211 protein-coding genes, 1 tRNA gene and 4 pseudogenes (2 of these 216 running past the window's edge) are annotated in these 230,686 nt (G+C 57.3%); 136 read left to right on the top strand and 80 right to left on the bottom strand.

Going from position 1 to position 230,686, the window contains the following annotated elements:
* The 9 genes from TU76_RS06910 to TU76_RS06935 form a co-directional block, all read right to left on the bottom strand.
* A protein-coding gene (locus tag TU76_RS06910; protein ID WP_048351339.1) for a 2-hydroxyacid dehydrogenase crosses the window boundary here: on the bottom strand, positions 1-248 show its beginning. 742 nt of this gene lie to the left of the window's left edge; only the first 248 of its 990 coding nucleotides appear in the window; it begins with the start codon at positions 246-248; the stop codon falls past the left edge of the window.
* A gap of 98 nt (positions 249-346) precedes the next feature.
* Positions 347-1,279 carry a LysR family transcriptional regulator gene (locus TU76_RS06915; protein WP_019824905.1) on the bottom strand — a complete coding sequence of 311 codons (933 nt, stop codon included), beginning with the start codon at positions 1,277-1,279 and terminating at the stop codon, positions 347-349.
* A 473-nt stretch (positions 1,280-1,752) separates the two neighbouring features.
* Positions 1,753-4,338: a T6SS phospholipase effector Tle1-like catalytic domain-containing protein gene (locus TU76_RS06920; RefSeq protein WP_048351340.1), complete on the bottom strand. Its 2,586-nt coding sequence runs from the start codon at positions 4,336-4,338 to the stop codon at positions 1,753-1,755.
* Complete coding sequence (locus TU76_RS24615; RefSeq protein WP_082136515.1) at positions 4,323-4,814, bottom strand: Tli1a family immunity protein; 492 nt, start codon at positions 4,812-4,814, stop codon at positions 4,323-4,325. Before TU76_RS24615 ends, TU76_RS06920 begins: the two co-directional genes overlap by 16 nt.
* 39 nt (positions 4,815-4,853) lie before the next feature.
* Positions 4,854-5,009 (bottom strand): hypothetical protein, encoded by a 156-nt coding sequence (locus tag TU76_RS25195; RefSeq protein WP_156877924.1) that lies wholly within the window; start codon positions 5,007-5,009, stop codon positions 4,854-4,856.
* Entirely contained in the window at positions 4,994-5,488 is a 495-nt protein-coding gene (locus TU76_RS24620; RefSeq protein WP_082136516.1) for a Tli1a family immunity protein, read from the bottom strand. Before TU76_RS24620 ends, TU76_RS25195 begins: the two co-directional genes overlap by 16 nt.
* 35 nt (positions 5,489-5,523) lie before the next feature.
* Positions 5,524-6,321 carry a toxin Tle1 chaperone Tla1 gene (locus tag TU76_RS06925; protein ID WP_048654678.1) on the bottom strand — a complete coding sequence of 266 codons (798 nt, stop codon included), beginning with the start codon at positions 6,319-6,321 and terminating at the stop codon, positions 5,524-5,526.
* Positions 6,322-6,358: 37 nt separating this feature from the next.
* Positions 6,359-8,431, bottom strand: a complete 2,073-nt coding sequence (locus TU76_RS06930) for a type VI secretion system Vgr family protein (RefSeq protein WP_048351341.1) — start codon at positions 8,429-8,431, stop codon at positions 6,359-6,361.
* Positions 8,432-8,518: 87 nt separating this feature from the next.
* Positions 8,519-9,037: an Hcp family type VI secretion system effector gene (locus TU76_RS06935; RefSeq protein WP_019824892.1), complete on the bottom strand. Its 519-nt coding sequence runs from the start codon at positions 9,035-9,037 to the stop codon at positions 8,519-8,521.
* Between the two features lie 462 nt (positions 9,038-9,499).
* On the opposite strand from TU76_RS06935, the gene TU76_RS25075 reads away from it, so the two are divergent.
* From TU76_RS25075 to TU76_RS06955, 5 genes are all read left to right on the top strand, one after another.
* Positions 9,500-9,658 carry an IS3 family transposase gene (locus tag TU76_RS25075; protein ID WP_019824890.1) on the top strand — a complete coding sequence of 53 codons (159 nt, stop codon included), beginning with the start codon at positions 9,500-9,502 and terminating at the stop codon, positions 9,656-9,658.
* Positions 9,659-9,914: 256 nt separating this feature from the next.
* Positions 9,915-11,426 (top strand): efflux transporter outer membrane subunit, encoded by a 1,512-nt coding sequence (locus TU76_RS06940; protein WP_048351342.1) that lies wholly within the window; start codon positions 9,915-9,917, stop codon positions 11,424-11,426.
* Positions 11,427-11,457: 31 nt separating this feature from the next.
* A complete protein-coding gene (locus TU76_RS06945; RefSeq protein ID WP_019824886.1) occupies positions 11,458-13,644 on the top strand; it encodes an FUSC family protein in 2,187 nt (728 codons plus the stop codon).
* The gene (locus TU76_RS06950) at positions 13,634-13,834 is read left to right on the top strand and encodes a DUF1656 domain-containing protein (protein ID WP_016781859.1); all 201 of its coding nucleotides are present in this window, start codon (positions 13,634-13,636) and stop codon (positions 13,832-13,834) included. Before TU76_RS06945 ends, TU76_RS06950 begins: the two co-directional genes overlap by 11 nt.
* A 10-nt stretch (positions 13,835-13,844) precedes the next feature.
* Complete coding sequence (locus TU76_RS06955; RefSeq protein WP_019824883.1) at positions 13,845-14,708, top strand: efflux RND transporter periplasmic adaptor subunit; 864 nt, start codon at positions 13,845-13,847, stop codon at positions 14,706-14,708.
* 107 nt (positions 14,709-14,815) lie between these two features.
* Here TU76_RS06955 and TU76_RS06960 read toward each other — a convergent pair whose 3' ends face one another.
* Complete coding sequence (locus TU76_RS06960) at positions 14,816-15,211, bottom strand: hypothetical protein (RefSeq protein ID WP_046809944.1); 396 nt, start codon at positions 15,209-15,211, stop codon at positions 14,816-14,818.
* A 13-nt stretch (positions 15,212-15,224) separates the two neighbouring features.
* Positions 15,225-16,448, bottom strand: a complete 1,224-nt coding sequence (locus tag TU76_RS06965; RefSeq protein ID WP_048351343.1) for an MFS transporter — start codon at positions 16,446-16,448, stop codon at positions 15,225-15,227.
* A 109-nt stretch (positions 16,449-16,557) separates the two neighbouring features.
* On the opposite strand from TU76_RS06965, the gene TU76_RS06970 reads away from it, so the two are divergent.
* Positions 16,558-17,442 (top strand): LysR family transcriptional regulator, encoded by an 885-nt coding sequence (locus tag TU76_RS06970; protein WP_046809694.1) that lies wholly within the window; start codon positions 16,558-16,560, stop codon positions 17,440-17,442.
* Between the two features lie 117 nt (positions 17,443-17,559).
* Here the strand turns inward: TU76_RS06970 and TU76_RS06975 are convergent, their stop codons facing one another.
* The 3 genes from TU76_RS06975 to yaaA all read right to left on the bottom strand — a co-directional run bounded on the left by TU76_RS06975 (position 17,560) and on the right by yaaA (position 19,742).
* Positions 17,560-18,384, bottom strand: coding sequence for an SDR family oxidoreductase (locus TU76_RS06975; protein WP_019824875.1), 825 nt, complete (start codon positions 18,382-18,384; stop codon positions 17,560-17,562).
* Between the two features lie 10 nt (positions 18,385-18,394).
* Entirely contained in the window at positions 18,395-18,859 is a 465-nt protein-coding gene (locus tag TU76_RS06980; RefSeq protein ID WP_048351344.1) for a hypothetical protein, read from the bottom strand.
* Positions 18,860-18,962: 103 nt separating this feature from the next.
* Positions 18,963-19,742, bottom strand: coding sequence for a peroxide stress protein YaaA (gene yaaA / locus TU76_RS06985; RefSeq protein WP_046809697.1), 780 nt, complete (start codon positions 19,740-19,742; stop codon positions 18,963-18,965).
* 212 nt (positions 19,743-19,954) lie between these two features.
* Between yaaA and TU76_RS06990 the strand changes: the two genes are divergently transcribed.
* The 6 genes from TU76_RS06990 (at position 19,955) to TU76_RS07020 (ending at position 30,357) form a co-directional block, all read left to right on the top strand.
* Positions 19,955-21,073, top strand: coding sequence for a polysaccharide deacetylase family protein (locus TU76_RS06990; protein WP_048351345.1), 1,119 nt, complete (start codon positions 19,955-19,957; stop codon positions 21,071-21,073).
* A gap of 261 nt (positions 21,074-21,334) precedes the next feature.
* Positions 21,335-22,729, top strand: a complete 1,395-nt coding sequence (locus TU76_RS06995) for a PhoH family protein (RefSeq protein ID WP_019824867.1) — start codon at positions 21,335-21,337, stop codon at positions 22,727-22,729.
* A 539-nt stretch (positions 22,730-23,268) separates the two neighbouring features.
* Entirely contained in the window at positions 23,269-25,338 is a 2,070-nt protein-coding gene (gene tssI / locus TU76_RS07000; RefSeq protein WP_048351346.1) for a type VI secretion system tip protein TssI/VgrG, read from the top strand.
* Positions 25,335-26,153, top strand: a complete 819-nt coding sequence (locus tag TU76_RS07005; protein WP_048351347.1) for a DUF4123 domain-containing protein — start codon at positions 25,335-25,337, stop codon at positions 26,151-26,153. The genes tssI and TU76_RS07005 overlap by 4 nt, the downstream gene beginning before the upstream one ends.
* An 11-nt stretch (positions 26,154-26,164) precedes the next feature.
* A complete protein-coding gene (locus tag TU76_RS07010; protein ID WP_082136507.1) occupies positions 26,165-29,437 on the top strand; it encodes a toxin VasX in 3,273 nt (1,090 codons plus the stop codon).
* Complete coding sequence (locus TU76_RS07020; RefSeq protein WP_048351348.1) at positions 29,434-30,357, top strand: hypothetical protein; 924 nt, start codon at positions 29,434-29,436, stop codon at positions 30,355-30,357. The genes TU76_RS07010 and TU76_RS07020 overlap by 4 nt, the downstream gene beginning before the upstream one ends.
* Positions 30,358-30,474: 117 nt before the next feature.
* On the opposite strand, the gene TU76_RS07025 is transcribed toward TU76_RS07020, so the two are convergent.
* Together TU76_RS07025 and TU76_RS07030 are read right to left on the bottom strand one after the other, a co-directional pair.
* Entirely contained in the window at positions 30,475-33,531 is a 3,057-nt protein-coding gene (locus TU76_RS07025; RefSeq protein WP_048351349.1) for a MexW/MexI family multidrug efflux RND transporter permease subunit, read from the bottom strand.
* On the bottom strand, positions 33,528-34,661 hold the full coding sequence (locus TU76_RS07030) for an efflux RND transporter periplasmic adaptor subunit (RefSeq protein WP_048654679.1): 1,134 nt from the start codon (positions 34,659-34,661) through the stop codon (positions 33,528-33,530). Before TU76_RS07030 ends, TU76_RS07025 begins: the two co-directional genes overlap by 4 nt.
* Before the next feature lie 40 nt (positions 34,662-34,701).
* Between TU76_RS07030 and TU76_RS07035 the strand changes: the two genes are divergently transcribed.
* Positions 34,702-35,613 (top strand): LysR family transcriptional regulator, encoded by a 912-nt coding sequence (locus tag TU76_RS07035; protein WP_048351350.1) that lies wholly within the window; start codon positions 34,702-34,704, stop codon positions 35,611-35,613.
* Here the strand turns inward: TU76_RS07035 and TU76_RS07040 are convergent.
* Positions 35,602-36,048, bottom strand: a complete 447-nt coding sequence (locus TU76_RS07040; RefSeq protein WP_019821997.1) for a DMT family transporter — start codon at positions 36,046-36,048, stop codon at positions 35,602-35,604. The genes TU76_RS07035 and TU76_RS07040 overlap by 12 nt on opposite strands.
* Positions 36,049-36,193: 145 nt before the next feature.
* On the opposite strand from TU76_RS07040, the gene moaC reads away from it, so the two are divergent.
* From moaC to moaE, 3 genes are read left to right on the top strand one after another with little or no spacing between them, the layout of a single operon-like run.
* Positions 36,194-36,667 carry a cyclic pyranopterin monophosphate synthase MoaC gene (gene moaC / locus TU76_RS07045; RefSeq protein WP_046810066.1) on the top strand — a complete coding sequence of 158 codons (474 nt, stop codon included), beginning with the start codon at positions 36,194-36,196 and terminating at the stop codon, positions 36,665-36,667.
* Entirely contained in the window at positions 36,664-36,909 is a 246-nt protein-coding gene (gene moaD / locus TU76_RS07050) for a molybdopterin converting factor subunit 1 (protein ID WP_048351351.1), read from the top strand. Before moaC ends, moaD begins: the two co-directional genes overlap by 4 nt.
* A 2-nt stretch (positions 36,910-36,911) precedes the next feature.
* Entirely contained in the window at positions 36,912-37,361 is a 450-nt protein-coding gene (moaE, locus tag TU76_RS07055; RefSeq protein WP_046810065.1) for a molybdopterin synthase catalytic subunit MoaE, read from the top strand.
* Between the two features lie 169 nt (positions 37,362-37,530).
* On the opposite strand, the gene rhlB is transcribed toward moaE, so the two are convergent.
* Positions 37,531-39,033: an ATP-dependent RNA helicase RhlB gene (gene rhlB, locus TU76_RS07060; RefSeq protein ID WP_046810064.1), complete on the bottom strand. Its 1,503-nt coding sequence runs from the start codon at positions 39,031-39,033 to the stop codon at positions 37,531-37,533.
* A gap of 84 nt (positions 39,034-39,117) precedes the next feature.
* Positions 39,118-39,774 (bottom strand): alpha/beta hydrolase, encoded by a 657-nt coding sequence (locus TU76_RS07065; RefSeq protein ID WP_046810063.1) that lies wholly within the window; start codon positions 39,772-39,774, stop codon positions 39,118-39,120.
* A gap of 420 nt (positions 39,775-40,194) precedes the next feature.
* Here TU76_RS07065 and TU76_RS07070 point away from each other — a divergent pair, with 420 nt between their 5' ends.
* From TU76_RS07070 to TU76_RS07085, 4 genes are all read left to right on the top strand, one after another.
* A complete protein-coding gene (locus TU76_RS07070; protein ID WP_037031601.1) occupies positions 40,195-41,226 on the top strand; it encodes an amino acid ABC transporter substrate-binding protein in 1,032 nt (343 codons plus the stop codon).
* A 65-nt stretch (positions 41,227-41,291) separates the two neighbouring features.
* Positions 41,292-42,473, top strand: a complete 1,182-nt coding sequence (locus TU76_RS07075; RefSeq protein WP_019822006.1) for an amino acid ABC transporter permease — start codon at positions 41,292-41,294, stop codon at positions 42,471-42,473.
* Between the two features lie 10 nt (positions 42,474-42,483).
* Positions 42,484-43,581, top strand: a complete 1,098-nt coding sequence (locus TU76_RS07080) for an amino acid ABC transporter permease (RefSeq protein ID WP_046810060.1) — start codon at positions 42,484-42,486, stop codon at positions 43,579-43,581.
* 13 nt (positions 43,582-43,594) lie between these two features.
* Positions 43,595-44,359 carry an amino acid ABC transporter ATP-binding protein gene (locus tag TU76_RS07085; RefSeq protein ID WP_019822008.1) on the top strand — a complete coding sequence of 255 codons (765 nt, stop codon included), beginning with the start codon at positions 43,595-43,597 and terminating at the stop codon, positions 44,357-44,359.
* Between the two features lie 40 nt (positions 44,360-44,399).
* Here TU76_RS07085 and TU76_RS07090 read toward each other — a convergent pair whose 3' ends face one another.
* Positions 44,400-44,870: a type II toxin-antitoxin system MqsA family antitoxin gene (locus tag TU76_RS07090; RefSeq protein ID WP_048351352.1), complete on the bottom strand. Its 471-nt coding sequence runs from the start codon at positions 44,868-44,870 to the stop codon at positions 44,400-44,402.
* Positions 44,867-45,178, bottom strand: coding sequence for a type II toxin-antitoxin system MqsR family toxin (locus tag TU76_RS07095; protein ID WP_048351353.1), 312 nt, complete (start codon positions 45,176-45,178; stop codon positions 44,867-44,869). The genes TU76_RS07090 and TU76_RS07095 overlap by 4 nt, the downstream gene beginning before the upstream one ends.
* A gap of 165 nt (positions 45,179-45,343) precedes the next feature.
* Here TU76_RS07095 and TU76_RS07100 point away from each other — a divergent pair, with 165 nt between their 5' ends.
* The 4 genes from TU76_RS07100 to TU76_RS07115 all read left to right on the top strand — a co-directional run bounded on the left by TU76_RS07100 (position 45,344) and on the right by TU76_RS07115 (position 48,148).
* Positions 45,344-46,003 carry a FadR/GntR family transcriptional regulator gene (locus tag TU76_RS07100; RefSeq protein WP_048351354.1) on the top strand — a complete coding sequence of 220 codons (660 nt, stop codon included), beginning with the start codon at positions 45,344-45,346 and terminating at the stop codon, positions 46,001-46,003.
* Positions 45,993-47,312: an MFS transporter gene (locus TU76_RS07105; protein WP_019822015.1), complete on the top strand. Its 1,320-nt coding sequence runs from the start codon at positions 45,993-45,995 to the stop codon at positions 47,310-47,312. The genes TU76_RS07100 and TU76_RS07105 overlap by 11 nt, the downstream gene beginning before the upstream one ends.
* 66 nt (positions 47,313-47,378) lie before the next feature.
* Positions 47,379-47,849: a nuclear transport factor 2 family protein gene (locus tag TU76_RS07110; protein ID WP_046810059.1), complete on the top strand. Its 471-nt coding sequence runs from the start codon at positions 47,379-47,381 to the stop codon at positions 47,847-47,849.
* Positions 47,850-47,851: 2 nt separating this feature from the next.
* Positions 47,852-48,148 (top strand): GIY-YIG nuclease family protein, encoded by a 297-nt coding sequence (locus TU76_RS07115; protein WP_048351355.1) that lies wholly within the window; start codon positions 47,852-47,854, stop codon positions 48,146-48,148.
* Here TU76_RS07115 and TU76_RS07120 read toward each other — a convergent pair.
* Together TU76_RS07120 and yejK are read right to left on the bottom strand one after the other, a co-directional pair.
* A complete protein-coding gene (locus tag TU76_RS07120; protein ID WP_019822021.1) occupies positions 48,114-48,464 on the bottom strand; it encodes a glutaredoxin family protein in 351 nt (116 codons plus the stop codon). The two genes, TU76_RS07115 and TU76_RS07120, sit on opposite strands and share 35 nt — an antisense overlap.
* Positions 48,464-49,468, bottom strand: coding sequence for a nucleoid-associated protein YejK (gene yejK / locus TU76_RS07125; RefSeq protein WP_019822022.1), 1,005 nt, complete (start codon positions 49,466-49,468; stop codon positions 48,464-48,466). Before yejK ends, TU76_RS07120 begins: the two co-directional genes overlap by 1 nt.
* Positions 49,469-49,854: 386 nt before the next feature.
* Between yejK and TU76_RS07130 the strand changes: the two genes are divergently transcribed.
* Positions 49,855-50,136 (top strand): HU family DNA-binding protein, encoded by a 282-nt coding sequence (locus TU76_RS07130; RefSeq protein ID WP_003440137.1) that lies wholly within the window; start codon positions 49,855-49,857, stop codon positions 50,134-50,136.
* A gap of 123 nt (positions 50,137-50,259) precedes the next feature.
* On the opposite strand, the gene rlmF is transcribed toward TU76_RS07130, so the two are convergent.
* The 5 genes from rlmF to TU76_RS07155 all read right to left on the bottom strand — a co-directional run bounded on the left by rlmF (position 50,260) and on the right by TU76_RS07155 (position 56,865).
* Complete coding sequence (gene rlmF / locus TU76_RS07135) at positions 50,260-51,276, bottom strand: 23S rRNA (adenine(1618)-N(6))-methyltransferase RlmF (protein WP_019822028.1); 1,017 nt, start codon at positions 51,274-51,276, stop codon at positions 50,260-50,262.
* Positions 51,277-51,374: 98 nt separating this feature from the next.
* Positions 51,375-54,221, bottom strand: a complete 2,847-nt coding sequence (locus TU76_RS07140; RefSeq protein WP_019822030.1) for a valine--tRNA ligase — start codon at positions 54,219-54,221, stop codon at positions 51,375-51,377.
* A gap of 244 nt (positions 54,222-54,465) precedes the next feature.
* A complete protein-coding gene (locus tag TU76_RS07145) occupies positions 54,466-54,855 on the bottom strand; it encodes a hypothetical protein (RefSeq protein WP_019822031.1) in 390 nt (129 codons plus the stop codon).
* Positions 54,856-54,862: 7 nt separating this feature from the next.
* Complete coding sequence (locus TU76_RS07150; RefSeq protein ID WP_019822033.1) at positions 54,863-55,291, bottom strand: DNA polymerase III subunit chi; 429 nt, start codon at positions 55,289-55,291, stop codon at positions 54,863-54,865.
* 83 nt (positions 55,292-55,374) lie between these two features.
* On the bottom strand, positions 55,375-56,865 hold the full coding sequence (locus tag TU76_RS07155) for a leucyl aminopeptidase (RefSeq protein WP_019822034.1): 1,491 nt from the start codon (positions 56,863-56,865) through the stop codon (positions 55,375-55,377).
* Between the two features lie 309 nt (positions 56,866-57,174).
* Between TU76_RS07155 and lptF (TU76_RS07160) the strand changes: the two genes are divergently transcribed.
* The 8 genes from lptF (TU76_RS07160) (at position 57,175) to pdxJ (ending at position 65,597) form a co-directional block, all read left to right on the top strand.
* A complete protein-coding gene (gene lptF / locus TU76_RS07160) occupies positions 57,175-58,293 on the top strand; it encodes an LPS export ABC transporter permease LptF (RefSeq protein ID WP_048351356.1) in 1,119 nt (372 codons plus the stop codon).
* Positions 58,286-59,347 carry an LPS export ABC transporter permease LptG gene (gene lptG, locus TU76_RS07165; protein WP_019822039.1) on the top strand — a complete coding sequence of 354 codons (1,062 nt, stop codon included), beginning with the start codon at positions 58,286-58,288 and terminating at the stop codon, positions 59,345-59,347. The genes lptF (TU76_RS07160) and lptG overlap by 8 nt, the downstream gene beginning before the upstream one ends.
* Positions 59,348-59,508: 161 nt before the next feature.
* Positions 59,509-61,308 carry a translation elongation factor 4 gene (gene lepA, locus TU76_RS07170; protein WP_019822041.1) on the top strand — a complete coding sequence of 600 codons (1,800 nt, stop codon included), beginning with the start codon at positions 59,509-59,511 and terminating at the stop codon, positions 61,306-61,308.
* A 5-nt stretch (positions 61,309-61,313) separates the two neighbouring features.
* Positions 61,314-62,168 carry a signal peptidase I gene (lepB, locus tag TU76_RS07175; protein WP_019822043.1) on the top strand — a complete coding sequence of 285 codons (855 nt, stop codon included), beginning with the start codon at positions 61,314-61,316 and terminating at the stop codon, positions 62,166-62,168.
* Between the two features lie 218 nt (positions 62,169-62,386).
* The gene (rnc, locus tag TU76_RS07180; RefSeq protein ID WP_019822045.1) at positions 62,387-63,076 is read left to right on the top strand and encodes a ribonuclease III; all 690 of its coding nucleotides are present in this window, start codon (positions 62,387-62,389) and stop codon (positions 63,074-63,076) included.
* Entirely contained in the window at positions 63,069-63,971 is a 903-nt protein-coding gene (era, locus tag TU76_RS07185; RefSeq protein ID WP_019822047.1) for a GTPase Era, read from the top strand. Before rnc ends, era begins: the two co-directional genes overlap by 8 nt.
* A 142-nt stretch (positions 63,972-64,113) precedes the next feature.
* Complete coding sequence (gene recO, locus TU76_RS07190) at positions 64,114-64,803, top strand: DNA repair protein RecO (RefSeq protein ID WP_046810056.1); 690 nt, start codon at positions 64,114-64,116, stop codon at positions 64,801-64,803.
* A 50-nt stretch (positions 64,804-64,853) separates the two neighbouring features.
* Positions 64,854-65,597 (top strand): pyridoxine 5'-phosphate synthase, encoded by a 744-nt coding sequence (gene pdxJ, locus TU76_RS07195; protein WP_019822049.1) that lies wholly within the window; start codon positions 64,854-64,856, stop codon positions 65,595-65,597.
* Positions 65,598-65,690: 93 nt separating this feature from the next.
* Here the strand turns inward: pdxJ and mltF are convergent, their stop codons facing one another.
* A complete protein-coding gene (gene mltF / locus TU76_RS07200) occupies positions 65,691-67,148 on the bottom strand; it encodes a membrane-bound lytic murein transglycosylase MltF (RefSeq protein WP_048351357.1) in 1,458 nt (485 codons plus the stop codon).
* Positions 67,149-67,433: 285 nt separating this feature from the next.
* On the opposite strand from mltF, the gene purL reads away from it, so the two are divergent.
* Together purL and TU76_RS07210 are read left to right on the top strand one after the other, a co-directional pair.
* Positions 67,434-71,330 carry a phosphoribosylformylglycinamidine synthase gene (gene purL, locus TU76_RS07205; protein WP_046809615.1) on the top strand — a complete coding sequence of 1,299 codons (3,897 nt, stop codon included), beginning with the start codon at positions 67,434-67,436 and terminating at the stop codon, positions 71,328-71,330.
* 19 nt (positions 71,331-71,349) lie between these two features.
* Entirely contained in the window at positions 71,350-71,661 is a 312-nt protein-coding gene (locus TU76_RS07210) for a YqfO family protein (protein ID WP_046809614.1), read from the top strand.
* Positions 71,662-71,732: 71 nt separating this feature from the next.
* Here the strand turns inward: TU76_RS07210 and TU76_RS07215 are convergent, their stop codons facing one another.
* Together TU76_RS07215 and TU76_RS07220 are read right to left on the bottom strand one after the other, a co-directional pair.
* Entirely contained in the window at positions 71,733-72,299 is a 567-nt protein-coding gene (locus tag TU76_RS07215; RefSeq protein ID WP_019822056.1) for a L,D-transpeptidase family protein, read from the bottom strand.
* Positions 72,300-72,334: 35 nt separating this feature from the next.
* Positions 72,335-72,892, bottom strand: coding sequence for an NUDIX hydrolase (locus tag TU76_RS07220; RefSeq protein WP_046809613.1), 558 nt, complete (start codon positions 72,890-72,892; stop codon positions 72,335-72,337).
* 146 nt (positions 72,893-73,038) lie between these two features.
* Here TU76_RS07220 and TU76_RS07225 point away from each other — a divergent pair, with 146 nt between their 5' ends.
* The 5 genes from TU76_RS07225 to purT all read left to right on the top strand — a co-directional run bounded on the left by TU76_RS07225 (position 73,039) and on the right by purT (position 76,242).
* Positions 73,039-73,641 (top strand): CoA pyrophosphatase, encoded by a 603-nt coding sequence (locus TU76_RS07225; RefSeq protein WP_019822060.1) that lies wholly within the window; start codon positions 73,039-73,041, stop codon positions 73,639-73,641.
* A gap of 41 nt (positions 73,642-73,682) precedes the next feature.
* Positions 73,683-74,210, top strand: a complete 528-nt coding sequence (locus tag TU76_RS07230; protein WP_048351358.1) for a gamma carbonic anhydrase family protein — start codon at positions 73,683-73,685, stop codon at positions 74,208-74,210.
* Positions 74,203-74,400: a DUF1289 domain-containing protein gene (locus tag TU76_RS07235; RefSeq protein ID WP_048351359.1), complete on the top strand. Its 198-nt coding sequence runs from the start codon at positions 74,203-74,205 to the stop codon at positions 74,398-74,400. Before TU76_RS07230 ends, TU76_RS07235 begins: the two co-directional genes overlap by 8 nt.
* 115 nt (positions 74,401-74,515) lie before the next feature.
* On the top strand, positions 74,516-74,977 hold the full coding sequence (locus tag TU76_RS07240; protein WP_019822065.1) for a 7-cyano-7-deazaguanine/7-aminomethyl-7-deazaguanine transporter: 462 nt from the start codon (positions 74,516-74,518) through the stop codon (positions 74,975-74,977).
* An 83-nt stretch (positions 74,978-75,060) separates the two neighbouring features.
* Complete coding sequence (gene purT, locus TU76_RS07245) at positions 75,061-76,242, top strand: formate-dependent phosphoribosylglycinamide formyltransferase (RefSeq protein ID WP_019822067.1); 1,182 nt, start codon at positions 75,061-75,063, stop codon at positions 76,240-76,242.
* 109 nt (positions 76,243-76,351) lie between these two features.
* On the opposite strand, the gene TU76_RS07250 is transcribed toward purT, so the two are convergent.
* The 3 genes and pseudogenes from TU76_RS07250 to TU76_RS07260 all read right to left on the bottom strand — a co-directional run bounded on the left by TU76_RS07250 (position 76,352) and on the right by TU76_RS07260 (position 79,630).
* Positions 76,352-77,668, bottom strand: coding sequence for an MFS transporter (locus tag TU76_RS07250; RefSeq protein WP_019822069.1), 1,317 nt, complete (start codon positions 77,666-77,668; stop codon positions 76,352-76,354).
* A 258-nt stretch (positions 77,669-77,926) separates the two neighbouring features.
* A pseudogene (locus TU76_RS07255) lies at positions 77,927-78,631 on the bottom strand (transporter associated domain-containing protein); the annotation flags it as partial.
* 186 nt (positions 78,632-78,817) lie between these two features.
* Entirely contained in the window at positions 78,818-79,630 is an 813-nt protein-coding gene (locus TU76_RS07260) for a cytochrome C assembly family protein (protein ID WP_019822073.1), read from the bottom strand.
* Positions 79,631-79,838: 208 nt separating this feature from the next.
* On the opposite strand from TU76_RS07260, the gene ffh reads away from it, so the two are divergent.
* The 6 genes from ffh (at position 79,839) to TU76_RS07290 (ending at position 83,921) form a co-directional block, all read left to right on the top strand.
* Positions 79,839-81,215 carry a signal recognition particle protein gene (ffh, locus tag TU76_RS07265; protein ID WP_019822075.1) on the top strand — a complete coding sequence of 459 codons (1,377 nt, stop codon included), beginning with the start codon at positions 79,839-79,841 and terminating at the stop codon, positions 81,213-81,215.
* A 249-nt stretch (positions 81,216-81,464) separates the two neighbouring features.
* A complete protein-coding gene (gene rpsP / locus TU76_RS07270; RefSeq protein ID WP_019411651.1) occupies positions 81,465-81,716 on the top strand; it encodes a 30S ribosomal protein S16 in 252 nt (83 codons plus the stop codon).
* Positions 81,717-81,721: 5 nt separating this feature from the next.
* On the top strand, positions 81,722-82,261 hold the full coding sequence (rimM, locus tag TU76_RS07275; RefSeq protein WP_046809610.1) for a ribosome maturation factor RimM: 540 nt from the start codon (positions 81,722-81,724) through the stop codon (positions 82,259-82,261).
* A 2-nt stretch (positions 82,262-82,263) separates the two neighbouring features.
* Positions 82,264-83,016: a tRNA (guanosine(37)-N1)-methyltransferase TrmD gene (gene trmD / locus TU76_RS07280; protein WP_003440270.1), complete on the top strand. Its 753-nt coding sequence runs from the start codon at positions 82,264-82,266 to the stop codon at positions 83,014-83,016.
* Positions 83,017-83,061: 45 nt separating this feature from the next.
* Positions 83,062-83,412: a 50S ribosomal protein L19 gene (gene rplS, locus TU76_RS07285; protein WP_003440273.1), complete on the top strand. Its 351-nt coding sequence runs from the start codon at positions 83,062-83,064 to the stop codon at positions 83,410-83,412.
* Positions 83,413-83,507: 95 nt separating this feature from the next.
* A complete protein-coding gene (locus tag TU76_RS07290) occupies positions 83,508-83,921 on the top strand; it encodes an acyl-CoA thioesterase (RefSeq protein WP_019822086.1) in 414 nt (137 codons plus the stop codon).
* A gap of 137 nt (positions 83,922-84,058) precedes the next feature.
* On the opposite strand, the gene TU76_RS07295 is transcribed toward TU76_RS07290, so the two are convergent.
* On the bottom strand, positions 84,059-85,858 hold the full coding sequence (locus TU76_RS07295) for a cation:proton antiporter (protein WP_048351360.1): 1,800 nt from the start codon (positions 85,856-85,858) through the stop codon (positions 84,059-84,061).
* A gap of 120 nt (positions 85,859-85,978) precedes the next feature.
* On the opposite strand from TU76_RS07295, the gene xerD reads away from it, so the two are divergent.
* From xerD to TU76_RS07325, 6 genes are all read left to right on the top strand, one after another.
* On the top strand, positions 85,979-86,875 hold the full coding sequence (gene xerD, locus TU76_RS07300; RefSeq protein WP_048351361.1) for a site-specific tyrosine recombinase XerD: 897 nt from the start codon (positions 85,979-85,981) through the stop codon (positions 86,873-86,875).
* A gap of 122 nt (positions 86,876-86,997) precedes the next feature.
* Entirely contained in the window at positions 86,998-87,729 is a 732-nt protein-coding gene (locus TU76_RS07305) for a DsbC family protein (protein WP_019822090.1), read from the top strand.
* Between the two features lie 136 nt (positions 87,730-87,865).
* The gene (locus TU76_RS07310) at positions 87,866-89,170 is read left to right on the top strand and encodes a homoserine dehydrogenase (RefSeq protein ID WP_046809607.1); all 1,305 of its coding nucleotides are present in this window, start codon (positions 87,866-87,868) and stop codon (positions 89,168-89,170) included.
* 60 nt (positions 89,171-89,230) lie between these two features.
* A complete protein-coding gene (gene thrC, locus TU76_RS07315; RefSeq protein WP_048351362.1) occupies positions 89,231-90,640 on the top strand; it encodes a threonine synthase in 1,410 nt (469 codons plus the stop codon).
* A gap of 119 nt (positions 90,641-90,759) precedes the next feature.
* Complete coding sequence (locus TU76_RS07320; RefSeq protein ID WP_048351363.1) at positions 90,760-92,853, top strand: transporter substrate-binding domain-containing protein; 2,094 nt, start codon at positions 90,760-90,762, stop codon at positions 92,851-92,853.
* A gap of 137 nt (positions 92,854-92,990) precedes the next feature.
* The gene (locus TU76_RS07325; protein ID WP_019822096.1) at positions 92,991-93,407 is read left to right on the top strand and encodes a response regulator; all 417 of its coding nucleotides are present in this window, start codon (positions 92,991-92,993) and stop codon (positions 93,405-93,407) included.
* Positions 93,408-93,572: 165 nt separating this feature from the next.
* On the opposite strand, the gene TU76_RS07330 is transcribed toward TU76_RS07325, so the two are convergent.
* Positions 93,573-94,385 (bottom strand): TIGR02285 family protein, encoded by an 813-nt coding sequence (locus tag TU76_RS07330; protein ID WP_019822098.1) that lies wholly within the window; start codon positions 94,383-94,385, stop codon positions 93,573-93,575.
* A gap of 41 nt (positions 94,386-94,426) precedes the next feature.
* On the bottom strand, positions 94,427-95,626 hold the full coding sequence (locus TU76_RS07335) for a CaiB/BaiF CoA transferase family protein (RefSeq protein WP_019822099.1): 1,200 nt from the start codon (positions 95,624-95,626) through the stop codon (positions 94,427-94,429).
* A 135-nt stretch (positions 95,627-95,761) separates the two neighbouring features.
* Between TU76_RS07335 and TU76_RS07340 the strand changes: the two genes are divergently transcribed.
* The 12 genes from TU76_RS07340 to TU76_RS07395 all read left to right on the top strand — a co-directional run bounded on the left by TU76_RS07340 (position 95,762) and on the right by TU76_RS07395 (position 110,810).
* A complete protein-coding gene (locus TU76_RS07340) occupies positions 95,762-96,304 on the top strand; it encodes a YaeQ family protein (RefSeq protein WP_019822101.1) in 543 nt (180 codons plus the stop codon).
* A gap of 42 nt (positions 96,305-96,346) precedes the next feature.
* A complete protein-coding gene (gene recJ / locus TU76_RS07345; protein ID WP_048351364.1) occupies positions 96,347-98,056 on the top strand; it encodes a single-stranded-DNA-specific exonuclease RecJ in 1,710 nt (569 codons plus the stop codon).
* Positions 98,057-98,289: 233 nt separating this feature from the next.
* Positions 98,290-99,396 carry an NADH:flavin oxidoreductase/NADH oxidase gene (locus TU76_RS07350; RefSeq protein ID WP_019822104.1) on the top strand — a complete coding sequence of 369 codons (1,107 nt, stop codon included), beginning with the start codon at positions 98,290-98,292 and terminating at the stop codon, positions 99,394-99,396.
* Between the two features lie 81 nt (positions 99,397-99,477).
* Positions 99,478-100,197, top strand: coding sequence for a tellurite resistance TerB family protein (locus TU76_RS07355; RefSeq protein ID WP_048351365.1), 720 nt, complete (start codon positions 99,478-99,480; stop codon positions 100,195-100,197).
* A gap of 197 nt (positions 100,198-100,394) precedes the next feature.
* Positions 100,395-102,065 carry an acid phosphatase gene (locus TU76_RS07360; protein ID WP_046809603.1) on the top strand — a complete coding sequence of 557 codons (1,671 nt, stop codon included), beginning with the start codon at positions 100,395-100,397 and terminating at the stop codon, positions 102,063-102,065.
* A gap of 277 nt (positions 102,066-102,342) precedes the next feature.
* A complete protein-coding gene (locus TU76_RS07365) occupies positions 102,343-103,965 on the top strand; it encodes a methyl-accepting chemotaxis protein (protein ID WP_019822109.1) in 1,623 nt (540 codons plus the stop codon).
* Positions 103,965-104,480 (top strand): chemotaxis protein CheW, encoded by a 516-nt coding sequence (locus TU76_RS07370; RefSeq protein ID WP_046809601.1) that lies wholly within the window; start codon positions 103,965-103,967, stop codon positions 104,478-104,480. The genes TU76_RS07365 and TU76_RS07370 overlap by 1 nt, the downstream gene beginning before the upstream one ends.
* The gene (locus TU76_RS07375; RefSeq protein WP_048351366.1) at positions 104,477-105,751 is read left to right on the top strand and encodes a CheR family methyltransferase; all 1,275 of its coding nucleotides are present in this window, start codon (positions 104,477-104,479) and stop codon (positions 105,749-105,751) included. The genes TU76_RS07370 and TU76_RS07375 overlap by 4 nt, the downstream gene beginning before the upstream one ends.
* Entirely contained in the window at positions 105,748-106,434 is a 687-nt protein-coding gene (locus TU76_RS07380) for a chemotaxis protein CheW (protein ID WP_019822112.1), read from the top strand. Before TU76_RS07375 ends, TU76_RS07380 begins: the two co-directional genes overlap by 4 nt.
* The gene (locus TU76_RS07385; RefSeq protein WP_019822114.1) at positions 106,431-108,749 is read left to right on the top strand and encodes a hybrid sensor histidine kinase/response regulator; all 2,319 of its coding nucleotides are present in this window, start codon (positions 106,431-106,433) and stop codon (positions 108,747-108,749) included. Before TU76_RS07380 ends, TU76_RS07385 begins: the two co-directional genes overlap by 4 nt.
* Positions 108,746-109,756: a chemotaxis response regulator protein-glutamate methylesterase gene (cheB, locus tag TU76_RS07390; protein WP_019822116.1), complete on the top strand. Its 1,011-nt coding sequence runs from the start codon at positions 108,746-108,748 to the stop codon at positions 109,754-109,756. The genes TU76_RS07385 and cheB overlap by 4 nt, the downstream gene beginning before the upstream one ends.
* A 52-nt stretch (positions 109,757-109,808) precedes the next feature.
* Positions 109,809-110,810 (top strand): response regulator, encoded by a 1,002-nt coding sequence (locus TU76_RS07395; RefSeq protein WP_019822117.1) that lies wholly within the window; start codon positions 109,809-109,811, stop codon positions 110,808-110,810.
* A 462-nt stretch (positions 110,811-111,272) separates the two neighbouring features.
* Here the strand turns inward: TU76_RS07395 and TU76_RS25200 are convergent, their stop codons facing one another.
* Positions 111,273-111,416 (bottom strand): hypothetical protein, encoded by a 144-nt coding sequence (locus TU76_RS25200; RefSeq protein WP_019822119.1) that lies wholly within the window; start codon positions 111,414-111,416, stop codon positions 111,273-111,275.
* A 352-nt stretch (positions 111,417-111,768) separates the two neighbouring features.
* Here TU76_RS25200 and prfB point away from each other — a divergent pair.
* The 7 genes from prfB (at position 111,769) to TU76_RS07435 (ending at position 118,616) form a co-directional block, all read left to right on the top strand.
* Positions 111,769-112,864, top strand: a protein-coding gene (gene prfB, locus TU76_RS07405; RefSeq protein WP_108912622.1) for a peptide chain release factor 2 whose coding sequence is annotated in 2 segments (ribosomal slippage) — positions 111,769-111,840 and positions 111,842-112,864 — 1,095 coding nt in all. Because the reading frame shifts where the segments join, the coding sequence is not laid out codon by codon here.
* A gap of 113 nt (positions 112,865-112,977) precedes the next feature.
* On the top strand, positions 112,978-114,480 hold the full coding sequence (gene lysS, locus TU76_RS07410; RefSeq protein ID WP_019822123.1) for a lysine--tRNA ligase: 1,503 nt from the start codon (positions 112,978-112,980) through the stop codon (positions 114,478-114,480).
* Positions 114,481-114,693: 213 nt separating this feature from the next.
* On the top strand, positions 114,694-115,398 hold the full coding sequence (locus TU76_RS07415) for a TetR/AcrR family transcriptional regulator (RefSeq protein WP_048351368.1): 705 nt from the start codon (positions 114,694-114,696) through the stop codon (positions 115,396-115,398).
* Between the two features lie 12 nt (positions 115,399-115,410).
* Positions 115,411-115,959, top strand: coding sequence for a hypothetical protein (locus TU76_RS07420; RefSeq protein ID WP_046809330.1), 549 nt, complete (start codon positions 115,411-115,413; stop codon positions 115,957-115,959).
* A gap of 25 nt (positions 115,960-115,984) precedes the next feature.
* Positions 115,985-117,262: a flavohemoglobin expression-modulating QEGLA motif protein gene (locus tag TU76_RS07425; protein ID WP_019822127.1), complete on the top strand. Its 1,278-nt coding sequence runs from the start codon at positions 115,985-115,987 to the stop codon at positions 117,260-117,262.
* Between the two features lie 119 nt (positions 117,263-117,381).
* The gene (locus tag TU76_RS07430) at positions 117,382-118,293 is read left to right on the top strand and encodes an alpha/beta hydrolase (RefSeq protein ID WP_019822128.1); all 912 of its coding nucleotides are present in this window, start codon (positions 117,382-117,384) and stop codon (positions 118,291-118,293) included.
* Positions 118,290-118,616: a PA3694 family proteiin gene (locus TU76_RS07435; RefSeq protein ID WP_019822129.1), complete on the top strand. Its 327-nt coding sequence runs from the start codon at positions 118,290-118,292 to the stop codon at positions 118,614-118,616. The genes TU76_RS07430 and TU76_RS07435 overlap by 4 nt, the downstream gene beginning before the upstream one ends.
* 163 nt (positions 118,617-118,779) lie before the next feature.
* On the opposite strand, the gene lptF (TU76_RS07440) is transcribed toward TU76_RS07435, so the two are convergent.
* Together lptF (TU76_RS07440) and TU76_RS07445 are read right to left on the bottom strand one after the other, a co-directional pair.
* Positions 118,780-119,559, bottom strand: coding sequence for a lipotoxin F family OmpA-related lipoprotein LptF (lptF, locus tag TU76_RS07440; protein WP_048351369.1), 780 nt, complete (start codon positions 119,557-119,559; stop codon positions 118,780-118,782).
* A 66-nt stretch (positions 119,560-119,625) separates the two neighbouring features.
* Positions 119,626-120,039 carry a DUF4398 domain-containing protein gene (locus TU76_RS07445; RefSeq protein WP_019822131.1) on the bottom strand — a complete coding sequence of 138 codons (414 nt, stop codon included), beginning with the start codon at positions 120,037-120,039 and terminating at the stop codon, positions 119,626-119,628.
* Between the two features lie 269 nt (positions 120,040-120,308).
* On the opposite strand from TU76_RS07445, the gene ppc reads away from it, so the two are divergent.
* From ppc to TU76_RS07470, 5 genes are all read left to right on the top strand, one after another.
* The gene (gene ppc / locus TU76_RS07450) at positions 120,309-122,939 is read left to right on the top strand and encodes a phosphoenolpyruvate carboxylase (protein WP_046809328.1); all 2,631 of its coding nucleotides are present in this window, start codon (positions 120,309-120,311) and stop codon (positions 122,937-122,939) included.
* A 286-nt stretch (positions 122,940-123,225) separates the two neighbouring features.
* Positions 123,226-123,873 (top strand): adenylate kinase, encoded by a 648-nt coding sequence (gene adk, locus TU76_RS07455; RefSeq protein ID WP_019822134.1) that lies wholly within the window; start codon positions 123,226-123,228, stop codon positions 123,871-123,873.
* A 95-nt stretch (positions 123,874-123,968) separates the two neighbouring features.
* Entirely contained in the window at positions 123,969-124,652 is a 684-nt protein-coding gene (gene tsaB / locus TU76_RS07460; RefSeq protein WP_019822136.1) for a tRNA (adenosine(37)-N6)-threonylcarbamoyltransferase complex dimerization subunit type 1 TsaB, read from the top strand.
* A 195-nt stretch (positions 124,653-124,847) separates the two neighbouring features.
* Positions 124,848-125,144 (top strand): hypothetical protein, encoded by a 297-nt coding sequence (locus TU76_RS07465; protein ID WP_048351370.1) that lies wholly within the window; start codon positions 124,848-124,850, stop codon positions 125,142-125,144.
* A 3-nt stretch (positions 125,145-125,147) separates the two neighbouring features.
* Positions 125,148-126,017 (top strand): DUF72 domain-containing protein, encoded by an 870-nt coding sequence (locus tag TU76_RS07470; RefSeq protein WP_048351371.1) that lies wholly within the window; start codon positions 125,148-125,150, stop codon positions 126,015-126,017.
* On the opposite strand, the gene TU76_RS07475 is transcribed toward TU76_RS07470, so the two are convergent.
* Positions 126,014-126,634 carry a hypothetical protein gene (locus TU76_RS07475; protein ID WP_048351372.1) on the bottom strand — a complete coding sequence of 207 codons (621 nt, stop codon included), beginning with the start codon at positions 126,632-126,634 and terminating at the stop codon, positions 126,014-126,016. The genes TU76_RS07470 and TU76_RS07475 overlap by 4 nt on opposite strands.
* Before the next feature lie 93 nt (positions 126,635-126,727).
* On the opposite strand from TU76_RS07475, the gene TU76_RS07480 reads away from it, so the two are divergent.
* Positions 126,728-127,510 (top strand): class I SAM-dependent methyltransferase, encoded by a 783-nt coding sequence (locus tag TU76_RS07480; RefSeq protein ID WP_019822144.1) that lies wholly within the window; start codon positions 126,728-126,730, stop codon positions 127,508-127,510.
* Positions 127,511-127,615: 105 nt separating this feature from the next.
* On the opposite strand, the gene TU76_RS07485 is transcribed toward TU76_RS07480, so the two are convergent.
* On the bottom strand, positions 127,616-128,254 hold the full coding sequence (locus TU76_RS07485; protein ID WP_019822146.1) for a TetR/AcrR family transcriptional regulator: 639 nt from the start codon (positions 128,252-128,254) through the stop codon (positions 127,616-127,618).
* 89 nt (positions 128,255-128,343) lie between these two features.
* On the opposite strand from TU76_RS07485, the gene TU76_RS07490 reads away from it, so the two are divergent.
* Complete coding sequence (locus tag TU76_RS07490; protein ID WP_019822148.1) at positions 128,344-129,444, top strand: efflux RND transporter periplasmic adaptor subunit; 1,101 nt, start codon at positions 128,344-128,346, stop codon at positions 129,442-129,444.
* Positions 129,445-129,449: 5 nt separating this feature from the next.
* Entirely contained in the window at positions 129,450-132,524 is a 3,075-nt protein-coding gene (locus TU76_RS07495; protein ID WP_048351373.1) for an efflux RND transporter permease subunit, read from the top strand.
* 169 nt (positions 132,525-132,693) lie between these two features.
* Here TU76_RS07495 and TU76_RS07500 read toward each other — a convergent pair whose 3' ends face one another.
* Genes TU76_RS07500 through plsB form a run of 3 tightly spaced genes read right to left on the bottom strand, consistent with a single transcriptional unit; the run spans position 132,694 to position 136,331 of the window.
* Positions 132,694-133,383 (bottom strand): DUF4197 domain-containing protein, encoded by a 690-nt coding sequence (locus tag TU76_RS07500; RefSeq protein ID WP_048351374.1) that lies wholly within the window; start codon positions 133,381-133,383, stop codon positions 132,694-132,696.
* 24 nt (positions 133,384-133,407) lie between these two features.
* Positions 133,408-133,809 (bottom strand): YbaY family lipoprotein, encoded by a 402-nt coding sequence (locus TU76_RS07505; RefSeq protein ID WP_019822153.1) that lies wholly within the window; start codon positions 133,807-133,809, stop codon positions 133,408-133,410.
* 11 nt (positions 133,810-133,820) lie between these two features.
* Positions 133,821-136,331 (bottom strand): glycerol-3-phosphate 1-O-acyltransferase PlsB, encoded by a 2,511-nt coding sequence (gene plsB / locus TU76_RS07510; protein ID WP_048351375.1) that lies wholly within the window; start codon positions 136,329-136,331, stop codon positions 133,821-133,823.
* Between the two features lie 240 nt (positions 136,332-136,571).
* On the opposite strand from plsB, the gene TU76_RS07515 reads away from it, so the two are divergent.
* Positions 136,572-136,781 carry a cold-shock protein gene (locus TU76_RS07515; protein ID WP_019822157.1) on the top strand — a complete coding sequence of 70 codons (210 nt, stop codon included), beginning with the start codon at positions 136,572-136,574 and terminating at the stop codon, positions 136,779-136,781.
* Between the two features lie 158 nt (positions 136,782-136,939).
* On the opposite strand, the gene TU76_RS07520 is transcribed toward TU76_RS07515, so the two are convergent.
* The 4 genes from TU76_RS07520 to TU76_RS07535 form a co-directional block, all read right to left on the bottom strand.
* The gene (locus TU76_RS07520; RefSeq protein WP_019822159.1) at positions 136,940-137,317 is read right to left on the bottom strand and encodes a hypothetical protein; all 378 of its coding nucleotides are present in this window, start codon (positions 137,315-137,317) and stop codon (positions 136,940-136,942) included.
* A gap of 80 nt (positions 137,318-137,397) precedes the next feature.
* Complete coding sequence (locus tag TU76_RS07525; RefSeq protein WP_019822161.1) at positions 137,398-138,207, bottom strand: putative RNA methyltransferase; 810 nt, start codon at positions 138,205-138,207, stop codon at positions 137,398-137,400.
* A complete protein-coding gene (dapE, locus tag TU76_RS07530) occupies positions 138,207-139,358 on the bottom strand; it encodes a succinyl-diaminopimelate desuccinylase (protein ID WP_046809204.1) in 1,152 nt (383 codons plus the stop codon). The genes TU76_RS07525 and dapE overlap by 1 nt, the downstream gene beginning before the upstream one ends.
* Before the next feature lie 104 nt (positions 139,359-139,462).
* A complete protein-coding gene (locus TU76_RS07535) occupies positions 139,463-142,054 on the bottom strand; it encodes a glycosyltransferase (protein ID WP_046809203.1) in 2,592 nt (863 codons plus the stop codon).
* Positions 142,055-142,330: 276 nt separating this feature from the next.
* On the opposite strand from TU76_RS07535, the gene tcdA reads away from it, so the two are divergent.
* A complete protein-coding gene (gene tcdA / locus TU76_RS07540; RefSeq protein WP_048351376.1) occupies positions 142,331-143,140 on the top strand; it encodes a tRNA cyclic N6-threonylcarbamoyladenosine(37) synthase TcdA in 810 nt (269 codons plus the stop codon).
* A gap of 144 nt (positions 143,141-143,284) precedes the next feature.
* Here tcdA and TU76_RS07545 read toward each other — a convergent pair whose 3' ends face one another.
* From TU76_RS07545 to TU76_RS07560, 4 genes are read right to left on the bottom strand one after another with little or no spacing between them, the layout of a single operon-like run.
* Complete coding sequence (locus tag TU76_RS07545; RefSeq protein ID WP_048351377.1) at positions 143,285-143,689, bottom strand: SufE family protein; 405 nt, start codon at positions 143,687-143,689, stop codon at positions 143,285-143,287.
* A complete protein-coding gene (locus TU76_RS07550) occupies positions 143,686-144,891 on the bottom strand; it encodes a cysteine desulfurase (RefSeq protein ID WP_019822172.1) in 1,206 nt (401 codons plus the stop codon). The genes TU76_RS07545 and TU76_RS07550 overlap by 4 nt, the downstream gene beginning before the upstream one ends.
* Positions 144,892-144,949: 58 nt before the next feature.
* Positions 144,950-145,984, bottom strand: a complete 1,035-nt coding sequence (gene dapD / locus TU76_RS07555) for a 2,3,4,5-tetrahydropyridine-2,6-dicarboxylate N-succinyltransferase (RefSeq protein WP_048351378.1) — start codon at positions 145,982-145,984, stop codon at positions 144,950-144,952.
* Between the two features lie 36 nt (positions 145,985-146,020).
* Positions 146,021-146,329 (bottom strand): arsenate reductase, encoded by a 309-nt coding sequence (locus TU76_RS07560; RefSeq protein WP_228795906.1) that lies wholly within the window; start codon positions 146,327-146,329, stop codon positions 146,021-146,023.
* A gap of 282 nt (positions 146,330-146,611) precedes the next feature.
* Between TU76_RS07560 and TU76_RS07565 the strand changes: the two genes are divergently transcribed.
* The gene (locus tag TU76_RS07565) at positions 146,612-148,258 is read left to right on the top strand and encodes a Na+/H+ antiporter (protein ID WP_019822178.1); all 1,647 of its coding nucleotides are present in this window, start codon (positions 146,612-146,614) and stop codon (positions 148,256-148,258) included.
* 155 nt (positions 148,259-148,413) lie between these two features.
* Here TU76_RS07565 and dapC read toward each other — a convergent pair whose 3' ends face one another.
* Genes dapC through map form a run of 3 tightly spaced genes read right to left on the bottom strand, consistent with a single transcriptional unit; the run spans position 148,414 to position 153,252 of the window.
* Positions 148,414-149,613 carry a succinyldiaminopimelate transaminase gene (gene dapC, locus TU76_RS07570; RefSeq protein WP_048351379.1) on the bottom strand — a complete coding sequence of 400 codons (1,200 nt, stop codon included), beginning with the start codon at positions 149,611-149,613 and terminating at the stop codon, positions 148,414-148,416.
* A gap of 26 nt (positions 149,614-149,639) precedes the next feature.
* Positions 149,640-152,342: a [protein-PII] uridylyltransferase gene (locus TU76_RS07575; RefSeq protein WP_048351380.1), complete on the bottom strand. Its 2,703-nt coding sequence runs from the start codon at positions 152,340-152,342 to the stop codon at positions 149,640-149,642.
* A gap of 55 nt (positions 152,343-152,397) precedes the next feature.
* Positions 152,398-153,252 carry a type I methionyl aminopeptidase gene (gene map / locus TU76_RS07580; protein ID WP_082136509.1) on the bottom strand — a complete coding sequence of 285 codons (855 nt, stop codon included), beginning with the start codon at positions 153,250-153,252 and terminating at the stop codon, positions 152,398-152,400.
* A 513-nt stretch (positions 153,253-153,765) separates the two neighbouring features.
* Here map and rpsB point away from each other — a divergent pair.
* From rpsB to ispD, 23 genes and pseudogenes are all read left to right on the top strand, one after another.
* Positions 153,766-154,509, top strand: a complete 744-nt coding sequence (rpsB, locus tag TU76_RS07585) for a 30S ribosomal protein S2 (RefSeq protein ID WP_016781981.1) — start codon at positions 153,766-153,768, stop codon at positions 154,507-154,509.
* 205 nt (positions 154,510-154,714) lie between these two features.
* Complete coding sequence (gene tsf, locus TU76_RS07590; protein WP_019822186.1) at positions 154,715-155,584, top strand: translation elongation factor Ts; 870 nt, start codon at positions 154,715-154,717, stop codon at positions 155,582-155,584.
* A gap of 208 nt (positions 155,585-155,792) precedes the next feature.
* Positions 155,793-156,536 (top strand): UMP kinase, encoded by a 744-nt coding sequence (pyrH, locus tag TU76_RS07595; protein WP_003440426.1) that lies wholly within the window; start codon positions 155,793-155,795, stop codon positions 156,534-156,536.
* Positions 156,533-157,090 (top strand): ribosome recycling factor, encoded by a 558-nt coding sequence (frr, locus tag TU76_RS07600; RefSeq protein ID WP_019822187.1) that lies wholly within the window; start codon positions 156,533-156,535, stop codon positions 157,088-157,090. Before pyrH ends, frr begins: the two co-directional genes overlap by 4 nt.
* A 15-nt stretch (positions 157,091-157,105) precedes the next feature.
* Entirely contained in the window at positions 157,106-157,861 is a 756-nt protein-coding gene (gene uppS, locus TU76_RS07605; RefSeq protein WP_019822189.1) for a polyprenyl diphosphate synthase, read from the top strand.
* Entirely contained in the window at positions 157,861-158,667 is an 807-nt protein-coding gene (locus TU76_RS07610) for a phosphatidate cytidylyltransferase (protein ID WP_019822191.1), read from the top strand. Before uppS ends, TU76_RS07610 begins: the two co-directional genes overlap by 1 nt.
* Entirely contained in the window at positions 158,664-159,851 is a 1,188-nt protein-coding gene (gene ispC / locus TU76_RS07615; protein ID WP_019822193.1) for a 1-deoxy-D-xylulose-5-phosphate reductoisomerase, read from the top strand. The genes TU76_RS07610 and ispC overlap by 4 nt, the downstream gene beginning before the upstream one ends.
* A gap of 43 nt (positions 159,852-159,894) precedes the next feature.
* Positions 159,895-161,247 (top strand): sigma E protease regulator RseP, encoded by a 1,353-nt coding sequence (gene rseP, locus TU76_RS07620; protein WP_046809196.1) that lies wholly within the window; start codon positions 159,895-159,897, stop codon positions 161,245-161,247.
* A 75-nt stretch (positions 161,248-161,322) separates the two neighbouring features.
* Positions 161,323-163,668, top strand: coding sequence for an outer membrane protein assembly factor BamA (gene bamA / locus TU76_RS07625; RefSeq protein ID WP_019822197.1), 2,346 nt, complete (start codon positions 161,323-161,325; stop codon positions 163,666-163,668).
* 44 nt (positions 163,669-163,712) lie between these two features.
* On the top strand, positions 163,713-164,216 hold the full coding sequence (locus TU76_RS07630; RefSeq protein ID WP_019822199.1) for an OmpH/Skp family outer membrane protein: 504 nt from the start codon (positions 163,713-163,715) through the stop codon (positions 164,214-164,216).
* A gap of 2 nt (positions 164,217-164,218) precedes the next feature.
* Positions 164,219-165,273, top strand: a pseudogene (gene lpxD / locus TU76_RS07635) (UDP-3-O-(3-hydroxymyristoyl)glucosamine N-acyltransferase).
* Between the two features lie 109 nt (positions 165,274-165,382).
* Positions 165,383-165,823, top strand: a complete 441-nt coding sequence (gene fabZ / locus TU76_RS07640) for a 3-hydroxyacyl-ACP dehydratase FabZ (RefSeq protein ID WP_016781990.1) — start codon at positions 165,383-165,385, stop codon at positions 165,821-165,823.
* Complete coding sequence (gene lpxA, locus TU76_RS07645; protein ID WP_019822203.1) at positions 165,820-166,596, top strand: acyl-ACP--UDP-N-acetylglucosamine O-acyltransferase; 777 nt, start codon at positions 165,820-165,822, stop codon at positions 166,594-166,596. The genes fabZ and lpxA overlap by 4 nt, the downstream gene beginning before the upstream one ends.
* 2 nt (positions 166,597-166,598) lie before the next feature.
* Positions 166,599-167,729 carry a lipid-A-disaccharide synthase gene (gene lpxB, locus TU76_RS07650; protein WP_046810492.1) on the top strand — a complete coding sequence of 377 codons (1,131 nt, stop codon included), beginning with the start codon at positions 166,599-166,601 and terminating at the stop codon, positions 167,727-167,729.
* Between the two features lie 11 nt (positions 167,730-167,740).
* The gene (gene rnhB, locus TU76_RS07655; RefSeq protein WP_048351381.1) at positions 167,741-168,358 is read left to right on the top strand and encodes a ribonuclease HII; all 618 of its coding nucleotides are present in this window, start codon (positions 167,741-167,743) and stop codon (positions 168,356-168,358) included.
* Positions 168,359-168,436: 78 nt separating this feature from the next.
* Complete coding sequence (gene dnaE, locus TU76_RS07660; protein ID WP_048351382.1) at positions 168,437-171,958, top strand: DNA polymerase III subunit alpha; 3,522 nt, start codon at positions 168,437-168,439, stop codon at positions 171,956-171,958.
* Positions 171,959-172,142: 184 nt separating this feature from the next.
* Positions 172,143-173,090: an acetyl-CoA carboxylase carboxyltransferase subunit alpha gene (locus TU76_RS07665; protein WP_046810490.1), complete on the top strand. Its 948-nt coding sequence runs from the start codon at positions 172,143-172,145 to the stop codon at positions 173,088-173,090.
* 108 nt (positions 173,091-173,198) lie between these two features.
* The gene (tilS, locus tag TU76_RS07670; protein ID WP_048351383.1) at positions 173,199-174,515 is read left to right on the top strand and encodes a tRNA lysidine(34) synthetase TilS; all 1,317 of its coding nucleotides are present in this window, start codon (positions 173,199-173,201) and stop codon (positions 174,513-174,515) included.
* A 272-nt stretch (positions 174,516-174,787) separates the two neighbouring features.
* Positions 174,788-176,419, top strand: a complete 1,632-nt coding sequence (locus TU76_RS07675) for a CTP synthase (RefSeq protein ID WP_019822213.1) — start codon at positions 174,788-174,790, stop codon at positions 176,417-176,419.
* 5 nt (positions 176,420-176,424) lie between these two features.
* Positions 176,425-177,270, top strand: coding sequence for a 3-deoxy-8-phosphooctulonate synthase (kdsA, locus tag TU76_RS07680; RefSeq protein WP_019822215.1), 846 nt, complete (start codon positions 176,425-176,427; stop codon positions 177,268-177,270).
* A gap of 153 nt (positions 177,271-177,423) precedes the next feature.
* Positions 177,424-178,713, top strand: coding sequence for a phosphopyruvate hydratase (gene eno / locus TU76_RS07685; protein ID WP_019822217.1), 1,290 nt, complete (start codon positions 177,424-177,426; stop codon positions 178,711-178,713).
* A 168-nt stretch (positions 178,714-178,881) separates the two neighbouring features.
* Positions 178,882-179,160, top strand: coding sequence for a cell division protein FtsB (gene ftsB / locus TU76_RS07690; RefSeq protein WP_019822218.1), 279 nt, complete (start codon positions 178,882-178,884; stop codon positions 179,158-179,160).
* A complete protein-coding gene (ispD, locus tag TU76_RS07695; protein ID WP_019822220.1) occupies positions 179,157-179,861 on the top strand; it encodes a 2-C-methyl-D-erythritol 4-phosphate cytidylyltransferase in 705 nt (234 codons plus the stop codon). The genes ftsB and ispD overlap by 4 nt, the downstream gene beginning before the upstream one ends.
* Positions 179,862-179,984: 123 nt before the next feature.
* On the opposite strand, the gene TU76_RS07700 is transcribed toward ispD, so the two are convergent.
* Positions 179,985-180,881: a LysR substrate-binding domain-containing protein gene (locus TU76_RS07700; protein WP_046810488.1), complete on the bottom strand. Its 897-nt coding sequence runs from the start codon at positions 180,879-180,881 to the stop codon at positions 179,985-179,987.
* Positions 180,882-180,989: 108 nt separating this feature from the next.
* Between TU76_RS07700 and TU76_RS07705 the strand changes: the two genes are divergently transcribed.
* The 8 genes from TU76_RS07705 to rpoS all read left to right on the top strand — a co-directional run bounded on the left by TU76_RS07705 (position 180,990) and on the right by rpoS (position 188,245).
* Complete coding sequence (locus TU76_RS07705) at positions 180,990-182,102, top strand: S-(hydroxymethyl)glutathione dehydrogenase/class III alcohol dehydrogenase (RefSeq protein ID WP_019822222.1); 1,113 nt, start codon at positions 180,990-180,992, stop codon at positions 182,100-182,102.
* A 155-nt stretch (positions 182,103-182,257) separates the two neighbouring features.
* The gene (fghA, locus tag TU76_RS07710; protein ID WP_048351384.1) at positions 182,258-183,100 is read left to right on the top strand and encodes an S-formylglutathione hydrolase; all 843 of its coding nucleotides are present in this window, start codon (positions 182,258-182,260) and stop codon (positions 183,098-183,100) included.
* 62 nt (positions 183,101-183,162) lie between these two features.
* Complete coding sequence (gene ispF / locus TU76_RS07715; protein WP_019822224.1) at positions 183,163-183,636, top strand: 2-C-methyl-D-erythritol 2,4-cyclodiphosphate synthase; 474 nt, start codon at positions 183,163-183,165, stop codon at positions 183,634-183,636.
* Positions 183,633-184,691 (top strand): tRNA pseudouridine(13) synthase TruD, encoded by a 1,059-nt coding sequence (gene truD / locus TU76_RS07720; protein ID WP_019822226.1) that lies wholly within the window; start codon positions 183,633-183,635, stop codon positions 184,689-184,691. Before ispF ends, truD begins: the two co-directional genes overlap by 4 nt.
* Positions 184,679-185,428 (top strand): 5'/3'-nucleotidase SurE, encoded by a 750-nt coding sequence (gene surE, locus TU76_RS07725; protein ID WP_019822227.1) that lies wholly within the window; start codon positions 184,679-184,681, stop codon positions 185,426-185,428. The genes truD and surE overlap by 13 nt, the downstream gene beginning before the upstream one ends.
* 41 nt (positions 185,429-185,469) lie before the next feature.
* The gene (locus TU76_RS07730) at positions 185,470-186,105 is read left to right on the top strand and encodes a protein-L-isoaspartate(D-aspartate) O-methyltransferase (RefSeq protein ID WP_173667434.1); all 636 of its coding nucleotides are present in this window, start codon (positions 185,470-185,472) and stop codon (positions 186,103-186,105) included.
* A 210-nt stretch (positions 186,106-186,315) separates the two neighbouring features.
* Entirely contained in the window at positions 186,316-187,134 is an 819-nt protein-coding gene (locus TU76_RS07735) for a peptidoglycan DD-metalloendopeptidase family protein (RefSeq protein ID WP_019822230.1), read from the top strand.
* Between the two features lie 106 nt (positions 187,135-187,240).
* A complete protein-coding gene (gene rpoS / locus TU76_RS07740) occupies positions 187,241-188,245 on the top strand; it encodes an RNA polymerase sigma factor RpoS (protein WP_046810484.1) in 1,005 nt (334 codons plus the stop codon).
* A gap of 614 nt (positions 188,246-188,859) precedes the next feature.
* Here rpoS and TU76_RS07745 read toward each other — a convergent pair.
* Genes TU76_RS07745 through TU76_RS07755 form a run of 3 tightly spaced genes read right to left on the bottom strand, consistent with a single transcriptional unit; the run spans position 188,860 to position 191,410 of the window.
* A complete protein-coding gene (locus TU76_RS07745) occupies positions 188,860-189,909 on the bottom strand; it encodes an alkene reductase (protein ID WP_019822234.1) in 1,050 nt (349 codons plus the stop codon).
* Between the two features lie 20 nt (positions 189,910-189,929).
* Positions 189,930-191,096, bottom strand: coding sequence for an MFS transporter (locus tag TU76_RS07750; protein WP_019822237.1), 1,167 nt, complete (start codon positions 191,094-191,096; stop codon positions 189,930-189,932).
* An 11-nt stretch (positions 191,097-191,107) separates the two neighbouring features.
* Positions 191,108-191,410 (bottom strand): ArsR/SmtB family transcription factor, encoded by a 303-nt coding sequence (locus TU76_RS07755; RefSeq protein ID WP_019822239.1) that lies wholly within the window; start codon positions 191,408-191,410, stop codon positions 191,108-191,110.
* A gap of 156 nt (positions 191,411-191,566) precedes the next feature.
* Between TU76_RS07755 and TU76_RS07760 the strand changes: the two genes are divergently transcribed.
* Positions 191,567-192,154: an acyl carrier protein phosphodiesterase gene (locus TU76_RS07760; RefSeq protein WP_048351385.1), complete on the top strand. Its 588-nt coding sequence runs from the start codon at positions 191,567-191,569 to the stop codon at positions 192,152-192,154.
* A 427-nt stretch (positions 192,155-192,581) separates the two neighbouring features.
* Positions 192,582-192,851: a hypothetical protein gene (locus TU76_RS07765; RefSeq protein WP_019822242.1), complete on the top strand. Its 270-nt coding sequence runs from the start codon at positions 192,582-192,584 to the stop codon at positions 192,849-192,851.
* Positions 192,852-194,153: 1,302 nt separating this feature from the next.
* Here the strand turns inward: TU76_RS07765 and punC are convergent.
* Positions 194,154-195,335: a purine nucleoside transporter PunC gene (punC, locus tag TU76_RS07770; RefSeq protein WP_048351386.1), complete on the bottom strand. Its 1,182-nt coding sequence runs from the start codon at positions 195,333-195,335 to the stop codon at positions 194,154-194,156.
* 119 nt (positions 195,336-195,454) lie between these two features.
* Here punC and punR point away from each other — a divergent pair, with 119 nt between their 5' ends.
* A complete protein-coding gene (gene punR / locus TU76_RS07775; protein ID WP_019825742.1) occupies positions 195,455-196,414 on the top strand; it encodes a DNA-binding transcriptional activator PunR in 960 nt (319 codons plus the stop codon).
* Here the strand turns inward: punR and TU76_RS07780 are convergent.
* Both TU76_RS07780 and TU76_RS07785 read right to left on the bottom strand, forming a co-directional pair.
* Entirely contained in the window at positions 196,350-196,961 is a 612-nt protein-coding gene (locus tag TU76_RS07780) for a LysE family translocator (protein ID WP_019825740.1), read from the bottom strand. The genes punR and TU76_RS07780 overlap by 65 nt on opposite strands.
* A gap of 237 nt (positions 196,962-197,198) precedes the next feature.
* Complete coding sequence (locus TU76_RS07785; RefSeq protein ID WP_048351387.1) at positions 197,199-197,726, bottom strand: DUF4174 domain-containing protein; 528 nt, start codon at positions 197,724-197,726, stop codon at positions 197,199-197,201.
* 228 nt (positions 197,727-197,954) lie between these two features.
* Between TU76_RS07785 and TU76_RS07790 the strand changes: the two genes are divergently transcribed.
* The 3 genes from TU76_RS07790 (at position 197,955) to TU76_RS07800 (ending at position 199,863) form a co-directional block, all read left to right on the top strand.
* Positions 197,955-198,494: a DUF3455 domain-containing protein gene (locus tag TU76_RS07790; protein ID WP_019825736.1), complete on the top strand. Its 540-nt coding sequence runs from the start codon at positions 197,955-197,957 to the stop codon at positions 198,492-198,494.
* Positions 198,495-198,586: 92 nt separating this feature from the next.
* Positions 198,587-199,150, top strand: a complete 564-nt coding sequence (locus TU76_RS07795; protein WP_231984100.1) for a sigma-70 family RNA polymerase sigma factor — start codon at positions 198,587-198,589, stop codon at positions 199,148-199,150.
* Entirely contained in the window at positions 199,147-199,863 is a 717-nt protein-coding gene (locus tag TU76_RS07800; RefSeq protein WP_048351388.1) for an anti-sigma factor, read from the top strand. Before TU76_RS07795 ends, TU76_RS07800 begins: the two co-directional genes overlap by 4 nt.
* On the opposite strand, the gene TU76_RS07805 is transcribed toward TU76_RS07800, so the two are convergent.
* Positions 199,850-200,434, bottom strand: a complete 585-nt coding sequence (locus tag TU76_RS07805; RefSeq protein WP_019825732.1) for a DedA family protein — start codon at positions 200,432-200,434, stop codon at positions 199,850-199,852. The two genes, TU76_RS07800 and TU76_RS07805, sit on opposite strands and share 14 nt — an antisense overlap.
* 71 nt (positions 200,435-200,505) lie before the next feature.
* Positions 200,506-201,558 carry a DMT family transporter gene (locus TU76_RS07810; RefSeq protein WP_048351389.1) on the bottom strand — a complete coding sequence of 351 codons (1,053 nt, stop codon included), beginning with the start codon at positions 201,556-201,558 and terminating at the stop codon, positions 200,506-200,508.
* A 304-nt stretch (positions 201,559-201,862) separates the two neighbouring features.
* On the opposite strand from TU76_RS07810, the gene TU76_RS07815 reads away from it, so the two are divergent.
* Positions 201,863-201,949, top strand: a tRNA-Leu gene (locus TU76_RS07815).
* Positions 201,950-202,254: 305 nt separating this feature from the next.
* Here TU76_RS07815 and TU76_RS07820 read toward each other — a convergent pair.
* On the bottom strand, positions 202,255-202,842 hold the full coding sequence (locus tag TU76_RS07820; RefSeq protein WP_048351390.1) for a DJ-1/PfpI family protein: 588 nt from the start codon (positions 202,840-202,842) through the stop codon (positions 202,255-202,257).
* Positions 202,843-203,489: 647 nt separating this feature from the next.
* Here TU76_RS07820 and TU76_RS07825 point away from each other — a divergent pair.
* Entirely contained in the window at positions 203,490-203,789 is a 300-nt protein-coding gene (locus TU76_RS07825) for a hypothetical protein (RefSeq protein ID WP_019825725.1), read from the top strand.
* 277 nt (positions 203,790-204,066) lie between these two features.
* Here the strand turns inward: TU76_RS07825 and TU76_RS07830 are convergent, their stop codons facing one another.
* A complete protein-coding gene (locus tag TU76_RS07830) occupies positions 204,067-204,960 on the bottom strand; it encodes a LysR family transcriptional regulator (protein WP_019825723.1) in 894 nt (297 codons plus the stop codon).
* 128 nt (positions 204,961-205,088) lie between these two features.
* Here TU76_RS07830 and TU76_RS07835 point away from each other — a divergent pair, with 128 nt between their 5' ends.
* From TU76_RS07835 to TU76_RS07845, 3 genes are read left to right on the top strand one after another with little or no spacing between them, the layout of a single operon-like run.
* Entirely contained in the window at positions 205,089-206,276 is a 1,188-nt protein-coding gene (locus TU76_RS07835) for an MFS transporter (protein ID WP_019825721.1), read from the top strand.
* A gap of 27 nt (positions 206,277-206,303) precedes the next feature.
* Positions 206,304-206,819, top strand: a complete 516-nt coding sequence (locus TU76_RS07840) for a cyclophilin-like fold protein (protein ID WP_082113448.1) — start codon at positions 206,304-206,306, stop codon at positions 206,817-206,819.
* A gap of 25 nt (positions 206,820-206,844) precedes the next feature.
* A complete protein-coding gene (locus TU76_RS07845; protein WP_048351391.1) occupies positions 206,845-207,873 on the top strand; it encodes an alpha/beta hydrolase in 1,029 nt (342 codons plus the stop codon).
* A 170-nt stretch (positions 207,874-208,043) separates the two neighbouring features.
* Here TU76_RS07845 and TU76_RS07850 read toward each other — a convergent pair whose 3' ends face one another.
* From TU76_RS07850 to TU76_RS07860, 3 genes are all read right to left on the bottom strand, one after another.
* Complete coding sequence (locus TU76_RS07850; protein ID WP_048351392.1) at positions 208,044-208,355, bottom strand: DUF1330 domain-containing protein; 312 nt, start codon at positions 208,353-208,355, stop codon at positions 208,044-208,046.
* Positions 208,356-208,436: 81 nt separating this feature from the next.
* Positions 208,437-209,438, bottom strand: a complete 1,002-nt coding sequence (locus TU76_RS07855) for an enoyl-CoA hydratase/isomerase family protein (protein ID WP_231984101.1) — start codon at positions 209,436-209,438, stop codon at positions 208,437-208,439.
* An 18-nt stretch (positions 209,439-209,456) separates the two neighbouring features.
* Entirely contained in the window at positions 209,457-210,293 is an 837-nt protein-coding gene (locus TU76_RS07860; protein WP_048351394.1) for an SDR family NAD(P)-dependent oxidoreductase, read from the bottom strand.
* A gap of 225 nt (positions 210,294-210,518) precedes the next feature.
* On the opposite strand from TU76_RS07860, the gene TU76_RS07865 reads away from it, so the two are divergent.
* The 3 genes from TU76_RS07865 (at position 210,519) to TU76_RS07875 (ending at position 213,054) form a co-directional block, all read left to right on the top strand.
* Complete coding sequence (locus TU76_RS07865; protein ID WP_048351395.1) at positions 210,519-211,418, top strand: LysR family transcriptional regulator; 900 nt, start codon at positions 210,519-210,521, stop codon at positions 211,416-211,418.
* 385 nt (positions 211,419-211,803) lie between these two features.
* On the top strand, positions 211,804-212,427 hold the full coding sequence (locus TU76_RS07870; RefSeq protein ID WP_330085964.1) for a class I SAM-dependent methyltransferase: 624 nt from the start codon (positions 211,804-211,806) through the stop codon (positions 212,425-212,427).
* Positions 212,428-212,547: 120 nt separating this feature from the next.
* Positions 212,548-213,054: a hypothetical protein gene (locus TU76_RS07875; RefSeq protein ID WP_151121069.1), complete on the top strand. Its 507-nt coding sequence runs from the start codon at positions 212,548-212,550 to the stop codon at positions 213,052-213,054.
* A 273-nt stretch (positions 213,055-213,327) separates the two neighbouring features.
* On the opposite strand, the gene TU76_RS07880 is transcribed toward TU76_RS07875, so the two are convergent.
* The 3 genes from TU76_RS07880 to TU76_RS07890 all read right to left on the bottom strand — a co-directional run bounded on the left by TU76_RS07880 (position 213,328) and on the right by TU76_RS07890 (position 215,813).
* Positions 213,328-213,852 carry a DUF2199 domain-containing protein gene (locus TU76_RS07880; protein ID WP_048351398.1) on the bottom strand — a complete coding sequence of 175 codons (525 nt, stop codon included), beginning with the start codon at positions 213,850-213,852 and terminating at the stop codon, positions 213,328-213,330.
* Between the two features lie 305 nt (positions 213,853-214,157).
* Positions 214,158-214,853, bottom strand: coding sequence for a DUF1963 domain-containing protein (locus TU76_RS07885; protein WP_019822621.1), 696 nt, complete (start codon positions 214,851-214,853; stop codon positions 214,158-214,160).
* Positions 214,854-215,045: 192 nt separating this feature from the next.
* The gene (locus tag TU76_RS07890) at positions 215,046-215,813 is read right to left on the bottom strand and encodes an NAD(P)-binding domain-containing protein (protein ID WP_048351399.1); all 768 of its coding nucleotides are present in this window, start codon (positions 215,811-215,813) and stop codon (positions 215,046-215,048) included.
* 524 nt (positions 215,814-216,337) lie between these two features.
* Here TU76_RS07890 and TU76_RS07895 point away from each other — a divergent pair.
* The 8 genes and pseudogenes from TU76_RS07895 to TU76_RS07930 all read left to right on the top strand — a co-directional run bounded on the left by TU76_RS07895 (position 216,338) and on the right by TU76_RS07930 (position 223,343).
* Positions 216,338-217,327, top strand: coding sequence for an aldo/keto reductase (locus tag TU76_RS07895; RefSeq protein WP_048351400.1), 990 nt, complete (start codon positions 216,338-216,340; stop codon positions 217,325-217,327).
* On the top strand, positions 217,324-217,914 hold the full coding sequence (locus TU76_RS07900) for a flavodoxin (RefSeq protein ID WP_046810132.1): 591 nt from the start codon (positions 217,324-217,326) through the stop codon (positions 217,912-217,914). The genes TU76_RS07895 and TU76_RS07900 overlap by 4 nt, the downstream gene beginning before the upstream one ends.
* Positions 217,915-217,938: 24 nt before the next feature.
* Positions 217,939-218,931, top strand: a complete 993-nt coding sequence (locus tag TU76_RS07905; RefSeq protein WP_048351401.1) for an aldo/keto reductase — start codon at positions 217,939-217,941, stop codon at positions 218,929-218,931.
* Between the two features lie 47 nt (positions 218,932-218,978).
* Positions 218,979-219,196 (top strand): annotated as a pseudogene (locus TU76_RS24650) (hypothetical protein).
* Positions 219,197-219,425: 229 nt separating this feature from the next.
* Positions 219,426-220,199, top strand: coding sequence for a carboxymuconolactone decarboxylase family protein (locus TU76_RS07915; protein WP_048351403.1), 774 nt, complete (start codon positions 219,426-219,428; stop codon positions 220,197-220,199).
* A gap of 121 nt (positions 220,200-220,320) precedes the next feature.
* Positions 220,321-221,265, top strand: a complete 945-nt coding sequence (locus TU76_RS07920) for an alpha/beta hydrolase (RefSeq protein ID WP_173667426.1) — start codon at positions 220,321-220,323, stop codon at positions 221,263-221,265.
* Positions 221,266-221,314: 49 nt separating this feature from the next.
* Positions 221,315-222,367 carry an alpha/beta hydrolase gene (locus tag TU76_RS07925; RefSeq protein ID WP_048351404.1) on the top strand — a complete coding sequence of 351 codons (1,053 nt, stop codon included), beginning with the start codon at positions 221,315-221,317 and terminating at the stop codon, positions 222,365-222,367.
* A gap of 82 nt (positions 222,368-222,449) precedes the next feature.
* Positions 222,450-223,343 (top strand): annotated as a pseudogene (locus tag TU76_RS07930) (LysR family transcriptional regulator).
* A gap of 369 nt (positions 223,344-223,712) precedes the next feature.
* On the opposite strand, the gene TU76_RS07935 reads toward TU76_RS07930, so the two are convergent.
* Positions 223,713-224,069, bottom strand: a complete 357-nt coding sequence (locus tag TU76_RS07935; protein ID WP_019825695.1) for an MmcQ/YjbR family DNA-binding protein — start codon at positions 224,067-224,069, stop codon at positions 223,713-223,715.
* A gap of 459 nt (positions 224,070-224,528) precedes the next feature.
* On the opposite strand from TU76_RS07935, the gene TU76_RS07940 reads away from it, so the two are divergent.
* Positions 224,529-225,005 carry a hemerythrin domain-containing protein gene (locus TU76_RS07940; RefSeq protein ID WP_048351405.1) on the top strand — a complete coding sequence of 159 codons (477 nt, stop codon included), beginning with the start codon at positions 224,529-224,531 and terminating at the stop codon, positions 225,003-225,005.
* Between the two features lie 118 nt (positions 225,006-225,123).
* On the opposite strand, the gene TU76_RS07945 is transcribed toward TU76_RS07940, so the two are convergent.
* The 6 genes from TU76_RS07945 to TU76_RS07970 form a co-directional block, all read right to left on the bottom strand.
* Positions 225,124-226,542: an aldehyde dehydrogenase family protein gene (locus tag TU76_RS07945; protein WP_048351406.1), complete on the bottom strand. Its 1,419-nt coding sequence runs from the start codon at positions 226,540-226,542 to the stop codon at positions 225,124-225,126.
* A 13-nt stretch (positions 226,543-226,555) separates the two neighbouring features.
* Positions 226,556-227,596, bottom strand: coding sequence for a homoserine dehydrogenase (locus TU76_RS07950; protein ID WP_046810725.1), 1,041 nt, complete (start codon positions 227,594-227,596; stop codon positions 226,556-226,558).
* Positions 227,597-227,862: 266 nt separating this feature from the next.
* Positions 227,863-228,300, bottom strand: coding sequence for an Lrp/AsnC family transcriptional regulator (locus tag TU76_RS07955; protein WP_019825687.1), 438 nt, complete (start codon positions 228,298-228,300; stop codon positions 227,863-227,865).
* Positions 228,297-229,685, bottom strand: coding sequence for a threonine synthase (gene thrC, locus TU76_RS07960; protein WP_048351407.1), 1,389 nt, complete (start codon positions 229,683-229,685; stop codon positions 228,297-228,299). The genes TU76_RS07955 and thrC (TU76_RS07960) overlap by 4 nt, the downstream gene beginning before the upstream one ends.
* 12 nt (positions 229,686-229,697) lie before the next feature.
* The gene (locus tag TU76_RS07965) at positions 229,698-230,594 is read right to left on the bottom strand and encodes a LysR substrate-binding domain-containing protein (RefSeq protein WP_019825684.1); all 897 of its coding nucleotides are present in this window, start codon (positions 230,592-230,594) and stop codon (positions 229,698-229,700) included.
* A 50-nt stretch (positions 230,595-230,644) separates the two neighbouring features.
* Positions 230,645-230,686, bottom strand: the end of a protein-coding gene (locus TU76_RS07970) for an amino acid permease (RefSeq protein WP_048351408.1). The gene runs 1,395 nt beyond the window's last position; only the last 42 of its 1,437 coding nucleotides appear in the window; the start codon falls outside the window, past its right edge; it ends in the stop codon at positions 230,645-230,647.

Below are 230,686 nucleotides of genomic sequence, written 5' to 3' on the forward strand. Positions count from 1 at the left end.
TCGTAACCCACCGACACGCTGGACACGACTTCCAGCTGTTTGGCGTTTTCCAGTTGCTTGCGACCCAGCTTGCGGCCGACGCCGATCAAGCCGTGGGCGTGGGGCAGGGCCTCATCGAACTGTGCGTTGATATCGCCCAGCTTGGGGTTGGGGGCAATGACGTTGAAGTCCTGCTGCAAGCGCTCGATCATCTCGGGCGTGACACGGCTGAAGGCGAGTACGGTTTTTTTTGTGCTGGAAAGGCTCATCGGAACAAGGCTCATCGGCTGTCGGGAATGTAAGCACGCTAACATTCTCGACAGCACGGCGCCAATACCTGCAGCGGCTACAGAAGACCAGCGCTGTTCTAGCTATAAGTGGCCAGCTCAGTCTGGTGCGCGGTCAAAATCTCCGGCAGCGAACCGCGCAAGTACTCGACCCAGGTTTTGATCTTGGCATCCAGGTATTGGCGCGACGGGTAGATGGCGTACAGGTTCAGCTCCTGGGAACGGTACTTGGGCAACAGGCGCACCAGTGTGCCGTTGCGCAGGCCCTCGATGGCGGCATAAACCGGCAATACCCCCACACCCATGCCGCTGGTGATCGCGGTTTTCATCGCATCGGCTGAGTTGACCAGAAACGGCGAGGAGTTGATCAGGACCATCTCCTGACCTTCCGGGCCTTCGAACACCCATTTATCCAGGGCAATCACCGGGCTGACCAGGCGCAGGCAGGAATGGTTGAGCAGGTCGCTGGGTTTGGTGGCTGTGCCGTTGGCCTTCACGTAACCGGGCGATGCGCAGACGATGCTGTAGGTGATGCCCAGACGCTGGGACACAAAGCCCGAATCGGGCAGCTCGCTGGCCAGCACGATGGAGACGTCGTAACCCTCGTTGAGCAAGTCAGGCACACGATTGGCCAAGGTCAGGTCGAAGGTCACATCCGGGTGAGTCTTGCGATAGCGGGCAATAGCGTCGATCACGAAGTGCTGACCGATACCGGTCATGGTGTGCACTTTCAATTGGCCCGCAGGGCGCGAGTGGGCGTCGCTCGCCTCGGCTTCAGCTTCTTCGACATAGGCCAGGATTTGCTCGCAGCGCAACAAGTAACGCTTGCCGGCTTCGGTCAGGGCGATGCGGCGGGTGGTGCGGTTAAGCAGACGTGTTTGCAGGTGGGCCTCAAGGTTGGAGACCGCGCGCGAAACGTTGGCAGTGGTTGTGTCCAGCATGACGGCAGCAGCCGTGAAACTTCCGGCTTCGGCCACGCAACTGAAGGCGCGCATGTTTTGCAAAGTGTCCATGAAGTGCTCTCAAGGGGTCGATATAGGGGACAGCAACCGATTACACATCAACAAATTGTGACATGAAGTTTCGGATATTACTGGCCGGTTTTCATTCGACTAAAGAAACTCTGAAGTAGGCATCGATTTTTGATGCCCTCGCAGCATGAGGTTAAAAAAGCTCGCACAATCATATGATAAGACTTTTCCCGCTTTTAACTCATCGAGTTTCCTTCGAGCAGTACCTGTCCAAGGCATTTTTCCGCATTACAGGCGCACCTCGCCCATTTTCGCCTCTGGGGTAATGAGGCTCTATCCGATTGATCAACCCCTTCCAGGGCACGACCTGATCCATCACGATCAGGAAACGCTCTTTACGGGTTTGCCTGCGTACTCGGCTTCGGCGAATTCAGTGCGTGGAGTAAAAGCTGCTTCACTTGAATGTCAGTGCGAACCATGACGTTTCCACCCTGCAATCGAACTCAGCGTCAGCTCTAGGTTGCGAGACCTTCCACCGTGCCCTTCGCCTGATCCAACCAGCTTTTTTGGGGGGGTGTCTGGGCCAACGTTCCATCAAGTAGGGTGGCCGACGAAGTGGGCACTGCTGCTTTAAGTGCTTGCGAGGCTTTGAGCATCGCAATCAAGTCATCAGTGGTGGCGGTTTTCTCAGTCAGTGCCGGCGGAACCGGCAACGCTTGGGCCGCTTTTGACAGAGCGCCCGTGTCGGCGGTAAAGGTGCGAATCGACTCCAACCCATCAAGCATCGGCAGTGCCAGACCTGTCACGCGGTCAAACGCACTGATGCTTGGGAAACCCACCTTGCCGCGAAATACCGGGGTGCCCAGCGACGGAAGAATGAGCCCCACCAAGAAGCGTGGGTCTCGGCGTTTAATGGTCAAACCAACACTGGTCACCGCCAACGCCACGCCAACCACTCGCTCAGCGGTGACCAAGAGCGATAGCTCGTTATTGGATTCATTGTCGAAAAAGATGCCGCGATAACGAAAGTAGTCGCTGAAAACTTCCCGCTCATTGAATGCCGCGTTCATAAACCATGCCCGAGAGTCATGCACATGCTCATCAAACAACCGGATAATCGGAAAGACTTTATCGTTTAACGACTTGCCGTCTGCGCCAAACAGTGCGGCGTAATTCATCTCTCCAGCCTTGCGCAGGTCGGCATAGTGCTGGGCTTCGTCCTGCGAATTGGTCATGTACACAAGCCCACCCACCAAGGTGTTGGCAAGGGTGCCAAGACTAAATATTTCTCCTGCGCTCAAGCTCCACTCGGGCACATAATCACGCCGAAAATCGGCCATGGCGTTGAGCAACTGTCGACAATCAAGGTTCGGCTCATACATCTTGCTGGTGTTGAAGGCGTTCGCGGACGTGGTGCCGGTACGACGTTCATACTCCAACTTGGTAGCTTGATTAGTTTTTTGAGTTGCCAACTGACTTTCAGACCAGACAGGCGCCGAGCTGCCGGCACGGTTGGCCGCATCTTCCTCAAGTTGCATATTGTGTAAAGCTTCAAAGGCGTCGACTTCCTCGGAGGTCATGTCTGCCTGCGGACCGTTTTTCATCACTTTGACATAAGCGTCAGTGTGGTTGGCCCGCCCCTTGGCATAACGACTGATTCGCCAACCGGTAATCAACCCTGCTTCACGGGCCATCACCTCTTCCAATGGGCCGTTATCCATGGCGTCGAGCCAGGTGTTGAAACGATTGATCAGGACGGTGCCTACGTCGTATTCATGTTCTGTTTGTACGTCCATGACTAACCATGGCCAACGCTCTTTCAACTCATTGCTAAACGCCTTTGAAGGGGCCTGCAACGGCGCCCCAATCTTGTAGGCCTCACTGTACATATGGTGCAGAGCGATTTGCGACAACACCAAGTGGCCACCCTCTGCGGCCCTGCCTTGGTCGCCGGGCGGGTAGCCGCCGCCGACGTCGGAGTGCATGCCGGGGTAGATGTATTCCGCTGTGCCTTGGCGATAGGTGGAAGGGCAGTGTGGATCGTCAGCGTCGGCTTTGCGCCGAATCGAGTCTACGGGGAAGCAACTGCGCTGTTCGTGAGCCGCAACCAGATGCACGCAGTGCTCAAGAAACGTCTCCGAATCCGACAACCGCATGCTGCCATCGGCCCAGCCCATGTGCCCGGCAGCAAACGGCGCCAAGTACGGAATGCCCACGGAGGCCACGGTGTCGAACAACCCCATAAACACAATTTTGATCGGTAGCCCGGCCAACAAGTAGCAGGTATCACCCTCCACATCGACCTTGGTCAAGACTTCAAGCCAGGTGGCAAATGCTCGCGCCTCGGCAGCCCCCCGTGAAAAACCATAAACAAACAGACGCACTGCCATGATTTTAGGGATCGACTTGGCCTTATGAGCGGCATCAATTTGGCTTTCAAGTTCCGCCAACGGTTGAGCCAAAACCTCTCGGCGGCGCGTATAGCTGCTTTTGAATATCGAAGCCCCGAGCGCGTCTTCGGTAAGGCTGGTGCCCATTTTTTGCACGAGGGCGTAGGCATCCACTGGATCAAGGTAAGTCTCGCCAGATGCCCTTTTCAGCGCATCGATCAAACGGGTCAACCCCCAGTTGATCCGGTTCTCGCCGCCCGTCGACATCGTCAGCCCTTGACTATCGGGTTTGAACTCGCCTATTTCTTTGAATTCGGTGCCCACCCCCTGCATGTAGTAACGGTAAAAACCCTCTCTCTCTTCTGATTCGGAACCAGAACCTCCCAGGCTCGCATGAAACAGGCGAGCCACATTGGTCGTGGTTGAAGGCAATGCCAGGCTGTCTGAAGGCTCATGGTTGTTCGTGCCGTCAAAGCACAGCGTGACTGTCACGATCTTCATGCATGGCGCGCCTGCGTAAACCCTTCCAGCTGCACGGTCTGCGTCCATCGCCTGTTGTTCATACGGGTGGAAGGCCACCTGTTGCGTCCGATAATTACGCAATACATCCCCTGGCATTTGCGGCAGCATCCCGTCCATTTTGAAATCAGGTGTCGGGCTGAGGAATGCCGCAGCAGGCTTTTGGACTGGTGGGGTCATGGCTTCGGACATGTGGCTGGTTCCTCCATTTTTTGAGGGAAACGATAGGGATATTTGGGTGTGCGGGGCAGCATAAGAACTGCCGTAACAGCTACTTGGTTACAGGGCAAAAAATGCACATTGACGACACCTAGCCGCTCATATGGCGCGACAGCCACAACCGCGCGATGACGGGTGTATTTGGCTGCATGCAACTTGTAAGCAGCCCGATAACCATCTGTCCCAAGCGGAGGCCAATTTGCTGAGGCATGCGGATTGGGGTCTTTCTCCCATTCAACCACCACGGTCAAGCCGGGGTGCCACTTCACTGGAAGCGGTGCGCAGCACATTTGGCCGCCCCCGTATCCATAAGGGGACAGATTCGGCCCGCCATTACCATTTACCGAGAACCGATTAATCGCCGCCGAGGTATGGCTATAGCCCTCGATAGGCGTGCCTAATCTCTCAGGCTGGGACTGCGCACAGCCCTGCAGCGAGAGGCCGCTCATTAACATCACAAGGAGTAAACGGATCATAAGACGGCCTCGTTACGAGTCAGGGTTAGTGGAAGGTGAAGGCAATGCCAGGCTGTCTGAAACATCCCCTGGCGTTTGCGGCAGCAGCCCGCCCATTTTGAAATCAGGTGTCGGGCTGAGGAATGCCGCAGCAGGCTTTTGGACTGGTAGGGTCATGGCTTCGGACATGTGGCTGGTTCCTCCATTTTTTGAGGGAAGTTAAATGGGTAGCCCGGTTGACCAGGAAGTACGGCTACAGCTGAAACCGCAACTTGATTGCACGGTAGAAAATGAACGTCTATTGCGCCCAACTCTTCATATGGCGCGACAGCCACAACCGCGCGATGACGGGTGTAGTGAGTTTCGTGCTCTCTGGCCGCCTTGCGCCAAGCATCAGAAAATGGAGGATCTGGCCAATTAGCGGAATCATGCGGATTGGGGTCTTTCTCCCATTCAACCACCACGGTCAAGCCTGGGTGCCACTTCACTGGAAGCGGTGCGCAGCACATTTGGCCGCCCCCGTATCCATAAGGGGACAGATTCGGCCCGCCATTACCATTTACCGAGAACCGATTAATCGCCGCCGAGGTATGGCTATAGCCCTCGATAGGCGTGCCTAATCTCTCAGGCTGGGACTGCGCACAGCCCTGCAGCGAGAGGCCGCTCATTAGCATCACAAGGAGTAAACGGATCATAAAACGGCCTAGCTACGAGTCAGGGTTAGTGGCCGGTGTTCGCTCAGCGCGCTGGCGATAAAATCTTCGTGATGCCGTTTTTCCAGTTTCTGCCGGCTGATATCCAGGTGGACTGTGATCAGGCAGCGAATCATGGCTTCGCGTGAGGTGAACCCATGTTCGTTTGGCGTTTTTTCGTAGACCTTGAACCACCGAATTGCAGCGCTTACGGCTTGCAAGTGCAAAACGTGCTCATCGCTCATACTCATGCCACTCAGCGTATTCTGGTTGTTTGGACGGCTGTCGAACCCGGAAAGAGTTGCGGCTTTGCTGTCATGGTCGATCCAGTGCCACTGAATGACCGGGGCGTGGAAAAGCTCTTGCTGGTGGGGGGAAAGCTGGTCGCAAAAATACCTGAACAGGCGCGTGTCGTAATAACGCAGCACACCACAGCAGGCTCCATTGCTCCAGGTAGCCTGGGTAGCACCGCGCAAGTGCGCCGCCAATTCCGCGAAGGGCCAGCGACTGATCAGTATCAGCGCACAAAAGTTGTGATGGACCGCGTTAAGCAGCTTCGCAATCCCCGCACACTGCTCTTGGCTGGCCAACACAATACGCAACAGTACGGGGCCCTGATGCGCCAATTCTTGCTCAGGCGTTTGCTCAAATAGCCAGGCGCACGAAGATGCAGGTGTCAATTCAAGCAGCGTCGGTAGCAGTGGGATTGGCAGCGCCGCGCAATCGATCAGTACATCCAGGTGATCAAGTTGTGCGCTACGGGCCTCTTTCATCAGGCGGTGCAGCCAATCCTTCGCGGTCGGTAACATGAGCCTTCCTTGTTCTATGGTGTTCGCTAAATAAGTGTTAACGCGGCACTAACGCTTCGGCCTTGACCTGTGCGGCTAACAAACAATCCTTGCACACCGGTTTTGGCTGCAGTGGCGGCTCGGTTTCCAGAGAGGTTTGATTCGACTGATTTTGTTTCTGTTCCAGTAAGGACGGCACGGCCAACAGGCCGAGTAAGTTAGGCAGCAACGGCGCCGCCGCTGTCCCACTGATAGGTGCGCCACCGATTTGAATCTCGGTGCTGCTGAAGATGCCGCCGGGGCCGATGACAATGTGCTGGCCGCCGGCCTTCAAGGTAATGCTCGCACCCGCGTCGAGGATTAGATTGGCCCCGGCCTTGAGATGGACTTCCTGGCCAGCCTCGGCGACTAAGGTCTGTCCGACGCGGGTGTGACTGCTGCTGGCTACCTGCAAGTAATCGTTGGCCTTGAGTTCTACCTTGCGATCCGCCGTCACGGTGCGCTGATCCTCGGCTTCGAACACCACGATGTTGTTGCCTTTGATGGTTTCATGCCGCTCGTTACCGACCTCAAGACGACTGTCGTTTTCAACTTTCTGTTCCATGTCGCGCTGAGCGCGCAGATAGATCAGCTCTTGACCCGTACGGTCTTCGAGGTGCAGCTCGTTGAATCCGGTACTGCCCGGTGAGCTGCGGCTGCGCAATACGCTGCGGGTCTTGTGTGCAGGCAACTCGTAAGGCACCGGGTTGAGGCTATTGGCCAGGCAGCCACTGACCAATGGCTGATCAGGGTCGCCTTCGAGGAAGGTGACTAACACTTCCATCCCTACCCGTGGAATCGTGACGCCGCCGTGGCTGCTGCCGGCCCAACTGGAGGCCACACGCAGCCAGTAGCTGGACTTGTCATCGGCTTTGCCTTCGCGATCCCAGTGGAACTTGACCTTGATTCGGCCATAGGCATCGCAGTAAATCTCCTCCCCGGCAGGACCTGTCACCAAGGCCGTTTGGCTGCCCAGTACTCGAGGCTTGGGGTACGCTTGTTGCGGGCGATAAAACACGTCCCACGGGGTGACTACGAAGCGGTTGCGATAGCCCTGCTCAAAGCGCTCATCAGACAACCTGTCACTTGCTATGTTCTCCTCCAAAACCTGAGGCTGGTAGCCCTGGTGATGGACTTCAGTGAGCAGCCAGAGCGCGTTCCACTCTTTGCGCGGGTGCTCGATGAGCAACATGAAGTGCCCGCTGACCAGTGTTGGCTGATCGCTTTTGCCCTCGGCCTGCCGGTAGTCGGCGCGGTGGCGTTCAAGGGCGCGTTGTGTCAAGGGCTTGCCGCGCTGGCGTTGTACGAACCGTCCAGGGTAGTCATAGTCCTCAAGGTCAGGCTGAAGGCTCCGTGCTTCAGGACTGTGGGTGGCTTCAACCAGAACCCCGGCCTTCTCGAAGTCGTAATCTCGACGTGTAGTGCGGCTGGTGCGGGCCTCAAAACGCAGATTAAAGTGCTTGATGGCAGGTTCATCCGCCACCATTCCGCTGCCCTGTACATACGCTGTGGCTTTGTCCAGTTTGGTGAAAACCGTCTGGTCATCGCCGAATACCAGCAAATGAGCGTGTTCGGAATGCTGGAAGTGGTAATGAATGCCTTCTTCATGGCTCAAGCGCTGAATGAAGTGTAAGTCTGACTCGTCGTACTGAACACAGTACTCACGCGGCGGGTAGATTGAGTTCAGTTGGAACTGGTAGGCATTGCCATGGATCCCGTGTTCCTCGAGAACTTTTGCAATGATCTGCGGAACTGTGCGCTGCTGAAAAATACGCTGATTGGTGCGATGCCTAAGGTACGAGAGCTGAGGTACCAGCGTTAGGCTATAACGAGTCAGACGTTTGCCTGAATCGCCTTGAGCAATACGGTAAATCTGCCCGTGAATGCCGTTGCCACTCTTGTTAAAAGCCAGAAAGGCCTGCTGGTGAAGTAGACTTTCCAGGTCAAGATCAGGGCGTTCGCTAATCAACTCTACATTGATCGCAAAGGGTGTGCTGATCGCCTCCCGCCCCTGAAACTCAAGTACGCGAAAACCGTGCTCCCGCCCCTCGATGGCCAGGCTGAACTGTGTGTCATTGGCTGGGCTGAACATCCGTTGTTCCTCAAGGTGGACACCTTAGATGTAAGAAACGGCACCAACCGATAAAGAGATTGATGCCGTGAAACAGCTAGATCAGTTTCAGCCTGCGACAGGGGTGCGCCAGTCATCAGAACCGGAGGTGCCGGATACTTCGTGGGTCCAGGTAATTTTACGGTAGGTGAACTCAACGTCTTCCAGATGGGTGAAGTGTGAGTTCGACGGGTCCTGGCAGTTATGCATGTAATCCTTGATGTCGACGATGATCGCGTCTTCGAGTTTGGTGGTGAAGTAGTGCTCTTGAGTACCCGCTGCCGAGGTGCGATACCACTGGATGGTAATCTCAGTCAGGCGCTCGCCGGAGGTCAATGCAGCCAGCAGCAGCGGCGAGGACTTGTCGAACACCTTGGTGATTTTGACAGGCTTGTGAACGCGTTGGCCGGTCGGTTGACCCGATTGCGGATCACGGGGAATGATCACTTCGTGGCTAAAGCCCTGAACCATGACCTGGTCTTCATGACCTTCCTGGTAGGTGTTGCCGACCGAGTCAGCGGTGAAAGCACCGGCGGTGATCAGGCCCTGCTTGGTACCCGTGATGGACATATATGCTGGCGTAGCCATGAATGCTCTCCTTGCTGAGAATATAGGGACCCACAGGCATGTTTGCGCTGCAGGTTCCAAAACAATCATCAAGGTTTATGCCAACTAAATTAAGTCCTTGGATTATCAATGACTTGCATTCAAAGTCTTAGGCTTTACTAATTAGTGATATAAGAATTATCAATAAAAGTGCGCAAGAAGTTGCGCACTGCTGCGCAACTTCTTGCGCACTTGTCTGTTAGTGTTTAAGTGCGTGCCCTGTAGAGATTTATTCACAGGGTTATCCACACTTCAATGTGCAACTTATGGCGCATGATGTCAGTTCAACATTGCGCACTTTAGTCTCCATAAATATCTGTCGTGCAGGAAGTATCTTCGTGATTTTTAGGCGGGTCCTGCATGTTTGTCTATTGCGATGAGTGTGGTGGACTAATTTTCCCGGCCACCCCGGTAAGTGGAAATGCACGTATTGAGGCGTTCTCCATGACCGACAAGCGCAAAGTATTCGACGATAGTTTCAAGCTGGAAGTCGTAAAGATGATCAAGGATCGGGGCCTGAGTGTTACGCAGGTTTATCGTGATCTTAATCTTGGTGATATGGCTGTTCGACGCTGGGGCCGCCCGGGATCGGAAAGCTGCTGACCTCAGAGCAACACCGTAAGTAATGTACCGCTTGGTTCGGCAGCTGCTACCGACCCCTTACGAGCGGGGATGGCGTTGAAATCACCTATTGAGGTGTCCGGAATTAACTCACCGCGACAGTACTTCAGGCCTTCCCCAACGGATTATCCCAAGAACGGTAATAAAGATTCACATTTATGCCCGCTTATCGTAGTGCCTGCCAAGCCATAGACTTCTCTATCTCAAGTATCCCCCTCCTTTTCAGGAATTTGCAGCAGTGCAGCGTCGCATCAGCAGAGAGCTTAAAGCCCTCAGTGTTCTGGCTTTATCGTTAGCATTAAATGGCTGCATCGGTTTTGGTGGTATTGCGCCCAAGGGCACGATGTTGCCAGCCAATGCTCTGGCCACCGACGAGGCGATTCAAAGCGCCGCGAAAGACGCAGACTGGCCCAAAGCCCAATGGTGGCACGCTTACGGCGACCCGCAACTGGATCACTGGATCAGTCTGGCTGTTCAGGGTAGCCCAACCATGGCAATGGCCGCGGCCCGAGTGCGTCAGGCCAGGGCGATGGCGGGGGTTGCCGAGTCGGCTGAATCATTGCAAATCAAAGGTGAGTCGACCCTTAAGCGGCACAACTGGCCATCGGACCAATTCTATGGCCCGGGCGCGCTGGACAACTCCACGACCTGGGACAACAACGCAGCACTGGGCTTCAGCTTTGCGCTGGACCTGTGGGGCCGCGAAAGCAATGCCACCGAACAGGCACTGGACATGGCGCACATGAGTGCAGCCGAGGCGCGCCAAGCCCAGCTCGAACTGCAGAACAATGTGATTCGCGCCTATATCCAGTTGTCCCTGCACTACGCCCAGCTCGACATCATCGAATCGACCTTGCATCAGCAAGAACAGATCCTCGATCTGGCGCAAAAGCGCCTGGACGGCGGCATCGGCACACACTTTGAGGTCAGCCAGGCACAAGCGCCGCTGCCCGAGATCCATCGCCAGATCGACGCCCGGGAAGAAGAAATCGCCCTGACCCGCAACCAATTGGCGGCGCTGGCCGGTAAAGGCCCGGGCGAGGGCGCACGGCTGACGCGGCCGACCCTGGCATTGGGGACCGCACTCAAACTGCCATCGGCCTTGCCCGCGCAACTGTTGGGGCAGCGTCCCGACGTGGTCGCCAGTCGTTGGGAAGTGGCGGCGCAGGCCCGAGGCATCGATGTCGCCCATGCCGGTTTCTACCCCAATGTCGATCTCGTTGGCAGCATTGGCTTTATGGCCACCGGTGGTAGCGCGCTGGGCTTTTTGACCGGCAAGAAGCTCAATTACAACGTCGGCCCGGCAATCTCGCTGCCGATTTTTGATGGCGGTCGCCTGCGCTCCGAACTGGGCGTGGCGTCCGGTGGTTATGACATGGCCGTGGCCAAGTACAACCAGACGCTGGTGACGGCGCTCAAGAACATTTCCGATCAGTTGATCAAGCGCGAGTCGATGGAAAAGCAGCAGGTGTTCGCCGCCGAATCGGTTCAAGCGGCTCAGAAAACCTACGACATCGCCATGGTCGCGTTCCAGCGTGGGCTGACCGACTACCTCAACGTACTGAATGCACAAACTCTGCTGTTCAAGCAGCAGCAGATTGAGCAGCAAGTCCAGGCTGCCCGCCTGAGTGCCCATGCCGAGCTGGTAACAGCGCTGGGTGGCGGTCTTGGGGCTGGTTCTGATGTGCCCAAGGATGATCGCTATGCCCCTGACAAACCCCCGGCCGTCATGGCGCTGTTCAATCACTAAACCCCTGATGGCTAATTTTGAGAGCCTGTAGATGAACCACTTGCCCGCCCCGGTACGCTGGCTGTATTCCCTGGAATGGCGCCGTGGCTTTTTTGACTGGGCACGCAGCGATGGCGTGACCTGGGTGCATATTTTCAAAGTGCTGGTCGCGGCCTTTTTGACCCTGTGGCTGGCCATGCGTCTTGAGCTGCCGCAACCGCGTACGGCGATGATCACCGTGTTTATCGTGATGCAGCCGCAAAGTGGCCAAGTGTTCGCCAAAAGCTTTTACCGGTTTTTGGGCACGCTGACCGGCTCGGCGGTGATGGTCGCGCTGATCGCCCTGTTTGCACAAAACACGGTGCTGTATCTCGGCGCCATGGCCATCTGGGTGGGTATCTGCTCGGCCGGTGCTGCCCGTTGCCGCAACTTTCGCGCCTATGGCTTTGTGCTAGCCGGCTACACCGCAGCGATGGTTGGCCTGCCTGCCCTGGCGCACCCGGACGGCGCCTTTATGGCTGCGGTGTGGCGAGTGCTGGAAATCTCGCTGGGCATCCTGTGCGCCACAGTGGTCAGCGCCGCCATTTTGCCTAAAACAGCAGGCGCGGCCATGCATGACGCGCTGTATAAACGCTTTGGTGTGTTTGCCGGTTTTGTTGCCGAGGGCTTGCGCGGCCAGTCTTCTCAGGAAGCCTATGAAGCCAGCAACGTGCGCTTTATCGGTGAGAGCGTAGGGCTGGAAGGCATGCGTAGCGTGACGGTGTTTGAAGACCCGCACATGCGTCGTCGCAGTGGTCGCTTGAGCCGTCTGAACAGTGAATTCATGGCCATCACCACGCGCTTCAATGCCTTGCACCAGTTGCTCGCACGATTACGCAGCCGTGGTGTGGTGGACGTGGTGTCGGCCATTGAACCCGAGTTGGAAATGCTCGCTCAGTTGCTCGACACCTACGCCGGTCGCTCGATGACAGATAAAGACGCGGCTTTGCTGGCCGAGCAACTGGATGCGTTCAAGGCGAGCCTGCCGGGGCATGTCCGTGCACTGCGGGTGAAGTTCCTGGAAAGTGAACCCAGCTCATCGGACTTTCTGGACTTCAACACGGCGTATGAGCTGTTGTTCCGCTTTGTCGACGACTTGCACAACTACGCCTTGACCCACGCCTCGCTGGCCGATCATACCCACGAGCGTGAGCGTTGGGACCAGCCCTTTATCTCGCAAACCAACTGGTGGTCTGCTGCTGCTTCGGGGATTCGGGCCGCATTTATTCTAGTGGTGCTTGGCACCTACTGGGTAATGACCGCCTGGCCTAGCGGCGCCACCATGACCTTGGTCGCGGCTGCCACTGTGGGCTTGTCAGCGGCCACGCCGAACCCCAAACGCATGGCGTTTCAGATGGCCTGCGGGACCTTTATCGGGGCGCTGGTGGGCTTCGTTGAAATGTTTTTTGTACTGCCGTACATCGATGGTTTCCCGCTGTTGTGCCTGGTGCTGACGCCGGTGATTGTATTCGGCTCGTTCCTGACTTCGCGGGCCAATTACGCCGGTGTCGGCCTGGGGCTGCTGATTTTTTTCAGCATCGGCTCGGTTCCCGACAACCTGACGATCTATAACCCGTACCAGTTCATCAACGACTACATCGCCATGGTGCTGGGCATGCTGGTCTGTGCTGCTGCGGGGGCAATTATTTTACCGCCTAACAGTCGCTGGTTGTGGAGCCGTCTGGAGCAGGATCTGCGCGAGCAAGTGGTGTACGCCATCAGCGGCAAGTTGCGTGGTTTGAGCTCCAGTCTGGAAAGCCGTACCCGTGATCTTATGCATCAGGCATATGGCCTGGCAGCCGGTAACCCGCAGGTACAGCGTGAACTGCTGCGCTGGATGTTTGTGGTGCTGGAAGTCGGCCACGCGATTATCGAGCTGCGCAAAGAGCAGGCGATTTTGCCGGTTCACCCGGCTTACGCCGAAGCTCAGCCGTGGCGTCAGGCCATTCGGGTGATGGGGCGGGCACTGGTCCGGCTGTTTATCGCCCCCAGCGAAAGCAATCTGGAACGTGCGCTGATTGCCGTCGATCACGCCATCGGCCGGGTGCAGTCCACCGACGAACCTTTTGCCCGCAACTTCGACACCTCGGCGCTGGTCCGGGTGCAAAGCTACCTGCACTTTATCCGTACTTCACTGCTCGACCCGCAATCGCCGCTGGCCGTCTACGCCCAGCCGCAAGGACTAGAACATGCCTCGTGAAATCGCCTTCCACGGCGTCTACATGCCCACCATGACCCTGATGTTTTTTATCGCGGCAGGGTTGGCATGGGGCTTTGACCGACTGTTTTCCGGCTATGACCTGTACCGCTTCTTCTGGCACCCGGCGCTGCTGCGCCTGAGCCTGTTTGCTTGTCTTTTTGGCGCCATGGCGCTCACTGTTTACCGTTGAGACCGATCCGATGAAAAAGTTCTTCAGCCTGCTCGCCACCTTGCTGGTTTTGGCCCTTGCGATATGGATCGGCCGAACCCTGTGGGTTCATTACATGAACACCCCGTGGACCCGTGATGGACGGGTGCGGGCCGACATCATCAACGTCGCGGCCGACGTTAACGGCTATGTGGTCGGCGTACCGGTCAAAGACAACCAGTTGGTGAAAAAGGGCGACGTGCTGCTGGAAATCGACCCTGAGCACTATCAGATCGTGGTCAAGCAGGCACAGTCGCTGGTGGCATCGCGCAAGGCGACCTGGGAAATGCGCAAGGTTAACGCCCATCGCCGTGCCGACATGGACAACCTGGTGATCTCCCGCGAGAACCGTGACGACGCCAGCAACATCGCCGACTCGGCCCTGGCCGATTACCAGCACGCTCTGGCTCAACTGGACGCTGCTCAGCTCGACCTCAAACGCACCAAAGTGCTGGCCACGGTCGACGGTTACGTGACCAACCTCAACGTGCATCGCGGTGACTATGCGCGGGTGGGTGATCCGAAAATGGCAGTGATCGACAAAGATTCGTTCTGGGTTTATGGCTTTTTCGAAGAAACCAAACTGCCGCATATCCGCGTGGGCGACAAAGCCGATCTGCAAATGATGAGCGGCGAAGTATTGAAAGGTCACGTGGAAAGCATCTCGCGCGGCATTTACGACCGCGACAACCCTGAGAGCCGTGAACTGGTGGCTGACGTAAACCCTACGTTCAACTGGGTTCGTCTGGCGCAGCGGGTGCCGGTGCGCATCCACATTGATGAAATCCCGGATGGCTTCCTGCTGGCAGCGGGTACGACGTGTACGGTGATCGTGGCGCAGGAAAAAGCAGAGTAACCAAGGTCGGCTCAACTTTGGTGGGAGCTGGCCTGCCAGCGATTCAGGCGGGAGGTGTTTCAGACACGCCGCATGATGCCTTCGCGAGCAGGCTCGCTCCCACGGTTTTAATCCGCGATGAACGTCTCATGCAAATGCCGCCACAGTACCTTGCCGCTGGCGTCTTTCTCGAATACCACGGTGGCGCGGCGGTCGGTGCGGTTGCCGTTATGCTCTTCCTGCAGCTCGCGGTAACTGACCACTGCACCGCCCGCGTGCAGGGCAATACCCTTGAACTCGCTGAGGGTGATGTTCAGGCCCGGGCGCGCACCGCGCAGTTGTTCAAACAGTGCTTCAACGCCATCGATATCCAGCACTGTGCCGCTGGGTGCAATCATCGAAAACTGCGGCGAAAAACGTCCCAGTAGAACTGGCAACACGCCGGGCTCCAGCCCGGAAAACCAGCCTTCGATTTCGACGTGGGTTTCGGTTACCAGGTCGAAGTAGCTCGCATAATCAGTCATCAGAATCTCCAGGTTAAGGTGCAAGCAAGGCCAGCACGCGGGGTGTATCAAGGCGCAAAACGGGGACAAGCGGCACCAGCGTCAATGCACAACCGATGGCAAAGCATAGGGCAAAGGCGTGGGGCGTCGAGGTGATCGCGGTCAATGCACCAAACAGAGCCATCATCAGTGCCGGGCCGAGCAAAAAACTCAACTGGCGGTTGATGTTAAACAGCGCGCTGGCATGACCCATGTGCTCGGGTGAGATGTCGATAAACGCCGTGTTCTGCGCGGTACTGCTGCTTAGACTGCCGCCAAAACCCATCAGTGCGTACAGCGCCATTGGTAGCCAGGTGCTGGAGTCATCGATCTGGATCAGCAGGGCAATGCCCACGGCTTGTGCGCTCATGCCCAACAGCAACAAGGGCTTGGGGCCAAGGCGGTTGAACTGATAACGGCTCAATGTGATGCCCAGCACAGAAGCCAGCGCCCAAGGCAGCATCAGCGCCCCGGTTTGCGTGGCGCTAAAACCTAGCTGGTGCAGATACAAAATACTCACCAGTTGCGTGCCGATAAAAATTCCGGGAATAAACAGGTAAGTCAGCATCGCCACTCGCAGCAGCGGGCCTTTGAGCAAGCGGCCCATGTTGATGGCTCCAGTCCGTACGCGGCGATAATCCAGAGGTGACGGGTTGTCTGGGCGTGGCTCTGTTTTCAACCAACACCCGGCTAACAGTAGCGTGATCAAGGCCAGCGGCAGGTTGGCGTAAAACACCCAGCGCCAGGACAGCGCTTCGACCATCCAGCCTCCCAAGGCGGGTGACAGCGCGGGTACCAGCAGGGCGACCAGTAAAATCACCGAGGTCAGGCGTGCACGGTCGCGGATCGGAAAGTGTCGATAGGCCATGGCCTGACCGACCGGTATCAACAGCCCGCCCCCCAATCCTTGAAGCAGGCGCCAGCCTATCAGTGCCTCGATCGAAGTTGCCCGGGCCACGCACCACGACGCAACACTGAACAGCACCAGTGAAAGTACGATCAGGCGTTTTTCGCCAACTATCTGTGTCAACCATACGCTGGGCATAATGATCAGGATTAGACCGAGCATGTAGGCATTGCCGATCCAGGCCAGTTGACCGACCGACGCCTGTAACTCCTGACTGATGTCGGGATAGGCAATTGAGGCGGCGAACATGTTGACCAGATCCAGCGCAAAGCCCAGCAGGTACACCCATGCGATTTTGTTGCGGTAAGCCATGGTCGGCTCCTTGAGAGGAGATCGCACAGTAAGCAGCTTTTGCGTGTGGAGGAACCGTGCGCCTGCTGCTAGATTGTCAAAATTATTTTGACAATGGGCAGGATTTCCCATGGTTAGCCTCGATCGATTCGACACTTTCAAAGCGGTGGTCGAAGCCGGATCCCTTACAGCAGCTGCCGATTTGCTGGGGCAAACCCGTGCCGTGGTCAGTTTTAATATCAAGCGGCTTGAGGCCGAACTGGGTGTGACCTTGCTTACACGCAACACCCGGAGGCTGGCCCTGACCGAGGCCGGTGAGCGCTTTTATCTGCGCTGCCTGAGCATGCTGGAGGCGGCCCGACTGGCGATTGACGAAGCCCGCAGCGAACACACCGAACTCAAGGGCACCCTGCGCATCACCACCACGGTGGAATATGCGCTGGCCAAGGTGGTGCCAGCACTCGAGCTGTTCCGCACCTTGCATCCCGATCTCAATGTGCATCTGTCGACCTCCTCGACCCACGCGGACCTGATCTCGGAACGTTTTGATGTGGCCTTGCGACTGGGCCGCGTGCTTGATTCCAGCCATCGTGCCGTGCAATTGAGCACTTTCGAGATTCTGCCCGTGGCGTCTCCGGCCTTTATCGCCAGCGTGGCGCCCATCAACAGCGTGCAAGGCCTCGAGCAAACACCGTGGCTGGAGCATGGGCGGGTAGGGGAGTTGAATATTACCGAGACCAGCAGTGGCCTGGTCAGGCCTTACCAGCCCAACCCTTCGCGGGCGCGGATCAAGGCGGAGAATTCATCGGTGCTGCAGGCTTTTGCCCTAACGGGGCAGGGGGTGGCGATCTTGCCTGACTGGCTGATCGAAGAGGACTTGCAGGCCGGCCGACTGGTGCGGTTGTTGCCCGAATGGCAACTGACCCGCCAGGGGGTTTATGCGCTGTACCCTGACACCCGCCATTTGCCGCTAAAAGTGCGGGTGTTCATCGATTTCATGAAGGGCCATGCTTGAACGTGGTTTCGCAGGCACTGTGGGAGCGGGCTTGCTCGCGATACAAACACTGCGGTCCTTCAGGAAAAACGAGGAGATGCCATCGCGAGCAAGCCCGCTCCCACAAGTACCAGAGCATCACAAGGATGCGTTCAGCCCGAACCGTCTCATCAGGATCTTTTGCAGCAAGCGGCGGGGTACCAGCGCGGCCAGCAAGGGCAAGGCCCGGCTGCCATTGCCGTGACGCAACAGTATTGGCGGAACAGGTTTTTGTACGGCCTTGAGCACCGCTTCAGCGAAGTCTGTTGCCGGGGTGGGGTTGTCTTGCGAGGCTTTGGCCCTGGCGCGAATACCCTCACGCACGGGCCACCAGGCGGACTGCTGGTCGATTAGCTGTTCGGCCTGGGCACTGGCATTTTTGGCAAAGTGGGTGTCGATAGCGCCCGGCTGCACTTCCAGCACCCGAATGGCAAAAGGTGCCAGCTCCATGCGCAGGGCATCGCTCAAGGCATGAACGGCGGCTTTTGAGGCGCAATAGGCCCCGGCAAACGGGGTCACCAGTACACCGGAGACACTGCCGATATTGACCACCAGGCCCTTGCTGCGGCGCAGCGCTGTAAACAGGGCACGAGTGACACCGACCACGGAAAAAACATTGGTTTCAAACTGCTGTTGCAGGCCCTCGACGCCGCCATCCAGCAACGGACCCATGGCGCCGAAACCCGCATTGTTGATCAGTACGTCCAGCCCGCCACCGTCTTGTGTCAGGCGTTCGGCCAGCTGTGCCAGCGCCAGCGGGTCATTTACGTCCAGCTGGACCGCGTTAAACCCCGCTGCGGCCAATCGGGCCACATCGTCAGGCTTGCGGGCGCTGGTCCACACCTCATGACCCGCCGCCTTGAAGGCGTCGGCCAAGGCGCGACCAATACCGCTGGAGCAACCGGTGATCAAAACACGGAGCATTGAAAAATCCTTAGTTGGAAAAGCTGCCTTGCAGACGCTCTGCACGGAACTCGAGGGTTTGCGCACGATAACCGGCACGCAGGGGGGGCATCGGCAGGCAGTCCTGCCAGCTTGCTCCGGGTTGCAGCTCGCCAGGCCCTCGGTAGCGCGGGGCGGTGTAGAGGTTGTCGGCAAGGTTGACGGTATCGCCGGGTGCATAGGCCGCGATGCGCCAGCCGAGTTCGACCAATGGCACGGTGTTGCGGTTTTGCAGCGTGAGTTGCAGTGGCCGGTCTGCCGGGCACTGCACAGGGTCATAGACGATACGCAGCTCCAGGCGTGCCAGTTGTTGAGATTCGCGATGATCCAGCCACGCCACCGATATGGCCACTAGCGCCAACCCGATCAGTGCTGCCATCGACACCGGGAAGGCTTTGGACGGATAACGCAGCAGCAGGATCAGCCACGTGATGATCAGTAGAACGCCGATAAGCATGACGCTCCCCTCACAGAAAATGAACGTACATCCTACTGAAGCTTAGATGCCAATGGCGAGGGCGCATGTTCACTGCAACTGGGGTGCATCAGCATGAGGGGGCTTATTCGGGAGCGTGGTCACGCAAAAACACCAGCAGGTCGGGCTTTGACTGCTCTGCGCTGAAACGATAACCCTGCTCATCGAACTGCTTGAGGTGATCGGGGTTGTTGATGCGTTCCTTGATCACGAACCGGCTCATCATCCCGCGGGCTTTTTTGGCGTAAAAGCTGATGATCTTGTGCTGACCGTTTTTCTGGTCCTTGAACTCGGTGTTGATGATGCGTGCGTTCAAGGCTGACTTTTTGACTGCCGAGAAGTACTCATTGGACGCCAGGTTGAGCAACACGTCATCGCCTTGCTCGGCCAGCGCTTCGTTGAGCCACTCGCTGATACGGGTGCCCCAGAACGCATAGAGATCCTTGCCGCGGGCATTGGCCAGTTTGGTCCCCATCTCCAGGCGATACGGCATCATCAGGTCCAGCGGACGCAACAGGCCGTACAGCCCCGAGAGCATGCGCAGATGGGTTTGCGCGTAGTCGAAGTCCGCCTCGTTGAAGTCCACGGCGTTGAGTCCGGTGTACACATCACCCTTGAACGCCAGCAGTGCCTGCTTGGCATTTTCGGGGGTGAACGCGGGTGTCCAGCTGCCGAAACGCGCTGCATTGAGGCCTGAAAGCTTGTCGGACAAGTGCATCAGCTCGCCAATCTGTTGCGGGCTCAGTTCGCGTAATTGCTCGATCAGCTCCTGGGAATGGTCCAGGTAGTGCGGCTGGGTGAAACGCGCAGTGGCCGGCGGCGTCTCGTAGTCGAGGGTTTTAGCGGGTGAAATCACCATCAGCATGAGGTCGTCTCCTTTTAGCGTCGCAGGGATTCTAGGGGGTTGGGCGGTTTGACTCCACCTATGACGGTGATAGGCACTGCGCAAAGTTAGTGGGCGCGAGCGTGAATGCAATGTAAATAACCCAGTCCTTCAACAGAACTGTGTTGATGCGATCGCGAGCAAGCCCGTTCCCACAGGTATAGTGCGAGCAGTTTTTACTGGGAGATTGACCCGTGCGCATCGCTCTTTTTTTCTCGGCCTGGCTGGTGTGTCTGGGGGCAGTTGCAGCCCCCAATGAGCCAGCGACCCTGGATCGCAGCACCTGGCCCGAGCAATTGATCAGTCCAGCTTTATTCGATGTGGCCTCACGGGCTGAAATTCTCACCTTCGCCCACGCCCTGCTGGCCAGCGAAGCGCTGGATGAAAACGCCCTCAAGCAGCGCCTGGGCCTGAAAATCATCAACCTCGATGCCATTGATAGCGTGCGCAAACGGATGTGGCAGCGACTGTTGACCAACTATAACTTTGCCCAGCAAAGCTGCGATCAGGACGCTTCATTTTGCTATTACGTCGACGGCATGGACAGTCTTCGTGAGCAGGCAGGCAAGTTTGCAATCGCGGATGACTCTTTTTACGTAACCTGGGCTGAGCCAAGCCGTGAATTCCACCAGCGTTATCTGGATGAACAACTGCGCAAGGCCGCGCTGTTTCCGCAAATCAGCAGCGAAATAGAGCTGTTCGGCGAGCAGGAAAGCAACGGAGACGGGATGCATGACCGGTTGTTTATGCTGACCTTCGACAGCGGTCCCACCCAATTGCCCGGCACTACCGATTGGTTGACCGATTACTTGCGCAAGCAGTCCTTGAGTGCGAGGTTTTTTGTGCTGGGCAACAGTGTGCAGGTGCGTCTGGACAAAGGCGGTGAGCAGGCGTTGCAAGCGCTGTACAAGGGGCAGTGCGTAGGTGTGCAGGGATGGGAATATCGCTCTCACAGCCACTGGCAGGATTGGCAGGACTCGATTTTGCGCAGCACTGCCTTGCTCAAGCAGGTTGTGCCGCTCAATTACGTGCCTCTGTTTCGCCCGCCCTATGGACAGCGTCGGGCAGACAGCGGGGCGTTTTTCGAGGCGCAGGGTTTGCAGGTGACGCTGTGGGATATTGATGCCCAGGACATGGCAGCCAGCCTTAGCGCTGAACAGTCAGCACAGCGGGTGTTGAGTCTGATGTTGCTCTGGCGTCACGGTGTGATTGCCTTTCACGACACTCAGGACAAGGTGCGCACCGCATTACCCTGGTTGCTCAAGGCGACGGCGCAAAGTGGCTTGGGGTGGGAAGATTGCGAAGTGCTGTAGAAACATACGGTTAATACATGACTTTAGTACCGCTTTCGACATCCGCCAAGGCTATTCGTCATTCAAAAAAATAAAGTGCTGAATCGGTAAAAAAGCTTTTTTTTGTCACACATTTAGGAGTATTACGAAGACAGACGGCCGAAACCTGCAACACAGGTGGCGTCTTCCAAGACCCATCGGGCAGGTTATTTACGGCAGTCACTTCGAGGCGCAGCACTGTTGCGGTATTGCGTCGACTGGCTCCCACAAAGGTGACCGAGTATGGATGATCACGGACGCACTCCTTCTTCCAACCAGCCAATCCTTTATGTACTCGATACCAATGTTCTGATTCACGATCCAAACGCACTGCTGAACTTCGAGGAGCACCACGTCGCCATCCCCATGACGGTGCTCGAAGAACTGGACAAGCTCAAAACCGGCAAATTACTGGTGGCAGCCGAGTGTCGTCAGGCCATCCGTTTGATCGATCAGTTACTGGGGGTTGCCTGCCCTGAAGACGTCGAAAAGGGCGTGCCGATCCAGCGTGGCAAGGGAGCGCCCAAAGGCTTCCTGTCGATCATGATGAGCAAGCGCCGAGAGCCTAACGCGCTGTTGCCCGAAAACCTCAACGACAACATCATCATCAACCAACTGATTGACCTGCACGCTCGTGAGCCGCAGTTGCGTGTGGTGCTGGTCACCAAAGACATCAACATGCGCCTCAAGGCTCGGGCCTGCGGGATCGAGTCCGAGGATTACAGCACTGACCAACTGGTTGACGACGTTTCGATGTTGTCGCGCGGTTATCACACCATGACCGGCTCGTTCTGGGACCGGGTCAACAAGGTCGAAACCCGTCAGGGACATGGCCGTACCTGGCATCAGGTTCAGATGAACGAAAATCTGCCGGCAGTGCACATCAATGAATTCATCATCGATGAGCAGGGCTTTGTCGGCTGGATCAAAGAGGTACGCAAGGATCAATTACTGATTCTGGACATGCATCAGGAACCGTTGCTGCATCAAGAAGCCTGGGGTTTGAAGCCGCGGGATATTTATCAGGGGCTGGCGCTGTTTGCATTGCTCGACCCGGATATTCATCTGGTCAACCTGTCGGGTGCGGCGGGCTCGGGTAAAACCATCCTGGCACTGGCGGCGGCGATTGAGCAAACCATGGTCAGCAAGCGTTACCGGCGGATTATCTGTACCCGCAGCGTGCAGGGCCTGGATCAGGAAATCGGGTTCTTGCCGGGTACCGAAGCCGAGAAAATGGAGCCTTGGCTGGGAGCCATCACCGACAACCTCGAAGCCCTGCACATGGATGATGAAAACACTCACGGCAGCGTCGACTACATCCTGAGCAAGGTGCCTTTGCAGTTCAAATCCCTGAACTACATTCGCGGTCGCAGCTTCCAGCAAAGCCTGATCTTGATCGATGAGTGCCAAAACCTCACACCGCACCAAATGAAAACCATCATTACCCGTGCGGGCGCCGGTTCCAAAGTGGTGTGCCTGGGCAACCTGGCGCAGATCGATACACCGTACCTGTCAGCCACCAGTTCGGGGCTGACCTACCTGACGGAGCGTTTCAAAGACTTCCCCAACGGCGTGCACATCGCGCTGCAAGGGGTGCCACGTTCGATTCTGGCCGAATACGCCGAGTCTCACCTCTGACATTGCCTGTTTAACCCTGACCCGGGCGGCCTTGAGCCGCCCGGTTGCGTTTAGACACAGTAAGTACCAAAGATGCAGATTTAACGGCCGCTGGGCCGTCGACAACAGCTTTTACTCCTTGTCAGTGACTACAAAAATACCCCCTCAGCACTCGATCCGCACAGTGCCCTTAGGCCCGCTGCGGCACGACAAAATCTACCCTTTGGTAATGTCTTAAGTGTGCAATTTGTTGCGCACTTAAATGGGGATAACCATGTGGATACATTGCTGCAGGCCAAGCAGTTAGAACTCTGTAGACGGGTGCGCAAGAAGTTGCGCAGCAGTGTGCAACTTCTTGCGCAACTTCTGGGTTTTTCACTGATTTAACTGAAAAGGATTTAATCTCGGATGATGTAACTATCTGATAGCTATATTGATTTATATAGTTGGTACTAATCTTGTATGGTAATTGGGCGCGTCACACTAGTTTTTCTCCGATAGAACTCATTATTTCAAAGGTTTTGAGGCCCGCATTCAAAATCCCACTCAAGGGTAAGCGTATGTTCGTATCGGCCAACATGGCACATTTCTCGATACAAATTCCCGCCGTTCGCAACGACTTCAAAGTGCTCTCTTTTAACGGTGTTGAAGCCATCAGCCAGCTCTACGCAATTGGGGTTGAACTGGTCAGTGAAAACCCCGATATCGCTCTTGAAACATTGCTAAGTCAGTCTGCGTATCTGCAATTTGGCCACAATGGCGAAGGCATTCACGGGCGCATCGAAGATATTTGCGTGGGCGAAGTCGGTAAGCGCCTGACCCGCTACCATTTGACCCTGGTGCCGGCACTCCACTATTTGCAGTTCAGCTACGACCAGCGAATTTTCCAACACCACAGCGTGCCGCAGATCATCGCCAAAGTCCTGCAAGGCCATGGTATTCAGGCTGACGCATTTACTTTTAATGTCCGCACCAGCCCTGTGCGCGAGTACTGCACTCAATACGGCGAAAACAATTATTTATTCCTGCAACGCTTGTGTGCCGAAGACGGTATTGCCTGGCATCACCAACATACGAAAGACGGCCACCTGCTGGTATTCACTGACAGCCAAGCTTACTTTCCTGCGTTGGGCGAAACGCCCTACCGGCAAGGCACCGGAACCGTGGCCGATTACCCGGTGGTTGAACAGTTTTCCCAACGCTTCAGCACACGTACCAGCACCGTTACCCGCCGCGATTACGACCTGACACGGCCGAGTCTGCTGATTGAAAACACCTTCACTGCCGAGTTCACGCCAGCGCTGGAGGATTACCACTATCCGGTTCTGATCGGCACCGAACATCGCGGCCGACAGTTGGCCCAGCAAGCCCTCGAACGCCACCGAACCGACTACCAATTGGCCGAAGGCAAAAGCGATCAGCCCGCGTTGCGCAGTGGTCACTTGTTCACCCTGAGCGAACACCCGCGCAAAGCCTGCAACGACCTGTGGCTGTTGCTCAGCGTGTACCACGAAGGCAAGCAGCCTCAGGCGCTGGAAGAGTCGATCATCAGCGATTTAAAGCCCGCTGACGGCTTCACTCAGGGCTACCATAACCATTTCAGTGCGATACCGTGGGACGTGTTCTTCCGCCCACCCCTGCCACCCGCCCGCGCGCCACTGGTCGCGCAAACCGCCCGCGTGACCGGCCCCCAAGGTCAAGAGATTTATTGCGACGAGCTAGGACGGGTAAAGATTGAACTGCCCTGGGACCGAGCTGAACTCAACAGCGAAAAAAGCAGCTGCTGGGTCAGAGTTTCATCCAGCTGGGCCGGGGAAAACTTCGGCGCCGTGACGATCCCGCGCATCGGCATGGAAGTGGTCATCAGCTACGAAGAAGGCGACCCGGACAAACCGCTAATTACCGGTTGCGTGCCGAATCAGGCTAAACCGGTGCCTTATCTGCTACCGGCGAACAAAACCAAAACCGTGCTGCGTAGCCACAGCTCGCCCGCGAGTGGCGGCTACAACGAGCTGTCGATTGAAGACCGGGCCGGGCAGGAACTGATCTACCTGCGTGCGCAGCGCGACATGGAGCATGTGATCCTCAACGACATCGACACTAAAGTCGGTAATGACCGCCGCGAACAGGTCACCCGAGACAGCCACAGCCTGATCAGCAACGACCGTTTTGAACAAGTCGACAACAACAGCTCCAGCCTGATCAAGGGTGACGAACTGCACACCACCCAAGGTCTGCGTAACACGGTGATCGGTGGTAACGAGCTGATCAGCATCACCGGTAACAGCAGCACTACGGCAGACGGTACCTGGGTGATTCAGGCCGGTAGCCAAGCGCACCTCACCGCTCCCAATGTAGTGGTTAATGCAAGCATGAACCTCACGTTGGCAGCGGGTGGCCAACACATCGTCATCAGTGCCGCCGGCATCTTCAGCAGCGTACCCCTCGTCGTGGGCGGCGCACCGGCTGTGGGAGTAGGGGCCACGCCAGCGGCTTCGATGCTTCCAGTAGTGACGGCGGCGTTAGTTGCACCCTCATTGCCCGCGCAAACCACAGCAGCAAGACAAGCCGCTCAACAGGCCACCTCTATTTGTGCGGTGTGCCAGAAGATGGAGGCATTGAGCGTATGAGTCAGGCGTACCTGTTACTTGATAGCACCCAAATAGACAACCTGGCGCATCGGTTGTTTGAGGTCGCGCCCAGCGTGCACTTTCATTCCCTGTATCAACGCACCGCCTACAGCGCACTGGATGAAGTCAGCCCAGTGCTGGTTCCGGTGACCCTCAACAGCCCTCTGGCTCAGACCTTTACCGAGCAGTGGAGCGCCACGGCGGGGATCTGGCTGGAGTCGCTGGCTGATGAAAAAACCGTTGTCGAACATGTGCGCAGCCTCATCCATGCCCGCGTCGAGGGCGAGGTCACGGTGTTATTTCGTTTCTACGACCCTCGGATTACCGCCTTGTGGCTAGCAGAATTGCCTGCCCATGAGCGCGCCCCCTTGATGGGACCAATACAGTTAATACGGTTGCCGCATTCAGTGATTCATCAGCCCCAACCTGATCAGCCCGCTGCGCGGTATGCAGACACGCCCTGGCTGGTTCTGCGCGCCGAACAACTGGCTCACTTGAACAGTGCCAAGCAACAGAGCTTTGCCCAGCGCTTAATCGACCATTGTGAAACGTACTTTCCCGACTATCTGCAAGGTCAGGACATGACCGCAGAACAATGGGTCGCTCACTGCCAGAACACTGCCGAGCGATACGGTTACAGCGCCGCCGATGAGATTTTTTTGTGGGCGCGCTTTCAGGCTGTGCTCGGGACGGACTTTCCTCAAGGCCCGGCCCATGGCGCTTATCGTCTGATACTGGCTGAGCCCGGTGTAACCCCCGAACAACGTTTGGACAACCTGAACACCGAGCTGACATACCAGTTGCTCACCAACTAGGAACCCTGTGCATGAGCGCTCAAAAACTGGCCATGATTGATAACGCCGCTCAGGCCGAACGCGCCGCCAGGGCGCAGCCTCACGTCGACGTCAAAAGCCCCCTGACGCCATGCCCGGCTCACCAGCCTGAAGTGTTCGTGGTGCCCGTGCGGTACGCCTTGGCGCAAGAACAAGCCACTCATCCCTGTTGCTCCCCCGGCGTGACCACCCAAAGCCACCCCATGGCCGCGCGACGTCTGCGGGTCGGCTTTTTGTACCTGTGGCAGGAAAAAGGCCCGCTCCAGCGTTATGCCGTGTCGCCCACTGGCAGGCTCCAGCCACAAGCGCTGGAGGCCGAGGCTACCCACGTACCCGACGGCACGTTGACGGGGCTGGCGTTGCACAAGTACCACGACGCCTGGATGCTTTACACCGAATTCCCACTCGACCCGCAACACTGCGCCTTGCTCAGCGACAACCCCGCCAAACGCAGTGCGCACATGCGCCATGTGGCCTTGCGCACCGTGGCCAACGAGCTGCAAGCCGACCATTGCCCGCCCCTTGAACACGCCACCGAGGTGATGGCTGAACTCATCCCCGACACCTACGCCCAATCGATGAAGGCCGATCAAAAAGCCGGGGGCGATGACACCCGGGCGTTGGGTGAAACGGTGATGAATGCCCCCTCCAAGGCCAACATCAAGGCTTACACCGATGCCATGTACCGCGCCCGCGAACGCGAAAAAATCATCGCCCAACACCCCGACGCCCCTGACCAGGCACCCGGCGAGTGGAGTGCCGAGCCGTGGGACGGCCAGGGCACCCAGACCTGGCTGGAGGCCGCCACGGCTGAGGCCAGGGCGTTGTACCCGGTATTCGTGTGCCTGGACGATGATCTGGGGGTGCTGCGCGACATCAACCACGATCAGGAACGGGTTGAATCGAGCCACGAACAGTGGGTGGGCGACAACAACCTGCGCTTGAACATCGGCGGCTTTATTCGCAGCCTGATCACCGAAGATGGCGCTGAGGTGGCAGGCACCCTGAGCTACCGGTACAAGGATCGGGACATCAGCCTTACGCCCGAACAGGGCAAAATCATGCTCGACGCCCAGCAGCGGCTGGAAGAAGCACTCAAGATCGAAACCCAAAACCGCCAGTACGGTGGCCAGCCGAGCAGAGCCGAAGCCGCTGCCCGCGATGCTCATATCCAGAGCATTGTCGGCCCGGTGCGCAGCTTTATTCCGAGCGACCTGTACACCGAAGTGGAAGCGTTGGTGCGTGAATACCGCGCCGAAAAACAGTCCAACCTCGACAACGACCACTTCAGCGCCAAGGTTAGCGAGTACATTGACTTGCCGGCCATGAACACCTGGCTCGACACCACCGCCCCGGTCCATTACCAACATGTCGAACAGCGCCACAACGCCTTGTTTGCCGACCGAGGCCAATACCTCACACGCTCCCACAGCGGCACCTGGTTCGTCGATTACTACGACGTTGAAAGCCGCCAGTGGCTCACCGAACTGGCCACCGGCTGCCTGAGCGCCCAATGCACCCGGGCCAAGGGTGCAGAGCAATATGCCGACTACGTGCGCGCGCCCGACGAAGGCGCGCTCAAACACCTGTTCCACGCTTGGACGCCCTCGATCGATGCGGGCATTGTCGGCACCGGTCGCTTGGGGGAAATACTGGCTGCCCTGGGCTCAGAAAACCGCGAGGCAACCCGTCAGCTGTTTGCGCCCCTGAGCGCCGTGATTGCCAACGACATCGCAGCCATGGCCCGCCACGCCCAGGAGCCCTGGAGCGTACTGGTCAACCGGTTGGCAGCGTCGCTGCTGATCCTCAAGGGCGACAAAACCTTCAGCAGCGCCTGGGTGGGTATCTTCGTCGCTGCACGCCTGGGCAGCGATGCGCGCTTGCAGGCCGTGACCCACGCGGGCAGGCAGATATGGACCCTGCTGGGGGAAAAAGCCGAGGGCCTCAACCACTGGGTCAAGACCACGGGGCAAGCCATCGGCGCCGGGCGCATGGAACGCGTGACCAACTCCCCGCTGATCAGCAACAGCGGCGGCGTGGTGCCATTGGCGGCGTTGCTGCTGAACACGCTCAATGCGAACAACTACCTGAGCCAAGCCGCAGCGCTGGAAGGGATGGATGATCAGCGGGTTAACGACACGGTGTCGGCTTCGTTGTATGCCTCGGCGGCGTTGGTGGCGGTGGTTGATAGTCAGGTTAGGAAGGGGTTGGGTAGGGATCGGTTCCATTTCTATGGTTCAGCAGGGCCAACGCTTACTTTGTTTGGGGGGGTGATTGGTGGGTTGTCATTTGTTGCGGCTGTAAATGAGTTCAGATCTTTGCAAATACAGTTAGAGAACGCACAGACACACATCGATCCCTGGCTAGAGATGCGCCAAACGGTGGTAGGAGGGCAAGTAGTCGCTTATGGGGCACAGGCTCTTATAGGGGTGTTTCAAACAAGTAAAGCACTGGCAGGTTTAATCGAAGTAGAAGTCGCCATCATGCGTTACACGCTGTACATGGGGCCGTTGAACTGGATTATTGCCGCACTGGGCGTGTTGTACCTGATCGCCTGGTTCTTTCAGCAAACCCCGGTGCAAAACTTCCTCAACTCCTGCTGCTGGTCCAAAGCACGAGCCAGGAAATTAGACCCGATCCCCGCCAAAGCCCAGCAAAACGAGCTCCATGCGCTATACGGCATCCTGTATACACCCCGCGTCAGCATGCAAAGCAGCTCCGAGACAGGCGGTTCCAATGGACCATCTGGGCTGTCGTTCGTCAGCTCCATCAACGCCCTGACCATCGACCTACCGGGAGCAGAACCGGGTACCGCCTACCTTGAACTGAGCATGATGGGCGACCCCGTGGACTCCCAAGCCTACCGTTACCTGATCAAAAACAGCCCTCACAATAACTACAAACCCCCTCGTCCCTGGCGTGACATGACACCTCATTGGCTGTCCACCAGCGCGTGCCAATGGATACCGTTCCAGGAAGGCCAAGGCTTGCGCCTGAGTGGCCCGTTTAAAACTCTGTCGAACGTATTAAGCACGTCGCCAGCCACTGTTTCGCTTCGTTTGCGCTATCGCACACCCTTGATTGCCATGCTGGGCGCTCACAACTTTGTCGGTGGCGAACGGGGTGTTGCTTTTACCCTCACCAACAACGACGGGGTGATAGCCCTGCGTAACGACCCGACCCCCGAACTGGATCGAGTGCCAACCTACGCCCTCGGCAAGGGCCATCCCGGCGCCATTTACCTGCAACCCAAGGACAAGCCATGAGCACGCCACCAGCCGGAGCCACCAAAAAACGGATTTTTTCGCGTGATGATTATTTGGCGCCATTGCCTGTTCCAACAGGCAGAAAACCTTCAGATGTGCTCAACACCATTTGGCGCAAGAGCGAGGTGTTTATTGATATAGGCAACTACAGCATTGGTTCGGCAGTGATGACCATTTGGCCGATGGTCATGTTATTTACGCTAATGAACTACATCAACCCCGATCCTTTAATTTGGGGCGGTGGGCTAATCATAGTAGGCATCCCAATTTTATTCGTAATCCTAGGCCTCTTCCGCGAAGTCCCCCTCCCCGTACGTTTCAATCGTCAACGCCGAGAAGTCTGCGTACCGATGGAAGACGGCGACTATTGGATTGTGCCTTGGGAAAGTGTCACCGCTGCCGCCACTCAGCACTCATCGACAAGCCAGGCGGGCAAAAATACGATGGGTTTATTGATCGTGGGTTTCGAAAACCCGGACCCCTTGGCCAAGGAAGATAACAAACACTTTTATTTCGCCTTCAATTGCGGCGGCGGCACCACGGCGATGGCGCTGTGGGAATGCATGCGCAGTTACATGGAAGTCGGGCCTGATGCGGCACCAGAAGCAGCCGCACTTAACTCAGGAGGAAGCTGGCGCTATTACATCGACTACCTTAACGGCAGAGCCAATAAATATGGCTGGCTTATAACGTTTTTATGGGATGGTCTGGTCGGAATATTGGTGTTCAATGCCCCTTTGGCTACCTATCTCCAAAGAAAGAAACTGTACCCACCACCGCAGTTGACCCATCCCGACATCATCGAATGGTCAAAACCCCTCCCGCCGGAACAATGGGCCAAACGCTCCCCGGAACTTGAACAGGCCATCGCCAAACGCGAAGCCGAACTCGCCGCGCTGGCGGTGCAAGAAACAGCATGAACCAGCAAACACTGCACTTCATGGATTTACGACTGCTACATCGCAACCGGACGCAGCCTCGCAAAACCCGTCAACTGCTACAAGCTGGGACATGCGTTATTTACCTGCTACCCAAGGTCAAGGCATGGGCTCGTCATTGACTGGAGCAGCCAAATGCCTTTTCGAGATCAGCGTGTAAATCGACGGCAACACAAACAACGTAAACAGCGTCCCGACCACCATTCCCACCACGATTACGATGCCCAGCCCGAAGCGGCTGCTGGCGCCCGCGCCGCTGGCAAACAATAGCGGCACCAAGCCCACGACCATCGCGGCGGTAGTCATTAGGATCGGCCGCAGGCGAATACGCGCAGAGCGGATAATCGCGTGAGTGGGGGAGCACCCCGTGGTCATTTGCAGTTCGTTGGCAAATTCAACCATCAAAATACCGTGTTTGCTGATCAGGCCAATCAGCGTTACCAGCCCTATCTGCGTGTAGATGTTGAGCGTGGCCCAGCCCAGCGCCAATGGAATCAAGGCGCCGCAGATGGACAGCGGTACGGTGATCAGGATGATCAGCGGGTCTCGCAGGCTTTCGTACTGCGCCGCCAGCACCATGTAAATCACGATCAGGGCGAACAGGAACGTCAGCATCAGCGCGTTGCCTTCGTGAATAAACTGGCGCGAATCGGACTGCCAGTCGTGGCTGAAGCTGGCGGGCAGTTGATCGCTTTGGGCGGCCAAAAAGACGACCGCTTCTCCCAGGCTTACTCCCGGCGCGGCAATGCCCTGCAAGGTCGCTGAATTTTGCTGGTTGAACTGCCTGAGGCGGTTGGGCTGGATATTGCTGTGCAGGCTGACCACGGTGGATAGCGGCACTTGCACCCCACTATCGGTCGTGAGGTAGAAGCCGTTCAAGGCCTCTGGAGTCAGACGCTGGCTGGCCTGGGATTGTGCGATCACATCATAGGAGCGGCCTTGCATCGCGAACCGGTTGGTGTAGTTCTCACCAACGAGTATGGCCAGGGTGCTGGCGATGTCTTGCAGGCGGATGCCCAGACTGTTGGCCTTGCTGCGGTCGATCCGGACTTCGGTCACCGGGTTGTTGAAGTCGAGGTCGCTGTCGACCACAGCAAATAAACCGCTGGCCCGTGCCTGTTTTTTTATCTGCTCCATGGCCAGATACAGGGAGCGGTAATCCTCGGTGCTGCGGATTACCAGCTGTATCGGCAAGCCTCCCGTGGAGGCGGGCAGAGGTGGCATCTGGAATACGAATATGGAGTTGCCTTCAACCCCGTCTACCTGTTGTTGCAGTTCGCTCTGGATCTGTGCGGCGCTACGCTCGCGCTGCTTCCATTCCTTGAGATTGATCCCGGCGTAGCTGGCGGCCACACCATCGGTGCCGTTGATGATCCATGTCCCGGTCGCTTCCGGGATGGCGCCGAGCACCTGGCTCAATTGCGCGGCGTAGCGCTCTACAAAATCGAGGTTGGCGTGTTGTGGGGACTTGATTGCCAACAGCAAGTTGCCCTGGTCTTCGTTGGGCGCCAGTTCTTTTGCTGCCTGGCCGTAGAGCAGCGGCAGGCTGATCAGGATCAGGAATGCAAACACCAGTACCACGCTGCGTCCACGCAATGACTTCAACAAGCCACGTTGATAGCGTCGTGACAAACGGTGGAAGAAGCTCTCGGCCATCAACCCCATACGCCCTTCGTTTTGTCCCGCTGGCAGCAGTTTGGCGCACATCACCGGGGTCAGAGTCAGGGCGATAACCCCCGAGACCAATACCGCCCCGGCCAGGGTCAAGGCGAACTCCTTGAACAGTGCGCCGGTCAGACCATTCATCAAGCCTATGGGCATGTAAACCGCCGCCAGGGTGATGGTCATGGCAATCACCGGCGCAGCGATTTCCCGGGCGCCAATGAGTGCCGCCTGCAGTGGGGCGAGGCCCTCCTTGATATGGCGGTGGATGTTTTCGGTGACCACAATCGCGTCGTCCACCACCAGTCCGATGGCAAGCACCATCGCCAGCAGGGTGAGCAGGTTAATGCTAAATCCGAACAGCGCCATCAATGCCAGGGCACCGAGTATCGACAACGGGATGCTGAGGATCGGGATCAGTACGGTGCGCCATGAACCCAGGCACAAAAAAATGATTGCCACGACGATCAGTATCGCTTCAAGCAGGGTCTGGATTACCTCCAGAATCGAGGCCTCGATAAAGTGCGCGGTCTCGAAGGCCAACGCCACTTCAACCCCCGGCGGCAGGGTCTTTTGGATGTCGGGCAGCAGGCGCTTGATACCGTCAACGATCAACAGCGGATTGCCCTTGGGTGTGGCATACAGCCCTAGATGCACGGCAGGTTTACCGTCCATCAGGGCGCTGGTTTCGTAGGCGGCAGCACCCAGTTCGATGTCAGCGATATCACTCAGGCGCAGTAAGTGATCGCCGCGATTGCTGATTACCAGGTCACGAAATTCGTTGAGGGAATTGAGGTCACTGTTGACCTGAATCGCGGAGACTACGTACTGGCCCTTGATTTGCCCCGGTGCGGCCTGGAAGTTGTTGGCGCGGATCGCCTGCTCAACCTGTGCGGCGCTGATACCGTGGCCGGCCATGCGCTGCGGGTCGAGCCACAGGCGCATCGCCAGGCGCTGGCCACCAAAGGTTTCGACCTTGGCCACGCCTTCGATCGTGGCGAACAAGGGCTGCACCACCCGGTTCAGGTAGTCGCTCAAGGCCGGTGCTGACAGGCTCTCGCTGGTAAAACCGACATAGGCCACGGCAGTGGACTCGCCGGCCGAACGTTCGATCACCGGGTCGTAGGCCTGCTCCGGCAGGCGATATTTGACTTGATTGACCTTGGCGATCACCTCGCTAAGGGCTTTTGCCGAGTCCTGGTTGAGCGCCATGCGCAAGGTCACCAGGCTGTGGCCCTGCACCGAAGACGAACTGATGTAGTCGACACCCTCCACCGAAGCCAGGGACTGGTTGATGGGTTGGGTGATAAAGCCCTGCATCAATTCGGCCGGGGCCCCGGGGTAATCGGTGCTGACGGTAATCACCGAGCTTTCCAGCAGCGGGTACTGACGCACGGGTAATCCCATATAGGCTTTGAGCCCGGCCAGCAGGATCATCAAGCTGACCACAAGGGCCAGCACCGGGCGGCGCACAAAAATATCGGTAAATTTCACTCCAGGACTCCTGCGTCAACGGTCACTACGCTATGGGTCATGGGCTCGATACGTGCGCCATCGCTGAGTTTGATCTGGCCTGAAATCACCACGTTATCCTCCCGTGCCAGGCCCTGGGTGATCACCACCCAGCCATCGCGCCGCTCGCCGGTTTTGACCGAGATCCGACGGACAGTGGGGGGTTCGGTAGGTTGCACGACATAGAGATCTTCGCCATAGGCGCTATAGGTCACTGCCGTTTCCGGCACGCTCAAGGTGTTTTCGGGCAGGGGCTGGGGTAAACGTACCCGGGCGAACATACGGGGCAGGGCGGCAATAGGTGGGTTTTGCAGGCGGGCCTGAATATTCACGGTGCGTGTGCGTTCAATGAACGGGTCGATGCTACTGACCACTGCCGTCAATGGTTGATGGGGCAGGGCGTCGAGTTCGATCTGTAGCGTGTTGCCGATAGCGAAGTGGGAAAGGGATTGCTCGGGGACACTGAAATTGACGTACAAGCCCTTGGTGCCGATGAGATTGATCAGGGTGTCGCCCGGGTTTACGTACTGGCCCAAATGGACTTTGCGAATCCCCAGGGTACCCGCGAACGGTGCGCGGATGGTGCGTTGTTCGATCTGTGCGATCAGCCCCTGAACTGCTCCGCGGGCGGTGGTAAATTCGGCTTGGGCATTGTCCAGTGCCTCGCGTGAAATGGCATTGGAACCAATCAGTTTTTTCATCCGGTCAAGGCGTACCCGGGTGTTGTCCAGCTGACCCTGCAAGCGCACCAGTTGGCCGCGCTCTGGTGCATCATTAAGCCGCAGCAGTACCTGTCCGCGCTCAACCCGTTGCCCGGACTCAATCGGCAGTTCGACGATACGGCCGCCAATCTCGGCGGGCACGCCGACTTCCTCCACCGCTTCCAGCTCACCAATGGCGTCGAGAAAGCGCACAAAGGGCTGATTGCTGACGCTAGCCACGGCCACTTTGACCGGCGCGGCGACAAGGGGGGCGGGCGCCGGTTGTTGCCGGTGCCAAAGTCCCCAGGCGATCAGAGCCAGTAAAAGGGCTAAAAGCGCGTACTTGGTTCGGCGTGAGGTAAGCTTGCCGCTGTTACGCGCTGAGTCAGTGAGTCGTTTTGGGTCAAGCATGCAGCGCTCCCTTGGAGTTGGAAATGACAGGAGAGTCGGGGTGTTACTGCGCAATATCGATTTGAATCTGTTGGTGGTGCTCGATGCGCTGCTCACGGAAAAACACGTGACCCGGACCGGTGTTCGTTTGCACTTGAGTCAGCCGGCCATCAGCCATTCACTGAGCAAACTCAGGGTGTTGCTGGATGACCCGCTGTTGATTCGTCAGGGCAACGAAGTGGTGCTGAGCGCCCTGGCGCAAAATCTTCAGGCACCGCTGAAAGTGATTCTTGGGCAGATCGAAACGCTGCTCGGCCAGTCCATCGATTTTGTGCCGGCCGACTCACAGCGCACTTTTCGCCTCGCGATGTCTGATTACGGCGCTGCTATCGTGCTGCCAAAAATGCTGGTGCAACTGCGGGCCCAAGCGCCGGACACCTCGCTTGTGGTGATCCAGGACAGCCGTCTGGGCATGCTGGAACAGATCGAACAGGGCAAAATCGACCTGGCCCTGGGGGTGTTTGCGACGTTGCCGGCGGATGTTTCCAGCGATGTATTGTTTGAAGAAACCTTTACCTGCCTGCTCAATCGTCGTTCGCTTGCGGACACTGGCGTGCTTGACCTGGACAGTTATCTGGCCCGCCCGCACCTGTTGGTGTCGATGGATGGCAACACCCAGGGCGAAGTCGATAACGTATTGCGTGCCCAGGGGCTGCAGCGACGGGTTGCGGTCAACGTTCCCCATTGGGGCACGGCGCCAGGGATGATTGCCGACACCGACCTGATCCTCACTGTGGCCACCCGAACGCTGGACAACCTGTCATATGGGGACACCCTGATAGCGCTGGCGCCGCCCATGACAGTGGCGCCGTTTAACTATGTGCAGGTCTGGCATCAACGTTTCAACGAAGACCCGGCCCATCGCTGGCTGCGAGATCTGGTCAGGCAGGTGAGCGCGCCATCAGCCCCGTGATGCAATGATAAAACCGGCCAGCACCACGCTTACGCCGAGCAGTTTTTGCAGGCTGGGGGTGTTTTTAGGCAAACCCAACAGCCCGAAATAATCGATCAGCAATGAAATAATCAACTGGCCCACGACCACCGCCATGATGAAATTCAGCGCACCCAGTCGCGGTACGATGATCAGAGCCACCGTGATGTAAAACACCCCGGCCAGCCCACCCAGCCAAATCCACCAGGGGCCCGTGATCAAGGTCGCGAGGTTGGGGCGGGGCACTTTGACGATCAGCATCACCAGCGCAATCGCCACACCACTCACCAGCAATGAGATAACCGTTGCCCAAAACGGATGACCCAGCGCCAGACCCAATCGTGCGTTGCTGCCGGCCTGGAGGGGCACCGCAGCGCCGGCCAGAAGGCTCAGGGCAATGGCTATGAAAAGTGGCATAAGGATGTCTCCCGAGTTTCAACCGTTGTACGGCGAATGATCGTGGGCGGCCAATTCGATGTTCTGATGCGTGGTATTCGTGGGGTCGATGGCCTTCCACTGAAACTCGGGTTTACAATCGAGGCTCCTGTCTGGAGTACCCCCTGTGCTGACACACTTAGATTCCCAAGGCCGCGCCAACATGGTCGATGTCACCGATAAAGCGGTGACCTCCCGTGAAGCTGTGGCACAAGCAGTGGTGCGCATGCGCCCTGAAACCCTGGAAATGATCGTCAGTGGCGGTCACCCCAAAGGTGATGTGTTCGCCGTGGCGCGTATCGCCGGGATTCAGGCGGCGAAAAAAACCTCGGATTTGATCCCGCTGTGCCATCCCCTGATGCTCACGAGCGTCAAGGTTGAACTCAGCGCTCAGGGCAGTGATGCGGTGTTGATCGTGGCGCGTTGCAAATTGTCCGGGCAGACCGGCGTGGAGATGGAGGCCCTGACTGCCGCCAGCGTCGCGGCACTGACGATCTATGACATGTGCAAGGCCGTGGATCGCGGCATGACTATCGAAAGCGTGCGTGTGCTGGAAAAGCTCGGTGGTAAAAGCGGGCACTTTCAGGCTGACCTGTCATGAAGCTCAACGTGGTTTTTTTTGCCCGCTACCGCGAAGCCCTCGGGCTGGACAGCGAGTCGGTGGACGGTGAGTTTGCGTCCATCGACCAGTTGCGTGCGCACTTGGCGCAACGTGGAGGGGCCTGGCAGATATTGGCCGAATCCAACCTGATGTGTGCGCGCAACGAGGAGTTGTGCAAGCTGGATGAAGGGTTGGCAGATGGCGATGAAGTGGCGTTCTTTCCGCCTGTGACCGGAGGCTGAACATGGCGATTCGGGTGCAAGTGGCGGCCTTTGACCCGGGCGCCGAAGTCAACGCGTTGCATGCGGCCAACATGGGCGTGGGGGCGGTGGTGAGTTTTGTTGGTTATGTGCGCGACTTCAATGACGGGCGTGAAGTGGCGGGGATGTTTCTGGAGCACTATCCGGGGATGACCGAAAAAGCGCTGGCCAAGATCATGGTTGAGGCTGAGCAGCGTTGGCCGTTACTCTCGCTTGAGGTGCTGCACCGTATTGGGGCGCTGGAGCCAGGTGAACCAATAGTGTTTGTAGGTGTGGCGAGTGCCCATCGCCAGGCGGCATTTGATGCCTGTGCATTTGTGATGGACTACCTGAAGACACGTGCCCCGTTCTGGAAAAAAGAACAGACCGCCGAAGGCCCGCGCTGGGTTGAAGGCCGGGCCAGCGATGAAGCGGCGGCGGATCGCTGGAAGTAGGGGAGGATACTGTGTGGGAGCGGGCTTGCTCGCGAAGCAAGCGGCGCGGTTTATCGTTTAAACCGCGTTGATCCTTTCGCGAGCAAGCCCGCTCCCACAGGTTTGATGGTGTTCACATCATCAGGCTACGCCAGGGCCCACTGTGGGCGTGGGCTTGCTTGCGATGGCATCAAGCAGTTGCATCCGGATCGTGGGGCTTGCGTACGGCCCGTACAACGGGGCGCAGCAGTTCGGTCGGGGGTGTTTCGCAGCTGATTTTGCGTCCCAGCAAGGCTTCGATCGACGGCAGTTGATACGAGTCGTCTTCACCGGCAAAGCTGATTGAAACGCCGCTGGCGCCAGCGCGGCCGGTACGGCCAATGCGGTGTACGTAGTCGTCGGGCATTTCGGGCAGGGTGAAGTTGATCACGTGACTGATGCCGTCGATGTGAATCCCTCGGCCTGCCACGTCGGTGGCCACCAGCACGCGAATCTTGCCTTCGCGAAAACCTTCTAGGGTCTTGATGCGTTTGTGCTGCGGCACATCACCCGACAGTTGGGCTGCGTTAATGCCATCACGCACCAGACGCTCTTCAATGCGGCGCACTTCGTCCTTGCGGTTGGCGAAGACGATGACCCGCTCCCAACCGTTGTCGTTCACCAGGTTGAACAGCAATTTGTACTTGTCGGCACCGGCAACGGCATACACGTGCTGCTCAACCATGTCGCTGGCGACGTTGATCGCCTCGATTTCGACGATGGCAGGGTCGGTGGTCCATTGCTTGGCCAGGTTCATCACGTCCTCGGTAAAGGTCGCAGAGAACAGTAGCGTCTGACGCTCGGCTTTCGGTGGCGTCTGGCGAATGATCTGGCGTACTTGTGGGATGAAGCCCATGTCCAGCATGCGGTCGGCTTCGTCGAGCACCATCACTTCGACCATGTCCAAATGCACTTCGCCGCGCTGGTTGAAGTCAAGCAGTCGGCCCGGAGTCGCTACCAGGATGTCGCAATGACGCGCTTCAAGCTGCTTTAGCTGCTTGTCGAAGTCCATGCCGCCAACGAATGTCATGACGTTGAGGTCGGTGTACTTGGTCAGGTCGGCCGCGTCTTTGGCGATTTGCACTACCAGCTCACGGGTCGGCGCGATGATCAGTGCGCGCGGCTCGCCCATGTAACGCTCTTTGGGCGGCGGGGTCTGGGTCAACTGGCTGATGATGGAGATCAGGAATGCAGCGGTTTTACCGGTACCGGTCTGGGCGCGGCCAATGGCGTCGCGACCGCTCAGGGTATAGCCCAATACTTCAGCCTGGATCGGCGTGCAGTAGGGGAAACCGAGGTCTTGAATGGCGTGCATCAGCTCAGGGGTGAGCTTGAAATCGTGAAACCGGACCTTGCCTTCTTGTGGCTCGACTGCAAAGTCTTCGAGTTTCCAGGGAATGACCGGTGGCTTGAGTGCCACGTCGCGCCGTGGCTTTGCCGCTTTTGGTTTTTCGACGCGTGGTTGTTCAGCAGCGGGTTGTGCGTCAGGGATGGTCACCGGCGCAGGGGCTGGAGCAGATGCAGGAGCAGAGCGGCCAGGCTGTTGCGCGTCGGTTCGCGGGCTGGGGTTGCTCGCAGGTGCGATGGATGCTGGCGCGAGCGGCTCAGCCTCGCTTTTACCGAATATTTTTTTGAGTGCTTTGAGCACGGTCATCTCATCAGTTGGTTAAGGAGTGTACGCCGGGCAGTGTAATGCAAGTCGGGTGCTCGGCGTAGTGAACGACAGGATGTTTCGGTTTTAGCCCAGGCGTTTCGCCAGCCAGGCACCGATGTCGCGAATTTCTTCGGGTAACACTTCATGGCCCATTGGGTATTCCTGCCATGTAACCGCTACGCCTGCAGCTTTCAATCGCTCATAAGCTGTACGGCCCATGGCGTTTTGAACCACTTCGTCGTACTGGCCATGCAAGCAGAGGGCCGGGATGCGTTGTTGGCTGGCTGACAATGGCAGCACTTCGCTGAAGGTGGGGGCATAGGTGGAGAGGGCAAGTACGCCACCCAATGGACCCTGCCATTTCAGGTAGGCGGTGTGAAATACCACGGCGCCACCTTGGGAAAACCCGGCCAGAAAAATCCGGTTGGAGTCGATACCGCTCTGGCGCTGGGCTTCGATCAATTGAATGACCATGTCAGCTGACTCTTCCAGCTCTTCTTCGCTGATGGAACGGGCAGGGCTCATGGCCTTGATGTCGTACCAGCTCGGCATGGCATAACCGCCATTAATGGTCACCGCGCGGGTCGGTGCCTGTGGCAAAACGAAGCGAGTGGTCAGGAGCGACTGTTGCAGGATTTCGGCCACCGGCATGAAGTCATAGCGGTCGGCACCCAAGCCGTGGAGCCAGATAACACAGGCGTCTGCGGTCTTTTGGGGTTGGATGACAAGAGGTTGGGTCATGAGTGCTCCATCGTTGTGCATGTGCGCAAACCGGGTGCGCTACAAATGTGCTTGATCGGTTAAAAATTAAAGAAAATGTCGCCTGCTTGAACGTTTTTTCCTGCATTACCTACTGAACTTACTTAAGCAGCAGGAGTGGTACGCGCTTTGCTTTGTGGACAGGGACGTGAATGCGCTCCCCTTCGGCGGTAACACTAACAGGCTACCGCCGATGGGGGGACAGCAAAAATCCCGAGGTTGAAGTTAGACAAGGAATTCAACAGCTCAAGTGAGCGCTTCAGTTTGACGGTTCGTGCGATGCACCCATCGCTCAAGACTTATGCCGCTTGACCCAATAAAAAGCCAACACGGGTCAACAGTGCCTCACAAGGGGGCGGCGGGTCTTGTTCAAACACAACAAAAGCATCACTGGAGGTTTGAATGAAGCAGTTGAAATCCACCCTGGCTTTGGCCACCGCAGCCATCGTGCTACTCAGTGCCAGTGGTTTTGTCCACGCAGGCGCAACCCTGGACAGCGTTAAAAAGAAAGGGTTTGTGCAATGTGGCGTCAGTGACGGATTGCCGGGTTTCTCGGTGCCGGATGCCACTGGCAAGATTCAGGGTATTGATGCAGACATTTGCCGCGCAGTGGCCGCCGCTGTATTTGGCGATGCAAACAAGGTCAAGTTCAGCCAGTTGAATGCCAAGGAGCGTTTCACTGCCCTGCAGTCGGGCGAAGTGGACGTGCTGTCGCGTAACACGACCTGGACCAGCTCTCGTGACGCGGGCATGGGCATGGTGTTTGCGGGCGTGACTTATTACGATGGCATTGGCTTTTTGGTCAACAACAAACTGGGGGTTAAAAGTGCCAAGGAACTGGACGGTGCAACCATCTGTATCCAGGCCGGTACCACCACAGAGTTGAACGTGTCGGACTACTTCCGTGGTAACAACCTCAAGTACACCCCAATCACTTTTGACACCTCCGATGAAAGCGCCAAGTCGCTGGAAAGCGGCCGTTGCGACGTGTTGACCTCCGACAAGTCGCAGTTGTACGCACAGCGCAGCAAGCTGGCCAACCCGGGCGAATACGTCGTATTGCCTGAAACCATTTCCAAGGAGCCGTTGGGCCCTGTCGTACGCAAGGGGGACGAAGACTGGTTCAGCATTGTGAAGTGGACCCTGTTCGCCATGCTCAATGCTGAAGAGGCGGGCATCACCTCCAAAAACGTTCTGGCTGAAGCCAAGGCGACCAAAAACCCTGATGTGGCCCGTTTGCTGGGTGCTGACGGCGAATACGGCAAAGACCTGAAACTGCCAAAAGACTGGGTGGTACAGATTGTCAGCCAGGTCGGTAACTACGGCGAAGTCTTCGAGAAAAACCTCGGCAAAAATACTCCTTTGGCCATCGACCGCGGGCTGAACGCTCTGTGGAATAACGGCGGCATTCAATACGCACCACCAGTGCGCTGATAGCCCTTTCACCCGGCAGGCCAACTGCCGGGTGATGTTGTCTGATCCATTTTTAGGGGCACTTCATGCAAATTAAAGTCGGCGCACCCAAGCCAAGGTTCAGCCTTGGCGATCCACGTGTGCGTGCGTGGTTATTTCAGCTCATCACCGTGGCGCTGGTGGTTTTCATGGGCTGGTATCTGTTCAACAACACCCAGACCAACCTGCAGCATCGTGGCATTACTTCGGGTTTTGACTTTCTTGAACGCAGTGCCGGTTTTGGTATTGCGCAGCATTTGATCGATTACACCGAATCCGATAGTTACGCCCGGGTGTTTCTGATCGGTTTGCTTAACACGTTGCTGGTGTCCGTCATCGGTATCGTCCTGGCGACGGTTCTGGGCTTTATCATCGGTGTTGCTCGCTTGTCGTCGAACTGGATGATCAGCAAGCTGGCGACGGTGTATGTCGAGATCTTCCGCAATATCCCGCCTCTGCTGCAAATTCTCTTCTGGTACTTCGCGGTCTTCCTGACCATGCCGGGGCCACGCAACAGCCACAACTTTGCCGACACCTTTTATATGAGCAGCCGCGGTCTGAACATGCCCGCAGCTGTTGGCACCGAAGCCTTCTGGCCATTTGTGGGCAGTGTGGTACTGGCTCTTGTGGCCGTCGTGCTGATGGTTCGCCGAGCCAACAAGCGTTTCGAAGAGACCGGCGTGCCGTTCCACAAGTTTTGGGTCGGGCTGGCTCTGATGCTGGTGATTCCTGGCTTGAGCATCGTGTTGTTTGGCACTCCGGTGCATTGGGAAATGCCAGAGCTCAAGGGGTTCAACTTTGTCGGAGGCTGGGTGCTGATTCCGGAACTGCTGGCGCTGACCATTGCGTTGACGGTTTACACCGCGGCATTTATTGCCGAAATCGTGCGTTCGGGGATCAAGTCAGTCAGCCATGGCCAGACCGAGGCGGCTCGCTCGCTGGGCCTGCGTCCGGGGCCGACGCTGCGCAAGGTGATTATCCCGCAAGCGCTGCGGGTGATTATTCCGCCACTGACCAGCCAATACCTGAACCTGGTGAAAAACTCTTCACTGGCGGCAGGTATCGGCTATCCGGAAATGGTTTCACTGTTTGCAGGCACTGTACTTAACCAGACCGGGCAAGCGATTGAAGTCATTGCCATCACCATGAGCGTGTACCTGGCCATCAGCATCAGCATTTCTCTGCTGATGAATTGGTACAACACGCGTATTGCGCTGATCGAGCGATGAGGACGGGACTATGACAACTCATGTTTTTAAACCCGACATGCCACCGCCGGGCAATCGCATCGGCATCGTTGCGTGGGCGCGGGCCAATCTGTTTTCAAGCTGGCTCAACACACTGCTCACCCTGTTTGCCTTTTACCTGATCTGGCTGATCGTGCCGCCGTTGCTGAGCTGGACGATCTTTGACGCCAACTGGGTGGGTAGCACTCAGGCGGACTGCACCAAGGAAGGTGCCTGTTGGGTGTTTATCCAGCAGCGTTTTGGTCAATTCATGTATGGCTATTACCCGACTGGACTGCGCTGGCGGGTAGACCTGACCGTGTGGCTGGCCGTGGTTGGCGCAGCACCGTTGTTTATCTCACGCTTCAAGCACAAGGCAATCTGGGGGCTGGGCTTTTTGGTGGTCTACCCGATTCTGGCCTTCACCTTGTTGCATGGCGGTTACTGGGGCCTGACCAACGTGGCCACCAGCCAATGGGGCGGCCTGATGCTGACGCTGGTCATCGCCACGGTGGGTATTGCCGGTGCCTTGCCATTGGGGATTTTGCTGGCGCTGGGACGACGCTCGGACATGCCGGCCATTCGTGTGGTGTGCGTGACTTTCATCGAGTTCTGGCGCGGCGTACCACTGATTACCGTGCTGTTCATGTCCTCGGTGATGCTGCCGCTGTTTCTGCCTGAGGGCATGAACTTCGACAAGCTGCTGCGGGCCTTGATCGGGGTGATTCTGTTCCAGTCGGCGTATGTGGCTGAAGTGGTGCGCGGCGGTCTGCAAGCCATTCCCAAGGGGCAGTACGAAGCCGCTGCGGCCATGGGCCTGGGATACTGGCGCAGCATGGGCCTGGTGATTTTGCCTCAAGCCTTGAAGCTGGTTATTCCCGGCATCGTGAACACCTTTATTGCCCTGTTCAAGGACACCAGCCTTGTAATCATCATCGGGCTGTTCGACCTGCTCAATAGCGTCAAGCAAGCCGCTGCCGACCCGAAATGGTTGGGCATGGCGACCGAGGGCTATGTATTTGCAGCGTTGGTGTTCTGGATTTTCTGTTTTGGTATGTCCCGCTACTCCATGCATCTGGAGCACAAGCTGGATACTGGCCACAAGCGTTAGGTAGGAGTGCGACATGAGTGAAGCAATCAAAAAGACTGCAAGCGCTGAAGGCATTATTCAGATGCAGGGTGTTAACAAGTGGTACGGCCAGTTTCACGTGCTCAAGGACATCAACCTCAACGTGCAACCGGGCGAGCGAATAGTGCTGTGCGGGCCCTCGGGCTCGGGCAAGTCGACGACCATTCGCTGCCTCAATCGCCTTGAAGAGCACCAGCAAGGGCGCATCGTGGTTGACGGTGTGGAACTGACCAACGACATCAAGCAGATCGAATCGGTACGTCGTGAAGTGGGCATGGTGTTTCAGCACTTCAACCTGTTTCCGCATCTGACCATTTTGCAGAACTGCACGCTGGCGCCGATGTGGGTGCGCAAGATGCCCCGACGCCAAGCCGAAGAAATCGCCATGCATTATCTGGAGCGGGTTCGTATACCGGAGCAGGCGCACAAGTTTCCGGGGCAGTTGTCGGGCGGTCAGCAACAGCGTGTGGCGATTGCCCGGGCGCTGTGCATGAAACCCAAAATCATGCTGTTCGATGAGCCGACTTCAGCGCTCGATCCGGAGATGGTGAAAGAGGTGTTGGACACCATGATCGGCTTGGCCGAAGACGGCATGACCATGCTCTGCGTGACCCACGAAATGGGCTTTGCCCGCACCGTGGCCAACCGGGTGATTTTCATGGACAAGGGCGAAATCGTTGAAGAGGCCGCGCCGAATGACTTCTTTGACAACCCGCAAAATGACCGGACCAAATTGTTCCTGAATCAGATTTTGCATTGATTCAACCGTTGTAGACGCAGCCTTAGGCTGCGGCTACAGGCTATTCGTGTCGCTGCTGTTGTTTTTGCACCAGCAGCGCATTGATATCGGTGCACTCGTTGATGGCCTGTAATTCCCGAACCAGTTCGGGATGGCGATCCAGCAATCGCATCAGCACAAACAAGGGTTTCGGTGGTTCGACCTCGGCACGCTCATAGCGGCTGAACGCATTGTGGCCACCCCCCGACAACAGCTGCACAGCACTTTTTTGCGTGAAGTGAAGTTTGCGCCGGATGCGCTTCATCTCATCAGCCATCACCTGCTTGGCGTCTTCTATCAGTTCGTCTCCAGCCCGGGCATAACGCTCAGCACTGGGCGCATCGAACTCAATCTCTGCGCACTCTGCGCATTCATAGCCATTCAGGCTATGCACCATGCGGTTCATTTGCTTGAAATTCACATTGAAGCTACGTCCTTTGAAGGGGTGCATCGAGTTTGGTGCTGCGCAGGAGTAACAGTCATGTTTGCTCATAGGTCTTTTTCCTTGAAAGCGATGACTGGCGGCCCTCCACTCGGGCGATAAGTCACCTTGATATAAATGGCCAAGCCGTAGCCCTGTGCGTGATAAACGTCTTGCCAGACCCTGTGATCTGCGTGGGTCGACATCGACTTGTACAGCGCCCTGCGTTCTAAAGAAGCAATGACCCGCTGCATTTGGGCGAGGGTCAGGCCCATGGTTCGCCCGCCATCCAGGGCGCTTTTGGTAAACGCTACTGCGCCAAGCCGTAGTACATCGGCTTGTATGCACTGGAGGGTGTAGTGAGGTGTTTTCTTTTCCATAAGAGGCAGCCTCGATGCGCTTGAAATTACCCTTAAAGGGTTTTTTATTCAATGATTAATTATCATTTTTTTGGGGCTCTTAATCTGTAGTTGATTGCCGATGTGAAGACGTCTGGCTAACATGTCGGAAAATTCATCCTATGATTGGATGAAAGGGTGAATTCAATGACAGACGCTTCTCCACTCATAAAACGTTCGCTGGTTGATCAGGCGCTTGAGCAACTGCGTACGCGAATAAACAACGGCACCTGGGCAGTGGGGCAGCGTTTGCCGACTGAGCCGGAGCTTGCGGCGCAACTCAACATCAGCCGTAACACCGTGCGTGAAGCCATGCGCGTGCTGGCGTTCACCGGGCTGATCGAAATCCGTCAGGGCGATGGCAGTTACCTGCGAGGGCGTGTCGACCCGATGGACACGCTGCGTGCGTTGTCGTCCTGCTCAATCGAGCAGGGCCGGGAAATGCGGCAAATTATTGAGGTTGAGGCCGTTGGCCTGGCGGCCTTGCGCCGTACGGATGAGGATCTGAGGCTGTTGCACGTTGCGCTGAACGCAAGTGGCGAGCATTACCACGGCGAACTCGATACCTACATTTGCTGCGACTTACTGTTTCACCAGCGGCTGATAGATGCCGCGCACAATCCGGCCTTGAGCGAGCTGTACCGCTACACCTCAAGCGTTGTGACCAATCATTTGCGCAAGACGATGGACGTTCATCCAAGGCGCCAATTGGTGTTCGACCTGCACGTCGAGTTACTTGAAGCCGTAGAACAACAAAACCCGCAACGGGCCATGGCGCTGTGCCGGACGTTGATCAATGAACCTTGAGCCGGAGCAAGCCATGACTCACCCTTCGTCAGTTGCCAATGCCAGCGTCGAACCCTCTCGCCATCTGGACGAGCTGGAGGAGTTGCTGATTGATGCTGAAATTGACGACGAACAGGTGCAGCAAACGCCCCCGGTCGTGCTGCGGCCCTGGTTGCTGTTGTTGGGGCTGGTACTGGTGGCGCTGAACCTGCGTCCGGCATTGTCGAGCATGGCGCCGTTGCTGGGCGAGGTGTCGGACAGCCTGGGGCTGTCGGCGGCGCAGGCCGGTTTGTTGACTACGTTGCCGGTGCTTTGTCTGGGGTTATTTGCGCCTTTGGCGCCGATTCTGGCTCGGCGCTTTGGTACCGAGCGGGTGGTGCTGGGGATTCTTGTGACACTGGGCGGCGGCATCGTTCTGCGCAGTTGTCTGGGGGAGGTCGGGCTGTTTGCCGGGAGCATTCTGGCGGGCGCCAGTATTGGCGTCATCGGTGTGCTGTTGCCGGGCATCATCAAACGCGATTTCGCGGGACATGCCGGGACCATGACCGGTGTCTACACCATGGCCTTGTGCCTGGGCGCGGCACTGGCGGCGGGCGCAACGGTGCCACTGAGCGAGTCTTTGGGCCAGAGCTGGGCTATGGGACTCGGGTTTTGGGCGTTGCCGGCACTGATCGCGGCCATTTTCTGGTTGCCCCAGGTTGGCAAGCGTCAAGGCTCACACAATGTTGCTTATCGTGTGAGTGGTCTGCTGCGTGATCCACTTGCCTGGCAAGTAACGCTCTACATGGGGCTGCAGTCCTCGTTGTCCTACATCGTGTTTGGCTGGTTGCCTTCAATCCTGATCGGTCGCGGTTTGACCCCGACCCAGGCTGGTCTGGTGATGTCGGGCTCGGTCATCGTGCAATTGCTGACAGCACTGACGGCTCCCTGGTTGGCTACGCGGGGTAAAGATCAACGACTGGCGATCGTGCTGGTAATGATCATGACCCTGGCCGGATTGTTTGGTTGCCTGTATGCCCCCATCGAGGGTTTGTGGGGCTGGGCGATTGTGTTGGGACTGGGGCAGGGCGGCACGTTCAGCCTGGCTTTGACTCTGATCGTGCTGCGCTCGCGGGACGCTCATGTCGCGGCCAACCTGTCTGGCATGGCCCAGGGCATCGGTTACACCGTGGCATCCATGGGGCCGCTGGCGGTCGGGGTCGTGCATGAGGTGACGGGGGGCTGGAATGCCGTGGGCTGGATTTTTGCGGTGCTTGGCCTGGGGGCTATCGTTGCCGGGCTCGGCGCTGGCCGTTCCCTGTATGTGAATGTGCAGAGCGAGAAAATCTGAGGCCCATAGTGTTTCTGTTCATGGCAGATTATCGTGCTCGACTTACTGACCCGCACGGACCCTGCCATGAGCCAAGACCATCACGCATTGATCACTCGTTTCTACCAGGCCTTCCAGCAGCTGGATGCACAAGCGATGGCGGCCTGCTACACCGACGACGTGTTGTTCAGCGACCCGGTTTTTGGCGAGCTGCGTGGCCAGGATGCCGCAGACATGTGGCGCATGCTGACCTCCCGTGCCAAGGATTTCAGCCTGACCTTCGATCAGGTTCAGGCCCAAGGACAGCACGGCAGCGCACACTGGGTGGCAACCTACGTGTTTAGCCAGACCGGGGCTACGGTGGTCAATGATATTCAGGCGCAGTTTGTGTTTCGTGACGGCAAGATTTGCGAGCACCACGATCACTTCGACGTATGGCGCTGGGCGCGCCAGGCACTGGGCACCAAGGGCTTGTTGCTGGGGTGGACGCCACTGGTGCAGAACGCCATCCGGGCTCAGGCGCAAAAAGGGCTCAGAGCTTTTCAGGGCAGTCGTTGACGATGAGCGAGAAACCCTGGTTTGTTTATCTGGTGCGGGCCGCCAATGGTTCTCTGTATTGCGGTATCAGCGATGACCCGGTGCGCCGCTTTGCCAAGCATCAAAGCGGCAAGGGCGCGCGCTTTTTTGCTTCAAGCCCGGCCTTAGCCCTGGTGTATGTCGAGTCCTGGCCTGATAGGGGCGAAGCCTTGCGCCAGGAGCGACTGATCAAAAAGCTCAGGAAGAGCGCCAAGGAATGCCTGGTGCAAAGCCAGGCGCAAGGGGTTATTTCAATGCCGCCAGTATCGCATCCGGCTTGAAGTCCCTGATCAGCGTGCCGTTCACGTCCAGTATCGGAATACCGCGCCCGCCCAGCGCTTCGTAAGCCTGACGGGCGACGGCGTCTTTCTCGATATCGAACTCCTTGAACGGGATGCCTTTCTCATCCAGAAACCGGCGCGTCGCCTTGCAGTAGCCACACCATTCGGTGGAATACAGCACCACCCGGGCGCTGGCCCGGGTTTGCTCGGAGACGGCCCCTGAGGGGTTGAGCATGCGTTCGATCTTGCCCCAGTTCTGGAAAATAACCACCACCACCAGAACAAACAGAACTTTCTTCAAAATACCGTTAAGCATTACTTGCTGCGCTTGAGCTGATCTAGCAGTTGGGTCGGCAAGCCCTTGATGACCAGCGTGCCGGCTTCTTCGTCGAACTCTACCTTGGAGCCCAGCAGGTGGGCTTCAAAGCTGATAGACAGGCCCTCAGCGCGCCCCGTGAAGCGGCGGAACTGGTTCAGGGTGCGTTTGTCTGCCGGGATTTCAGGCGACAGGCCGTAATCCTTGTTGCGGATATGGTCGTAGAAGGCTTTCGGACGCTCTTCGTCGATCAGCTCGGACAACTCTGCCAGACCCATGGGTTCGCCGATTTTGGCCTGGCTGCTGGCGTAATCGACCAGCGTCTTGGTTTTTTCGCGGGCGGACTCTTCGGGCAAATCTTCGCTTTCAACGAAGTCGCTGAAGGCCTTGAGCAGGGTGCGGGTTTCGCCCGGCCCGTCGACGCCTTCCTGGCAGCCGATAAAGTCGCGGAAGTATTCCGAGACTTTCTTGCCGTTTTTACCTTTGATAAACGAAATGTACTGCTTGGACTGCTTGTTGTTTTGCCACTCCGAAATGTTGATCCGTGCAGCCAGGTGCAACTGGCCAAGGTCCAGGTGACGCGAAGGGGTCACGTCCAGATCCGAGGTCACTGCCACGCCGTCGCTGTGATGCAGCAGGGCGATCGCCAGGTAGTCGGTCATGCCTTGCTGGTAATGAGCAAACAGGACGTGGCCGCCGACGGAGAGGTTGGACTCCTCCATCAGCTTTTGCAGGTGCTCGACTGCAACGCGGCTGAACGCGGTGAAGTCTTTACCGCCATCGAGGTATTCCTTGAGCCAGCCGCTGAACGGATGAGCACCGGATTCTGCATGGAAAAGGCCCCATGCCTTGCCTTGTTTGGCGTTGTAGCTTTCGTTGAGGTCCGCAAGCATGTTCTCAATGGCTTGAGACTCGGCCAGTTCAGAGTCGCGAGCATGAAGAACAGCGGGCGTACCGTCGGGTTTTTTGTCAATTAAATGAACGATGCAATGACGGATCGGCATGGGCTTCTCGGCGAGTAATGAGAGGACAGGGGGCGCACCCCGCAAAGGCGCCAAGTGTACCGCACCTGAGCCTCAGGTCGGTGTTTGGGGGGCTTGAGACCACCCGGTACGGTTTTTTTACGGTTTTAAGGCGATAAAGCTGACCAAATGGCTAGGTAGAGGCGGATATTTAACTGTCTCTGTGCTAGTTTTGCCCGGTCTTGCGCTCGGAAACGGCGTAAAGCGTGCATTCAGCATGTGTCAGGTCGAACCAAACCCCGTTTTTGCTATCTACATCCGCGATTCGTCGTGAAAGCTGGCGGGTGTGCCAGACCCTTGAGATCTGGCTCGATGGCTGACATTGCACTCTGCAAACCAAATGAATTTGATAGGGAAGGAACATCTCAATGGCTATTACTAAAGACCAACTGATCGCCGATATCGCTGAAGCCATCGACGCGCCGAAAACTACCGCGCGTAACGCTCTGGACCAACTGGCTCAGATCGTTGCTGATCAATTGGAAAATGGCGGCGAAATCACTCTGCCAGGTATTGGCAAACTGAAAGTGACCGAGCGTCCTGCCCGTACTGGCCGTAACCCTTCGACTGGCGCTGCCATCGAAATCGCTGCCAAAAAAGTTATCAAGCTCGTTGTGGCCAAAGGCCTGACTGACGCTGTTAACAAGTAAGACTGTTGTAAAAAAACCGCGCTTCGGATCACTCCGAAGTGCGGTTTTTTTATGGGCGCTGTTCCCGTAGCAGCCGCCTCGCGCAGCTCGGCAGCTGCTACGAGGTTTGGCGTATTTACACGCTTACTTCCAGTTCTTCTCGCGCCACAGCTGTTGCTGCTCTTTGTCATGGAATGTCCAGGCGACAAAGCGGCTTTGCTTGTTGCCCTGCGACATGTCCACCACCTGGCTTTCGCGGGCACCCGCTTTTTTCAGCGCAGTCTGGATGGCTGGCAAGTTCGAAGCCTTGGACACCAAAACGCTGAACCACAGTATTTGGCGACCCACCTGAATGCTTTCGCGAATCAGCTGAGTGACAAAGCGCTGTTCGCCACCTTCGCACCACAATTCGGCCGCTTGGCCACCGAAGTTCAGAACCGGTAGCTTGCGCTTGGGATCTGCCTTGCCCAATGCGCGCCATTTACGCTCACTGCCGCGCGTGGCTTCGTCCAGCGAGGCGTGGAACGGAGGGTTGCACATGGTCAGGTCAAAGCGCTCGCTGCTTTCCAGCAGGTCCAGCAGGATCTTCTGCGGGTTGGGTTGCAGGCGCAGGCTGATGGCTTTGTTCAGGCCGTTGGACTGCACAATCGCCTTGGCCGCTTTTACTGCTGTCGGGTCGACTTCGGTGCCCAGGAACTGCCAGCGGTATTCGCTATGGCCGATCAGCGGGTAGACGCAGTTGGCGCCCATGCCGATGTCCAGTACACGAACGTTTTGGCCTCGCGGGATTTCACCGTCGTTGATGCTGGCCAGAAGGTCGGCCAGGAAGTGCACGTAGTCGGCGCGCCCCGGTACCGGCGGGCACAGGTAGTCAGCCGGGATATCCCAGTGGGCAATCCCGTAGAACGCCTTGAGTAGGGCGCGGTTGAAGACGCGCACGGCGCTCGGGTTGGCGAAATCGATGCTTTCTTTGCCGTACGGGTTGATGATCACAAACTCCGCCAGCTCAGGGCAGACCGAAATCAGCTGCGGGAAGTCATAGCGGCCCTGGTGACGGTTACGCGGGTGCAGGCTCGGCTTGACGCGCGGCTCGACCGGCTTGGCTTCACCTGCAGGCTTGGGCTTGTGGCGTGTGGCTTTGGAAGTACGTGGGGTAGTCATGTTCAATTCATTCCACAAAAGCAATCGCGGGCAAGGCCGCTCCTGCAGAGTTAAACCCTGCGGGAGCGGCCTTGCCCGCGATCAGGTGCGCAGCGTGATTACAGGCTGGAAATCCGCGCGTGCTGGTCTGCCAATTTGCTCAAGGCCTGTTCGGCTTCGGCCAATTTGGCACGTTCTTTTTCGATGACTTCGGCCGGGGCCTTGTCAACGAACGCGGCATTCGACAATTTGCCGCCCACTCGCGCAACTTCGCCGTGCAAGCGCTGGATTTCCTTGTCCAGGCGCGCCAACTCTGCATCTTTGTCGATCAGGCCGGCCATGGGCACCAGCACTTCCATCTCACCAACCAGAGCGGTAGCAGACAGAGGGGCTTCGGCACCGTCTTGCAGCACGGTGATCGATTCGAGTTTAGCCAGCTTTTTGAGCAAGGCATCGTTCTCGGTCAGACGGCGCTGGTCTTCGCTGCTGACGTTTTTCAGGTACAACTGCAATGGTTTGCCCGGGCCGATGTTCATTTCGCCACGGATATTACGCGTGCCGAGCATCAAGCCCTTGAGCCATTCAATATCGTCTTCGGCCGCCTGGTCGATGCGTGCTTCGTTGGCCACTGGCCACGGTTGCAGCATGATGGTCTTGCCTTCAACACCGGCCAACGGCGCGATGCGCTGCCAGATTTCTTCGGTGATGAACGGCATGAACGGGTGCGCCAGACGCAAAGCAACTTCCAGTACACGGACCAGCGTACGACGGGTGCCGCGCTGACGTTCTACCGGAGCATTTTCGTCCCACAGTACAGGCTTGGACAGCTCCAGGTACCAGTCGCAGTACTGGTTCCAGATGAACTCATACAGCGCTTGTGCGGCCAGGTCGAAACGGAACTGGTCGAGGTGACGGGTCACTTCGGCTTCAGTGCGTTGCAACTGCGAGATGATCCAGCGGTCGGCCAGTGACAGTTCGTAGGCTTCGCCGTTCTGGCCGCAGTCTTCGCCCTTGTCCAGCACGTAACGTGCGGCGTTCCAGATCTTGTTGCAGAAGTTGCGATAGCCTTCAACGCGGCCCATGTCGAACTTGATGTCACGACCGGTAGACGCCAGCGAGCAGAAGGTGAAGCGCAGGGCGTCGGTGCCGTAGCTGGCGATGCCGTCTGCGAATTCGTCGCGGGTCTGCTTCTCGATTTTCTTCAGCAGTTTTGGCTGCATCAGACCCGTGGTGCGTTTGGCCACCAGGTCTTCGAGTTCGATGCCGTCGATGATGTCCAGCGGGTCCAGGACGTTGCCTTTGGACTTGGACATCTTCTGGCCCTGACCGTCTCGTACCAAACCGTGTACATACACAGTCTTGAACGGAACCTGCGGCGTGCCGTCTTCGTTTTTCACCAAGTGCATGGTGAGCATGATCATCCGGGCAACCCAGAAGAAAATGATGTCGAAGCCGGTAACCAGCACGTCAGTGGAGTGGAAGGTTTTCAGCGCGTCGGTTTTTTCCGGCCAGCCCAGGGTGGAGAACGTCCACAGACCCGAACTGAACCAGGTGTCGAGCACGTCGTTGTCCTGTTGCAGTGCAACGTCCGGACCCAGGTTGTTTTTAGCGCGGACTTCAGCTTCGTCGCGCCCTACATAGACCTTGCCCGATTCGTCGTACCAGGCCGGGATGCGATGGCCCCACCACAGCTGACGGCTGATGCACCAGTCCTGGATGTCGCGCATCCACGAGAAGTACATGTTTTCGTACTGTTTAGGTACGAACGCGATGCGGCCGTCTTCAACGGCGGCAATGGCAGGTTCTGCCAGCGGCTTGGTCGATACGTACCACTGGTCAGTCAACCACGGCTCGATGATGGTGCCGGAGCGGTCACCCTTCGGTACTTTCAGTGCGTGATCGTCGACGCTGACCAGCAGGCCGGCTTCGTCGAAATCAGCAACGATTTGTTTGCGCGCTTCAAAGCGATCCAGGCCAGCGTATTTGGCTGGCAGGGTACCGTCGATGGTTTCGTTGAGCTTGCCGTCGAGGTTGAACACCTGAGCAGCAGCCAGCACTTTGGCGTTTTTGTCGAAGATGTTCAGCAGCGGCAGGTTGTGGCGCTTGCCGACTTCGTAGTCATTGAAATCGTGGGCCGGGGTGATTTTCACGCAGCCGGTGCCGAATTCAGGATCGCAGTAGTCGTCAGCTATGATCGGGATGCGGCGGCCAACCAGTGGCAGCTCTACGAATTTGCCGATCAGGGCCTTGTAGCGTTCGTCTTCCGGGTTTACCGCAACGGCAGCATCGCCGAGCATGGTTTCCGGACGGGTGGTGGCAACCACCAGGTAATCCAGACCTTCAGCCGTCTTGGCGCCGTCAGCCAGCGGGTAGCGAAGGTTCCACAGGAAGCCTTTCTCGTCGTGGTTTTCAACCTCAAGGTCGGAGATGGCGGTGTGCAGCTTGGTGTCCCAGTTGACCAAACGCTTGCCGCGATAGATCAGGCCGTCTTCGTGCAGGCGTACAAAGGCTTCTTTCACGGCTTCGGACAGGCCGTCATCCATGGTGAAACGTTCGCGGCTCCAGTCTACGGACGAGCCAAGGCGACGGATCTGACGGCTGATATTACCGCCGGACTGATCTTTCCATTCCCAGATTTTATCGAGGAATTTTTCGCGACCCAGGTCGTGGCGGTTCAGACCTTGTGCTTCGATCTGACGCTCAACCAGCATCTGGGTGGCGATACCCGCGTGGTCGGTGCCCGGCTGCCACAGGGTGTTGCGACCCTGCATGCGGCGGAAACGGATCAGGGCGTCCATGATCGCGTTGTTGAAACCGTGACCCATGTGAAGGCTGCCGGTGACGTTCGGCGGCGGGATCATGATGGTGTACGGGTCGCCCGCGCCTTGCGGGGCAAAATAATTCTCTTCTTCCCAGGTTTTGTACCAGGAAGTTTCAATGGCGTGCGGCTGGTAGGTCTTATCCATGCGCGGCGGGACCCTATTGGCATTAATTCAGGAAAGCCGGCAAGTATAGCGGGGTGGGAGACGTAGGGCGAGTTGTGGTGTGGCCGGTGCGTATTTCGTAGCAGCTGCCGAGGCACGAGGCTGCGTCCGGCGGCGCAGCCGTCGTCATATCAGAAGGGGCGGTCTTTCAGGTAGACCGCAATCTCAGGCTTTACGATCGCTGCGCAATCGGACGCAACCTTCGGCGGCTGCTACGCAGAGCGCTTTAGCTCTGATGCTGGGCGAGCAAGCGCTCCATGTGCGCATCGAGGCGGCGTTTGATCTCGGTTTCGATGTGCGGGGCGAAGTCGTTGATCACGTCTTGCATGATGGCCTGGGCTGCCGTGCGCAGTTCCTTGTCCAGGTGCACCAGCAGTGCATCCGGCGCTTTTTCAACGACGGGCGCCGGGGTAATACCGACCAGCGGTATTTGCGTCGGTACGGGCTCGACTTCCTCGCTAATCACGTCAGACAGCAGCGGAATCTGTGCATCGTCCTGGTCGACCATCTCCGTCAAGAGGGGCGGTTGCAGGCCCTCATCGCCGAGCAACTTGCGAATGGACTCAAGATCATCGAGCAGGTGTGCAGCTTTTTGCGGCGAATTAGAGGTGTCCATCGTGTGCTCAGAGTCGTTGTAACTTGTGGTCTTGCAGAGGATAGCCCTGTTCACGGTAGAAGCGGAAACTCTCCCGTGCGGCCAGTCGGACGGCGGGGTCTTCGACCACTACTTCGGCCACGCGGGCGAAGCGTTTGAAGAATTCGGGGACTTTGAGGTCCAGGTTGATCAACAAGTCCTGATGGCTTGGGGGCGCGTCTGCGCAGCCCATGACGACTACGCCGTCGGGTTCGTCTTCGGTGTTGCTGTGGGGCACGAAGCTTTCGCCCTTGAAGCGCCACAGGCGTTCATCCAGATCTTGGCGTTGAGCGTTGTCAGTGCAGTGCACATACACCCTGTGGCCAAGGCGCCAGGCCTTTTCGGTGAGTTTGCAGGCAAAATCCAGCCGCGCTGAAGGTTCGGCGCTGGGCAGGATATAAAAGTCAACCTTGGTCAACTCTGTGTGTGGTTCTGGGGTCATTGCGATTCCTGAATCGGGACTGCGCCGCCGTCAAGCGGCGCAGCCTTCGATTGTCAGCTTCAAGCGTTGGCGCGATCGAGCAGGTACTGGGTCAGCAGGGGTACAGGACGGCCACTGGCGCCCTTGTCCTTGCCGCCGCTGACCCATGCCGTGCCGGCGATGTCCAGGTGAGCCCAGTTATAGGCTTTGGCGAAGCGCGAAAGGAAGCAGCCTGCGGTAATGGCGCCGCCTTTGGGGCCGCCAATGTTGGCCATGTCAGCGAACGGGCTGTCCAGTTGCTCCTGGTATTCGTCGAACAATGGCAGCTGCCATGCGCGGTCGTCGGCCAGTTTGCCCGCTTCCAGCAGTTGGTCGATCAGTTCGTCGTTGTTGCCCATCAGGCCGGAAGTGTGAGCGCCCAGTGCAACCATGCAGGCGCCGGTCAGGGTGGCGATGTCGATTACGGCCTGGGGTTTGAAGCGCTCGGCGTAGGTCAGTGCGTCGCACAGCACCAGACGGCCTTCGGCGTCGGTGTTGAGGATTTCGACAGTTTGGCCGCTCATGGTGGTCACGATATCGCCGGGGCGTGCAGCGCCGCCGCTTGGCATGTTTTCGGCACACGCCAGGATACATACCAGGTTGATCGGCAGTTTTAGCTCCAGTACGGCGCGCAGGGTGCCGAATACGCTGGCAGCACCGCCCATGTCGTATTTCATTTCATCCATGCCGGCGCCCGGCTTGAGGCTGATGCCGCCGGTGTCGAACGTAATGCCTTTGCCGACCAGTACGAACGGTTTTTCGGATTTCTTGCCGCCGGCATAGTTCATTACGATCAGGCGAGGAGGCTGGTCACTGCCCTGGCCTACGGCGTAGAACGCGCCCATGCCCAGGTCCTTGATTTTCTTTTCGTCAAGAATCTCGACTTTCAGGCCTTTGAATTCCTTGCCCAGATCCTTGGCCTGTTCGGCCAGGAAAACCGGGTGGCAGATATTAGGTGGCAGGTTGCCCAGGTCGCGGGTGAACGACATGCCCGAAGCAATCGCCTGGGCGTGGGTCACGGCGCGCTGAACTTCAGCCTGTGCAGCCTTGATGGTCAGCAGGGTGATTTTTTTCAGGGCACGAGGTTCGGCTTTCTGGCTTTTGAAGCGGTCGAAGGTGTAGCCACCGTCGATCAGGGTTTCTGCCAGCAGGCGGTTCTTGCTGTAGCTGTCGCGACCCTTGACCACCAGTTCGTCGAGTGCGAACACCGCATCGCTGCCACCCAGGCCTTTTAATACGCCAAGTGCGCCGCTGATGACTTTACGGAACGGGCGGTCGCCCAGCTCTTCATCCTTACCGGTGCCCAGCAGCAACACGCGTTCGGCCTTGAGGTTGGGCAGGCTTTGCAGCAGCAGGCTTTGACCGGTTTTGCCAGCCAGATCCCCACGTTTGAGGACTGCGCTGATAGCGCCGCCGGTGAGTTCGTCAATGACTTTGGCGGTAGGGCCCAGCTTGCGGCCTTCGCCGATGGCGACCACCAGAGTGGCGGTTTTCAACGTTTCTGGACTAACGCTTTTTACAACCAGTTCCATGTCGGGGTCCCTGAATCAAATGGTCAACATGCACACAAACGATGTTGTTTGCTTGCTTGATAGATGAAGCGCTTCACCTGTGATTAAGGCTGGCGTCAAAGCGGGCAGTTTGAACCCCGCCGCAGGAGCCTGACAACCCCGGGATTCGGCCAACTGAGTACTTTCAAGACTGCGCAGTGACAGGGGCGGTCATTCACAGGATAATGCGCCATCTTTTTAGACGGCCCGTCTCATCTATGATGGGGTATGGGCCGACTCGTTATGCTGCTTGTTTGGCCGCCTTAGCCTGACGACCCTGGAGTGTCTGGTTTGATCGTCTTCCGTTATCTATCCCGCGAAGTCCTGCTTACATTGAGCGCTGTCAGCGCTGTGCTGCTGGTCATCATCATGAGCGGTCGTTTCATCAAATATCTCGCTCAGGCCGCCTCAGGTGCCCTGGATCCGGGGTCATTGTTCCTGATCATGGGGTTCCGACTGCCAGGCTTCATGCAGTTGATCCTGCCGCTGGGGCTGTTTCTGGGCATTCTTCTGTCTTATGGCCGCTTGTATCTTGAAAGCGAAATGACCGTGCTGTCGGCCACCGGCATGAGTCGTCAGCGCTTGCTGGCCATAACCATGGCGCCCGCTACGCTGGTCGCACTGATCGTGGCCTGGCTCAGCCTGAGCCTGGCTCCCCAGGGCGCCAATGAATTTCAGCTGTTGCTCAACAAGCAGGACGCCCTGACCGAGTTCGATACCCTGGAAGCCGGTCGCTTTCAGTCGTTGAGTGATGGTCCGCGGGTGACTTACACCGAAGAACTGAGCAATGACCGCAGCCTTTTGTCCAACGTCTTCATTACTCAGAAAAAGCTCGGCGAGGATGCCAAGGACCGTAGTATTTCTGTACTGCTGGCGCAAAAGGGTCGTCAGGAGATTCGCCCCGATGGCAGCCGCTGGTTGATTCTGGACAACGGCTATCGCTACGACGGCAACCCGGGGCAGGCCGATTACCGTGCGATCAAGTACGACACTTACGGTGTATTGCTGCCAAAACCGGAAGTCAGCAATGACGTGACCGATCGAGACGCGATCCCTACTCCTGACCTGATAGGCAATCCGGCCCCGCGTGCGGTCGCCGAGTTGCAATGGCGTATTGCCTTCCCGCTGCTGGTATTTATCGTGACTCTGATCGCGGTGCCGTTGTCGCGGGTCAACCCGCGCCAGGGGCGCTTCCTCAAGCTGTTGCCGGCCATTCTTCTTTATATGGGCTACCTGAGCATGCTGACTTGGGGTCGAGGCCTGCTTGAAGGTGGCAAGATCCCGCTGGCGCTGGGCTTGTGGTGGGTGCATGGCCTGTTCTTGGTCATTGGCCTGGGACTGATGTATTGGGAGCCGCTGCGCTTGAAGCTGGCAAGTCGCCGTAGTGCCGAGGAGATGGCCCGTGGTTAAGCTCGACCGCTACATTGGTAGCAGTGTGTTATTGGCGATTTTGGCCGTGCTGGGCATCATCCTGGGTCTGGCGCTGCTGTTTGCGTTGATCGATGAGATGCGCAGTATCAGCAGCAGCTACACCATTCTGGATGTGTTCAGTTTTGTCATGCTGACCGCACCGCGTCGCTTATATGAAATGTTGCCGATGGCAGCGTTGATTGGCTGCCTGATTGGTTTGGGCGGCCTTGCCAGCAACAGCGAACTCACCATCATGCGTGCTGCGGGCGTGTCCCTTGGGCGCATTGTCTGGGCCGTCATGAAGCCGATGCTGGTGCTGATGCTGGCGGGCGTGCTGATCGGCGAGTATGTGGTCCCGGCCACCGAGAACATCGCTCAGGCCAATCGTGCACTGGCGCAAGGTGGCGGTGATTCGCAAAGCTCCAAGCATGGTCTGTGGCATCGCCAGGGTGACGAATTCATCCATATCAACGCTGTTCAGCCCAATGGGCTGCTTTACGGCGTGACCCGGTATCGTTTTGACAAAGACCACCAGATGCAGTCTGCGAGCTTTGCCATCAAGGCCCAGTACGATCAGGGTCAATGGCAGTTGAGTGACGTGAGCACTACTCTTTTTCACGGCAACAGCACTGAGGTCGTTAAAACGCCTGAAGAGCGTTGGGATGTGTCATTGAGCCCGCAACTGCTCAATACCGTGGTCATGGCTCCTGAGTCGCTGTCGATTGCAGGTTTGTGGAGCTACATCCATTACCTCAAGGATCAGGGCCTGAATAATGGTCGTTACTGGCTGGCTTTTTGGGTCAAAGTGTTGCAGCCGCTGGTAACGGCTGCGCTGGTGTTAATGGCCATATCCTTCATCTTCGGTCCGTTGCGCTCTGTTACCCTGGGTCAACGGGTGTTTACCGGGGTGCTGGTAGGTTTCGTGTTCAAGATCGCCCAAGACCTGCTGGGGCCTTTGAGCCTGGTGTTCGGTTTCTCGCCGCTGTTTGCGGTGCTGGTACCGGCCTCCATCTGTGCTCTGGCCGGTTTCTGGTTGTTGCGCCGGGCGGGTTGATGAGCGGGCATTGAGTTAATCAAGAGCCTCTATCTCGCGATAGGGGCTTTTTTGTAGGTGTCCATTGGCCTGTGAACGTGACGCTTGGCGAGAGGATCAGGTACAATTCCCGGCTATTTTTCGGCGGGCAGTCTGCCTGCGACTTTTTTGAGTGTTGACCCGTGAGTGATTTGAGTCATATCCGCAATTTCTCCATCATCGCCCACATTGACCATGGCAAGTCGACGCTGGCCGATCGCTTCATCCAGATGTGCGGTGGCCTGAGTGCCCGCGAAATGGAAGCCCAAGTACTGGATTCCATGGACCTCGAGCGTGAGCGCGGGATCACTATCAAGGCCCACAGCGTTACCTTGTATTACACGGCCAAAGACGGCATTACCTATCAATTGAACTTCATTGATACCCCGGGGCACGTCGACTTCACCTACGAAGTTAGCCGCTCCCTGGCAGCCTGTGAAGGTGCTTTGCTTGTGGTCGATGCGGGGCAGGGCGTAGAAGCCCAGTCCGTAGCCAACTGCTACACCGCCATCGAGCAGGGCCTTGAAGTCATGCCGGTGTTGAACAAGATCGACTTGCCGCAGGCCGATCCTGATCGCGTGAAGGAAGAAATCGAAAAAATCATTGGTATTGATGCCACTGATGCCGTGACCTGCAGCGCCAAAACCGGCCTGGGTGTCGACGAAGTGCTTGAGCGTCTGGTGCACACCATTCCTGCGCCAACCGGTAATTACGAAGATCCGCTGCAAGCGTTGATTATCGATTCCTGGTTCGACAACTATCTGGGCGTTGTGTCCCTGGTTCGCGTGCGCCACGGCCGCGTGAAAAAGGGCGACAAGATTCTGGTCAAGTCCACCGGCAAGATGCACCTGGTAGACAGCGTGGGTGTGTTCAACCCCAAGCACACCGCTACCACCGACCTGAAGGCGGGTGAAGTAGGTTTCATCATTGCCGGCATCAAGGACATTCACGGTGCGCCAGTGGGCGATACCCTGACTTTGAGCACGACGCCTGACGTTGACGTGCTGCCAGGTTTCAAGCGTATTCAGCCTCAGGTTTATGCGGGCTTGTTCCCGGTCAGCTCTGACGACTTCGAAGACTTCCGCGAAGCCCTGCAAAAGCTCACGCTGAACGACTCGTCGCTGCAATACACCCCTGAAAGCTCCGACGCACTGGGCTTCGGCTTCCGTTGTGGCTTTCTGGGCATGCTGCACATGGAGATCATTCAGGAGCGCCTTGAGCGCGAGTACGACCTGGACCTGATCACCACGGCTCCAACCGTAATTTTTGAGCTGCTGCTCAAGACGGGTGAAACGATTTACGTCGATAATCCGTCCAAGCTGCCTGACGTGTCTTCGATTGAAGACATCCGCGAGCCTATCGTGCGCGCCAATATCCTTGTGCCCCAAGAGCACCTGGGTAACGTCATTACCCTGTGCATTGAAAAGCGCGGCGTTCAGCACGACATGTTGTTCCTGGGTACTCAGGTGCAAGTGACCTACGATTTGCCGATGAACGAAGTGGTTCTGGACTTCTTCGACCGTCTCAAGTCCACCAGTCGCGGCTATGCTTCGCTTGATTACCATTTCAACCGTTATCAGTCAGCTAATCTGGTCAAGCTTGATGTACTGATCAACGGCGAAAAAGTTGATGCCCTGGCACTGATTGTTCACCGCGATAACGCTCACTACAAAGGGCGTGCGTTGACCGAGAAGATGAAAGAGCTGATTCCGCGTCAGATGTTCGATGTAGCAATTCAGGCTGCTATTGGCGGCCAAATCATTGCGCGCTCGTCTGTTAAAGCGCTCCGAAAAAACGTACTGGCCAAATGCTACGGTGGTGACGTTAGCCGTAAGCGCAAGCTGTTGGAAAAGCAGAAAGCCGGTAAAAAACGCATGAAGCAAGTGGGTAACGTGGAAATTCCACAAGAAGCCTTCCTTGCAGTGCTCAGGTTGGATAGCTAGGTCCTATGTCACTAAATTTCCCGCTGTTGCTGGTCATTGCTGTTGCCGTGTGCGGTTTGCTGGCGCTGCTCGATTTGGTCTTCCTGGCTCCTCGCCGGCGCAAGGCCATTGCCAACTATCAAGCCAGCGTTACGCCGGTTGATATGCAGGTCGTCGAAAAGCTCAACAAGGAACCGTTGCTGGTTGAATACGGCAAGTCGTTCTTCCCGGTGTTGTTCATCGTGCTGGTGCTGCGTTCGTTTCTGGTTGAGCCGTTCCAGATCCCGTCCGGCTCGATGAAGCCGACCCTGGATGTGGGCGACTTCATTTTGGTGAATAAATTTTCGTACGGGATCCGCTTGCCGGTACTCGACACGAAAATCATCGAAGTGGGTGATCCGAAGCGGGGCGATGTGATGGTGTTTCGCTATCCAAGCGATCCGACAGTCAACTACATCAAGCGTGTAGTTGGCCTGCCGGGCGACAAGATTCGCTACACCAGCGACAAGCATCTCTATGTCAACGACAAGCCGGTTGCCGAGCAATTGGTGGGCGTCGAGGCTGGAACCCTGGGCAGTGCCGAGTTGTACAAAGAGAAGCTGGGCGAAGTCGAGCACATGATCCGCAAGGAAATGAGCCGCTATCGTGCGCCGCCTGACAAGGAGTGGACGGTTCCGGCCGGGCATTACTTCATGATGGGCGACAATCGCGACAATTCGAACGACAGCCGTTACTGGGATGATCCGAACATTCCCAAGGACGAGCTGGGCATGGTTCCCGACAAGAACATTGTCGGCAAGGCCTTCGCTGTTTGGATGAGCTGGCCGGAACCCAAGGCGAGCAACCTGCCGAACTTCTCGCGGGTTGGTCTGATCAAGTAGTCAAAAACGGCGCTGTTAATAACAGCGCCGAATGCTTTTCAGGCGTACGAATAAGTCGTATGCCTGAGTATTCAGGATGTGGATTTGAACAAAGCGTTAAGTGTGACGGCGGCGAACAGCCTGTTCCCTGTCCATTTGCTATGCGATAAACGAACATCACTGATCCCTAATATCGGTCCGGTGGTGACATTCGGCCACGAACTCAGCGTGGGTAAATCGTGAGTTTTTCTTTAGAACGTTTAGAGCGTCAGCTCGGCTACACCTTCAAAGACCAGGAACTGATGGTTCTGGCCCTGACACACCGCAGTTTCGCGGGGCGCAATAACGAGCGCCTTGAGTTCCTGGGTGATGCCATTCTCAATTTTGTTGCCGGTGAAGCCTTATTCGATCGCTTCCCGTTGGCCCGTGAAGGCCAGTTGTCGCGCCTGCGCGCACGCTTGGTAAAAGGTGAAACCCTGGCCGTACTGGCCCGTGGTTTTGAGCTGGGCGAGTACCTGCGCCTGGGTTCGGGGGAGCTCAAAAGCGGTGGTTTTCGCCGCGAATCGATCCTGGCTGATGCCCTTGAAGCGCTGATTGGCGCCATCTACCTGGATGCGGGCATGGATGCCGCCCGCGACCGCGTATTGGCATGGCTTGCCAGCGAATTCGAGACGTTGACCCTCGTTGACACCAATAAAGATCCAAAAACCCGCCTGCAAGAGTTCTTGCAGTCGCGTGCCTGCGATCTGCCACGCTACGAAGTGGTAGATATCCAAGGCGAACCGCATTGCCGCACGTTCTTCGTTGAGTGCGAAATTGCCCTATTGAATGAAAAAAGCCGAGGTCAGGGTGTGAGTCGCCGTATTGCCGAACAGGTAGCGGCCGCCGCAGCACTGATAGCCCTTGGCGTGGAGAATGGCCATGACTGATACAACTGCAACTCGCTGTGGCTACGTTGCCATTGTTGGTCGACCAAACGTGGGTAAATCCACACTGCTGAACCACATTCTGGGTCAAAAGCTGGCGATCACCTCGCGCAAGCCGCAGACCACCCGCCACAACATGCTGGGCATCAAGACCGAAGGCAACGTGCAAGCGGTCTACGTTGATACCCCGGGCATGCACAAGGGCGGCGAAAAGGCCCTTAACCGCTACATGAACAAAACCGCTTCGGCGGCGTTGAAAGACGTCGACGTTGTGATTTTCGTTGTCGACCGCACCAAGTGGACCGACGAAGATCAAATGGTCCTGGAGCGTGTGCAGTATGTGACCGGCCCACTGATCGTCGCGCTGAACAAGACCGACCGTATCGAAGACAAGGCCGAGTTGATGCCGCACCTGAGCTGGCTTCAGGAGCAACTGCCGAACGCCCAGATCATTCCGATCTCCGCTCAGCACGGTCACAACCTCGAGGCTCTGGAGCGCGTGATCGCTGATCACTTGCCGGAAAACGATCACTTCTTCCCCGAAGATCAGATCACTGATCGCAGCAGCCGCTTCCTGGCTGCCGAACTGGTGCGCGAAAAAATCATGCGCCAGATGGGCGCCGAGCTGCCGTACCAGATCACCGTCGAAATCGAAGAGTTCAAGCAGCAGGGCAAAACCCTGCATATCCATGCCTTGATTCTGGTTGAACGTGACGGTCAGAAGAAGATCATCATTGGCGACAAGGGTGAGCGTATCAAGCGCATCGGCACCGAAGCGCGCAAGGACATGGAGCTGTTGTTCGACTCCAAGGTCATGCTTAACCTGTGGGTTAAAGTGAAAGGCGGCTGGTCCGACGACGAGCGTGCCCTGCGTTCCCTGGGCTACGGCGACCTGTAAATACAGCACTATCCCTGTGGGAGCGAGCGTGCTCGCGAAGGTCATTATCAATAACGCATGATTACTGGATAATCGTTGCGCTTTTGAGGTCCTCGCGAGCAGGCTCGCTCCCACTGTGATTTTAGGCGCATACGAACACTCCATGTCCAGCAAAGCCCCCACAGCCCAACTCGCTTACGTTCTGCACAGTCGCCCCTATCGCGAAACCAGTGCTCTGGTGGATTTCATCACGCCACAGGGGCGTCTGCGGGCGGTGTTGCGCAGTGCGCGGGGCAAGGCGGGCACGTTGGCCAGGCCCTTTGTCCCGCTGGAAATCGAGTTTCGAGGGCGGGGCGAGTTGAAAAATGTCGGGCGCATGGAGAGCGCCGGTATTTCAACCTGGCTCAATGGCGAAGCCTTGTTCAGCGGTCTCTATCTCAACGAATTGCTGGTTCGGTTGCTGCCCGCCGAAGACCCTCACCCGGCGGTCTTCGATCACTATGCGGCAACGCTTTTAGCGTTGGCAGAAGGGCGCCCTCTGGAGCCTCTACTGCGGGCGTTCGAGTGGCGCTTGCTGGACGATTTGGGCTATGGCTTTTCGCTGACTCATGACATTCACGGCGAGCCGGTGGCCGTCGATGGCATGTACCGCTTGCAGGTAGATGCTGGGCTTGAGCGGATTTATCTGGTGCAGCCCGGACTGTTTCATGGCGCAGAACTGCACGGGATGGCCGAGGCTGACTGGACCGTTCCTGGCGCCTTGTCTGCTGCCAAGCGCCTGATGCGTCAGGCACTGGCCGTGCATTTGGCTGGCAAGCCCCTGGCCAGTCGCGAGTTGTTTCGCAAGCCCTGAATAGACCGGTATGCTGTGCGCCGAATCGTCAACTCTTCAGGAGAGCCCCAGTGACCCAAAGCAATCGCATTCTTCTCGGCGTGAACATCGACCACGTAGCCACGCTGCGTCAGGCTCGCGGCACGCGTTACCCTGACCCGGTCAAGGCTGCGCTGGACGCCGAAGAGGCGGGCGCCGACGGTATCACCGTGCATCTGCGTGAAGACCGTCGGCACATTCAAGAGCGTGATGTATTGCTGCTCAAGGATGTGCTGCAAACGCGCATGAACTTCGAAATGGGCGTGACTGAAGAAATGATGGTGTTTGCCGAGCGCATTCGCCCGGCTCACATCTGCCTGGTGCCTGAAACCCGTCAGGAATTGACCACTGAAGGTGGTCTGGATGTTGCCGGGCAAGAGGCGCGGATCAAGGCCGCTGTCGAGCGTCTGGCTAAAATCGGTTGTGAAGTGTCGTTGTTCATCGATGCCGACGAACGTCAGATTGAAGCCTCAAGGCGCGTAGGTGCACCTGCTATCGAACTGCACACCGGCCGCTATGCTGACGCGCAAACCCCTACCGAAGTAGCTGAGGAGTTGCAGCGTGTGGCAGAGGGTGTGGCGTTTGGTCTGGCTCAGGGGCTGATCGTCAATGCCGGCCATGGCCTGCACTACCACAACGTGGAAGCGGTAGCGGCAATCAAGGGGATCAACGAGTTGAACATTGGCCATGCGCTGGTGGCGCATGCGTTGTTCGTGGGCTTCAAATCGGCTGTGGCCGAGATGAAAGCACTGATTGTGGCAGCGGCGAAGGTTTAAAAACGGCTACAGAGATCATTCGTGGGAGCGAGCCTGCTCGCGAAGATCATTCGCGAGCAGGCTCGCTCCCACAGAAGGTCTACAGGCTGCGCTCTACAGCTGTGGCTCTTCCTTGGGCTTGGTCTTGTCGATGCCGGGGATGTGCAGCTTGCTGTCAGCCGCCTGATCGCCTTCAAGTTGCGGTTGTGTGGCCCATGTCAGGATGTCGTAGTAACGACGGATGTTGGCCACAAAGTGCACCGGCTCACCGCCTCGGGCGTAGCCATAGCGGGTCTTGCTGTACCACTGCTTCTGCGCAAGGCGAGGCAGCATTTTCTTGACGTCCAGCCACTTGTTAGGGTTCAGGCCTTCTTTCTTGGCCAGTTTGCGTGCGTCTTCCAGATGTCCGCCGCCAACGTTGTAAGCGGCCAGCGCAAACCAGGTGCGATCAGGCTCCTCGATATCACTGTCCAGTTCGCTCTTGATCAGCGCGAGGTATTTTGCTCCGCCCATGATGCTCTGCTTGGCATCCAGGCGGTTTGAAACACCCATCGCCTGAGCGGTGTTCTGGGTCAGCATCATCAGGCCGCGAACGCCTGTCTTGGACGTTACCGTGGGCTGCCACAGTGATTCCTGGTAGCCCATGGCTGCGAGCAGCCGCCAGTCGATCTGTTCTTTTTTGGCCGCGTCCTTGAAGAACTTTTCATACTTGGGCAGGCGCTGCTGCAGGTGCTGGGCGAAGGTGTAGGCACCGACGTAGCCAAGCACATCCACGTGACCGTAATAACGGTCTTTGAGGCGTTGCAGGGTGCCGTTTTTCTCGACCTTGTCCAGGTACGCGTTGATCTCGTTGAGCAGGCTGTTGTCTTCACCGGCGGCGACCGCCCAGCGCTGGCTGCGTGCGTCGCCCAGATCAAATGCCACGCGGGCGTTGGGGAAGTACACCTGATTCATGGCCACTTCGTTGGAGTCGACGAGTGTGAGGTCGATCTGCCCTTCATCGACCATGCGCAGCAAATCAACGACTTCAACTGCGTCGGATTCGTCATATTCAATCCCGGGGTATTGCTTCTTGAGTTCGGCAAGCTGCTCGGCGTGGGAGCTGCCTTTAAGCACGGTGATGCGTTTGCCAACCAGATCTGCGGGAGAGGTCGGACGCGATTGCCCGTTGCGATAGATGATCTGCGGAGTGACTTCGAGGTACGGGTGAGAGAACTTGGCTTGTTGCAGGCGCTTCTCGCTGCTGACCAGACCGGCAGCAGCCAAAACAGGGCCGTCAGGTTGGCTTAACTGATTGAACATTTCGTCCAGGTTGTCAGCTGTTTCGATTTTAAGCTCTACCCCCAGATCGTCGGCAAAGCGCTTCACCAGCTCATATTCAAAGCCGGTTTCGCCATTGCGATCCTCGAAATAGGTCGCCGGGCTGTTACGGGTAATCACCCGCAGTACCCCGTCCTCCTTTACGCGCTCCAGGGTGCTGGGTTTTTCAACGCAGGCACCGAGCATCAGGAAGAGTCCGGTTGCGAAGAGCCATCTGGCGCAACGCTGGCGGAATACAGTTAGAGAAAACATCCGCGCAGTATACGCAAAGCTGTGCAGGTGCCATATCTCGACAATTTTTGATCATTCTGATATTGGCCGCAAAAAACCCTGAAACCCTTGTGGAATGGGGGTTTAGTCGCTGTCCAAAGATCAGAAAAGACCTTCTCTCACGCGGCTGATAGCTATAAAGAATAAGGGTTTGGTCGATTAGCGACGTTTGGTGTGCGTCAGGTGTACCGTTTCGGGTGCCGAGGCGAACTGTTTAGGCTAGAATGCCGGGCCTCAAAGCATACCCCTCCCGAGGCTGTCCCGAAGATGTTGATCCTGCGCGGCGCTCCTGCCCTTTCTGCCTTTCGCCACAGCAAACTCCTTGCACAACTGAGCCTTAAGGTTCCGGCTGTCACTGGTTTGTATGCTGAATTCGCCCACTTTGCCGAAACCACCGGTGAGCTGACCAGCGATGAACAGCAGGTACTGGCTCGTCTCCTGAAGTACGGTCCAAGTGTGCCGGTCCAAGAGCCGAGCGGCCGACTGTTCCTGGTGTTGCCGCGGTTTGGCACCATTTCCCCTTGGTCCAGCAAGGCCAGCGACATTGCCCGCAACTGTGGCCTGGCTAAAGTTCAGCGCCTGGAACGAGGCATTGCGTTCTATGTGGCTGGCCAGTTCAGCGACGCTGATGCCGAACTGATTGGTGCTGCACTGCATGACCGCATGACGCAAATCGTGCTGGGCAACCTCGAACAGGCCAGCGGTCTGTTCAGCCACGCCGAGCCCAAGCCGCTGACGGCGATTGACGTGCTGGGTGGCGGTCGCGCCGCACTGGAAAAAGCCAACGTCGAGTTGGGTCTGGCACTGGCTGAAGACGAAATCGACTATCTGGTCAATGCCTTCAACGGTTTGGGTCGCAATCCGCACGACATCGAACTGATGATGTTTGCCCAGGCCAACTCCGAGCATTGCCGCCACAAGATCTTCAACGCCAGTTGGGATATTGACGGCCAGAGCCAGGACAAAAGCCTGTTTGGCATGATCAAGAACACCTACGTGATGCACAGCGAAGGCGTTCTGTCTGCTTATAAGGACAACGCTTCGGTCATCGTAGGCAGTGTTGCCGGGCGTTTCTTCCCGGACCCTGAAACCCGCCAGTACGGCGCGGTGCAGGAGCCTGTACACATCCTGATGAAGGTCGAAACGCACAACCACCCAACCGCAATCGCCCCGTTCCCGGGTGCTGCGACCGGTTCCGGTGGCGAGATTCGTGACGAAGGCGCAACCGGTCGCGGTGCCAAGCCCAAGGCTGGCCTGACCGGCTTTACCGTATCCAACCTGCAGATCCCAGGCTTTGTACAGCCGTGGGAAGTGCCGTACGGCAAGCCTGAGCGCATCGTGACCGCGCTGGACATCATGATCGAAGGCCCTCTGGGCGGTGCTGCGTTCAACAACGAATTCGGCCGTCCGGCCCTGACCGGTTACTTCCGTACCTTCGAGCAGTCCATCACGACTCCCCGCGGCGAAGAAGTCCGTGGTTACCACAAGCCCATCATGCTGGCTGGCGGCATGGGCAACATCCGCGCCGAACACGTACAGAAAGCCGAAATCACGGTTGGCTCCAAGCTGATCGTGCTCGGTGGCCCGGCGATGTTGATCGGCCTGGGCGGCGGCGCGGCTTCCTCGATGGCCACCGGCGCAAGCTCGGCTGACCTGGACTTCGCTTCGGTTCAGCGCGAAAACCCGGAAATGGAACGTCGTTGCCAGGAAGTGATCGACCGTTGCTGGCAGCTGGGTGACAAAAACCCGATCAGCTTCATCCACGACGTGGGTGCGGGCGGTCTGTCCAACGCTTTCCCCGAGTTGGTGAACGACGGTGAGCGTGGCGGTCGTTTTGAACTGCGCAATATTCCAAACGACGAGCCGGGCATGGCCCCGCACGAAATCTGGAGTAACGAATCCCAGGAACGTTACGTGCTGGCCGTGGGCGTCGAAGATTTCGACCGCTTCCAGGCGATTTGCGAACGCGAGCGTTGCCCGTTTGCCGTCGTCGGCGAAGCCACTGCCGAGCCGCAACTGACCGTCACCGACAGCCACTTCGGCAACAACCCGGTGGACATGCCGCTGGAAGTGTTGCTGGGCAAGGCGCCGCGCATGCACCGTTCAGCAGTACGTGAAGCAGAGCTGGGCGATGATTTCGACCCGGCAGCGCTGAACATCGGCGAATGTGTTGAACGCGTTCTGCATCACCCGGCTGTTGCGAGCAAGAGCTTCCTGATCACCATCGGCGACCGTACCATCACCGGCCTGGTTGCTCGCGACCAGATGGTGGGTCCGTGGCAGGTGCCTGTGGCTGACGTTGCCGTCACCGCCACCAGCTTCGACGTCTACACCGGTGAAGCCATGGCCATGGGCGAGCGTACTCCGCTGGCACTGCTGGATGCCCCGGCATCGGGCCGCATGGCCATCGGTGAAACCCTGACCAACATCGCGGCTTCGCGTATTGGCAAGATCAGTGACATCAAGTTGTCTGCCAACTGGATGTCCGCTGCTGGTCACCCGGGTGAAGATGCCCGTCTATACGACACCGTGAAAGCGGTCGGCATGGAACTGTGCCCTGAGTTGGGTATCACCATTCCAGTGGGCAAAGACTCGATGTCGATGCAAACCCGCTGGAACGAAGACGGTACAGACAAGACGGTTACCTCGCCGCTGTCGCTGGTGGTGACCGGTTTTGCTCCGGTGCTGGATGTTCGCCAGACCCTTACCCCCGTACTGCGTATGGACAAGGGCCTGACCGATCTGGTCCTGATCGATCTGGGTCGCGGCCAAAACCGTATGGGTGCCTCGATCCTGGCTCAAACCTACGGCAAGCTGGGCAAGCAGGCTCCTGACGTTGATGACGCTGAAGACCTCAAGGCCTTCTTTGCCGTGATCCAGGGCTTGAATGCCGATGGCCATCTGCTGGCTTACCACGACCGTTCCGACGGTGGTTTGCTGACCAGCGTGATGGAAATGGCGTTTGCCGGTCACTGTGGTGTCAACCTGGTACTCGACGGCCTGGCTGAAACTGCCGCTGACATTCCTGCGATCCTGTTCAACGAAGAGTTGGGTGCGGTAATCCAGGTTCGTCAGGATTCCATGCCAGACATCCTTGCCCAGTTCAGCGCTGCCGGTTTGGGCGACTGCGTGTCGGTTATTGGCCAGCCGCGCAACTGTGACGATGTAAGCATCGAGTTCAATGGCGAGACCGTGTTTGAAGGTCAGCGCCGTCTGCTGCAACGTCAGTGGGCTGAAACCAGCTACCAGATCCAGCGTATGCGTGACAACGCCGAGTGCGCCGAGCAAGAGTTCGCCGTGTTGCTGGAAGAAGACAATCCGGGCCTGAGCGTCAAGCTGAGCTTTGATGTCAACGAGAACATCAGCGCGCCGTACATCAAGACAGGCATTCGCCCTCAAGTGGCCGTACTGCGTGAGCAGGGTGTCAACGGTCAGGTTGAGATGGCGGCGGCGTTTGATCGCGCTGGCTTCAACGCAATCGACGTACACATGAGCGACATTCTGGCCGGCCGTGTCGACCTGAACGAGTTCAAGGGCCTGGTTGCCTGCGGTGGTTTCTCCTACGGCGACGTACTGGGTGCCGGTGAAGGCTGGGCCAAGTCGGCTCTGTTCAATGCCCGTGCCCGTGATGCGTTCCAGAGCTTCTTTGAGCGTACCGACAGCTTCTCCCTAGGCGTGTGCAACGGTTGCCAGATGATGTCCAACCTGAGCGAATTGATTCCGGGCAGCGAGCTTTGGCCGCATTTTGTTCGCAACCGCTCCGAGCAGTTCGAGGCCCGTGTGGCGATGGTTCAGGTGCAGGAGTCGAACTCGATCTTCCTGCAAGGCATGGCCGGTTCGCGCATGCCAATCGCTATCGCTCACGGCGAAGGTCATGCCGAGTTCGCCAGCGAAGAAGCCATGTTGCAAGCGGATCTGTCCGGTTCAGTGGCACTGCGCTTCGTCGACAACCACGGCAAGGTCACTGAAAACTACCCGGCTAACCCGAACGGCTCGCCGCGCGGGATTACGGGTCTGACCAGCGCTGACGGTCGTGTAACGATCATGATGCCGCACCCGGAGCGTGTGTTCCGCGCTGTGCAGAACTCGTGGCGACCAGAAGAGTGGAACGAAGATGCGCCGTGGTTGCGCATGTTCCGTAACGCTCGTGCTTGGGTCAATTAAAGGCTGGGTCGGTTAAAGCATGTACAAGCTCAGCTTCTTCGTTCCCCCAAGCCACGTGGACGTGGTCAAAAATGCCGTATTCGCCGCCGGTGGCGGACGAATCGGCAATTATGACCACTGCGCCTGGCAGACCTTGGGCCAAGGCCAGTTTCGCGCGCTGGACGGCAGTCAGCCGTTTATCGGGCAGACCGGTCAGGTCGAGTATGTCGGGGAGTGGAAAGTTGAACTGGTCGTCGCCGATGATCTGATTCATGCTGTGGTGGCTGCGCTCAAGCACAGCCACCCGTATGAAACGCCCGCCTATGAAGTGTGGCAATTGGCAGATTTCTAACCTCTCGCCACATAAAAAAACCCGCTGAACCGGTAACGGTCAGCGGGTTTTTTGTTATGCGTGGCGTGCGCTCAAGGGCGGATTTCAACCATCGTGCCGTCTTTGACCAGGTTCCAGACTTCGCGCATTTCGTAGTTCTTCATTGCGATGCAGCCATCGGTCCAGTCCAGGGTGTGGAACAGCTCTTCGGGGTTCTCTTCGCTGTCCGGGGTGCCGTGGATCATGATCATCGACCCCGGGTTTACACCTTCACGCCGGGCTGTGGCCGCGTCACTGATATTGGGGTAGTTGATGTGCATGGCGAGGTTGAACTTGTCGCTTTTTTTGCGCCAGTCGACCCAGTACAGCCCTTCAGGGGTGCGTTTGTCGCCCTCGCGCATTTTTGGTCCCTTGGGTTGTTTGCCCAATGAAATGCGGTAAGTCTTGATCGGTTTGCCATCGCTGATCAGTTGCAGCCTGCGGGCAGACTTGAGCACAAGGATCTTGTCGATGCTTTGCCCGGCGCGCAGAGGTTGTGCCGATGGGGTTGACTGGAGTACCTGATTTTTATCGACGGGTTTGCCGTTTACGGTTATGACAACAGAAGCTTGGCAGGTAACGGCAAACGAAAGGCAAAGAGCAGCGAGCAACCAACGCATTAGAGGGATATTCCTGAGGTGCAAGGCAAACAGCATTATTGTTGGGGTTTGATCAGGCTGGCCAAAGGCTCTACAGCCTCGCTGCGCACGGGGTAAGTGTTGCCCGGGCGGTCAGCGAAAAAGCATTCTAGGGTACGGCTGACCGTGCGGAAAGCCAGCTCTGACCAAGGGATGTCAGCTTCGTCAAAGAGTCGGACTTCAAGGCTCTCTTCCCCCGCTGAAAAATCGGGGCTTTGCAGCTCGGCGCGATAAAAAATGTGCACCTGATTAATGTGCGGTACGTCGATCAGGGTGTAGATATTCAGGTTTTGAACGGCGGCGCAGGCTTCTTCAAGGGTTTCGCGTCGGGCCGCGTGTTCGACCGTCTCGCCGTTTTCCATAAAGCCTGCGGGCAGCGTCCAGTAGCCTTTACGCGGCTCGATGGCGCGACGGCACAGCAGCACTTGCGTGCCCCAGGTCGGCAGGCAGCCGGCAACGATATTCGGGTTTTGATAGTGAATGGTCTGGCAGTGGTCGCACACATACCGCAAGCGTGAATCACCTTGGGGGATGTGTTGGCTGACGGAGTGGCCGCACTGGCTGCAAAATTTCATGCTGTGGTCTCTGGCTCTGGCGCCTATCTTGGGGGCTGATACGGCTTCGCGGCAAGTGCGATATGGCGGGCTGCGACACTGTGGGGCTTGGGTGCTCCGTACGATTTGGTGCATGATGCCCGATAAGTGACGGATCGAGATGACCTATGCTGGACGAGCTGCTTGGCCGTGTAAGCCGCTACACCCCCCGCACGCTGGAAACGGAACGGAATTTCCCGGAGGCTGCCGTGCTGTTGCCTGTGACGCGCAGTGCTGAGCCCGAACTGATTCTGACCCTGCGTGCCAGCGGACTGTCGACCCACGGCGGTGAAGTGGCTTTCCCCGGGGGACGTCGCGATCCAGAAGACCCGGACCTTGTGTTTACCGCCCTGCGTGAGGCCGAAGAAGAGATCGGCCTGCCACCCGGGCTGGTTGAAGTTATCGGGCCGCTCAGCCCCTTGATTTCGTTGCACGGCATCCGTGTAACGCCCTACGTGGGCGTGGTCCCGGACTATGTTGAATATTTGGCCAACGACGCCGAAATTGCGGCAGTCTTCAGCGTGCCGCTGGAGTTCTTTCGCCAGGACCCGCGTGAGCATACCCATCGCATTGATTATCAGGGGCGCAGTTGGTATGTGCCGAGCTACCGTTTCGGGGTTTATAAAATCTGGGGGCTCACGGCAATCATGATCGTTGAATTGATGAACCTGCTGTACGACGACTTCAATATCAACCTGCATACCCCGCCTGAACGTTCCATCCCCATATAGAGCTGTCAGCAGACAGCCACGCCTGCCTTGAGGACATCAGCATGAAATACAGCCTGGGCGACTCGCTCGTCGAAACCCATCCAGAGAGCTGGACGGCTCCCAATGCCACCCTGATCGGCAAGGTGCGGCTGGAGGAGGGTGCCAGTGTGTGGTTTAACGCGGTGTTGCGCGGTGATAACGAGCTGATCCTGATTGGCAAACACAGCAACGTGCAAGACGGCGCGGTGATGCATACCGACATGGGGTATCCGCTGACGCTGGGCACGGGCGTGACCATTGGCCATAACGCCATGCTCCATGGCTGCACGGTGGGCGACTACAGCCTGATCGGGATCAATGCGGTCATCCTCAATGGGGCCAGAATCGGCAAGCACTGCATCATTGGCGCCAACTCGCTGATTGGCGAAGGCAAGGAAATCCCGGACGGTTCGCTGGTCATGGGGTCGCCGGGCAAGGTGGTGCGTGACTTGACCGACGAACAGAAAAAACTGCTGGAGGCCAGTGCCGCGCACTACGTGAAGAACGGCCAGCGTTATGCCCGTGATTTGAAGGTGCAGAGTAATGACTGAAGCGGAGCGCCCGGTCGCCTCTCCCTGTGTGAACATTTGCGCATTGGATGACGACGATGTGTGCAGTGGTTGCCAGCGTACCGTGGCTGAAATCACCCGTTGGAGCCGCATGACCAACCCTGAGCGTCGTGAGGTGCTAGCGCTGTGCCATGATCGGGCCAAGTCCAGTGGCCTGTTGTGGATGTCTTAAAAGCGACCTCACCCTAACCCTCTCCCTCCGCGAGAGGGCTGGGGTGAGGGGCTCTTGGCCGAACGCACGGCCTCAAGTACCCTGTGCGCCTTATTCAGAGGTGTCGCCCGCTCCCATGCTGTTTCTTATCGCTTATATCGCCAGCGTCGTGCTGATCAACTTCGCGTTCTCAACGGCGCCGCACCTGGACATTATCTGGTCGGCCTGGGGCGGGTTGGTGTTTGTATTGCGCGATATGGTGCAAACCCGTTTTGGCCACGGTGCGTTGTTGGCCATGCTCGCGGCACTGGTGTTGTCATACATTACTTCTGATCCCTCGATTGCCCTGGCCAGCGCCACCGCGTTCGCCGTCTCCGAATGCATCGACTGGCTGGTGTTCAGCATCACCAAGCGGCCCTTGCATGACCGTTTGTGGATCAGCTCTGCGCTGAGTATCCCGATTGATACCTTTATCTTTTTCGGCATGATCGATGCGTTTACTCCGGGCGTGATCCTGATCGCCATGGCGTCGAAATTCGCCGGTGTCACCTGTGTATGGCTGGCAATGGCCTGGCGATTGCGCAAAGCCGCTGTGTAGTCATGTAAAATGCCGGCCTTTCTCCCCCTGCAGGCGCAGGTTTTGTGCGCGCCTTCGATGATTTGTTTCCTTGAGGACCTGAAATGACCCGTATCGGAACCCCACTGTCGCCGACCGCGACCCGCGTATTGCTGTGTGGCTGCGGCGAGCTGGGCAAAGAAGTTGTCATCGAATTGCAGCGTCTGGGGGTCGAAGTGATTGCCGTCGATCGCTATGCCAATGCACCCGCCATGCAGGTTGCCCATCGCAGCCACGTCATCAACATGCTTGATGGCGCTGCCTTGCGTGCAGTGATCGAAGCAGAAAAGCCGCACTTCATCGTTCCTGAAATCGAAGCCATTGCCACCGCGACCCTGGTTGAGCTGGAAGCCGAAGGCTTTACTGTCATTCCGACCGCCCGCGCCACTTCGCTGACCATGAACCGCGAAGGCATTCGGCGTCTGGCGGCAGAAGAACTGGACCTGCCAACCTCGCCGTACCACTTTGCCGATACCTTCGAAGATTACAGCGCCGCCGTACTGGATCTGGGCTTCCCGTGTGTGGTCAAGCCGGTGATGAGCTCGTCGGGCAAGGGCCAGAGCCTGCTGCGCAGCGCTGATGATGTGAAGGCAGCCTGGGACTACGCACAAGAAGGCGGTCGTGCGGGCAAGGGGCGGGTCATTGTCGAAGGCTTTATCGACTTCGACTACGAAATCACCCTGCTGACCGTACGCCACATCGGTGGCACCACGTTCTGCGCGCCGGTTGGTCACCGTCAGGAGAAGGGCGACTACCAGGAGTCCTGGCAGCCGCAGGCCATGAGCCCGATTGCTCTGGCCGAGTCCGAGCGTGTTGCCAAAGCCGTGACCGAGGCGTTGGGCGGCCGCGGTCTGTTTGGCGTTGAGCTGTTCATTAAAGGCGATCAGGTGTGGTTCAGCGAAGTCTCGCCGCGCCCCCATGACACTGGTCTGGTAACGCTGATCTCTCAGGATTTGTCGCAGTTCGCGCTGCACGCGCGGGCGATTCTCGGTTTGCCGATTCCGCTCATCCGTCAGTTCGGGCCTTCGGCCTCTGCGGTGATTTTGGTGGAAGGGCAGTCCACCCAGACCGCGTTCTCCAACCTGGGTGCGGCCTTGAGCGAGCCGGATACGGCCTTGCGCCTGTTCGGCAAGCCAGAGGTCAATGGTCAGCGCCGCATGGGCGTGGCCCTGGCGCGGGATGAGTCGATTGAAGCTGCACGCGCCAAGGCGACCCGTTCAGCCAAGGCCGTAGTGGTCGAGCTGTAATAACACCTTGTAGGAGCGGGCTTGCTCGCGATTGCAGCGCCTCGGTACATCCGATGCTCCGAGTTGTCTGAGTCGCGAGCAAGCCCGCTCCCACAGGTTGAGTGTTTCTTCAGGCCACCTTGTTCAGGTCAGCCTCTTTCGTTTCTTTCAAGCACAGCACAGCGATCAGGCTGAGCACTGCTGCACCCGAAACATACCCGCCCACCCAGCTCAAACCGCCCATGCTCACCAGTTTCTGGGCGAAGAAGGGTGCGGCCGATGCGCCCACAATCCCGCCCAGGTTGTACGCAGCCGATGCGCCGGTATAGCGCACGCGGGTCGGGAACAGTTCGGGCAGCAGGGCGCCCATCGGGGCAAAGGTCACGCCCATCAAAAACAGTTCGATGCACAGGAACAGCGCCACGCCCCAGGTTGAACCGTGAGTGAGCAGGGGCTCCATCAGGAATCCGGACAAGATCGCCAGCACTCCACCGACAATCAGCACCGGCTTGCGCCCATATCTATCACTGGCCCAGGCTGAAAGCGGCGTTGCCGCGGCCATGAACAACACGGCAAAACACAGCAGGCCGAGGAAGGTTTCGCGGGTGTAGCCCAGCGTGGACACGCCATAACTCAGCGAAAACACGGTCGAGATATAGAACAGTGCATAGCACACGACCATCGAGGCGGCGCCCAGCAGCATCGGTGCCCAGTATTGGCTGAAGAGTTCAACGATGGGCATTTTCACCCGCTCGTGTTGCGCGACAGCTTTGGCAAACACCGGGGTTTCTTCCAGTTTGAGGCGCACATACAGGCCGACCATTACCAGCGCTGCGCTAAGCAGGAACGGAATACGCCAGCCCCATGAGCGGAACTGCTCATCGCTCAGGCTCATGGCCAGAATCAGGAACAGGCCGTTGGCTGCCAGAAAGCCGATTGAGGGGCCCAGTTGCGGGAACATGCCGTACCACGCGCGCTTGCCTTTGGGGGCGTTCTCAGTGGCCAGCAGTGCGGCGCCACCCCATTCGCCACCGAGTCCGAGCCCTTGGCCGAAGCGCAGGACGCAAAGCAGGATCGGCGCCCAGGCCCCGATCGTTGCATAGCCAGGCAGCACGCCGATCAGCGTGGTGCATACGCCCATCAGGAGGAGGGAGGCGACCAGCGTGGATTTGCGTCCAACCCGGTCACCAAAGTGGCCAAACAGGAATGAGCCCAGCGGGCGGGCCAGAAAGGCGATGCCGAACGTCAGGAACGCGGACAGCATTTGCGCCGTGCCAGAGGTCTGCGGGAAAAACACCGGGCCGATGACCAGCGCTGCCGCAGTGGCATACACATAAAAGTCGTAGAACTCGATGGCGGTGCCAATGAAGCTGGCGGTGGCAACCCGGGTTGCCGAGTTGGCCGGCTTGTCGGGCGAGGCTTCGCTGTAAGTGGTGCTGGAGGTCATACGTATATCCCTGACAGTTATGAGCTCATTGGCCGATATCAGCCTTTGCGGCGTGATGGGGCGAGCAATTTTTATGGTCGTTTGCCCTGAGGGATAACAGGGTGCAAGCGCAGTTCAGGATGGGAACGTACGCAGGTACTGCGTAAAGCAACGCGCCGACAGCGCTGAGTGCGGGTAGCACGCGTGTCGGCGAGGCTTGGGTAAGCGAGGAAGATTATAGGGAGGCCTGTTCAAATGTAACAAGACCTTGCACGGTGATTAAGCCGCGGGCTTGACGCTGTTGTGCCAGATCAGGACGCGGCTGACGCGGTTGTCTTCGGTCTGGAGTATCTCCAGGCGATAGCCGCCGATTTTCAGGCATACCGTGGTTTCCGGGATGGTTTCCAGCGCTTCGGTGACAAGACCGTTGAGGGTTTTGGGGCCGTCGCAGGGCAGGTGCCAGCCCAGGGCTTTGTTCAGCTCGCGGATGGAGGCTGCACCATCAACCACATAGCGTCCGTCAGGCAGGGGATCGATATGCGGGTTGTCGACGTTTTGCTCATCCTCGAACTCACCTACGATTTCCTCGAGGATGTCTTCAAGTGTGACGATGCCGAGCACTTCACCGTATTCATCGACCACCACGCCCAGCCTGCGCTGTTGCTTGTGAAAGTTCAGCAGCTGCAGTTGCAGTGGGGTGCTTTCGGGGATGAAGTAAGGCTCGTGGCAAACGGCCAGCAATGCCTCTTTGGTCAGGCTGGCATCAGGCAGCATATGTTGAATATGACGGGTGTTGAGGATGGCTTCGACCTGATTGATGTCGTTATGAAACACCGGCAGGCGCGTGCGTGTGGTCTGGCGCAGTTGCTCAATCAGGTCTTCGATCGGATCGTCGAGGTTGAGGCCTTCGACTTCACTGCGCGGGATCAGGATGTCGTTGACCGTGATGTTGTCCAGCGCATGGATGCCGGAAAGCAGGTGCGGGCGGCTGTTGGCCTGCTCGTCCTGTTGCTGGGGCGTTTCTTCTCGCGGTTGCAGGGCTTCTGCACGCTTGGCCGCTGCGCCGGTCTTGCCTAGAAAGTAGCCGACAAGTATCCCGGCTCCTGCAATCAACAGTGCCGAGGCCGTCAGAATCGACCCGGGGGGCAAGCTATCCATAATTATCGCCCGTCAGATATGCAGAATGTATTCACGAACCAGCTTGCTGCCAAAGTAGGCAAGCATCAGCAGGCAGAAACCGGCAAACGTCCATCGGATGGCTTTATGGCCGCGCCAGCCGAGGTGGTAACGGCCCAGCAGCAGCACGCTGAATACAATCCAGGCCAGGCAAGCCAGCAAGGTTTTGTGCACCAGATGCTGGGCGAACAGGTTGCCCAAAAACAACCAGCCGGAAATCAGAGACATCGAAAGCAGTGACCAGCCTGCCCACAAGAAGCCGAACAGGAGGCTTTCCATGGTTTGCAGCGGCGGGAAGTTCTTGATCAGGCCCTTGGGGTGCTTGTGCTTGAGCTGATAGTTTTGCAGCGACAGCAGCAATGCCTGGAACACCGCAATGGTGAACATCCCATAGGCAAGGATCGACAGCAGAATATGCGCGAGTATGCCGGGCTCTTCATTAATGACCTGGACCGTACCTGGCGGCGCGAACTCGGACAGCAGCACCGTCAGCATGCCCAGCGGATATAAAAGCAGCAGCAGGTTTTCAACCGGTATCCGGGCGCAGGCAACCAAGGTCACCGTGATCACGGCCGCGGCAATCAGGCTGGCAGCACTGAAAAAGTCCAGCTCAAGGCCCGCCGGGGTCATCAGGTGGGTGTACAGGCTGGCGGCGTGGGCGAGGACGGCAAGAATGCCGAGCGTCACCAACAGGCGTTTGTTTGCCATTGCGCCTTGGCGCAGGCAAGAGCCTTGATAGAAGGTCGCAGCGGCATATAAGCAGGCGGCGGCGAGGCTGGGTAGCATGCTGGGTGACAAGGGGAGCATAAATCCTGTTAGGCAAGCCCGAAAGGACTGAGTTTGGCATACAACCGCCTGTACACGAAAGACCACATAAGCCGACGGCAAGGTGTCGGACACGGCCAGTCTTCGCTATAATCCGCGACCTGCCCACGCCGCAGGCTCGCCGAGCATCAGTTTTACACGGGCTGGGCCGCAATAACCCCGGTCTACTTTGGGCCTGAAAGGATCGCGCATGTTTGAAAATTTAACCGATCGTCTCTCGCAGACGCTGCGCCATGTCACCGGCAAGGCCAAGCTGACCGAGGACAATATTAAAGACACCCTGCGTGAAGTACGCATGGCGTTGCTGGAAGCCGACGTGGCTTTGCCGGTCGTCAAAGACTTCGTCAACGCGGTCAAAGAGCGCGCTGTGGGCACTGAAGTGTCCCGCAGCCTGACGCCTGGCCAGGCGTTTGTGAAGATTGTGCAGGCTGAGCTTGAAAGCCTGATGGGCGCTGCCAACGAGGATCTGGTCCTCAATGTCACGCCGCCAGCCGTTGTATTGATGGCCGGTTTGCAGGGTGCGGGTAAAACCACCACCGCCGGCAAGCTGGCGCGCTTCCTTAAAGAGCGCAAAAAGAAAACCGTGATGGTGGTTTCGGCTGACGTGTACCGTCCGGCCGCGATCAAGCAGTTGGAAACCCTGGCTGCTGAAGTGGGCGTTACGTTCTTTCCCTCCGATTTGACCCAGAAGCCGGTAGACATCGCTCGCGCAGCCATTGCTGAAGCCAAGCTGAAGTTTATCGACGTGGTGATTCTCGATACCGCGGGTCGCCTGCACATCGACGCCGAGATGATGGCCGAGATTCAGGAGCTGCACGCAGCGGTCAAACCAGCAGAAACCCTGTTCGTCGTCGACGCGATGACTGGGCAAGACGCCGCCAACACGGCCAAGGCCTTTGGCGACGCATTGCCACTGACCGGTGTAATCCTGACCAAGGTCGACGGTGATGCCCGTGGCGGTGCGGCGTTGTCCGTGCGCGCGATCACCGGCAAGCCGATCAAGTTTATCGGTATGGGCGAGAAGAGCGATGCTCTTGAGCCTTTCCACCCGGATCGTATTGCTTCACGCATCCTGGGCATGGGCGACGTGCTCAGCCTGATCGAGCAGGCCGAACAGACCCTCGACAAAGACAAAGCCGACAAACTGGCTAAAAAGCTTAAAAAAGGTAAAGGCTTCGACCTCGAAGACTTCCGCGACCAACTGCAACAGATGAAGAACATGGGCGGCCTTGGCGGTCTCATGGACAAGCTGCCAAACATGGGTGGCGTCAATCTGGCGCAAATGGGCAATGCCCAGGGCGCAGCAGAAAAGCAATTCAAGCAGATGGAAGCCATCATCAACTCCATGACCCCGGCCGAGCGCCGCGACCCTGAGCTGATCAGCGGTTCGCGCAAACGCCGTATCGCCATGGGTTCCGGCACTCAGGTGCAGGACATCGGTCGCTTGATCAAGCAGCACAAGCAGATGCAAAAGATGATGAAGAAGTTCTCCACCAAAGGTGGGATGGCCAAAATGATGCGCGGCATGGGCTCAATGATGCCCGGCGGCGGCATGCCAAAAATGTAATTTACCCGCCTGAACGCTTGCGTTCGGGCAACTCGCAGCAATGCGAGACACCCGGCAAACCCGCACTGTGCGGGAGCTGACCTGTCACCATTCGTGGTGATCTCGTTGCAAGTCTGTACGGCATGCCGATAGGCGCCAGAAAAAGACATTTGCAAAAGTCCGGATATTCCTTAGAATATGCGGCCTTTCGGGCACCTATGCCCGCTGTGCCTTTAGATTTGCAGCACCGACTACAGGAACGATGTTCACATGCTAACAATCCGTCTTGCCCTTGGCGGCTCCAAAAAGCGCCCGTTTTACCACTTGACCGTTACCGACAGCCGTAACCCACGCGACGGTTCCCACAAGGAACAAATTGGTTTCTTCAACCCGGTTGCCCGTGGTCAAGAAGTCCGTTTCTCCGTTAAAGAAGACCGCCTCGCCTACTGGCTGAGCGTTGGTGCTCAACTGTCTGAGCGTGTTGCTCAGCTGGTTAAAGAAAACGCTAAGGCTGCGGCCTGAGCAATATGAGCGTGACGCCTGAAACTGCTGATGATTTGATCGTTATCGGCAAAATCTACTCGATTCACGGCGTGCGCGGCGAAGTGAAGGTTTATTCCTTTACGGATCCAATTGATAACCTGTTGGACTACAAAAAGCTGACGCTTCGGCGCGGTAATGATGTGCGACAGGCAGAGCTGGTCAGTGGTCGTTCTCATAACGGCAAGTTTCTGGTTGTAAAGCTCAAGGGTCTTGATGACCGTGATGAAGCTGGTCTTCTTCGCGAATTCGAAATCTGCGTGCCGCGTAACCTGTTTCCTGAACTGACCGACGGCGAGTACTACTGGTACCAGCTGCAGGGACTGAAAGTGACCAACCTTGAAGGGCAATTGCTCGGCAAGATTGTTGACCTGATGGAAACTGGCTCGAACGATGTCATGGAAGTCAAACCTTGCCCAGGTAGCCTGGATGATCGTGATCGCTTGTTGCCCTATACAGAGCAATGCGTGTTGAGCGTCGACCTGCAAGCTGGCGAGATGAAGGTGGATTGGGATGCGGACTTCTAAGCGTGGCTAAATTGCGCGTAGAAGTGATCAGTTTGTTTCCCGAAATGTTTTCCGCCATCAGCGACTACGGCATCACTAGTCGTGCGGTGAAACAAGGGCTCTTGCAGCTGACTTGTTGGAATCCGCGAGACTACACAACGGACCGACATCACACTGTGGACGATCGCCCATTTGGCGGTGGTCCGGGCATGGTGATGAAGATCAAGCCTCTGGAAGATGCACTGGTTCAGGCCAGAGAAGCAGCCGGAGAGGCGGCGAAGGTTATTTACCTGTCGCCCCAAGGCCGTCAACTGAATCAGTCGGCGGTACGCGAACTGGCGAATGAGGAAGCATTAATCCTCATTGCAGGTCGTTATGAAGGCATTGACGAGCGTTTTATAGACGCTTATGTCGATGAAGAGTGGTCGATTGGCGACTATGTACTCTCTGGTGGCGAGCTACCGGCGATGGTTCTGATTGATGCGGTTACACGACTGCTGCCTGGAGCTTTAGGGCATGCGGACTCCGCGGAGGAAGATTCCTTCACGGATGGTTTGCTGGATTGCCCGCACTACACCCGACCGGAGGTGTATGCGGATCAGCGTGTTCCCGACGTATTGCTTAGTGGCAATCATGCACACATCCGGCGTTGGCGTTTACAGCAGTCCCTTGGGCGGACCTTTGAACGACGCGCCGATCTTCTGGAAAGCCGCTCGCTTTCTGGAGAAGAGAAGAAGCTGCTCGAGGAATATATCCGCGAGCGGGACGATAGTTAACAACGTATCGATGGTAGATCAGTTGATCTACCTTAGGAGCACAGCATGACTAACAAAATCATCCTTGCACTCGAAGCAGAGCAGATGACCAAAGAGATCCCTCCTTTTGCCCCGGGCGACACCATTGTCGTTCAGGTGAAAGTGAAGGAAGGCGATCGTTCGCGTCTGCAAGCTTTCGAAGGTGTAGTGATTGCCAAGCGTAACCGTGGCGTGAACAGTGCTTTCACTGTTCGTAAAATCTCCAACGGTGTTGGCGTAGAGCGTACTTTCCAGACCTACAGCCCGCAAATCGACAGCATGGCAGTGAAACGTCGCGGTGACGTTCGTAAAGCCAAGCTGTACTACCTGCGTGACCTGTCCGGTAAAGCAGCTCGCATCAAGGAAAAACTGGCTTAAGTCCAGCTTCCCGATGCAGAAAAAAGCAGCCTTCGGGCTGCTTTTTTGTTGCCTGAGATTTGTCATACCTTTGTCCAGTTGTAGGTAGTAAAAGCATGACTTTGCGTGAGCAAGAGATTCAACGTCGTACTGAATTGTCCGTTACCCGTATTACCAAGGCGGTTTTCCCATCGACCACCAATCACCACAACACCCTGTTCGGCGGCACTGCGCTGGCCTGGATGGACGAAGTATCGTTTATCGCCGCCACCCGTTTTTGTCGCCTGCCGTTGGTGACCGTGTCTACAGACCGCATTGACTTCAACCACCCCATTGCAGCGGGCTGCATCGTTGAGCTGGTGGGGCGCGTGGTCAAAGTTGGCAACACCAGCCTCAAGGTTGAAGTCGAGGTGTATGTCGAAAGCATGAGTTGCGACGGTCGCGAATTGGCCATCCAGGGCTTGTTCAGTTTTGTTGCCATCGATGATGACAAGCGTCCAGTGCCGGTATTGCCAGGGTTTGCCTCGTAAAACAGCATTGCGCAGTTTTGAGAACAGCACATTAGTTGTGGTCGCTGGCTTGCCTGCGATGCAAGCGCCGCGGCCTGGCTGGCACACCGCAGGGATGCCATCGCGAGCAAGCCCCCTCCCACAAGGGAGGTGAGGCTTCAGCTCTGCTGCCTGATCAGTGCCAGCAGTGTCCACCCGGTTCCCGGTTTCAATTCGCTATCGGGTGTCACCACATGAACCCAGCCATTGCCATCTCGGGCGAATAGCAGGGTGATGCGCTTACCGTGCAGGTTCTGGTAGTCCTCCCAGGTAAAGTTGTCGGTTAGGTTCGTGCTGTACAGCTCGGCCCCCTGGCTAAGTTCGCTGGCCAGTTGGCCATAGGTCAGCGCGGGGCTGCCTAGCGGTTGCCCGCGATACTCATGACTGGCGCGGTGTTTATCGCTACGGCGGCTTTCCTGGCCATTGGTCAAGGCAAACACGCGTTGAGGGCCGAACTCGTGGTGAAAGCGAACGGCGGCCAAGGTGTTCAGCTCGCCAGACGGCGATAGCGCGAGTAAATACCCCAAGCCCACCAGGTCAAGATGGGATTCGGCGTGCTCTGATGCTGGATTGCCAAAGTAGGTAGGCAAGTTTTCCATGCGCGCTGAACGAATGTTTTCCCAATTTGAGTCAGTCAGCAAAACCCGGCTGCCCAGTTGCTGAAGTGCCTTGCCGATGATCCGTGCGGGGCCATTGGCGCCGACGATCAAAAAGCCGCTGGGCGCGGGCTCGGCTACTTTCAGCAGGCGGGCCAGAGGGCGCGCCGTGGCACTTTGCAGTACCACGGTGCCAATGATCACCGCAAATGTGAGCGGCACCAGCAGCAGGGCACCCTCGTGGCCAGCTTCATCCAGCCGGATGGCAAAAATCGCAGAAACGGCCGCAGCGACAATCCCGCGTGGAGCGATCCAGGCCAGCAGTGCGCGTTCACGCCAGTTCAGTTTTGAGCCAAACGTAGAGAGGACGACGTTCAGTGGGCGAGCAATGAACTGAATGATCAGCAGCAACACCAGCACCACAGGCCCGAGACCGATCATGGCGTTCAAGTCCAGGCGCGCAGCGAGCAGAATGAACAGCCCCGAGATCAGGAAAATGCTCAGGTTCTCCTTGAAGTGCAGGATGTTGCGCACATCCACGCCTTTCATATTGGCCATCCACATGCCCATCAGCGTGACCGCCAGCAAGCCGGATTCATGCATGACCTCATTGGCGGCAATAAAAACGCCCAGTACAGAAGCCAGTGTGGCGAGGCTTTGCAAATACTCCGGCAGCCATTGGCGACGCACGATGTGCCCCATGATCCAGCCGCCCACGATACCGAACAGGCTGCCGCACATAATCACTCCGCCAAAGGTCAGCAAGCTGTGGCTCAGACCCTCGCCCGTGGCACTGGCGATGATAAAGCTGTAGACCACGACCGCGAGGAGGGCACCAATCGGATCGATGACGATGCCTTCCCAGCGCAGGATATTGGCAATTGATGCCTTGGGCCGTACAACACGAAGCATCGGCACAATCACTGTTGGCCCGGTGACCAGCGTCAGGGTGCCGAACAGCAAGGCCAGCAGCCAGTCAAAGCCCAGCAGCCAATGGGTCGCCAGGGTGATAACCGCCCAGGTCGAGAGCGCTCCGATGGTGACTAGCCGATGCACAACAGTGCCGATTTCGCGCCACTCGGACAGGTGCAGGGTCAGGCTGCCCTCAAACAGAATCAACGCCACAGCCAGGGAAACCAGCGGCATCAGCAAGGGGCCGAACAGTTCTTGAGGGTTAAGCCAGCCCAGCACGGGACCCACTAAAATTCCGGTCAACAGCAAAAACAGAATGGCCGGCAATTTCAGCCTCCAGGCCAGCCATTGGGAGCCCAGGGCTGCGATGCCGATACCGCCGAAAGACAGCAGAATCTGTTGTTCGGTCATAAGGTGATCCTGTAAGAACTTATGGTTTATGGCGTGCGCCGGCTATGAAAGACTAGCGGTCACTTTTGCCGTTCACTTTTTATTTGTACGCAGACCCCAGCCCATGCGTTTCGAGAGCCAATGCCTGCTATAGACGACCCACTTATCGACCGTTTTCTGGATACCCTGTGGCTGGAAAAAGGCCTGTCGGACAACACGCGCGGTGCTTATCGCAGTGATTTGGCCTTGTTCAATGGCTGGTTGCTCGATCGCGATATTGCGTTGATCAATGCCGGGCGCGAACTGATCCTCGATCATTTGGCCTGGCGTCTGGAGCAGGGCTACAAGCCCCGCTCAACGGCGCGCTTTCTGTCGGGCTCACGGGGTTTTTATCGTTACTTGCTGCGAGAAAAGCTGATTGCTGTCGACCCGACGTTGCAGGTCGACATGCCGCAGTTGGGCAGGCCGTTGCCCAAGTCTTTGTCGGAAGCCGACGTAGAGGCGCTGCTCGCGGCCCCGGATCTGAGTGATGCCATCGGTCAGCGTGACCGGGCCATGCTCGAAGTGCTGTACGCCTGTGGCCTGCGGGTGACAGAGTTGATCAGCCTGACCCTGGAGCAGGTCAATCTGCGTCAGGGGGTGTTGCGGGTGATGGGCAAGGGCAGCAAGGAGCGGTTGGTGCCGATGGGGGAGGAGGCCATTGTGTGGGTTGAGCGCTACATGCGCGATGCCAGGCATGAGCTGCTCAGCGGGCGGCCCAGTGATGTGATGTTTCCCAGCCAGCGGGGTGAGCAAATGACGCGCCAGACCTTCTGGCACCGCATCAAGCATCAAGCCAAAGTCGCGGGCATCGACAAATCACTATCGCCTCACACCTTGCGACACGCCTTCGCCACCCATTTGCTCAATCACGGCGCCGACTTGCGTGTGGTGCAAATGCTGCTGGGGCACAGCGACCTGTCCACGACCCAGATTTACACCCATGTGGCCCGTGCCCGCCTGCAAGACCTGCATGCCCGCCATCACCCGCGTGGCTAGTCGTAGTCGGTCATGCAAGCCATCTGTGGTAGGCTTTGCCGGTTCAGAAAGCGCGCCGCCTCAACTCGAAGTTTCATGACGGGTGTGCGGGTTGGCCGCTTTGTCCGTCTTCAGGAGTTCCCATGCGCGTGACCCAAATTTTTGCCGCCGCAGCCTTTGCGTTGGTCAGTACGTTTTCGTTCGCCGACACCGGCGCCGAGCAAGCTATTCGCAAGAGCCTCGAAACGCTGCAGCTGGATGTTCCGGTCGAGAGCATCAGCGCAAGCCCGATGGCCGGTCTGTATGAAGTCAAACTCAAGGGCAGCCGCGTGCTGTATGCCAGTGCTGATGGACAGTTCATCGTTCAAGGCTATATGTTTCAGCTCAAGGACGGTAAACCGGTCAATCTGACCGAGCAGGCAGAGCGTGTTGGCGTCGCCAAATTGATCAATGGTATTCCGGTTGCTGAAACCGTCGTTTACCCTGCAATCGGCGAAACCAAGTCGCACATCACTGTCTTTACCGATACTACCTGCCCGTATTGCCACAAATTGCATGCCGAAGTCCCTGAGCTGAACAAAATGGGGATTGAAGTGCGCTACGTTGCATTCCCGCGTCAGGGCCTTGGCTCTGCAGGTGACCAGCAACTGCAAGCGGTCTGGTGTTCCAAGGACAAAAAAAGCGCGATGGACAAAATGACTGATGGCAAAACGGTCGAGGCGCCAAAATGCGCCAACCCGGTAGCCAAGCAGTTCGCGATGGGCCAATCCATCGGTGTAAATGGCACGCCAGCCATTGTTTTGGCTGACGGTCAGGTAATTCCGGGTTATCAGCCTGCTGCACAGGTTGGCAAGCTGGCACTCAGTGTTAAATAATCCTGCGTCGTCACGGTAAGCCTTTGACGATCATGGCGGGGCAGTCCTACTGCCCGGCTATTAATAGAGAACCGTGGCAATCCACGGTTGTTTTCCACGGCCGACCTTGAGTCGGCCGTTTTATGGGGAGTTCAGCGTGAATCCGGTCAAAGTAGGTATCTGTGGGCTCGGGACCGTCGGTGGCGGCACCTTCAACGTACTAAAGCGTAACGCCGAGGAGATCGCGCGCCGTGCCGGGCGTGGTATCCAGGTTGCGCAAATTGCAATGCGTACGCCAAACCCTCAGTGCGACATTACCGGTACCCCCATTACCAACGATGTATTCGCTGTTGCGACCAACCCTGAAATCGACATCGTTATCGAGCTGATCGGCGGTTACACCATCGCCCGTGAGCTGGTTCTCAAAGCCATTGAAAACGGCAAGCATGTGGTCACTGCGAACAAGGCGCTGATTGCCGTTCACGGTAACGAAATCTTCGCCAAGGCCCAGGAAAAGGGCGTGATCGTTGCGTTCGAAGCAGCCGTTGCAGGCGGCATCCCGGTGATCAAGGCCATTCGTGAAGGCCTGTCGGCCAACCGCATCAACTGGGTTGCCGGCATCATCAACGGTACCGGTAACTTCATCCTCACCGAGATGCGCGAAAAAGGCCGTACATTCGAAGACGTACTGGCTGAAGCGCAAGCGCTGGGTTATGCCGAAGCTGACCCGACGTTCGACGTTGAAGGTATCGATGCAGCACACAAACTGACGATTCTGGCGTCGATTGCCTTTGGTATCCCGCTGCAATTCGACAAGGCCTACACCGAAGGCATCACCAAGCTGACAACCGCTGACGTCAATTACGCTGAAGCCCTGGGTTACCGCATCAAGCACCTGGGCGTTGCACGCAGCACGGCCAACGGTATCGAGTTGCGGGTTCACCCGACGCTGATTCCGGCGGATCGCCTGCTTGCCAACGTCAATGGCGTAATGAACGCAGTCATGGTCAACGGTGACGCTGCTGGTTCGACTCTGTTCTACGGAGCGGGCGCAGGCATGGAACCAACGGCTTCGTCCGTGATTGCCGACCTGGTGGACGTGGTGCGTGCCATGACCAGCGACCCTGAAAACCGTGTGCCGCACCTGGCCTTCCAGCCAGACCTGTTGTCCGATCACCCGATCCTGCCGATCGACGCATGCGAAAGCGCCTACTACTTGCGTATCCAGGCCAAGGATCACCCGGGTGTATTGGCTCAAGTGGCCAGTATCCTGTCCGAGCGTGGCATCAACATCGAATCGATCATGCAGAAAGAAGTCGAAGAGCACGATGGTCTGGTGCCAATGATTCTGCTGACCCATCGGGTCATCGAACAGCACATGAACGATGCGATTACCGCGCTTGAAACGTTACAGGGCGTAGTGGGCCCAGTGGTTCGTATCCGCGTTGAACATCTAATTTAATTGATCGCGCCAAGCGGCAGATTCCACACCGCTTGGCGCTCAAGCCGAAGGTTTGAAGACATGCGCTATATCAGCACCCGTGGCCAGGCACCGGCCCTGAATTTTGAAGACGTGTTGTTGGCCGGGCTGGCCAGCGATGGCGGTTTGTATGTGCCGGAAAACCTGCCGCGCTTTACCCAGGAAGAAATCGCTTCCTGGGCAGGTTTGCCATACCACGAGTTGGCATTTCGGGTCATGCGCCCGTTTGTTACCGGCAGTATTCCGGACGCAGACTTCAAAAAGATTCTCGAAGAAACCTACGGCGCGTTTTCCCACGCGGCTGTAGCGCCACTGCGTCAGCTCAATGGCAACGAATGGGTGCTTGAGCTTTTCCACGGCCCGACCCTGGCGTTCAAGGATTTCGCCTTGCAACTGCTCGGCCGCCTGCTCGACTACGTGCTGGCAAAGCGTGGCGAGCGCGTGGTGATTGTCGGAGCGACCTCCGGTGATACCGGCTCGGCTGCGATTGAAGGCTGCAAGCATTGCGAGAATGTCGACATTTTCATCCTGCACCCCAATAACCGGGTGTCGGAAGTTCAACGTCGTCAAATGACGACGCTGTTCGGTGACAACATTCACAACATCGCCATCGAAGGCAACTTCGATGACTGCCAGGAAATGGTCAAAGCCAGCTTTGCCGACCAGGACTTCCTCAAGGGCACACGCCTGGTAGCCGTGAACTCGATCAACTGGGCGCGGATCATGGCCCAGATCGTTTACTACTTCCATGCAGCCCTGCAACTGGGCGGACCGCACCGATCCGTGTCGTTCTCGGTGCCTACCGGCAACTTTGGCGACATCTTTGCAGGTTATCTGGCGCGCAACATGGGCTTGCCGATCAACCAGTTGATCGTTGCCACCAACCGCAACGACATCCTGCATCGCTTCATGAGCGGCAATCAGTACGCCAAGGACACCCTGCACGCGACCCTGTCGCCGTCGATGGACATCATGGTGTCATCGAACTTCGAACGTTTGCTGTTCGATCTTCACGGTCGCAATGGCGCGGCAGTTGCCGGCCTGATGGACATCTTCAAGCAAACGGGCAACTTCAGCGTTGAAGATGATCGCTGGACTGAAGCGCGTCGCCTGTTCGACTCGCTGGCGGTTGATGATGAGCAAACGTGCGAAACCATCGCCCAGGTGTTTGCCGAGAGCGGTGAAGTGCTCGATCCGCACACAGCCATTGGGGTGCGTGCCGCTCGCGAATGCCGTCGCAGCCTGGATATTCCTATGGTTATCCTGGGCACGGCACACCCGGTCAAGTTCCCGGAAGCAGTTGAAAAAGCAGGCATAGGAAAAGCGCAGGAGCTGCCGTCGCACCTTTCCGACCTGTTTGAGCGAGAAGAGCGCTACACCGTGTTGGCAAATGATCTCAAGGCAGTTCAAGCCTTTGTCAGCCAGCATGGCAATCGAGGCAAGCCTCTCTAAAGGCATTTGTCTTACGCGTTTTGAAGCCCGTCATCTGACGGGCTTTTTTGTTTGTGCATGGCAAACTTGGCCGCTTTTCGCCCCCGCATGTTGACGGGTTTGCGGCCAAGGATGCTGTCATGTCACCACTTCACCAGGCATTTGAATCAGGGGCGCGCCTATTGCTGGCGATGGTTCTCCTGACCTGTATGCAACCGGCTATTGCCAGCCATGGTTTGCCCTTCAGGCTTGCAACAAGCTTTATCGAGTTCAAGCCGCTGCAACTGGATGCCTCTGAACGGCAATGGCTGGCCAGTCACCCAACGTTGCGTGTGGGTATCGCCCTCGGCGATTACGAACCTGTCGATATCACCAATGATCGCGATTACTACCAGGGCCTCAGCGCCGATTACCTGGGGCTCGTGCGTGACAGGCTGGGAGTGTCTATCGAGCTTCTGGGCTACAAAAAACGCGACCAGGCAGTTGCCGAACTGCTGGCCGGGAAAATCGACATCCTGACCAGTGCCAGCGGTTTTGAACGGGGGATTGAAGGCATCGCTTTTTCCCGCAGCTACATGGTTGATCAAGGCGTAATAGTCGGGCGTGCCAGTGACTTCGAGCCGATTACGCGCTGGGCGGGCAAAAAGATCGGCTTTGTCGATGGTTATGTCGATGTACAGACCGCCCATGGGTTTTACCCCGACAGCGAGATCATCCTCACCCCCCATTTGCAAAGTGCTATGGAGGCGCTGGCTGAAGGGGATATCGATGCATTCATCGGTAATGAACTCATGGTGCAGGCATTCAAAAATGTCCGGCCGTATTCAGGGGTGCGCATTATGGGTGACAGCGTTTTGCCAACTGACGGGTTTGCTTTTGCCACTCGCCGCTCCGAGCCCCAGCTAGCTGCGTTGATTGAAAAGGCATTCGACAGCATTGATGACGCAACGAGGCAGATGGTCCTTGCTCGCTGGACGACCGGGCTTGAAGGGAGCAGCGGGCAGCAGCCCATCGACCTGTTGCCCGACGAGCAGGAGTGGATCAAGCGTCACCCGGTCGTGACCCTCGCCACCCAACAGTTCCCGTTGTACGCGTTCAGGGCTGGAGACGGTCGCTGGGTGGGGCTGAGTGTTGACATTCTGGCGCGTATATCTCGAATGACCGGGCTGCAGTTTGTGCACAAGGAAGCGTTTTCAACGGTGAACATTCTGGACATGCTCAAAAGTGGCGAGGCGCAAATGAACTCCAGCCTCTCCCGAAACCGTGAGCGTACGGCTTTTCTGGATTTCACTTATTCCTACGGAGGGGCACCCTGGGTATTTGTTGTGCGCGTCAATGATTCCCGGCTGGGTTCGCTGGACCAGTTGGCGGGTAAGGTACTGGTGCTTCCCGCCAGGCACGCCCTCGAAGACTTGATTCGACGTGAGTACCCCGCGATCACCTTGCTGCTGGTGGATACTTACGCCCAGGCACGTCACGCAGTTGCCACGGGTGATGCGGATGCAACGATCCAGAGCGAGACACAAGCTCACCTCTATCCGCCGGGGCGTCTAAAGGTCGGGCGCAGTGTGGATGGGCGATGGACCGCTGCCAGTTTTTCGGTATCGACCCGATACCCTCAGCTGCTTGGCATCATGAACAAGGCGCTGGAGGCCATACCGGTGGCCGAGTTTCGAACCTTGAGAACCCGATGGTTGGGAGGCGTTGGTCAACCCCTCGTTATCGAGAGGGGCTTGTATCATTCAGCCTGGTTGTACTGGGCAATTGGCGCATTGTTCGCCGCAGGTCTCATGCTGTTTACATGGAACCGTTTGCTGCGCAGGCAGCTCGGGATCGGGCGCCAGTTTGAGCAATCCCTGCGTGAGGAGGTGGAGCGCAATCGGCGTTTTTTGGATGGCATCCCCAGCCCGATCTTCGTGGTGGGCCTGGAGGGTGAGTTGCTCACCTGCAATAAAAGCTATGAAGAGCGCTTGTCGGTGCAGCTGGAGCAGATACGCGGATTGAAGGTCACGGACGTCAATTTATTCCCCGAGGAAGTGGCCGAGCAGTTTCAGCAAGAGCTTATGTGCATGATTCACAGCCGCAAGCCATGCTACAAAAAACGGTGGGTGGAGTTCAAAGCGGGAGGCATGGAAATCTATCAATGGACCGTCCCGTTTTACTCAGTCTCCGGACGGCTGGAAGGGCTGGTAGGTGGGTGGTTTGATACCTCCGAGAGCCGGAAGTGGAACTAGCAAGCCCGATTGAACAGTAAATTCGGGCACTGGACAGATCTCGTAGTGGATTCAGAAATATCCTATGTTTTCTGGTCGTTGGGCCTACTAAAGTTCATTCCCTCGGAAACAGTAGGTCTATGCCCTGAAGGCCCAAGATGCGATCTCTGAAAGTATTGATTCTTGAAGACAACCCATTTCAGTTAATGGTGTTGCACCAGATGTTGAACGCGTTCCGGATTTTCGATGTGCTGACGGCTCAAAGCGTGGACTCGGCGCGCGAGTCCCTGCTCAAGAGCGGGGCTATCGATGTCGCGATTTGTGATCTCTACATGGACGGCCCGTCAGGGTTTGAACTGATCAACGAACTGGCTCGCCAGCGTAGCGCGAGGGCGGTGATCATTTTGAGCTCGGCTGCGCCTCCGGTGATTGAAATGGCAGCTCTGATGGCCCGCAAGCAAGGCCTCAAGGTGTTGGGTTGTCTGCCTAAACCCGTGAGCCTGGGCGGCTTGGGTCAATTACTGGAGTCATATGAGCGCACGTGCTCAAACGGTGACGGTGCTAATGGGAATTAATTGCTGGTGTCGGGGAACTTCAGGCAGGTCTGGTGTGTCAGATTTTTCATCAACAGGAGCAAGTCTATTGCTCCGATGCTTGTAGCCTGTTGAGCGGGTCGTCATGACCTTGTTAAAACCCGAGTAGCCTCCCCACTGCTCGGGTTTTTTTTGCTCTTTTTTTGGTCAGCGCGAATCCAGGCTCGACACGGGTGGAGGGCCCAATGTGTTGAGTAGTTTATTGACGCTGCGGATAACCTCGCGACCTTCCGGTGTGGCCGAGCACCCGATGTAAATGGACTGAAACTCGGGGGCGCCCTGAATCGGGTAAAACATCAGTGAGTCGGGCGACAAACCTTGTTCGCTGGCCTTGGCCTGAATTTCTGGCCAATAGCCCAACAGTGCCGGCATGCGGCCAGCCTGCTGCATTTGCAGCAGGCTGCTCAGCGGATCGTTGCCGTAATGCATGACGATTTGGCTAGCAGAGCCTTGTGTGAGCTGGGAATCAATCCATTCACCGTAACTGCGCTTGGCGATTACCCCAAGCTTCATGGTTTGAGCCTTTAGCAGTCCTGGCAGGTCCACCTTGTCGTTCTGGATAAAGGGTTCGATCAGTTGCTGGTTCTCACGCAGAATCGCCATGCCGTTGCTGTGCAAAACGGCAACAGGTGACGAATAGACAATCGACTGCGCGCGCGCGGGGTTCCAGATCAAGGCCGGATCGCAGGTCAGTGACGGTTCTTCAAGCATCTGCAGCGCCCGTGCCCGGTTAACCCGCATGATGACGTGTTGGTATTGCGGCATGCTTTCGATCAGCACGGGCATCATTTGATCGATTACCCCCTGACCTTTTTGCTGCCCGTGAAACACCGTGAGCGGCGGTAGATCGCGCAGCAGCCAGATGAGCGTCGGTGCAGCCTGACTGCCTGTGGCCCAAACCAGAAGCAGCGAAGTTATCAGGCCTGCCCAAAGGCTTCGCCACTTCAAGCGATGAGTCATCGTGCTGATCTCCTTCGGGGCCACTTAAAGTGGCAACTGGCCTAAATGGCGCCAGCTTGCTTGAGGTTGGCGATGGCTGCTGCGTCGTAACCCAGAGCGCTCAGCAGCTCATGATTATGGGCGCCCAACTCAGGCCCGACCCAATCTGCGGAGCCTGGGGTCTCGGACAGCCTGGGCACGATGCCAGGCATCTTGAAGTCTTTGCCATCAGGCAGCTTGGCCTGCAGAAACATTTCACGGGCCAGAAATTGCGGGTCAGTGAACATGTCTTCTGCCGAGAAGATGCGGCTGGCGGGTACTTGCGCCGTGCTCAGTTGCTCAAGCACTGTTTCAAGCGGTAATGAGCCGACCCAGCGGTCAATCACGCCATAGAGTTCATCGCGACGGGTATCACGGCCATCGTTGCTGGCAAGTGCCGGATCATTGGCCAGATCGTCACGGCCGATGATGTGCATGAAGCGCTTGAAGATAGCGTCGCCATTGGCGCCGATCTGAATGTGTTTGCCATCCAGGCTGGTATGAATCGAAGAGGGGGTGATGCCGGGCATGATGTTGCCGGTACGTTCGCGAATAAAACCGAACACATCGAACTCGGGGACCATACTTTCCATCATGGCAAAAATGGCCTCGTAGAGCGCCACGTCCACCACCTGGCCTTGTCCGCCATTGACCTCGCGATGACGCAATGCCATCAAGGCGCCAATGACCCCCCACAACGCGGCAATCGAGTCGCCGATCGAGATGCCGGTTCTAACCGGCGGTCGGTCTTCAAAACCGGTGATGTAACGCAGGCCGCCCATTGACTCGCCCACCGCGCCAAAGCCCGGCTGGTCTTTCATCGGACCGGTCTGACCAAAACCGGACAGGCGCACCATGACCAACTTCGGGTTCAGGGCGTGCAGTACCTCCCAGCCCAGGCCGAGCTTTTCCAGCACGCCGGGGCGAAAGTTTTCTATCAGGATATCGGCGTCGGCCAGTAACTCTTTGAGGATGCTCAGGCCATCGGGGTGCTTGAGGTTCAGGGTCAGGGACTTTTTGTTGCGCGCCTGGACGAACCACCACAGTGACGTGCCTTCGTACAACTTGCGCCATTTTCTCAGGGGATCTCCACCGTCCGGGGACTCGACCTTGATCACCTGTGCGCCAAACTCGGCGCAAATGCGCGATGCAAATGGCCCTGCGATCAGTGTGCCTAATTCGACGACTTTAAGGCCTGAAAGAGGTTTGGTGGCAAGCGGCATGGGGAATCCTTGTCCTGGGGGCGAGCGAGTACAGCCTTTTAACATAGCTGGTCGCTGGCAAGAAGCGGGTCGATTCGTTCAATCACAGCGTATCGGTTAGACTTGCCGCCTTTCTCAGTATCAAGAAGCCCGTTCATGGCACAGCCGTCCACGACCTACAAGTTTGAACTCAACCTGACCGACCTCGATCGCGGGGTCTATGAAAGCGTCAAGCAGACCATCGCCCGTCATCCTTCGGAAACCGAAGAACGCATGACCGTGCGCCTTCTTGCCTACGCCTTTTGGTACAACGAGCATCTGTCTTTTGGTCGCGGTCTGTCTGATGTAGACGAACCAGCTCTGTGGGAAAAAAGCCTGGATGACCGTGTTCTGCACTGGATTGAAGTTGGCCAGCCTGACGCCGACCGTCTGACCTGGTGCTCGCGTCGTACCGAGCGCACCAGCTTACTGGCCTATGGCAGCTTGCGGGTTTGGGAAGGCAAGGTGATCCCGGCGATCAAAAACCTGAAAAACGTCAACATTGCTGCCGTCCCGCAAGAGATTCTTGAAGTGCTGGCCAAAGACATGCCGCGCGTTATCAAGTGGGACGTGATGATCAGCGAAGGCACCATTTTCGTGACCGATGATCGCGGCCAGCACGAAGTGCAGTTGCAGTGGCTGCAAGGCGAACGCGGCTAAGCCACTCCACTTTTTTACGACCAAGAGACTCTTCACCCGCTTATGCGCATCGAACCTCGTCCACTGCCTGAAACCCTGCCTTTTTTGGGCGAAATGCCAACCCTGCTGACGCGTCTATACGCGGCACGGGGTGTGCAGTCGCAAGCTGAGCTGGACAAGAGCCTGGCGCGACTTATCCCGTATCAGCAGCTCAAGGGCATCGATGCGGCCGTGGATTTGCTGGTGGTGGCGCTTGAACAGCGCCAGCGCATCTTGATCGTGGGCGACTTTGACGCCGACGGCGCGACGGCGAGTACGGTTGGCATGCTGGGTTTGCGCTTGCTGGGAGCGGCCCATGTCGATTATCTGGTGCCAAACCGCTTTGAATACGGCTATGGCCTGACCCCGGAAATCGTCGAGGTCGCGCTGACACGTACCCCTCAGTTGCTGATTACGGTCGACAATGGAATCTCCAGTATTGAAGGCGTGGCCGCGGCAAAAAAAGCCGGGTTGAGCGTACTGGTTACGGATCACCACTTGCCGGGCAACGAATTGCCGGCAGCGGACGCCATCGTCAACCCCAACCAGCCCGGCTGCGGATTTCCGAGCAAGGCGCTGGCAGGGGTAGGGGTCATCTTTTACGTTCTGATCGCCTTGCGGGCGCGCTTGAACAGCCTGGGCTGGTACCAGAACAGTAAGGCGCCGAACATCGCCGAGCTACTGGACCTGGTGGCGCTGGGCAGTGTGGCGGACGTGGTGCCGCTGGATGCCAACAATCGCATTCTGGTACATCAGGGGCTTGAGCGAATCCGTGCCGGGCGCGCGCGCCCGGGGCTAAAGGCCATTTTGGAGGTGGCCAAGCGTGACCACTCAAAAATCACCTCGACCGATCTGGGATTCATTCTGGGGCCGCGCCTAAACGCTGCCGGGCGACTGGACGACATGAGTCTGGGTATCGAATGCCTGCTGACCGATGACGCCAATGCGGCGCAGGCAATGGCCGTGCAGCTGGACGAGATGAATCAGGACCGCAAATCCATTGAGCAGGGCATGCAACGTGAAGCGCTGGCCCAGCTCAAGGACCTGGCGCTAGAGAGCATGCCGTTTGGCCTGTGCCTGTTCGACCCGGAGTGGCATCAGGGGGTGATCGGGATTCTGGCTTCGCGACTCAAGGAGCGTTACTTCCGCCCGACCTTCGCGTTTGCCGATGCGGGCGATGGCATGCTCAAGGGGTCCGGGCGTTCGGTGCCGGGTTTTCATATCCGGGATGCGCTCAGCGTGGTTGCTGCCCAGCATCCGGAATTGATCAGCAAGTACGGCGGCCATGCCATGGCAGCCGGCTTGACCTTGCCTGAGGCCAACTTCACGCTGTTTTCCCAGGCATTTGATGCCGAAGTCCGACGTCAACTCCGTGAAGAAGACCTTACTGGACGCATGCTGTCCGACGGCAGTCTGGCAGTTGAAGAATTTCATCTGGAGCTGGCGCGAGCCCTGCGCAATGCCGGGCCGTGGGGACAGCATTTCCCGGAGCCGTTGTTTCACGGGGTGTTCCAGTTGGTTGAGCAACGCATCGTGGGTGAGCGGCATTTGAAAGTGGTGCTCAAAACCGAATGCGGCAGCGTAAAACTCGATGGCATCGCCTTCGGGATTGACCGCGAAGTGTGGCCTAACCCGACCATTCGCTGGGTTGAACTGGCCTATAAACTCGACCTCAACGAGTTTCGCGGCAACGAAACCGTGCAACTGATGATTGCTCATATCGAACCGCGTTAATACCTCCAGTCCCCCCCCAGTGTGGGAGCGGGCTTGCTCGCGATTACATCCCCCCGGTTTGTCTGACAGGTCGCGGCGCTTGTATCGCGAGCAAGCCCGCTCCCACAAAAAAACGGGTTACTCGCACAGGAAATTTACTCCTGCCCTGTGCGATTTGAACTCGCCCTCACCCAGTGTTGTCGACTAGGCTCTAGAAGTACTTGGAGCCTACCCACTGGAATTAGAGGTGACCCATGAGTCTGCTGCTCGAGCCCTACACCCTGCGACAACTGACCCTCATTAACCGCATTGCGGTCTCGCCTATGTGCCAGTACTCCAGCGTCGACGGGCTGGCCAATGACTGGCATTTAGTACATCTAGGCAGCCGTGCCGTAGGCGGCGCCGGGCTGATTTTTACCGAGGCCACCGCCGTAAGTCCTGAGGGGCGTATCACCGCCCAGGACCTTGGCTTGTGGAACGACGAACAGATCGAGCCCCTGCAGCGCATCACCCGTTTTATTCGGGCTCAAGGTGCCGTGGCCGGGATTCAACTGGCACATGCCGGACGCAAGGCCAGCACCCATCGCCCCTGGTTGGGCAAGCATGGCAGCGTCAAAGTGGAGGAGGGCGGCTGGGTCCCGGTCGGGCCGTCACCGATTGCGTTCGATCCGCAACACACCGCGCCGACACAATTGGACGAAGCTCAGATACACGATGTGATCCAGGCCTTCGTTGATGCCGCCAAGCGGGCGCTGGAGGCAGGGTTTTCCGTGGTTGAGGTGCACGCCGCTCACGGTTACCTGCTGCATCAATTCCTTTCGCCACTGAGCAATCAGCGGCGAGATCAGTACGGCGGGTCCTTCGAGAACCGTATTCGTCTGGTGCTGGAAGTCACCGAGGCCGTGCGCGGGGTTTGGCCAAAAGAATTACCGCTGTTTGTGCGGGTTTCGGCCACCGACTGGGTAGAAGATGGTTGGAACCCGGACGAAACCGTTGAGCTGGCCCGACGCCTGAAAGCGTTGGGTGTCGATCTGATTGATGTGTCTTCAGGTGGGACCGCGGCCAATGCCGAGATTCCGGTGGGGCCGGGTTACCAGACCCGTTTTGCCGAGCGCGTGCGTAAAGAGGCGTGCATCGCCACTGGCACCGTCGGAATGATCACCGAGCCTGCTCAGGCCGAGCATATTCTGCGCACCGGTCAGGCAAATCTGATTTTGCTGGCCCGCGAGCTGTTGCGTGATCCGTATTGGCCGTTGCACGCAGACGATGACCTGGGCGGTAAAAAGGCTACGTGGCCTGCCCAGTACCAGCGTGCTACCCACCGTGACCAACCGATTCATGAGTCTGATTTGCGTGACTGATTCAACCGGCTCTTAAGTGAGCGGTATCTGTGTGGGAGCGGGCCTGATTGGCTCCCTTAACCCTGTTGCGAGAGGCTGCTTATGAGTACCCGTGGATTGCTTGATCAATTACTAAAGTCCGGCCAGCAAATGCTGGAGAAAAAAACCGGTGCCCAAGGCAATGCTTCGGGTGCCGGTAAAGGTGGTTTGGGCGGCCTGCTGGGTGGTTCCGGTGGGCTGGGCGGTTTGCTTTCAGGTGCCGGTGGTGGCGCACTTGCGGCCAGTGCGCTGGGCTTGCTGCTGGGTAACAAGAGTGCGCGCAAATATGGCGGGCAAGCACTGACCTACGGCGGCCTGGCCGCTTTGGGCGTGCTGGCCTACAAAGCCTACGGCAACTGGCAGGCCAGTCAGGGCACTGCGCCGCAAACCGAACCGCAAACCATTGACCGTGTATCGGCGCCACAGGTCGAGCAGCACAGCCAGGCGATTCTTAAAGCCCTGGTAGCGGCCGCCAAGGCAGATGGCCATGTGGATGAGCGCGAGCGCCAATTGATCGAAGGCGAACTCGGTAAACTCAACGGCGACCCTGCGCTGCGGCAATGGCTACAGGCTGAGCTGAACAAGCCGCTGGACCCTGCGGAAGTGGCCAGCGCGGCCAGCAGCCCCGAAATAGCCGCCGAAATGTATATCGCCAGTTTGATCCTGGTGGATGAAGAGCACTTTATGGAGCGCGCTTACCTCGAAGAATTGGCTAAACAGCTCAAACTCGACCCGGGCCTCAAGCTTGAGCTCGAAGCTCAGGTCAAGCAGGCGAGCAACTAAAACGCCTCTGCAGACCCGTGGGAACAGGCCCTACGATCTACTTAAGTTCAGCGCCCCGGTCCGAAATGGCCCGGGGCTTTTTTTCGTTTAAATAAAGCCTCGTGCTCACTGAGGGCTCTTTTGTCCGCTTCATTGTCATAATGCCCTGCTAGCTTGCCCGCAAGAAATATTTTGTTACGTTTGATCAGGATCATGTAATGAGTGACGAGAAAGACAAAGCCCCCCAAATCGATAGCAGTCGCCGCCGCTTCCTCGCCGGTGCTGCAGCACTGGGCGCAGGGGCCGCGACCTTAAGCGCTTGTGGCGGTTTTGAACACGAAAGCCCAGTTATGTCGCCGTCACTTACCCCGTCCGAGCTGGACAAAAAGCTCCACGAACAGGTAAAGACCATCGTGGTGATCTATGCCGAGAACCGGAGTTTCAATAATCTGTTCGCCAATTTCCCTGGCGTAGAACAACCGCTGTCGGCGCTCAAGCCCAGTGACTACCAGCAGCGCGACCGCGATGGCAGCCTGTTGCAAACCTTGCCCCCTGCCTGGGGCGGGGTGTTGCAAGTGGGGCCGCAGACGGTCGATGGGGTGACCTATGCCCCGGGTATGCAGTTCCAGGAAAACCTGCCCAACGCACCCTTTGCCCTCAAGGGGCCGAATCAGGAAGACCTGCCGCTTAACCTGATCACCCGGGACTTGTGGCACGTGTTCTATCAAAACCAGATGCAGATCAACGACGGCAAGAATGACCAGTTTGTCGCCTGGGGAGACTCCGGAGGTTTCACCATGGGTTATTACGCCCAGTCGCAGTATTCGCTGCGCCTGTGGGACGTTGCCCGTGAATTCGTGCTGTGTGACAACTTCTTTCAGGGCGCCTTCGGCGGCTCGTTTCTCAACCACCAGTATCTGATCAGCGCCACTGTGCCGTTCTATCCGAACGCCAATACCTCTGTGGCTGAGGCCCAGATTGCTGTGTTGCAAGGTGACGACCCCACCGGCACGCGCCTTAAGCCCTTGGCTAAATCTCCGGCCAGTGCCATGACCGGTGCACCGCAGTTCGGCCCCAGTGCCCTGACTCCGGACGGTTTTGCCGTGAACACCATGGCCCCGCCTTACTGGCCGACCTGGATTCGCGACCCCGAACGACCGGACTACGCCAAACCCGACCTGCCCAGTGTGCTGGTGCCGCAAAGCCACGAGCATATCGGCGACAAGCTGAGTAAAAAGAACATCGACTGGGCCTGGTACGCGGGTGCCTGGCAGGCCACGCTGGAGCAGTACAAAGGTTCTGAGAGCATCCCCCGAATCCCTAACTTCCAGTACCACCATCAGCCGTTCAACTACTTCGAGCGCCAAGGCCCGCAGAACCCGACTGAGCGCAGCAAGCGCCTGCGCGACGGTGGTCTGGGCGATGAGACTGCGACCAATCGCTTTCTGGCCGACGCCGAAGCCGGAAAATTGCCCGCAGTGAGCTTTTACAAGCCCCAAGGCAACCTCAACCTGCACGCGGGCTATGCCGACGTGGCCGCCGGTGACCGACACCTCGACCGCACACTCAAGGTACTGCGTAACAGCCCGCAATGGGAAAACATGGTGGTCGTGCTCACGGTGGACGAGAACGGCGGCTGGTGGGATCACGTTGCACCTCCAAAAGGCGATCGCTGGGGGCCTGGCACGCGAATTCCGGCGCTGGTGGTATCGCCCTTTGCCCGCAAGGGCACAGTGGATCACACGGTGTATGACACCGCCTCGATCCTGCGGCTGATTACCCGGGTGCATCAGTTGGAAACGCTGGATGGCATCAGGCAGCGCGATGACGCCATGAAAGCGCGAGGGCAGGCGCCAATGGGCGATTTGACCAATGCTCTGATGTTTTGACTGGCAACCCCCGGATTGTATGAGTGACACCTGACCTGTGGGAGCGGGCTTGCTCGCGATGAAAGCAACGCGGTCTGCCAGATCCACCGCGTCGCCTGAATCGCGAGCAAGCCCGCTCCCACAGATTGAGCACAATTTGCAATCTCCTACTTATTTAGTCTGTTTTATGCGTAGGCTTTTTTGTTTGTTGCTGTGAGATCTGTCTCAACGTCTGTACGAATCATTGCGTACCCTCGGCTATACTCGCCTTCATTTGAATGGCTCCCGAGGATCGACTGTGAAGAACTGGACGTTACGCCAACGCATCTTGGCGAGCTTTGCTGTAATCATCGCCATTATGCTGCTGATGGTTGTGGCGTCTTACTCGCGCCTGCTTTCAATCGAGAGCAGCGAAGAGAAGGTGCAGACCGACTCGATCCCCGGGGTTTACTACAGTTCGATGATTCGCAGTGCCTGGGTCGACAGCTATGTCTTGACTCTGGAACTGGTGGGTTCGATCAACCAGCGCGATCTGAACAACGAAGATCGCAAGCTGTACGCCAGTTACGAAGACCGCCTTAACAAAGAGCTGCAAAACTATCGAAGCACTATTTTTGAAGGCAATGACAACGCTCACTTTGAGGACTTTGAACGTATTCACAAAGAATACGGCCTGGTGTTGTCGAAGGTGCTGGACCTGTATCAAAACAAGGATTATGCACAAGCGCACCAGGTGCTTGGCGCGGAGCTGACTCCGGCCTGGATGGCTGGACGCAAGGCGCTCAACGATATTATCGAAGGCAATCGCGAGTCTGCCGTTCTTGCAACGGACAACATTGCCCAAGCGGTTATGACCGCCAAGATCAGCATGATTGTTTCGCTGGTTATTGCGGTACTGGCGGCGGCGCTGTGTGGCTTCCTGTTGTTGCGGGCGATCATGTCGCCGATGCAGCGCATCGTTTCGATTCTGGAAGTGATGCGTTCCGGTGACTTGAGCTCGCGCCTGAACCTGGAACGCAAGGACGAGTTTGGCGCGGTGGAGACCGGCTTCAACGACATGATGGCGGAGCTGACAACGCTGGTGTCCCAGGCCCAGCGCTCTTCGGTACAAGTCACCACCTCGGTCACTGAAATCGCCGCCACGTCCAAGCAGCAACAGGCCACGGCCACTGAGACCGCTGCTACCACTACCGAGATCGGCGCCACGTCCCGTGAAATTGCAGCCACCTCCCGTGACCTGGTGCGCACCATGACCGAAGTGACTTCGGCAGCGGATCAGGCTTCGATACTGGCCGGTTCCGGGCAGCAAGGCCTGGCCCGCATGGAAGAAACCATGCACTCGGTGATGGGCGCTGCGGATCTGGTCAATGCCAAGCTGGCCATTCTCAACGAGAAGGCCGGCAACATTAATCAGGTGGTGGTGACCATCGTTAAAGTGGCGGACCAGACCAACCTGCTGTCGCTCAACGCCGCCATCGAAGCTGAAAAGGCCGGTGAGTACGGCCGTGGTTTCGCCGTGGTCGCCACTGAAGTCCGGCGCCTGGCCGACCAGACGGCTGTGGCCACTTACGATATCGAGCAGATGGTGCGCGAGATTCAGTCGGCGGTCTCCGCAGGCGTGATGGGCATGGACAAGTTCTCCGAAGAGGTGCGTCGTGGCATGTCCGAGGTGCAGCAGGTGGGCGAGCAGCTGTCGCAGATCATTCATCAGGTCCAGGCCCTGGCGCCGCGAGTGCTGATGGTCAATGAAGGCATGCAGGCTCAGGCCACGGGCGCCGAGCAGATCAACCTTGCGCTGGTACAACTGGGAGATGCCAGCAGCCAGACCGTCGAGTCCTTGCGTCAGGCCAGCTTTGCGATCGACGAACTCAGTCAGGTTGCCGTTGGGCTGCGTAGCGGCGTTTCGCGTTTTAAAGTCTGATGAGCGAGCTTCTAGCCAAGCACGCGGGCGTGAAGGTGCCCAAGCAACGCCTGTTTCTGGTGTTTTACATTGGTAATGAGCGCTATGCGCTGGCCGCCACCGACGTCGTCGAGGTGCTGCCGCGCTTGCCACTCAAGCCCATTGCCCATGCACCCTCGTGGGTGGCCGGGGTGTTCGCTCATCGTGACCGAATGATTCCTGTGATCGATATCAGCGCCATGACCTTTGGCACCGAAGCCGTGGCCCGCACCAGCACCCGGCTGGTGCTGGTCAAGTATCGCGGGCAATTGCTCGGGCTGTTGCTTGAACAAGCCAGCGATACGCTGCGTTGTGATCCGGCAGATTTTCAGCCCTATGGCATTGATAACTGCGATGCGCCTTATTTGGGCCCCGTACGTCAAGACGAAGCGGGGCTATTGCAGTGGTTGAGCATCGACGACCTGCTGAGCCCAGCGGTATATGCGTTGCTCTTTGCCCAAGATGAAGATGACACCTGCGAACAGGTGAACCCATGAGTGCCGATCAGCGCTTTTTCGATTTTCTGAAGCAGCGAATCGGTCTGGACGTGGCCTCGGTCGGTCCGGCCATTATCGAGCGTGCCGTTCGCCAGCGTTGCATTGCGCTGAACATGGTCGATAACGATCGTTACTGGCAGCGCCTGCTCAGTTCCCAGGATGAACAGCAGGCCCTGATCGAGTCAGTGATCGTGCCCGAGACCTGGTTTTTTCGTTATCCCGAATCCTTTGCCACGCTGGGTCGCCTGGCCAGACTACGCCTGACCCAAATCGGCAGTCGGCGCGCACTGCGAATCCTGAGCCTGCCATGTTCGACCGGCGAAGAGCCGTATTCGATTGCAATGGCGCTGTTCGATGCAGGTTTTGCGGCACATCAATTTAAAGTCGAAGCGCTGGATGTCAGTCCGCTTTCGGTGCAAAGGGCCCAGAGTGCGCTGTATGGCAAAAACTCTTTTCGTGGTCAGCACACTGATTTTCGCGAGCGCTACTTCAGCCTTGAGAGCGACGGCTATCAACTGTCCGAGCGGGTCTGCGAACAGATCCGCTTCACCGTAGCAAACTTGCTGGACCCGGCGCTGCTGGGCAGTCATGCGCCTTATGACTTTGTGTTTTGCCGCAATCTCCTGATCTACTTTGATCTTAAAACCCAGCAGCAGGCACTGGATGTGCTCAAGCGTCTGACCCGTGATGACGGCGTTCTGTTCATCGGCCCGGCCGAGGGCAGTTTGCTCGCTCGTCTTGGCATGCGTTCGATCGGTGCGCCACAGTCGTTTGCCTTTTGCCACAGCAACGAGCCTTTACCTTTGGCGCATCCTGAGCCGCCTGAAAACAAACCGCTCGTACGCAGACAACCAACGGTCCCTGTACCACCACCGGCTGCCCGGCCTTTTTCCCCGCGACCTCAAGCCCCTGTCGCGCAAAAAACGGTTTCGATACCCGATGATTCCAAGGGGCTGCTTGAGCAGATAGCCAGCTTGGCCAATGAAGGCAAAAGCAGTGAGGCCCGTGCAGTTTGCGAGCAATTTCTGCAGCGTCATGAACCACAGGCTGAGGTGTTTTACTGGCTGGGTTTGCTCAGTGATGTTCAAGGTCAGACCTCTCAGGCCCAGGGGTTTTATCGCAAGGCGCTGTATCTGGACCCCCAGCATTCAGAAGCATTGGCCCATCTGGCAGCTCTGCTGGCCTCGCAAGGTGATGCGGCAGGTGCCCGGCGGTTGCACGAGCGCGCTGCCCGTAACGGGCACTCCGTCCAAAGTGAGCGTAAACAATGAGCGCTTTAGCAGCACAGAGTTTGATCCACGCCGAAGCACAGGCCATTGATGACTGTTGGAACCGCATGGGTATCTACGGTGACAAGAGCTGCCCGTTGCTGGCGCAGCACATTCATTGTCGTAACTGTGCTGTCTATTCGAGTGCCGCGACCCGGTTGCTGGATCGTTACTCATTTGAGCAGGAGCATCAGGAACTCTATGTCCCGCAGGCCCATGAACAAAAAGTGGCGACCTGTTCGCTGGTGATATTTCGTTTGGGCGATGAATGGCTGGCGTTGGTCACGCGGTGTCTGGATGAGGTGGCGCCGATGCAGTCGATCCACTCCTTGCCGCACCAGCGCTCACGGGCCTTGCGCGGTGTGGCAAATGTGCGCGGAACGCTGGTGCCGTGTCTGTCTCTGGTTGAACTGTTGGGGCTCGACCCTGGCGTGCCCGGTGCAACATCGCTGCGGGTCATGCCGCGCATGTTGATTGTGGCGGCCCACGGCGGGGCGGTCGTGCTGCCGGTGGATGAAGTGGATGGCATCCACAATATCGCCGAGGGTGACATCAACGCAGCGTCAGTCTCTGGCGAGCATGCCAGCGCCAAATACACCCGGGGTGTGCTGCAGTGGAAAACCCGCAGTCTGCGTTTATTGGATGAAGAGCAACTGCTGAGTGCAATCACCCGGAGCCTTACATGACCCCTGAGCAAATGCGCGACGCCTCGTTGCTTGAGCTGTTCAGTCTTGAGGCCGAGGCGCAAACCCAGGTGCTCAATGCCGGTTTGCTGGCGCTGGAACGCAATCCGACCCAGGCCGACCAGCTTGAAGCCTGCATGCGTGCCGCCCACTCGCTCAAGGGCGCGGCACGGATTGTCGGGGTTGATGCCGGGGTTAGCGTCTCCCATGTCATGGAAGATTGCCTGGTGAGTGCTCAGGAAGGCCGTTTGTACCTGCAGCCCGAGCACATCGATGCCTTGCTGCAAGGCACGGATCTGTTGATGCGCATCGCCACACCCGGCAGTGCAAACGTGGGGCCGGCGGACATCGAGGCCTATGTGGCGCTCATGACTGAGTTGCTGGACCCTTCAGCCCCGAGTACGCGGGTGGCACCGCCCGAATTCGACGTGTCGCAACTGCTGCTGGCGCCCGCGCCTGCTGCTTCTGCGCCACAGATAGAACCTCTGCTGGAGCCGCTGATCGAGCCGCAGGTCGAGCCCGAGGTGGCGCCAGAGCCCGTGCGACGTCCTCAACGCCTGACCGAAGGCGGCGAGCGAGTCTTGCGCGTCACTGCGCAGCGCCTTAACAGCCTGCTCGATCTGTCCAGCAAATCGCTGGTAGAAACCCAGCGTCTAAAGCCATTTCTGGTGACATTGCAGCGGCTTAAGCGCATGCAAAGCACCAACCTGCGGGCTATGGATACCCTCAGTGAGCAGCTCAAGGTCGTGGGGCTTGGCCATGAAGCTGAAGAAGCGCTGATGGATGCTCGACGAATACTGGCTGAGTCCCAGCATCTGCTTGGCGAACAGACCGCCGAACTCGACGAGTTTTGCTGGCAGGCGGGACAGCGTGCACAAATGCTCTACGACACGGCCCTGGCGTGTCGCATGCGTCCGTTTGCCGATGTTCTGGTCGGGCAGGAGCGCATGGTGCGTGATCTGGGCCGCGCCCTGGGTAAACAGATTCGCCTGGAAATCGAAGGCGAGAAAACCCAGGTTGATCGCGATGTACTGGAAAAACTCGAAGCCCCATTGATCCATTTGTTGCGCAATGCGGTCGATCACGGCATTGAAGCCCCCGAGCAGCGATTGCTGGCCGGCAAGCCCGCCGAAGGCTTGATTCGCTTGCGCATCTCCCATCAGGCCGGGTTGCTGGTGCTGGAACTGAGCGATGACGGTGCCGGTGTCGATCTGGACCGTCTGCGCCGCACCATCGTTGAACGTCAGCTGTCCACCGAGCCGACAGTGGCCCAGCTGAGCGAAGAAGAGCTGCTGACCTTTCTGTTTTTACCGGGTTTCAGCCTGCGTGACACCGTGACCGAAGTGTCGGGGCGTGGCGTGGGGCTGGATGCCGTTCAGCATATGGTGCGCTTGCTGCGCGGTGCCATTGTGCTGGAGCACACCCCGCAGCATGGCAGCCGCTTCCATCTTGAAGTTCCGTTGACCTTGTCCGTGGTGCGCAGCCTGGTTGTGGAGGTCGCAGACGAGGCTTATGCGTTCCCGCTGGCGCATATCGAGCGCATGCGCGATGTGCATCCGGATGAAATCGTACAGCTTGAGGGGCGTCAGCACTTTTGGCATGAAGGCCGGCATGTGGGGCTGGTTGCCGCTAGCCAATTGCTGCAACGCCCGCCCAGTCAGAGCGATGACGAAACCCTCAAGGTCGTGGTGATTCGCGAGCGCGACGCGGTGTACGGCGTGGCCGTCGAGCGTTTTATCGGTGAACGTACCCTGGTGGTATTGCCCCTGGACCCGCGTTTGGGCAAGGTGCAGGACATCTCGGCCGGGGCCTTGCTTGACGATGGTTCACCGGTGCTGATCGTTGATGTTGAAGACATGCTGCGATCGGTCGATAAGCTGCTCAACACCGGGCGTCTGGAGCGTATCGATCGGCGCAACCGACACACCGCCGAACTGACCCGCAAACGTATCCTGGTCGTGGATGACTCCCTGACAGTGCGCGAGCTGCAACGCAAGCTGCTGCTTAATCGTGGTTACGAAGTGGCCGTGGCAGTTGACGGCATGGACGGCTGGAATGCCTTGCGGGCCGAACACTTTGATCTGTTGATCACCGACATCGACATGCCGCGCATGGATGGCATCGAGCTGGTTACGCTGTTGCGCCGCGACAGTCGATTGCAATCGATGCCGGTGATGGTGGTGTCTTACAAAGATCGTGAAGAAGACCGTCGGCGCGGCCTGGATGCAGGAGCCGACTATTATCTAGCCAAAGCCAGTTTCCATGACGACGCTCTGCTTGATGCAGTAGTTGAACTCATTGGAGGAGCCCAGACATGAGAATCGCCATCGTCAACGATATGCCCTTGGCGGTTGAAGCCCTGCGTCGAGCGCTTGCGTTCGAGCCTGCGCACCAGGTGGTCTGGGTCGCCAGTGATGGCGAAGAGGCCGTGCGCCTCTGTGCCGAAAACACACCTGACCTGATTTTGATGGACCTGATCATGCCTGTCATGGACGGGGTCGAAGCGACACGCCGGATCATGGCCGAAAGCCCGTGCGCCATCGTCATCGTTACCATCGACCGTGAACAGAATGTCCATCGGGTGTTCGAAGCCATGGGCTTTGGCGCGCTGGATGTGGTGGACACGCCCGTGCTGGGCGGCAGCAATCCCAAGGAAGCCTCGGCGCCTTTACTGCGCAAGATCCTCAATGTCGGCTGGTTGATGGGCCAAAGCGAAAAGCGGGTCACTCCGGTTTCGGCCCAGCCTCGTGTCCCGGGGGGGCGAGGCGGGCTGGTCGCCATCGGTTCGTCGGCAGGCGGCCCGGCGGCGCTCGAAACCCTGCTTAAGGGCCTGCCGAGGAACTTTGGTGCGGCCATCGTGCTGGTCCAGCATGTGGATCAGGTCTTCGCTGCCGGGATGGCCGAGTGGCTGAGCACCTCGTGCGGGCTTGACGTGCGTTTGGCTCGTGACGGCGAAACCCCTCAGGTGGGCACAGTCCTGCTGGCAGGGACCAACCACCACATACGGTTATTGAAAAACGGCACGCTGGCCTATACCGCCGAGCCGGTTAACGAAATTTATCGACCTTCGATAGATGTATTTTTTGAAAGTGTTGCCCAGTACTGGAGCGGCGATGCGGTAGGGGTGCTGTTGACCGGCATGGGGCGTGACGGAGCCCAGGGCCTCAAGTCCATGCGTCAGCAGGGTTTCCTCACCATTGCCCAGGATCAGCACAGCAGCTCGGTGTACGGCATGCCCAAAGCGGCCGCCGCCATCGACGCAGCAGTTGAGATCCGCCCCTTGGACAAGATTGCGCCACGCTTGCTGGAGAAATTTGCCAAATGACTGGTAAAACCTGGCAGGCCTGGCTTGAAGGAAGAAATTCAGGTGAACGCGCATGAGCGACTTGCAGTTGGACGACGTTAAAACTGACGAAAACGCGGCCATGGTGTTGCTGGTGGACGATCAGGCAATGATCGGTGAAGCCGTACGCCGTGGGCTGGCCCTTGAGCAGAATATTGATTTTCACTTTTGTGCGGACCCGCATCAGGCCATTGCTCAGGCTATCCGTATCAAGCCTACGGTGATTTTGCAGGATCTGGTGATGCCGGGTCTGGACGGGCTGAGCCTGGTGCGCGAGTACCGCAATCACCCGGCGACCCAGAACATCCCGATCATCGTGCTTTCCACCAAAGAAGATCCGCTGATCAAGAGCGCGGCGTTTTCGGCGGGGGCCAATGATTACCTGGTGAAACTGCCGGACAACATCGAACTGGTGGCACGGATCCGCTATCACTCGCGGTCCTACATGACACTGTTGCAACGTGATGCCGCCTACCGTGCGCTACGGGTCAGCCAGCAGCAGTTGCTGGATACCAACCTGGTGCTGCAGCGACTGATGAATTCCGACGGCCTGACCGGGCTGTCCAATCGTCGTCACTTCGATGAGTACCTGGAACTGGAATGGCGCCGTGCCCTGCGCGAGCAAACACAGTTGTCGTTGCTGATGATTGATGTTGATTACTTCAAGTCCTACAACGACACCTTTGGCCATCTGGACGGGGATGAAGCGTTGCGCAAAGTGGCAGGGGCCATTCGTGATGCCAGCAGCCGGCCGTCTGACTTGCCGGCCCGTTACGGTGGCGAGGAGTTTGCCATCGTGCTGCCCAATACGTCCCAGGGTGGCGCCCGACTGGTGGCTGAAAAACTGCGGATGTCGGTTGAAGCCATGAAGATTCCGCACATTTCGCCCGTTGCTGGTAGCAGTTTGACCATCAGCATTGGCCTGGCCACCCTGACCCCGCAACAGAGCAGCAATTGCCGTGAGTTGATTTCGGCAGCGGACAAGGGGCTTTATCTGGCCAAGAAGAATGGGCGTAATCGGGTGGGGATTGAGTGATTGCTCTCTGATTTTTTGGGTGCGGGGGAGGGGGTAACTGTGCCGCGGCGTACATATCCGGCATTTGGGTCTAACTGAAAGATGGGTTTCGCTCTTACAGCGAGTCCCTTTTTGAAGGACCAAAAAGGAACCAAAAAGTCCTCGCCCCAGCGTACGGCCTTCGCTTCGCTCAGGTTCCCTCGCTCCGGCCCCGCTCCGTGGGCCCGCCGTGACGGGCCATCCATGGCCCAACACGGCTCTCCCGGCATCCATGCCGGTCGACCCACTGCGCAGAACCTCCTCTCGGCCTCCCGAAGGGGCGGGCAGATCAACAGCAGGCTCGCCGAGGCGGCCAACCGGCCGGCCTGTCATGTGGCGGCTTGCGCACGAACCGTAGCAGCCTCGTTCTACTCGTCAGCTGCTACAGATTTTGCGCAGGGTTTTGTGATGTCTGTGACGCATTTTTAAGAGCGAAACCAATCGTTACCCGGCACGTTCCAGCAATGAGTCCACCACGGCGCGCGCCATTTCGACCGAGTGCACCATCGACCAGATCAGGCCGCGTTCAACACCGCTGCCCAACTCGGTAATTTCATCACTGGTTTGTTCCGCGCAGAGCAAAAGCAATGAAACATGGGCCAGCGCATCCTGTGCGCTTGATTAGCTTCGGACTTCCACTTCCGTCCGCTGAGAGGTCAGCGAAGAGCGCACCCTAAACCTCCGTTTTGCCAAGGTGCAAGCAGATCTGGGCCGGAGACAAACTTCCATGATCTGGCCTTCACCAGAAAGAGGAAATCTCTGACGCAATGCGTCAATAAGCTATTACCCCTAATCATCTGTGAGCGAGATCGTTCGAGATTGGATCAGTGCGGTTTATCTGCATTTTCCTGCCCAGAACCCCGCCAGGCGGGCTGCTGATACGCTCTGTTTACGGTATACTCCCCGGCTTTGTAAAAATCGCCTACGAGTGCCGCCAGCCATGGAAATCAACCCGATCCTTAACAGCATCAAGGACCTGTCAGAGCGCTCCGAAACCATTCGGGGGTATCTTTGACTACGATCAAAAGCATGAGCGTCTGACTGAAGTCAATCGCGAGCTTGAAGATCCGAGTGTCTGGAACAACCCTTCGTACGCCCAGGAGCTGGGGCGCGAGCGCTCCCTGCTGGCGCAGATCGTTGAAACCCTCGATGAGATGCACTCGGGTCTGGCCGACGCCAAAGACCTGCTGCTGATGTCTGCCGAGGAAGAAGATCAGGCCGCTGTAGATGACGTTGCCGCTGAAGTGGAACGTCTGCGCGAAGCCCTTGAAAAACTCGAATTCCGCCGCATGTTCAGCGGTGAGATGGATGCCAACAACGCTTACCTGGACATCCAGGCCGGCTCCGGTGGCACCGAAGCGCAAGACTGGGCCAATATCCTGTTGCGGATGTATTTGCGTTGGGCCGACAAGCGCGGCTTCGATGCCACCATCATGGAACTGTCTGCCGGTGAAGTGGCCGGGATCAAAGGCGCAACCGTACACATCAAAGGCGAATACGCGTTTGGTTGGTTGCGTACAGAGATTGGCGTCCATCGTCTGGTTCGCAAAAGCCCGTACGACTCGGGCAACCGTCGTCACACCTCGTTCTCGGCTGTATTCGTTTCGCCGGAAATCGACGACAACATCGAAATCGACATCAACCCCTCCGACCTGCGGATCGACACCTATCGTTCCTCCGGTGCGGGTGGTCAGCACGTAAACACCACCGACTCGGCCGTACGTATCACTCACGTACCGACCAACACCGTGGTGAGCTGCCAGAACGAACGTTCGCAGCATGCGAACAAAGACACCGCGATGAAAATGTTGCGTGCGCGTCTTTACGAGCAGGAAATCCAGAAGCGCAATGCCGCTTCCCAGGCCCTGGAAGATACCAAGTCGGACATCGGCTGGGGTCATCAGATCCGCTCGTACGTTCTGGACGCTTCTCGTATCAAGGATTTGCGTACCAATATCGAGCGCAGCGATTGCGACAAGGTACTCGACGGCGATATCGACGAATACCTGATAGCTAGCCTGAAACAAGGGCTGTAAGTCGCGCAACAAAACGTGTGCGAAGCCAGCGCGATGCCCAAAAGGCGCGCTGAAGCCCGCTTCCCCCTGCCGCAAGGCGGGGGCAACGAACCTGTGATGGAATTTTTTAAGACATGAGCGACCAACAACTCGATCCGCAAGACCTGCAACAGGAAGAAAACGCCCTGATCGCCCTGCGCAAGGAAAAACTTGCAGCCGAGCGCGCCAAGGGTAATGCCTTCCCGAACGACTTCCGCCGTGACAACTACTGCGCCAACCTGCAGAAGGAGTACGCGCAAGCGTCCAAGGAAGAGCTGGCTGAAGCCGCCATTCCGGTCAAGGTTGCTGGTCGCATCATGCTTAACCGTGGCTCGTTCATGGTGATCCAGGACATGACCGGTCGCATCCAGGTCTACGTCAACCGCAAGACCCTGCCCGAAGAAACCCTGGCCGAAGTGAAAACCTGGGACCTGGGCGACATCATCGCCGCTGAAGGTACCCTGGCCCGCTCCGGTAAAGGCGACCTGTACGTTGAAATGACCAGCGTGCGCCTGCTGACCAAATCCCTGCGCCCGCTGCCGGACAAGCACCACGGTCTGACCGACACCGAACAGCGTTATCGCCAGCGTTACGTTGACCTGATCGTCAACGAAGATGTGCGTCACACGTTCCGTGTGCGTTCGCAAGTAATCGCCCATATCCGCAGCTTCCTGATGGCGCGCGACTTCCTTGAAGTGGAAACGCCGATGCTGCAAACCATCCCGGGCGGTGCGGCAGCCAAACCGTTCGAAACCCATCACAACGCCCTCGACATGGACATGTACCTGCGCATCGCGCCGGAGCTGTTCCTGAAGCGTCTGGTGGTGGGTGGTTTTGAAAAAGTGTTCGAGATCAACCGCAACTTCCGTAACGAAGGCGTTTCGACTCGTCACAACCCAGAATTCACCATGTTGGAGTTCTACCAGGCTTACGCCGACTACGAAGACAACATGGACCTGACCGAAGAGCTGTTCCGTGAGCTGGCTCAGCTGGTTCTGGGCAGCACCGACGTGCCTTACGGCGACAAGGTGTTCCATTTCGGCGAACCGTTCGTGCGTCTGTCGGTGTTCGACTCGATCCTCAAGTACAACCCTGAGCTGACCGCTGACGACCTGAACGACATCGACAAGGCTCGCGCCATCGCCAAGAAAGCTGGCGCCAAAGTGCTGGGCTTCGAAGGTCTGGGCAAGCTGCAAGTGATGATTTTCGAAGAGCTGGTCGAGCACAAGCTGGAGCAGCCGCACTTCATCACCCAGTACCCGTTCGAAGTGTCGCCGCTGGCCCGTCGTAACGACGATAACCCGAACGTCACTGACCGCTTCGAGCTGTTTATCGGTGGCCGTGAAATCGCCAACGCCTACTCCGAGCTCAACGACGCTGAAGATCAGGCCGAGCGCTTCATGGCACAGGTTGCTGACAAGGATGCAGGCGACGACGAAGCCATGCACTACGACGCAGACTTCGTTCGTGCCCTGGAATACGGCATGCCGCCGACTGCCGGTGAAGGTATCGGTATCGATCGTCTGGTGATGTTGTTGACCAACTCGCCGTCGATTCGCGACGTGATCCTGTTCCCGCACATGCGCCCACAAGCGTAACGATGCAAAATAAAAAGCCGCCGTTAAGGCGGCTTTTTATTGTCTGGCGCGCAGCCAGTTGAACATTCAGGAGAGTTTGTGGGAGCGAGCCTGCTCGCGAAAGACTAAGGTGCTGCGCGATCACCGGTAAACACGCGCTATCGTCAGCCACCTTCGCGAGCAGGCTCGCTCCCATCGTTTCGGTAACGCCGCTCAATTCAGAAGGAATCTGTCATGACCCCTCAAGGTGCAGCAAATATCGCGGTCGCGCTCGCGCAAAATGTTGAGTATCAGGGCCGCAAGGCCAGCCGGCATGGCAGTGAGCAGCGTCGCCAACTGATCCTCGATGCCGCCATGCGCATTGTGGTGCGCGACGGCGTACGCGGCGTGCGCCATCGGGCCGTGGCGGCTGAAGCAGGGGTGCCGCTGTCGGCAACCACCTACTACTTCAAGGACATCGATGACCTGATCAACGACACCTTTGCCCAGTATGTTGAGCGCAGCGCAGCATTCATGGCCAAGCTGTGGCAAGGCACCGAAGGCAAGTTGCGCGAGATGATGGCGCAAGGGGATGGCAGCGCGCAGGCGCGAGCGGTGCTTGCCGATGATATCGCCAGGATGACCGCCGATTACCTTCACCATCAAATGCTCACCCGCCGCGACCAGTTGATGGCCGAACAGGCCTTTCATCAGGCGGCGCTGATCAACTCCCGGTTGGCGGTGCTGGTACGCGCCCATCAACAGATTTTCCTTCTGGGCGCCTGTCAGATCTTCGAAGTGCTAGGCTCCAGGCAACCTCAGCAGGATGCCAAAGTCTTGACGGCGATTATCGGTCGGATGGAATATCAGGCCCTACTTGATGGCGCGCAGCCTGAGGCGGATGACGACCGGCTGGCTATTCTTACGCGTTATATGCACTTGGTGCTGGCCGCTCTATAGAAGGATGCAGGCATGAAAGCTTGGCGCGTGATGCTTATGGCATTGTCGTTTTTAACGTTGAACGGATGTTTGGTGACCTTTAGCCAGGCGCCGCTTGTGCCACAGCCAGCCCCGAAACAACTGCTGGGTAAATGGGTCAGCAAGGACGCCTGGGGGCAAGCCCGCAATCTGGAAATCAGTGCCATCGACAAAACGCGCTACCAGGCAGTGGTTTATCCCAAGGGCGAGCCCAAGGCCCGTGAGCGGTATGTGTTCATCGTTGCCCGTCACGGCAGTCGCTGGTATGCCTCGGCTGCGATACCGGCCAAACTGGGCGGCAATTACACCCTGAGCGGTTTTGAACTGACCGATAACGGTGAGCTGGTGATCTACGACCTGGACCTGGAGCAAGTCAAACAGGCCATCGGCCAGTCCGTGTTGAATGGTGATCCGGTCGAAACGCCGGAAGGCCCTGGCACCCTGATCAAAAGCCCTTCGGCTGAGGTCTTTGCTTACCTGGACGACCCGGCCAATTCCGACGTATTTGTCGAAGCGGCCCGCTATAAACGTGTGGCCAAGTAACGCTCTTAATTAAAGGAAGCTGCCGGTGGACGACTACCAGCGCACGATACGCACCTTGTCTGACCGCATCGTGCTGGCACAAACACCGATCCGTGTACTGGATGCGGTGAAGTGGGACGACAGCATCCGCCAGGGCTTTTTAAAGGCCAAAGGCAAGGAAATGCCCGCGGTCACCCGCGACTATTACCTTGGACGGCCGTTGTCCTTTGATTCGGCGGCGGTGAAGTCAGAGTTCCAGAACATCGAGCGTGATATCACCCGCCAACTGGGGCAGTTCAACCCGGTCGGGCAGATCATGCGTCGTATGTGCAAGGAGTACCGGATGGTGGTGCGCATGCTTGAAGCGCGTGGCACTGAAGATTTCGGGCTGATCTCCCAGGAGCTGTACGGCGCCGCATCGGACGCGTTCCATGCCGGTGACCCGACCCTGGCCGACCTGGGCCTGATGATGTCCGACTATCTGGACAACATCGACGGGCGTGGCGCGCTCAAGGACGAAGCCAAGACCCTGACTGCCAAGGATGCTGTGAATTTGCTGCAAACCCGGTTGAACAAGGTGTTTGGTGAAGCCGAAGACACCATTCGGGTGTTCGAGTCCGATGGCATCGTCGCGGACGCCGCGGCAGGCGCTGACTACATCAAGATCCGCACCGATGCGATGTTCAACGAGCGTGATGTGCGGGCGCTGGAAGTCCACGAAGGGCTGGTGCACGTGGGCACCACGCTCAATGGTCAGAACCAGCCGATCTGCACCTTTCTGTCCAAGGGTCCGCCTTCGTCTACCGTGACCCAGGAAGGCCTGGCGATTTTGATGGAGATCATCACCTTTGCTTCCTACCCGAGCCGTCTGCGCAAACTGACTAACCGTACCCGTGCCATTCACATGGTGGAGGAGGGCGCGGACTTTATGCAGGTATACGAGTTCTTCCGCGAGCAAGGCTTTGAGATGCCAGAAAGCTATGGCAATGCGAGTCGGGTGTTCCGTGGGTCGGTGCCAAATGGACTGCCATTCACCAAAGACTTGTCCTACCTCAAGGGCTTCATCATGGTTTACAACTACATTCAGCTGGCCGTACGTAAAGGCAAGCTGGAACAAGTGCCGCTGCTGTTCTGTGGCAAAACCACGCTGGAAGACATGCGCACCTTGCGCCAGTTGGTGGATGAAGGATTGGTGGTAGCCCCCAAATACCTGCCCGATCAGTTTCGCGACATGAACGCGCTCTCGGCCTGGATGTGCTTCTCCAACTTCCTCAATCATTTGAGCCTTGACCGTATCGAAGCGGATTACTCGAATATCTTATAAACCCTGTGGGAGCGGGCTTGCTCGCGATGCAGACGCTGTGGTGTTTCAGTTGAATCGCGTCGATGCAATCGCGAGCAAGCCCGCTCCCACCCATACACCTACTCAGGCGATTGGTTTTGATGAAAACCCTGGCTGTACTCTGCCTGCTGTTGACCCTCAGCGGATGCAGTTCATTGCTGTTCTATCCCGAACCCGGCCTGCCGATCACTCCGACGGCCGCGGGTCTGGAGTATCGCGACGTGACGTTGACTGCCGCCGATGGCACGCGCCTGAGTGGCTGGTGGCTACCGGCCAAAAAAGGTGTGCCGCTCAAGGGTACGGTGCTGCATCTGCACGGCAATGGCGGCAACCTGGCCTACCACCTTGGCGCGACTGCCTGGCTGCCGGCGCAGGGCTATCAAGTGCTGATGCTCGACTATCGCGGTTACGGCCTGTCTCAGGGCTCGCCGGGCTTGCCAGGTGTGTATCAGGACATCGACGCGGCTTTCGACTGGTTGCAACACGAGCCCCAGGCTCAAGGCCTGCCGCTGATTGTGCTGGGGCAAAGCCTGGGTGGCGCGATGGGGGTTCACTACCTGAGCGAGCATGCGCAGCAACGGGCTCGAGTCGCGGCCATGGTGCTGGATGGCGTGCCAGCCAGTTACCGCGAAGTGGGGCAGTTTGCCTTGAGTACTTCCTGGCTGACCTGGCCGTTGCAAGTGCCGTTATCGTGGCTGGTGCCCGATGCCGACAGCGCCGTTTATGCAATGCCGCAAATGGCCGGCGTACCGATGCTGATCTTCCACAGTCTGGATGACCCGGTTGTTCCGCTTTCCAATGGCCTGCGCCTGTATCAGGCTGCGCCCCCGCCCAAGGTGCTGCAACTGACCCGTGGTGGTCACGTGCAAACATTTGCCGACCCGACCTGGCGTCAGGTGATGCTGCGCTACCTGGATGACCCGCAACATTTCAATGGCGTGCGGCGACTGGGCGAAATCGCCAATTACCCCGCCTCACCGAACACCGTACTTGAACCCGAGAGCCAACAATGAGTGAAGAACGCAACGCCATTCCCCTGATCATTACCGGTATTTGCAGCATTATCGGCACCGTCGGCGCCCTGTGGTACTACGGTTACCTGCACTTCGCCAAGCCTGAAGACGCGCTGCTGCTCAGTGACTACACCATGCTCAAGACCATCCCGGGCGAAGACTACAAAGTCTCGCTGACGCCGGCCAATCAGGTGGCAAAGTGCATCGATGGCATCATCGTGTTGTTCGATACCGAGCAAAAAGGCCTGACCGGGGTACTGGTCAACAACAAGAAACAGGCGGTGCGTTGCCTGGACCAGGAAACACCAAAACTGCAGCAGTAACGTTCTGTTGTGGGAGCGGGCTTGCTCGCGATGATATCGCCTCGGTTTGCCTGACGAACCTCGCTGTCTGCATCGCGAGCAAGCCCGCTCCCACAGTTGTGGATTTATCTGCGCCCAAAAAAAGCCCCGCCTGATCACTCAGGCGGGGCTTTTTTACAGGGGGTTACTGCATCGAGGAGCGTGGTGCTACCGGCTGGTTGTCGTTGGAGATGGTGACTTCAACGCGACGGTTTTGGGCACGGGCCGAGTCGGTGCTGTTGCTTGCGACCGGGTATTCCTTGCCATAGCCCTGAACCACGATGCGGGTAGGGTCTACGCCTTTGCGTACCAGTGCATTACGCACCGATTCGGCACGGCGTTCAGACAAGGACTGGTTGAAAGCTGCCGAGCCAACGCTGTCGGTGTAACCCTCGACAATCACCTTGCGATCCGGGTTCTGGTTCAGGTAATTGGCCAAGGTGTTGATGTTCCGCAGGCCGTTAGGTTGCAGATCGGACTTGCCGAACTGGAACAGCACATCACCAAAGGTCACCAAGGTGCCGCGTTCGGTTTGCTTGGAGTTCATGCCTTTGAGCTGCTTGATCTGCGCATCACGGGCATCGAGCAATGCCTGGTTACGGGCTGCGCCTGCGTTCTTCAGGTTGTTTTCAGCGGTGCGCAACGCGATGGTTTGCTTGGCCACTTCAACACGCTGATTGGTCAGGTAAGCCAGTTGGTCAACCTTGGACTCGTCTTCCTTGTTCAGGTAAGCCTTTTCAGCCTTGTCCAGCCAGTCGCCTGCGTCCTTGGTTTCAAGCGCTGCAACCTTGGTGGCTTCCGGGTTGGTTTGCAGGGCCGAGAAGTTGGTCTTGGCGTTTTCCAGGTTGACGTTTGGCTGGTGCGAGCACGCTGCCAGGCCAACGCTCAAAGCTAACAGGGCAGGGATCATTACTGTATTGCGCATGATATTTAGTCCTTTCTATCGATTAGGAGTGCTGTGTCGCCAGGTGCAGTCAAAAAAGGGCAGCGTTTATTGAACGCTGCGCATGCCTTCCTGACGCAGTTGCTGAACGGCATTCTGAGCATCCTGAACGGCCTTCTCTGCCTTGGCGGCCTGGGCTTTGCGTTCTGCTACACGAGCATCCCATTCTGCTTGCTCGGACAAACGACGAGCCTCATCGTATTTTTTGTCATGCATGGCCAGTTCGGCCTGCTTGAGCTTGTCCTGAGCCGACTTCATTTCTACCGGTGCATATTCAGTAGCGCCTGCGCTCACGGCGTTATTCACGGCCGATTGAGTCACTGCGTACTGCTCTGACGGTGGATTGCCAGCACAACCGGCCAAAACGAAGCTGGTGCCGATTGCCAGCGCAGCCAGTTTTAGCCCGCGTAGGCGAGGAGAGGTGGTTTTGACAGTGCGGGTCATCATGGTCTTCAACTCCATTGGGGAACTCCTTAATAACAGCTAATTCCATCACGACTGGTGGCGTCACCCGGAGTGTTGGAACACGAGTTCCAGCGGTGATGGTTAATGGCTGTGACCGAAGCGTTTTTTGAATAGTTCAATTAAAGATGGCAAATGGCCTAAAATTTTTTTGACCGATCGGTCAGGCGCACATTTAAGTTTTGCCCGGGGTATGACTTGTCAAAAGCAGGCGTTGCAAAGCACTCTTGGGAACGAGCTGTCCCCGGATACTGCTGGAGAAACCGCTGATGACCGATATTGATGCACGCTTGCGCGATGATGTTCACCTGCTGGGTGAGCTGTTGGGTAATACGATTCGTGACCAATACGGCGAAGCTTTTCTCGCCAAGATCGAGCGCATTCGCCAAGGGGCCAAAGCCGATCGGCGCGGCACTACAGGCGAGGAATTGAGTGCGATTCTGGATGCCCTGAGCGACGATGAAGTGCTGCCGGTTGCGCGGGCGTTCAACCAGTTTTTGAACCTGGCGAACATTGCCGAGCAGTACGAACTGATCCACCGGCGTGAAGAGGGCCAGGCCGAACCATTCGAAGCGTTGGTGCTGCCACAGTTGCTCGAACGACTGCTGGCCGAAGGGCATGACGCCGAATCGCTGGCACGCCAGGTCAGCCGTCTTGAGATCGAACTGGTGCTCACCGCACACCCTACCGAGGTGACGCGTCGCACCCTGATTCAAAAATACGATGCGATTGCTGAGCAACTGGCTGCACAGGATCATCGTGACCTGACCCTCGCGGAAAAATCCGAAATCGAACAGCGCTTGCAGCGGCTGATCGCTGAAGCCTGGCACACCGAAGAAATCCGTCGCACCCGGCCCACGCCCGTCGATGAAGCCAAGTGGGGGTTTGCAGTCATCGAACACTCGTTGTGGCACGCCGTCCCGCACATGTTGCGCAAGGCGGACAAGGCTCTGCATGCGGCCACCGGGCTGCACTTGCCCCTTGAGGCAGCACCGATTCGCTTTGCTTCCTGGATGGGCGGGGACCGTGATGGCAACCCCAATGTCACCGCCAACGTGACCCGTGAAGTCCTGCTGCTGGCGCGCTGGATGGCGGCGGACTTGTACCTGCGCGATATCGACAAACTGGCCGCCGACCTGTCGATGCAGCAGGCCACCCCGCAACTGCTGGCAGTCGCCGGGGAAAGTGCCGAGCCGTATCGCGCTGTGCTCAAGCAATTGCGTGAGCGCCTGAGGGCGACCCGTAACTGGGCGCATAGCGCCCTGAACAGCTCGCAGGACGCGCCGGCTGAGGTGTTGCAGGACAATCGCGAGCTGCTGGAGCCGCTTGAGCTTTGCTACCAATCCCTGCACGCCTGCGGCATGGGCGTCATCGCTGACGGGCCATTGCTCGATTTCCTTCGTCGGGCCGTCACGTTTGGCCTGTTTCTGGTGCGCCTCGATGTGCGTCAGGACGCGGCCCGCCACGCCTCGGCCATGACTGAAATCACCGACTACCTGGGGCTTGGCCGCTACGAAGACTGGGACGAAGATGCGCGCTTGACCTTCCTGATGCGCGAGTTAAGCAACCGGCGCCCGTTATTGCCCAGCTACTTCAAGCCCGATGCCGACACCGCCGAAGTGCTGGCAACCTGCCGTGAAGTGGCGGCCGCACCGCAGGCATCGCTGGGTTCCTACGTGATTTCGATGGCCGGTGCCGCCTCTGATGTACTGGCCGTGCAACTGTTGCTCAAAGAGGCCGGACTTGAGCGCCCGATGCGTGTGGTTCCGTTGTTTGAAACCCTGGCTGACTTGGACAATGCGGGGCCGGTGATCGAGCGTCTGTTGCTGTTACCGGGCTATCGCGCACACCTGAAGGGCCCGCAGGAAGTGATGATCGGCTACTCCGACTCAGCCAAGGATGCAGGCACCACGGCGGCGGCCTGGGCGCAGTACCGGGCGCAGGAGTCACTGGTCAATATCTGCCGCGAGCAAGGCGTTGAATTGTTGTTGTTCCATGGTCGGGGCGGCACTGTGGGACGCGGCGGTGGCCCGGCTCACGCGGCGATTCTGTCTCAGCCGCCGGGCTCCGTCGCGGGGCGCTTCCGTACCACGGAGCAGGGCGAAATGATCCGCTTCAAGTTCGGCCTGCCGGACATTGCCGAGCAGAATCTCAATCTCTACCTGGCGGCCGTACTGGAAGCCACCTTGCTCCCGCCACCCCTGCCGGAACCTGGCTGGCGGGTACTGATGGACGAATTGGCGGCAGACGGCGTCAAAGCCTACCGTGGGGTGGTGCGTGACAATCCACAGTTCGTGGAGTACTTCCGCCAGTCAACGCCGGAGCAGGAACTGGGGCGATTGCCGCTGGGAAGTCGTCCGGCCAAACGCCGGGCAGGCGGGATTGAAAGTTTGCGGGCCATTCCGTGGATTTTCGGCTGGACCCAGACCCGCCTGATGCTGCCCGCGTGGCTGGGTTGGGAAACCGCACTGAGCCAGGCGCTGGAGCGTGGTGAAGGCGAGCAGCTGGCTCAAATGCGTGAACAGTGGCCGTTCTTCCGTACCCGCATCGACATGCTGGAAATGGTCCTGGCCAAGGCCGATGCCGATATCGCCCGGCTCTACGACGAGCGTTTGGTGAGTCCGGAACTGCTGCCATTGGGTGCGCACTTACGCGACTTATTGTCGCAGGCGTGCGAGGTGGTGCTGGGCTTGACCGGTCAGGCGCAGTTGATGGCGCACAGTCCGGAGACCCTTGAATTCATCCGCTTGCGCAACACCTACCTCGATCCTCTTCATCTATTGCAGGCCGAGCTTCTGGCGCGTTCGCGACGCCAGCAAGCGGCACAGGACAGCCCTCTGGAACAAGCGTTGCTGGTGACTGTGGCCGGGATCGCGGCAGGCTTGCGTAACACCGGTTAAAGCAAAAGAGCAGTGAATGTCGCGCCGGGGCGGGCGGGGGGACGACAGGCTTGATGCCGATCCCCGTGCTGGCGCGACACTTTATTGTGGGGTTGCGACCTGTGACACCCGGCCGCAGAGGCCGGTTTGCCTGTAATTATTCCTACTTTGGGCGGCTTGTGTGGGCCGGGCCTGCTGTGTATCTTGATCAGCCCTTGGCCGTTTTGATGGCCATAATCCGATTTTGAGACTGGCCCAAAGAGGCGAGTCTGTTGTCATTTAAATAAAAAATTTGAGGAGCACATCGATGCGCGTAATTCTGCTGGGAGCTCCCGGGGCCGGTAAAGGTACTCAGGCAAAGTTCATCACTGAAAAATTTGGCATCCCGCAAATCTCCACTGGCGACATGTTGCGTGCAGCCGTCAAAGCCGGCACCGAGCTGGGCCTGATCGCTAAAAGCGTGATGGACAGCGGTGGTCTGGTGTCTGACGATCTGATCATCAACCTGGTGAAAGAGCGTATTGCTCAACCAGATTGCGTCAACGGTTTCCTGTTCGACGGTTTCCCGCGCACCATTCCGCAAGCTGAAGCCCTGGTAAAAGCCGGTGTTGAACTGGACCACGTGCTGGAAATCGCCGTTGAAGACGAAGAGATCGTTCAGCGTATCGCTGGCCGTCGCGTACACGAAGCTTCGGGCCGCGTTTACCACACCGTCTACAACCCGCCAAAAGTGGAAGGCAAGGACGATGTGACCGGCGAAGACCTGGTACAGCGCAAGGACGACACCGAAGAAACCGTTCGTCACCGCCTGTCGGTCTACCACTCGCAAACCAAGCCGCTGGTGGACTTCTACCAGAAGCTGGCTGCTGCCCAGGGCAAGCCCAAGTACAGCCACGTTGAAGGCGTTGGCTCGGTAGAATCGATCACGGCCAAGGTGCTTGAAGCGCTGAGCTGATAAGTCGATTTTGCGTCATCACAACAGCCCGCTTGCGGGCTGTTGTTGTTTATACTGCTGCACTTTTTCCAATTTTGATTCTGACGGGAACACCGATGAGCACCTTGCTGGCCCTGGATACCGCGACTGAAGCTTGCTCAGTTGCCTTGTTGCACGATGGCAAGGTTACTAGCCACTACGAGGTGATCCCGCGCCTGCACGCGCAAAAACTGTTGCCGATGATCAAAGACTTGCTGGCTGCGGCCGGCGTCGAGCTGTCGGCGGTCGATGCCATCGCTTTCGGGCGCGGGCCTGGCGCCTTTACCGGTGTGCGCATCGCCATCGGCGTGGTGCAGGGCTTGGCTTTTGCGCTGGAGCGCCCAGTGTTGCCGGTTTCCAATCTGGCGGTACTGGCCCAGCGCGCCCATCGTGAGCACGGTGCGACCCAAGTGGTGTCGGCCATTGATGCGCGCATGGACGAAGTGTATTGGGGCTGCTACCGCGAACAGGCGGGGGAGATGCGTCTGCAAGGCGCTGAGGCGGTGCTTGCACCTGAAGCCGCCGCTTTGCCGGAGGGTGCCAGCGGTGACTGGTTTGGTGCCGGTACCGGCTGGGGTTATGCCGATCGTTTGAGCGTCAAACCCTATGCCATGGACGCGGGCATGTTGCCTCACGCCGAAGACCTGCTGACCCTGGCCCGCTTTGCCTGGGCCCGTGGTGAGGCCATCCGGGCCGATGATGCACAACCGGTGTACTTGCGCGACAAGGTGGCGGCTACAAAAGCTGAACGTGGCGTTTGATCCGCTGTTGTAGCCGCAAGGTCTAAAAGAAACGTCAACTGTGGGAGCGAGCCTGCTCGCGAAGTGAAGTTCGCGAGCAGGCTCGCTCCCACAGGCAGGGTTGACCGCCAACAGAGTATCTACAAAATAGCCGGCCCATTTGCTTAGTCTGGCCAGCGCCGCTAAATTGTAACTATCGCTAACGAGCTTGTTGCCATGCGCATTGACGGCTTTTCTTCCCAGTCCTACCCGATCAAGCGCAAGCCGCGTAAAGGTCAGCCGCTGGTTGATGAGTCCGTTGACGACAATGAAGCCTCGTTCGAAAACACCCCCCAGGCTGCCCGTACGCCACCTTCCGGTGAGCGCATCAGCCAGTTGCCGGTTCGCTCCCAGGACATGATCTTCCAGCGAGCCATGAGCAAAAGCGCGGCCAGTGCCCTTGCCAGCTACCTGACCACCGCAGGCTTCGTCGATTGGGAAACGGAAGTAATGGGGCTGGATTTGTATATTTGAGCCATGACGTACTCGCCCCTCCCTTACTACCTCGGTTGCCCGTCCTGGAGTGAAAACGCCTGGCGTGAAGGCCTGTACCCGCAGAACGCGCGCCCGGCTGATTTTTTGAGTCTGTATGCGCAGGTCTTCAATGCAGTCGAAGGCAACACCACGTTCTATGCTCGCCCGGCACCGACCACGGTGGAGCGCTGGGTGCGCAACCTGCCTGAACACTTCAGGTTTACCGCCAAGTTTGCACGGGATATCAGCCACGGCGGCGATTTACGCGAGCAGTTGCACGCCGCAGACGACTTCCTGCACTTGTTGAGCCCCTTGGGAGCGCGCGTAGCACCGTTCTGGCTGCAACTGCCGGCCAGCTTCGGGCCACAACGTTTGAGCGAGCTGGTGAGCTTCATGGACACGTTGCAGTGCCCGCTGGCCGTCGAGGTGCGTCACCCGGAGTTCTTTGCCAGAGGCGATGCCGAGCGCCTGCTCAATCGCTTGCTGATGGACCGCGGTGTCGAGCGTATCTGCCTTGATCCACGGGCACTGTTCAGTTGCCACTCGACCGATCCTGCGGTGCTTCACGCGCAATCAAAAAAGCCCAAAGTGCCGCCACGCCCTGCAGCCTTTACTCAATTTCCGCAAGTGCGTTTTATTGGCCGCCCGGAGCTTGAGGCCAACGATCCTTATCTGTTGCCCTGGATTGAAAAAGTCGCGGGCTGGATCGAGGAGGGGCGTACGCCCTACGTGTTTTTGCATACGCCGGACAATCACCGTGCACCTGAACTGGCACGGCGTTTTCACCATCAATTGAGCGAACGGTTACCGGGGTTGCCCCCATTGCCCGAGTTGCATCAACCCCAGGCTCGTGAACAACTGGGTCTGCTTTAAGCGGCCATGCGCAGGTTGTTGATAACGATCGGGCGAGCCCAGCCAACATCGAAGTCCATTGCCCGTTGTTGTTCGATCAATGTAATGGCGTCGAACGGCTCGGCGGGCGGAGGCAGCAAGTCCAGCTCAAACTCGGCAATCGGCAGGTGCAAAGGTCGCGGCTCAGGTCCCGGGCCCGGGTCGGGCAGGGGGTGACCCTGGGCCATGACGATGGGGCGCACCCACGTGTTGTTGTAGTCCTGCTGGTGCTGTTGTTCGATCATGTCTTCAGGCGGGAAGGGCACGGCAGGCGGTGGCAGCAGGTCCAGTTCGAATTCGGCAATGGGCAAAAACAGGGCTTCGGGCGGGCGCCGTTCGGTGTCCTGAACCTCGCAGTGGCGCTGGGTGACGATATTAACCAACAGATCACTGCCACCACGGGGTTCGGCATGTTCATCTTTGGCGGGCAGCCCTGCATCAAACGCCGCACATTCTTCAGCGCCGGATTGTTCTGCCAACGCCTGGGCGTAGAAGTCCTTCCACAGGTGATTGACACTGCCCGTGATCTGCGAATTGTGCCGGCCGAAGTCGCCAATTGGCGTAATAAAGCCGATGGGTGCGCAATGAATGTCTGACATAGCTCTCGGTTAACGCCCAGCTCTGGCAAAATGCCGGATATTTCATTTATCGGCAGCCTTTGCCGATCATTAAATTTTTGAGCGTGTTTTTAGATGATTGAGCAAGCAGCGGGCTGTCGTATCAAAGTCGAGGCGCTGGACGAGGCCTACCAGGCCTTGGCCGAGCAATGGGCTGAGCGTCTGGGTTTGCCAATGGATGAGCCAGACGCGGAGTTCGCCTTGCAATTGAGCGCCCAGGGTTTGCAGTTGCAGCAACTGGGGCCAGACGCGCCAGGTCCGGTGCGGGTTGATTTTGTTGAAGGCGGCGCAGCCCATCGCCGTTTGTTCGGCGGCGGCACGGGGCAGATGATTGCCAAGGCGGTGGGGATTCAACAAGGCGTACGCCCACGGGTGCTGGATGCCACGGCAGGCTTGGGCAAGGATGCGTTCGTGCTGGCAAGCCTGGGCTGTGAGATGAGCCTGATCGAACGTCAGCCGCTGATCGGCGCATTGCTCGAAGACGGACTGGCCCGCGGCCTGGATGACTTTGAAGTGGCACCGATCGTGTCGCGCATGCACTTGCTCAAAGGCAACTCGATTGAAGTGATGCGTAATTGGGAGGGCGAGCCGCCGCAAGTGATCTACCTGGACCCGATGTTCCCCCATCGCGAGAAAACCGCTCTGGTGAAAAAGGAAATGCGCCTGTTTCGCCCGTTAGTAGGCGATGACAACGATGCCCCGGCCCTGCTTGAGGCCGCGCTGGCGCTGGCGACCCACCGTGTGGTGGTCAAGCGGCCCCGCAAGGCACCCTGCATTGCAGGCCCCAAGCCAAGCCATGCGCTGGACGGGAAATCGAGCCGGTACGATATTTATCCGAAGAAAGCACTCAAGCCCTGAGCATGTGGGAGCGGGCTTGCTCGCGATAGCATCGGCGGGGTTGTTCAGATACACCGCGTCGACTGAATCGCGAGCAAGCCCGCTCCCACAGGGTGATGGGGGGCTTTACTCAGGTCGATACGCCCGCATGAACATCCCCACCACTTCCTGCGCATGGGCCTCGCTTTCCTGCGGCGCCAGCGGTTCACCGCCGCCAAACAGCAGGCGAAAGTTGGGGGCGCCCTTGAGCATGCAGAAGAAGTGTTCCGCCGCGTAGTGAGGATCGTCGATCCGCAGCGCGCCGCTCTGGTCCATCTTGCGCAGCAGCCCCTCCATCTCGTGCACCACGCGTTCGGGCCCGGCCTCCAGAAAAATCTGCGACAGCTTCGGGTCCTGGCTGCCCAGGGTGACCATCAGGCGGTGCAGGTTCAGCGATTCTTCGCTGTTGATCAGCACTTGAAAGCCTCGGGCGATATTCAACAGCACCGCCTCGATCGGCTTGCCTGCGGGCAATTCAAAAAAAAGAACCGGTAATTGCTCGGTGCATTTGGACATGATCGCCGAAGAAAACAGCGTCTCTTTATCAGTGAAGTGGCTGTAGACCGTGAGTTTTGACACGCCTGCCAGGCCTGCAACCGCATCCATGCTGGTGTTGGCGTAGCCCTTGGTCAAAAACAGGGATTTGGCGGCGTCAAGGATCGACTGGCGTTTTGCCAGGTCCTTGGGGCGGCCGAGTGCATTGGGGGGTAAAGGATTGTCAGACATATCCGTTTATTACTGGACTGGTGAGTTTAGTATTAATAACATGCAGCCAGTATAAATATTCCAAGCCCCATTAGCGAAAGGTCGTCCACATGTTGCGCCATGCCTTGCCCCGCGCTGTGCCTGTCTGTCTGGTTTTTTTATTGTCTGGGTGTGGGCAGCAAGAGCCTGCAAAAATCAGCATCAGCCCGGCGATGGTGGTGCATCCGCAGCCTTCAACGCTGGCAAGCCAGAGCTATCCGGGTGAAGTACGTGCACGTTTCGACCCGCAACTGGCGTTTCGTATTGGCGGCAAAGTCACCAGGCGTCTGGTGGACGAAGGTGAGCGGGTCAAGGCCAATCAGCCCTTGGCAGAGCTGGACCCACAAGACGTGCGTCTGCAACTGGACGCTACCCGTGCCCAAGTGGCTGCCGGGCAAGCCAACCTGAATCTGGTGCGTGCTGAACGCGACCGCTACAAGACCTTGCTGGATCGCCAGATGGTCAGCCGTTCGCAGTTCGACAACGCCGAAAACCTCTACCGCTCAGGCGTTGCCAAGCTCCAGCAGCTCAAGGCCGAGCAGGATGTGGCCAGTAACCAGGCGAGCTATGCGGTGCTGCGCGCTCCACAAGATGGCGTAATCGCCCAGCGTCAGGTCGAAGTCGGGCAGGTGGTCAATGCCGGACAAACAGTGTTCACCCTGGCTGCCGATGGTGAGCGTGAAGTTTTGATCAGCTTGCCCGAACAGGATTTTGGCCGCTTCAAGATCGGTTTGCCGGTAGCGGTTGAGTTGTGGTCGCAACCCGGCCAGCGTTTCAGCGGACGCATCCGCGAGCTGTCGCCGTCGGCCGATCCGAAGTCACGTACCTTTGCTGCCCGCATCACGTTCACCTCTGGCAAGGTGCCCGCCGAACTGGGCCAAAGTGCCCGGGTCTTTATTGAAGGTGAAGGCGCGAGTTCTCTGTCGGTGCCTCTGTCGGCCTTGACTGCCGAGAACGGCTCGGCTTACGTGTGGCGTGTCGGCCAGGACAACAAACTTGAGCAAGTGCCGGTGCGGGTGGGGCCTTTTGGCGAAAAGAGCGTGCCGGTACTCGAAGGCCTCAAGGCCGATGACTGGATCGTCGCTGCCGGTGTGCATGTGCTGCATCCCGGGCAGGAGGTGCGGCCAATTGATCGCTCCAATCGGGCAATCAATGTTTCGGCCAAGGAGTAACCCCCATGGGCTTTAACCTTTCTGCCTGGGCATTGCGCAATCGCCAGATCGTCCTGTTCCTGATGCTGTTGCTGGCGATTGTCGGCGGGCTCTCCTACACCAAATTAGGGCAAAGCGAAGACCCGCCGTTCACCTTCAAGGCCATGGTCATTCGGACCCTGTGGCCGGGTGCCACGGCAGAGGAAGTTTCTCGCCAGGTCACCGAACGTATTGAAAAAAAGCTGATGGAGACCGGTGAGTACGAGCGCATTGTTTCGTTCTCGCGCCCTGGCGAGTCGCAAGTGACCTTTATGGCCCGCGACTCGATGCATTCGAATCAGATTCCGGAGCTGTGGTATCAGGTTCGCAAAAAGATCAGTGATATCCGTCACACCTTGCCACCTGATGTTCAGGGGCCGTTTTTCAACGATGAATTTGGTACCACGTTCGGCAATATCTACAGCCTGAGCGGTGAAGGTTACGACTACGCGGTACTCAAGGACTATGCCGACCGTATCCAGATCCAGCTGCAACGGGTCAAGGATGTAGGCAAGGTTGAGTTGTTGGGGCTGCAGGACGAAAAAATCTGGATCGAGCTGTCCAACCTCAAGCTTGCAACCCTGGGTTTGCCGCTGGCCGCTGTGCAACAAGCCCTTGAGGAACAAAACGCGGTCTCGACTGCAGGTTTCTTTGAAACACCGTCAGAGCGTGTGCAACTGCGCGTCAGCGGTAATTTCAAGACGGTAGAGGAGATCGAACGGTTCCCGATCCGCGTGGGCGAGCGCACTTTTCGTATCAGTGATGTGGCTGATGTGCGTCGTGGCTTTAATGATCCACCGGCGCCGCGTATGCGCTTTATGGGCCACGATGCGATTGGTCTGGCCGTGGCCATGAAGGACGGTGGCGATATCCTGGTACTGGGCAAGGCGCTTGATACCGAGTTCGAACGAATCCAGAAAAACCTCCCGGCCGGGATGCAATTGGGCAAGGTCTCCGACCAGCCCGCGGCAGTGAAAACCAGTGTCGGCGAGTTCGTTCAAGTGCTGGTCGAAGCCCTGGTTATCGTGTTGTTGGTCAGCTTCTTCTCACTGGGTGTGCGCACTGGCATGGTGGTGGCGCTGACTATTCCGCTGGTGTTGGCGATGACGTTTGCTGCCATGCATTACTTCGGCATTGGCCTGCACAAGATCTCACTGGGCGCATTGGTGCTGGCGCTGGGCTTGTTGGTGGATGACGCGATCATTGCCGTGGAAATGATGGCGATCAAGATGGAGCAGGGCTATGACCGGCTGAAAGCGGCGAGCTTTGCCTGGACCAGCACCGCGTTCCCGATGCTCACCGGTACCCTGATCACGGCCGCAGGCTTTTTGCCGATTGCCATGGCGCAGTCGAGCACGGGTGAGTACACCCGCTCGATCTTCCAGGTAGTGACCATTGCCCTGCTGGCGTCGTGGATTGCGGCGGTGGTGTTTGTGCCGTATCTGGGCGCGCTGTTACTGCCGGATCTGGCAAAAATTCATGCCGCCAAGCATGGTTCGGGCGCGGGTGCTCCCGACCCTTACGCCACACCGTTTTATCAGCGGGTTCGACGGTTGGTGGAGTGGTGTGTCACCCGACGCAAAACCGTTATAGCACTCACCGCGTTGCTGTTCCTGGGGTCGGTCGTGCTGTTCAAGTTTGTTCCGCAGCAGTTCTTTCCGGCATCCAGCCGGCTGGAATTGATGGTCGACTTGAAACTGGCCGAAGGCGCTTCGTTGAGCAATACCACCGATCAGGTCAAACAGCTCGAAGCACTGCTCAAGGATCACCCGGGTATCGCCAACTATGTGGCTTATGCCGGGACCGGCTCGCCTCGCTATTACCTGCCACTGGATCAGCAGTTGCCAGCGGCCAGCTTTGCCCAGTTTGTGGTGCTGGCCAAGACCATTGAGGACAGGGAAGACCTGCGCACCTGGTTGATTGACACCCTTAACGAGCAATTCCCGACAGTACGCTCTCGCGTCACGCGACTGGAAAACGGTCCACCTGTGGGCTATCCGGTGCAGTTCCGGGTGACGGGCGAACACATCGAAGAGGTCCGGGCGCTGGCGCGCAAGGTGGCTGCCAAGGTCCGCGACAATCCACATGTGGTGAATGTGCACCTGGACTGGGAAGAACCGAGCAAGGTGGTGTATCTCAATATCGATCAGGACCGGGCACGGGCCTTGGGTGTGAGCACGGCCAACCTGTCGCGCTTTTTGCAAAGCACATTGCTGGGCTCCACCGTCAGCCAGTACCGTGAAGACAACGAGTTGATCGAAATCCTGTTGCGCGGCACGCCTCAGGAACGCACCGAACTGGCATTGCTGCCTAGCCTGGCAGTGCCGACCGACAACGGCCACAGTGTTGCCCTGTCGCAAATCGCGACGCTGGAATATGGCTTTGAAGAGGGCATCATTTGGCACCGTAACCGCCTGCCGAACGTGACCGTACGTGCGGACATCTATGGCAAGGAGCAACCGGCGACCTTGGTGGAGCAGATTCTGCCGACCCTTGAGGGTGTTCGCGCCGAGCTGCCGGATGGCTATCTGCTGGACGTGGGCGGCACAGTCGAAGACTCCACCCGTGGCCAGGACTCGGTGAAAGCCGGTGTACCGCTGTTTATCGTGGTGGTGCTGACCCTGTTGATGGTGCAGCTGCGCAGTTTCTCGCGCATGGTGATGGTGTTCCTGACGGCGCCGTTGGGGCTGATCGGTGTGACGCTGTTCCTGCTGCTGTTCGGCAAGCCGTTCGGCTTTGTGGCGATGCTGGGCACCATTGCGTTGTCGGGGATGATCATGCGCAACTCGGTGATCCTGGTGGATCAGATCGAGCAGGACAAGGCGGCGGGGCTGGACCCGTGGCGGGCGATTATTGAAGCGACGGTGCGGCGTTTTCGCCCGATTGTGCTGACTGCACTGGCGGCGGTGCTGGCGATGATTCCACTGTCACGCAGTGTGTTCTTCGGTCCGATGGCGGTTGCCATCATGGGTGGGCTGATAGTGGCGACTGCATTGACCTTGCTGTTCTTGCCAGCGCTGTACGCGGCGTGGTTTAAGGTCAAGAAGCCAGCTGAGGCTTGACGCCCCTGTGGGAGCGGGCTTGCTCGCGATGCAGGCGGCGCGGTGTATCTGGATGACTGCGCTGATGCCATCGCGGGCAAGCCCGGCTCCCACAGGGTTTGTGTGGCTCACATCATCCGGGCCTGGGTACCCATTATTGTGGAGGCGGGCAAGCCCGCCTTCACAAGGGTTACAGCGTTCCGAACACCTTTTTCGCCAAACTGGTAGCAGCCGCTGCCGGGTTCTGGCGGATGGTTTCTTCCTGTTTACCAATCATTTCGAACAAACCATCCAGGGCTTTTTCGGTCACGTAGCTTTCAATGTTGGCGCTTTTGGCGTCCACCACACCCAGCGTGGCGGCTTGCCCGGCGAAAGAGTTGTACTGCTGAGCCAGACCGACCTTGTCCGTGGCGGCCTTGACGATAGGCAGGAACTTGGCGCGGATCTGCGCTCGGCTGCTTTTGTTCAGGTACTGGGTGGCAGAGTCCTGACCACCGCTCAAAATACCCTTGGCATCTGCCACGCTCATGTTTTTCACCGCATTGACCAACAGCGCCTGCGCCTGTGGCACGGCCGCTTCAGCGGCTTTGTTCATGCTGGTTTCAAGCTGCTCGACCTGATCGCCCATGCCGAACTGCTTCATCGTTTTCGCGACCTTACCAAGGTTGCCCGGCAACTCGATCTTGACCTCAGGGTTGTTGCTGAAACCACCAGGAGTCCCCAGTTGCTTGACTGCAATTTGTGCGCCCTGGGTCAGGGCATCTTTAAGACCCCCTGTGGCGTCGCTTTGCGATAAATCGCTCAACGACAACGCCAGGGTGTTAGCCGAAATCAGCAGGCCTGCGCACAGGCCTGCAAAACGTAGAGAAGGGCGCAGCATGGGGAACTCCCTGTTTGCGTGGAATCAATGAGCGACTTGATCTACACGCAAACGTAGTGGTTGCTGGGTTTTTGCATTCAGGTCGACGCTGTTGCGCTCAGTGGTGATAAACAGCAATTTGCCGTCTTGCTCAATGCGCGCACTCACCGCGTAGGTGTGGCCAGGTTTAACCTGTGCCGGGTCGTAGGTCAGATGAAACGGCAACGGCACCTGGCCCTTGATTTGGCCACTTTGCTTGGCAAGGGTCACCGCTGGAGCGTCGGCCAGCGAGACATCCTGCAAGCTAACTTCAAGTGTAGCTGTAGGCGGCAGGGCGATACGTTGCAGGTAGAACACTTCGCCATCGAGGGAGGCTTGCGGGGTCGAGGTCATAGCGCTACAGGCTCCCAGCAGGGCGGTGAGGCTGAGTAAAAGTACTTTTTTCATGGGTTTCTCCTTCAAGATATCTTTTCGAGCGATAGCGGTGGCTGCTCTTGGGTGTCTTCACTGCGGTGCAAGGCAACCTGGCGTATCGACAGGCGGATTTCGGCCGGTAACACACGTTTGGCAGCCCCTTCGGCCAGTTCGCCAAGCAGTTCGTGATAGCTCAACTTGCCGTTGGCATCGCGGCGCAGTACGTCTTCTTCGAGCAAGGTCTGGATAAAGTGGCGGAACAGGCTCTTGTCGAAGAACTCCGGGGCGTTGAGGCCATGCAGAATCGACAAGCGCTGGGCCATCATGGTGCACAGGTCTTCCAGTTCCTCGGCGCTCAGGGTGTTTTGCCCGCTGTTGAGCAGCAGAGAAATCGCCATGTAGAAGCGTTGCAGGGTTTGCGCAATGCTTCTGGACAGCAGCGTCAGCAACACAAAGTGTCGCGAACTCGGCGCAGGGCGCAGGTACACGCCGTTCTCAAGGCGCAACAAGCCTTGCTCGACAAAGGATTCGAGCCACTGATCGACCACACCGTCCAGCTCTTCTGCTGACCAGCGGATAAACAGTTCTGACTGCAGGTACGGATACAGCGCGTGGGTGTAGCGCAGGATCTGCTCGCGGCTCATGCGCGAGGCGCTTTGGAAGAAGCTGGCCAGCAATGAAGGCAATGCAAAAATATGCAGCACGTTGTTGCGGTAGTAAGTCATAAGTACCGCGTTCTGCTCATCCAGATAGAGGATTTTGCCTAGCGCATCACTTTGCTCGGCAAGCAGGTTCATGTCCTTTACATGGTTGATCAGCGCCTTGCCATCGCCTTCGGGCAAGGTGGTGTAAGGCGAGTAGGGGACACGGCGCAACAGGGCCAGATACAGATCCAGCACCCGGGCCATGGCCTGTTCGTCCAGTGCCAGCCGGGTGGTTGAAAGCAGGGCCAGCGCCACCAGATTCACTGGGTTGATGGCCGCCGCTTCATTCAGGTGCTGGGCAACTTTTTCGCCCAGACGATTGGTGGACTGGCTCAGCCAGTCCGGACGATACAGCGGCGCAAGCTCCTGCTGGCGCCAGCCCGGTTGCTCGTGTTCAAGAAACTCGGCGAGTTTGATCGGTTCACCAAAGTTGACCGCCACCTGACCGAATTTCTGCTTTTTAAGGGCGCCGATCACTTTGAAGATGTCGAAAATCGACTCTTTCTTCTTGCTGGCACCCCGCAACTCACCCAGGTAGGTGCGGCCTTCGAGCACACGCTCGTAGCCGATGTAGACCGGGACAAACACGATCGGCGTTCGCGATGAACGCAGGAAGCTGCGCACGGTAATGGCCAGCATCCCGGTTTTCGGTTGCAGCATGCGCCCGGTGCGCGAGCGGCCACCCTCGACGAAGTACTCCACCGGGAAGCCCTTGGTGAACAGGGTGTGCATGTACTCGTTGAACACCGAGGTGTACAGCGGGTTGCCCTTGAACGTGCGGCGCATGAAAAACGCCCCGCCACGGCGCAGCAGGCGGCCGAGCACCGGCATGTTGAGGTTGATCCCGGCGGCGATGTGCGGCGGGGTCAGGCCGTTGCGAAACAGCAGGTAGGACAGCAGCAAGTAGTCGATATGGCTACGGTGGCACGGCACGTAAATGATCTCGTGACCTTGGGCGACCTTTTGCACGCTCTCGATATGGTTGACCTTGACCCCGTCGTAGATCTTGTTCCAGAACCAGCTCAGGAGCACTTCAAAAAAACGGATCGCGGTGTAGGTGTAGTCCGAGGCAATTTCATTGGCGTAGCGCAGTGCCTGGGCACGGGCCTTGTCCGGCGAGATGTTTTCGCGTTCGGCTTCATCAAGGATCGCCTGACGCACGGCGGGTTCGTTGACCAGTCCCTTGACCAAGTTACGACGGTGCGACAGATCCGGGCCGATGGTGGCGGTTTTCAGGTTGCGAAAGTGCACGCGCAAAATACGTTGGGCCATGCGCACGGTGCGTTCATGACCCTTGTTGAGATCGACCAGTTCGCGCAGGTGAATCGGCTCCGAGAACTGCACGCGGGTTTTGCGGCCCAGAATCAGGATGCGCAGCAGGCGGCGCAAGCGCCCGGTGACAGCCCAGCTGTCAGCAAACAGCAGTTTCCAGGGGCTGGATTCGCTGTCGGGTGACTGTCCCCAAAACACGCTGACCGGAATGATTTGCGCATCCTCGGCCGGGTTGTGGGTAAGGCCGTCGACCAGACGAGTCAAGGTTGGCGGAGCACCACGCTTGTCCTGACGACCCAGCCAGTCGGGCTCGGGGGTCAGGTAGAAGAAGGCGGCAGGCTCAATCATCTCTCCCACTGCAACCGGCAATACCGGGCGCGGCAGGCCGGCCTTTGAGCATTCGGCATCGACCACGGCCAGTTCGGTCAGCGAGGGCGATTGCAGTACATAGAACACGGGTCGGCTGCGATCCAGGTTCAGGGTCAGGGAAGACTGATTAATGGTCTCCGAGCGCACCCACAGGTACAGCAAGCGACGCAGGGCACCAAATACAAGGCGGCGGAATGGGGAGGGGGTCATACGGCTTCTGCGTTAGTGGATTAAACGAGCGTTTACTCGGCCGGGTAGTGTGCCGTATCTCCCGAAAATCGGCAAAAAAGCGACGAACTAATATTGATTGAGTGTTTTTTTGCCTGACTTATACTCGGAGGTCTTTCGCGGTACCGCGCAAGAGCCAGTATTGAAGCATCAGGTTCAAACGATAGTTCTCAAAGGGCCAATTAACGAGCCCGATCAATAATAAAAAGGGGGAAAGTATCCATGACAACGCGCGTAACAGGCAGTGTGAAATGGTTCAACGACGCCAAGGGCTACGGCTTTATTCAGTGTGAAAACGGGGCTGATGTGTTTGTGCATTACCGCGCCATTCGCGGTGAAGGCCATCGCAGCCTGGCTGAAGGCCAGCAGGTCGAGTACACCCAGGTCACAGGTGACAAGGGCTTGCAGGCTGAAGATGTAGTGGGTTTGTAACCGCCAAACCTGTAGCAGCTGCCGCAGGCTGCGTTCGGCGGCGCAGCCGTCGTAAATCGGTGGTCGCGGTGAATCTGATACACCGCGGGTTCAGATTTTACGAACGCTTCGCGCTCGAACGCAGCCTGCGGCAGCGGCTACAGGGTGTTGTTTGCAACTCAGGAACCGGTTTTCCAGGTGATTTCTTCCTGGCCGTCTTCACTGATGCGGATCCAGCGATCGGCATCTGCCTCGCCCTGTTCCTCGACCCAGCTGCCCGGCGCGCAACGCACTTCGATCTTCAGCGCCTCAAATGCGGCCTTGGCACAGGCAATGTCGTCTTCCCATGGGGTTTTGTCGCTGTCCAGGTACAGGCTGTTCCATTTGCCGACGGCTTTTGGCATCCAGGTCACGGGTACGTCGCCAGCGGTGCACTTCCAGGTTTCACCTTTCTTTTTCCATTCTGTGCACGGGCCCAGCACGTCTGCCAGCCAGGCTTCGACGTCTTTGTAGGTGACCGCTTCTTTCAGGTAAATCTCGATATCGGGTTGGCGCATGGATGTCCTCACTGCGGGTCTGAAAAATCCACTCGCGGATTAATCGGGTCAAGGGCGTGTGCCCTTGACCGTAAAGTTGGTTATTGGAGCACGAAGTAATCGTAGCGCATCGATACCGTCACCACTAAAGGCTCCGGGTGCTCGATGACCTGGGCACGACGCTCGGCACTGGCGCGCCAGCCATGGGGGGTCATGGCCAGCAGGTTGGCGCGGTCCTGGGGCTCACTCAACCTGAGGGTGAACTCCAGAGTCTCGCTGTGTTGCAGCTGCATGCCTTCGGGCACCAGCGCCAAGTGCTTGTCGTCTGCGTAGTCGCGTACTTCGTCGTACAGTCGCTCGCGCAGCTCCATCAAATGCCCACGAGTGGGGCCTACGCGCATCAGGCCGCCCCCTGGACTGAGCAGGCGCTTGGCTTCTAGCCAGTCCAGCGGGCTGAAGACGCTGGCCAAAAACTGGCAGCTGGCATCGGCCAGTGGCACGCGGGCCATACTGGCGATCAACCAGGTCAGTTGCGGGCTGCGTTTACAGGCGCGCTTGACCGCCTCGCGGGAGATATCCAGCGCATAGCCATCGGCGTTGGGCAAGGCCTCGGCGATTTGCGCGGTGTAGTAACCCTCGCCACATCCGATGTCGAGCCAGCGTTGTGGCGCTTGTTCACCCGCCAGTTCGGCCAGGCGCTTGGCCACGGGCGCGTAATGGCCTGCGTTGAGAAAGTCGCGGCGAGCCTCGACCATCGCCTGGTTGTCACCCGGGTCCCGGCTGTTTTTGTGCTGCACCGGCAGCAGGTTCAAATAGCCCTGGCGGGCGCGGTCAAAGCGATGGCCTGCCGGGCACGCCACGCCATTGTCCACCGCGTTGAGCGGTGCGCTGCAAATTGGGCAGGCGAGCATCAGGCGAGCAACTTGATCAGGGTTTGGTAGTAGATCTCGGTCAGTACATCAAGATCGCTGGCCAGAACCCGCTCGTTAACCTGGTGAATGGTCGCGTTGACCGGCCCCAGTTCGACGACTTGCGTACCCAGGGTCGCGATGAAGCGTCCGTCCGAAGTACCGCCGCTGGTAGATGCTTTGGTTTCGCGGCCTGTGACTTGCTTGATGCTCGACGACACCGCGTCCAGTAGAGCGCCCGGCTCGGTCAGGAACGGCAGGCCGGACAGCGCCCAGTCGATGTGCCAGTCCAGGCCGTGCTTGTCCAGTATGTCCGCCACGCGCTTCTGCAGGCCTTCAACCGTGGATTCGGTGGAGAAGCGGAAGTTGAAGACCGCCACCAGATCACCGGGGATCACGTTGGTTGCACCCGTACCGGAGTTCAGATTGGAAATCTGGAAGCTGGTCGGCGGGAAGAAGGCGTTGCCGTTATCCCAATGCTCGGCGGCCAGTTCGGTCAGCGCAGGCACTGCCAGATGAATCGGATTCTTGGCCAGGTGCGGGTAGGCCACATGGCCTTGAACGCCGCGAACGGTGAGCTTGGCGCCCAGCGAGCCGCGACGGCCGTTTTTAACCACATCGCCCACCAGAGAGGTGCTCGACGGCTCGCCCACGATGCACCAGTCCAGGCGCTCGTTACGGGCGGCAAAGCGCTCGATCACAGCTTTGGTGCCGTGATGGGCCGGCCCTTCTTCGTCGCTGGTGATCAGAAATGCGACCGAGCCCTTGTGGTCCGGGTAGTCGGCGACGAAGCGCTCGGCTGCCACCAGCATCGCGGCCAGGCTGCCTTTCATGTCAGCAGCGCCACGACCGCAGAGCATGCCGTGTTCATCGATCAGCGCGTCAAACGGGTCATTTTGCCAGGCTTGCACCGGGCCGGTCGGGACCACGTCGGTGTGGCCTGCGAAGCACAGCACCGGGCCTTCGTGTTTGCCGTGGGTGGCCCAAAAGTTGTCGACGTCCTCGATGCGCATCGGCTCAAGCTTGAAGCCGGCATCGCCCAGGCGCTGCATCATCAGCTTCTGGCAGTCGGCGTCGATCGGGGTCACGGAAGGGCGACGGATCAGATCGCAGGCAAGTTGCAGGGTCGGCGAAAGGTCGGCGTGGGCCGTCATGGTGTGGACTCCGAAGCAGGGCATGTGCGGGGCGGGCGAGAAAGGGCGGTTATCTTAAAGCAAAACGGCGGCCAGAGGCCGCCGTTTAGGAGGTTGCAGTCAATTTATGCAGCAGGTTGTTCCTGCGCCGCGTCGACCGGTTTGGGCAACGAAGACAGAAAGGCCATGATCAGCGCCGCCAGATACGGCAGCGATTGCACCAATAGCATCACCACCCAGAAGCGCATGTCGTTGCTGGGCAGGCCTTGTACCAGGAAGATCCCCAGCGCCGCGCCCCAGAGCAATAGCATGATGAACACTTCCTCGCGTGCTTCCGAGATGGCGACCCAGAAGCCGTGGTTATCGGCGTTTTTAGGTGTGCGGAAGAACGGAATGCTGGTGGTGAAAAATCCGTACAGCACCGCTTTGGCGATGGTGTGGGACAACGCCAGCCCGGCCAGTGCCGCCGCAAACGCATCCTTGAGGTTAACCCCCACGGCACGGCGGTACAGGAAGATGATCTTGCCAACCTTGAACACAAACAGTGCCAATGGCGGGATGGCGAAAATCAGCAGCGGCGGATCGACCCGCGTAGGCACAATAATCATCGCCGCCGACCACAACAGGGCGCCCACGGTGAAGAAAATGTTCATGCCATCGGCCACCCACGGCAACCAGCCCGCGAGGAAGTGATAGCGCTGGCCACGGGTCAGCTCTGTGTCTTTACCGCGCAACAGGCTTGAGGTGTGACGCTTGATGATCTGAATCGCACCGTAGGCCCAGCGGAATCGCTGTTTCTTGAAGTCGATAAAGGTGTCAGGCATCAGGCCTTTACCGTAGCTGTTGTGGGAATAAGCTGCGGAGTAACCTTTTTCGAATACGCGCAGGCCCAGCTCGGCGTCTTCACAGATGCACCAGTCCGCCCAGCCGAGCTCTTCGAGCACGGAACGTCGGGTCATGGTCATGGTGCCGTGTTGAATGATCGCGTCACGGTCGTTGCGGGTCACCATGCCGATGTGGAAGAAGCCCTTGTACTCCGAGTAGCAGAGCTTTTTGAAGGTGCTTTCGTTCTGGTCGCGGTAGTCCTGGGGCGATTGCACAATGGCGATTTTCGGGTCGGCAAAGTGCGGCACCATGTGCTTGAGCCAGTTGCGATCCACACAGTAATCGGAGTCGATCACGGCAATCACTTCGGCATCGGGTGCGGTGTGCGGAATCAGGTAGTTCAACGCGCCGCCCTTGAAGCCGGCCAGCGGTGCCACGTGGAAGAACTTGAAGCGTGGTCCGAGGGTGGCGCAGTAGTCGCGAACGGGCTCCCAGACGGCCGGGTCCTTGGTGTTGTTGTCGATGATCAACACTTCGAAATCGGGGTAGTCGAGGTTCGCCAATGCGTCCAGGGTCTGTTTGACCATCTCCGGCGGCTCGTTGTAGCAGGGCACATGGATCGAGACTTTCGGGCGATAGGCATCGTCGCTTTCGACCGGCAAGAACTCGCGTCGTCGCTTATGCGTCCATACTGCTTCGGCCAGTTCATGAGCCTCGGTCAGCAAGACAATAAACACCCCGAGTGCGCCCAACCCAAGCAGGAAGCCCACGGTCAGGCTGAACCATGTGCTGTATTGCTGGCTGTAGTCGTAACCGATCCAGACCAGCACCGACCCGCACAGAAAGGCGGTGAACGTCAGGAAGGTACGACCACGCTGGCGCAGTGCGGAGCCGTCAATCAGAAGCAACGCCAGCGACAGCAAGCCCATCACCACCGACCCAATGGCCAGTACGCGCCACTGCGGGATGGCGACCACCGGGCCTTCAAAGTTGAATTTTTGCTGGCGTGCAGCGTTGTACACGCCCCAGTACGCGCCCACGGAGCCTTCATCGCTGGCCTTCCACGGCTGGTCGAAGGCTTCGATCACAAAGTAGTTGTAGCCGCGACGGTTCAGGGTGTTGACCAGCGTACGCAGATAAATCGCCTGGTCGGCCGGGGTGGCGTCTGCGCCACCGCGCATGCGGCCATTGCTCGGCCAGCCAACCTCCGAAAGCAGCAGCGGCTTTTTCGGGAACATTTTTTTCAGGTCGCGGGCACGGTCCAGTACGAACTCACCGGCCTTGTCCACAGGGATAAACTCCCAGTAGGGCAGGATGTGAGCGGCGATCAGGTCAACGTGCTTGGCCAGTTGCGGGTATTTCTCCCAGATATGCCATTGCTCGGACGTGGTCACGGGTACTTTGACCGCGGCCCGAACCCTATCCAGCAGCACGATCAAGTCCTCCGGGGTGATTTCTTCACGGAAGAGTGCTTCGTTGCCCACCACCACTCGTACGATGCTGCGCGAGTTGTTGGCCAGCTCGATGGCTTTCTGGATCTCGCGCTCGTTGCGCTCCAGATCAGGGCTGATCCAGATCCCGATGGTCACCCGCAAACCGAACTCTTCCGCAAGCTTGGGGATATCGCCCAAGGTACCGTCTACAGAGTAGGTACGAATGTTGTCGGTCAGTTTGCTGATGATCTCCAGGTCGCGACGCATTTCGTCGTCGGTCGGGTATTGGTCTTTCTGCGGGTACTGGCCTTGCTGGAACGGCGAATACGAAAAGCCGGAGATTTGTTCGGGCCAGTTGGGGGCAGAGACCGGGCGATTGATCAACGCCCAGAAACCTGTGAACAGGGCGGCAATGGCCAGTACCACCACCAGGTTGAGTCCAAATTTACGCGATGACATAACTATTTCGGGTTCCAAAGGGAGTGGAACGAAGATCGGTCGGCGGGTGCCAAACGGCGCGCATCCTACACTGTGCTCTGACCCACCGTATAGCTGACGGAGTGAGGTCGGGCATTTGGCAGTTGCTGCCGACTTAAGTTCTTTATTTATTGCGTGTAGCGCTTATCTTCCTGCTCAACAGACTATTAAAGCAGGCTTGGTCGCTTAGCCCGTAGGAAAGATATTCAATGCAAGGCAAGCCCCCTATAATGCGCGCCGGTTTTTGGGGTGTTGGTCATGAGTACAGAAGATCCACGTTTTGCCGGTGTAGCCCGGTTATATGGGCTGGAAGGCCTTGAACGACTGAAGGCGGCGCATGTTGCGATCGTCGGTGTGGGCGGTGTCGGGTCCTGGGCCGCGGAAGCGATTGCGCGCTGCGGCGTCGGTGAAATTTCGCTGTTTGACCTGGATGACGTTTGCGTCAGCAACAGCAACCGGCAATTGCACGCCTTGAGTACGACCATTGGTCGGGACAAGGTCGAAGTGATGGCCGAGCGTCTGCGTCAGATCAACCCGGACTGCATCGTTCATGAAGTGGCGGATTTCGTGACGCGTGAAACCATGGCCGAGTACATCACGCCCACTATCGATTGCGTGATCGACTGCATCGACAGCGTCAATGCCAAGGCGGCGCTGATTGCCTGGTGCAAGCGCCGCAAGATTCAGATCATCACGACCGGCGGTGCGGGCGGTCAAATCGACCCGACACTGATTCAGGTCTGCGACTTGAACCGTACGTTCAATGACCCGTTGGCCTCGAAAGTGCGTTCGACGTTGCGCCGCGATTATGGTTTTTCGCGCACCATGACCCGTCATTACAGCGTGCCGTGCGTGTTCTCCACCGAGCAGCTGCGCTACCCCAAGCCGGACGGCAGTATTTGCCTGCAGAAGAGTTTTGTCGGTGACGGCGTCAAGCTCGACTGCGCCGGTGGTTTTGGCGCGGTAATGATGGTGACGGCGACCTTCGGCATGGTGGCGGCCACCAAGGCGGTGGACAAAATCGTGGCGGGCGTGCGCCGGCCTTCGGAGCGGGTCAAGCCTGCATGAGTGCGATGCGATCCTTGTAGATACTCTGTTGCCGGTCAAGCCCTACTGTGGGAGCGAGCCTGCTCGCGAACGACCTTCGCGAGCAGGCTCGCTCCCACAGAGAGGGTCGACTGGCAACAGAGTATCTACAGGCATCGCTGCGGTTCAGCCTGCCACTTCCCGCATCCGCTGCAGCACGGCATTCAAGCCATTGCTGCGCGACGGTGAAAGCTGACGGCTCAGGCCCAACTGGTTGAACCAGTCAGGCACGTCTACCTGTTGCAGTTGCTCGGTGCTCAAACCGTTGACTCGCGCCAGCAGCAACGCCACCAAACCGCGAATCAGCCGCGCATCGCTGCTGGCAGCAAACTGCCAGTGGCCATCGACCTGTGCGCCCACCAACCACACCTGGCTTTCACAGCCATGCACGCGATGAGCTTCGGTTTTGTCGGCGTCGTTCAATTCCGGCAGGCGCTGGCCCCATTGCATCAGCAGGCGTGCGCGCTGTTCCCAGCCGCTGCAGTGCTCAAAGCTGTCGAGCGCGGCCTGGGCGTTGGCGGGCAGGGTCATTGCAATAACTCCAGGGCCTGATCGAGGGCGTCGAAGAACCGTTCCAGATCTTCAGAGTCGTTGTACATCGCCAGCGAGACGCGGATGGCACCGGCCAGCCCAAAGCTTTTCAGTAGCGGCATGGCGCAGTGATGTCCGGCGCGAACGGCAATCCCCTGTTCAGTCAGCAGGTGGGCCAGGTCGGCGTTATGCACGCCCTCGACCACAAAACTGACCAACGCCAGTTGTGGCGACCCCAGCAGTCGAATGCCCTGGCGCTGCTTCAAACCCTCGACCAGCAGCGCGTGCAGCGCCGCTTCGTGGGCTTGAATGGCGTTCTGGTCGAGGTTGGCCAGATAGTTGAGGGTTGCCCCCAGCCCGATCACGCTGGCAATCGGCGGAGTGCCAGCCTCAAACCCGAGCGGAGCGGGGCGAAAGGTGGCGTGCTGGTAGTCGGCGTCTTGCACCATCTCGCCGCCGAACTGCCAGTGCTGCAAACAGCTCAGCGCTTCGTGGCGACCGAACAGCACGCCCAGCCCGTCCGGACCGTAGAGTTTGTGGCTGGAAAATACATAAAAGTCGCAACCCAGTACTTGCACGTCAGGGCGGCCATGGACCACGCCCTGCGCGCCGTCCACCACCGTCAGTGCGCTCTGTGCCTTGGCCAGCGCCAGTAGCGCAGGCAGGGGTTGCCATACACCGAGTACGTTGGACAGTTGGCTCACGGCCAGCAGGCGGGTGCGCGGTGTGATCAGGCGCGTGGCCGCATCGAGGTCGATGACGCCATCGGCATCCAGTGGCAATACCACCAGGTTCAGCTTTTTACGCTGTGCAAGCTGTTGCCACGGCAGCAAGTTGGCGTGGTGTTCCAGAGCGCTGATAACAATTTCATCGCCCGGGTTGAAGTGGTGCTCCAGGCCATAGGCCAGAAGGTTCAGGGCCGAGGTGGCGCCATGGGTGAAAACGATTTGCCCGCACTCGCCAGCATTGAGCCATTGAGTCACTTTGTGGCGGGTGTTTTCAAATGCCTGGGTCGCGTGGGCGCCCGGCAGGTGTTGGGCCCTGTGCACATTGGCTGCGCCGTTGGCGTAGTAATGCGTCAGTGCGTCGAGCAGGGCTTGGGGTTTTTGCGTGGTTGCAGCGTTGTCCAGATAGGTCTGGTCCTGACGTTGCAAGGCGGCGATGGCTGGGAAGTCAGCGCGCCAGGGAGAAGGCAAAAGCATGGTGTTCGGGCTCTGTTGACGAGGCCAGAAACTGGCCCCGTCAGTGGCAGATAAACGCTTAGTTGTGAGCGTGCAGTGCTTCGTTCAGCTCGATGGCCGACTTGTGGGTTTTGCATTCCACCGCGCCGGTTTGCGAGTTGCGACGGAACAACAGGTCAGGTTGACCTGCAAGGTCACGCGCTTTAAGCACTTTAACCAGTTGGTTGTTTTCGTCCAGCAGCGCCACTTTGGTGCCTGCCGTCAGGTACAGACCGGATTCAACCGTGTTGCGATCGCCCAGCGGGATACCGATACCGGCATTGGCGCCGATCAGGCAGCCTTCGCCCACTTTGATCACGATGTTGCCGCCACCCGACAGGGTGCCCATGGTGGAGCAACCGCCGCCCAGGTCCGAACCCTTGCCGACGAATACGCCCGCCGAAACGCGGCCTTCGATCATGCCCGGGCCTTCGGTGCCAGCGTTGAAGTTGACGAAACCTTCGTGCATCACGGTCGTGCCTTCGCCGATGTAGGCACCCAGACGAAGACGGGCCGCATCAGCGATACGCACACCGGCAGGCACTACGTAGTCGGTCATTTTCGGGAACTTGTCGACCGAGAACACTTCCAGCAGCTCGCCACGCAGGCGTGCTTCGAGTTGACGCTCAGCCAGCTCGCTCAGGTCGATGGCGCCCTGGCTGGTCCAGGCCACGTTCGGCAGCAACGGGAACACACCGGCCAGGTTCAGGCCGTGGGGCTTGACCAGACGATGGGACAGCAGGTGCAGCTTGAGGTAGGCCTCTGGTGTCGAGGTCAGTGCGGCGTCTTCGGCCAGCAGCGTTGCAACCAGCGGCTTGTGGCTTTCAGCCAGACGGGTCAGCAGGGCTGCTTGAGCCGCGTCGACCGGTTTAACGGCTTCGGCCAGTTGCGCAGCTTGCGCGGTAGTAAAGGTGATTGCCTGGTTGCCGCCGGTGTAGTCAAGGATCGGTGCGATGGCAGCGATCAGCTCGGCCGATGGATTGATCAGGGGTTGTGCGTAGAACACTTCCAGCCATGCGCCTTGACGGTTTTGGGTGCCGACGCCGAAGGCTGCGCTGAACAGGGTAGTAGACATGCAATTACCTCTTACAAAAAATAAATGGGCGGTCGCTTAAAGAAGGGCCGCCGCATAAAGATCTGGCTTGAAGCCAATCAGGGTTTTGTCACCGAGATCGAGCACGGGGCGCTTGATCATCGAGGGTTGGGCGAGCATCAGTTCAATGGCTTTCGCTTGGTCGAGATCGGCTTTGCGTTCGTCGTCGAGCTTGCGAAAGGTTGTACCTGCGCGATTGAGCACCACTTGCCAGCCGTGCTCGTTGCACCACTGGGTCAGATGTTCACGGTCGATGCCGCTGCTTTTGTAATCGTGGAAGTCGTAGCGCACTGCATGTTCATCCAGCCAGGTGCGAGCCTTTTTCATGGTGTCGCAGGCTTTGATGCCGAAAAGGTGCAACGTCTTGCTTGAATCGGTCACGGCAATTGCCCCCCTTGGAGATGCGTGTAAATGAGCAGTCGCGGATTATGCCATGTGCAGCGTGCCAGGGCGTGGATGGCTTGAGCATCTCATGCTCTTGTGACATGTCGTCGCACTGCTACTTATGTTCAGGCTCCAGATTTGCCGCTAGCGGCTACTATGACCTGCAATGCAAAAATGTTGCTAGCTGTGTCTAGTAGAAGCTGATTGTTTGGGAACCTTGTCGATATGCAAACCGCCTACACCGTCCTCATCCTGCTGATGCTGGTGAGTGTCTCGCGTCTATTGGGGCGTTTAATCCCGTTGCCGTTGCCACTGGTGCAGATTGCTGCAGGCGCCGTGCTGGCCTGGCCGACCCTGGGCCTGCACGTTGCGCTGGAGCCGGAGCTGTTCCTGTTTCTGTTCCTGCCACCGCTGCTGTTCTCGGATGGCTGGCGCATGCCCAAACGTGAGTTTTGGCGTTTGCGCGGGCCGATTTTGACGCTGGCCGTCGGGCTGGTGCTGTTTACGGTCGTGGGCGCCGGTTATTTCATTCACTGGCTATTGCCGACCATACCTTTGCCGGTGGCGTTTGCGCTGGCGGCAGTGTTGTCGCCGACCGATGCCGTGGCGGTGTCGGCCATTGCGCAAAACCGTTTGCCGGCACCCTTGATGCACATGCTTCAAGGCGAGGCGCTGATGAACGACGCCACGGGCCTGGTGACATTCAAGTTTGCGTTGGTGGCCGCCATTACCGGGGTGTTTTCCCTGGCCAATGCCAGCGTGGCATTTGTTCTGGTGGCGTGCGGCGGTCTGGCAATTGGTGTGGCCTTGAGCTGGCTGGTGGGGCGCCTGCGCTCGTGGATGATCACCCGTGGCTGGGATGATCCGGCAACCCATGTGGTGTTTATGCTGTTGCTGCCCTTTGCCGCCTATGTACTGGCCGAGCGTTTGGGGGCGTCGGGCATTTTGTCAGCGGTTGCTGCGGGGATGATGCAAAGCTGGCTCGACCTTTTGCCTCGCCAGACCAGCACCCGGTTGCTCAATCGCAGTGTGTGGTCGCTGCTGGAGTTTGCGTTTAACGGGCTGATCTTCTTGTTGTTGGGCTTGCAACTGCCGGACATCATCAAGGCGGTGGTCAGCGATGAAATCACGCTGTGGCCCAGCTTGATGTACCGCTGTCTGGAAGTCGTGGCGATCTTTCTGGTGTTGCTGGCGCTGCGTTTTATCTGGGTACAGAGCATCTGGCGTTTGTCCGGCCTGTTGCGCCGCTGGCGCGGCAAGGGCGAGCTGACGATGGTGCCGACGGCGCGCTCGTGCTGGCTGTTGACCGTAGGTGGGGTGCGCGGTGCAGTCACTCTGGCGGGTGTGATGTCGATACCGCTGTTACTGAACGAGGGACTGGATTTTCCTGAGCGTGACCTGCTGATCTTTATTGCTGCGGGGGTGATTCTGCTGTCGCTGGTGGCGGCGTGTATTGCCTTGCCCTTGCTGTTGCGCGGGATTGAAAAAAGCTCGGACGATGCGATGCGCAAAGAGGTGCGAGAAGCATGGCGGCGTACCGCCGAGGCGGCGATTCACGCGCTGGAAGCCGAGGAGGTGGTCGATGCGGCGGGGCAGCAGGATGCCGCTGAGGCGGCATTGGCGGCTGAGTTGAAGGCGCGGATCATGTCCGAATACCGTCATCAGTTGGAGGTTTACAACGATACCGCGCAAGCCCAGGAACTGGCTTCTCAGATGGACCAGTTGGAAAGCCGGTTACGCCTCAAGGCGCTCAGGGCGCAGCGGCTGGAGCTGTACAGCTTGAGGCGTCATCACGAAATCGGGGATGACGCGTTGAGCGAGATCTTGAAGGATCTGGATTTGAGCGAAGCGAATCTTGGGACGGTGAAGTGATACACCAGCCTTGTGTGGGAGCGGGCTTGCTCGCGATTGTATCGCCGCGGTTTGTCAGTCAGACCGAGTTGATGGCATCGCAGGCAAGCCAGCTCCCACCGTTTTTATAGCGCCTTGCAGTGCCATTGTGTGGGAGCGGGTCAGCGTCGAGGGGGTTAGCGGCGGCGCTGGATAAAGTCGCGAATGCGCTCGGCGGCTTCTACGCATTCAGCCAGTGGCGCGACCAGTGCCATGCGCACCCGTCCTGCTCCTGGGTTGAAACCATCCACTTCACGGGACAGGTAAGAGCCCGGTACTACGGTCACGTGCTCTTCGGCGAACAGGTCGCGGCAGAACTCGGCGTCGTCACCTTCAACTCGGGGCCACAGGTAAAACCCGCCGTCCGGTCGCTGTACGTCCAAGACCGGGCTCAGAATCGCCAGCACTGCATCGAACTTCTCGCGATACAGGTCGCGATTGGTGCGTACGTGTGCTTCGTCGTTCCAGGCGGCAATGCTGGCCAGTTGGGTCTGAACCGGCATGGCGCAACCGTGATAGGTGCGATACAGCAAAAATGCCTTGAGGATCTCTGCATCACCGGCCACAAAACCCGAGCGCAAGCCCGGCAGGTTCGAGCGCTTGGACAGGCTGTGGAACACCACGCAACGTTTGAAATCTTCACGGCCCAGTGCCACGCAAGCGCTGAGCAGGCCCACCGGAGGTGTTTGCTCGTCGAAGTACAGCTCGCTGTAGCATTCGTCTGCGGCGATCACGAAATCGTGTTCGTCGGCCAGGGCGATGAGTTTTTTCAGGATGTCGAGGGGGATCAGTGCGCCGGTCGGGTTGCCCGGTGAGCACAGGAACAGGATCTGGCAGCGCTTCCAGGTCTCGGCCGATACCGCGTCGAAATCAGGGTTGAAGCCATGTTCGGCCAGGCATGGCAGGTAGTGCGGCTGGGCGCCCGCCAGGAAGGCTGCACCTTCGTAGATCTGATAGAACGGGTTCGGGCTGACGACCAGTGCGTCGTCGCCACGGTTGACCACGGTTTGGGTGAAGGCGAACAGGGCCTCACGGGTGCCGTTGACCGGCAGGATGTTGCGCGCCGGGTCGAGCCAGCCTTTTGGCACGTTGAAGCGACGCTCGGCCCAGCCAGCGATGGCTTCACGCAGCGCCGGGATGCCCAGGGTGGTCGGGTAGACCGCCATCTGGTCGAGGTTGTCAGCCAGTGCCTTGGCCACGAAGTCCGGCGAGCGGTGTTTCGGTTCGCCAATCGACAGCGCAATCGGGCGCTTGTCGGCAGTGGGCTGCACGCTGCCAAGCAGGGCGCGCAGTTTTTCGAACGGGTAAGGCTGTAGCTGGTTTAGAGCGTTGTTCATGGGGTGCGGGTCTCACTCGGCGGCGGTTAAATGCTAAGGCGCCACGGTTCTGGGGTTGAATCCTGGTTGACCGTCAGTTGTTCGACGATTGCTTCCTGCAAACGCATGCACAGCTGTGGGTCGGACAACGGCTGGTTGTTTGCATCGGTAATGAAGAATACGTCTTCGACGCGTTCGCCCAAGGTGGCGATCTTGGCGTTTTGCAACGACAGGTCGAACTCCAGGAAGATCATCCCGATCCGGGCCAGCAGGCCCGGACGGTCGGGGGCGCTGAGTTCCAGCACAGTGACGGGGCGCTGGGCGTCGTTGTGGATCGTCACTTGGGGCGCGAAGGCGAAGTGTTTGAGCTGGCGCGGCACCCGGCGCTGGATGATGGTCGGGTAGTCATCCGGGTTGCGCAGGGCCTCAGTCAGGCCCTTGCGGATTTTTTCAATGCGCACCGGGTCATTGCCGATTGAGCCGCCCTCGTTGTCGAGCACGATATAGGTGTCGAGGGTGAACTGGCTGCTGGAGGTGATGATGCGTGCGTCATGGATGTTCAGGTTTAGCTGGTCCATGGCCGCCACGGTCACGGCGAAGAAATCGTGCTGATCAGGTGCGTAAATGAATATCTGCGTGCCACCTTCGAACTCGCGCTGGGTGGTTTCCTTGATCAGCACCAGCGGGCCACCATCGGCAGGCTGTTGCAAGATGGCTTCTGTGTGCAGGGCCACGTCGGCCGAGGTGTGGCGCAAGAAGTAGTCATCGCCCAACTGCGACCATAGCTGCTCCACATCATCCTGGTCGTTGCCATTGCGCACCAGGGTGTCCAGGGCAGCGCTTTGGGTCTGGCGAATCTGTTCTTCGCGGTCTACCGGGTTTTCGAGGCCTCTACGCAAGGCGCGCTTGGTCTCTGTATAGAGCTGGCGCAACAGGCTGGCGCGCCAGGAGTTCCACAGCGTCGGGTTGGTGGCGTTGATGTCCGCGACGGTCAGAACATAAAGGTAGTCGAGGTGAGTTTCGTCGACCACGATCTGGGCAAAGTCATGGATAACCTGCGGATCGGACAGGTCTTTGCGCTGGGCGGTGGTAGACATCACCAGATGGTTTTGTACCAGCCAGACAATCAGGCGGGTGTCCCACTGCGGCAACTGATGGCGAATGCAAAACGCTTCGGCATCCACGGCACCAATTTCGGAGTGGTCACCGTGTCGGCCCTTGCCAATGTCGTGGTAAAGCCCGGCGAGGTAGATCAGCTCGGGTTTTGGCAGCTTGGCCATTAGCTTGCTGGCCAGCGGGAATTTCTCTGAGACCTGGGTGTATTGCAGCTTACGCAGGTGCTTGATCAGGTTCAGGGTATGGGCGTCGACCGTATAGATGTGGAACAGGTCGTGTTGCATCTGCCCGACGATAAAGCCGAATTCGGGCAGGTAACGTCCGAGAATGCCGTAGCGGTTCATGCGGCGCAGGTTGCGGTGGATACCGATCTTGCACTTGAACAGCTCGATAAACAGGCTGGTATTGCGAATGTCTTTACGGAAATCGTCGTCGATCAGGTAACGGTGTTCGCGCAGCAAGCGGATTGTATCGGCACGTACGCCTTTGATTTCGGGGTGCTGGGCCATCAGCAGGAAAATTTCGAGCATGGCGAAGGGTGTGCGTTTGAACACGTAATCGCTGGTGGCCTCGATATAGCCATCGTGCAGCTGAAACCGTGAGTTCAAGGGCGTTGGCGGCGCTTCGTCTTCGGGGGCAAGGATGATTTCTTCGAAGTGCTGGATGATCAGGTCGCTGAGCTGGGCAATGCTCATGACCACCCGATAGTACTGCTGCATGAAGTTTTCGATGGTCTGCTTGGCGTCATCGCCTGCAAAGCCGAGCAGTTCGCCGATACTGCGCTGATGATCGAACAGCAGACGGTCTTCGGAGCGGCCTGCGAGCATGTGCAAGGCGTAGCGCACCTTCCACAAAAATTCCTGGGAAGAGGCGAGCAGGGCATGCTCGCTTTCGACCAGAAAGCCTTCGCCGGCCAGGGCGCGAAGATTCAGGGTCCCGTACTGGCGACGGGCTACCCACAAAAGGGTCTGGATATCGCGCAGGCCGCCAGGGGAGCCTTTGACGTTGGGTTCCAGGTTGTATTCGGTGTCGTTGTACTTGTGATGGCGGGCTTTTTGCTCGGCACGCTTGGCCAGGAAAAAGTCCTTGCTGGGCCACATGTGTTCGGTGCTGGTGACATCCAGCATGCGTTGGCGCAAATGCTCGGGGCCGGCAACGGTGCGGCTTTCCATCAGGTTGGTGATGATGGTCAGGTCAGCCCGGGCCTGTTCTGCACACTCGTCCACCGATCGCACGCTCTGGCCTACTTCCAGGCCAATGTCCCAGAGTAGGGTCAGGAAGCGCTCAATGGAATCGCGGAAAATTTCGTGGTCGGCATTGTCCAGTAGGATCAACAGGTCAATGTCGGAGTAGGGGTGGAGTTCGCCTCGGCCATAACCGCCGACGGCGACCAAGGCGATGTCGGCCTGGTCGCTCCAGCTGAACTGATCCCACGCCTGTTGCAGGATGTTGTCGACGAACCATGCACGATCTTCGATCAGACGGCGAATATCGCGCCCTTTTTTGAAGCGTTCGTCGAGCACCTCGCGTGCCTGGCGGATCGCCTTTTTGAAAGCGGCAATGGGGCTTGCCTTTAATGCCAGCTCGGCCTGGAACTGGCCACGGTCAAAAAGTTCTGGATCCACCTGCGGCATCGATTGGCATTCCTGTCGTGGTTATTTCTGTTTAAACGGTGACAACACGCAAGTATCAGGCCGAAACGCGGGGGATGGTGTCATCGCTGCGCAGGGTGAAGATCTCGTAGCCGGTCTCGGTTACCAGCAGGGTGTGTTCCCACTGTGCGGACAGCTTGCGGTCCTTGGTGATGGCGGTCCAGCCATCGCCCAGCACCTTGGTGTCGGCCTTGCCCTGGTTGATCATCGGCTCGATGGTGAAGGTCATGCCAGCCTTGAGTTCCATGCCGGTGCCAGCGCGACCGTAGTGCAGGATCTGCGGCTCTTCGTGGAAGACCTTGCCGATACCGTGGCCGCAGAACTCGCGAACCACCGAGAAGCCATTTTTTTCAGCGTGCTTCTGGATCACTTCGCCGATATCGCCCAGGCGGCAGCCAGGCTTGACGATTTCGATGGCCTTGTACATGCATTCCTGGGTGACCTGCGACAAACGCTCGGCCCAGACCGGCACTTTACCGACGTGGAACATGCGGCTGGTATCGCCGTGGTAACCGTCCTTGATCACGGTGACGTCGATGTTCAGGGTGTCGCCGTCTTTCAGAGCCTTGTCACCAGGGATGCCGTGGCATACCACGTGGTTGATCGAGGTGCAGATAGACTTAGGGAAGCCTTTATAGTTGAGCGGAGCAGGGATGGCCTGCTGCACGTTGACTATATAGTCGTGGCAGATGCGATCCAGCTCTTCGGTGGTAACGCCGGGCTTGACGTGCTCGGCGATCATTTCCAGGACTTCGGCGGCCAGTTTGCCGGCGATACGCATTTTTGCGATGTCCTCGGGGGTTTTGAGGGTGACGGTCATTCGGGCTCTCTTCGCGCGTTGGCGCTCATCATCAGGATTACGGGTGTGCTGTTTAATGCTGCACACCGTCATAAAAACGCGATTCTAACAGACGGTCGGCGTTAATCATGGGCCTCTCGCCATCGCTTCTCTTAATAGAATGGGACATTCTGGCTCTATTCCAAGGCCTGCGCAAAAATGGTGCGCGAATCATGAGCGAGCTTTTGACCTGCATTTGATCCGGCTTTTGATCTGCTGGCCCCTTCGGAAGGCCGAATGGAGGTTCTGCGTTCGGCCATCCGGTGATGGGCTCCAGAGGTGTTTGGAATATTTCAGTGGCAGCAGTAACATTGTCAGGCAAGCGGCAAGCGGCAAGCGCAAAATCTGACGTAAACCCTTGCCGTGCAACGGCTTAGCAATAAAAGCTGAATCCGTGCTTCGTTTTTTGACCACCTTGTGGTATAAAATGCGCCGCTTTGCGGGTATAGCCCGCAGAGCACAAACCCACACACGTGTCGACACGATGACCTGGGTGCCTTCAGCTTGAAGCTGCTGGTTGGTCGTTGGGATACGTGGAGGCCTAACCCGACTTATTAAGGAACTATCATGTCCCAAGTCAACATGCGCGATATGCTGAAGGCCGGTGTGCACTTCGGTCACCAAACCCGTTACTGGAACCCAAAGATGGGTAAATACATCTTTGGCGCGCGTAACAAGATCCACATCATCAACCTTGAAAAAACCCTGCCAATGTTCAACGAAGCTCTGACTTTCGTAGAGCGTCTGGCCCAGGGCAAAAACAAGATTCTGTTCGTCGGCACCAAGCGTTCCGCTGGCAAGATCGTTGCTGAAGAAGCAGCACGTTGCGGTTCGCCGTACGTGGATCACCGCTGGTTGGGCGGCATGCTCACCAACTTCAAAACCATTCGTGCTTCGATCAAGCGTCTGCGTGACCTTGAAATCCAGGCAGAAGACGGTACTTTCGCCAAGCTGACCAAGAAAGAGGCGCTGATGCGTACTCGCGATCTGCAGAAGCTGGATCGTAGCCTGGGTGGTATCAAGGACATGGGCGGTCTGCCAGACGCTCTGTTCGTTATCGACGTTGACCACGAGCGTATCGCGATCACCGAAGCTAACAAGTTGGGTATCCCGGTAATCGGCGTTGTCGATACCAACAGCAGCCCAGAAGGTGTTGACTACATCATCCCGGGTAACGATGACGCAATCCGCGCTATCCAGCTGTACATGGGTGCGATGGCTGATGCTGTGATCAAAGGCCGTAACCACGTTGCTGGCGGCACCGACGTTTTCGTCGAAGAAGCTCCAGCTGCAGCGGTAGTTGAAGGCTGAGTAATTAACGCCTAGCGTTTACTCAGTACGCAAAAAGGGGGCTTGGCCCCCTTTTTGCCACCTCGAAATCCATTTGTTGGGGGTGTGCTTGCCGTTGCTGTTCATGATTGCGGCCAGCAGGCTTGTTCGAGGTGGGCTTCACACGAATTGAACGCCCGCTCGCTCGGGTGGAATGGTTGAAAACCTATCCAAGAGGAATTTTGAAATGGCAGAGATTACTGCAGCGTTGGTTAAAGAACTGCGTGAGCGTACTGGCGAAGGCATGATGGATTGCAAGAAAGCCTTGACCAAGGCTGGCGGCGACATCGAAAAAGCCATTGATGACATGCGTGCTTCGGGCGCCATCAAGGCTGCCAAAAAAGCAGGCAACGTTGCTGCTGAAGGCGCTATCGCAGTTAAAGTTGCGGAAGACAACAAGTCTGCCGTAATTCTGGAAGTCAACTCGCAAACCGACTTCCTGGCTCTGCAAGAAGACTTCAAAAACTTCGTTAACGATAGCGTTGAAAAAGCGTTCGCTGACAAGCTGACTGACGTAGCTCCGCTGATCACCGCTCAAGAAGAAGCCCGTCTGGTTCTGGTTGGCAAAGTAGGCGAGAACGTTAACATCCGTCGTCTGGCGCGCATCGAAGGCGACGTTGTTGACGCTTACCTGCACGGCAACAAGATCGGTGTTGTAGTTGCTCTGAAAGGCGGCAACTCTGAGCTGGCTCGTGACATCGCCATGCACGTAGCTGCAAGCAACCCTGAGTTCCTGCTGCCATCGCAAGTTTCCGCTGATGCAATCGAACGCGAAAAAGCCGTGTTCATGAGCCTCAACGAAGACAAGATCAAAGGCAAGCCAGCCGAAATCGTTGAAAAAATGGTTGCCGGTCGCATCAGCAAGTTCCTGGCTGAAGCTAGCCTGGTTGAGCAAGCTTTTGTGAAAAACCCGGAAATCAAAGTCGGCGACCTGGCCAAGAAAGCCGGCGCTGAAATCGTTTCCTTCACTTACTTCAAAGTAGGTGATGGCATCGAGAAGCCAGTTGATGACTTCGCTGCAGAAGTTGCTGCTCAAGTGGCTGCAAGCAAGCAATAAGACGGTTTTCAACTGTCGACCCGAAGAGGCTGCCCGCTCACGCGCGCAGCCTCTTTTCAAATGGGAGGGGATTTTACCTTCTCGACGGAACCGGTTTGCAAAATCGTGTTCCGATGGTGCTGCTGTGCAGTACCACAGCTAGAGTATGCGCAGGCTGCAAAATGGCCTCGCACAGATTTTTAATAAAACGCGGCAGGAGAGATTCGCAATGGCTCAGCAGGGCAGTGGTTATCAAGCTCGCTATAAACGCATTCTACTCAAGCTAAGCGGCGAAGCCCTGATGGGCTCTGAAGAGTTCGGGATCGACCCCAAGGTACTCGACCGCATGGCGCTGGAAGTCGGCCAGTTGGTCGGCATCGGCGTTCAGGTAGGATTGGTGATTGGTGGTGGCAACCTGTTCCGCGGTGCAGCATTGAGCGCCGCAGGTATGGATCGTGTGACTGGCGACCATATGGGCATGCTGGCTACCGTGATGAACGCCCTGGCCATGCGCGATGCGCTGGAACGTGCGAATATCTCTGCCATCGTTATGTCGGCTATTTCCATGGTTGGCGTGACCGATCATTACGACCGTCGTAAGGCCATGCGCCATCTGAACGCCAAGGATGTGGTGATTTTCGCTGCAGGCACCGGTAATCCATTCTTCACTACGGATTCCGCGGCTTGCTTGCGTGCCATTGAAATCGACGCTGATGTTGTACTCAAGGCAACCAAGGTTGACGGCGTGTATACCGCAGATCCATTCAAAGACCCGCATGCCGAGAAGTTCGATCATCTGACTTACGATGAAGTACTGGATCGCAAACTGGGTGTTATGGACCTGACGGCTATCTGTCTGTGCCGCGACCACAAAATGCCATTGCGTGTATTTAATATGAACAAGCCTGGCGCCCTACTTAATATTGTCCATGGCGGTGCTGAAGGCACTCTGATCGAGGAAGGTCAACAATGATCAACGAAATCAAGAAAGACGCTCAAACGCGCATGCAGAAATCGCTGGAATCCCTGGCCCATTCATTTGGCCAGATTCGTACCGGCAAGGCTCACCCAAGCATCCTGGGTAGCGTGATGGTGCCTTACTATGGCTCGGACACTCCGATCAGCCAGGTAGCTAACATCACCGTTAAAGATTCGCGCACCCTGCAAGTGGTTGCGTTCGAGCGCAACATGCTGGGTGCGGTAGACAAGGCAATCCAGAGCGCTGGTCTGAACCTCAATCCGACCAACCTGGGCGAATTGTTGTTGATCTCCATGCCGGCCCTGACTGAAGAAACCCGTAAGGTTTTCGCTAAGCAGGCTCGTGATGCAGCTGAAGATGCTCGTATTGCCGTGCGCAATATCCGACGCGACGCTTTGAGCCAGTTGAAAGACCTGGTTAAGGAAAAGGAAATCAGCGAAGACGAAGAGCGTCGTGCTGCTGATGATATTCAGAAGCTGACTGACAAGGCCGTGGCTGATATCGAAGTGGCCACCAAGCAGAAAGAAGCGGACCTGATGGCCGTATAAGGGTCAGGGCGTTTTATGGAAAAGACGAAGCAGGCTGACCCGTCATCTGTTCCGCGACATGTCGCGATCATCATGGACGGTAATAATCGCTGGGCGAAAAAGCGCTTTATGCCGGGTGTTGCCGGGCATAAAGCGGGTGTGGATGCAGTTCGTGCGGTCATTGAGGTGTGTGTCGAGGCCAAGGTCGAGGTGCTCACCCTGTTCGCGTTCTCCAGTGAAAACTGGCGGCGTCCTGCGGCTGAAGTCAGTGCCTTGATGGATTTATTCTTCAGGGCGCTGCGTCGTGAGGCCAAGCGCCTCAACGAAAACGAGATCAGCCTGCAGATCATAGGTGACCGCTCACGCTTTCATCCCGACTTGCAAAAGGCGATGCGTGAAGCGGAAGAAATGACGGTGGGCGAAGGCCGCTTTGTGTTGCAGATTGCCGCTAACTACGGTGGTCAGTGGGACATTGCCCAGGCTGCTCAGCAATTGGCGCGTCAAGTCCAGTCGGGTGATTTGCAGCCTGAGGACATCACGCCGGAGTTGTTGCAAACCTGTCTGGTAACTGGCGATTTGCCATTGCCTGATCTGTGTATCCGCACCGGTGGTGAGCATCGCATCAGCAACTTCTTGCTGTGGCAGCTTGCCTACTCCGAGTTGTACTTCTCCGACCTGTTCTGGCCGGACTTCAAACACGAGGCCATGCGTCATGCATTGGCTGATTTCGCTTCTCGCCAGCGCCGCTTCGGTAAAACGAGCGAGCAGGTTGAGGCTGGAGCCCGGATTTAATGCTTAAACAACGAATCATCACTGCTCTTATCTTGTTGCCAATCGCCTTGTGCGGCTTTTTCCTGCTCGAGGGTAGCGGCTTTGCGCTGTTTATTGGCCTGGTTGTTACCTTGGGTGCCTGGGAATGGGCTCGTCTTGCAGGCTTTGAAGCTCAATCCGCGCGGGTAGTATTTGCAGCGTTAGTGGCCGTACTTCTGTTTGGCCTGCACCTCTTTCCTGATCTGGCGCCATGGGTGCTGGGTGCTGCGGTGTTGTGGTGGGCGCTGGCAACCTTCCTGGTGCTGACCTTTCCGCAATCCGCTGTGCACTGGTCGAGTATTGCGACCAAGCTGGTGATTGGGTTGTTGATCCTGTTGCCAGCCTGGCAAGGTCTGGTCCTGATCAAGGCGATGCCGTTGGGTAACTGGCTGATCATGGCGGTGATGGTTCTTGTGTGGGGCGCAGATATCGGCGCATATTTTTCAGGGCGCAAATTTGGCAAGCGCAAGCTTGCCCCTAAAGTCAGTCCGGGCAAAAGCTGGGAGGGTGTATTTGGAGGCTTGTTGCTGAGCCTGCTGATCACCGCTGCAGTAGGTATTGTGCGCAGCTGGAGCGCTTCACAGATGTTTGCTGCGCTAGTTGGTGCCGCCGTGATTGTTTTGATTTCGGTGGTAGGCGACCTCACGGAAAGTATGTTCAAACGCCAGGCCGGTGTTAAAGACAGCAGTAATCTGCTGCCGGGCCATGGCGGTGTTCTGGATCGCATCGACAGCCTGACGGCGGCGATCCCTGTATTTGCTGTATTGCTGTGGATGGCTGCCTCATGAGTCGTCCACAACAGATTACTGTTCTGGGGGCTACAGGTTCTATTGGCCTGAGTACCCTGGATGTTATTGCGCGTCATCCTGATCGTTATCAAGTGTTTGCCCTGAGTGGCTACACTCGCCTCGCAGAGTTGCTGGCCTTGTGCATCAAACACAGGCCTCAAGTCGCTGTGGTCCCTCATGAAGGTGCTGCCAGCCAATTGCAGGCGGATCTGCGCGTTGCCGGGCTCAATACCGAAGTGTTGGTCGGTGAAGAGGGGCTGTGCCAGGTTTCGTCTGCACCTGAAGTCGATTCGGTGATGGCGGCAATCGTCGGTGCTGCAGGCTTGCGCCCGACACTGGCAGCGGTCAATGCTGGCAAGAAGATCCTGTTGGCCAACAAGGAAGCGCTGGTGATGACGGGCGACCTGTTTATGCAGGCAGTGCGTCGCAGCGGTTCGGTTTTGTTGCCCATCGACAGTGAACACAACGCTATCTTCCAGTGCTTGCCGCAGGATTTTGCGCGCGGACTGGGTAATGTGGGTGTCCGTCGGATTTTGCTGACGGCGTCTGGTGGGCCTTTCCGCGAAACTCCGCTGGCAGAGCTGGAACACGTCACGCCGGACCAAGCCTGCGCTCATCCCAACTGGTCGATGGGACGCAAGATTTCGGTAGATTCGGCGAGCATGATGAACAAGGGTTTGGAGCTGATCGAGGCTTGCTGGTTGTTCGATGCCAGGCCAGATCAAGTTGAAGTGGTGATCCATCCGCAGAGCGTGATCCACTCGCTGGTTGACTATGTAGATGGGTCGGTATTGGCGCAGCTGGGTAATCCGGATATGCGAACACCGATTTCCAATGCCCTGGCCTGGCCTGAGCGTATTGATTCGGGTGTTGCGCCGCTGGATCTTTTTGCTGTTGCACGGCTGGACTTTCAGCGTCCTGACGAGCAACGTTTCCCTTGTTTGCGTTTGGCTCGCGAGGCTGCCATGGCAGGCAACAGCGCGCCAGCGATGCTCAATGCGGCAAACGAGGTGGCAGTGGCCGCCTTTTTGGACGGGCGGATCCGTTACCCGCAGATCGCTCGTATCATCGAAGATGTATTAAATAGCGAGCCGGTGGTTGCCGTCGACGAATTGGAAGCGGTGTTTGCCGCTGATGGCAAAGCCCGGATGCTGGCTGAACAGTGGTTGAGTCGTAACGGCTAAAAGTGGTGCTTGCCGGACCCGGACAGAATCGCGGAGAAAGTAGATGAGTGCGCTCTATATGATTGTTGGCACCCTGGTCGCATTGGGGGTGCTGGTCACTTTTCATGAATTCGGTCACTTTTGGGTGGCGCGCCGTTGCGGCGTCAAGGTTCTGCGCTTCTCCGTGGGCTTCGGTACGCCTTTGCTGCGCTGGCATGATCGCCAGGGCACCGAGTTTGTGATCGCGGCCATACCCTTGGGCGGCTACGTAAAAATGCTCGACGAGCGTGAAGGCGAAGTACCGGCCGACCAGCTTAATCAGTCTTTCAATCGTAAAACCGTAGGCCAGCGCATTGCTATTGTCGCAGCCGGGCCCATTGCCAACTTCATGTTGGCGATGGCTTTTTTCTGGGTGCTGGCAATGATGGGCAGTCAGCAAGTGCGGCCGGTTATTGGTTCGGTAGAAAACGGTAGCCTGGCGGCGCAGGCCGGTTTGGCTGCAGGCCAGGAAATCGTTTCAATTGATGGCGAGCCTACGACGGGCTGGTCCAACGTCAATCTGCAGCTGGTACGTCGTCTGGGCGAGAGTGGTTCTCTGCAGGTTGTGGTGAGTGAGCCGGGCTCAACCGCCCAGGCATCGCATCAGCTTGTATTGAAAGATTGGCTTAAGGGTGCTGACGAGCCGAACCCTATCACTTCGCTAGGGATTCGCCCGTGGCGCCCCGAGCTACCGGCGGTTCTGGCAGAGCTTGATCCGAAAGGTCCGGCCCAGGCTGCCGGGCTTAAAGCCGGCGACAAGCTGCTGGCCATGAACGATCAGCCAATCAAGGATTGGCAACAGGTTGTTGACTGGGTGCGCACACGTCCTGACGCCCGTGTTGTGTTGCATGTCGAACGCGATGGCGTACCGGTCGATATTCCGGTCACGCTGGCTGCTCGCGGCGAAGGCAAGGACGCTACGGGTTACCTGGGGGCCGGGGTTAAAGGTGTCGACTGGCCACCAGCGATGATCCGGGAGGTCAGTTATGGCCCGCTGGCTGCAATCGGGGAGGGGGCAAAACGCACCTGGACCATGAGCATATTGACGCTCGACTCACTCAAGAAAATGTTGTTCGGTGAGCTCTCGGTAAAAAACTTGAGTGGACCGATAACCATTGCTAAAGTGGCGGGCGCTTCTGCCCAGTCGGGTGTTGCGGATTTCCTGAATTTTCTGGCTTATCTAAGCATAAGCCTGGGGGTTCTGAACTTGTTGCCCATACCAGTACTGGATGGGGGGCATTTGTTGTTTTATCTGATCGAGTGGGCGCGTGGTCGTCCCTTGTCGGATCGGGTGCAGGGTTGGGGAATGCAGATCGGTATCAGTTTGGTGGTCGGGGTGATGTTGCTTGCCTTGATCAACGATTTGGGCCGTCTGTAAACGCTTCGCTGAATTGCGAATCTGCCGCATTTTGCGGCAGTTTGTTTATTGCCAGTTGGAATAAGAAAGGACTTCATGAAACGTCTGCTGCTAACTGCGGTTCTCGCCGTACTGATGATCGCCGAAGTTCACGCCGAGTCCTTCACTATCTCTGATATCCGTGTCAACGGGCTCCAGCGGGTTTCCGCCGGTAGCGTGTTTGGTGCGTTGCCTCTGAACGTAGGTGAGGTAGCGGATGACCGCCGTTTGGTGGAATCCACTCGTGCGTTGTTCAAAACCGGGTTCTTTCAGGATATCCAACTGGGTCGTGACGGCAATGTGCTTGTTATCACGGTTGTCGAACGTCCTTCTGTCTCCAGCATCACTATTGACGGGAACAAGGCGATCTCCACTGATGACCTGATGAAAGGTCTGAAACAGTCGGGGCTTGCCGAAGGTGAGATTTTCCAGCGCGCCACCCTTGAAGGCGTGCGTAACGAACTGCAACGTCAGTATGTTGCCCAGGGCCGTTACTCGGCGACGGTCGACACCGAAGTGGTGCCTGAGCCGCGTAACCGTGTCGCCTTGAAGGTCAACATCAACGAAGGCACTGTTGCCGCCATCCAGCACATCAATGTGGTGGGCAACACTGTTTTCCCTGAGTCTGACCTGGTTGACTTGTTCGAGCTCAAAACCACGAACTGGTTGTCGTTCTTCAAGAACGACGACAAGTACGCACGTGAAAAACTGTCGGGTGACCTTGAGCGTTTGCGCTCTTACTACCTCGATCGTGGCTATATCAATATGGATATCGCTTCGACCCAGGTTTCGATCACTCCCGACAAGAAAAGCGTCTACATCACCGTTAACGTGAATGAAGGCGAAAAATACAATGTCGGCGAAGTGAAACTGAGCGGTGACCTCAAGGTCCCGGAAGATCAGATCAAGTCGCTGTTGCTGGTTCAGCCAGGCCAGGTGTTCTCGCGCAAGCTGATGACCACCACCTCCGAGCTGATTACCCGTCGTCTGGGTAACGAGGGTTACACCTTCGCCAACGTTAACGGCGTACCACAGCCAAACCCTGAAGATCACACGGTTGCCATCACCTTTGTGGTTGATCCGGGCAAGCGGGCTTACGTAAACCGCATTAACTATCGCGGTAACACCAAGTCGGAAGACGAAGTGCTGCGTCGCGAAATGCGTCAGATGGAAGGTGGCTGGGCGTCGACTTACCTGATTGATCAGTCCAAGGTTCGCCTCGAGCGCCTGGGCTTCTTCAAAGAAGTAAACGTTGAAACCCCGGCAGTGCCAGGTACTGACGATATGGTTGACGTGAACTACGCGGTTGAAGAGCAGGCGTCGGGTTCGATCACTGCAAGCGTAGGTTTTGCCCAGAGCGCCGGTTTGATCCTTGGCGGTTCGATTACCCAGAACAACTTCCTGGGTACGGGTAACAAGGTCAGCCTTGGCTTGACTCGCAGCGAATACCAGAGCCGCTACAACTTCAGCTATGTTGATCCGTACTGGACAGCTGACGGTGTGAGCCTGGGTTACAACGCGTTCTACCGCACCACTGATTACAAAGAGCTGGATGTTGACGTAGCAAACTACTCGGTGGACAGCCTTGGTGCTGGTATCACCATGGGCTACCCGATCAGCGACACATCGCGTCTGACTTACGGTCTGACGGTCCAGCAGGACGAGATCAGCACAGGTCAGTACACCGTTGACGAGATTTTCGACTTTGTACAGCGTGAGGGTGACAAGTACCTCAACTTCAAGGCATCCGTGGGCTGGTCCGAGTCGACATTGAACAAAGGCGTATTGCCTACACGTGGCAGCTCTCAGAGCCTGGTGCTTGAGAGCACGATTCCGGGCAGTGATCTGCAGTTCTACAAACTTGATTACCGTGCGCAGTTGTTCCAGCCGCTGACCGACACCTACACCATGCGTCTGCACACAGAACTGGGCTATGGTGATGGCTATGGTTCGACCGCCGGGTTGCCGTTCTATGAGAACTACTACGCGGGTGGTTTCAACTCGGTACGTGGTTTCAAGGACAGCGCTCTGGGGCCTCGCAGTACGCCAAGTACGGGTAAAAACGGTACGCTTGTGGACCCTGATCAGGACGCGCTGCCATTTGGTGGTAACGTGTTGATCCAGGGTGGTGTAGAGGTTCTGTTCCCTATGCCGTTTGTGAAAGATCAGCGTTCCCTGCGGACCTCCGTGTTCTGGGATGTGGGTAACGTGTTCGACACCAACTGCAAAGGTGATACCAAAGACTGCGATATCAGCTTTAGCAACATGGCCAGTTCTGTTGGTGTTGGTGTGACCTGGGTTACCGCGCTTGGCCCGTTGAGCTTCAGCTTGGCCATGCCGATCAAGAAACCGGATGACGCAGACACTCAAGTGTTCCAATTCTCCCTCGGCCAGACTTTCTAAAGCCTGACCTTAGATACAGACAACGGATTTTTTAGGAGTGCATCGTGCGTAAGTTGACTCAATTGGTTCTCCTGGCTTCGGTTTTAGTGGCTGGCCCGGCTTTCGCCGATATGAAAATTGCCGTGCTGAACTATCAGATGGCATTGCTTGAATCGGACGCAGCCAAGCGTTACGCCGTGGATGCCGAGAAGAAATTTGGCCCACAACTGACCAAGCTCAAAAGCCTGGAAAGCAGCGCAAAAGGTATTCAGGATCGTCTGGTGAAGGGCGGCGACAAAATGGCGCAGGGCGAGCGTGAGCGTCTGGAGCTTGAATTCAAGCAAAAGGCTCGTGACTTCCAGTTCCAGTCCAAGGAATTGAATGAAGCCAAAGCCGTTGCTGACCGTGAAATGCTGAAACAGCTGAAGCCAAAACTGGACAGCGCTGTTGAAGAAGTCATCAAAAAAGGCGCCTTTGACCTGGTGTTCGAGCGTGGTGCTGTGATTGATGTTAAGCCTCAGTACGACATCACTCGCCAAGTTATCGAGCGCATGAACCAGCTGAAGTAATTATGACTGCGACTATAAAACTCGGCCAATTGGCCGAGTTCCTCGGAGCCACCTTACGTGGCTCTGCGGAGAGAGAAATCACTGGGCTAGCCACTTTACAAGAGGCTGGCCCAGCTCAGTTGAGCTTTCTGGCCAACCCCCAATACCGCAAATTCCTCGTTGACTGCCAGGCCGCAGCTGTATTGCTCAAGGCTTCTGACGCCGAAGATTATGCTGGTGATGCGCTGGTTGTCCCCGATCCTTACCTGGCTTACGCCCGAGTCTCCCATCTGTTTGATCCCAAGCCCAAAGCGGCTGCCGGCGTTCATCCATCGGCGGTTATCGCTGCTGACGCAGTGGTTGATCCTGCGGCAAGCGTTGGCGCTTTTGCTGTGATCGAAAGCGGTGCGCGCATTGCTGCCGGCGTCACGGTAGGGCCTCATTGCTTTATCGGGGCTCGCTGCGAAATTGGCGAAGGCGGTTGGCTGGCTCCACGAGTGACGCTCTATCACGATGTACGCATCGGTAAGCGAGTGGTCATTCAGTCGGGAGCGGTGCTGGGAGGTGAAGGTTTTGGCTTTGCCAACGAGAAGGGTGTCTGGCAAAAAATCGCGCAAATCGGTGGTGTTACCATCGGTGATGATGTCGAGATCGGTGTCAATACCGCTATCGACCGCGGTGCTTTGGCTGACACGCTGATCGGTAATGGCGTCAAGCTGGACAACCAGATCCAGATCGCGCACAACGTTCAGATCGGTGACCATACGGCTATGGCCGCCTGTGTAGGGATTTCCGGTAGCACTAAAATCGGCAAGCACTGCATGTTGGCGGGGGGGGTCGGTTTGGTGGGGCACATTGAAATTTGTGACAATGTGTTCTTGACTGGCATGACGATGGTGACCCACTCGATTACCGAGCCCGGTGCCTACTCTTCCGGTACCGCAATGCAGCCAGCCGCTGAGTGGCGCAAAAGTGCCGCACGTATTCGTCAGTTGGACGATATAGCCCGGCGGTTGAAACAACTGGAAAAGCGCGTCGGTAAGTGACCCCCGGCGGTAATGCTTCTTCAAAAGGCTAATACAATTTCCATATCAAGAGTGCAGAACCTCTGGTTTGCTTCCTTGATTTGCTAGAGGAGCGCGCCTTAGTCGCGCGCGCCCAATCTTTATTACAGGCTTCCCCACGAAATGATGGACATCAACGAGATTCGCGAATATCTGCCCCACCGTTACCCGTTCCTACTGGTGGATCGAGTGGTGGATCTGGATGTCGAGAACAAGCGCATTCGTGCCTACAAGAATGTCAGCATCAATGAGCCCTTTTTCAACGGTCACTTCCCGGCGCACCCGATCATGCCCGGCGTGTTGATCATTGAAGCCATGGCTCAGGCTGCTGGCATCCTTGGCTTCAAGATGATGGACCTCAAGCCGGCTGACGGTACGCTCTACTACTTCGTAGGCTCCGATAAGCTGCGCTTCCGTCAGCCCGTGCTGCCAGGCGATCAACTGATCCTTGAGGCCAAGTTCTTGAGCTGCAAGCGCTCCATCTGGAAGTTTGAGTGCCAGGCAACGGTTGACGGCAAGCCGGTATGCTCGGCTGAAATCATCTGTGCGGAACGCAAACTATGAGTTTGATTGACCCTCGCGCAATCATCGATCCGACGGCCATTTTGGCCGACGACGTCGAGGTCGGCCCTTGGTCGATCGTCGGCGCTGGTGTGGAAATCGGCGAGGGGACAGTGATTGGGCCGCATGTGATTCTCAAAGGCCCAACCAAAATCGGTAAGCACAATCGTATCTACCAGTTTTCTTCGGTAGGCGAGGACACGCCTGATCTCAAGTACAAGGGTGAGGAAACTCGCCTGGTGATCGGTGATCACAACGTTATTCGTGAAGGGGTCACCATTCACCGCGGAACGATTCAGGATCGCGCCGAAACCACCTTGGGTGATCACAATCTGGTGATGGCCTATGCCCATATCGGGCATGACAGCGTCATCGGTAACCATTGCATTCTGGTCAACAACGCCGCGCTGGCGGGCCATGTGCATATGGGGGACTGGGCGATCCTGTCAGGTTTTACACTGGTGCATCAGTTCTGCCACATCGGTGCCCACAGCTTTTCGGGCATGGGTACTGCTATCGGCAAGGATGTACCTGCGTTTGTGACCGTGTTTGGCAGCCCTGCCGAAGCACGCAGCATGAACTTCGAAGGGATGCGTCGTCGCGGCTTCAGTGAAGATGCCATTCATGCGTTACGTCGTGCCTACAAAGTGGTTTACCGCCAAGGCCTGACCGTTGATCAGGCGCTTGCCGAGCTGGCTGAACCTGCTGTGCAGTTCCCTGAAGTGGCCATGTTTGTAGAGTCCATTCGTTCTTCCACCCGCGGCATTACGCGCTAGTCATGGCCAGATTGCGTATCGCGCTGGTGGCGGGAGAGGCCTCGGGTGACATTTTGGGCTCGGGCTTGATGCGAGCGCTCAAGGCTCAGCATTCTGATATCGAATTTATCGGCGTTGGCGGTCCGTTGATGGAAGCAGAGGGCATGACCTCCTACTTCCCGATGGAGCGTCTGTCCGTGATGGGCCTGGTTGAAGTGCTGGGGCGTCTGCGTGAGCTGCTTAAGCGCCGAAAACTCCTTGTTCAGACCTTGATCGCTGAAAAGCCCGATGTGTTTATCGGTATCGATGCTCCCGATTTCACCCTCAATATAGAACTTCAATTGCGCCGTGCCGGGATCAAGACCGTGCATTACGTCAGTCCGTCGGTATGGGCGTGGCGTCAGAAGCGAGTGCTGAAAATTCGCGAAGGCTGCGATTTGATGCTCACGCTGTTGCCGTTTGAAGCCAAATTCTACGAAGAACACGGCGTGCCCGTGCGGTTCGTTGGTCATTCATTGGCCGACACTATCCCCCTTGAAGCCGATAAAGCCGGTGCTCGCGCCGAATTGGGCCTCCCCGACGGGCCTTTGGTCGCCTTGATGCCAGGCAGTCGCGGCGGAGAAGTGGGTAAGCTGGGCGGGTTGTTTCTCGATGCGGCGCAGCTCATTCACGAAGCCCGGCCTGATGTGCGTTTTGTATTGCCTTGTGCGAGTGCCGCCCGTCGCGAGCAGATTGAGCAGTTGCTGGTGGGGCGTGATCTGCCGCTGACCTTGCTTGACGGTCAATCACACCTGGCACTGGCGGCCTGTGATGCGGTATTGATTGCATCCGGTACCGCGACGCTCGAGGCCTTGCTCTACAAGCGGCCGATGGTAGTTGCTTATCGTCTCGCACGTCTGACGTTCTGGATTCTCAAGCGGCTGGTCAAAAGCCCTTACGTGTCGCTGCCCAATTTGCTGGCTCAGCGCATGTTGGTACCCGAGCTTTTACAAGACGCAGCTACGCCTCAAGCATTGGCCCAGACCTTGCTGCCTCTGCTGGACGGTGGTGAAGAACAGACCCGTGGTTTTGATGAGATTCACCGTACATTGCGTCTCGACGCTTCCAATCAGGCCGCCAAAGCGGTACTGGGCCTGATTGCACAATCCAAGTGAGTAAAGTAACCATGCAAATCGGGTTGGACTTCAATCTGGTCGAAGACCTCGTGGCCGGTGTTGATGAGGTGGGTCGCGGCCCATTGTGCGGCGCAGTTGTCACTGCAGCCGTCATTCTTGATCCCAATCGGCCGATAGCCGGGCTGAACGACTCGAAAAAACTCACCGAGGCCCGTCGCGAAAAACTGTACGACGAAATTCGTGAAAAGGCCCTGAGCTGGTGTATCGCCCGGGCCGAAGTCGAAGAGATTGATGAGCTGAATATTTTGCACGCCACCATGTTGGCCATGCAGCGCGCTGTCGAAGGGCTGAGCATCACTCCGAAGCTGGCGATGATCGACGGTAATCGCTGCCCCAGGCTGGCCATGCCGTCCGAAGCCGTGGTTAAAGGTGATAGCAAGGTGCCAGCGATTGCTGCAGCATCGATTTTGGCCAAGGTCAGTCGTGACCGTGAAATGGCGGCTTTTGAGCTGCAATACCCGGGCTATGGCATCGGTGGACACAAGGGTTACCCAACGGCTGTACACCTCGAAGCGCTTGAGCGTTTGGGCCCGACACCGATTCACCGGCGTTCGTTTGGTCCGGTTCGTCGTGCGTATGAGGCGCTTGAAGGTCTCACCAAGGTTTAGCCGCAAGGCTGATGTTTTTGCCAAGGCCCGGTACAATCCGGGCCTTGTTGTTTCTCAAAGCTTATAGACAGGATCACCATGCCGGCTTCATTCGTTCATCTGCGCCTGCACACTGAATACTCCCTGGTCGATGGCCTGGTGCGGATCAAACCGCTGATCAAAACCCTGGCCGGCATGAATATGCCCGCTGTCGCGGTAACCGATCAGAACAACATGTGTTCCCTGGTCAAGTTTTACAAAGCGGCCATGGGCGGCGGAATCAAGCCGATCAGTGGCGCGGATCTGTGGTTGTCGAACAAGGACCCGGAAAACCCGCTCAGCCGTATCAGTCTGTTGGCGATGAACCCTTTGGGTTATCGCAACCTCACCGAGCTGATTTCCCGCGGTTACATCGATGGCCAGCGCAATGGCCAGGTGATTATTGAGCGCGAGTGGGTGGCCGAGGCCGCTGCAGGCCTGATCATGCTTTCAGCCGCGAAGGAGGGCGAGATTGGTGTCGCGCTGATCAGTGGTAACACTGAGGAAGCCGAGGCCCTGGCCCGCGAATGGATGACAGTGTTCCCGGACCGCTTCTACCTCGAGGTTCAGCGCACCAAGCGCCCCAACGATGAAGAACATCTGCATGCGGCTGTAGCCCTGGCGGACAAGATCGGCGCGCCGCTGGTTGCGACCAACGACGTGCGCTTCATTAAGCAGCAGGATTTCGAAGCTCACGAAACCCGTGTCTGCATTGGTGAAGGCCGGGCGCTGGATGATCCGCGTCGCTCCAAGAATTACAGCGATCAGCAGTATCTGAAAAGCGCCGAGGAAATGGCTGAGCTGTTCAGTGATTTGCCTGAGGCGCTCGCAAACACCGTTGAGATTGCCAAGCGCTGCAATATTGAAGTGAAACTGGGCACTCACTTTTTGCCCAATTTTCCGATTCCCGATGGCATGACCATCGATGAGTATTTCCGCAAGGTATCGTTTGATGGTCTGGAAGATCGTCTGAGTGTTTTGCTGCCCAAGGACGCCACCGAGGACTACGACGCCAAGCGACAGGTTTATGTCGATCGGCTGAATTTCGAGCTGGATATCATTATCCAGATGGGGTTCCCGGGTTACTTCCTGATCGTGATGGACTTTATCCAGTGGGCCAAGAGTAACGGCGTGCCAGTGGGGCCTGGCCGTGGATCGGGTGCCGGATCGCTGGTGGCTTATGTGCAGAAGATTACTGACCTCGATCCGTTGGAATACGACCTGCTTTTCGAGCGATTCCTTAACCCGGAACGGGTATCGATGCCCGACTTCGACGTCGACTTCTGCATGGATGGTCGAGACCGGGTGATCGAGTATGTGGCCGAAAAATACGGCCGCAACGCGGTAAGTCAAATCATCACGTTTGGTTCGATGGCCGCCAAGGCGGTAATCCGTGACGTGGCGCGGGTGCAGGGCAAGTCCTACGGCTTGGCGGATCGTCTGTCTAAGATGATTCCGTTTGAAGTCGGCATGACTCTGGAAAAAGCCTACGAGCAAGAAGAAATTCTGCGCGACTTCATCAAGGTCGATGAGGAAGCGGCTGAAATCTGGGAAATGGCCCGCAAGCTCGAAGGCGTTGTACGTAACGTCGGTAAGCACGCCGGTGGTGTGGTTATCGCGCCGACCAAACTGACAGACTTCTCGCCTATTTACTGCGATGAAGAGGGCGGGGGGCTTGTTACCCAGTTCGATAAAGATGACGTTGAGTCGGCCGGCCTGGTGAAGTTCGACTTCCTCGGTCTGCGGACCCTGACGGTTATTGACTGGGCGCTCAAAACCATCAACCGCGATCGCGCCAAGGTTGATGAACCGCCACTGGATATCGCCTTTATCCCGCTCGACGACAAGCCGACATACCAGTTGCTGCAAAAGGCCGAGACCACAGCGGTATTCCAGCTTGAGTCGCGCGGGATGAAAGAGCTGATCAAAAAGCTCAAGCCCGACTGCCTGGAAGACTTGATCGCTCTGGTAGCCCTGTTCCGTCCGGGCCCGTTGCAGTCAGGCATGGTTGATGACTTTATCAACCGTAAGCACGGTCGTGCCGAACTGGCGTACCCGCACTCCGACTATCAGTACGAAGGTCTCAAGCCGGTCTTGGCGCCGACCTACGGCATCATCCTGTACCAAGAACAGGTGATGCAGATTGCCCAGGTCATGGCCGGTTATACCCTCGGCGGCGCCGACATGCTGCGTCGAGCCATGGGTAAGAAAAAACCCGAAGAAATGGCCAAGCAGCGCGGCGGCTTTATTGAAGGTTGTGCCAACAACAATATTGATGGCGACCTGGCTGGCAACATTTTCGATCTGGTAGAAAAATTTGCCGGTTATGGCTTCAACAAGTCTCACTCAGCTGCTTACGGTCTGGTGTCTTACCAGACCGCTTGGCTGAAAACCCACTACCCGGCACCGTTCATGGCCGCGGTACTGTCGGCGGATATGCATAACACCGACAAGGTCGTGATCCTGATCGAAGAAATTCGCAGCATGAAGCTGCGTCTTGATGCGCCGGATGTGAACGCCTCTGAGTTCAAGTTTACGGTGAACGATGAAGGCCGGATCATTTACGGTCTTGGGGCGATCAAGGGTGTAGGCGAGGGGCCCGTCGAGGCCATCACCGAGGCGCGTCAGGACGGTCCTTTTACGGATCTGTTCGACTTTTGTGCCCGGGTTGACCTCAAACGCATCAACAAGCGTACTCTCGATGGGCTGATCCGCAGTGGCGCGCTGGACCGTCTGGGGCCGTTCTTTCATGACGAACCCAAAGCATGGCAAGCCAGCATCGACCAGAACCGTGCGGTGTTGTTATCGGCACTGGAAGAAGCGATCAAGGCGGCCGAGCAAACCGCACGAACCCATGACAGTGGCCACGCCGATCTGTTTGGCGGATTGTTTGTCGAGGTGGACGCGGACGTCTACGCCAATCACCGCAAGGCCAAGGAACTGACGCTCAAAGAACGGCTCAAAGGCGAGAAGGATACGCTGGGCCTGTACCTGACGGGTCATCCGATTGACGAATACGAAGGTGAAATCCGTCGTTTTGCACGCCAGCGCATTATTGATCTCAAGCCTGCACGCGATACTCAGACCGTTGCCGGGATGATCATTGCATTGCGGGTGATGAAGAACAAAAAAGGCGACAAGATGGGCTTTATCACCCTTGACGATCGTTCGGCGCGCATTGAAGCCTCGCTGTTTGCCGAGGCCTTTCATTCGGCACAATCACTGTTGCAGACCGATGCGATGGTGGTGGTCGAAGGGGAGGTCAGTAATGATGACTTCTCTGGCGGGCTGCGTCTTAGGGTCAAGCGAGTGATGAGCATGGAAGATGCTCGCACCAACCTGGCCGAGAGTTTGCGACTGAAAGTGAACCGGGCCGCACTCAAGGGCGATCAATTGCGCTGGTTGGGTGAATTGTTCAAGAAACACCGTGGTGCGTGCCCGATCACCATGGATTACACCGGCGATGACGCCAAGGCCATGTTGCAGTTTGGCGAGACCTGGCGGATTGATCCGGCAGACAGCTTGATTCAAGCCCTGCGTGACCAGTTCGGGCGAGACAACGTCTTCCTCCAATACCGTTGACGGTCAGGGGCAAGAGCTGCGCCCTGACCTCGACCTGAATTTTTAATCTCGACCTGAGAGCGCCTGTCCCTTAAGGTAGGCGCGATACAGATCAACCGGCTGCCCCAGCTCGGTTCGAAACGCCAGCAAATGCTGGGTTTCAGACCTTCTGGCATGCTTTGCCGCCGACCCAAGACGGATGCTTATGAACCCGAATTTTCTTGATTTCGAACAGCCGATTGCTGACCTGCAAGCCAAAATCGAAGAGTTGCGCTTGGTTGGTAATGACAATTCGCTGAATATCAGTGATGAAATCTCTCGTCTGCAAGACAAAAGCAAAACGCTGACTGAAGATATTTTCGGCAAGCTGACCAGCTGGCAGATTGCCCGTTTGGCCCGTCACCCGCGTCGTCCATACACCCTGGACTACATCGATCACATCTTCACCGAGTTCGATGAGCTGCATGGCGATCGTCATTTTTCGGATGACGCTGCCATCGTTGGCGGTATTGCCCGTCTGGACGATCAGCCAGTGATGGTGATTGGTCACCAGAAAGGTCGTGAAGTCCGTGAAAAGGTGCGTCGCAACTTCGGTATGCCGCGTCCTGAAGGCTATCGCAAGGCCTGCCGTCTTATGGAAATGGCCGAGCGTTTCAAAATGCCGATCCTGACCTTTATCGACACCCCGGGTGCATACCCGGGTATCGATGCTGAAGAGCGTAACCAGAGCGAAGCCATTGCCTGGAACCTGCGTGTCATGTCGCGTTTGAAAACCCCGATCATTGCCACGGTTATCGGTGAAGGTGGTTCGGGCGGTGCATTGGCGATTGGTGTTTGCGACCAACTGAACATGCTGCAGTACTCGACCTACGCGGTGATCTCGCCGGAAGGTTGCGCATCGATTCTGTGGAAAACCGCAGAAAAAGCACCGGACGCCGCTGAGGCCATGGGCATTACCGCCGAGCGCCTCAAAGGTCTGGGTATCGTGGACAAGGTGATTGGCGAGCCATTGGGTGGCGCACACCGTGACCCGGCTGCTGCGTCTGCCAGCATTCGTGCCGACCTGATTTCCCAGCTGGACATGCTGAACAAGCTGGATCACGAAACACTGCTCAAGCGCCGTTACGATCGTCTGATGAGCTACGGTCTCTGATTCAGATTTAGTGTGGGAGCGGGCTTGCCCGCGAAGGCATCTGCGCGGTTTGGCTCAACGATCGAGTAGTCAGCATCGCGAGCAAGCCCGCTCCTACAGGATTGCGTAATGCCCAGTCTATCGATTCCGCTGCTGCAAGCCCTCAGCCCCTGGCGCAACGCCAAGGCCTGGCATGTCGCGCTCTCCGGCGGTCTCGATTCGACTGTGCTGCTTCACCTTCTCGTTCAATTGCGCCAAACCCACTCGTTACCGCCAATTACCGCTGTCCATATTCATCATGGCCTGCAGGCGGCGGCTGATGGGTGGCCGGATCATTGTCAGGCGTTGTGTGACGGGCTGAGCGTGCCCTTGCAGGTGATTCGCGTGCAGGTGCAGGCTGGCGCAAGCGTCGAGCGGGCAGCGCGGGATGCGCGCTATCAGGCCTTTGCTGCACTCATCAGGGCTGAGGAAGTGCTGCTGGTCGGTCAGCACCGTGATGATCAGGCTGAAACGCTGCTGTTTCGTTTGTTGCGAGGGGCAGGGGTCAATGGGTTGGCGGCCATGCCCCGTCAGCGGCGCTTGGGGGCGGGGCACTTGTGTCGGCCTTTGCTGGACGTTTCTCGCGCTCAGCTTGAGGCTTACGCCCTTGAGCAGGGGCTGGGCTGGATCGAAGACCCGTCCAACGTGCAAACAGATTTTTCCCGTAACTATTTGCGCCATGAAGTATTTCCAGTCCTGACTCAGCGCTGGCCACAGGCGGCTGCCAGCCTGGCCCGCAGTGCTGCGCACTGTGCCGAGGCTCAGGAGTTGCTTGATGAGCTGGCGCAGCAGGATCTGCGTGATGCGGGCACTGTCACCGAATTTGCCTGGCTCGGGGTGCCCTCACTGGAACTTGCGCCCATTGCCCGGCTGTCGCCTGCTCGTCAACGCAACGCCTTGCGTCACTGGTTGGCAGCGTTCACTCAATTGCCTGATACCGATCACTGGGCGGGTTGGAATGCCCTGCGTGATGCTCGCGAGGATGCGCAGCCGGTCTGGAAACTCGCCAAGGGTGAACTTCATCGTGCTGGCGGACGGATCTGGTGGTTGTCCGGTGACTGGTTGTGCCCGCACCCTGCGCCAGGGGTGTGGGCGCAACCCGATCAGGCGCTGGTGCTGCCGGGTAATGGTCAGGTGCGCTTTGTCGGGGGTATTGCCGATGGCCCCTTGCAAGTGAGCTATCGTCAAGGGGGCGAAGTGATGGCGCTGGAACAGCGTGGTCACCGTGATCTGAAGCGGCTGTTCAACGAGCGGGGTATTCCGTTGTTTGCCCGTGGCAGATTGCCGCTTCTGTACCGCAATGAGCAGTTATTGGCCGTGGCAAACCTCAACGGACTGGACTCCAGCCCCTGTGGACGCTGGCAATTACAGTGGCTGCCAACTTCGAGCGATCAAGGTTTGAGCTGAAAGGGGGTTTCCGGTAGACTACGCTCCCTTCTTGATACAACTTCTGTGGATTCACCGAAATTACAGAAGTTGCCGATTACCAAGCAGTCTTTGCTGGGCGATTTTAAAAAAATGTGTGGCTTGCATCGAACCGATGATTTGCATCGGTCTGTTTCAACGCAGCAGTTTTTCGAAAGGTGCACTGTGACTAATGCTGGTGATTGGGGGCTTCGGCCTTCCTTCGCTTTCCCCGGCGGCTCTGACCGCTTTAACGCAGACTTCTAGGGTTTTTCATGACGCGCTACATCTTCGTCACGGGCGGTGTTGTTTCTTCATTGGGGAAAGGCATTGCCTCGGCTTCATTGGCAGCCATCCTGGAGGCGCGGGGACTTAAGGTCACCATGCTGAAGCTGGACCCCTACATCAACGTTGATCCGGGCACCATGAGCCCGTTCCAGCACGGTGAAGTGTTCGTCACACACGACGGCGCCGAAACCGACCTGGACTTGGGGCATTACGAGCGGTTCATCCGCACGACCATGACCCAGAACAACAACTTCACCACGGGCCGCGTTTACGAACACGTCCTGCGCAAGGAGCGCCGTGGTGATTACCTGGGTGCAACCATCCAGGTGATTCCGCACATCACCGACGAAATCAAACGTCGGATCATCAAGGGCGCCGGCGATGCCGACGTAGCGATGGTTGAGATTGGCGGTACTGTGGGTGACATTGAGTCCCAACCGTTCCTCGAGGCTATCCGTCAGCTGCGCATCGAAGTGGGCGCCAAGCGCGCCATGCTGATGCACCTGACGCTGGTTCCGTATATCGCCACTGCTGGCGAAACGAAAACCAAACCAACGCAACACTCGGTTAAAGAATTGCGCTCCATCGGCCTGCAGCCAGATGTCCTGATCTGCCGTTCCGATCACCACGTTGATATTTCTTCGCGTCGCAAGATTGCGTTGTTCACCAACGTTGAAGAGCGTGCCGTTATTTCGCTGGAAGACGCCGACACCATCTACCGTATCCCGGGCATGCTGCACGCCCAGGGTCTAGATGATTTCGTTGTCGAGCGTTTTGGCCTGGAATGCAACAGCGCCGACCTGTCCGAATGGGAACAGGTTGTTGATGCCAAGCTTAATCCGGAGCACGAAGTCACCATCGCGATGGTTGGCAAGTACATGGAGCTGCTGGACGCGTACAAGTCGCTGATTGAAGCGATGAGCCACGCCGGTATTTCCAACCGTACCAAGGTCAACCTGCGCTATATCGACTCCGAAGATATCGAAAACAAAGGCACTGAACTGCTTGAAGGCTGTGATGCCATTCTGGTTCCGGGCGGCTTCGGTCTGCGCGGCGTAGAAGGCAAGATCACGGCTGTTCAGTACGCTCGCGAGAACAAGGTTCCATACCTGGGTATCTGCCTGGGCATGCAAGTAGCGGTAATCGAGTTCGCACGTAACGTGCTGGGCTGGAAAGACGCCAACTCCACCGAGTTCGATCGCAGCAGCGGCCATCCGGTTGTGGGCCTGATCACTGAGTGGGAAGACGCCACCGGTGCAGTCGAAACCCGTACTGAAACCTCTGATCTGGGCGGCACCATGCGTCTGGGTGCGCAGGATTGCCAGTTGCAAGCCGGTTCCCTGGTTCACGACTGCTATGCCAAGGACGTGATCGTTGAACGTCACCGTCATCGCTATGAAGTAAACAACAACCTGCTGCCTCAGCTGACCGAAGCTGGCCTGAAAGTGACCGGTCGCTCCGGTGACGGCGCACTGGTAGAAGTGGTTGAAGCTCCGGATCATCCTTGGTTCGTCGCTTGCCAGTTCCACCCGGAGTTCACCTCCACGCCACGTGATGGCCATCCATTGTTCACCGGTTTCGTCAAAGCAGCATTGGCGCAACACGAGAAGAAGGCGTAATCAGAATGGCGCAAAAGATTATCCGTGTAGGCAATATCGAAATTGCCAACGACAAGCCAATGGTCTTGTTCGGTGGCATGAACGTGCTCGAAAGCCGTGATATGGCCATGCAGGTGTGCGAAGAGTACGTGCGGGTTACTGAAAAGCTTGGTATCCCTTACGTGTTCAAGGCCAGTTTCGACAAGGCCAACCGTTCATCTGTCAGCTCTTACCGGGGCCCCGGCCTCGAAGAAGGCATGCGGATTTTTCAGGACATCAAAGCCGCCTTTGGTGTGCCGCTGATCACCGACGTCCACGAACCTGCCCAGGCAGCCGTGGTCGCCGAGGTTTGCGACATCATCCAGCTGCCGGCCTTCCTGTCGCGTCAGACTGATCTGGTCGTGGCCATGGCCAAGACCGGTGCCGTGATCAACATCAAGAAAGCCCAATTCCTTGCACCTCAGGAGATGAAGCACATCCTGAGCAAATGCGAAGAGGCGGGTAATGATCAGTTGATCCTCTGCGAACGTGGTTCCAGCTTCGGCTACAACAACCTTGTTGTAGACATGCTGGGCTTTGGCATCATGAAGCAGTTCGAGTACCCGGTATTTTTCGACGTGACCCACGCGCTGCAAATGCCGGGTGGTCGCTCGGACTCTGCCGGTGGTCGTCGTGCCCAAGTAACCGACCTGGCCAAGGCTGGCATTAGCCAGGGCCTTGCCGGTCTGTTCCTTGAGGCGCACCCGGATCCGGATAATGCCAAATGCGACGGCCCTTGTGCCTTGCGTCTGGACAAGCTGGAGCCATTCCTGGCCCAGTTGAAGTCTCTGGATGAGTTGGTTAAAAGTTTTCCGACAATAGAAACCGCGTAACCCTCGTTTCTCCGGTAAAGTACCGCACGATTTCTCGGGCCTCTGGGCCCGAGCCTTATCGCCCGCAAGGCTGCCCGCTATTTGCCCCTTGCCGCCGATAACAATATTTCCCTCAGCTGCGTCGTTTTCGTCAACTTTGGAGTGTTTACAACAATGGCAAAAATCGTCGACATCAAAGGTCGTGAAGTTCTCGACTCCCGTGGCAATCCCACTGTGGAAGCGGACGTGCTTCTCGACAACGGCATCATCGGCAGCGCTTGCGCGCCGTCCGGTGCATCCACCGGTTCCCGTGAAGCGCTGGAACTGCGTGATGGCGACAAGAGCCGTTACCTGGGCAAAGGCGTTCTGAAAGCCGTTGCCAACATCAACGGCCCGATTCGTGATTTGCTGCTGGGTAAAGACCCGGTTGACCAAAAGGCGCTGGACCACGCGATGATCGCGCTGGACGGTACTGAGAACAAAGGTTCCCTGGGCGCTAACGCCATTCTGGCGGTGTCTTTGGCTGCTGCCAAAGCGGCTGCACAGGACCAGGACCTGCCGCTGTACGCGCACATTGCCAATCTGAACGGTACTCCGGGTGTTTACTCGATGCCGGTTCCGATGATGAACATCATCAACGGTGGCGAACACGCTGATAACAACGTCGACATTCAAGAGTTCATGGTTCAGCCGGTTGGCGCCAAGACCTTTTCTGACGCGTTGCGCATGGGCACCGAAATCTTCCATCACCTCAAAGCTGTGCTCAAGGCCCGTGGCCTGAACACCGCCGTGGGCGATGAAGGTGGTTTCGCACCTAACCTGGCTTCCAACGAAGATGCACTCAAAGTGATCTCCGAAGCCGTGGCAAATGCCGGTTACACCCTGGGCACTGACGTGACCCTGGCTCTGGACTGCGCTGCCAGCGAATTCTACGAAGATGGTAAGTACAACCTGTCGGGCGAAGGTCAAGTCTTCAACTCCGAAGGTTTTGCTGAGTACCTCAAAGGCCTGACTCAGCGCTACCCGATCATCTCCATCGAAGACGGTCTGGATGAGTCTGACTGGGATGGCTGGAAAATCCTGACCGACAAAATCGGTGAGAAGGTTCAACTGGTCGGTGACGACCTGTTCGTAACCAACACCAAGATCTTGAAAGAAGGCATCGACAAAAGCATCGCCAACTCGATCCTGATCAAGTTCAACCAGATCGGCACCCTGACCGAAACGCTGGAAGCTATCCAGATGGCCAAGGCTGCTGGTTACACGGCTGTGATCTCGCACCGTTCCGGCGAAACCGAAGACTCCACGATTGCCGATCTGGCAGTGGGTACTGCGGCTGGCCAGATCAAGACCGGCTCTCTGTGCCGTTCTGACCGTGTTTCCAAGTACAACCAATTGCTGCGTATCGAAGAGCAATTGGGTGCTAAAGCCAAGTACAACGGTCGTGGCGAGTTCCGCGGCTAAGTACTGAATCGTAAAAAGTCAGCAGATTGTGTTGAAATGCTCGTCAACTCGGGCCTTTTGACACTAATCTGATGCTTCTGTATACAAGCCTGGTTCTTCCAGGCTTTGTACTATTCGTTGTTTACGTTTGTCGGCATGGCTGTCTTTTTACTGGATACCTGATATTCGATGCGCAGTCCCTATTGGTTGTTTCTCGTCCTGCTCTTGCTGCTGGCTGGCCTACAGTATCGCCTGTGGGTGGGGAATGGCAGTTTGGCGCAGGTTACCGACCTGACTCAGCAAATCGCCGATCAGCGTGCTGAAAACGAAATTTTGCTGGAGCGTAACCGCGTGCTGGATGCGGAAGTGCTGGAGCTTAAAAAAGGCATGGAGACCGTTGAAGAACGCGCTCGCCATGAGTTGGGCATGATCAAGGAGGGTGAAACCCTCTATCAGTTGGCCCAATGAGTCATTCATCACCGGCCTTTTGGGCCGTGATTCCTGCCGCGGGCGTGGGTGCCCGTATGGCCGCAGACCGTCCCAAGCAATATTTGCAGTTGGGCGGGCGCAGTATTCTCGAACACAGCATCAGCTGTTTTCTCGATCATCCAGGCCTCAAGGGGCTGGTGGTCAGTGTCGCTTTTGATGACCCATTTTGGCCGTCTTTGCCGTGTGCTTCTGATGCGCGGGTAGTGCGGGTGGACGGCGGGCGTGAGCGGGCGGATTCCGTACTCAATGCGTTGTTGTACCTGCATGCGCAAGGCGCAGCGGATGACGACTGGGTGTTGGTCCATGATGCGGCCCGGCCCAACCTGTCCCGTGAAGACCTGGACAAATTGCTGGGTGAGTTGGCTGACGACCCTGTGGGTGGTTTGCTGGCAGTTCCCGCGCGGGACACGCTCAAGCGAGTCGACAAAAAAGGTCGTGTGGTCGAAACCGTTGATCGCAGCTTGATCTGGCAAGCCTATACACCGCAGATGTTTCGCCTGGGGCCATTGCATCGCGCGCTGGCGGACAGTCTCGTGGCCGATGCGATCATTACCGACGAATCTTCGGCAATGGAATGGGCCGGCCTGGCCCCGCGACTGATCGAAGGGCGTGCGGACAATATCAAGGTCACCCGCCCGGAAGACCTTGAGTGGTTGCGATTGCGTTGGGCTACTCGCTGATCAGAGTGTCCCGGGGACTTGTGGGAGCGGGCTTGCTCGCGATGACATCACCTGGTTTTCCCGGCAGACTGTGGCGTCTGCATCGCGAGCAAGCCCGCTCCTACAGGTAATAGGAGCAGCGGCTTAGCCCTGATACTCCTTCCGCTTGGCCAAGCCTTCCTTCAAGTAATCCACCAGTTTTCTGACTTTGGGCGATAAATGCCGCTGTTGCGGATACAGCGCCCAAACCGCAGTGTTGGGCGGCTGGTGGGTGTCGAGCAAAGACACCAGAGCTCCGGTCTTTAAGTGCTCCAGCACGTAGTAGTCCGGCAACTGGCAAAGTCCCACACCCTGAAGTGCAGCATCCAATACCGCCTGCCCACTGTTGCAGCGCCAATTCCCCTGCACCCGTTGCGAAAACTCACGCCCGTCCTGCTGCAATTGCCATAAATCCGTGCTGCCAATCAGACAGTTATGTCGGCTCAGCTCTGACAGGCTGTGGGGGCGGCCATAATGTTCCAGGTACGAAGGCGACGCGCAGACATACATGCGTCTGGGGGCGAGTCGCGTGGCCACCAGCCTTGAGTCCTGCAAGCGACCCAGTCGAATTGCCAGATCCAGGCTTTCATGCACTAGGTCCAGCGGTCGATTGCTGAGCTCTATATCGACCCGTAACTGCGGATACAGCCCCATGAAACGCGTCACCAATGGCACGATAAAACGTTCGCCATAGGCCACCGCGCAGGTCATGCGCAGCATGCCCTTGGGCTCGCTGGCCAGATCCCCTATCGCTCGCAGCGCCTCTTCACGTCCGTCTTGAAGGCGCTGGCAATGCTGCAAGAACGTTTGTCCGGCCTCTGTCAGCGTGACCTTGCGAGTACTGCGGTAGAACAAACGGGTCTGCAGGCGCTCTTCGAGCCGCGCTACCTGGCGACTGATGTGGGACGAAGAGACGCCAAGACGCTCGGCCGCCGCAGTGAATTGGCCGCACTCGGCCACGGCGACAAACTCATCGATACCTTCCCAGCGGTTTTCATTCACGGGGGATTATCCCTATATGGCAATAATGTTTTGCTTTTGTCTGGATTATTAATCACTCAGCGCTGATTTACACTCGGCGTCTTGTTTTTACTTTGCTGGAGACGATCGATGATCAAGTCACGTGCTGCCGTAGCCTTCGAGGCCAAAAAGCCGCTGGAAATCGTAGAAGTTGACGTTGCCATGCCCAAGGCTGGCGAAGTACTGCTGCGGGTTGTGGCGTCGGGTGTTTGCCATACCGATGCCTACACCTTGTCAGGCGCGGACCCGGAAGGCATCTTCCCGTCCATCCTGGGTCATGAAGGCGGCGCCATTGTTGAAGCCATTGGCGAAGGCGTGACCTCTGTTGCGGTCGGTGATCATGTGATCCCGCTGTACACCCCAGAATGCGGCAAGTGCAAATTCTGCCTGTCGGGCAAGACCAACCTGTGCCAGGCGATTCGCTCGACCCAAGGCAAGGGCTTGATGCCGGACGGCACCACGCGTTTCTCCTACAAGGGGCAGCCGATTTTCCACTACATGGGGACTTCGACCTTTTCTGAATACACCGTGCTCCCGGAAATATCGGTCGCCAAGATTCAGAAAGATGCGCCGCTTGAGAAGGTTTGCCTGCTGGGTTGCGGCGTGACGACCGGGATCGGCGCGGTGCTCAACACCGCCAAGGTCAAGCCGGGTGACACCGTGGCCATCTTCGGTCTGGGCGGCATTGGCCTGTCCGCGGTGATCGGTGCGGTGAAAGCCAAGGCAGCACGGATCATTGCAATCGACATCAACCCGGCCAAGTTCGAGATCGCCCGTCAGTTGGGTGCGACCGATTGCGTCAACCCTAAAGACTTCGATCGCCCGATTCAGGAAGTGATCGTCGACATGACGGATGGTGGTGTCGACTTCTCCTTTGAATGTATCGGCAATGTGAACTTGATGCGTGCGGCGCTGGAGTGCTGCCACAAAGGGTGGGGCGAGTCTGTGATCATCGGCGTAGCCGGTGCCGGTCAAGAAATTTCGACCCGCCCATTCCAGCTGGTAACCGGTCGTGTCTGGCGCGGCTCGGCATTTGGTGGCGTACGTGGCCGCACTGAGCTGCCGAGCTATGTCGACATGGCGCAAAGCGGCGAGATTCCGCTGGATACCTTCATTACCCACACCATGGGCCTTGAAGATATCAATAAGGCATTTGACCTGATGCATGAAGGCAAAAGCATTCGCACCGTCATCCATTTCTAATTAACAGCGGTAAGTCTAAACACCGCTAAACACGTGTGGGAGCGGGCTTGCTCGCGATTGCAGCTACCCGGTTTGATTGAAGGACCGAGTTGTCTGCATCGCGAGCAAGCCCGCTCCCACAGGTGGGGTGTTTTGCTTACGGTCTGGAGCTGCCCATGACATTGGAAAATATCTCCTGCCAAAAAAGCTTTGGCGGTTGGCACAAGCGTTACAAGCATCGCTCTGAAGTGCTGGGCTGCGACATGGTCTTCGCCGTGTACTTGCCCCCGCAGGCGGAGCAGGGCGCGAAGTTGCCGGTGCTGTACTGGCTGTCGGGCTTGACCTGCAACGACGAGAACTTTATGCACAAGGCCGGTGCAATGAAGATGGCTGCCGAGTTGGGGCTGATCATCGTGGCGCCGGACACCAGTCCCCGTGGTGAAGGTGTGCCGGATGACCCGCAGGCTGCTTGGGACTTTGGTTTGGGTGCAGGTTTTTACCTGAATGCTACGCAAGAGCCTTGGTCGCAGCATTATCGGATGCACGATTATGTGGTGCAGGAATTACCGGCTTTGGTCGAGGCGCATTTTCCTGCTTCGCAAAAGCGCGGCATCAGCGGGCACTCGATGGGCGGGCACGGGGCATTGGTGTGTGCACTGCGCAATCCTGGCCGCTATCAGTCGGTCTCGGCTTTCGCGCCGATCAGCAATCCGATGGACTGCCCATGGGGGCAAAAGGCGTTCTCCAATTACTTGGGCGAAGAACGCGCCCGTTGGCGTGAGTGGGATGCGAGCGTGTTAATTGGCGAGGCACGTGAAAAGCTGCCGCTGCTGGTCGACCAGGGTGACCGGGATGACTTTCTGAGTGTTCAGCTCAAGCCTGAGGTGCTGCAGCAGGCCGCTAAACTTGCTGACTACCCGTTAACCCTGCGCCTGCAGCCAGGCTACGACCATAGCTATTTCTTTATCGCAAGTTTCATTGATGACCACTTGCGTCATCACGCCAATGCACTGAGCTAATAGCGCCCAATGTTGGACAAAGTAGGTAGAATCACGCCCTGACTTAATCGGGGCGTTTTTTTATGCGTATTGGCCACGGCTATGATGTGCACTGTTTCGCTGAAGGCGATTTCATTACGTTGGGCGGCGTGCGGATCTCCCACAAATTCGGGCTGCTGGCCCACTCTGATGGCGATGTGCTTTTGCATGCCCTCAGCGATGCCTTGCTGGGGGCTGCGGCACTTGGTGATATAGGCAAACACTTTCCGGACACCGATCCGACCTTCAAGGGCGCTGACAGTCGCGTCCTGCTGCGTCATGTCGTGGGTCTGATCCATGCCAAGGGCTGGAAAGTCGGCAATGTCGACAACACCATCATTGCCCAGGCGCCGAAAATGGCGCCGCATATTGAAACAATGCGAGCGCTGATCGCTGCGGATCTAGAGGTTGAATTGGACCAGGTAAACGTAAAGGCCACTACCACTGAAAAGCTCGGCTTCGTTGGTCGTGAAGAAGGTATTGCGGTGCACTCCATTGCGTTGTTGGTTCGCGCATGAACGAGTCTGATCTGCTCGGCCCGCGGGCCTACGGCGAGGCGCTGGGCACTGCTGTGCTCAAAGCGACGGCTGAAGATTTTCAAGTCGACGAAGTGCTTGATATACCGCTGTCCGGTGATGGCGAGCATCTGTGGTTGTGGGTCGAGAAACGCGGCCTGAACACCGAGGAAGCCGCGCGCCGCATCGCCAAGGCGGCGGGCGTGCCTTTGCGTACGGTCAGTTACGCGGGTCTCAAGGACCGCCAGGCGTTAACCCGCCAATGGTTCAGCGTGCAGTTGCCGGGCAAGGCAGACCCTGACTTGTCGGGCGCTGAAAACGACACTCTGAAAATTCTCAAGACCTCACGTCACAAGCGAAAATTACAGCGAGGCGCCCACGCGGCCAACGGTTTCACATTGCGCCTGACGCAGCTGGCCGGGGACAAGGACGCGCTGCAGCAACGCCTTGAACGGATCGCCAAACAGGGTGTTCCTAACTATTTCGGCACCCAGCGATTCGGCTGGCAAGGTGGCAACGTGGGGGAGGCGCGTGATTATGCTGCGCGCAAGGCCTTGCCTGAGCAGCGTAATGTTCGCTCGCGGCTGCTTTCCACCGCTCGCAGCTATCTGTTCAATCAGGTGCTGGCAGCGCGGGTGGCTGATGGTAGCTGGCAGCGGGCGCAGGTCGGCGATTTGCTGGCCTTTACCGACAGCCGCAGTTTTTTCCCGGCGGGCGAGGCTGAATGCAGCGATCCGCGGCTGGGCATTCTCGATCTGCACCCCACCGGCCCGCAGTGGGGCGAGGGCGAGTCACCGACCACCGGCGCGACCCATGCGTTGGAGCAGTCGATTGCAGAACGCGAAGCGGACTTGCGTGACTGGCTGGTTCGCGCGGGCATGAGCCATGAGCGACGTATCCTGCGACTGCCCATTGGCCGATTGACGTGGCATTATCCGCAGCCTGACGTTTTGCAACTGGAATTTGTTCTGCCGGCCGGATGCTTCGCCACTGTTCTGGTGCGCGAGCTTGTTGATCTGGTGCCTTTGGATCAAGCGGATAGCCTATGCGTATTCTGATTTCAAACGATGATGGGGTCACTGCCCCGGGCCTCGCCGCGCTTTACGGTGCGCTGGCCGATTACGCCGAGTGTGTGGTGGTTGCCCCGGATCAAGACAAAAGCGGAGCGAGCAGTTCGCTCACGCTGGACCGTCCCCTGCATCCGCACACGCTGGCCAATGGTTTTATCAGCATTAATGGAACACCGACCGATTGCGTGCACCTGGGCCTTCACGGCTTGCTGGAGCCTCAGCCGGACATGGTGGTATCCGGCATCAATCTGGGCGCCAACCTGGGTGATGACGTGTTGTATTCCGGCACGGTGGCGGCGGCTCTTGAGGGGCGCTTTCTGGAGCGTCCATCCTTTGCCTTTTCGTTGGTGTCGCGCCAGGTCGACAACTTGCCGACGGCGGCATTTTTTGCCCGCAAGCTGCTTGAGGCCCACGCCTCACTGGACTTGCCACCGCGCACGGTCCTCAATGTGAATATTCCTAACTTGCCGCTTGAGAACATTCGCGGCATTCAACTCACCCGCCTGGGCCATCGGGCACGGGCAGCGGCGCCGGTACGGGTTGTTGACCCGCGTGGCAAGGCTGGCTACTGGATTGCCGCCGCGGGCGACGCCGAGGACGGCGGGCCTGGGACGGACTTTCATGCGGTGATGCAGGGGTATGTGTCGATCACGCCTCTACAACTGGATCGCACCTTTGGTGATGGTTTCAAAAGCCTGAATGGCTGGCTGGAGGGCATGGGCTGATGGCGCGCGAGCAGGATGGCATGATGCACCGTGGCATTGGCATGACCTCTGAACGCACACGAGAGCGGCTGATTCAGCGCTTGCGTGAAGAGGGCATCGTTAACCAGAACGTGCTTGAGGTCATTCGCCGCACGCCACGTCATCTGTTTGTGGATGAAGCCCTGGCACACCGCGCCTACGAAGACACTGCGCTGCCAATCGGCAATAACCAGACCATCTCCCAGCCTTACATGGTGGCGCGCATGAGCGAGCTGCTGCTTGAGGACGGGCCGCTGGACAAGGTGATGGAAATCGGCACCGGATCGGGTTATCAAACCGCCGTGCTCTCGCAACTCGTTGAACGCATATTTTCGGTCGAGCGCATCAAGGTGCTGCAGGACCGGGCCAAGGAGCGATTGCTGGAGCTCAACCTGCGCAACCTGGTGTTCCGCTGGGGCGATGGCTGGGAGGGCTGGCCAGCGCTGGCGCCTTACAACGGCATCATCGTGACGGCAGTAGCCACAGATGTACCGCAGGCATTGCTCGACCAGCTGGCTCCCGGTGGGCGCCTGGTGATCCCGGTGGGTGCGGGAGAAGTCCAGCAATTGATGTTGATCGTACGCGAAGAGCACGGTTTTGCCCGGCGGGTGATCGGTAATGTGCGCTTTGTGCCACTGCTTAACGGGCCGCTGGCCTGAGTCTTTATTCGAGCCGGGTGAATTATAGGGTGAGCTGCGGGTCATAAAGCCCGTCACCCCGGGCCCTGCCCAGTGTTTGTTTGTATTTTATACAGTGTGTTTATGATTAGGCTTTGCAGTCTGTAAAAGCCCTGTAGCCAGTTATACTTGCGCTAAACCATGGCCAGTACTGGCGTTTTACTATTTAGCCATCTTCAAAGGGAGCGGCGGGTGAGTCTCACAGTCATTGCGCAGCGTATGAGCAGCAAAAGCTTTCAGAGGCTGGTGGTCGGTCTGTTCCTGAGTGCCACACTGGCTTTGTTGGCAGCGTGCTCCAGTAGCCCAAAAAATGGCGTCAATGTCGTTGACCGTAACGGGGTAGCCCAACGTCCGGCAGTGACCACAGGCCAATACGCCGTGCGTCGTGGCGATACCTTGTTCTCCATTGCTTTTCGGTACGGCTGGGACTGGAAGGCGCTGGCTGCCCGTAATAACATCGGCGCCCCGTTCACCATTGTCCCTGGCCAGGTCATTCGTTTTGACGGGCGCTCGGGTACCCAGCCAGCGGGCAGCACGACAAGAACAGTAGTGTCGTCCTCTGCAGGCAGCAAGACCACGGTAATCAAGCGTTCCGCCACTGCACCTGTAGCTGCTGCGCCGCTGCCAGCAGGTCCCGCGCCCAAGGGCTGGGGATGGCCTTCAAACGGGATTTTGATCGGCAAATTCTCTTCAAACGGTAGTTTGAATAAAGGTATTGATATCGCCGGTGATTTGGGACAGCCTGTTTTAGCTGCGTCTGATGGGTCGGTTGTATACGCTGGCAGTGGATTGAGGGGCTACGGCGAACTGATCATCATCAAACACAGCGATACCTACGTCAGTGCTTACGGACATAACCGTAGGCTGTTGGTTCGGGAGGGGCAGCAGGTCAAGGTCGGACAGACAATTGCCGAAATGGGGTCAACTGGTACAGACCGGGTGAAACTTCACTTTGAGATTCGCCGTCAAGGTAAACCTGTAGATCCATTGCAATTCCTTCCTCGCCGTTGATCGGTTACCAGCCTGTTCCTGATGTGGATAAGGAACAGGCTCCAGCGTTGCCAAGGACTTGGGCGATGCTAGAGCTTGAGGTCGAACTCATCAAAGGACTATAGCAATGGCTCTCAACAAAGAAGCGCCGGGGTTTGACATCGACGATGAGGTGCTCCTTATGGACTCCAACATCGACAGCGACTTGATGTCAGAAGAAGACGATTCAACCCCTACAGCTCGAACCAAGTCCAAAAAAGCACCCGCTACAAAACAGCACAAGTACATTGACTACACACGGGCGCTTGATGCGACCCAGTTGTATCTCAATGAAATTGGCTTCTCCCCGTTGCTCTCCCCAGCAGAAGAAGTTCACTTTGCACGCTTGTCGCAAAGTGGCGATCCAGCCGGGCGCAAACGCATGATTGAAAGCAACTTGCGGCTGGTGGTGAAAATCGCACGCCGTTATGTCAATCGTGGGTTGTCGTTGCTTGACCTGATTGAAGAGGGCAACCTGGGACTGATTCGGGCCGTCGAGAAATTTGACCCGGAACGAGGGTTTCGCTTCTCGACTTACGCCACCTGGTGGATTCGCCAAACGATTGAACGGGCGATCATGAACCAGACCCGTACCATCCGTTTACCGATCCATGTCGTTAAAGAACTCAATGTCTATCTGCGAGCAGCGCGCGAACTCACGCAAAAGCTCGATCATGAACCTTCCCCTGAAGAAATCGCCAATCTCCTAGAAAAACCTGTCGCAGAGGTCAAGCGCATGCTTGGGCTCAATGAACGGGTGTCTTCGGTAGACGTTTCTTTAGGCCCGGACTCAGACAAAACCCTCCTTGATACCCTCACCGATGATCGCCCTACAGATCCTTGCGAGCTGCTTCAGGACGATGATTTGTCGCAGAGTATCGATCAATGGTTGTCTGAACTCACCGACAAGCAGCGCGAGGTCGTCATTCGCCGTTTCGGGCTACGCGGTCATGAGAGCAGTACCCTTGAAGATGTAGGTTTGGAAATCGGTCTGACACGTGAACGCGTGCGCCAGATCCAGGTCGAGGGGCTCAAGCGCTTGCGTGAAATCCTTGAGCGCAATGGTCTGTCGAGCGAGTCGCTGTTCCAGTAGTTCACAACAGGCTGACTTTAAACCCCGAGCTGTTCGGGGTTTTTTGTGGGTCATGGAAAATTGTTTCGGCTGCAGTTTTAGCCTGTGTCTGATTGGTTTGGCTCTGAAATGGAATGTCACTGACAAGATTGATTATTACCTGCGTAGTGCTGTAAGCCTTTACTTACCTTTCATGTAAGCCAAGTGCGAAAATAGGTCAGGCAAATGCCTTTTTCTTACTTTGGTTTGTTCATAAGTCCATGAAAAATAAGGTTTTATATTTTTTTCATAAAGTGGCCATGTAATAAAAATCTATAACTGCTGCGCTTGCAGCAATCCTATAAAACTCTAGTATTTGAATTGTGTCGACGGATCGACACCACGCTCAAGGAAGAACGCAGACGGACATCGCGGGATGCGATTCATCAGGATGATGAGAAGGAAAAAAGGGACTAGGGAAAAAATGTGGGCGGGTCAAACCGCCCCTTTTTTTTTGCCCGAAAAAACTCAAGAGAGCAGCGTTTTATCTTCTGCAGGTTCTCATAAAGCGTGTCACCGAATCGTTCAACGCAAAACGCCCAAGGTCATTAACCTCGGGCGTTTTGCGTTGGGGTATCAAACAGCCTTTTCAGTGCTTACAGCACCGGATAGTCGATATAACCCACGGGACCTTTTACATAGAAGGTTTCTGGGTGCGCTTCATTGAGCGGCGCATCGACCTTCAGGCGTGCAGGCAGGTCCGGGTTGGCGATAAACGGTACGCCAAAGGCTACGGCATCTGCCTTGCCCGCTGCCAGCCATGCATTGGCGCTGTCCTTGGTGAAACTCTCATTGGCGATGTACGGGCCGCCAAAGGCTTGTTTGAGCTGTGGGCCGAGGCTGTCTGGCGCTTCATGCTCACGGGAGCAGATATACGCAATGCCACGCTTGCCCAGTTCGCGGGCTACATAACCAAAGGTTTCAGCCAGATTGTCGTCACCCATATCGTGCAGGTCGGCCCGTGGCGACAAATGCACGCCAACCCGGCCAGCACCCCAGACGTCGATGGCTGCGTCGGTGACTTCAAGCAACAGGCGCGCGCGGTTCTCTACGCTGCCACCGTACTGGTCGGTGCGCTTGTTGGTGCTGCTTTGCAGGAACTGATCGAGCAGGTAACCATTCGCGCCATGAATTTCTACGCCGTCAAAACCGGCAGCTTTGGCGTTTTCTGCGCCGGTGCGGTAGGCCTCGACGACATCCGCGATTTCGGCCGTTTCCAGTGCGCGAGGTGTCGGGTACTCAACCTTTGGACGAACCAGGCTGACATGGCCTTTGGCGGCAATGGCGCTTGGGGCGACCGGCGCTTCGCCGTTCAGGTACATCGGGTGCGAGATGCGTCCGACATGCCACAACTGCAACGCGATCCGGCCACCGGCAGCGTGTACTGCCTTGGTGATGTTGGTCCAGCCGCGCACCTGATCGTTGGACCAGATGCCCGGGGTGTCAGGGTAGCCGACGCCCATCGGCGTCACCGAAGTGGCTTCGCTCAGGATCAGGCCCGCTGAAGCGCGCTGAACGTAGTATTCAGCCATCAGCGCATTGGGAACCCGACCTTCATCGGCGCGGCAGCGTGTTAGCGGAGCCATGATGATGCGGTTGGGCAGTTCGAGATCGCCCAGCTTGATCGGATCAAAAATCGTGGTCATTTATGCAGCCCTCTCAAGGATCAGTGTGTGGCAGTGGCCAGTTCGGCATTGCCGTTCTGGCGAAAAGTAATCAGGGTGACCAGCAGCGCTAGAATCGCCAGCGCTGCAGCGGCCAGCGGAACGCTGGTCAGGCCGAAGCCGTGGGCGATGACGCTGCCGCCCACCCAGGCGCCCAGCGCATTGCCGACGTTGAAAGCGCCGATGTTCAAGGTTGACACCAGGTTGGGTGCGGCCTTGCCGAAGGTCACGACATTGATTTGCAGCGCCGGTACGGCGGCAAATGAGGCGGCTGCCCACAGGAACAGGGTTATTTCGGTCGGGATCACGGCGACGCTGGTCCAGGTCAGTACGGTCGACAGCACGGCCATCGCGATAAAAACACCGATCAATGTAGCGGCCAGACGCTTGTCTGCCAGCTTGCCACCGATGATATTGCCCACGGTCAGGCCAAGGCCGATCAGCAGCAAGGTCCAGGTCACGCCGCTGGGCGATACGCCGGTGACATCACCTAGCAGGGGCGCGACATACGTGAACAGGGTGAACATGGAGGCGGAAAACAGCGCAGTCATGCTCAGGGACAACCAGATCCCGGCGCCTTTGAGTGCGGCAAGTTCGGCACGCATATCGAGCTTTTCTTCATCGCGCTTGGCGGGCAAATAGCGGATCAGACCGATCAGGGCCACGACTCCAATCACGGTGACTGCAAAAAACGTCGAGCGCCATCCTGCGGCTTGCCCCAAAGCGGTGCCCAAGGGCACGCCCAGCACATTGGCCAGGGTCAGGCCGGTAAACATCAGTGCCACCGCCGAAGCGCGCTTGTTGGCGGGTACCAGGCCTGCAGCCACTACCGAGCCAATGCCGAAGAAAGCGCCGTGACACAAGGCTGTAACCACCCGGGCAAACATCAGCACGTTGTAATCGCTGGCGAGGGCACAGAGCAGGTTGCCGATGATAAAGATCACCATCAACGCGACCAGCGCGGCTTTGCGCGGCAACTTGGCCGTGGCCATTGCCATGAACGGAGCACCGATGGCCACCCCCAGCGCGTAACCGGTCACCAGCCAGCCAGCGCCCGGGATTGATACACCAAGATCGGCCGCTACATCGGGCAACAAACCCATGATCACGAACTCGGTGGTCCCGATGGCGAAAGCGCTGAGCGCCAGAATGAGGAGTGAGAGGGGCATGAAGGTCCTTGTTAAAGCTCTTGGCTGATTTTTTCGAGGAAGACCTTGATGGTTTCCTCATTACGTTTGAAGAAGTGCCACTGGCCATGCTTTTGGCTGGTAATCAGACCCGCTCGTTGCAGCGTTGCCAGGTGGGCAGAGACCGTCGACTGCGACAGGCCGCAGAGCTGATCAAACTGCCCGGCGCACACGCCATGTTCGGTTGAGTGGATTTGGTCAGGGAAAGAAGCATCGGGGTTTTTGAGTGCGTTGAGAATTTCTCGGCGTACTGGGTGTGCCAGGGCTTTTATTATTTCGTCGAGGTCAATCGGCATGATGGCAGTGCTCAATGAGGTGTAGCGTTATATCGCGATGAGGCGAACCTTAAATCGTTATATCGCGATATACAAATATGAATTTGATCTTAGTTCAGTTCAAATCGGTATATCGGGTTATAACGATATGAGTGGGGCAGTGCTAAACTGCGCGCCATGAATTATCTCGCACATCTGCACTTGGGCGGTCAGCGTCCGGAAGAATTACTCGGTAGCCTGTATGGCGATTTCGTCAAAGGGCGGCTGCATGGTCAGTACAGCCCTCAGATTGAACAGGGCATTCAACTGCACCGCAGTATTGATGTGTTTACTGACAACCACCCTCTGGTTGATCAGTCGCTGTCGCGATTCACCCGGACCCGCAGGCGCTATGCGGGCATCGTGTTGGATGTGTTTTTCGACCACTGCCTGGCGCGGGACTGGATGCAGTATGCCGAAGGGCCGCTGGAGCGTTTTACTTCCGATTTTTACCGTGTGCTGGTGGCTGAGCAGCAGTTGCCGCGCAGGCTGGCCAGCATCGCACCGCACATGGCGGCCCATGACTGGTTGGGTTCGTACCGGGATTTTGACGTGCTGGAGCAGGTGTTCAACGGGATTGCGCGGCGTCTGTCGCGACCCGAAGAACTGGCGGGGGCGATGCAGGATTTAAAGGCCTTGTACGAACCGCTCAGTGAGGATTTTCGAGCGTTTTATCCGCAGTTGCAGGCGTTTGCGGCGGGCTGCTACCGGCAGGGATATCTGTAGTCGCTGCCGAAGGCTGCGATCTGCTGCGAAGCAGCAGCAAAAAACCTCTGTTGATACGTGCATCGATGTGGACTCGATTTCCCATGGACATGGGATTGCTCGCGTTGCTTAACGCTCACGTTTCTTCAGGATTTTTCGCACAGGGTTGGCAATTGCTGGGGCTTAGTGCGCGGCCTATAGTCGGTGCTCGCCGATATGGCGACCGGATTTGGCGATCCGGGAACAGCCTAGAAAATACGCAATTGCTATAAATACCGGAGCGTGTATTTTGCTCGCTGTGTTTTATGGCAGCTGTACGTGGGAGATCTTCGGATCTGCCGGGTTTTCTGGGCTCTAACCGGTTCGCCAACCCGCGTACAGCGGCCACCTGTTTTTGTTTGGCGACGAAAACGGATGGCTAGAACTTTAGAGCAACAGAGGTTTACTTATGACTAACTCCACGTTTGTTCCTCTTACCGCTATCGACTGCACCATCCCCGCCTTATTGATCGACCGCAACGCTCCTCTCGATGTGCTCCACGCCAACGCCGTCGCCCGCGTGCTGGCCGTAACCCAGTTGATGGAAATGTTCTCCTGCCGCGAAGTGCAGCAGGCCGATTCTGTCGATCTCAAACACCTGGCCACGGTTTCGGCGCAATTGCTGCGCGACGGTTGTGATCTGCTGGATGTCTTGGGCTGGCGCTTGCGGCCTGTTTGATAGCGTTTTTATTACTGATGTATTGAGTACATATCCGGCATCAGCGTTTAACTGGAATATTGGTTTCGCTCTTACAGCGAGTCCCTTTTTGAAGGACCAAAAAGGAACCAAAAAGTCCTCGCCCCAGCGTACGGCCCTCGCTTCGCTCAGGTGTCCCTCGCTCCGGTCCAGCTCCGTGGGCCCGCCGTGACGGGCCATCCTTGGCCCAACACGGCTCTCCCGGCATCCATGCCGGGATGCCCACTGCGCAAAACCTCCTCTCGGCCTCCCGAAGGGGCGGGCAGATCAAAAGCATTGCGCCCAGAGGCGGCCGACCGGCCGGCCTGGTTGGTGAGTTGCACTCACGATCCGTAGCAGCTGACGAGCCGTGCGAGGCTGCGTCCGGTTGCGAAGCGACCGTAAAACCTGAGTCCGGGATTTACCTGAACGACCGCAGTATCCGGTTTTACGACTGCTACGTCGCAGTGGCGCACCAAACCGAACGCAGCCTCGCACGGATCGTCAGCGGCTTGTATGTTGGCGCTAAACCGTTTTTCGTAGGGTTCTGTGACGTCTGCGATGCATTTTGCTTTTGCTGGAGCCACACGAATGTCCAGACGACGCGAATGCCCATCACAGAAGGCCGAACGCAGGTGCTGTTATGGGGGTGGCGCGGCAGGACGCCGCGCCAGCCGCGATGGGCCATGGATGGCCCGTCGCGGCGTGCCCCCATGACAGTGCCGGAGTGAGGGAACCACCGAGCCTGGGCGAGGCGGCCGAATGGTAGGGCAAGCCTTTTTGGTTACTTTTTCGGCGTTTGGAAAAAGTGACCCGCCGTAAGGGCGGAACCCGTAGAAAGTCGTGACATATCGAATGGATATGTACTCGGCATCGCTGCGGGCGCATCGCAAAACAACTGGCACACGGGGTACATATCCGGCATTCGCGGTTAACTGAAATGATGGTTTCGCTTTTACAGCGAGGCACTTTTGTCAAACAGCCACAAAAGTACCCAAAAAGGCCTTGCCCCAGCGTACGGCCCTCGCTGCGCTCAGGTGTCCCTCACTCCGGTCCCGCTCCGTGGGCACGCCGTGACGGGCCATCCATGGCCCAACACGGCTCTCCCGGCATCCATGCCGGTCGACCCACTACGCAGAACCTGCGCTCGGCCTCCCGAAGGGCAGGCAGATCAAAAACCAGTGCAAAAACAAGATCAACGGCCCGCCGAGGCGGCCTACAGGCCGACCTGTTTAGCGAAGCACATTTCTCTAAACAGGCCGGCTGGCAACAGAGTATCTACAGGTTTTCGACCTGCCACTACCGTCAGGATGCGGCAAAGGCCTTGGCATTAGCCTTGCGCCGCTGAATCAAGTAACCCAACAACGCCAGGGGTGCAGTGGCCAGCATCACTTCGACGGTGATTTGCAGGGGTTGGCTGATAAAGGCCGACACCAGCAAGCTGCCCAGAAAGCACAGTCCAAGCTGCAAGGTATTTTGCAGTGCAGCGGCTTTGCCGGAGTTTTCCGAAAACGGCATCAAGGCATTCGCCACTACAACCGGGTAACTCGCACCGTTCACCAGCGCCATCAAACAAAACGGGATCAGTAAGGTGGTCAGCGTTGGCTCGGTTTGTGTGGCGACCAGATACAACCCCACCATGCTGGCGCAGTAAGCCACCAGTAACCAGGGCAACAGCGTACGACCGCTCACTCGCTGCAGTTCGCTGCGGCAGCTGTAACCACCGACCAAAAATGCCAGCGTGGGTAGCGCATAGCTCAAGCCAATATCGCTCGGGCTGTAGCCCATATCGCCGAGGATAAAGGGCGATGCCGTCAACCAGGCGAAAAAGCTGGCCGAGCACGCCGCGAAGATCATCACGTTGCCACTGAATTTGGCCGAACACAGAAGCTGCCAGTAACTCACGCCTGACGCTACGGTCTTGGGCGTTGTGCGAATTTTTTCTTTGAGCATCAGTGTCGGGATGATCAGCAGCACAGCCAGGCCCAATAACACCGCAAAAATCGCTTGCCAGCCCAGGTGACTCAGGACCACGGCTCCCAGCAAGGGGGCAAGAGCCGGAGAGAGGCCCATGAGCGGCATGATTCCGGCAAATACACGGCTGGCCTGGTCAGCCGGGTAGCGATCAATTACCAGGGCTTGCCAGGTAACGGCCGCCGCACAGATGCCGATGGCCTGGATAAACCGCAAGCTCAAGAGCAACACGCTGCTCTCAACCCAGAACATGCCCGCGCAGCCCAGCGAAAACAGCGACAGACCCGCCAAGAGCACCGGCTTGCGCCCAAGGCGATCCGACAGCGGCCCCCAGAGCAACTGACCCAATGCAAAGCCGGCCAGAAAGATGCTCAGGCTCGCGCCCACCGCACCGGCTGACAGCCCTAATTCACTGCGCAAAGTACCGAATGCTGGCAGGTACATATCCATCGCCAGATAGCCGAGCATGCTGAGCCCGGCGAGATAACAGGTAAAACCAAAAGAGTTCTTCATGTGCACCTAAAAACTTGCCATCAAACAATTTGTTGACTGATGCGCATTATCCAGCTGAGGATTTGCTTGTGAAGCGATAATAATTGCCAACTGGCATCGAATTTTTTGAAGGCAAACTCATGTGGTCCGAATACTCGTTGGATGTAATTGATGCAGTGGCCCGCCACGGCAGTTTCAGTGGTGCGGCCCAGGAACTGCACCGCGTGCCCTCAGCCGTCAGCTACACCGTTCGCCAGCTGGAGCAGTGGCTGGCCGTTCCGTTGTTCGTTCGTCGCCACAGGGATGTAGAGCTGACGCCCGCCGGGCAGATGTTTGTCAAGGAAGCCCGCGACGTGATGAAAAAAATGCTTGGCACCCGCCGCTTGTGTCAGCAGGTGGCCAATGGTTGGAGCGGCCAATTACGGGTAGCCGTGGACTCGATCATCAAGCACCCGCGTTGCCAGCAAATGGTGATCGACTTCTATCGGCACTTTCCGGACGTGGAGCTGATTGTTCAGTACGAGGTGTACAACGGTGTGTGGGACGCACTGGTGGACGGGCGCACCGACATTGTCATCGGCGCCACGCGTGCCGTACCGGTGGCGGGCAGCTTTGCCTTTCGCGACATGGGCTTTTTGCACTGGCTGTGCGTGGTCAGCCCACTGCATCCACTGGCTTCGGTTGCAGGATTGCTGGGCGATGATCATTTGCGCCCCTTCCCCTCGCTGTGCATGGATGACACCTCACGCAGCTTGCCCAAACGTGACACCTGGACGCTGGATAACCAGCGCAGAATGATGGTGCCTGACTGGGCCACGGGCCTGGCCTGCCTGAGCGACGGGCTGTGCGTCGGCATGGTACCCGCCCATCTTGCCCAACCCTTGATCGAGCAAGGCAAGCTGGTTGCGCTGCACTTGCAACGCCCCTTCCCCGCCAGCCCTTCGTGCATTGCCTGGTCGCAGAAAAATCATTCCCCCGCCATGAGCTGGCTATTGGAGTATTTGGGCGACACGCCAACCCTGAGCCAGGAGTGGCTCAATGAACATCAAACAGAATTGGATACAGCGACACCACCAACAGAACTGCCATCGTCAGATTGAATGCCAACAACCATTTAGGTTTGGTCAAAACGTTGCGTAACGCGCTGCCGCACCCGGCCCACACGCACACGCTGGGCAAGTTGATGATGGCAAATACCAGGGCGATGATGAACACATTGGCGATGTAACCCTGTGATGGCGTGTAGGTCGTGATCGCGCCGATGGCCATCACCCACGCCTTGGGATTGACCCACTGGAAAGCCGCCGCGCCCCAGAACCCCAAAGGGGTGCCTTGGGCCGATTCTGAATCAGAAACAGGACCTGATGTGGCTACTTTCCAGGCCAGGTACAGCAAGTAAGCCGCCCCCAGGTAACGCAACACGGTGTAGGCCATGGGTACGGCCTTGAACACGCCGCCCAGCCCCAGCCCGACGGCCAGCACCAAAAACATGAAGCCGAAACTAATACCCAGTGCATGGGGGATGGTGCGCCTGAATCCAAAGTTGACGCCCGATGCCAGCAGCATGGTGTTATTGGGGCCAGGGGTGATGGAGGAGACAAACGCAAACAGTGCGAAGGCAGAAATCAGTTCGAGGGAGAACGGCATAATGTTATCCGGCAGTCAGAGGAGCAATTGACTCACCCTAACGGATTACAGTGCTGGCATTGCGCTACAGCTGAGTTCTATTTTTACCGCACACATTGAGAAAGGCTTTCGTTTTGACGACACGATTTTCACGCCACTTTCACATCATCAGGCCTAAATTGGATCCACTCCTTTAGTGAATCCCATTTGGCCCGCTCCCCCCAGCGGGCCTTTTTTTTGCCTGTTTTTTAATGACCTTCAGTCTTCCAGAGCCTTGACCGGTTTTGCCGGCTTGACCGACTTGCCCGCAGCAGCTCCCTTGACTGGAGCCTCGGCCGCAACCGGTGCCAGGGTTTCCTTTTCAACGGGAGGCAAGGCATCGATGATTTTAAACAGCTCGTTGAGATCAACGTCGCCAACTGTCTCGACCTTCTTTTCGCCATCCTTGCCGATCAGGATCACTTTGGCCTTATCAATGATCATCCCCGGTTTGAGGCCGCGAATCAGCGACATTGTGCTTTGGGGTTCGAGGTCTTTGCCATCGCGTTTGCCGGTAATGCCGACAATCGTGTAGAGCACCATATTGCGCTCGTCAAAAGCCTGTTTGGTGGCCGGGTCTTCAAGTGCCTTATTGAGGGCTACCAGCGCTGGATCGGCCTGTGCACGGGCAACAATAACCAATGGGCGAAGCTTGCCGCGATCCTGTTCAATGGGGCTTGGAACTTCAACAGCTTGCACTGTGCCAGTCACCAGCACACTGGCAAGGATCAATAAACGGATAAACATCCAGATCTCCTTTTATTATCGGACCGGCTTCGCGAGCGTGTAGCAAATGCCTTGAAACCCTTGGCGTTGAGCCTGTCATTCAAAGCTTAGGCCAAGGGCTCAGTCACGCAACCGGGGTTCCCGGACTTTGCCTTTCATGTTTATTTTTTGCAACTGCATCCAAACCGCTCACCCGGGGGTAGTACCTGTAACAGCCCGTACGCTGTTACCCCATCAGGAGATAGGTACATGAACGTAAAACGCTTGATCAGCCATGCCAGCGTTACACTTGCCGCCGTGATGTTTGTCGCTGTACCGGGCGCCTATGCACAGGCGGACTTGCCCGAAAACATTAGGGTTCCCGACGGACACAAGATGGCGATGAAGACAGTTGGCGTAGGTGAAATCACTTACGAATGTAAAGAAAAAGCCAATGCCCCAGGACAAATGGAATGGTTTTTTGTTGGCCCAAAAGCTCAACTAAATGACACAAATGGTAAACAAGTCGGCACCTACTTTGGCCCACCAGCCACCTGGCAAGCCCTGGACGGTTCCAAGGTTACGGGTACCCAGCTCGCCGTAGCACCCGCCGGCGCGGGCAATCTGCCGTATCAACTGGTCAAGGCCAATCCGGCTGAAGGCAAAGGCGCCATGAGCGGCGTGAGTTATATCCAGCGTGTCGCACTTAAGGGCGGCGTGGCGCCCAGCAGCGAATGCTCTGCGGTCAACAAGGGCCAGCGGCAAGTGGTCCCTTATCAGGCAGATTACATTTTCTGGGCCAGCCGTTAAGGTACTTGGCCTGTAGCGAATCTCGTCTACGCTGCTTCGATGGAGCCCGGGGGAATGCCCCGGGGATGTCCCACCTATAACGGCGCAAGACAGTGACGATACCTGAGCCATTGTTTGACTACGAAGCCTGCCTGCTCGCCTGCGCCCGCGGCGAACGGCAGGCGCTGGTTGCCTTGTATGCCCAGGAAAGCGCACGACTGCTCGGTGTTGCCAGGCGTATTGCCCGTGACGACGCTCTGGCCGAGGACATCGTGCATGACGCTTTTATCAAGATCTGGACGCGCGCGACCAGTTATGACCCTCAGCGCGGGTCAGCACGGGGCTGGGTTTTCAGCGTGACACGGCATTTGGCACTGAACTTCATGCGCGACAATCGCCTGGAGGTTCAAGTCAGTGAAGACAGCGAGCTGGCATTACAGCCCCTGGCCAATCTTGATGGCAGCCTGGCGCTGGACGCACTTGAATGGCGAGCAGGCTCCGAGCGGATCTATGGCTGCCTCGAACAGCTTGACCCTGCCAGGCGCACCTGCATTGTGCATGCCTATGTCGACGGTTATACCCACGCAGAAATTGCCAAAAAACTGGCCACGCCTCTGGGCACCGTCAAAGCCTGGATCAAACGCAGCTTGAGCGCATTGCGCGAGTGCATGGGATGACTTTCAAACCAGAAGACAACGACTCAGCCGATCTTGATGCATTGGCGGGCGAATACGTGCTGGGGACACTGGACGCGCAACAGCGACACGCCGTTGAGCAGCGCCTGCCCCATGACGCCAACTTGCAAGCAGCGGTAGAACGCTGGGAGGCACGCCTGTTGCCGCTCAACGACCTTGTACCGGCACAGCCCCCCTCAAGGCAGCTGTGGCCTCGTATCGAACGCAGCCTGAACGCACTGAATGTGCCCGCCCCTCAGGCCAAGGCCAGTTGGTGGAATCTTCTGCCATTGTGGCGCGGCCTGTCAGCCGCAGGGCTGGCAGCAACCCTGGTACTGGGCACCGTGTTGTTGACCGCAACCCCTAGCGTTTCACCTCCCACTTACGTAGTGGTACTGGTCGCACCACAAGACCAGGCCCCGGGCTGGGTGATCCAGGCCAGCAACCGCCAGCACATCCAGCTTATTCCACTGGGCATCACGCAAGTGCCCACTGACAAGACACTGCAGTTCTGGACCAAGGGCGATGGTTGGGATGGCCCGGTGTCACTTGGACTGGTCAAGCCTGGGCAAACCTTGTCACTGCCACTGGATCGCCTGCCACCGCTTGAGCCCAATCAACTCTTTGAGCTGACCCTCGAAGGCCCTGACGGCTCTGCAACAGGCAAACCTACTGGCCCGATTCAGTTTATCGGCCGTGCCGTCAAAGTGATTTGACGGCCTTGTTTCTCGCCCGTAAATGACGCGCCAATGCGAAGACCACCATCAGTGCTATGACCCCCAGCGCAATCGGCAAACGATAGGGTTTGAGGTCACCCAGCATCCCCTCCAGAAACTCCCCGGCCCAATACCCGGCACTGGCAAACAGCGTTGCCCACGCCGCAGCGCCCAACGCGTTGAAGCAGGTAAATTTCAACGGCGAGACCTTGCAGGCGCCAATCACCATTGGCCCGACCAGTCGCATGCCATACAAAAAGCGCACTGAAAAAATCGATACTGCAGGATGCTGATTGATCATCTGGGTGACTCGATCGATGACCGCCTGCTGCTTGTGCAGGCGCGGCAACAGGCGAGCGCCGAAATAACGGCCGATCCAGAACAGCAGCTGATCGCCCAGCATCCCCGCCAGACTGGCGTATCCAATTACCGGCAATAGCTTGAGCACATGCTGGTGCGCAGCCATTCCGCCGAGAAGCAGGATGGTTTCACCTTCCAGCAAACAGCCGATAAAAACGGCCAGATAGCCATACGTTGCCAGCAAGTGATTGAAGTCGATGTGTTCAAACATGCGGGGTCTATAGCTCCATTGAATGTCAGGGTGTTACGGCGTCCTTGGGGCTCAATCTATCACGCAGCCGTTCAGTGCCGGTGTCGATGATGAATATCCGGAAAATGCGGGTGGTTGTGACTGATCGCGTGATGTTGATGCGCATGGCTATGGGGCACGCTCCCGGGGATGTCTTCGTCATGCTCATGCTCATGCTGATGATGCTCATCGTGAGCATGACGATGGGTGTGCTCCAGCGGCTGATGCAGGTGGACATGCTCATGGCGCTCGGTAAGGTGCAGCCACACCCCAAAAATCATGAACGCAGCGGCCACCCCGAACAGCAGCGACACAGACTCTCCCAGCACCAGGATCGAGATCGCCGCCCCTAGGAAAGGCGCGGTCGAAAAATACGCCCCGGTTCGCGCCGCACCCAGACCGCGCAGCGCCAGTACAAAAAGCACCAGGCTGACGCCGTAGCCCAGGAAGCCGATCAGCAAGGTGGGGCTCAGCACGCCAAGTGGCGCGATCTTGGCGCCCATCATCAACGCAATCGCGCAGTTCACCAGCCCTGCGAGCAACCCTTTGGCCCCCGCAATAAACAGTGCGTCCGAGGCAGATACCTTGCGCGTCAGATTGTTGTCAATTGCCCAACACAAACAGGCAAACGCGACGGCCAACGGCCCAAGCAAGGAGAGCGATACACTGGACTGCGCCCTTGAAGGCCACGACAACACCACACCCCCCGCAATAATTGCCAACATGCCAAGCACAATCCGGCGGTCTGCGTTTTCCTTGAACACCACCCACGCCAACAGTGCGGTCAGCACGGGCTCGAGATTCAACATCAACGACGCGGTTGCGCCACTGGTCAGGGTCAAGCCGAACATCAGGGCCACAGGCCCCAAAATCCCGCCAAACACAATCGCCCCGCCCAGCCAGGGCCACTCACTTGCACTCAAGCCCGATGGTTTCCAGCCCCGATCGCGAATACAACGCACCAACAGCAGTCCCACACCGCTGCCCAAATACAGCAAACCTGCCAGCATCACTGGCGCAACTTCGGTCCCCAGCACCTTGGCCAGAGGAGTACTGGCCCCAAACAACGCTGCCGCTGCCAATGCGTAAACCACACTCGTATTCATCACATCCACTTCTTTAATCGTCGTGCAAGCAGCCTAGACCAGCCCGGTGAAACGAGTCGAAACAGCGCACGACGTGACGCCCACGAAACGGCCGTCATAGCGACAAAAATTCATGGGTGTTCGATATATCTATGATTTTCCGAAGGTTTTACTCAGGCGCCTGTTAAAAAAATGTACCAAAATGGACGTTATCGAACTTGCCTCATCGGCGCAGGCTCTATATATTCGTCCACCTGTCACGCAGGCTCTTGTGTACTTTGATTGCTGAAGCACCTTCCTTCCTGACCCGCTTTACAGCGCTACCGCCCGAATGGCGAAACTGGTAGACGCATGGGACTTAAAATCCCCCGCTCGTAAGGGCGTCCCGGTTCGATTCCGGGTTCGGGCACCAAACAAATCAAGGGCTTGCATGAGATTCTTCGTGCAGGCCCTTTGTTTTTTGCACCGCAAAAATTCAGACCGCTCCGCAATTCTCGATTTTCACCCCTTCCCCTGGCGTCCTGCCAACGTACCAAAGATCAAGACACCTCAAGCGCAGCCAAACCCCTGCCCCCCATTCAAGCTGAACTTACTCAGCGCCAGAAAATACGGAACTCCAACAACACGTGTTCGTGTAACGACGCCTAACACTGCTAGACAACGAGCAACGATGTCGCTTGAAACGTCACTCAGCCTTTTTGTTATTCCTCCAGCGTCTTACCGACCAGAAATATCCCCTTTATGTTCCGCTGCTAACATTGACCTGAACTGGGAAATTATCTCTGAAGAGAGCCCGGCACCTTCGAACACTGCGCAGGTGAAGCTAACGGGGGCAGGGCCTGGAGCAGTTATGATACGGTCTGCAACCACAGCGACTCGACTGTTTTGATAGCGCGCGTGCCCTTCATAACTTACGGCGTTTTTTTGTAAGAAGTCAGCGCTGTTCGAGGTATGAGGAATATCATCGAGAAGCCCGGCCCTCGCAAGTGCCAGCGTTCCCCCACAGATACCAGCAATCGTCGCGCCATCTGAACGACTAGCATGAAGAAAGTCTCGAATATCAGGTGCTTCTACACTTTCCCAAACCATTCCCCCAATGACGGCAACAACGTCCGGTTTCCAGTCCAGACATTGTTGCAAGTTACTGTCGATAGTTACAGCCAGTCCCCCCTGCGAGTTGATTTGCCCCGTGGTCGGTGCAAAAAACCTGACCTCGATACCGTAAAATGGGGACGCTGTTCCAGCGATGAAAGCATATTCCCAGTCTGCAAAGCCGGGGGTCAGTATCAAACTTATACGTGCCATCAGTCAGAATCCTCCATGAATGCCAATAGCATAGGGTGACCACAAACAGACCTCAAGGGCTGTTCCGGGTCGATAGCGGCCTTTCCTGACCGGCAGAAATCGGCGAAAAGCAGCCGCTCATAGGCGTCCAGGAAAGTCGGGGCAATTCAAACTCCCGAACCGACTCGACCAGAGACTCAGCCTCTAGCCACAAACGTACCGCCTCTTCTGTGGAGACTTGAGAATTTGGCCCCCCTGTTAGTTAGTCAAGGCCGTTTAGGTCGCTTCGCACACAGTACCTGCCGTGGAGATTTTGTCGACAGCCCGGAACAGGGAGTCGCGGAACTTATAGAACTTCATAAGCAGTATCGTCATTCTTAAATTTAGTGCGACAGACAGGAGTCTCCCACGGCGCACGACCTCATCAAAGTGCAAAGCGAAACTTCCTCACTCTCTCAAACAAGAAATAAATTGCAACAAAGGCCTATTGAAATATTCTAAACACCAAGAAACCAATATTTACCGAGCAAAAATGAGAAGCCTTGCCTTTTATAGCTGGATGGAAACCCAGTTCAATAAAACCACACCCAATGGTAACGTATGCTTTCGCATTGCTCAGAATAAGAAAAAACATGAGCAAACTTGTTGATTGAATAAAGGATTAACGAATGACTATCGAGCGAGAGATTTTCTCGGCCCTTATCGCGCAGAACGCATTTCAAGGTGAAAAGCCAAGCGTACACAGCTTCGCCCAGCTAGCTGTAGACAAGGGGTTTAGAGCACTTTCGTCAAGGCAGCAAGCGGTGGTAAACCCCTTCCTGAAAAAACAATGCGAAGGGATAAAACAACCAAATGAAAAACATAACAACTGCAAAAATAGTATAGGCGGTCGTGATTTGGTTACAGCGCTTGAGAAATCCGAAAGTTATAAGGGATGGCGCTGCGAGAGCTGCCGAAGCGCAGTTTAAAAACAATAAAGCAACACAAGAGAGTAGCGACCCAGGACTCTACAAAAACAAAAAACACTATTGCCCTTGCTACTCCTGAATATTACTGCAGCAGGCCATCATGGCCTGCTCGCAGGTCTTTATTTTCTTTAAACCCTAACAGCCCACCATCAAAACGCTGCTCACTCGTCACTCATTTGAGCGCTTCGAAAAAATAGTGCACGATGCAGCCAAATTTTTCTGCGCGTCTAATTTTCCAGAGAGAAAATAGTGCCCATATATCAGAAGTCCGTCCCCTCTACCCAGCTTTGCGCAATGCATTGGCAACCAGCGTAAAGGCGGGTGATGGTTGTCGACGGCTGGGGTAATACAAATAGTAGCCAGAGAACGGTGGGCACCAATCTTCCAGCACCCGCTCCAGCCTCCCTTCGCGCAGGTGCGGATCAAACTCCTCTTCTGGCAGGTACGCAATGCCCAGCCCGGCCAAGGCCGCATCCACGATATGGCTCGACGTGTTGAAAATGAGCTGGCCGTCTACACGCACGTTTACCTGCTTGCCTCCCTGCTCAAAGTCCCACACATAGAGCCCGCCAGATGTCTGCATACGCTGGTTGATACAGCTATGGTTCATCAGGTCGCGCGGGTTTTCGGGAATGCCACGGCTGGAAAAGTACCCTGGCACCGCGACAGCAGCCATCCGCAATGGCGGGCCTATCGGGACTGCAATCATGTCTTTGTCGATGGTGTCACCCAGGCGCACGCCTGCATCAAAACGATCCGCCACAATGTCCCTGAATCCGTAACTCACGTCGAACTCAACGTTGATGTCCGGGTATTCGTGGAGCAGCGCAGTGAGCTTGGGTAGCAGCGTGGTGCGCAGAACATGATCGCCGCAGGTGATACGTACGGTGCCCGCAGGCTTGTCGCGCATTTGCGTCAGATTATCCAGCTCTGCCTCGATTTCATCGAAGCGATTCCCGATCGCTTGCAGCAGTCGATCGCCAGCGACAGTCGGCGAGACGCTGCGGGTGGTGCGCGTCAGTAACCTGATTTGCAGACGCGCCTCCAGACCACTGATGGCCTGGCTCAGTGCCGACTGGGTAACGCCCAGTACCCCGGCGGCACGGGTGAAGCTGCCTTCGCGCGCCACTGTCACGAATGAAAGCAGATCGTTGAGGTTTCCTCTGACCATGATATGCAGAACCTTTTACAGCCATTAATTAGCTGATCTTATAGCCTCGTTAAGTATTCATTAGCTAGTCGCGTGAGTATTCGTTCGTCACCATCACCGGTATGAATACAATTAACCGCAAGGCCCCGATGGCCACTGTTTCAACCAGCAACGAGGCTCCTGCCTACTGGAGCGGTGTCTTTGCAATGACGCTGTGTGTTTTCGCCCTGATCGCTTCTGAGTTCATGCCTGTCAGCCTGCTGACGCCGATGGCCGTTGATCTTCAGGTTAGCGAAGGGATGGCCGGGCAAGGCATTGCGATTTCCGGGGCATTTGCCGTGCTGACCAGCCTGTCGATCTCGTGGCTTGCCAGAACCCTTGATCGCAAGCTGCTACTTTTGGCACTGGCCGGGTTGATGGCTGTCTCGGGCTTGATCGTCGGGCTGGCCCCCGACTATCAAACTTACATGGTCGGCCGTGCGCTCATCGGTGTGGTCATTGGCGGTTTCTGGGCGATGTCCGCGGCGACAGCCATGCGCTTGGTACCCGCCCCGCAGGTGCCGAAGGCGTTGGCCATCTTCAATGGCGGTAACGCGCTGGCTACCGTAGTTGCCGCACCGCTGGGCAGTTATCTGGGCTCCATTATCGGGTGGCGCGGGGCTTTTTTCTGTGTAGTGCCCGTCGCGGCAATTGCGCTCGTCTGGATGCTCATCAGCCTGCCGCCCATGCCGGTGGAGCCGCGCAAACCAGGCTCCGGGAATGTGTTCAAACTGTTCAAGAATCGATCAGTGGCACTGGGCATGGTCGGTTGTGGGGCCTTCTTCATGGGGCAGTTTGCGCTATTTACCTACCTTCGGCCCTTCCTTGAAACGGTAACGCGCGTCGATATATCCACGTTGTCGTTGATCTTGCTGGTGATCGGTGCGGCAGGCTTTATCGGCACCCTGATCATCGGCCGTGTTCTGAGGAGCGGCCTGTTCCAGACATTGATAGTCATTCCGGTGTTGATGGCCTTGATCGCTCTGGCTCTGATCCCTTTTGGCTACTCGATCATCGCTGTTGCTGCACTGCTGGGCTTATGGGGGCTGTTGGCGACTGCGGCCCCTGTGGGCTGGTGGAGCTGGATAGCACAGGCCATGCCAAATAATGCCGAGGCTGGCGGCGGCCTGATGGTAGCCGTTATTCAACTGTCCATTGCTCTGGGCTCAACCGTGGGTGGAATGCTGTTCGATAGTCACGGCTATCAGAGCACGTTTGTCGCTAGTGCATTAGTGCTGCTGCTGGGTGCAGCGGTGACCGTACTGACGTCACACGCTACCCCCTCTCGAACTGCTTGAACCACGCAACGATCCAGGAGACGGGTTATGACCGGGAGCATTCACCCCGCCGCAAATGCCGAGCAGCGCAAAGGCTGGGGCAAGCGGCCATTTCGTTGGCCTGGCGTGCTGTATTCAGCTCTCGTGCTTGGCAGTTACATCCTAATGAATGATGCCGCGTCGGCGTCCACGATCACGATCACGATCACGGAGAAATCTCGCATGTGGATGACAGTCGGCGAACAACGCTTCGCCATCACCTTGGCCGACAACGCAGCCGCTCGTACGTTTGTCACGCTTCTGCCACTAACGCTGGAGATGAGCGATCTCAACAGCAATGAAAAATACGCCAGCCTTCCTGGAGCTCTGCCTACCAATGCGAGCAAACCGGGAACGATACACGCGGGTGATCTGATGCTGTATGGCACGGATACCCTGGTTGTTTTCTATTCAACCTTTGAATCGACATACGCATACACCCGCCTTGGGCGTGTGGACGACAACGCGAGCCTGGCACAGGTTTTAGGTCGTCATGCGGTAAACGTGATGTTTTCCCAAAACTGACTGCTCTGCATCGATAGGAATTCCAATGAAAAAGATCATTGTTTTATTAACGCTTCTTGTCAGTTCACTCTCAGCAATAGGAGCCGATATGTCCAACGGCGCGGATAATTTTTATACCAGCGACAAAGTGACCGTGCAGAAGGTCAATTTCAAAAACCAGTATCAGATGAACGTGTCAGGTAATCTCTTTATCCCCAAAAACCTCGACGCCAACACTAAAAGTGCTGCGATTGTTGTTGGCCACCCGATGGGCGCGGTCAAGGAGCAAAGCGCTAATCTGTATGCCACGAAACTGGCAGAAAAGGGCTTTGTGACACTGTCACTGGATCTTTCATTCTGGGGTGAAAGCGAGGGGCTGCCACGCAATGCAGTTTCGCCGGATATTTATGCCGAAGACTTCAGTGCTGCGGTGGATTTTCTTGGCACCCGGCCTTTTATCGATAAAGAACGGATAGGCGCACTCGGCATCTGCGGGAGCGGCAGCTTTGTTATCAGCGCGGCTAAGATCGACCCACGCATGAAAGCCATCGCAACAGTCAGCATGTATGACATGGGCGCAGCCAATCGTAATGGTTTGAAGCATGGGCAGACGCTTGAGCAACGCAAAGAGACCATCGCGCAAGCCGCACAGCAGCGATATGTAGAGTTCACGGGCGGAGAAACCCTCTACACCAGCGGCACAGCGCACCAACTGGACGAAAACACGCACCCGATCCAGCGAGAATTCTATGACTTCTATCGCACGCCACGGGGTGAATACACGCCAGCCAGTTCGTCCAAAGATCTGACCACGCACCCGACGCTTACGAGCAATATCAAATTCATGAACTTCTACCCTTTCAATGACATTGAGACGATTTCACCTCGTCCAATTCTGTTCATTGCCGGAGCCGACGCGCACTCAAGAGAGTTCAGCGAAGAAGCTTACAAGCTTGCTGGCCAGCCCAAGGAGTTCGTTATCATTCCTGGCGCGGGCCATGTTGACCTTTATGATCGGGTCGACCTCATTCCTTTTGGCAAGCTGGCGAGCTTTTTTCAGAGTAATTTGAAGTGATGATAGTGAGATCGAATTAACCAATTCGGTTTAAACGGTGTTTTTTCAACGTCCGCTTCTGGCCGGAAGCAGCCCTTCGTGACAGGCTGCTTACGGCCAAAAGCGGACAGTCGTGACTGACAGTAGTTGTGTCTTATATGATCCAAGTGGAGGCGACGATAGGCCTAGCCTCATCGTGTAGAAACAGCCACCTCAGGCAACCCTTCTACAATAAATACGCGGTATTCTGCCCCCTTTAACCGGTGCTTCAGAGCCTCTTGGTACAAAGGACTGTCGTAGGCAGCCTTGGCATCCGCCAGGGTAGGAAATTGAAGGATAACGGCACCATCTACTGGAGGGCCTTCAAGTGTTTCTACTGCACCGTAGAAAGCTAGTGGTGTGACAGGATGGCCCGCCGACGCGCCCCCCGCGCTGTTCTCATACTTTTTGAACTCTTCTGGATCAGTGATCCGATCTCTGACGTAAACAACATAAGCGCTCATGGTCAATCCTCGATGGACTTGTGAGCCGCAGGTCGTTTCGACTGCGGCTCACAACGGGTGACGGGTCAGTTACCAGAGCAATTAAGCAGCAGGCAAATCGCCAAGTCGTTCGGCAAAGTTCAGCTCAAACTCACCGACTTTACCCAGCCCGGCGTCGAGCATTTTTGTGAATGCATTCTGAGCTTCAGGCCACAGATCTACACCCTGAAGGATATGGTTCGACATCCACAGATCGCCTTCAGAGGGAACGCCTGCACGAGCGTTTACCATTCTCTTGCCGGTCTCCAGAGCGCGTTTCTCGAAGCCTCCCATACGGTGTGCGAGCGCATCGACGAAAGCATCAAGTTCCGCGTCTGGGAGAGCCCTGTTCACGAAGCCATATCGCTCACCAATGTCAGCGTCGAAATCGTCAGCACTGCAAACGATTTCCAATGTACGTGAGCGTCCGACCAGTGCGGAGAGCCATTCGACACCGCCACCACCGGGGATTGACGAACCGCCAACCTCGATCAATGCGAACTTTGCGTGCTCCTTGGATGCGAAACGCATGTCGCAGGCCAATGCAAACTCAAAGCCCTGCGCACGAGCTCGGCCACGTACCTTTGCAATGCTAATCACGGAAGACTGCGCAAGGCGGGTGACCCACTTCGGCCAGTTACCAAAGAATGGCATTGCGCCTGGTTGATTGGGAACGGTCAGCCGATTTTCGACATCGTGGTGATTCATGAAGAAATCTGGGTCTCCGCTCTCGAACACAACGACTTTGAGGTGCTCGTCCTTCTCGATGTTGTCCATCAGGACGTTCAGTTCAGCAAACATCGTCGGATCAAACAGGTTGAGCGGTGGATTGTTGAAGATGACGCGCCAGTAGGCTTGGGATTCAGCAATTATGGTCAAGCGGTTAGCAGTGTTCATATGCGCTCTCGGCTGTTGCGACCTTGTGCTAGATCGCCGGTTTTCAAGAAAAGCCACCTGTTGAGGCGACGTGAACAAACGGATAAATGTAAAAAAGCCACCACCAATCGGGATGAAGTACGTCGGTAATAGCCTCAAGCAACGGCGGCTAAATGATTCTTCCGCCATGCTTTGAAACTTTCCTTACTAGCCTTGGGCTGCCACCGAAACTTCACGCCAGTCGTTCCAAGTGGCGAGCCGGCTTTGATAGGCACCCTTTATCTCGTCAATGGCTGCCGCGCCTAATGCGATTCGAAGCGGTGGCTTGGGGCTATCCACGACCTTCAGAATCGCTCTCGCGGTTGCTTCTGGATCGCCAAAGGCATAGCCCTCGAATGCTTGGCTCAGGGCATCACGTACAGGCTGATAGGCTGCGATAGCTTCTGAATACTTGGCAGAGGAAGGGTTGTTAAAGTCTGTTGCATAGCCCGCTGGTTCGATAAGCGTAACGCTGACACCAAAGAAACTGGCTTCCTGGGACAGTGCTTCAAACAGCCCTTCCACCGCGAACTTGGATGCGCTGTAGACCCCAAAGGTGGGGGCTGAGAACACGCCCAAAACGCTCGACACCGCGAGCAAATGGCCAAAGCCCTGAGCACGAAAGATCGGCATTGACGCCTGGGCCAGCCACATTGTTCCAAAAAAGTTGGTATCCATCTGCGCCCTGGCCTCTGCTTCGGATATCTCCTCTACCGCTCCCTGATGCCCGTAGCCAGCATTGCTCAGCACAATGTCCACGCGACCGAAGTGTTCGCTGACCGTTGTCACGGCCTGGGACACACCCTCGCGGTCTGTAACATCAAGGTGCAGAGTCAGTACCGCATCCCCGTACTTTTCTACCAGTGGTTGAAGGGACGACACGTCGCGTGCGCTAACAGCAACTTTATCTCCACGCTCCAGCGCGGCAGAGGCCCAGATACGCCCAAAACCACGGGATGCCCCGGTGATGAACCATACTTTTTCGGCAGACTTTGAAGGATTCATATGATCTCCATTGCGTTACTCCAGCGAGTAACTGCGGGGAGAGACGGCCAAGCCCGAGATGACGTTGTGGTTAGCCACAACTGCGACATCGCTAGAAATGGGTGCTCTTTGAAAGAGAGCAACTGCCTCGTTGTGTTGACTATGGTATGCCGTTGACTGGCCTAGATTAAGGCAGGTAACGTACATAACACTGATGACAAAACAGTCACTAATCTGGAGGTGGTTTTGGAGACGTTGAGTGGCCTGGAGATTTTCGTCGAGACCGCGCAAAGCCAGAGCTTTGTTGCGACGGGCCGGAAAATCGGGATATCGGCGTCTGCCGTCAGTAAGAGCATCTCTAGGCTTGAAGAGCGTGTTGGAGTCAGGCTTTTCCAACGGAGTACCCGGACGGTCAGACTGACGTCTGAGGGTGAAGTGTTTCTGGAAAGGTGCAGGCGCATCCTCGGCGAGATCCAAGCCGCAGAAGATGATCTTTCGGCGATGACAACCTCCCCTCGCGGGCGTTTGCGAGTTGGCTTGGCCTTGGCTGCAGGATTGCCTTTGCCGGTTATCTCCGCATTCATGGAGCGCTATCCGGAGATACAGTTGGATCTGGACTTCACTGACCGCATGGTGGATGTGATCGACGAAGGATTCGATGTTGTTATCCGTGGAAGCGAACTCCAAGATTCGAGACTAATGTCCCGACCACTTGGGCCTTACCGGTCATGCCTTGTAGCGTCCCCTGCTTACCTTCAAAACCGAGGGATTCCCACCAAACCCGCCGATCTCTTAGATCATTGCTGCTTGCATTACCGGTGGCAGAATTCAGGCAAGCTCTATCAGTGGCCCTTCAAGAAACAACAGGCCATTCAAGCAGGCGAGTCTCTCCCGACCACTATGGTCTGTAGCAACGTAGAGGCTCTGATCTACCTTGCGCAGGCTGGGCGGGGGATCGCGTGCGTACCTGATTTCGCTGTCAAAGATAGCTTGGCTGATGGGCGTTTAGAAAAGGTACTCAGCAGTAGCCTGGTAGGAGGTAGTACCTTTCACGTCGTTTGGCCGAGCAGCAGGCAAATGGCACCCAAGGTACGTGCATTTGTGGACTTCGCCGTAGAGAATTTCTCCACCGGACTGGTCAGCTAAGCGCCAGTGCCACTAGGTGATCTGGATCCATAGCCCTCAGGGCCGCTTTTGGCTGACTTATGCCTTTCGCCACCGTTTGCTTTGGATCGAGTTCAGCCAGTCATAGAGCGTATGTGCGCTGGTCAAGTCCGATGCAAGCGATTGGTCAAGTCGAATGCAAATGGGTGGTCAAGTCCACGCAATTACCCACCAACGGACTGGTTAGCTAATTAATAGTGTAATTGGGATGATCTGGTTCCATAGATCCAGCGTCTGCTTTTGGCCGACTTCGGCCATTCATCAATGGCGGCTTTGGGTCGATAGCGGCCTTTCACCTGTCCACAGAAAAACGCTTAACGTATCCTGCTGCAATAAAACAATGAAAAGGAGTTCGAATGAAAACTGATTGGCAACAATTTCAAGAAATGATGATGTTTTATCCATGACTAGCTGGGACGCTTTTTATGATGAGACCGAGCGTCAAGGCCCATCCCTTCTGCTAGCCCGAGCGATAAACCTTGCTGGTAATTTGTCAGTTGCTCGCCAGGCAGTAGATTTGGGGTGCGGCGCAGGAAAGGAAGCGCAGCAGCTTATGCAGTCGGGCTGGGACGTCTTGGCTGTCGATAATGAACCAGAGGCAATTACTCGTACGATAGCAAACTGCTCAGGGGGTCATGCAGGAATGCTGACTACCTGCCTCTCGGACTTTGAATGTTTGCCTGCACTACCTAGATCAAACCTGATCCATGCCGGATTGGCCTTGCCTTTTTGTCGACCGAAAAGTTTTAAGCAACTCTGGAATCAGGTTCTGCATGCGCTGGAACCAGGGGGAGTTTTTGTCGGGCATTTTTTTGGTCCCCAGCATGGCTGGTCGACTTTTACTCATTTGACCTTCCACTCCGAGCTGGACATCCGTCGGATGTGCGAGGAGATGGAAGTAAATCTTCTTCGCGAGACGCAAATAATGATTCAAACACCCTCAGGCCCACTCAACTGGCACCGTTTTGATCTGATCACTCAAAAGCCTTAATAAATAGCAAGTGTTAGCTACGACGGGTAGAAAGCTGACGTTTACGAGTGGCAGCTATAGACCCATAGCAGGCATTGGAGATAGCTTTTCTGCGCCCTGCTTGGCTAGGAGCCTAAATCCATGGAAGGAGTACGCACGATGGTTTCAATCCTGATTCCAGTTCACCGCAAAGTCTTAGCAATTAACATGATCGGTTTTGTGTTGTTGTTTTTATTTTTCCTCGTACTGGGCTGGTCAGTCGGAAGTCGCCAACAATTTTCCTTAGCCGAATGTATCGCCCTGACCATGTTTGCGGCGTTGGTGGCGATCATAGGCTGGCAACTGAGGTGCAACCTAGCAACTTTTGACGGTGACGAGTTGGTGTTGCGAGCCGGCTTCTACAAACAACATTGGCCAGTAACTGTGCTAGAGGCACCTTGGAAAGAACGTAGGCTGGACGAGTTCGATCGCAAGAACGGTATTGGAGCTTACAAGTATTTTGCTGGACGCTTCTCATTTAGCGACGTGGACGACTGTTTCATGCTGGCGATCAACTCAGATCTTGTCCGCTGTCTAAACATAAACGGTTATCCAGCTTTGTGCTTAGATGCAAATACTCATTCGCTAATTCTTGCAGCCAAACCTTAGATTACGCTATGTAGGCTTAAGGGAAATCATTTCCATCTACGTTACCGGGCCAAAAGCAATCAATGCTGACTTCAATGCGCGAATTGGCTGAACGTTTGGCCATGACATGGCCATGAAAAAAAAAGGCTCCAGCGGCAGATTTAAGGGTGGCGCAGCAAAGGACTGCAACGACCAATGATCGCATGACTGCTTATGGCCGATAGCAGCCTGTCACGAAGGGCTGCTTCCGGCCAGAAGCGGGCGCCCGCTTCAGATACATAAGTTGAGCGCGGCCTAGGTTGCGTTGTGCAGAACAAACTCAGCGATCTCTTGAGCCTTTGTCATGGTTATCCCATTCTCTTGATCATGGATCAGAGGATGATCATCAGTACCGCCTGAGTGTAACCGCAGTAGGGGGCGACCTCCGTCCGTTTGCAGGTAAACATTGGTGGCTAGATGTCTGGCCTCGGGATACCAAGGAATAGCGTTAGAGACACATCCGAAGAAACCATCACCCTTTACTGGCGCGTCGAAGGTCTCAACATAGCGCTCATAGCTTTTTTGCGAAGCAGACACCCACACACCCCAAAGAAATGGCTCACTCACACCGTGAATGGGGACTTCAAGGATCACGCGAATGAAAAAATCTGTGTGTTCTTCAATGGTTACTTTGCATAAGTCATCATTGATCCATCCGTGCAGGTCCTTCTGCTCATCAGTGAGACACGAATAGGCATCTGGGGCGTTAAAGCCAAACGATGGAGAACCTTCATGAATGTCGCCGCAACATCTACACCGATAGGCAAAAATCCCTGCCATAACTAGTTCCCCCACTGACGGGGTAAGTGACGCGCAAAGCTTTACCAATTGTTCCTGCCCGCTCTTCGCGCGTATACCTTACCAAGCTCATGAAAAAACTGCATGAGGTTCGGCCAAGCATCGTTAACAGTACCTATCGAAAGTTAGTAATCGCCCCATTGCCTAAGTCGGAGAATATGAAGCGAAGGGTACGGTCGCATTTGGGGGTAGAGCAGACCTCCTGGAGATCTGCTGTAGAGGTCGGCGTGTGAGCCGACTACGAAGTGGATGGATCTCAATTAATCTTGGGCGCTTAATCATGACGATTAGTAGAAATCATAGTAAATAGCCCATGTGCCAGTGGTGTTATTTTTCCAGAACATCAGGCTGCCGCCGTCCACCACATTCAAGTTTATTTTTGGGTCAGACGATATCTGGAACACGAATTCAAAATCATCACCGGGGTCAACGCCAGACTGACAGAATGAGGGGTATCCACCGATCTTGTGTTCGTATGCGTGAGTTATAAGATCGTAATAGCTCTGTATCTCACCTGTCCGCTCAAGCCTGAGTATTTCGGCTTCAATGTCCTCCGGCATTCCGCCTCCATCCCATAGAGGAAAGTCCTCTGCCACCAATTCAGCCTTCAAGGGGAAGTGCTTGATGTACGAGCCGGCTACCGACAGTTCCTTGCGGATAAGCACATCGTCAGCTCCATACTCTCTGATAAGCCAGTTGTTACCCATCGGCTCGAACTGCTCTGGAAAGGGATCAGAAACGAACAGTGTAAGTGTACGAACCCCTTTAAGAATCGGGCTGATAAAGGGCAGGCTTGGTAGGTGAAACTGTGCATACGGATGAAGCTCATCTCCGGCTTTGTTTCTTGGTATGACTTCATCAGGCCGGAAAAGGATTACTTTTCCAATCCAGCTTTCCTCAGTCTCTTTGGTAGGTCGAAATCCGCCAGCGACGAATTTTGTGGCCGGCCTGGCCAAGCGTTGTCTGATCTCTTGAATTTCCATATTGACGCGAAGCTCCATTGCTCAAGAGTTGGGTAAAAATGGGGGAAGTGAATGTTGCCTTCTTTTTTCGCGGAGTACACGCACGAATCTTGTTTCACTTTGACCAGGTGTGCGCATGACTACTTCTGGCCGTGAGCAGCCTGACACGAAGGGCAAGTTCCCGGCCAAAAGCAGACATTGCAAACGCCGATGCTAAACGTCCTTTCTCATACGCGCGAACACCTCATCACATGCGTCTCTCCAAGCCAGCATTGCGCCATTCTTTCGAAGCTTCTCTAACCCGGCGGAAGTGAACGTACCAGGTGTAGCAATACGACCGCCCAGAACTTCCATGCTGACGTGAGGTTGGTGCCGTGCACTGGTCAGACAATCCTGCATATTGCCCATCACCAACTCTGCTGCCTGTTCATGAGAGAGACCCTTCCCGGTAAACCACTCCTGAAGATCGCCCAGGAAGAAATAAAACCAGCCGTTCATGCATGCCGCCACGGTGGCGAGCTCAAACGCGTCCTCTTGGTCGATCACGATCAGTGATCCAAGGGCGCCGAGCAGGCTCTCATGAGGCTGGCCGCCTGGGGTCACGACAACTGTTGATTGGTTAATCTGAGCGGCATAGGACAGCATCGCCCGGACATGCCGCGCGTTGGGAAAGCTGTGTTCCAATTCGCCGATACTCATACCCGCTACGAGCGAAACCAGCGTCTGTTCGGGCTTGAGTTGTACCTCATTGGCAAGTTGCTCAACAGCTTCAGGTCGGACGCCCAGAAATAGCAGGTCGCAGTCATCGACCACACTTTGGTTGTTCTGCGCAATCTCACAGGCCCAGAGCCTGCCTAGCTCTCGGGCACGGTCATTGTTGCGCGGTGAAAGCAAAACCCTTCCCGAGAACCCGCTTCGGCGTAAGCCAATCACGATCTTCTCCGTCAGTTCGCCCACACCCAGAACTCCAATGTTCAGCACTCTGCCTTCTCCTGTATTGAGCAAATAGAGAGTGTCTCATGATAACTGGAGGGGCAGCCTGTCCCGAAGGGCCAATCGACCCTAAGCCTCCATCCTTGGCGAATCATGACCCGCTGCCCGGAGCACTTGGACAGTTTTAACCCTCTGCCGCTGAATGCATCAACTGTCCAACAGGGATGGATTCGACATTACCTTCACTGGGCTCCGCCTCGAAAGGAGCGTAACAGGTTGATATGTAGCCATCGTAGTCAGCCATCACGCGACCTGGCCCGCAGCCTGTGTGTTCAGTCATGAAAGGCTGCTTCAGGCCAAAGCGGGCATTCAATCATTTACCATCGAACGCGAACATTGGGCCTGTTTCTGAGCCCTTGCTCAGAGCGCCTAGGCGCCCCTAAAGACACCGTCGCCACCTCCCTTTCTGGAACTGATGAAAAAAATTCATGAACCCTTGCCGGTTTAACCGGCTAGTTCCCACTCGTTAGCTCGCTTACTGTTTTCCCAACGCCAACTGTCGGGAGATCCAAATGCACAAGCGCACACTCGGAAACAGTTCAGTCGAAGTGTCAGCCCTGGGCTTGGGTTGCATGGGCTTGAGCCATGGCTACGGCCCGCCGACGGACACACAGCAAGCCATTGCGCTGATCCGTTTGGCGGTTGACCGAGGCGTCACGTTCTTCGATACCGCCGAGGTTTACGGCCCTTACCTGAACGAACAAGTGGTAGGCGAAGCCCTGGCACCAGTGCGCGATCAAGTGGTCATCGCCACCAAGTTCGGCTTCACCTTCGGCGACGACAATAAACAGCAGATTCTCAACAGCCGCCCCAAGCACATCCGGGTCGCGGTCGAGGGTTCGTTGCGTCGACTGAAGACCGATTACATCGATCTGCTTTACCAGCACCGCGTCGATCCGGACGTGCCGATCGAGGACGTCGCCGGGGTGGTGAAGGACTTGATTGGCGAAGGCAAGGTTAAGCACTTCGGCCTGTCTGAGGCCGGTTCGCAGACCATTCGCCGTGCGCACGCGGTGCAGCCGGTCACAGCGCTGCAAAGCGAATACTCGCTGTGGTGGCGCGAGCCTGAGCAGGAAATCTTGCCGACGCTCAAGGAGCTAGGGATCGGTTTCGTGCCGTTCAGTCCACTCGGCAAGGGTTTTCTCACCGGCACCGTGTCGGCAGAGACAACTTACGGTAGCGACGATTTTCGCAGCATCGTGCCGCGCTTCAGCCAGTTGGCACTGCAAGCCAATCAAGGGTTGGTGGTGTTGATCCGTCAGATCGCCGCGCAGAAAGAGGCCACACCCGCGCAGATCGCGCTGGCCTGGTTGCTCGCACAGGCACCGTGGATTGTACCGATTCCCGGGACGACCAAGTTGCATCGCCTAGAAGAAAACCTTGGCGGCGCGGACATCAAGCTTGACGCCGCCGAACTCAAAGCGATCGATACCGCATTGGCGCAGATCCGCATTGAAGGCGATCGCTATCCCGAGGCGCTCAAGGCGCGCGTAGGCCGATGAACAACGATCACGATCCGCTGCGGCGCACGGTGATCGCCGCACTGGCCAGCGCCCCGCTGCTGTCGCTCGCCGGCACGCAAGGCGCCAGTGAGATATCGCGTACAGGTTCGCGGATTCTGGTCGCTTACTTCTCGCGCTCGGGAAATACCCGTGTAGTTGCAGGGCTGATCCAGCGTGGGCTAGGTGCCGATCTCTTCGAGATTCGCCCGACCCACGCCTACCCTGAGGACTATCTGAAAACCGTAGAGCAGGCGCGTCAGGAGCGTGACAGCGGCTTCGAACCCGAGCTGCAAAACAAGGTTCATACCCTCAGCGACTACGACACGATCTATCTCGGTTTTCCGATTTGGGGTGAAACCTCCCCACCGATCGTGCGCGCCTTTCTCAGCGCCCACGACCTGACCGACAAGACCCTGATCCCCTTCAACACCCATGGCGGTTATGGCGTGGGCAACAGCCGCAGCGTGCTGGTCAAGCACGCACCGAAGGCTAAGGTTATGGACGGTTTTGTGATGGAGGGTGAGCAGGAGCGCAAGACCATGGAACGCGTGAACGGCTGGCTGAGCGATCACCCCCTCACGGGTTAATCGAATTCTGTACGGAGTGACATCATGAAAATCCGCACGTTGGGCAATGGCCTGGAGGTGTCCGCACTGGGCCTTGGCTGCATGAGCATGACCTCGGTCTATGGGCCGGCTGCCGACAAAGCCAGCATGATCAAGCTCATTCGTTCAGCCCACGAGCAAGGCATCACCTTGTTCGACACCGCCGAAGCGTATGGTCCGTTCGCCAATGAAGAACTACTGGGCGAGGCCTTGCAGCCGATCCGCGAGCAGGTCGTCATCGCCACCAAGTTCGGCTTCGATATAGACCTGATCACCGGCGCACGCGGCGGCGGAACCAACAGCCGCCCGGAACATATCCGCGTCGTGGCCGAGGCCTCGTTGAAGCGTCTGCGCACCGATTGCATCGATCTGTTTTATCAGCACCGCGTTGATCCCCAGGTGCCCATCGAAGACGTCGCCGGCACCGTCAAGGATCTGATCGCCGAGGGCAAGATCAAGCATTTCGGCCTGTCTGAAGCGGGTGTGGAAACCATTCGCCGGGCGCACGAGGTGCAAACGGTCACGGCGGTGCAGAGCGAATATTCGCTGTTCTGGCGCGGCCCGGAGCTGGAGCTTCTGGCAGTGCTGGAAGAACTGGGGATCGGCTTCGTACCGTTTAGCCCGCTCGGCGCCGGTTTCCTCACCGGTCAGATCGACGAGCACACGCAGTTCGACGCCAGTGATTTCCGCAACTTCGTCCCGCGTTTTTCCCCTGAGGCGCGTAAGGCCAATCAGGCATTGGTCGATGTGGTAAAAGCCGTCGCGCAACGCAAACACGCCACCCCGGCGCAAGTGGCGCTGGCCTGGTTGCTCGCACAGAAACCGTGGATTGTACCGATCCCGGGCACGACCAAGCAGCATAGGCTGGAAGAGAACCTGGGCGCCGTCCAGCTGCAATTGACCTGCGACGATTTGCGCGTGATCAACGAGCAGATGGCGCAGATCCAGGTGCACGGTGAACGCCTGCCGGAATCGGCACTAAAGATGACAGGACTCTGAGTCTGCCAATGCGACGCTGCTTTCACTGCCTGAACTGAGTTGATCCAATGAACCGATTGATCGCGCCACTCGTAGCGATGTCACTTATGACGGCAGAATCCCTGGCCGCCAGCGAAATCCGCGTTACCCCGAACGGCTCGCCGCCCTCGGTCATGGCGCCACGACCAGCAACGGCATGACCCACATCGCTATCGCTGAACCCAAGGACGGCAAGACCGTCACCTGTGAGGAGCAGGTCTCGGAGGCGCAATACGCCGGCCAATGAAGTTACTGAATGTGTCGAGGCTGTTAGCCCGGCATCTTTGTCACAAACTGTCATCCAACCTCCAGGCCCCGCACCAGCGGGGTCGCGCTGGAATTGCAGCGGTTATGGCAATGTCGATTCATGAGTTCTGCTCAGGAGTCCATGCGCAATTTCGGGGTTAATCGCCACAACCATCCTCCGTACGATCCAGCAACACCTCAGTGACACGCAATGGATGGAGCCTTCTACGATGACCACTGTCCCACGCAACAGCACTGCCCTCCCCGCGATCATGGTGCTCTGTCTGGGCATCGGGGCGATGTTCAGCATTACCACTCAAGCAGCCGAGGCATCGCAGAACATGACCAGCACGCCAACCCGCGCAACAACGCTGTCGAGCCAACAACAAACGATTCCCCTGATCGCCGCATTCATGGCGACCAGCGACATGCCTAACCTCAACACAGCACTCAACCAGGGACTCGATGCCGGTCTGACAATCAGCGAAACTCGCGAAATTCTGGTCCAGCTCTACGCCTACGTCGGCTTCCCGCGCAGTCTCAACGCCTTGAACGAGCTGATGACGGTGGTGCAGGCGCGTAAACAGAGCGGCATTGAAGATGCACCGGGGCGTGAGCCGAGCCGGGCGACCCCATTCGGAGATGAGCTGCTGGCCGCCGGCACCGCAAATCAAACCAAGATCTCGGGCGCACCGGTTAAAGGCCCGGTGTTCGACTTCGCCCCGGTAATCAACCGGTTCCTGCAAACCCACCTCTTCGGCGACATCTTCGAGCGCGACAACCTCGACTGGCAAAGCCGCGAACTGGCGACCGTCGGGGCGCTGGCGGCCACGCCAGGAGTCGAGCCGCAATTGCGCTCGCACATGGCGGCGAGCCTGCGCGTCGGTCTGAGCACTGCACAGTTGAGCGAGGTCACGGAACTGCTGAAAAAACACGGCGATGCACAGACGGCTGAACGTGCCTACACCGCGTTGACCCAGGCCCTCGCAGCCTCAAGAGAATGATATGAAACCGGCAAAGTACCTGCTGAGCATCTCGCTGTTGAGCCTCTTGGCGGCGTGCGCAAACCATCTCGAAGGTCCGCTGCTGATTCAACAACAAGGCAGCTTCGCCGCCGGCGGAACGATGATCACCGCACCGGGCACCTTCAACCCGCGTCAACCGATGACGCCCAACGGCCAGACCTACCACGGTGATCACGCCTACGCCTTTTACCAAATCCCGGTCGATGCACGGAAACTACCCATCGTCATGTGGCATGGCGCGGGTCAGTTTTCCAAGACCTGGGAAACCACCGCAGATGGTCGCGAAGGCTTTCAGAACATCTTTCTGCGACATCATTACGGCGTCTATCTGATCGATCAGCCACGGCGTGGCGATGCCGGGCGCAGCATGGTCGAGACCACAATCAAGCCTGTGCCTGACGAACAGCTGTGGTTCAACCAATTTCGCATCGGCCTGTGGCCCAACTACTTCAACGGCGTGCAAGTAGCAAAGGATGCCCAGACCCGCGGGCAGTTTTTCCGGGCGATGACGCCGAACACCGGACCGTTCGACGTGGGCGTGGTCTCTGATAGCGTGTCAGCACTGTTCGACAAAATCGGCCCGGGGATTTTGTTCACCCATTCGCAAGGTGGCGGGCCGGGCTGGTTGACGGCGATCAAGAACCACAAGGTCAACGCCATCGTGGCGTTCGAGCCAGGCAGCAGCTTCGTGTTCGCGCAAGGTGAAGTGCCGGCGCCCATTCCCAGCGCGTTCGATACGATGCAAGGCGCGGCGGTGCCGATGGAGCAATTCTTGGCCCTCACGCGCATTCCGATTCTGATCCTTTACGGCGACAACATCCCGGAGCAGGCGGTCGACCTGCCCGCTCAAGACAGTTGGCGCGCACGCCTGAAAATGGCGCGGCTCTGGCGTGACGCGGTCAATCGTCACGGCGGTGATGTGCGGCTGATCCACCTGCCGGAAATCGGCATTTACGGTAATACCCACTTCCTCATGTCGGATCTGAACAACGTGGAGATCGCTGACCTGGTCGCGAAATTTCTCAAAGAAAAACAGCTCGACTGACCCAAAAACTTTTGCAACTGCCGCCCTTTTGACTGCTCAGGAGCTTCACGTGAAAAACACTCTCAAAGCCACTTTCATGTCGGCACTGGTCGGCCTCTCGACGGGCGAAGCCTTGGCCGGCGATTACAAAAAGAACCCGTTCACCCTCACCTATGATGACGCGATCAGCAAGAACGAACCTGGCAAGGTCAACATCCATCCGGTCAGCTACAAGCTTAATGGTCTGGACATCGCTGCTAACGTGTACACACCGGCCAACTACGATGCGAAGAAGACCTACCCGACCGTGGTCGTTGCACACCCTAATGGCGGCGTGAAAGAACAAGTCGCCGGTCTTTACGCACAGCGCCTGGCCGAACAGGGCTACATCACCATCACTGCCGATGCGGCCTATCAGGGCGGCAGCGGCGGGCAGCCGCGCAGCATCGATAAACCGGCATATCGCATCGAAGACATTCACGGCATGGCCGACTTCATCAGCCAATTTGCAGGCGTCGATAACAAGCGTCTGGGCCTGCTCGGGATCTGTGGTGGCGGTGGTTATTCGTTGGCTGCAGCGCAAACCGACAAACGCTTCAAATCGCTGGCAACGGTGAGCATGTTCAACTCGGGGCGGGTACGCCGCAACGGCTACAACGACTCGCAAATGGACAGCATCCAGCAACGCCTGCAACAGGCGTCAGCAGCCCGCGCTATAGAAGCTACCGGCGGCGCGGTGCTGTATTCGGGCGATGCCAACCTCACCGACGAACAGATTGCCAAACTGCCCTTCGAGCTGTATCGCCAAGGTTATGAGTACTACTGGAAGACCCACGCGCACCCGAACTCGACCTTCAAATACACCACCAGCAGCCTGATCGACTTGATGCGTTTCGACGCCACTGACCATATCGAGCTGATCAACCAACCGTTGTTGATGATCGCCGGCAGCAAAGCCGACAGCCTGTACATGACGCAGGATGCCTTCCCCAAAGCCACCGGCACCACCGACAAAGAAGTGTTTATCCTCGATGGTGCGACACACATCGAAACCTATTGGGTGCCGCGTTATGTTGATCCCGCGATTGGTAAATTGAATGCGTTTTACGCCCGCACCTTGTAATCAACTCTCTTTCGGGGCGCGCATCCGTGTGCAACCTGCTTTGATGGATTAATCCCGCGCCCCTAATGAGAGGTTCTCATCAATGTCCCGCGCCAATCTTAACGACCTGCAAGCCTTCGTGGTCATCACCCGCGAAGGCAGTTTCACCCGCGCGGCCGCCCAGCTCGGCGTCTCGCAGTAGGCGCTGAGCCACACCATGCGCGCGCTGGAAAGCCGATTGGGCGTGCGCCTGCTGACGCGTACCACGCGCAGCGTTTCACCGACCGAGGCGGGTCAGCGGCTGTATCAGTCGATGGCACCGCGGTTCGATGAGATCGAACTCGAACTGGCAGCGGTCAGCGAGTTTCGTGACACCCCGGCAGGCAATGTGCGGATTCAAGCATCCGAACATGCCGCCAACAATATTCTGTGGCCCAAGCTTTTAAAGGTGCTTCCCGACTATCCGGACATCAATGTCGAAATTACCGTCGACTACGCCCTATCCGACATCGTCGCGCAACGCTATGACGCCGGGGTACGGCTGGGAGATCAGGTGGCTAAGGACATGATCGCCGTTCCTATCGGGCCACCCTTGCGCATCGCAGTCGTGGGCTCACCCGAGTATTTCAAACAGCGGCCAATACCGAAGGTTCCCGGTGATCTGGCGGCGCAAAATTGCATCAATCTGCGCCTCCCTACCCATGGCAGCCTGATGCAGTGGGATTTTGAAAAGGATGGTCACCCATTAAAGGCCCGTGTCGAAGGGCAATGGACGTTCAACAGCAGCGTTCCGATCCTGCGTGCGGCCGTGGCAGGATGTGGCTTGGGTTTCCTGCCTGAGGACATGGTGGCGAAGGAGCTTGCCGGCGGTAGCCTTGTGCGGGTGTTGGAAGATTGGTGCCAACCCTTTGCCGGTTACCATCTCTACTACCCGAATCGACGTGAACATTCATCAGCGTTTGGCGTTGTAGTTGAAGCGTTACTTTACAAGTGCTGAATCATCGACCTACACGACGTCTGGACTTTACCGCCCCGCAGCCCCGTTAATGAGCAGATGCTTTTAATCGATCGCGGTTGTACGCGACCGGCTGCAAAGGCTCGATTACAGTCGTTCAAGCAAGGCAGTATTCGGCCAACAGCAGCCCCAGAAGTCTATCTCTATGGTAGGCCCGATTCAGTCTCCCCTATCTGCTGCAGCCCATCCTCCCGAAGGCGGGCTTTAATTGTTCATCATCCAGAGTAAACGCATGGCTGCCCTTCCCGACGAGCCAACACCCGCCCTATTAACCCGATTGACCAAAACACAAACGCTCTGGGCTCTGCTATCGAATTGATTCGTGCAGTGCGTAACGGCTACAGAATTCAGCTACTGGGTTAACGCATAACTATCTTCAATGAGTTCGTGAATTTGCCTGGCGGCTACCGAGCCGTCCAACAGCACGCTGATCCAGTGCTCTTTATTCATATGGTAGCCCGGATAAACACCCTCAAGTTTACGCAGCGAGCCCGTTTTTTCCGGATGGCATTTCACATCCAAAATTTCAACTTCACCCTCGCCGGCCAGACCCAGTTTTTCCTTGGGCACGTTCATTATTATTCCAAACCATTTTTTAGAGCCCGAGTGCCTGAGAACCGCATAGCGGGGGAACTTCTCCCATAGATGTTCTGGCTCGACAGCAAACTCTTTCGCCACATAGTTCACAATGTCTTCTTTCAACGACATGGGTCCCTCCACAAGGTTTGATGAGTGAACAGCTGAATTATTTATCGGGTTTACAGCAGTGTAATCAACTCAAATGATGGTGAAAACCGGCTTCCCGATGGGCTTGTGATCTGCCATGCCTATGTACCCACCACACAGCAGTGGCTTAGCGGTTACCGGTGAGTTGCCGCCGTGTGTGAGACCAGAACGTAATGCCCTGACGTCGGGCGCTACAGGCTCGACTCGAAATCTGAACGCGTCAAAACCAACTCCCGCAACACTCTGCTTTTTGCACTGATTAAAACAAAAGCTTCGGGCAGGCTGCATGATTGTGTTTGGCTATCATCCTCGTAAGTTATTAAAAAACATATACATTTAAAACGTTAGTTTCTGGCATAACATTTGCGAAAGCTATCAGGACGATTAACCCGCCCAGACAGAGCGGGAACCCTTCATCCGTGATAGTGAGGAATAATTCTAATGAACGCCATTGAGATTCTGTTAGCTGACCACGAAAAAGTTAAATCGATTCTGGCTCAGCTCAGCGCTTCGACGGACAAAGCGATAAAAAAGCGCACAGAACTGCTGGATAAACTTGAGATGGAAATCACCATACACACGCAACTTGAAGAGGACATCCTCTATCCCGCTTTCAAGGAGGCTGGCGGCAAGGAACAAGCGCAAATGTACTACGAGGCTAAAGAAGAACACCGCACTGTTGACTCACTCGTCCTTCCCGATCTCAAGAAAACCGACCCGACCACACCCGAGTTCGCCGGGCGTTTCAAAGTCGTCAAAGAGCTACTTGAGCACCATATCGAGGAAGAAGAAACAGACATGTTTCCGCAGGCGAAAAAGCTGCTCGGGAAAGCCAAGCTGGATGAATTGGGTGAGCAAATGCTGGCGATGAAAGCCTCACTCAAGAAGTCACTCAGTGCTTCGAAACTCGCGGCCTGATGAATGTGGGCGGGTTTGCTCAGCTACCAGAACCTGCTATCCGGTTCCTTGAGCATTACCCGCCCATGTTTTAACGATCAGAACACCATGTGTCACCAAGCGTGCAGCTCACCCGGGGTTAACCCATGTCATTGATGCAGACCACTTTGGGCTGGGTCATGTCTTCATAGGCAAACCGCACACCTTCCCGACCCAGGCTTCCGTATTTGAAGCCACCAAAAGGCATGGCATCGAAACGATAATCTGAAGAGTCATTGATCATCACACCCCCGGCTTCAATTTGGCGGGCCAGTTTCAATGCTTTGGACAAATCACGTGTGAACAGGCCAGCATGCAGGCTGTATTCCGGGGCGTTGGCCAGTGCAACGGCATCCTCCAACTGATCGAAAGGCTCCAGAATCACCACCGGCGCGAAGACTTCCTGCTGCCAGATCCTGCTGTCATGGCTTACACCCTCCAGAACCGTCGGCGCATAACACCCCATTTGGCGACGATGTCCGCACACAACAACAGCGCCTTCGGCCACCGCTTCATTCACCGATTGCTCCGTGCGACGAGCCGCCTGCTCCGTGATCATCGGGCCCACATCGGTGATTCGCAGATCCGGATCGCCAACGACCAATGCACGCGTCTTGCTGACAAATCGCTCCCGAAAATCTTCGTAGATCGAACGGTGCACGAAGATGCGCTGTGTTCCGATGCAGTTCTGCCCTGCTGCCCAGAAGGCACCGGACACACAAGACTCAACGGTCGGTTCAAGGTCACAGTCTTCGAGCACGAGGACCGGGGCGTTGCCTCCCAGATCCATGGCCAGTTTCTTCAAGCCTGCACTGCGGGCAATGGACTCGCCGGTTGCAAAGCCACCCGTGAAGGAAATCATCCGCACTTCGCGCAACTGCACCAATGCCTGGCCCAGGTCGACTCCGCCGGTAGCCGTAGTGACCACGGATGGCGGCAAACCTGCTTCCACCAGGCACTCAACCAGCTTAAGCGCAGACAAGGGGGCGAGTTCTGAAGGCTTAAGAATCACAGCATTACCACCGGCGATGGCTGGGCCCAGCTTGTGGGCCACCAGGTTCAGCGGGTCGTTGTAGGGCGTGATTGCGACGATCAGCCCCAGCGGCTCACGGGTAAACCAGCCTTGACGCGATTCGGAGCCTTCATAGGCTTCGAAGGGGATGACCTCTCCGGCGTTACGACGAGCTTCTTCGGCCGACAGCTTCAGCGTATTTACGCAGCGCTTCACTTCTTTCTCTGCTTGTCTCAGTGTCTTTCCCGACTCTGCAACGATGAGTCGGGCAAATGCTTCTGAGGCAAGCTCCACACGCCTCGCCGCATCCTCAAGGATGCGGGCACGCAAGTGTCGAGGCATCGCCGCACTCTCTCGCACGCCAATCCTTGCGCGCTCCAGCAAGCCAGGTACTGCAGTTGCATCGAGACAAGGTAGGCTTCCTACCAAGCGACCATCGAAAGGGCTGAACACATCAATCTGTTTGGCATCAACAAGCTGAATGCTGGCCATGCTGGATACGGTCATGACTTCTCTCCTGTTACTTGCTGTAGCGGTTATGAATGGCAATGATGTCTGACAGCAACGCAAAGGCGGTTTCGATTCGACCTGCGCCAGGGCCGCAGACAGTGACGGCACCCAGCAGTCCCGTGTTGAACGACACCGCGTTCAGGGCACCCGAAACACTTGCCAGGGGGTGTTCATTGGGCAGCAGTCGAGCCTCCACATTCGCCCGAACCGAGCCATCGGCTTCGCGATGTGCTGAACCGATCAGCTTCCAACTAGCCCCGCTGGCCGTTGCCTGAGCGATGTCTTTCGGGCTGATACTGCTGATGCCAGAGCACGCCACATCACTGACGGTCAATCGAGCATTGAGCAGTTCATTGGCAAGGATCACCACCTTGAGCCGAACGTCATACCCCTCCACATCGGCAGTCGGGTCGGCCTCGGCATAGCCAAGCTGCTGAGCCTGGGCCACTGCGTCGTTAAACGTCAGACCGTCTTTCATGCGAGTCAGCACGTAATTGGACGTGCCGTTCAGGATCCCTTCAAAACCTTGAATATCTGCACCTGCCAGAGCCTGACTTGCCAGACGAATCACAGGCGTACCGCTCATGACCGAACCCTCGTATTCGAAGGCAACACCATTGCGACGTGCCACATCCTTGAGCTCGGCGCCGTGCAGTGCAATCGGCCCTTTATTGGTGGTCACAACATGAATGCCGCTTTCCAGTGCCCAGCGACAAAACGTGGTTGCGGGTTCACCATCAACAGGGTTGGTGAAGGTGGCCTCGGAAATCATGTCGGCACCGGAATGCTTGATGATGGTTTCGTTAAACGCCTCAGCGGTGCCTCCAGGCAACTGAGCGAATGCCCCCTGCTCGCCAGGCAGCGCAACCAGTTGCCTTGCATCCAGCCCCTCCCTGGCAACGATGGAGCCCAGAAACAGGTCTGTCACACCGACAATCTTGAGGCTGAAACCCAAAGTGGCTTTCCACTCGGCGTTACGCTCTGCGATCAGTTGAGCCAGGCCGCGATTGACGCCACCAAAACCTACCAGGGCAATTTTGTACTCAGTCATGAAGCTGTCCTCTTGCACGTTGTTGTTCGATAGCAACATCGTAAGAGTCGGGTTCTGGCAGTTGAATATGGCAGAGTGCTCTATTAATTGGCCGTTTTGCGCCTACCCACTACTGCTCAATGGACAGGCTCAAAATCAACCGTTGTATGTGGTTTTGGGATGTTGAGGAGGCATGCACTCGACACTGATGCGAGCACCAGGGCCGAGTCACAAAGAAGGGGTCAGCTAAGGATTGACAGCGAAAGAACCGCTTGTGTTTTCGCTGCTTAAAACACTGCAGAAAGGACAAATGAGGTGACGGTGTTTTCTACCCCGGGCATCGCCGAGATTTCCTTCCAGACAAGGTGGACACGCTCGGGGGACGCTGCATTGACTCGAAGCATCAGATCAAACTCGCCACTCAATACTTCGCACTGAACCACCTCGGGGAGCGAGCGCAGGGCGGCAAGTACTTCTTCTCCACGCATGCGGTCGTAGCGGTAGACAAAGATCACGGCACTGATCAGCGACGAAGGTCGTCGGGAATCACCGAGCAGCACCGTATACCCCTGGATGGCGCCGTCGCGCTCAAGGCGTTCAATGCGCTGGCGCACAGCGTTACGGGACAGGTTGACCTTGGCACCCAGTTCGACATGGGCTATTCGGGCATTGGCGGTAAGTTCGGCAAGGATGCGCTCATCCAGCGGATCCAGAATGCGCTTCATGGGTACCTCTGCTGCGCTGACAAGAGCGCCCTTTTAAGACCGTCCAGATCGTCTTTGGCCAGACCTGGTGGCTGGGCACCCACCTCGGGGGTCGCGGGCACCTCTCCCTGCCACACACCCAGTTCGGCCAAGAGTGCCGCCGACTTGCCCGGTGCAATCTGCCCAAGGGTCACCATGGGAGCCCCCAGGCTGCGTCGGTGAATGCGGCCAGCCAGCACGCCCACAGCGGTATGCGGATCGACTGCGGCTCCCGTCTCACGGAACAGTTTGACCACCTCCTCGCGAACCTGTGCCTCGTTCACGGCATAGGAATCGAACAGAACCCGGGCCCGTAGCCATTGCTGGTTGCCGATGCTCAACTCGCCACACGCCTCAAAGTGTTCCATAAGTGCTTTCGTTGAGCGTCCGTCATGCTCATACAGCTCCCAGATGAAACGCTCCAGGTTTGAGTACAGAGAGAAATCCATCGACGGGGACAGCGTACGGTTGCTCACTTGGGTCGTGTAACGATTGCAATGAAAAAACTGGTGCAGCGCATCGTTACTGTTTGTGGAGATGATCACCTGATTGATGGGCAATCCCATTTTCTGCGCGACGTAGCCTGCATAAATCTCGGCAGAGCTGGCCGCGGGAACGCTGAAACCGACGGGTCGTGTCCCGCCCCCCAGTTGCAGGACCGCGTGAAAATAGAAAACGATCTGTGCAAGGACTCCAACCCAGTTAGTGGAGTTGAAACAGATCGGAATCATCCCTTCCAGCGGCCAGTCACGCATGAGCCGGGAGACCAGCGTCTGGCAGTCGTCGAAATTACCGTCAACCGGATACAGCTGAACGCGCTCAGGATCTGCCGCCAGTAGCACAGAAAGTTGCTCGGCCGAGACTCCGCTGCGTGGGTAGAGTATTGCCATGCGTGTACACGGGCAGTCAGCAAACGCCTCGAGGGCCGCCAGCCCCGTATCGCCATTGGTTGCACCGATGATCAGCGCCTGACCACCGACCTCATCCAGAAAGTGCTCCACCAGGCGCGACTGCAATTGCGCAGCGAAATCCTTGGAAGAACGGGTCGGGCCATGAAACAGCTGGAGTATCCACTCGTTGTGACCAACCTGCTCCAGGGGCGTAATGGCGCGGTGGTTGAAGTTTCGATAGCTGTCGCTCAGCAAGGTGCGCAGCGTGCTTTCGTCCATGGCAGCCCCTACAAACGGCGACACTACGCGCCATACGAGCTCGTCGAATGGCAGCCACGACCAACTGGCAATCTGCTTCTCGGTGAACACCGGCAAACTGGCCGGGACATAGAGACCGCCATCTTCGGCGAGCCCCGACAGCACCACACTTCGAAAGTCCGCCCTCACGTCACCGCCGCGTGTGCTTACGTAATGCATGATGACTCCAGATCAGAATGACAAAAGACGGTGGGATTGAGCCACCAGCCAGGTAGAAAATATCGCGGCATCAGGCGAAAGGACTTCGGCCTGCTCGCGCACCAGATAAAAAGACTCGCTGGCCTCGATTCGATGACTGAATGGAGCAACCAGATGCCCGCTTTTGAGCAAGTCTTCGACCACAGAAGACCGTGCCAGGGCAACGCCCTGCCCCAGTTCAGCCATGCGAAGGGTGGAGACCAGTGTGTCGAACTGAAGACCGCGGGAATAATCGACATCGTCAGCGCCCACCCGCTTCAACCAGTACCCCCACCCCTCCTCGTACCCCAGCACATGCAACAAGGAATGGTTCATCAAGTCGCGAGGCTCGCGTATGGGGGTGCGGGCCATGAGTTCAGGTGAGCACACGGGCTGGAGGATGTCCCAGGTCAAACGCTGAGAGTGCAATCCAGCCCACTCGCCGCAGCCCCAGCGAATCTCCAGGTCATCCTCGCCGTCTGGCTCCTTTACCCAGATGTTGCTGATATACCGGATGTCGATCTGGGGATAGTCTCGACAAAAATCCGCCAGCCGAGGGGCCAGCCAGTAGTGAAAAAAGGACAGGCTGCCACGCACCTTCACATGCCTTCGATTACGCTGGCCAAAAATCTCGTTTGTACCTACCGCAAGACGACTGATCGCGTCTTGCACCACTGGCAGGTAGGACTGCCCTTCTTCAGTCAGGCCAAGCCCTCGGGGCAGGCGTTTGAAGAGCGCGACACCCAGGTGACGCTCCAGCTGACGGAGCTGCTGGCTGACTGCACCCTGAGTCAGGTGCAGTTCCTGGGCTGCATGGGTGAAGTTCAGATACCGCGCCGACACTTCGAATGCCCTCAGCCAGTTCAAGGGCGGTAGTGATTTTTGACTCATCGGCGCAACCTCATCAGGACTTATTCTTGCTCAATCATCGCCCGAGCCATTCACGCTGCACCAGTGCAATGTGCAGCCGCTGCCAATGCCAG

Origin of the sequence: Pseudomonas psychrophila (genome assembly GCF_001043005.1) — a bacterium.
In the GTDB taxonomy this organism is placed as follows: domain Bacteria; phylum Pseudomonadota; class Gammaproteobacteria; order Pseudomonadales; family Pseudomonadaceae; genus Aquipseudomonas; species Aquipseudomonas psychrophila.

Coding starts and splice junctions, on each gene's coding strand:
- pyrH (WP_003440426.1), top strand. CDS start 155,793: ATGGCTCAGCAGGGCAGTGGTTATCAAGCTCGCTATAAACGCATTCTA.
- TU76_RS07355 (WP_048351365.1), top strand. CDS start 99,478: ATGAGTACCCGTGGATTGCTTGATCAATTACTAAAGTCCGGCCAGCAA.
- TU76_RS07535 (WP_046809203.1), bottom strand. CDS start 142,054: ATGTCATCGCGTAAATTTGGACTCAACCTGGTGGTGGTACTGGCCATT.
- TU76_RS07780 (WP_019825740.1), bottom strand. CDS start 196,961: ATGCCGTTCTCCCTCGAACTGATTTCTGCCTTCGCACTGTTTGCGTTT.
- TU76_RS24615 (WP_082136515.1), bottom strand. CDS start 4,814: ATGAGCGGCCTCTCGCTGCAGGGCTGTGCGCAGTCCCAGCCTGAGAGA.
- TU76_RS07030 (WP_048654679.1), bottom strand. CDS start 34,661: ATGCTTGACCCAAAACGACTCACTGACTCAGCGCGTAACAGCGGCAAG.
- TU76_RS07090 (WP_048351352.1), bottom strand. CDS start 44,870: ATGAGCAAACATGACTGTTACTCCTGCGCAGCACCAAACTCGATGCAC.
- rpsB (WP_016781981.1), top strand. CDS start 153,766: ATGTCCCAAGTCAACATGCGCGATATGCTGAAGGCCGGTGTGCACTTC.
- TU76_RS07295 (WP_048351360.1), bottom strand. CDS start 85,858: ATGACCGAACAACAGATTCTGCTGTCTTTCGGCGGTATCGGCATCGCA.
- thrC (WP_048351362.1), top strand. CDS start 89,231: ATGCGCTATATCAGCACCCGTGGCCAGGCACCGGCCCTGAATTTTGAA.
- TU76_RS07215 (WP_019822056.1), bottom strand. CDS start 72,299: ATGCGTTGGTTGCTCGCTGCTCTTTGCCTTTCGTTTGCCGTTACCTGC.
- rseP (WP_046809196.1), top strand. CDS start 159,895: ATGAGTGCGCTCTATATGATTGTTGGCACCCTGGTCGCATTGGGGGTG.
- TU76_RS07075 (WP_019822006.1), top strand. CDS start 41,292: ATGCAAATTAAAGTCGGCGCACCCAAGCCAAGGTTCAGCCTTGGCGAT.
- TU76_RS07675 (WP_019822213.1), top strand. CDS start 174,788: ATGACGCGCTACATCTTCGTCACGGGCGGTGTTGTTTCTTCATTGGGG.
- fabZ (WP_016781990.1), top strand. CDS start 165,383: ATGATGGACATCAACGAGATTCGCGAATATCTGCCCCACCGTTACCCG.
- TU76_RS07340 (WP_019822101.1), top strand. CDS start 95,762: ATGGCACAGCCGTCCACGACCTACAAGTTTGAACTCAACCTGACCGAC.
- dapC (WP_048351379.1), bottom strand. CDS start 149,613: ATGAACAACGCTCTAAACCAGCTACAGCCTTACCCGTTCGAAAAACTG.
- TU76_RS07880 (WP_048351398.1), bottom strand. CDS start 213,852: ATGGCAGGGATTTTTGCCTATCGGTGTAGATGTTGCGGCGACATTCAT.
- TU76_RS07475 (WP_048351372.1), bottom strand. CDS start 126,634: ATGTCAGACATTCATTGCGCACCCATCGGCTTTATTACGCCAATTGGC.
- TU76_RS07480 (WP_019822144.1), top strand. CDS start 126,728: ATGATTGAGCAAGCAGCGGGCTGTCGTATCAAAGTCGAGGCGCTGGAC.
- TU76_RS07565 (WP_019822178.1), top strand. CDS start 146,612: ATGCAAACCGCCTACACCGTCCTCATCCTGCTGATGCTGGTGAGTGTC.
- TU76_RS07420 (WP_046809330.1), top strand. CDS start 115,411: ATGAAAGCTTGGCGCGTGATGCTTATGGCATTGTCGTTTTTAACGTTG.
- TU76_RS07370 (WP_046809601.1), top strand. CDS start 103,965: ATGAGCGAGCTTCTAGCCAAGCACGCGGGCGTGAAGGTGCCCAAGCAA.
- bamA (WP_019822197.1), top strand. CDS start 161,323: ATGAAACGTCTGCTGCTAACTGCGGTTCTCGCCGTACTGATGATCGCC.
- TU76_RS07210 (WP_046809614.1), top strand. CDS start 71,350: ATGTACAAGCTCAGCTTCTTCGTTCCCCCAAGCCACGTGGACGTGGTC.
- mltF (WP_048351357.1), bottom strand. CDS start 67,148: ATGTTTTCTCTAACTGTATTCCGCCAGCGTTGCGCCAGATGGCTCTTC.
- tssI (WP_048351346.1), top strand. CDS start 23,269: ATGTTCGTATCGGCCAACATGGCACATTTCTCGATACAAATTCCCGCC.
- TU76_RS07915 (WP_048351403.1), top strand. CDS start 219,426: ATGACCACTGTCCCACGCAACAGCACTGCCCTCCCCGCGATCATGGTG.
- TU76_RS07375 (WP_048351366.1), top strand. CDS start 104,477: ATGAGTGCCGATCAGCGCTTTTTCGATTTTCTGAAGCAGCGAATCGGT.
- dapD (WP_048351378.1), bottom strand. CDS start 145,984: ATGTCTACTACCCTGTTCAGCGCAGCCTTCGGCGTCGGCACCCAAAAC.
- TU76_RS07745 (WP_019822234.1), bottom strand. CDS start 189,909: ATGACCACGATTTTTGATCCGATCAAGCTGGGCGATCTCGAACTGCCC.
- TU76_RS07850 (WP_048351392.1), bottom strand. CDS start 208,355: ATGAGCGCTTATGTTGTTTACGTCAGAGATCGGATCACTGATCCAGAA.
- TU76_RS07520 (WP_019822159.1), bottom strand. CDS start 137,317: ATGCGCCAACCCGATATCGAGATTTACCTGAAAGAAGCGGTCACCTAC.
- TU76_RS07515 (WP_019822157.1), top strand. CDS start 136,572: ATGACAACGCGCGTAACAGGCAGTGTGAAATGGTTCAACGACGCCAAG.
- TU76_RS07830 (WP_019825723.1), bottom strand. CDS start 204,960: ATGGTCAGAGGAAACCTCAACGATCTGCTTTCATTCGTGACAGTGGCG.
- TU76_RS07820 (WP_048351390.1), bottom strand. CDS start 202,842: ATGGCACGTATAAGTTTGATACTGACCCCCGGCTTTGCAGACTGGGAA.
- ispD (WP_019822220.1), top strand. CDS start 179,157: ATGAGTCATTCATCACCGGCCTTTTGGGCCGTGATTCCTGCCGCGGGC.
- TU76_RS25075 (WP_019824890.1), top strand. CDS start 9,500: ATGACCGACAAGCGCAAAGTATTCGACGATAGTTTCAAGCTGGAAGTC.
- TU76_RS07325 (WP_019822096.1), top strand. CDS start 92,991: ATGCGATCTCTGAAAGTATTGATTCTTGAAGACAACCCATTTCAGTTA.
- TU76_RS07875 (WP_151121069.1), top strand. CDS start 212,548: ATGGAAGGAGTACGCACGATGGTTTCAATCCTGATTCCAGTTCACCGC.
- TU76_RS07250 (WP_019822069.1), bottom strand. CDS start 77,668: ATGACCTCCAGCACCACTTACAGCGAAGCCTCGCCCGACAAGCCGGCC.
- moaD (WP_048351351.1), top strand. CDS start 36,664: ATGAAGCTCAACGTGGTTTTTTTTGCCCGCTACCGCGAAGCCCTCGGG.
- yejK (WP_019822022.1), bottom strand. CDS start 49,468: ATGCCGATCCGTCATTGCATCGTTCATTTAATTGACAAAAAACCCGAC.
- TU76_RS07465 (WP_048351370.1), top strand. CDS start 124,848: ATGCGCATTGACGGCTTTTCTTCCCAGTCCTACCCGATCAAGCGCAAG.
- TU76_RS07415 (WP_048351368.1), top strand. CDS start 114,694: ATGACCCCTCAAGGTGCAGCAAATATCGCGGTCGCGCTCGCGCAAAAT.
- TU76_RS07760 (WP_048351385.1), top strand. CDS start 191,567: ATGAATTATCTCGCACATCTGCACTTGGGCGGTCAGCGTCCGGAAGAA.
- rplS (WP_003440273.1), top strand. CDS start 83,062: ATGACTAACAAAATCATCCTTGCACTCGAAGCAGAGCAGATGACCAAA.
- TU76_RS07470 (WP_048351371.1), top strand. CDS start 125,148: ATGACGTACTCGCCCCTCCCTTACTACCTCGGTTGCCCGTCCTGGAGT.
- TU76_RS07290 (WP_019822086.1), top strand. CDS start 83,508: ATGACTTTGCGTGAGCAAGAGATTCAACGTCGTACTGAATTGTCCGTT.
- rpoS (WP_046810484.1), top strand. CDS start 187,241: ATGGCTCTCAACAAAGAAGCGCCGGGGTTTGACATCGACGATGAGGTG.
- rnhB (WP_048351381.1), top strand. CDS start 167,741: ATGCAAATCGGGTTGGACTTCAATCTGGTCGAAGACCTCGTGGCCGGT.
- TU76_RS07825 (WP_019825725.1), top strand. CDS start 203,490: ATGACTATCGAGCGAGAGATTTTCTCGGCCCTTATCGCGCAGAACGCA.
- lepB (WP_019822043.1), top strand. CDS start 61,314: ATGTCACTAAATTTCCCGCTGTTGCTGGTCATTGCTGTTGCCGTGTGC.
- surE (WP_019822227.1), top strand. CDS start 184,679: ATGCGTATTCTGATTTCAAACGATGATGGGGTCACTGCCCCGGGCCTC.
- TU76_RS07105 (WP_019822015.1), top strand. CDS start 45,993: ATGAACCTTGAGCCGGAGCAAGCCATGACTCACCCTTCGTCAGTTGCC.
- ispF (WP_019822224.1), top strand. CDS start 183,163: ATGCGTATTGGCCACGGCTATGATGTGCACTGTTTCGCTGAAGGCGAT.
- frr (WP_019822187.1), top strand. CDS start 156,533: ATGATCAACGAAATCAAGAAAGACGCTCAAACGCGCATGCAGAAATCG.
- dnaE (WP_048351382.1), top strand. CDS start 168,437: ATGCCGGCTTCATTCGTTCATCTGCGCCTGCACACTGAATACTCCCTG.
- TU76_RS07385 (WP_019822114.1), top strand. CDS start 106,431: ATGACCCCTGAGCAAATGCGCGACGCCTCGTTGCTTGAGCTGTTCAGT.
- era (WP_019822047.1), top strand. CDS start 63,069: ATGACTGATACAACTGCAACTCGCTGTGGCTACGTTGCCATTGTTGGT.
- plsB (WP_048351375.1), bottom strand. CDS start 136,331: ATGACCCCCTCCCCATTCCGCCGCCTTGTATTTGGTGCCCTGCGTCGC.
- map (WP_082136509.1), bottom strand. CDS start 153,252: ATGACGGTGTGCAGCATTAAACAGCACACCCGTAATCCTGATGATGAG.
- tsf (WP_019822186.1), top strand. CDS start 154,715: ATGGCAGAGATTACTGCAGCGTTGGTTAAAGAACTGCGTGAGCGTACT.
- TU76_RS07485 (WP_019822146.1), bottom strand. CDS start 128,254: ATGTCTGACAATCCTTTACCCCCCAATGCACTCGGCCGCCCCAAGGAC.
- TU76_RS07505 (WP_019822153.1), bottom strand. CDS start 133,809: ATGAAAAAAGTACTTTTACTCAGCCTCACCGCCCTGCTGGGAGCCTGT.
- cheB (WP_019822116.1), top strand. CDS start 108,746: ATGAGAATCGCCATCGTCAACGATATGCCCTTGGCGGTTGAAGCCCTG.
- TU76_RS07430 (WP_019822128.1), top strand. CDS start 117,382: ATGAAAACCCTGGCTGTACTCTGCCTGCTGTTGACCCTCAGCGGATGC.
- TU76_RS07380 (WP_019822112.1), top strand. CDS start 105,748: ATGAGCGCTTTAGCAGCACAGAGTTTGATCCACGCCGAAGCACAGGCC.
- TU76_RS25195 (WP_156877924.1), bottom strand. CDS start 5,009: ATGTCCGAAGCCATGACCCTACCAGTCCAAAAGCCTGCTGCGGCATTC.
- TU76_RS06915 (WP_019824905.1), bottom strand. CDS start 1,279: ATGGACACTTTGCAAAACATGCGCGCCTTCAGTTGCGTGGCCGAAGCC.
- TU76_RS07360 (WP_046809603.1), top strand. CDS start 100,395: ATGAGTGACGAGAAAGACAAAGCCCCCCAAATCGATAGCAGTCGCCGC.
- TU76_RS07810 (WP_048351389.1), bottom strand. CDS start 201,558: ATGAATACGAGTGTGGTTTACGCATTGGCAGCGGCAGCGTTGTTTGGG.
- TU76_RS07705 (WP_019822222.1), top strand. CDS start 180,990: ATGATCAAGTCACGTGCTGCCGTAGCCTTCGAGGCCAAAAAGCCGCTG.
- TU76_RS24620 (WP_082136516.1), bottom strand. CDS start 5,488: ATGAGCGGCCTCTCGCTGCAGGGCTGTGCGCAGTCCCAGCCTGAGAGA.
- TU76_RS06965 (WP_048351343.1), bottom strand. CDS start 16,448: ATGGCTTACCGCAACAAAATCGCATGGGTGTACCTGCTGGGCTTTGCG.
- recJ (WP_048351364.1), top strand. CDS start 96,347: ATGCGCATCGAACCTCGTCCACTGCCTGAAACCCTGCCTTTTTTGGGC.
- TU76_RS06935 (WP_019824892.1), bottom strand. CDS start 9,037: ATGGCTACGCCAGCATATATGTCCATCACGGGTACCAAGCAGGGCCTG.
- TU76_RS07965 (WP_019825684.1), bottom strand. CDS start 230,594: ATGAGTCAAAAATCACTACCGCCCTTGAACTGGCTGAGGGCATTCGAA.
- TU76_RS07785 (WP_048351387.1), bottom strand. CDS start 197,726: ATGTTTATCCGTTTATTGATCCTTGCCAGTGTGCTGGTGACTGGCACA.
- adk (WP_019822134.1), top strand. CDS start 123,226: ATGCGCGTAATTCTGCTGGGAGCTCCCGGGGCCGGTAAAGGTACTCAG.
- TU76_RS07335 (WP_019822099.1), bottom strand. CDS start 95,626: ATGCCGCTTGCCACCAAACCTCTTTCAGGCCTTAAAGTCGTCGAATTA.
- ppc (WP_046809328.1), top strand. CDS start 120,309: ATGACCGATATTGATGCACGCTTGCGCGATGATGTTCACCTGCTGGGT.
- TU76_RS07730 (WP_173667434.1), top strand. CDS start 185,470: ATGACCTCTGAACGCACACGAGAGCGGCTGATTCAGCGCTTGCGTGAA.
- TU76_RS07895 (WP_048351400.1), top strand. CDS start 216,338: ATGCACAAGCGCACACTCGGAAACAGTTCAGTCGAAGTGTCAGCCCTG.
- rhlB (WP_046810064.1), bottom strand. CDS start 39,033: ATGACCGTGCTCAAAGCACTCAAAAAAATATTCGGTAAAAGCGAGGCT.
- TU76_RS07235 (WP_048351359.1), top strand. CDS start 74,203: ATGACTGAAGCGGAGCGCCCGGTCGCCTCTCCCTGTGTGAACATTTGC.
- moaE (WP_046810065.1), top strand. CDS start 36,912: ATGGCGATTCGGGTGCAAGTGGCGGCCTTTGACCCGGGCGCCGAAGTC.
- dapE (WP_046809204.1), bottom strand. CDS start 139,358: ATGACGGCCCACGCCGACCTTTCGCCGACCCTGCAACTTGCCTGCGAT.
- TU76_RS07240 (WP_019822065.1), top strand. CDS start 74,516: ATGCTGTTTCTTATCGCTTATATCGCCAGCGTCGTGCTGATCAACTTC.
- TU76_RS06925 (WP_048654678.1), bottom strand. CDS start 6,321: ATGTTACCGACCGCGAAGGATTGGCTGCACCGCCTGATGAAAGAGGCC.
- tsaB (WP_019822136.1), top strand. CDS start 123,969: ATGAGCACCTTGCTGGCCCTGGATACCGCGACTGAAGCTTGCTCAGTT.
- yaaA (WP_046809697.1), bottom strand. CDS start 19,742: ATGCTGATGGTGATTTCACCCGCTAAAACCCTCGACTACGAGACGCCG.
- TU76_RS07575 (WP_048351380.1), bottom strand. CDS start 152,342: ATGCCGCAGGTGGATCCAGAACTTTTTGACCGTGGCCAGTTCCAGGCC.
- rlmF (WP_019822028.1), bottom strand. CDS start 51,276: ATGACTACCCCACGTACTTCCAAAGCCACACGCCACAAGCCCAAGCCT.
- TU76_RS07225 (WP_019822060.1), top strand. CDS start 73,039: ATGCTGGACGAGCTGCTTGGCCGTGTAAGCCGCTACACCCCCCGCACG.
- TU76_RS07435 (WP_019822129.1), top strand. CDS start 118,290: ATGAGTGAAGAACGCAACGCCATTCCCCTGATCATTACCGGTATTTGC.
- TU76_RS07525 (WP_019822161.1), bottom strand. CDS start 138,207: ATGCTCGCCTGCCCAATTTGCAGCGCACCGCTCAACGCGGTGGACAAT.
- TU76_RS07920 (WP_173667426.1), top strand. CDS start 220,321: ATGATCACCGCACCGGGCACCTTCAACCCGCGTCAACCGATGACGCCC.
- TU76_RS07115 (WP_048351355.1), top strand. CDS start 47,852: ATGAGCGAGAAACCCTGGTTTGTTTATCTGGTGCGGGCCGCCAATGGT.
- TU76_RS07230 (WP_048351358.1), top strand. CDS start 73,683: ATGAAATACAGCCTGGGCGACTCGCTCGTCGAAACCCATCCAGAGAGC.
- TU76_RS07805 (WP_019825732.1), bottom strand. CDS start 200,434: ATGTTTGAACACATCGACTTCAATCACTTGCTGGCAACGTATGGCTAT.
- TU76_RS07560 (WP_228795906.1), bottom strand. CDS start 146,329: ATGAAAAAGGCTCGCACCTGGCTGGATGAACATGCAGTGCGCTACGAC.
- recO (WP_046810056.1), top strand. CDS start 64,114: ATGTCCAGCAAAGCCCCCACAGCCCAACTCGCTTACGTTCTGCACAGT.
- TU76_RS07495 (WP_048351373.1), top strand. CDS start 129,450: ATGGGCTTTAACCTTTCTGCCTGGGCATTGCGCAATCGCCAGATCGTC.
- TU76_RS07350 (WP_019822104.1), top strand. CDS start 98,290: ATGAGTCTGCTGCTCGAGCCCTACACCCTGCGACAACTGACCCTCATT.
- punC (WP_048351386.1), bottom strand. CDS start 195,335: ATGAAGAACTCTTTTGGTTTTACCTGTTATCTCGCCGGGCTCAGCATG.
- TU76_RS07750 (WP_019822237.1), bottom strand. CDS start 191,096: ATGCCCCTCTCACTCCTCATTCTGGCGCTCAGCGCTTTCGCCATCGGG.
- rpsP (WP_019411651.1), top strand. CDS start 81,465: ATGCTAACAATCCGTCTTGCCCTTGGCGGCTCCAAAAAGCGCCCGTTT.
- punR (WP_019825742.1), top strand. CDS start 195,455: ATGTGGTCCGAATACTCGTTGGATGTAATTGATGCAGTGGCCCGCCAC.
- TU76_RS07945 (WP_048351406.1), bottom strand. CDS start 226,542: ATGACCGTATCCAGCATGGCCAGCATTCAGCTTGTTGATGCCAAACAG.
- TU76_RS06950 (WP_016781859.1), top strand. CDS start 13,634: ATGCCTCGTGAAATCGCCTTCCACGGCGTCTACATGCCCACCATGACC.
- TU76_RS07790 (WP_019825736.1), top strand. CDS start 197,955: ATGAACGTAAAACGCTTGATCAGCCATGCCAGCGTTACACTTGCCGCC.
- TU76_RS07900 (WP_046810132.1), top strand. CDS start 217,324: ATGAACAACGATCACGATCCGCTGCGGCGCACGGTGATCGCCGCACTG.
- TU76_RS07145 (WP_019822031.1), bottom strand. CDS start 54,855: ATGGACACCTCTAATTCGCCGCAAAAAGCTGCACACCTGCTCGATGAT.
- eno (WP_019822217.1), top strand. CDS start 177,424: ATGGCAAAAATCGTCGACATCAAAGGTCGTGAAGTTCTCGACTCCCGT.
- TU76_RS06975 (WP_019824875.1), bottom strand. CDS start 18,384: ATGCTCCGTGTTTTGATCACCGGTTGCTCCAGCGGTATTGGTCGCGCC.
- TU76_RS07950 (WP_046810725.1), bottom strand. CDS start 227,596: ATGACTGAGTACAAAATTGCCCTGGTAGGTTTTGGTGGCGTCAATCGC.
- TU76_RS07130 (WP_003440137.1), top strand. CDS start 49,855: ATGGCTATTACTAAAGACCAACTGATCGCCGATATCGCTGAAGCCATC.
- kdsA (WP_019822215.1), top strand. CDS start 176,425: ATGGCGCAAAAGATTATCCGTGTAGGCAATATCGAAATTGCCAACGAC.
- tcdA (WP_048351376.1), top strand. CDS start 142,331: ATGAGTACAGAAGATCCACGTTTTGCCGGTGTAGCCCGGTTATATGGG.
- TU76_RS07095 (WP_048351353.1), bottom strand. CDS start 45,178: ATGGAAAAGAAAACACCTCACTACACCCTCCAGTGCATACAAGCCGAT.
- TU76_RS07305 (WP_019822090.1), top strand. CDS start 86,998: ATGCGCGTGACCCAAATTTTTGCCGCCGCAGCCTTTGCGTTGGTCAGT.
- TU76_RS07070 (WP_037031601.1), top strand. CDS start 40,195: ATGAAGCAGTTGAAATCCACCCTGGCTTTGGCCACCGCAGCCATCGTG.
- lpxA (WP_019822203.1), top strand. CDS start 165,820: ATGAGTTTGATTGACCCTCGCGCAATCATCGATCCGACGGCCATTTTG.
- TU76_RS07320 (WP_048351363.1), top strand. CDS start 90,760: ATGTCACCACTTCACCAGGCATTTGAATCAGGGGCGCGCCTATTGCTG.
- truD (WP_019822226.1), top strand. CDS start 183,633: ATGAACGAGTCTGATCTGCTCGGCCCGCGGGCCTACGGCGAGGCGCTG.
- TU76_RS07765 (WP_019822242.1), top strand. CDS start 192,582: ATGACTAACTCCACGTTTGTTCCTCTTACCGCTATCGACTGCACCATC.
- TU76_RS07260 (WP_019822073.1), bottom strand. CDS start 79,630: ATGCTCCCCTTGTCACCCAGCATGCTACCCAGCCTCGCCGCCGCCTGC.
- TU76_RS07065 (WP_046810063.1), bottom strand. CDS start 39,774: ATGACCCAACCTCTTGTCATCCAACCCCAAAAGACCGCAGACGCCTGT.
- TU76_RS06960 (WP_046809944.1), bottom strand. CDS start 15,211: ATGACTGATTATGCGAGCTACTTCGACCTGGTAACCGAAACCCACGTC.
- TU76_RS07610 (WP_019822191.1), top strand. CDS start 157,861: ATGCTTAAACAACGAATCATCACTGCTCTTATCTTGTTGCCAATCGCC.
- TU76_RS07395 (WP_019822117.1), top strand. CDS start 109,809: ATGAGCGACTTGCAGTTGGACGACGTTAAAACTGACGAAAACGCGGCC.
- TU76_RS07545 (WP_048351377.1), bottom strand. CDS start 143,689: ATGACCCTGCCCGCCAACGCCCAGGCCGCGCTCGACAGCTTTGAGCAC.
- TU76_RS07905 (WP_048351401.1), top strand. CDS start 217,939: ATGAAAATCCGCACGTTGGGCAATGGCCTGGAGGTGTCCGCACTGGGC.
- TU76_RS07500 (WP_048351374.1), bottom strand. CDS start 133,383: ATGCTGCGCCCTTCTCTACGTTTTGCAGGCCTGTGCGCAGGCCTGCTG.
- TU76_RS06970 (WP_046809694.1), top strand. CDS start 16,558: ATGGTTAGCCTCGATCGATTCGACACTTTCAAAGCGGTGGTCGAAGCC.
- TU76_RS07120 (WP_019822021.1), bottom strand. CDS start 48,464: ATGCTTAACGGTATTTTGAAGAAAGTTCTGTTTGTTCTGGTGGTGGTG.
- TU76_RS07020 (WP_048351348.1), top strand. CDS start 29,434: ATGAGCACGCCACCAGCCGGAGCCACCAAAAAACGGATTTTTTCGCGT.
- TU76_RS07220 (WP_046809613.1), bottom strand. CDS start 72,892: ATGAAATTTTGCAGCCAGTGCGGCCACTCCGTCAGCCAACACATCCCC.
- TU76_RS07755 (WP_019822239.1), bottom strand. CDS start 191,410: ATGCCGATTGACCTCGACGAAATAATAAAAGCCCTGGCACACCCAGTA.
- TU76_RS07010 (WP_082136507.1), top strand. CDS start 26,165: ATGAGCGCTCAAAAACTGGCCATGATTGATAACGCCGCTCAGGCCGAA.
- xerD (WP_048351361.1), top strand. CDS start 85,979: ATGCCTGCTATAGACGACCCACTTATCGACCGTTTTCTGGATACCCTG.
- TU76_RS07490 (WP_019822148.1), top strand. CDS start 128,344: ATGTTGCGCCATGCCTTGCCCCGCGCTGTGCCTGTCTGTCTGGTTTTT.
- TU76_RS06945 (WP_019824886.1), top strand. CDS start 11,458: ATGAACCACTTGCCCGCCCCGGTACGCTGGCTGTATTCCCTGGAATGG.
- TU76_RS07085 (WP_019822008.1), top strand. CDS start 43,595: ATGAGTGAAGCAATCAAAAAGACTGCAAGCGCTGAAGGCATTATTCAG.
- TU76_RS06980 (WP_048351344.1), bottom strand. CDS start 18,859: ATGCTTATCGGCGTTCTACTGATCATCACGTGGCTGATCCTGCTGCTG.
- TU76_RS07845 (WP_048351391.1), top strand. CDS start 206,845: ATGAAAAAGATCATTGTTTTATTAACGCTTCTTGTCAGTTCACTCTCA.
- ffh (WP_019822075.1), top strand. CDS start 79,839: ATGTTTGAAAATTTAACCGATCGTCTCTCGCAGACGCTGCGCCATGTC.
- TU76_RS07940 (WP_048351405.1), top strand. CDS start 224,529: ATGAACGCCATTGAGATTCTGTTAGCTGACCACGAAAAAGTTAAATCG.
- TU76_RS07955 (WP_019825687.1), bottom strand. CDS start 228,300: ATGAAGCGCATTCTGGATCCGCTGGATGAGCGCATCCTTGCCGAACTT.
- TU76_RS07885 (WP_019822621.1), bottom strand. CDS start 214,853: ATGGAAATTCAAGAGATCAGACAACGCTTGGCCAGGCCGGCCACAAAA.
- TU76_RS07040 (WP_019821997.1), bottom strand. CDS start 36,048: ATGCCACTTTTCATAGCCATTGCCCTGAGCCTTCTGGCCGGCGCTGCG.
- TU76_RS07860 (WP_048351394.1), bottom strand. CDS start 210,293: ATGAATCCTTCAAAGTCTGCCGAAAAAGTATGGTTCATCACCGGGGCA.
- fghA (WP_048351384.1), top strand. CDS start 182,258: ATGACATTGGAAAATATCTCCTGCCAAAAAAGCTTTGGCGGTTGGCAC.
- rimM (WP_046809610.1), top strand. CDS start 81,722: ATGAGCGTGACGCCTGAAACTGCTGATGATTTGATCGTTATCGGCAAA.
- ftsB (WP_019822218.1), top strand. CDS start 178,882: ATGCGCAGTCCCTATTGGTTGTTTCTCGTCCTGCTCTTGCTGCTGGCT.
- TU76_RS06920 (WP_048351340.1), bottom strand. CDS start 4,338: ATGTCCGAAGCCATGACCCCACCAGTCCAAAAGCCTGCTGCGGCATTC.
- TU76_RS06995 (WP_019824867.1), top strand. CDS start 21,335: ATGGATGATCACGGACGCACTCCTTCTTCCAACCAGCCAATCCTTTAT.
- purT (WP_019822067.1), top strand. CDS start 75,061: ATGACCCGTATCGGAACCCCACTGTCGCCGACCGCGACCCGCGTATTG.
- TU76_RS07140 (WP_019822030.1), bottom strand. CDS start 54,221: ATGGATAAGACCTACCAGCCGCACGCCATTGAAACTTCCTGGTACAAA.
- tilS (WP_048351383.1), top strand. CDS start 173,199: ATGCCCAGTCTATCGATTCCGCTGCTGCAAGCCCTCAGCCCCTGGCGC.
- TU76_RS07445 (WP_019822131.1), bottom strand. CDS start 120,039: ATGGAGTTGAAGACCATGATGACCCGCACTGTCAAAACCACCTCTCCT.
- TU76_RS07800 (WP_048351388.1), top strand. CDS start 199,147: ATGACTTTCAAACCAGAAGACAACGACTCAGCCGATCTTGATGCATTG.
- uppS (WP_019822189.1), top strand. CDS start 157,106: ATGGAAAAGACGAAGCAGGCTGACCCGTCATCTGTTCCGCGACATGTC.
- lysS (WP_019822123.1), top strand. CDS start 112,978: ATGAGCGACCAACAACTCGATCCGCAAGACCTGCAACAGGAAGAAAAC.
- TU76_RS07835 (WP_019825721.1), top strand. CDS start 205,089: ATGGCCACTGTTTCAACCAGCAACGAGGCTCCTGCCTACTGGAGCGGT.
- lptF (WP_048351369.1), bottom strand. CDS start 119,559: ATGCGCAATACAGTAATGATCCCTGCCCTGTTAGCTTTGAGCGTTGGC.
- TU76_RS07110 (WP_046810059.1), top strand. CDS start 47,379: ATGAGCCAAGACCATCACGCATTGATCACTCGTTTCTACCAGGCCTTC.
- TU76_RS06930 (WP_048351341.1), bottom strand. CDS start 8,431: ATGTTCAGCCCAGCCAATGACACACAGTTCAGCCTGGCCATCGAGGGG.
- TU76_RS07840 (WP_082113448.1), top strand. CDS start 206,304: ATGACCGGGAGCATTCACCCCGCCGCAAATGCCGAGCAGCGCAAAGGC.
- thrC (WP_048351407.1), bottom strand. CDS start 229,685: ATGCATTACGTAAGCACACGCGGCGGTGACGTGAGGGCGGACTTTCGA.
- TU76_RS07665 (WP_046810490.1), top strand. CDS start 172,143: ATGAACCCGAATTTTCTTGATTTCGAACAGCCGATTGCTGACCTGCAA.
- lpxB (WP_046810492.1), top strand. CDS start 166,599: ATGGCCAGATTGCGTATCGCGCTGGTGGCGGGAGAGGCCTCGGGTGAC.
- purL (WP_046809615.1), top strand. CDS start 67,434: ATGTTGATCCTGCGCGGCGCTCCTGCCCTTTCTGCCTTTCGCCACAGC.
- TU76_RS06955 (WP_019824883.1), top strand. CDS start 13,845: ATGAAAAAGTTCTTCAGCCTGCTCGCCACCTTGCTGGTTTTGGCCCTT.
- TU76_RS07005 (WP_048351347.1), top strand. CDS start 25,335: ATGAGTCAGGCGTACCTGTTACTTGATAGCACCCAAATAGACAACCTG.
- TU76_RS07935 (WP_019825695.1), bottom strand. CDS start 224,069: ATGTCGTTGAAAGAAGACATTGTGAACTATGTGGCGAAAGAGTTTGCT.
- TU76_RS07330 (WP_019822098.1), bottom strand. CDS start 94,385: ATGACTCATCGCTTGAAGTGGCGAAGCCTTTGGGCAGGCCTGATAACT.
- ispC (WP_019822193.1), top strand. CDS start 158,664: ATGAGTCGTCCACAACAGATTACTGTTCTGGGGGCTACAGGTTCTATT.
- TU76_RS07550 (WP_019822172.1), bottom strand. CDS start 144,891: ATGCTTTTGCCTTCTCCCTGGCGCGCTGACTTCCCAGCCATCGCCGCC.
- TU76_RS07080 (WP_046810060.1), top strand. CDS start 42,484: ATGACAACTCATGTTTTTAAACCCGACATGCCACCGCCGGGCAATCGC.
- TU76_RS07100 (WP_048351354.1), top strand. CDS start 45,344: ATGACAGACGCTTCTCCACTCATAAAACGTTCGCTGGTTGATCAGGCG.
- TU76_RS07855 (WP_231984101.1), bottom strand. CDS start 209,438: ATGGCGGAAGAATCATTTAGCCGCCGTTGCTTGAGGCTATTACCGACG.
- TU76_RS07155 (WP_019822034.1), bottom strand. CDS start 56,865: ATGGAACTGGTTGTAAAAAGCGTTAGTCCAGAAACGTTGAAAACCGCC.